This window comes from Maricaulis sp. (assembly GCF_017643475.1).
Taxonomy (GTDB): domain Bacteria; phylum Pseudomonadota; class Alphaproteobacteria; order Caulobacterales; family Maricaulaceae; genus Maricaulis.
This window is the reverse complement of sequence record NZ_JAEPNI010000001.1, coordinates 626980-857665: the sequence shown is the minus strand read 5'-3', so window position 1 is coordinate 857665 and position 230686 is coordinate 626980. Positions and strand designations below refer to the sequence as shown.

At 60.7% G+C, this 230686-nt stretch carries 206 protein-coding genes and 1 riboswitch (1 of these 207 cut by a window edge); of the genes, 86 read left to right on the top strand and 120 right to left on the bottom strand.

Annotation, left to right across the window (positions count from 1 at the left end; all coding sequences use genetic code 11):
- Window positions 1-335, top strand: partial view of a PhzF family phenazine biosynthesis protein gene (locus JJ889_RS04070; RefSeq protein ID WP_291891693.1) — the 3' end only. The gene continues 484 nt to the left of window position 1, outside the view; the window shows 335 of its 819 coding nt (coding positions 485-819); the start codon falls outside the window, past its left edge; it ends in the stop codon at window positions 333-335.
- 10 nt (window positions 336-345) lie between these two features.
- Here the strand turns inward: JJ889_RS04070 and JJ889_RS04065 are convergent, their stop codons facing one another.
- On the bottom strand, window positions 346-816 hold the full coding sequence (locus tag JJ889_RS04065) for a hypothetical protein (RefSeq protein WP_291891692.1): 471 nt from the start codon (window positions 814-816) through the stop codon (window positions 346-348).
- A 191-nt stretch (window positions 817-1007) separates the two neighbouring features.
- Here JJ889_RS04065 and JJ889_RS04060 point away from each other — a divergent pair, with 191 nt between their 5' ends.
- Window positions 1008-2291: a trypsin-like serine protease gene (locus JJ889_RS04060; protein WP_291891691.1), complete on the top strand. Its 1284-nt coding sequence runs from the start codon at window positions 1008-1010 to the stop codon at window positions 2289-2291.
- Here the strand turns inward: JJ889_RS04060 and JJ889_RS04055 are convergent.
- The gene (locus JJ889_RS04055) at window positions 2288-3523 is read right to left on the bottom strand and encodes an alpha/beta hydrolase-fold protein (protein WP_291891690.1); all 1236 of its coding nucleotides are present in this window, start codon (window positions 3521-3523) and stop codon (window positions 2288-2290) included. The two genes, JJ889_RS04060 and JJ889_RS04055, sit on opposite strands and share 4 nt — an antisense overlap.
- A gap of 52 nt (window positions 3524-3575) precedes the next feature.
- On the opposite strand from JJ889_RS04055, the gene JJ889_RS04050 reads away from it, so the two are divergent.
- Together JJ889_RS04050 and JJ889_RS04045 are read left to right on the top strand one after the other, a co-directional pair.
- Window positions 3576-4274 carry a lysoplasmalogenase gene (locus JJ889_RS04050; RefSeq protein ID WP_291891689.1) on the top strand — a complete coding sequence of 233 codons (699 nt, stop codon included), beginning with the start codon at window positions 3576-3578 and terminating at the stop codon, window positions 4272-4274.
- A gap of 23 nt (window positions 4275-4297) precedes the next feature.
- Window positions 4298-4843, top strand: a complete 546-nt coding sequence (locus JJ889_RS04045) for a hypothetical protein (protein WP_291891688.1) — start codon at window positions 4298-4300, stop codon at window positions 4841-4843.
- Between the two features lie 270 nt (window positions 4844-5113).
- Here the strand turns inward: JJ889_RS04045 and msrA are convergent, their stop codons facing one another.
- The 6 genes from msrA to JJ889_RS04015 all read right to left on the bottom strand — a co-directional run bounded on the left by msrA (window position 5114) and on the right by JJ889_RS04015 (window position 8696).
- A complete protein-coding gene (msrA, locus tag JJ889_RS04040; RefSeq protein WP_291891687.1) occupies window positions 5114-5629 on the bottom strand; it encodes a peptide-methionine (S)-S-oxide reductase MsrA in 516 nt (171 codons plus the stop codon).
- A gap of 65 nt (window positions 5630-5694) precedes the next feature.
- A complete protein-coding gene (gene rpoH / locus JJ889_RS04035) occupies window positions 5695-6582 on the bottom strand; it encodes an RNA polymerase sigma factor RpoH (protein WP_291891686.1) in 888 nt (295 codons plus the stop codon).
- 225 nt (window positions 6583-6807) lie between these two features.
- Window positions 6808-7197: a DUF6768 family protein gene (locus JJ889_RS04030; RefSeq protein ID WP_291891685.1), complete on the bottom strand. Its 390-nt coding sequence runs from the start codon at window positions 7195-7197 to the stop codon at window positions 6808-6810.
- Window position 7198: 1 nt separating this feature from the next.
- Window positions 7199-7762 (bottom strand): sigma-70 family RNA polymerase sigma factor, encoded by a 564-nt coding sequence (locus JJ889_RS04025; RefSeq protein WP_291891684.1) that lies wholly within the window; start codon window positions 7760-7762, stop codon window positions 7199-7201.
- 23 nt (window positions 7763-7785) lie between these two features.
- On the bottom strand, window positions 7786-8199 hold the full coding sequence (locus JJ889_RS04020) for a hypothetical protein (RefSeq protein ID WP_291891683.1): 414 nt from the start codon (window positions 8197-8199) through the stop codon (window positions 7786-7788).
- 95 nt (window positions 8200-8294) lie between these two features.
- Window positions 8295-8696, bottom strand: a complete 402-nt coding sequence (locus tag JJ889_RS04015; RefSeq protein WP_291891682.1) for a hypothetical protein — start codon at window positions 8694-8696, stop codon at window positions 8295-8297.
- A gap of 186 nt (window positions 8697-8882) precedes the next feature.
- Here JJ889_RS04015 and JJ889_RS04010 point away from each other — a divergent pair, with 186 nt between their 5' ends.
- From JJ889_RS04010 to JJ889_RS03985, 6 genes are all read left to right on the top strand, one after another.
- The gene (locus tag JJ889_RS04010; protein ID WP_291891681.1) at window positions 8883-9452 is read left to right on the top strand and encodes an NAD(P)H-dependent oxidoreductase; all 570 of its coding nucleotides are present in this window, start codon (window positions 8883-8885) and stop codon (window positions 9450-9452) included.
- A gap of 89 nt (window positions 9453-9541) precedes the next feature.
- The gene (locus JJ889_RS04005) at window positions 9542-9934 is read left to right on the top strand and encodes a DUF559 domain-containing protein (protein ID WP_291891680.1); all 393 of its coding nucleotides are present in this window, start codon (window positions 9542-9544) and stop codon (window positions 9932-9934) included.
- A gap of 169 nt (window positions 9935-10103) precedes the next feature.
- Entirely contained in the window at window positions 10104-10409 is a 306-nt protein-coding gene (locus JJ889_RS04000; RefSeq protein ID WP_291891679.1) for a hypothetical protein, read from the top strand.
- Window positions 10410-10573: 164 nt separating this feature from the next.
- Window positions 10574-11383 (top strand): 5'/3'-nucleotidase SurE, encoded by an 810-nt coding sequence (surE, locus tag JJ889_RS03995; RefSeq protein WP_291891678.1) that lies wholly within the window; start codon window positions 10574-10576, stop codon window positions 11381-11383.
- A 191-nt stretch (window positions 11384-11574) separates the two neighbouring features.
- The gene (locus JJ889_RS03990; protein ID WP_291891677.1) at window positions 11575-12351 is read left to right on the top strand and encodes an outer membrane beta-barrel protein; all 777 of its coding nucleotides are present in this window, start codon (window positions 11575-11577) and stop codon (window positions 12349-12351) included.
- Between the two features lie 211 nt (window positions 12352-12562).
- Window positions 12563-13039 carry a helix-turn-helix transcriptional regulator gene (locus JJ889_RS03985; protein WP_291891676.1) on the top strand — a complete coding sequence of 159 codons (477 nt, stop codon included), beginning with the start codon at window positions 12563-12565 and terminating at the stop codon, window positions 13037-13039.
- Between the two features lie 1174 nt (window positions 13040-14213).
- Here the strand turns inward: JJ889_RS03985 and JJ889_RS03980 are convergent.
- A complete protein-coding gene (locus JJ889_RS03980; protein WP_291891675.1) occupies window positions 14214-14450 on the bottom strand; it encodes a hypothetical protein in 237 nt (78 codons plus the stop codon).
- Window positions 14451-14570: 120 nt separating this feature from the next.
- Here JJ889_RS03980 and JJ889_RS03975 point away from each other — a divergent pair, with 120 nt between their 5' ends.
- Window positions 14571-15422: an HNH endonuclease signature motif containing protein gene (locus JJ889_RS03975; protein WP_291891674.1), complete on the top strand. Its 852-nt coding sequence runs from the start codon at window positions 14571-14573 to the stop codon at window positions 15420-15422.
- 108 nt (window positions 15423-15530) lie between these two features.
- Here the strand turns inward: JJ889_RS03975 and JJ889_RS03970 are convergent, their stop codons facing one another.
- From JJ889_RS03970 to JJ889_RS03915, 12 genes are all read right to left on the bottom strand, one after another.
- The gene (locus JJ889_RS03970; protein ID WP_291891672.1) at window positions 15531-15680 is read right to left on the bottom strand and encodes a hypothetical protein; all 150 of its coding nucleotides are present in this window, start codon (window positions 15678-15680) and stop codon (window positions 15531-15533) included.
- Between the two features lie 313 nt (window positions 15681-15993).
- Window positions 15994-17940 carry a hypothetical protein gene (locus tag JJ889_RS03965; protein ID WP_291891671.1) on the bottom strand — a complete coding sequence of 649 codons (1947 nt, stop codon included), beginning with the start codon at window positions 17938-17940 and terminating at the stop codon, window positions 15994-15996.
- A gap of 44 nt (window positions 17941-17984) precedes the next feature.
- A complete protein-coding gene (gene thiC / locus JJ889_RS03960) occupies window positions 17985-19847 on the bottom strand; it encodes a phosphomethylpyrimidine synthase ThiC (protein ID WP_291891670.1) in 1863 nt (620 codons plus the stop codon).
- 15 nt (window positions 19848-19862) lie between these two features.
- On the bottom strand, window positions 19863-20411 hold the full coding sequence (locus tag JJ889_RS03955; RefSeq protein WP_291891668.1) for a hypothetical protein: 549 nt from the start codon (window positions 20409-20411) through the stop codon (window positions 19863-19865).
- Window positions 20406-20501, bottom strand: a riboswitch (TPP riboswitch). Its footprint overlaps the gene before it by 6 nt.
- A 45-nt stretch (window positions 20502-20546) precedes the next feature.
- A complete protein-coding gene (locus tag JJ889_RS03950; RefSeq protein WP_291891666.1) occupies window positions 20547-21368 on the bottom strand; it encodes an MBL fold metallo-hydrolase in 822 nt (273 codons plus the stop codon).
- A gap of 84 nt (window positions 21369-21452) precedes the next feature.
- The gene (locus JJ889_RS03945; protein ID WP_291891664.1) at window positions 21453-22277 is read right to left on the bottom strand and encodes an MBL fold metallo-hydrolase; all 825 of its coding nucleotides are present in this window, start codon (window positions 22275-22277) and stop codon (window positions 21453-21455) included.
- Entirely contained in the window at window positions 22274-22900 is a 627-nt protein-coding gene (locus JJ889_RS03940; RefSeq protein ID WP_291891662.1) for a hypothetical protein, read from the bottom strand. The genes JJ889_RS03945 and JJ889_RS03940 overlap by 4 nt, the downstream gene beginning before the upstream one ends.
- An 8-nt stretch (window positions 22901-22908) precedes the next feature.
- Window positions 22909-24150: a membrane dipeptidase gene (locus tag JJ889_RS03935; RefSeq protein WP_291891660.1), complete on the bottom strand. Its 1242-nt coding sequence runs from the start codon at window positions 24148-24150 to the stop codon at window positions 22909-22911.
- Between the two features lie 150 nt (window positions 24151-24300).
- On the bottom strand, window positions 24301-25821 hold the full coding sequence (locus tag JJ889_RS03930) for a serine hydrolase (RefSeq protein WP_291891658.1): 1521 nt from the start codon (window positions 25819-25821) through the stop codon (window positions 24301-24303).
- A 258-nt stretch (window positions 25822-26079) separates the two neighbouring features.
- Window positions 26080-26844, bottom strand: coding sequence for an AraC family transcriptional regulator (locus JJ889_RS03925; protein WP_291891656.1), 765 nt, complete (start codon window positions 26842-26844; stop codon window positions 26080-26082).
- A 162-nt stretch (window positions 26845-27006) separates the two neighbouring features.
- Window positions 27007-27528, bottom strand: a complete 522-nt coding sequence (locus JJ889_RS03920; protein ID WP_291891654.1) for a hypothetical protein — start codon at window positions 27526-27528, stop codon at window positions 27007-27009.
- A gap of 107 nt (window positions 27529-27635) precedes the next feature.
- On the bottom strand, window positions 27636-28925 hold the full coding sequence (locus JJ889_RS03915) for an adenylosuccinate synthase (protein WP_291891652.1): 1290 nt from the start codon (window positions 28923-28925) through the stop codon (window positions 27636-27638).
- A 121-nt stretch (window positions 28926-29046) separates the two neighbouring features.
- On the opposite strand from JJ889_RS03915, the gene JJ889_RS03910 reads away from it, so the two are divergent.
- Window positions 29047-29601: a hypothetical protein gene (locus JJ889_RS03910; protein WP_291891650.1), complete on the top strand. Its 555-nt coding sequence runs from the start codon at window positions 29047-29049 to the stop codon at window positions 29599-29601.
- Window positions 29602-29650: 49 nt separating this feature from the next.
- On the opposite strand, the gene JJ889_RS03905 is transcribed toward JJ889_RS03910, so the two are convergent.
- Both JJ889_RS03905 and JJ889_RS03900 read right to left on the bottom strand, forming a co-directional pair.
- The gene (locus tag JJ889_RS03905; protein WP_291891648.1) at window positions 29651-30220 is read right to left on the bottom strand and encodes an acyloxyacyl hydrolase; all 570 of its coding nucleotides are present in this window, start codon (window positions 30218-30220) and stop codon (window positions 29651-29653) included.
- A gap of 59 nt (window positions 30221-30279) precedes the next feature.
- Complete coding sequence (locus JJ889_RS03900) at window positions 30280-31422, bottom strand: phosphoserine transaminase (RefSeq protein WP_291891646.1); 1143 nt, start codon at window positions 31420-31422, stop codon at window positions 30280-30282.
- A 216-nt stretch (window positions 31423-31638) separates the two neighbouring features.
- Here JJ889_RS03900 and JJ889_RS03895 point away from each other — a divergent pair, with 216 nt between their 5' ends.
- On the top strand, window positions 31639-32523 hold the full coding sequence (locus JJ889_RS03895) for a DMT family transporter (protein WP_291891644.1): 885 nt from the start codon (window positions 31639-31641) through the stop codon (window positions 32521-32523).
- 9 nt (window positions 32524-32532) lie between these two features.
- Window positions 32533-33228, top strand: a complete 696-nt coding sequence (locus JJ889_RS03890) for a hypothetical protein (RefSeq protein WP_291891642.1) — start codon at window positions 32533-32535, stop codon at window positions 33226-33228.
- On the opposite strand, the gene thiD is transcribed toward JJ889_RS03890, so the two are convergent.
- The 4 genes from thiD to JJ889_RS03870 all read right to left on the bottom strand — a co-directional run bounded on the left by thiD (window position 33225) and on the right by JJ889_RS03870 (window position 36747).
- Complete coding sequence (gene thiD / locus JJ889_RS03885) at window positions 33225-34034, bottom strand: bifunctional hydroxymethylpyrimidine kinase/phosphomethylpyrimidine kinase (RefSeq protein ID WP_291891641.1); 810 nt, start codon at window positions 34032-34034, stop codon at window positions 33225-33227. The two genes, JJ889_RS03890 and thiD, sit on opposite strands and share 4 nt — an antisense overlap.
- Window positions 34034-34921 carry a tetratricopeptide repeat protein gene (locus JJ889_RS03880; protein ID WP_291891639.1) on the bottom strand — a complete coding sequence of 296 codons (888 nt, stop codon included), beginning with the start codon at window positions 34919-34921 and terminating at the stop codon, window positions 34034-34036. Before JJ889_RS03880 ends, thiD begins: the two co-directional genes overlap by 1 nt.
- Before the next feature lie 34 nt (window positions 34922-34955).
- Window positions 34956-35783: a hypothetical protein gene (locus tag JJ889_RS03875; protein WP_291891637.1), complete on the bottom strand. Its 828-nt coding sequence runs from the start codon at window positions 35781-35783 to the stop codon at window positions 34956-34958.
- 73 nt (window positions 35784-35856) lie between these two features.
- A complete protein-coding gene (locus JJ889_RS03870) occupies window positions 35857-36747 on the bottom strand; it encodes a LysR family transcriptional regulator (RefSeq protein WP_291891635.1) in 891 nt (296 codons plus the stop codon).
- A gap of 102 nt (window positions 36748-36849) precedes the next feature.
- Between JJ889_RS03870 and JJ889_RS03865 the strand changes: the two genes are divergently transcribed.
- A complete protein-coding gene (locus tag JJ889_RS03865; RefSeq protein ID WP_291891633.1) occupies window positions 36850-37272 on the top strand; it encodes a DoxX family protein in 423 nt (140 codons plus the stop codon).
- Window positions 37272-38030 (top strand): class III extradiol ring-cleavage dioxygenase, encoded by a 759-nt coding sequence (locus tag JJ889_RS03860; protein WP_291891631.1) that lies wholly within the window; start codon window positions 37272-37274, stop codon window positions 38028-38030. The genes JJ889_RS03865 and JJ889_RS03860 overlap by 1 nt, the downstream gene beginning before the upstream one ends.
- On the opposite strand, the gene JJ889_RS03855 is transcribed toward JJ889_RS03860, so the two are convergent.
- From JJ889_RS03855 to JJ889_RS03800, 12 genes are all read right to left on the bottom strand, one after another.
- Window positions 38027-38857, bottom strand: coding sequence for a methyltransferase domain-containing protein (locus tag JJ889_RS03855; RefSeq protein WP_291891629.1), 831 nt, complete (start codon window positions 38855-38857; stop codon window positions 38027-38029). The genes JJ889_RS03860 and JJ889_RS03855 overlap by 4 nt on opposite strands.
- A 116-nt stretch (window positions 38858-38973) precedes the next feature.
- Complete coding sequence (locus JJ889_RS03850) at window positions 38974-39189, bottom strand: hypothetical protein (RefSeq protein ID WP_291891627.1); 216 nt, start codon at window positions 39187-39189, stop codon at window positions 38974-38976.
- A gap of 204 nt (window positions 39190-39393) precedes the next feature.
- Window positions 39394-40242: a hypothetical protein gene (locus JJ889_RS03845; RefSeq protein ID WP_291891625.1), complete on the bottom strand. Its 849-nt coding sequence runs from the start codon at window positions 40240-40242 to the stop codon at window positions 39394-39396.
- A 1098-nt stretch (window positions 40243-41340) separates the two neighbouring features.
- Entirely contained in the window at window positions 41341-41949 is a 609-nt protein-coding gene (locus JJ889_RS03840) for a DUF998 domain-containing protein (protein WP_291891623.1), read from the bottom strand.
- A 161-nt stretch (window positions 41950-42110) separates the two neighbouring features.
- Window positions 42111-44321 carry a 3-hydroxyacyl-CoA dehydrogenase NAD-binding domain-containing protein gene (locus tag JJ889_RS03835; protein WP_291891621.1) on the bottom strand — a complete coding sequence of 737 codons (2211 nt, stop codon included), beginning with the start codon at window positions 44319-44321 and terminating at the stop codon, window positions 42111-42113.
- Window positions 44321-44572: a hypothetical protein gene (locus tag JJ889_RS03830; RefSeq protein WP_291891619.1), complete on the bottom strand. Its 252-nt coding sequence runs from the start codon at window positions 44570-44572 to the stop codon at window positions 44321-44323. Before JJ889_RS03830 ends, JJ889_RS03835 begins: the two co-directional genes overlap by 1 nt.
- Window positions 44573-44574: 2 nt before the next feature.
- Window positions 44575-45780 carry an acetyl-CoA C-acetyltransferase gene (locus JJ889_RS03825; RefSeq protein WP_291891617.1) on the bottom strand — a complete coding sequence of 402 codons (1206 nt, stop codon included), beginning with the start codon at window positions 45778-45780 and terminating at the stop codon, window positions 44575-44577.
- Between the two features lie 74 nt (window positions 45781-45854).
- Window positions 45855-46448: an FMN-binding negative transcriptional regulator gene (locus tag JJ889_RS03820; protein ID WP_291891616.1), complete on the bottom strand. Its 594-nt coding sequence runs from the start codon at window positions 46446-46448 to the stop codon at window positions 45855-45857.
- On the bottom strand, window positions 46448-46798 hold the full coding sequence (locus tag JJ889_RS03815) for a hypothetical protein (RefSeq protein ID WP_291891614.1): 351 nt from the start codon (window positions 46796-46798) through the stop codon (window positions 46448-46450). Before JJ889_RS03815 ends, JJ889_RS03820 begins: the two co-directional genes overlap by 1 nt.
- 46 nt (window positions 46799-46844) lie before the next feature.
- Window positions 46845-47951: an acyl-CoA dehydrogenase family protein gene (locus JJ889_RS03810; protein ID WP_366940055.1), complete on the bottom strand. Its 1107-nt coding sequence runs from the start codon at window positions 47949-47951 to the stop codon at window positions 46845-46847.
- 158 nt (window positions 47952-48109) lie between these two features.
- Entirely contained in the window at window positions 48110-49897 is a 1788-nt protein-coding gene (locus JJ889_RS03805) for an acyl-CoA dehydrogenase C-terminal domain-containing protein (protein ID WP_291891611.1), read from the bottom strand.
- Between the two features lie 57 nt (window positions 49898-49954).
- Window positions 49955-50443, bottom strand: coding sequence for a MerR family DNA-binding transcriptional regulator (locus JJ889_RS03800; protein ID WP_291891610.1), 489 nt, complete (start codon window positions 50441-50443; stop codon window positions 49955-49957).
- 121 nt (window positions 50444-50564) lie between these two features.
- Here JJ889_RS03800 and JJ889_RS03795 point away from each other — a divergent pair, with 121 nt between their 5' ends.
- The 5 genes from JJ889_RS03795 to JJ889_RS03775 all read left to right on the top strand — a co-directional run bounded on the left by JJ889_RS03795 (window position 50565) and on the right by JJ889_RS03775 (window position 57639).
- A complete protein-coding gene (locus JJ889_RS03795) occupies window positions 50565-52079 on the top strand; it encodes a hypothetical protein (protein WP_291891609.1) in 1515 nt (504 codons plus the stop codon).
- A gap of 272 nt (window positions 52080-52351) precedes the next feature.
- A complete protein-coding gene (locus tag JJ889_RS03790; protein ID WP_291891608.1) occupies window positions 52352-55390 on the top strand; it encodes a peptidoglycan-binding protein in 3039 nt (1012 codons plus the stop codon).
- Window positions 55391-55398: 8 nt separating this feature from the next.
- A complete protein-coding gene (locus JJ889_RS03785; protein WP_291891607.1) occupies window positions 55399-56340 on the top strand; it encodes a sulfite exporter TauE/SafE family protein in 942 nt (313 codons plus the stop codon).
- Window positions 56340-57128, top strand: coding sequence for a TIGR02186 family protein (locus tag JJ889_RS03780; protein WP_291891605.1), 789 nt, complete (start codon window positions 56340-56342; stop codon window positions 57126-57128). The genes JJ889_RS03785 and JJ889_RS03780 overlap by 1 nt, the downstream gene beginning before the upstream one ends.
- A gap of 34 nt (window positions 57129-57162) precedes the next feature.
- Entirely contained in the window at window positions 57163-57639 is a 477-nt protein-coding gene (locus JJ889_RS03775; RefSeq protein WP_291891604.1) for a DUF3429 domain-containing protein, read from the top strand.
- Here the strand turns inward: JJ889_RS03775 and pdeM are convergent.
- On the bottom strand, window positions 57618-58346 hold the full coding sequence (gene pdeM / locus JJ889_RS03770; RefSeq protein ID WP_291891603.1) for a ligase-associated DNA damage response endonuclease PdeM: 729 nt from the start codon (window positions 58344-58346) through the stop codon (window positions 57618-57620). The two genes, JJ889_RS03775 and pdeM, sit on opposite strands and share 22 nt — an antisense overlap.
- Window positions 58346-60811 carry a ligase-associated DNA damage response DEXH box helicase gene (locus tag JJ889_RS03765; protein WP_291891601.1) on the bottom strand — a complete coding sequence of 822 codons (2466 nt, stop codon included), beginning with the start codon at window positions 60809-60811 and terminating at the stop codon, window positions 58346-58348. The genes pdeM and JJ889_RS03765 overlap by 1 nt, the downstream gene beginning before the upstream one ends.
- 157 nt (window positions 60812-60968) lie before the next feature.
- On the opposite strand from JJ889_RS03765, the gene JJ889_RS03760 reads away from it, so the two are divergent.
- The 8 genes from JJ889_RS03760 (at window position 60969) to JJ889_RS03725 (ending at window position 66770) form a co-directional block, all read left to right on the top strand.
- Window positions 60969-61925, top strand: a complete 957-nt coding sequence (locus JJ889_RS03760) for a hypothetical protein (protein WP_291891599.1) — start codon at window positions 60969-60971, stop codon at window positions 61923-61925.
- 52 nt (window positions 61926-61977) lie between these two features.
- Window positions 61978-62685, top strand: coding sequence for a hypothetical protein (locus JJ889_RS03755; RefSeq protein WP_291891597.1), 708 nt, complete (start codon window positions 61978-61980; stop codon window positions 62683-62685).
- Between the two features lie 85 nt (window positions 62686-62770).
- Window positions 62771-63601, top strand: coding sequence for a mechanosensitive ion channel domain-containing protein (locus JJ889_RS03750; RefSeq protein ID WP_291891596.1), 831 nt, complete (start codon window positions 62771-62773; stop codon window positions 63599-63601).
- Window positions 63602-63642: 41 nt separating this feature from the next.
- Window positions 63643-63969 carry a DUF6460 domain-containing protein gene (locus JJ889_RS03745; RefSeq protein ID WP_291891594.1) on the top strand — a complete coding sequence of 109 codons (327 nt, stop codon included), beginning with the start codon at window positions 63643-63645 and terminating at the stop codon, window positions 63967-63969.
- 63 nt (window positions 63970-64032) lie between these two features.
- A complete protein-coding gene (locus tag JJ889_RS03740) occupies window positions 64033-64521 on the top strand; it encodes a PaaI family thioesterase (RefSeq protein ID WP_291891591.1) in 489 nt (162 codons plus the stop codon).
- Window positions 64518-64934, top strand: coding sequence for a PaaI family thioesterase (locus JJ889_RS03735; RefSeq protein ID WP_291891590.1), 417 nt, complete (start codon window positions 64518-64520; stop codon window positions 64932-64934). Before JJ889_RS03740 ends, JJ889_RS03735 begins: the two co-directional genes overlap by 4 nt.
- Window positions 64935-64996: 62 nt before the next feature.
- The gene (locus JJ889_RS03730; RefSeq protein ID WP_291891589.1) at window positions 64997-65365 is read left to right on the top strand and encodes a thiol-disulfide oxidoreductase DCC family protein; all 369 of its coding nucleotides are present in this window, start codon (window positions 64997-64999) and stop codon (window positions 65363-65365) included.
- A 40-nt stretch (window positions 65366-65405) separates the two neighbouring features.
- Window positions 65406-66770 (top strand): MATE family efflux transporter, encoded by a 1365-nt coding sequence (locus JJ889_RS03725; RefSeq protein ID WP_291891586.1) that lies wholly within the window; start codon window positions 65406-65408, stop codon window positions 66768-66770.
- Here the strand turns inward: JJ889_RS03725 and JJ889_RS03720 are convergent.
- Both JJ889_RS03720 and JJ889_RS03715 read right to left on the bottom strand, forming a co-directional pair.
- Complete coding sequence (locus JJ889_RS03720; protein WP_291891584.1) at window positions 66722-67753, bottom strand: quinone-dependent dihydroorotate dehydrogenase; 1032 nt, start codon at window positions 67751-67753, stop codon at window positions 66722-66724. The genes JJ889_RS03725 and JJ889_RS03720 overlap by 49 nt on opposite strands.
- Complete coding sequence (locus JJ889_RS03715; RefSeq protein WP_291891582.1) at window positions 67750-68109, bottom strand: DUF952 domain-containing protein; 360 nt, start codon at window positions 68107-68109, stop codon at window positions 67750-67752. Before JJ889_RS03715 ends, JJ889_RS03720 begins: the two co-directional genes overlap by 4 nt.
- 93 nt (window positions 68110-68202) lie before the next feature.
- Between JJ889_RS03715 and JJ889_RS03710 the strand changes: the two genes are divergently transcribed.
- A complete protein-coding gene (locus JJ889_RS03710; protein ID WP_291891580.1) occupies window positions 68203-68829 on the top strand; it encodes a helix-turn-helix transcriptional regulator in 627 nt (208 codons plus the stop codon).
- Here the strand turns inward: JJ889_RS03710 and JJ889_RS03705 are convergent.
- On the bottom strand, window positions 68823-69584 hold the full coding sequence (locus JJ889_RS03705) for a hypothetical protein (protein WP_291891578.1): 762 nt from the start codon (window positions 69582-69584) through the stop codon (window positions 68823-68825). The genes JJ889_RS03710 and JJ889_RS03705 overlap by 7 nt on opposite strands.
- Before the next feature lie 174 nt (window positions 69585-69758).
- Between JJ889_RS03705 and JJ889_RS03700 the strand changes: the two genes are divergently transcribed.
- Together JJ889_RS03700 and JJ889_RS03695 are read left to right on the top strand one after the other, a co-directional pair.
- Window positions 69759-70124, top strand: a complete 366-nt coding sequence (locus tag JJ889_RS03700) for a hypothetical protein (protein ID WP_291891577.1) — start codon at window positions 69759-69761, stop codon at window positions 70122-70124.
- The gene (locus JJ889_RS03695) at window positions 70010-70783 is read left to right on the top strand and encodes a cytochrome P450 (protein WP_366940054.1); all 774 of its coding nucleotides are present in this window, start codon (window positions 70010-70012) and stop codon (window positions 70781-70783) included. Before JJ889_RS03700 ends, JJ889_RS03695 begins: the two co-directional genes overlap by 115 nt.
- Here the strand turns inward: JJ889_RS03695 and JJ889_RS03690 are convergent.
- The 4 genes from JJ889_RS03690 to JJ889_RS03675 all read right to left on the bottom strand — a co-directional run bounded on the left by JJ889_RS03690 (window position 70734) and on the right by JJ889_RS03675 (window position 75351).
- Complete coding sequence (locus JJ889_RS03690; protein ID WP_366940032.1) at window positions 70734-70958, bottom strand: helix-turn-helix transcriptional regulator; 225 nt, start codon at window positions 70956-70958, stop codon at window positions 70734-70736. The two genes, JJ889_RS03695 and JJ889_RS03690, sit on opposite strands and share 50 nt — an antisense overlap.
- Window positions 70958-71416 (bottom strand): hypothetical protein, encoded by a 459-nt coding sequence (locus JJ889_RS03685; protein ID WP_291891575.1) that lies wholly within the window; start codon window positions 71414-71416, stop codon window positions 70958-70960. The genes JJ889_RS03690 and JJ889_RS03685 overlap by 1 nt, the downstream gene beginning before the upstream one ends.
- 96 nt (window positions 71417-71512) lie before the next feature.
- Window positions 71513-73681, bottom strand: coding sequence for a TonB-dependent siderophore receptor (locus JJ889_RS03680; RefSeq protein ID WP_291891573.1), 2169 nt, complete (start codon window positions 73679-73681; stop codon window positions 71513-71515).
- 80 nt (window positions 73682-73761) lie between these two features.
- Window positions 73762-75351, bottom strand: a complete 1590-nt coding sequence (locus JJ889_RS03675) for a lysine--tRNA ligase (protein ID WP_291891572.1) — start codon at window positions 75349-75351, stop codon at window positions 73762-73764.
- A gap of 469 nt (window positions 75352-75820) precedes the next feature.
- On the opposite strand from JJ889_RS03675, the gene JJ889_RS03670 reads away from it, so the two are divergent.
- From JJ889_RS03670 to JJ889_RS03660, 3 genes are all read left to right on the top strand, one after another.
- Window positions 75821-76597 carry a DUF1629 domain-containing protein gene (locus tag JJ889_RS03670; RefSeq protein WP_291891571.1) on the top strand — a complete coding sequence of 259 codons (777 nt, stop codon included), beginning with the start codon at window positions 75821-75823 and terminating at the stop codon, window positions 76595-76597.
- A gap of 595 nt (window positions 76598-77192) precedes the next feature.
- On the top strand, window positions 77193-78404 hold the full coding sequence (locus JJ889_RS03665; RefSeq protein ID WP_291891570.1) for an RtcB family protein: 1212 nt from the start codon (window positions 77193-77195) through the stop codon (window positions 78402-78404).
- A gap of 35 nt (window positions 78405-78439) precedes the next feature.
- Window positions 78440-78913 (top strand): hypothetical protein, encoded by a 474-nt coding sequence (locus JJ889_RS03660; RefSeq protein WP_291891569.1) that lies wholly within the window; start codon window positions 78440-78442, stop codon window positions 78911-78913.
- Between the two features lie 272 nt (window positions 78914-79185).
- Here JJ889_RS03660 and JJ889_RS03655 read toward each other — a convergent pair whose 3' ends face one another.
- Entirely contained in the window at window positions 79186-79839 is a 654-nt protein-coding gene (locus JJ889_RS03655; protein WP_291891567.1) for a peroxiredoxin, read from the bottom strand.
- Window positions 79840-79953: 114 nt separating this feature from the next.
- Here JJ889_RS03655 and JJ889_RS03650 point away from each other — a divergent pair, with 114 nt between their 5' ends.
- The 3 genes from JJ889_RS03650 to JJ889_RS03640 all read left to right on the top strand — a co-directional run bounded on the left by JJ889_RS03650 (window position 79954) and on the right by JJ889_RS03640 (window position 82250).
- The gene (locus tag JJ889_RS03650; RefSeq protein ID WP_291891565.1) at window positions 79954-80442 is read left to right on the top strand and encodes a histidine phosphatase family protein; all 489 of its coding nucleotides are present in this window, start codon (window positions 79954-79956) and stop codon (window positions 80440-80442) included.
- A gap of 174 nt (window positions 80443-80616) precedes the next feature.
- Window positions 80617-82032, top strand: a complete 1416-nt coding sequence (locus JJ889_RS03645) for a glycosyltransferase family 2 protein (protein WP_291891564.1) — start codon at window positions 80617-80619, stop codon at window positions 82030-82032.
- The gene (locus JJ889_RS03640; protein ID WP_291891563.1) at window positions 82032-82250 is read left to right on the top strand and encodes a hypothetical protein; all 219 of its coding nucleotides are present in this window, start codon (window positions 82032-82034) and stop codon (window positions 82248-82250) included. The genes JJ889_RS03645 and JJ889_RS03640 overlap by 1 nt, the downstream gene beginning before the upstream one ends.
- A 16-nt stretch (window positions 82251-82266) precedes the next feature.
- On the opposite strand, the gene JJ889_RS03635 is transcribed toward JJ889_RS03640, so the two are convergent.
- A complete protein-coding gene (locus tag JJ889_RS03635; RefSeq protein WP_291891560.1) occupies window positions 82267-82662 on the bottom strand; it encodes a hypothetical protein in 396 nt (131 codons plus the stop codon).
- 109 nt (window positions 82663-82771) lie between these two features.
- Complete coding sequence (locus JJ889_RS03630; RefSeq protein WP_291891558.1) at window positions 82772-83815, bottom strand: 2'-deoxycytidine 5'-triphosphate deaminase; 1044 nt, start codon at window positions 83813-83815, stop codon at window positions 82772-82774.
- 105 nt (window positions 83816-83920) lie between these two features.
- Here JJ889_RS03630 and apaG point away from each other — a divergent pair, with 105 nt between their 5' ends.
- Both apaG and JJ889_RS03620 read left to right on the top strand, forming a co-directional pair.
- The gene (apaG, locus tag JJ889_RS03625; RefSeq protein ID WP_291891556.1) at window positions 83921-84349 is read left to right on the top strand and encodes a Co2+/Mg2+ efflux protein ApaG; all 429 of its coding nucleotides are present in this window, start codon (window positions 83921-83923) and stop codon (window positions 84347-84349) included.
- A gap of 12 nt (window positions 84350-84361) precedes the next feature.
- A complete protein-coding gene (locus JJ889_RS03620) occupies window positions 84362-85816 on the top strand; it encodes a TrkH family potassium uptake protein (RefSeq protein WP_291891554.1) in 1455 nt (484 codons plus the stop codon).
- Here the strand turns inward: JJ889_RS03620 and JJ889_RS03615 are convergent, their stop codons facing one another.
- From JJ889_RS03615 to JJ889_RS03605, 3 genes are all read right to left on the bottom strand, one after another.
- Complete coding sequence (locus JJ889_RS03615; protein WP_291891553.1) at window positions 85817-86740, bottom strand: Hsp33 family molecular chaperone; 924 nt, start codon at window positions 86738-86740, stop codon at window positions 85817-85819.
- A 15-nt stretch (window positions 86741-86755) separates the two neighbouring features.
- On the bottom strand, window positions 86756-87940 hold the full coding sequence (locus JJ889_RS03610; protein ID WP_291891552.1) for an aspartate aminotransferase family protein: 1185 nt from the start codon (window positions 87938-87940) through the stop codon (window positions 86756-86758).
- Window positions 87941-88015: 75 nt separating this feature from the next.
- Entirely contained in the window at window positions 88016-88828 is an 813-nt protein-coding gene (locus tag JJ889_RS03605; RefSeq protein WP_291891550.1) for an ABC transporter permease, read from the bottom strand.
- 203 nt (window positions 88829-89031) lie between these two features.
- Between JJ889_RS03605 and JJ889_RS03600 the strand changes: the two genes are divergently transcribed.
- The gene (locus JJ889_RS03600; protein ID WP_291891548.1) at window positions 89032-89565 is read left to right on the top strand and encodes a GcrA family cell cycle regulator; all 534 of its coding nucleotides are present in this window, start codon (window positions 89032-89034) and stop codon (window positions 89563-89565) included.
- Between the two features lie 340 nt (window positions 89566-89905).
- Here JJ889_RS03600 and JJ889_RS03595 read toward each other — a convergent pair whose 3' ends face one another.
- The 4 genes from JJ889_RS03595 to JJ889_RS03580 form a co-directional block, all read right to left on the bottom strand.
- Window positions 89906-90214, bottom strand: a complete 309-nt coding sequence (locus JJ889_RS03595; RefSeq protein WP_291891546.1) for a hypothetical protein — start codon at window positions 90212-90214, stop codon at window positions 89906-89908.
- Between the two features lie 286 nt (window positions 90215-90500).
- Window positions 90501-91193 (bottom strand): phosphate regulon transcriptional regulator PhoB, encoded by a 693-nt coding sequence (phoB, locus tag JJ889_RS03590; RefSeq protein WP_291891544.1) that lies wholly within the window; start codon window positions 91191-91193, stop codon window positions 90501-90503.
- A 15-nt stretch (window positions 91194-91208) separates the two neighbouring features.
- The gene (gene phoU, locus JJ889_RS03585; protein ID WP_291891542.1) at window positions 91209-91898 is read right to left on the bottom strand and encodes a phosphate signaling complex protein PhoU; all 690 of its coding nucleotides are present in this window, start codon (window positions 91896-91898) and stop codon (window positions 91209-91211) included.
- A 170-nt stretch (window positions 91899-92068) separates the two neighbouring features.
- Entirely contained in the window at window positions 92069-93484 is a 1416-nt protein-coding gene (locus JJ889_RS03580; RefSeq protein WP_291891540.1) for an ATP-binding protein, read from the bottom strand.
- A 274-nt stretch (window positions 93485-93758) separates the two neighbouring features.
- Here JJ889_RS03580 and JJ889_RS03575 point away from each other — a divergent pair, with 274 nt between their 5' ends.
- The 12 genes from JJ889_RS03575 (at window position 93759) to JJ889_RS03520 (ending at window position 112718) form a co-directional block, all read left to right on the top strand.
- Window positions 93759-95159 (top strand): efflux transporter outer membrane subunit, encoded by a 1401-nt coding sequence (locus JJ889_RS03575; RefSeq protein ID WP_291891537.1) that lies wholly within the window; start codon window positions 93759-93761, stop codon window positions 95157-95159.
- 2 nt (window positions 95160-95161) lie between these two features.
- Window positions 95162-96436: an efflux RND transporter periplasmic adaptor subunit gene (locus tag JJ889_RS03570; protein WP_291891536.1), complete on the top strand. Its 1275-nt coding sequence runs from the start codon at window positions 95162-95164 to the stop codon at window positions 96434-96436.
- Between the two features lie 29 nt (window positions 96437-96465).
- The gene (locus JJ889_RS03565; RefSeq protein ID WP_291891534.1) at window positions 96466-99684 is read left to right on the top strand and encodes an efflux RND transporter permease subunit; all 3219 of its coding nucleotides are present in this window, start codon (window positions 96466-96468) and stop codon (window positions 99682-99684) included.
- Between the two features lie 57 nt (window positions 99685-99741).
- The gene (locus JJ889_RS03560; protein WP_291891533.1) at window positions 99742-101817 is read left to right on the top strand and encodes a M13 family metallopeptidase; all 2076 of its coding nucleotides are present in this window, start codon (window positions 99742-99744) and stop codon (window positions 101815-101817) included.
- A 152-nt stretch (window positions 101818-101969) separates the two neighbouring features.
- Complete coding sequence (locus JJ889_RS03555; protein WP_291891532.1) at window positions 101970-104066, top strand: M13 family metallopeptidase; 2097 nt, start codon at window positions 101970-101972, stop codon at window positions 104064-104066.
- A gap of 153 nt (window positions 104067-104219) precedes the next feature.
- Window positions 104220-106325, top strand: a complete 2106-nt coding sequence (locus tag JJ889_RS03550) for a M13 family metallopeptidase (RefSeq protein WP_291891529.1) — start codon at window positions 104220-104222, stop codon at window positions 106323-106325.
- A 252-nt stretch (window positions 106326-106577) separates the two neighbouring features.
- A complete protein-coding gene (locus JJ889_RS03545) occupies window positions 106578-108164 on the top strand; it encodes an AbgT family transporter (RefSeq protein WP_291891527.1) in 1587 nt (528 codons plus the stop codon).
- 204 nt (window positions 108165-108368) lie between these two features.
- Window positions 108369-108881, top strand: coding sequence for a hypothetical protein (locus tag JJ889_RS03540; protein ID WP_291891526.1), 513 nt, complete (start codon window positions 108369-108371; stop codon window positions 108879-108881).
- Complete coding sequence (locus JJ889_RS03535; protein ID WP_291891524.1) at window positions 108882-109571, top strand: PspA/IM30 family protein; 690 nt, start codon at window positions 108882-108884, stop codon at window positions 109569-109571.
- On the top strand, window positions 109568-110266 hold the full coding sequence (locus tag JJ889_RS03530) for a YqiJ family protein (protein ID WP_291891522.1): 699 nt from the start codon (window positions 109568-109570) through the stop codon (window positions 110264-110266). The genes JJ889_RS03535 and JJ889_RS03530 overlap by 4 nt, the downstream gene beginning before the upstream one ends.
- 40 nt (window positions 110267-110306) lie before the next feature.
- On the top strand, window positions 110307-112070 hold the full coding sequence (locus JJ889_RS03525; RefSeq protein WP_291891520.1) for a flotillin domain-containing protein: 1764 nt from the start codon (window positions 110307-110309) through the stop codon (window positions 112068-112070).
- A 69-nt stretch (window positions 112071-112139) separates the two neighbouring features.
- Window positions 112140-112718, top strand: a complete 579-nt coding sequence (locus JJ889_RS03520; protein ID WP_291891518.1) for a hypothetical protein — start codon at window positions 112140-112142, stop codon at window positions 112716-112718.
- Window positions 112719-112811: 93 nt separating this feature from the next.
- Here the strand turns inward: JJ889_RS03520 and JJ889_RS03515 are convergent, their stop codons facing one another.
- The gene (locus JJ889_RS03515) at window positions 112812-113324 is read right to left on the bottom strand and encodes a curlin-associated protein (protein ID WP_291891517.1); all 513 of its coding nucleotides are present in this window, start codon (window positions 113322-113324) and stop codon (window positions 112812-112814) included.
- Between the two features lie 175 nt (window positions 113325-113499).
- On the bottom strand, window positions 113500-115092 hold the full coding sequence (locus tag JJ889_RS03510) for an aminotransferase class V-fold PLP-dependent enzyme (RefSeq protein ID WP_291891515.1): 1593 nt from the start codon (window positions 115090-115092) through the stop codon (window positions 113500-113502).
- 105 nt (window positions 115093-115197) lie between these two features.
- Here JJ889_RS03510 and JJ889_RS03505 point away from each other — a divergent pair, with 105 nt between their 5' ends.
- Complete coding sequence (locus JJ889_RS03505) at window positions 115198-115668, top strand: Lrp/AsnC family transcriptional regulator (RefSeq protein WP_291891514.1); 471 nt, start codon at window positions 115198-115200, stop codon at window positions 115666-115668.
- Window positions 115669-115782: 114 nt separating this feature from the next.
- Here the strand turns inward: JJ889_RS03505 and JJ889_RS03500 are convergent, their stop codons facing one another.
- Window positions 115783-119118, bottom strand: coding sequence for a TonB-dependent receptor (locus tag JJ889_RS03500; protein ID WP_291891513.1), 3336 nt, complete (start codon window positions 119116-119118; stop codon window positions 115783-115785).
- A 575-nt stretch (window positions 119119-119693) separates the two neighbouring features.
- Between JJ889_RS03500 and JJ889_RS03495 the strand changes: the two genes are divergently transcribed.
- Window positions 119694-120512 (top strand): LytTR family DNA-binding domain-containing protein, encoded by an 819-nt coding sequence (locus tag JJ889_RS03495; protein WP_291891512.1) that lies wholly within the window; start codon window positions 119694-119696, stop codon window positions 120510-120512.
- On the opposite strand, the gene JJ889_RS03490 is transcribed toward JJ889_RS03495, so the two are convergent.
- Window positions 120509-121363: a penicillin-binding transpeptidase domain-containing protein gene (locus tag JJ889_RS03490; RefSeq protein WP_291891511.1), complete on the bottom strand. Its 855-nt coding sequence runs from the start codon at window positions 121361-121363 to the stop codon at window positions 120509-120511. The genes JJ889_RS03495 and JJ889_RS03490 overlap by 4 nt on opposite strands.
- A gap of 103 nt (window positions 121364-121466) precedes the next feature.
- Window positions 121467-122216 carry a sulfite exporter TauE/SafE family protein gene (locus tag JJ889_RS03485; protein WP_291891510.1) on the bottom strand — a complete coding sequence of 250 codons (750 nt, stop codon included), beginning with the start codon at window positions 122214-122216 and terminating at the stop codon, window positions 121467-121469.
- 169 nt (window positions 122217-122385) lie between these two features.
- Here JJ889_RS03485 and moaA point away from each other — a divergent pair, with 169 nt between their 5' ends.
- The 3 genes from moaA (at window position 122386) to JJ889_RS03470 (ending at window position 126610) form a co-directional block, all read left to right on the top strand.
- Complete coding sequence (gene moaA, locus JJ889_RS03480) at window positions 122386-123399, top strand: GTP 3',8-cyclase MoaA (RefSeq protein ID WP_291891509.1); 1014 nt, start codon at window positions 122386-122388, stop codon at window positions 123397-123399.
- Between the two features lie 209 nt (window positions 123400-123608).
- The gene (locus JJ889_RS03475; protein WP_291891508.1) at window positions 123609-125660 is read left to right on the top strand and encodes a glycoside hydrolase family 97 protein; all 2052 of its coding nucleotides are present in this window, start codon (window positions 123609-123611) and stop codon (window positions 125658-125660) included.
- Between the two features lie 2 nt (window positions 125661-125662).
- Complete coding sequence (locus tag JJ889_RS03470; protein ID WP_291891507.1) at window positions 125663-126610, top strand: alpha/beta hydrolase-fold protein; 948 nt, start codon at window positions 125663-125665, stop codon at window positions 126608-126610.
- Between the two features lie 28 nt (window positions 126611-126638).
- Here JJ889_RS03470 and JJ889_RS03465 read toward each other — a convergent pair whose 3' ends face one another.
- Window positions 126639-128984 carry an alpha-amylase family glycosyl hydrolase gene (locus JJ889_RS03465; RefSeq protein ID WP_291891506.1) on the bottom strand — a complete coding sequence of 782 codons (2346 nt, stop codon included), beginning with the start codon at window positions 128982-128984 and terminating at the stop codon, window positions 126639-126641.
- A gap of 146 nt (window positions 128985-129130) precedes the next feature.
- A complete protein-coding gene (locus JJ889_RS03460) occupies window positions 129131-130726 on the bottom strand; it encodes an alpha-glucosidase family protein (protein ID WP_291891505.1) in 1596 nt (531 codons plus the stop codon).
- Between the two features lie 165 nt (window positions 130727-130891).
- Between JJ889_RS03460 and JJ889_RS03455 the strand changes: the two genes are divergently transcribed.
- Together JJ889_RS03455 and JJ889_RS03450 are read left to right on the top strand one after the other, a co-directional pair.
- Window positions 130892-132334 (top strand): MFS transporter, encoded by a 1443-nt coding sequence (locus JJ889_RS03455; RefSeq protein ID WP_291891504.1) that lies wholly within the window; start codon window positions 130892-130894, stop codon window positions 132332-132334.
- Window positions 132327-133847, top strand: coding sequence for a tryptophan halogenase family protein (locus JJ889_RS03450; RefSeq protein WP_291891503.1), 1521 nt, complete (start codon window positions 132327-132329; stop codon window positions 133845-133847). Before JJ889_RS03455 ends, JJ889_RS03450 begins: the two co-directional genes overlap by 8 nt.
- Here JJ889_RS03450 and JJ889_RS03445 read toward each other — a convergent pair.
- Together JJ889_RS03445 and JJ889_RS03440 are read right to left on the bottom strand one after the other, a co-directional pair.
- A complete protein-coding gene (locus tag JJ889_RS03445; RefSeq protein WP_291891502.1) occupies window positions 133844-135352 on the bottom strand; it encodes a tryptophan halogenase family protein in 1509 nt (502 codons plus the stop codon). The two genes, JJ889_RS03450 and JJ889_RS03445, sit on opposite strands and share 4 nt — an antisense overlap.
- 131 nt (window positions 135353-135483) lie before the next feature.
- Window positions 135484-138285 (bottom strand): TonB-dependent receptor, encoded by a 2802-nt coding sequence (locus JJ889_RS03440; RefSeq protein WP_291891501.1) that lies wholly within the window; start codon window positions 138283-138285, stop codon window positions 135484-135486.
- A gap of 315 nt (window positions 138286-138600) precedes the next feature.
- On the opposite strand from JJ889_RS03440, the gene JJ889_RS03435 reads away from it, so the two are divergent.
- A complete protein-coding gene (locus tag JJ889_RS03435; protein ID WP_291891500.1) occupies window positions 138601-140226 on the top strand; it encodes an alpha-glucosidase in 1626 nt (541 codons plus the stop codon).
- Here the strand turns inward: JJ889_RS03435 and JJ889_RS03430 are convergent.
- Window positions 140223-141236 carry a LacI family DNA-binding transcriptional regulator gene (locus JJ889_RS03430; RefSeq protein ID WP_291891499.1) on the bottom strand — a complete coding sequence of 338 codons (1014 nt, stop codon included), beginning with the start codon at window positions 141234-141236 and terminating at the stop codon, window positions 140223-140225. The genes JJ889_RS03435 and JJ889_RS03430 overlap by 4 nt on opposite strands.
- A 286-nt stretch (window positions 141237-141522) precedes the next feature.
- Between JJ889_RS03430 and JJ889_RS03425 the strand changes: the two genes are divergently transcribed.
- On the top strand, window positions 141523-143031 hold the full coding sequence (locus JJ889_RS03425; RefSeq protein ID WP_291891498.1) for an MFS transporter: 1509 nt from the start codon (window positions 141523-141525) through the stop codon (window positions 143029-143031).
- Window positions 143032-143656: 625 nt separating this feature from the next.
- Here JJ889_RS03425 and JJ889_RS03420 read toward each other — a convergent pair.
- The 10 genes from JJ889_RS03420 to JJ889_RS03375 all read right to left on the bottom strand — a co-directional run bounded on the left by JJ889_RS03420 (window position 143657) and on the right by JJ889_RS03375 (window position 153110).
- Window positions 143657-144142, bottom strand: a complete 486-nt coding sequence (locus tag JJ889_RS03420) for a hypothetical protein (RefSeq protein WP_291891497.1) — start codon at window positions 144140-144142, stop codon at window positions 143657-143659.
- Window positions 144143-144204: 62 nt separating this feature from the next.
- Complete coding sequence (locus tag JJ889_RS03415; protein WP_291891496.1) at window positions 144205-145206, bottom strand: type II secretion system F family protein; 1002 nt, start codon at window positions 145204-145206, stop codon at window positions 144205-144207.
- Between the two features lie 7 nt (window positions 145207-145213).
- The gene (locus tag JJ889_RS03410; RefSeq protein WP_291891495.1) at window positions 145214-146209 is read right to left on the bottom strand and encodes a type II secretion system F family protein; all 996 of its coding nucleotides are present in this window, start codon (window positions 146207-146209) and stop codon (window positions 145214-145216) included.
- Window positions 146210-146212: 3 nt separating this feature from the next.
- The gene (locus JJ889_RS03405; RefSeq protein ID WP_291891494.1) at window positions 146213-147688 is read right to left on the bottom strand and encodes a CpaF family protein; all 1476 of its coding nucleotides are present in this window, start codon (window positions 147686-147688) and stop codon (window positions 146213-146215) included.
- Between the two features lie 6 nt (window positions 147689-147694).
- A complete protein-coding gene (locus JJ889_RS03400; RefSeq protein WP_291891493.1) occupies window positions 147695-149209 on the bottom strand; it encodes an AAA family ATPase in 1515 nt (504 codons plus the stop codon).
- 20 nt (window positions 149210-149229) lie between these two features.
- Complete coding sequence (locus JJ889_RS03395; protein ID WP_291891492.1) at window positions 149230-149898, bottom strand: CpaD family pilus assembly protein; 669 nt, start codon at window positions 149896-149898, stop codon at window positions 149230-149232.
- Window positions 149899-149909: 11 nt separating this feature from the next.
- Entirely contained in the window at window positions 149910-151376 is a 1467-nt protein-coding gene (locus JJ889_RS03390) for a type II and III secretion system protein family protein (protein ID WP_291891491.1), read from the bottom strand.
- Window positions 151377-151387: 11 nt separating this feature from the next.
- The gene (gene cpaB / locus JJ889_RS03385) at window positions 151388-152215 is read right to left on the bottom strand and encodes a Flp pilus assembly protein CpaB (RefSeq protein WP_291891490.1); all 828 of its coding nucleotides are present in this window, start codon (window positions 152213-152215) and stop codon (window positions 151388-151390) included.
- A gap of 115 nt (window positions 152216-152330) precedes the next feature.
- Entirely contained in the window at window positions 152331-152828 is a 498-nt protein-coding gene (locus tag JJ889_RS03380; protein WP_291891489.1) for a prepilin peptidase, read from the bottom strand.
- Between the two features lie 123 nt (window positions 152829-152951).
- Entirely contained in the window at window positions 152952-153110 is a 159-nt protein-coding gene (locus JJ889_RS03375; protein ID WP_291891488.1) for a Flp family type IVb pilin, read from the bottom strand.
- Between the two features lie 274 nt (window positions 153111-153384).
- Here JJ889_RS03375 and JJ889_RS03370 point away from each other — a divergent pair, with 274 nt between their 5' ends.
- Genes JJ889_RS03370 through JJ889_RS03360 form a run of 3 tightly spaced genes read left to right on the top strand, consistent with a single transcriptional unit; the run spans window position 153385 to window position 154928 of the window.
- Complete coding sequence (locus JJ889_RS03370) at window positions 153385-153846, top strand: pilus assembly protein N-terminal domain-containing protein (protein ID WP_291891487.1); 462 nt, start codon at window positions 153385-153387, stop codon at window positions 153844-153846.
- Between the two features lie 4 nt (window positions 153847-153850).
- Complete coding sequence (locus tag JJ889_RS03365; RefSeq protein ID WP_291891486.1) at window positions 153851-154396, top strand: TadE/TadG family type IV pilus assembly protein; 546 nt, start codon at window positions 153851-153853, stop codon at window positions 154394-154396.
- Window positions 154389-154928: a TadE/TadG family type IV pilus assembly protein gene (locus JJ889_RS03360; protein WP_291891485.1), complete on the top strand. Its 540-nt coding sequence runs from the start codon at window positions 154389-154391 to the stop codon at window positions 154926-154928. The genes JJ889_RS03365 and JJ889_RS03360 overlap by 8 nt, the downstream gene beginning before the upstream one ends.
- Here JJ889_RS03360 and JJ889_RS03355 read toward each other — a convergent pair.
- Genes JJ889_RS03355 through JJ889_RS03335 form a run of 5 tightly spaced genes read right to left on the bottom strand, consistent with a single transcriptional unit; the run spans window position 154886 to window position 159944 of the window.
- A complete protein-coding gene (locus tag JJ889_RS03355; protein WP_291891484.1) occupies window positions 154886-155716 on the bottom strand; it encodes an aminotransferase class IV in 831 nt (276 codons plus the stop codon). The two genes, JJ889_RS03360 and JJ889_RS03355, sit on opposite strands and share 43 nt — an antisense overlap.
- A complete protein-coding gene (pabB, locus tag JJ889_RS03350) occupies window positions 155713-156999 on the bottom strand; it encodes an aminodeoxychorismate synthase component I (protein WP_291891483.1) in 1287 nt (428 codons plus the stop codon). The genes JJ889_RS03355 and pabB overlap by 4 nt, the downstream gene beginning before the upstream one ends.
- Window positions 157000-157007: 8 nt before the next feature.
- Window positions 157008-157778 carry a tyrosine-protein phosphatase gene (locus JJ889_RS03345; protein WP_291891482.1) on the bottom strand — a complete coding sequence of 257 codons (771 nt, stop codon included), beginning with the start codon at window positions 157776-157778 and terminating at the stop codon, window positions 157008-157010.
- Between the two features lie 49 nt (window positions 157779-157827).
- A complete protein-coding gene (locus JJ889_RS03340) occupies window positions 157828-158475 on the bottom strand; it encodes a hypothetical protein (protein WP_291891481.1) in 648 nt (215 codons plus the stop codon).
- 5 nt (window positions 158476-158480) lie between these two features.
- Entirely contained in the window at window positions 158481-159944 is a 1464-nt protein-coding gene (locus JJ889_RS03335; protein WP_291891480.1) for an AMP nucleosidase, read from the bottom strand.
- A gap of 113 nt (window positions 159945-160057) precedes the next feature.
- On the opposite strand from JJ889_RS03335, the gene JJ889_RS03330 reads away from it, so the two are divergent.
- The 4 genes from JJ889_RS03330 (at window position 160058) to JJ889_RS03315 (ending at window position 164822) form a co-directional block, all read left to right on the top strand.
- A complete protein-coding gene (locus tag JJ889_RS03330) occupies window positions 160058-160864 on the top strand; it encodes a crotonase/enoyl-CoA hydratase family protein (protein ID WP_291891479.1) in 807 nt (268 codons plus the stop codon).
- 124 nt (window positions 160865-160988) lie between these two features.
- Entirely contained in the window at window positions 160989-163553 is a 2565-nt protein-coding gene (locus tag JJ889_RS03325; RefSeq protein WP_291891478.1) for a bifunctional aspartate kinase/diaminopimelate decarboxylase, read from the top strand.
- An 88-nt stretch (window positions 163554-163641) separates the two neighbouring features.
- Entirely contained in the window at window positions 163642-164538 is an 897-nt protein-coding gene (locus tag JJ889_RS03320) for an ABC transporter six-transmembrane domain-containing protein (RefSeq protein WP_291891477.1), read from the top strand.
- A gap of 80 nt (window positions 164539-164618) precedes the next feature.
- Window positions 164619-164822 carry a hypothetical protein gene (locus tag JJ889_RS03315; RefSeq protein ID WP_291891476.1) on the top strand — a complete coding sequence of 68 codons (204 nt, stop codon included), beginning with the start codon at window positions 164619-164621 and terminating at the stop codon, window positions 164820-164822.
- An 81-nt stretch (window positions 164823-164903) separates the two neighbouring features.
- On the opposite strand, the gene JJ889_RS03310 is transcribed toward JJ889_RS03315, so the two are convergent.
- The 6 genes from JJ889_RS03310 to putA form a co-directional block, all read right to left on the bottom strand.
- Window positions 164904-165938 (bottom strand): ribonucleotide-diphosphate reductase subunit beta, encoded by a 1035-nt coding sequence (locus JJ889_RS03310; protein ID WP_291891475.1) that lies wholly within the window; start codon window positions 165936-165938, stop codon window positions 164904-164906.
- 133 nt (window positions 165939-166071) lie between these two features.
- On the bottom strand, window positions 166072-166908 hold the full coding sequence (locus JJ889_RS03305) for an amidohydrolase family protein (protein ID WP_291891474.1): 837 nt from the start codon (window positions 166906-166908) through the stop codon (window positions 166072-166074).
- Between the two features lie 24 nt (window positions 166909-166932).
- Window positions 166933-167514, bottom strand: a complete 582-nt coding sequence (locus JJ889_RS03300; protein WP_291891473.1) for a hypothetical protein — start codon at window positions 167512-167514, stop codon at window positions 166933-166935.
- Between the two features lie 59 nt (window positions 167515-167573).
- Window positions 167574-168398, bottom strand: a complete 825-nt coding sequence (locus JJ889_RS03295) for a lipid A-modifier LpxR family protein (protein WP_291891472.1) — start codon at window positions 168396-168398, stop codon at window positions 167574-167576.
- A 167-nt stretch (window positions 168399-168565) separates the two neighbouring features.
- The gene (locus JJ889_RS03290) at window positions 168566-170461 is read right to left on the bottom strand and encodes a ribonucleoside-diphosphate reductase subunit alpha (protein ID WP_291891471.1); all 1896 of its coding nucleotides are present in this window, start codon (window positions 170459-170461) and stop codon (window positions 168566-168568) included.
- A gap of 282 nt (window positions 170462-170743) precedes the next feature.
- On the bottom strand, window positions 170744-173866 hold the full coding sequence (putA, locus tag JJ889_RS03285) for a bifunctional proline dehydrogenase/L-glutamate gamma-semialdehyde dehydrogenase PutA (protein WP_291891470.1): 3123 nt from the start codon (window positions 173864-173866) through the stop codon (window positions 170744-170746).
- A 259-nt stretch (window positions 173867-174125) separates the two neighbouring features.
- Between putA and JJ889_RS03280 the strand changes: the two genes are divergently transcribed.
- Window positions 174126-175196: a glycosyltransferase family 1 protein gene (locus JJ889_RS03280; protein WP_366940053.1), complete on the top strand. Its 1071-nt coding sequence runs from the start codon at window positions 174126-174128 to the stop codon at window positions 175194-175196.
- Window positions 175197-175270: 74 nt separating this feature from the next.
- Here the strand turns inward: JJ889_RS03280 and phnE are convergent, their stop codons facing one another.
- Together phnE and phnC are read right to left on the bottom strand one after the other, a co-directional pair.
- Complete coding sequence (gene phnE / locus JJ889_RS03275) at window positions 175271-177271, bottom strand: phosphonate ABC transporter, permease protein PhnE (protein ID WP_291891468.1); 2001 nt, start codon at window positions 177269-177271, stop codon at window positions 175271-175273.
- Window positions 177271-178071, bottom strand: a complete 801-nt coding sequence (gene phnC / locus JJ889_RS03270; protein ID WP_291891467.1) for a phosphonate ABC transporter ATP-binding protein — start codon at window positions 178069-178071, stop codon at window positions 177271-177273. Before phnC ends, phnE begins: the two co-directional genes overlap by 1 nt.
- A 70-nt stretch (window positions 178072-178141) precedes the next feature.
- Here phnC and JJ889_RS03265 point away from each other — a divergent pair, with 70 nt between their 5' ends.
- Window positions 178142-178621 (top strand): A24 family peptidase, encoded by a 480-nt coding sequence (locus JJ889_RS03265; protein ID WP_291891466.1) that lies wholly within the window; start codon window positions 178142-178144, stop codon window positions 178619-178621.
- Between the two features lie 10 nt (window positions 178622-178631).
- Here JJ889_RS03265 and JJ889_RS03260 read toward each other — a convergent pair whose 3' ends face one another.
- From JJ889_RS03260 to JJ889_RS03190, 15 genes are all read right to left on the bottom strand, one after another.
- Entirely contained in the window at window positions 178632-179132 is a 501-nt protein-coding gene (locus tag JJ889_RS03260) for a hypothetical protein (protein WP_291891465.1), read from the bottom strand.
- Window positions 179119-179850 (bottom strand): type II secretion system protein N, encoded by a 732-nt coding sequence (gene gspN, locus JJ889_RS03255; RefSeq protein WP_291891464.1) that lies wholly within the window; start codon window positions 179848-179850, stop codon window positions 179119-179121. The genes JJ889_RS03260 and gspN overlap by 14 nt, the downstream gene beginning before the upstream one ends.
- Window positions 179850-180350 (bottom strand): type II secretion system protein M, encoded by a 501-nt coding sequence (locus JJ889_RS03250; RefSeq protein ID WP_291891463.1) that lies wholly within the window; start codon window positions 180348-180350, stop codon window positions 179850-179852. Before JJ889_RS03250 ends, gspN begins: the two co-directional genes overlap by 1 nt.
- On the bottom strand, window positions 180347-181567 hold the full coding sequence (gspL, locus tag JJ889_RS03245) for a type II secretion system protein GspL (RefSeq protein ID WP_291891462.1): 1221 nt from the start codon (window positions 181565-181567) through the stop codon (window positions 180347-180349). Before gspL ends, JJ889_RS03250 begins: the two co-directional genes overlap by 4 nt.
- Window positions 181564-182508: a type II secretion system minor pseudopilin GspK gene (gspK, locus tag JJ889_RS03240; protein ID WP_291891461.1), complete on the bottom strand. Its 945-nt coding sequence runs from the start codon at window positions 182506-182508 to the stop codon at window positions 181564-181566. The genes gspL and gspK overlap by 4 nt, the downstream gene beginning before the upstream one ends.
- Window positions 182509-182549: 41 nt before the next feature.
- Window positions 182550-183197 (bottom strand): type II secretion system minor pseudopilin GspJ, encoded by a 648-nt coding sequence (gene gspJ, locus JJ889_RS03235; protein WP_291891460.1) that lies wholly within the window; start codon window positions 183195-183197, stop codon window positions 182550-182552.
- Window positions 183194-183568 carry a type II secretion system minor pseudopilin GspI gene (gene gspI / locus JJ889_RS03230; RefSeq protein ID WP_291891459.1) on the bottom strand — a complete coding sequence of 125 codons (375 nt, stop codon included), beginning with the start codon at window positions 183566-183568 and terminating at the stop codon, window positions 183194-183196. The genes gspJ and gspI overlap by 4 nt, the downstream gene beginning before the upstream one ends.
- 3 nt (window positions 183569-183571) lie before the next feature.
- Window positions 183572-184081: a GspH/FimT family pseudopilin gene (locus JJ889_RS03225; RefSeq protein WP_291891458.1), complete on the bottom strand. Its 510-nt coding sequence runs from the start codon at window positions 184079-184081 to the stop codon at window positions 183572-183574.
- Window positions 184081-184536, bottom strand: coding sequence for a type II secretion system major pseudopilin GspG (gspG, locus tag JJ889_RS03220; RefSeq protein WP_291891457.1), 456 nt, complete (start codon window positions 184534-184536; stop codon window positions 184081-184083). Before gspG ends, JJ889_RS03225 begins: the two co-directional genes overlap by 1 nt.
- A 10-nt stretch (window positions 184537-184546) precedes the next feature.
- Entirely contained in the window at window positions 184547-185788 is a 1242-nt protein-coding gene (gene gspF / locus JJ889_RS03215) for a type II secretion system inner membrane protein GspF (RefSeq protein ID WP_291891456.1), read from the bottom strand.
- Window positions 185775-187298: a type II secretion system ATPase GspE gene (gene gspE / locus JJ889_RS03210; protein WP_291891455.1), complete on the bottom strand. Its 1524-nt coding sequence runs from the start codon at window positions 187296-187298 to the stop codon at window positions 185775-185777. The genes gspF and gspE overlap by 14 nt, the downstream gene beginning before the upstream one ends.
- Window positions 187288-189234 carry a secretin N-terminal domain-containing protein gene (locus JJ889_RS03205; protein ID WP_291891454.1) on the bottom strand — a complete coding sequence of 649 codons (1947 nt, stop codon included), beginning with the start codon at window positions 189232-189234 and terminating at the stop codon, window positions 187288-187290. The genes gspE and JJ889_RS03205 overlap by 11 nt, the downstream gene beginning before the upstream one ends.
- The gene (locus JJ889_RS03200; protein ID WP_291891453.1) at window positions 189234-190043 is read right to left on the bottom strand and encodes a type II secretion system protein N; all 810 of its coding nucleotides are present in this window, start codon (window positions 190041-190043) and stop codon (window positions 189234-189236) included. The genes JJ889_RS03205 and JJ889_RS03200 overlap by 1 nt, the downstream gene beginning before the upstream one ends.
- 250 nt (window positions 190044-190293) lie before the next feature.
- Window positions 190294-192957: a TonB-dependent receptor gene (locus JJ889_RS03195; protein WP_291891452.1), complete on the bottom strand. Its 2664-nt coding sequence runs from the start codon at window positions 192955-192957 to the stop codon at window positions 190294-190296.
- Window positions 192958-193031: 74 nt separating this feature from the next.
- Window positions 193032-195866, bottom strand: a complete 2835-nt coding sequence (locus JJ889_RS03190) for a hypothetical protein (RefSeq protein ID WP_291891451.1) — start codon at window positions 195864-195866, stop codon at window positions 193032-193034.
- A 603-nt stretch (window positions 195867-196469) separates the two neighbouring features.
- On the opposite strand from JJ889_RS03190, the gene JJ889_RS03185 reads away from it, so the two are divergent.
- The 4 genes from JJ889_RS03185 (at window position 196470) to JJ889_RS03170 (ending at window position 199765) form a co-directional block, all read left to right on the top strand.
- The gene (locus JJ889_RS03185) at window positions 196470-197672 is read left to right on the top strand and encodes a type III PLP-dependent enzyme (RefSeq protein ID WP_291891450.1); all 1203 of its coding nucleotides are present in this window, start codon (window positions 196470-196472) and stop codon (window positions 197670-197672) included.
- The gene (speD, locus tag JJ889_RS03180; RefSeq protein WP_291891449.1) at window positions 197669-198091 is read left to right on the top strand and encodes an adenosylmethionine decarboxylase; all 423 of its coding nucleotides are present in this window, start codon (window positions 197669-197671) and stop codon (window positions 198089-198091) included. Before JJ889_RS03185 ends, speD begins: the two co-directional genes overlap by 4 nt.
- On the top strand, window positions 198088-198972 hold the full coding sequence (gene speE / locus JJ889_RS03175; protein WP_291891448.1) for a polyamine aminopropyltransferase: 885 nt from the start codon (window positions 198088-198090) through the stop codon (window positions 198970-198972). The genes speD and speE overlap by 4 nt, the downstream gene beginning before the upstream one ends.
- Window positions 198973-199087: 115 nt before the next feature.
- Entirely contained in the window at window positions 199088-199765 is a 678-nt protein-coding gene (locus tag JJ889_RS03170) for a MarC family protein (protein WP_291891447.1), read from the top strand.
- On the opposite strand, the gene JJ889_RS03165 is transcribed toward JJ889_RS03170, so the two are convergent.
- The gene (locus JJ889_RS03165) at window positions 199762-200235 is read right to left on the bottom strand and encodes a hypothetical protein (protein ID WP_291891446.1); all 474 of its coding nucleotides are present in this window, start codon (window positions 200233-200235) and stop codon (window positions 199762-199764) included. The two genes, JJ889_RS03170 and JJ889_RS03165, sit on opposite strands and share 4 nt — an antisense overlap.
- A gap of 209 nt (window positions 200236-200444) precedes the next feature.
- Between JJ889_RS03165 and JJ889_RS03160 the strand changes: the two genes are divergently transcribed.
- Entirely contained in the window at window positions 200445-200651 is a 207-nt protein-coding gene (locus JJ889_RS03160; protein ID WP_291891445.1) for a hypothetical protein, read from the top strand.
- Here the strand turns inward: JJ889_RS03160 and aguB are convergent.
- From aguB to JJ889_RS03140, 4 genes are all read right to left on the bottom strand, one after another.
- Window positions 200633-201484 (bottom strand): N-carbamoylputrescine amidase, encoded by an 852-nt coding sequence (gene aguB, locus JJ889_RS03155; protein ID WP_291891444.1) that lies wholly within the window; start codon window positions 201482-201484, stop codon window positions 200633-200635. The genes JJ889_RS03160 and aguB overlap by 19 nt on opposite strands.
- Window positions 201485-201487: 3 nt before the next feature.
- On the bottom strand, window positions 201488-202645 hold the full coding sequence (locus JJ889_RS03150) for a serine hydrolase (protein ID WP_291891443.1): 1158 nt from the start codon (window positions 202643-202645) through the stop codon (window positions 201488-201490).
- Complete coding sequence (locus JJ889_RS03145; RefSeq protein WP_291891442.1) at window positions 202627-203664, bottom strand: agmatine/peptidylarginine deiminase; 1038 nt, start codon at window positions 203662-203664, stop codon at window positions 202627-202629. The genes JJ889_RS03150 and JJ889_RS03145 overlap by 19 nt, the downstream gene beginning before the upstream one ends.
- Window positions 203665-203766: 102 nt before the next feature.
- Window positions 203767-207096 (bottom strand): TonB-dependent receptor, encoded by a 3330-nt coding sequence (locus tag JJ889_RS03140; RefSeq protein WP_291891441.1) that lies wholly within the window; start codon window positions 207094-207096, stop codon window positions 203767-203769.
- Between the two features lie 321 nt (window positions 207097-207417).
- Between JJ889_RS03140 and JJ889_RS03135 the strand changes: the two genes are divergently transcribed.
- The gene (locus JJ889_RS03135) at window positions 207418-208968 is read left to right on the top strand and encodes a glycosyltransferase family 39 protein (RefSeq protein ID WP_291891440.1); all 1551 of its coding nucleotides are present in this window, start codon (window positions 207418-207420) and stop codon (window positions 208966-208968) included.
- Here JJ889_RS03135 and argC read toward each other — a convergent pair.
- The 3 genes from argC to JJ889_RS03120 are packed head-to-tail and all read right to left on the bottom strand — an operon-like array spanning window position 208965 to window position 212232.
- Window positions 208965-209903, bottom strand: a complete 939-nt coding sequence (argC, locus tag JJ889_RS03130; protein ID WP_291891439.1) for an N-acetyl-gamma-glutamyl-phosphate reductase — start codon at window positions 209901-209903, stop codon at window positions 208965-208967. The genes JJ889_RS03135 and argC overlap by 4 nt on opposite strands.
- Window positions 209900-211225: an acetylglutamate kinase gene (locus JJ889_RS03125; RefSeq protein WP_291891438.1), complete on the bottom strand. Its 1326-nt coding sequence runs from the start codon at window positions 211223-211225 to the stop codon at window positions 209900-209902. The genes argC and JJ889_RS03125 overlap by 4 nt, the downstream gene beginning before the upstream one ends.
- The gene (locus tag JJ889_RS03120) at window positions 211225-212232 is read right to left on the bottom strand and encodes an N-acetylornithine carbamoyltransferase (RefSeq protein WP_291891437.1); all 1008 of its coding nucleotides are present in this window, start codon (window positions 212230-212232) and stop codon (window positions 211225-211227) included. The genes JJ889_RS03125 and JJ889_RS03120 overlap by 1 nt, the downstream gene beginning before the upstream one ends.
- A gap of 164 nt (window positions 212233-212396) precedes the next feature.
- Between JJ889_RS03120 and kdsB the strand changes: the two genes are divergently transcribed.
- Both kdsB and JJ889_RS03110 read left to right on the top strand, forming a co-directional pair.
- A complete protein-coding gene (kdsB, locus tag JJ889_RS03115) occupies window positions 212397-213176 on the top strand; it encodes a 3-deoxy-manno-octulosonate cytidylyltransferase (protein ID WP_291891436.1) in 780 nt (259 codons plus the stop codon).
- Complete coding sequence (locus JJ889_RS03110; RefSeq protein WP_291891435.1) at window positions 213176-213808, top strand: histidine phosphatase family protein; 633 nt, start codon at window positions 213176-213178, stop codon at window positions 213806-213808. Before kdsB ends, JJ889_RS03110 begins: the two co-directional genes overlap by 1 nt.
- A 57-nt stretch (window positions 213809-213865) precedes the next feature.
- Here the strand turns inward: JJ889_RS03110 and JJ889_RS03105 are convergent, their stop codons facing one another.
- The 3 genes from JJ889_RS03105 to JJ889_RS03095 all read right to left on the bottom strand — a co-directional run bounded on the left by JJ889_RS03105 (window position 213866) and on the right by JJ889_RS03095 (window position 218891).
- Window positions 213866-216268 carry a DUF305 domain-containing protein gene (locus JJ889_RS03105; protein WP_366940031.1) on the bottom strand — a complete coding sequence of 801 codons (2403 nt, stop codon included), beginning with the start codon at window positions 216266-216268 and terminating at the stop codon, window positions 213866-213868.
- 67 nt (window positions 216269-216335) lie between these two features.
- Complete coding sequence (locus tag JJ889_RS03100) at window positions 216336-217196, bottom strand: alpha/beta hydrolase (protein WP_291891433.1); 861 nt, start codon at window positions 217194-217196, stop codon at window positions 216336-216338.
- Between the two features lie 12 nt (window positions 217197-217208).
- The gene (locus JJ889_RS03095; protein ID WP_291891432.1) at window positions 217209-218891 is read right to left on the bottom strand and encodes an MFS transporter; all 1683 of its coding nucleotides are present in this window, start codon (window positions 218889-218891) and stop codon (window positions 217209-217211) included.
- Between the two features lie 196 nt (window positions 218892-219087).
- On the opposite strand from JJ889_RS03095, the gene JJ889_RS03090 reads away from it, so the two are divergent.
- Window positions 219088-220779, top strand: coding sequence for a M28 family metallopeptidase (locus JJ889_RS03090; protein ID WP_291891431.1), 1692 nt, complete (start codon window positions 219088-219090; stop codon window positions 220777-220779).
- A gap of 79 nt (window positions 220780-220858) precedes the next feature.
- On the opposite strand, the gene JJ889_RS03085 is transcribed toward JJ889_RS03090, so the two are convergent.
- The 3 genes from JJ889_RS03085 to JJ889_RS03075 are packed head-to-tail and all read right to left on the bottom strand — an operon-like array spanning window position 220859 to window position 222819.
- Window positions 220859-221467 (bottom strand): helix-turn-helix transcriptional regulator, encoded by a 609-nt coding sequence (locus JJ889_RS03085; RefSeq protein WP_291893154.1) that lies wholly within the window; start codon window positions 221465-221467, stop codon window positions 220859-220861.
- Between the two features lie 56 nt (window positions 221468-221523).
- Window positions 221524-222171, bottom strand: a complete 648-nt coding sequence (locus JJ889_RS03080) for a helix-turn-helix transcriptional regulator (protein ID WP_291891430.1) — start codon at window positions 222169-222171, stop codon at window positions 221524-221526.
- Between the two features lie 3 nt (window positions 222172-222174).
- Window positions 222175-222819: a helix-turn-helix domain-containing protein gene (locus JJ889_RS03075; protein WP_291891429.1), complete on the bottom strand. Its 645-nt coding sequence runs from the start codon at window positions 222817-222819 to the stop codon at window positions 222175-222177.
- Between the two features lie 281 nt (window positions 222820-223100).
- Here JJ889_RS03075 and JJ889_RS03070 point away from each other — a divergent pair, with 281 nt between their 5' ends.
- Genes JJ889_RS03070 through JJ889_RS03045 form a run of 6 tightly spaced genes read left to right on the top strand, consistent with a single transcriptional unit; the run spans window position 223101 to window position 230580 of the window.
- Complete coding sequence (locus JJ889_RS03070; RefSeq protein ID WP_291891428.1) at window positions 223101-223517, top strand: NAD(P)H-dependent oxidoreductase subunit E; 417 nt, start codon at window positions 223101-223103, stop codon at window positions 223515-223517.
- Entirely contained in the window at window positions 223510-225048 is a 1539-nt protein-coding gene (locus tag JJ889_RS03065) for an NADH-quinone oxidoreductase subunit NuoF (protein WP_291891427.1), read from the top strand. The genes JJ889_RS03070 and JJ889_RS03065 overlap by 8 nt, the downstream gene beginning before the upstream one ends.
- A 4-nt stretch (window positions 225049-225052) precedes the next feature.
- Window positions 225053-227887 (top strand): formate dehydrogenase subunit alpha, encoded by a 2835-nt coding sequence (gene fdhF, locus JJ889_RS03060; protein ID WP_291891426.1) that lies wholly within the window; start codon window positions 225053-225055, stop codon window positions 227885-227887.
- Window positions 227888-227892: 5 nt separating this feature from the next.
- On the top strand, window positions 227893-228669 hold the full coding sequence (gene fdhD, locus JJ889_RS03055) for a formate dehydrogenase accessory sulfurtransferase FdhD (RefSeq protein WP_291891425.1): 777 nt from the start codon (window positions 227893-227895) through the stop codon (window positions 228667-228669).
- Between the two features lie 5 nt (window positions 228670-228674).
- Entirely contained in the window at window positions 228675-228881 is a 207-nt protein-coding gene (locus tag JJ889_RS03050; protein ID WP_291891424.1) for a formate dehydrogenase subunit delta, read from the top strand.
- 28 nt (window positions 228882-228909) lie between these two features.
- Window positions 228910-230580 (top strand): formate--tetrahydrofolate ligase, encoded by a 1671-nt coding sequence (locus JJ889_RS03045; RefSeq protein ID WP_291891423.1) that lies wholly within the window; start codon window positions 228910-228912, stop codon window positions 230578-230580.
- The last annotated feature ends 106 nt before the right edge of the window (window positions 230581-230686 follow it).

Below are 230686 nucleotides of genomic sequence, written 5' to 3'. Positions count from 1 at the left end.
TTGGCCATGAAAACCTGGTACGCAGCGCCGAACCCGATCACGGCCTTCTGCGCAAGCTGAACACGAATGTGATCCTGACGGCGCCCGGTGGCAGCGGGCTGGACTTTGTCTCCCGCTTCTTTGCCCCCGCCTCCGGTGTCGACGAGGACCCGGTCACTGGCTCCGCCCACTGCACACTTGCGCCCTACTGGGCCGAGCGTCTGGGCAAGACGCGGATGAAGGCGCGCCAGATCGGGCCACGCCCCGGCGCGCTCGAGGTCAAGACACACAAGGAGCGCGTGACCCTGTATGGCCACGCGCCCCATTATCTCTCCGGGGAAATCACCCTCCCCTGATACGCCACACTCAGTAGCGGTAACCGCGATGATTGTTGTAGCGGCTGTTGCGATAGCCGTGACGATCTCGGTAACCACGACCGCGTTCACGATATCCACGACGTCCGCGCTCGATCACGACATCGATCTGACGCAGGTCACCACGACGCGTTTCGCGATAGAAATTGCCATGGCGGCGATAGACAATGCCCGGCGAAGCCAAGCGTCCGCCCGAACCGCGTTCAATGCCATTGCGCCGCTCCCAGCGATCGGGGACATACGTCCAGGCACGAGGCGGGCACTCGATCACGCGACGGTCGCGTCGATCTTCGCGTCGATCCCAGCGCCCTTCATCAACCCGTCGGTCACGGCGATCTTCGCGCAGATCCGGGCATGCACGGGCATTCAGGTACCAGGTGCCGGCAGATGCGGTTCCCGAGATACCGACCGTGCCCAGACCAGCCAGAAACGCGGCTGCAAGTGCGCTCTTGAAAAATGACATGGCTTACTCCTTTGCCTGAGTGGCCGTCTCCGGCCGGTGTGGGAGCAGCTAACAACAGTGGATCTGAGCGGGCCTTGAATGTGCGGTTCAGCTTCAGGTCATCTAGCTGAACGGATAAAGACAGGCGCCCCCAGCCTTGGTTTTTCCTGACAATCCGGGTTTAGTGGTGCGGGATGTTACGGGAGGTGCGGATGAAAGAGTTCTGGATCGCAGGTCTGACACTGCTGCTGGCGGGCAGTGCCAACGCACAGACGACGAGCAGCGAGCCCGACCCGTCACAGCTTTCCAGTCGTGAGATCACCCGCTATCTGCACACCTATACCCAAAAGCCCCAACGCCCCCAGGGCGTGTCCACTGGTCGCTATCGCGGTGTCGACAGCTGCCGCTGGGCCAATGACGGTGAGTGCGATGATCCCGGCATCGGCACCGGTGCCTGCACGGTCGGCACGGACTACTCCGACTGCTGGCGCATCGCCGAAGGGGTGGAAGACAATTCCTGCCAGTGGGCCAATGACAATGAATGTGACGAGCCGGGATTTGGCACCGGCGCCTGTACCCAGGCGACCGACCTGGCCGATTGCGGCAGCGTCATCGAACTGCGCTTTCGCAATGACAGTTGCGAGACGGCCTTTGACGGGGTCTGCAATGAACCCGAAATCGGTGATGGCCGCTGCGAGGAGCGTACCGACCGCGCCGACTGCATGGGCCGGGATCGGCCGTTGGGCATCAATGACCATTTCTTCGGGCATGACGACCGCATCTTCATGGACACGGCACAATTCCCGTGGAGCGTGATCGGCCAGGTGGATTTTGATGCCGGGGGTGCCTGCACCGCGACCCTGATCGCCGAGGACGTACTCATCACCGCCGCCCACTGCATTTCCGAAGGCAATAGTGCCGACTCCCGCGGTGTCTTCAACACGGCATCAGCGCGACGCGGCGGCCCGGTCTCGGCCCGGGTCATCGGACACTTCATGGATCCGGACTGGAATGAGCAGCGTTTCAGCAATACCGACGACATTGACGGCACGGACTGGGCACTGCTGCGCCTTGACCGTCCGATCGGTCGCGAGCTGGGCTATGTCGGCGTCAGGGCGCTGGTGGACGAGGTCGGCAATCGCCAGGCCCGTCAGATGGACCTCTACCAGGCCGGATACAGCTGGGATACGGGCACACACCTGTCCGGCAATATCGGCTGCAACATGACCCGCATCTATCGCGATAACACGATGGCGCATGATTGCGACACCACGCGCGGCGATAGCGGATCACCCTTCATGATCCGCGAGGGCGACGAGTATTTCATCGTCGCAACCGACAGCAATTTCCGCCGCAATCCGGGTCAGCCGATGACCTATATCGCGGCGCGGGCTGATCGCTGGGTGGAATATCTGGAAGACTTCCGCAATGGCCGCCTGGGCCGGGCTGACTCGCGTCCGACCAACACCACCAAACCGGTCAAGGAAGGCGACTAGTCCTCGGCGAACAGGCGCTCCAGGCTGACCGCCAGCGCCTGCCTCCATCCGGCCATGTCATGACCGCCCTGGTAGAGCACGAACTCAGCCGGATGCCCCGCATCCGCCAGCGCCTGCATCATGGCAGCATTGGTGTCCAGCATGACGTGTCCGGCATTGGTTGAGGTCACGACATATTCCAGCGAACCGGCAGCCAGCACAAAACGCGGGCCATCAAGGCGGGCAGCGGGAACGCGCCGCGTCAACCAGCGTGGCGCCTGTCCGTCAGGTGACCAGTAGAAGGAGCCCGAAAGCGAAATCACCCCGAGAACGTCCTGCGGGCGTTCCAGCGCTGTCCGGCTGGCCACAAGCCCTCGGCGAGAGGCGCCGGCGAGGATTCGCCGACCATCAATGCCGGCATCGGCCAGGGCCGAAGGCAATTCCTCACTGAGAAAAATCAGTTGGTCATCATAGTCCTGGCGCGCGCTGGCGGTATCGAGCTGGTCTATGAGGACAACATGCATGGGCGGCACCGCGCCGGCATTGACGAGATGCTGGACGATCTCCCAGGCCGGCGCGCGAACACCCCAGTTGAAACTGTCATAAAGAACGAGCACCGGAGCATCCGCCTCCGCGCCGCCAACGGTGTGGTGCTGCAGAAATACTGTGCGCCCAAGAACCGCACTCTCCACCGTGAGCAGCTCCGGCTCAAACCGTAGCGTAAAGGGGATTGGCATGATGGCCGGGTGGCGTGTGGCGCTGTCGGCCAGCAGAACCGCCTCGGCAGACGCGCCGCGCAAATGCGCCGGATTGGCTGCATCGCTCAGACGCCGCCACCCCTGGGGCGTTTCGATCAGGAAACTGTAGACCGCCGTGGCATCACGCGGGACGTCCAGGGTCAGGTGATGGATACGCGTATCGCCAAGCGCCTGCATTGGCAGGGTGAAATCACGCAGATAATCTTCAACGGGCTGACGCGCCATGCCCGCATTGATGACACTGTCGAAGCGGACCCGGCTGGTGCCATGCGGCACCTGGATAACGAAGGTGACCCGGCGCAGGCCTTCATCCTCCGGGTGATCCTCGATGAGCGGCAACCCGCGCGATCGCAGGTTTCGCCAGATTTCCTCTTCCGCATGCGGGCGCAATTCAAGCTCGGCCAGCGCCGAGCTGATCGCTGCAGGCGCAGGCTGGGCAGGCAGCGAGCTTGGCAAGGCCAGCATGGCCAGCAGGCCAGAAACAATGACGAACACACTTTTCCTCATGAACGGCACAGTCTAGCGTTTTCCGCGCAAGGGGGAAGCCATGCTCGACAAACTCATCGGACCGAATTCGACACGGAACCAGCACTATGTGCTGATCGCTTCGATCCTGCTTGGCGCGCTGTATTTCCTGGACGGGTTCGAGATCGGCTTGCCCTATCCCGCCGATGTCGTGCTCAAGGCTTCCGGCATCGTTCTGCTGGGCGCGCTGGCCTGGATGCGTGGATATCGCTGGCTGGCGGCAGGCCTGTTGCTGGGCTCGGCGGGAGATGCGTTCCTGGCCCTGCAGCCGACTGGGGACAGTATCGAAGCCATCCTGCGCTCCGAAGCCCTGCAACAGGGATTGGGCATCGTTTCCTTCGGTCTCGGGCATATCGTCTATATCGGCCTGTTCGCAGCGATCCTGCGCCAGCGGTCCCTGGTCGGCGGCTACGGCTTCCTGGCTGCAGGCGGCCTGGCCGTGTTCGGCGCCATCATGCTGATTGCCCTGCAACCGCATTTCGGCGAGCTGCGTATCGCGGCCTCGATCTACAACGCCATCATCATGGCGATGGCCATCCTGGCTGTGATGAGCCGCGCCCACCCGCTGGCAATTGCGGGCGCGCTGCTGTTCGTGGTGTCAGACAGTGTGTTGGCCTGGCGCATGTTCGCCGGCGCCCTCGACTGGGCCGGACCGGTCGTGTGGGCCACCTATTATCTGGGCCAGGCCGGGATCTGCCTCGGACTGGCGCGGGAGCGCTAGAGGGCACCGGCTGCTGACCAGCGATGAACCGGGACGAAGGCATAAAACTCCTCCAGGGGCACGGGTTTCGCGGCCATGACAGAGAGTCCTTTGCCTGGACCTCGGGAGGCGATGTCGATGTTGTGGTGGGCTGGCAACAGACCCCGGAGCGACAAAGTGCGCCGATCATATTTCTCACGAATCTTGAGCTTGCAAGGCAGATCGCCGGCATTGTTCGGGCGCAGTTGGGCCACGACGTAACCGAGATGTGCTTCTTCAGCGCGGTACTGGAGGATCTGAACCGATCGGAAATCCGGATCGCCCCTTCGCGTACATCATTCTTTTCCACGCTTCTGGCCGCCGGACCGCAGGCCATGCTTGAAGACGCTGGGATTACCGGCATGCCCGAGGTCATTCGGCGGGTCATCGCCCGCGAACTGGGGGCACCGGCAGGTCATGGCTTGATGGCCTATAGCTGGAGCCTGACACATGACCCCGCGCTTCGAGCGCAAGTCCTCTCTGACTCCAATTATTGGAATATTCCGCTCAATTCTGCGGTCAAGGAACAGCTCGACAGGGTAAATTCGTGACCTCAGCTCGCCCGTCGACAGGATAGCCGGGATCCCCCGGATGTCCGCTGCGCGGTCACCGTGGGATGACGGTGTTGAAGGCCACATGGCTATGTTCCTCCTTTCCCTTGATGGGAAAGGTGCCCACGAAGTGGGCGGATAGGGTGCGGCCCGAAAGGGCCAAAAGAAGCGACTCTCACTCGCGCCTCCGGCGCGCACCCACTCCACCATTGCTTTGCAATGGTCCCCCTCGCCCATCAAGGGCGAGGATGAGCTGAGTAGGCACAAGCGCTAGATCACGCCTTCCGGGAGTTTCCAGTCGGGGCGGACGAAGTGGCAGGTATAGCCTTCCGGGAAACGTTCCAGATAATCCTGGTGCTCGCTTTCCGCTTCCCAGAATTCGCCCAAAGGCTGCAGCTGGGTGACGACCTTGCCGGGCCAGAGGCCCGAGGCGTCCACAGCGGCAATCACCTTCTCGGCCTGCGCCTTTTGCTCGGCATCGGCATAGAAGATCACGGAGCGATACTGGCTGCCAATATCATTGCCCTGGCGGTTCAGCGTCGTCGGGTCGTGGATCTGGAAGAAGACCTCGTAGATCTCCTTCAGGCTGATCGTTTCGGGATCGAAGCGGATCTCGATGGATTCCGCATGGCCCGTCTGGCCGGTCCTGACGGTATTATAGGTGGCATTTCGCGTGGTGCCACCGGTATAGCCGACACGGGTGGCAATAACGCCGGGACGTTTGCGCAGCAGATCCTGCATGCCCCAGAAACATCCACCGGCCAGGGTGATCGTTTGCTCAGCCATAATGCTCTCCTCGCTCCCGCCGGCCTATCCGACGGGGTCGAAGATAGAACCGGTAACCGAATTTTCTAGTTCATCAAGCCCTGTTCAGACGCCATGGAACGCATGGCCTTCTGCAGCTTTTCAAACGCACGGACCTCGATCTGGCGAATACGCTCACGACTGACGCCGTAATGCTCTGCCAGTTCTTCCAGCGTCTTGGGGTCTTCCGTCAGACGGCGTTCCTGCAGGATGTGCTGCTCGCGCTCGTTCAGCTCACCCATGGAGGCCTGCAGAAGCTGCATGCGGGTGTCGAACTCGTCGCTTTCGGCCAGCTCGTCTTCCTGGCTTTCCGCATCATCATCTGCCAGCCAGTCCTGCCACTGCCCCTCGCCTTCCGTGCCTTTCAGCGGCGCGTTGAGCGAGGCGTCCGGACCGGACAGGCGACCGTTCATGGACACGACATCGTCATTGGTCACGCCCAGCTTGGTGGCGATTTCCTCGACCTGGTCCGGGCGCAGATCGCCCTCGTCCAGGGCCTGCATCTGGCTTTTCATGCGGCGCAGGTTGAAGAACAGCTTCTTCTGCGCAGCCGTCGTACCCATTTTCACCAGCGACCAGGACCGCAGGATATATTCTTGGATCGAGGCGCGGATCCACCACATGGCGTAGGTCGCCAGGCGGAAACCTTTTTCCGGGTCGAATTTCTTGACCGCCTGCATCAGGCCGACATTGCCCTCTGAAATCACTTCAGCGACCGGCAGGCCATAGCCGCGATACCCCATCGCGATCTTGGCCACCAGGCGAAGGTGAGAGGTCACCAGCTTTTCGGCGGACTTCGCATCACCGTGTTCACGCCAGGCCTTGCCGAGCATGAATTCCTCGTCCTTTTCCAGCATGGGAAAACGGCGGATCTCGGCCAGATAGCTGGACAGACCCTGTTCCGGCGAGAGCGATACTGCGAGTGCGTTAGACATAATCTACATCCTATCCCTATGCAGACGAGGCTGGCCAGAGGCCTCACCATGCCTGCTCGCAGACGTATTTGGGGAAGCGAAAGCGCGAATGCTAGGGCCTCACGCCGACGTTACCGCCATTTGAGCGTACATAATGCCTATGCATCCATGCACGCCCCCGCCTGCCCTATGCATATGGGAATTCAAATTCCGCGTGCAAGGGCAGGCCCGATGTGGAGTTGACGGCTATGCGTCGTGGCGGTGCTGCGCCCGGACGACCTGCAATTCCAGCCGCTTGACCTCTCGCAGGACCTGATTGGTCAGGATCTGCTGGAACAGCACGCCGCGCAGGAACAGAACGATCTGGGTGACCACAACAAGGCCCAGACCCCAGCGCAGGGTCTTCAGCACGTCATCCGTGGCGATCAGCTGCAGCGTGATCCATACCGCCAGGACGACAAAGACCAGCACCATGAACATGACAACAGCCATGACCCAGCCCATCGAGCCGGAGAAAATGCCCAGCGCCTGACGGAAAAAGCCGGGCTGCGGGGCGTGGCGCCCCAGAAGCTCGCGATCCTCGGCGTCCAGCGCTTCGGTGATCAGATCATCGATATCCTTGTCAGTATTGCTCATATCAGGCTCCATCACTGGTAATCTCCAACGCGTCCCGGAGTTTCCGGCGCGCGTGCATCAAACGGGTTTTCACGGTCCCCACCGGAACATCCAGGGCGAAGGCGATCTCGGTCACGCTCATCTCCTGGCGGTGAAACAGCGCCAGCGCAGAGCGCTGGTCAGGCGGCAGGTCCGCCATCGCCCTCGCGACCACGCCGACATCGGCCTGGTTTTCCGCGAGGATCTCGTCATCCATGACGTCCGGGGGTTCGGCCGCAATCGCGGCCTGTGTGTCGCGGATGCGCTGTCGCTTGCGGATCATTCCTGCACATTTGCGCGTGACGATCCGATAGGCCCAGGCGGGAAAAGCCGCCGGGTCATTGAGGCGCCCCAGGCCGCGGACTATGTCCAGCCAGGCGTCCTGGAGGACATCCTGCGCCATGTCGGCATCCCCGGATAGGCGCCAGGCATGGCGGGCGAGTTCGGGCTGGTAGAGGCGCGCCAGCTGGTCGAAAGCCGCGCGATCTCCGGTCCTGGCCGCACTGACCAGGTATTCCCCGAGCACGCGTTTCTTGTCGCGTCGCATGGCCTTGCCTTCCCTGACCCTGCTCAGCTGGTCACAACCGGCAGGTCGATCATCACCGCATAGACGAGGACGAGCGCGGCAGCGAAGGCGATCGGCGCCAGCAGGCGCACGACCACCGGGTGCAGCTTGTCAGCCCACCAGACGGCATAACCATGATGCCACCGGCGCGGCACCAGGAGGATGAGTACCGATGTCGCGGCTATGAAAAGGCCGATCCACTGGAAGGCGTCCGGGAAGCGTGACAGCGGCGCGGCCCCGATCATGGCCAGCCCGAAGCTGAACCGCAGCGCCTGTTCCGCCACATTGATCAAGGCGGTGCTGCCGGCCATGCGCAGAATGGACAAGGCCCCATCCGGAGCGAGCAGCATGAGACTCCCCACCAGCCCCATCCAGGCGGCGAAGAGGAGCACTCCGTGAATGGCGATTTGCGAGATCATGTCATCCCTCATTCCAAAACATGTGTTCGGAATAAAGGTGCGCCCCGGTCGGCAACCGGTTCAATCGGACCCGGTTTTTTCTTCAGATACGGCGCCTAGCTGGCCTTGGAAACGCTCTGATGGAATTGCAGATAACCGCGTTCAACCATGCGGCGCATGGCATCATAGGCTTCGGACAACTCCTCATAGGCCGTCCGTAGCAGGCCCAGGCGCTCAACCTCGGTTTTTTCCAGGGGCGCGCGGCTCCGCGCAGCGGACATCGCCGCATCGACCCATGCACTGCGGGCCTTGGAAGCGGACAGAGCGAGGTTCTGGAAATCCTCAAGCGTGACAGAATGGATCGTCTTCTTGATCACCGCCTGATTGGCGGCGAACACGGTATAATCAATCTGCTCCAGCTGACCGCGCAGTTTGCGCTGTTCAGCGGGGTCCTGCACGAGATCCGGCTCGAACCGGTCCGATACCTTGCGATAGCTCGACGTCACGGTCTTGGACATTACCAACTCTCCTTCCGGGATAGTAGAATTTCACTCTGCCACTAAGGGTTTAAGCAATATTGAACAGGGGTTTCACGGCAGGAACGGCATTACCCTCCGTTTGGAAAGAATGCTCTTCCACAAACCCGGTCGATCCCACGCGAAATCAGCCCTATCTCCTTGCTCAACAGGTTCAGGGAGGACGTTATGTCTGCACCAAAAATTCTCGTTCTTGCCGGTTCTGCCCGCAAGGACAGCGTCAACAAGAAACTCGCCACCAATGCCGCTGACATCGCGCGCGACAGGGGCGCCACGGTCACCCATATCGACCTGGCTGATTATGAAGCCCCGCTCTATCACGGGGATGATGAGGCCGAGAACGGGCTGCCCGACAGCATGAAAGCGATGCGCAAACTGCTCGCCGAACATGACGCGATGATCGTCGCCACGCCGGAATACAACGGCAATATTCCACCACTGCTCGTCAATACTTTCGACTGGATGTCCAGGCCCGATGGCGAAGACAGGTCCAACCCCTTTGCCGGCAAGCTGGCCATCCTGATGGCCGCTTCCCCCGGCGGTCTGGGTGGCGTGCGGGTGATCCCCCGCCTGCGCGCCTTCCTCACCGATCTTGGCATGATGCCCCTGCCAGGACATGCCTCGGTACCGGGTGCCTTCCAGGCTTTCGACGAGGATGGACGCCTGACCAATGACCGGTCGCGGGGTCAGATCGAGAGCCTGGTGGACAATCTCACGAAATTCCTGGGCGGGGCGTGACGCCGGTCACGGTAAACCCTGTCCACTTCGGAGTAGACTGACCCGACAAGAATATTCCTGCCTTCCCCTCCCAGACGCAGGAGCATGTCATGGGTCAGACTATTTCCGGTCCGCTGGTTTCGGCGGCCCAAGCTGAATTCGAACAAATGCGCGACGAACTCTGGTCGCGCCTGAAATCCGGCCAGCTGGATGGTCACCGCTTCGTCAGGGGCGCCAGCATTGTCGGACACGACGTCGATTTTTGCTGCGAGAGCGCCAAGCTCCTCATCGACATCCATCCCACAAACGGCGCAGACCCGGCCCTGCTGGACGAACGACGCATCGCCGAGCTTGAGGAGGCGGGGTATCTGGTCCTACACCTGTGGGAGCAGGATTTACGTCGCGGGGTCGATCTCCTGCTCGATTTCATCCGCCAGGCCCTGGGCTGGCGCGACCCGATCACCGACATGCCCGCCGCGGTCAATGACAGCAGCCATTGCTAAGGCGTTCCGGCCAACCTTTCGACCTGGTCCCGGCCTCAAAGGCCGATGACCTAAGCCTGTAAGGACTGCCCGACAATCCCCTCTCAGGCGTAGTCGTGTGCAATTGGTCGCGGGCATCGCTAACATTACAACGTGTTCATATTGGCTGCGTCTGGGGGGACTTACTGCCATGCGTGTAATCGCTTTTATAATGCTCGCCGCGCTGGCGGGTGCCATCGCCTACAAAACTCAATTCGCCGTCGAAGAACCGGCCGCCGGGCCGAGTGAGGAGGCTGTCACCGAGGAAATGGCTTCGGAGCAAGCCGCGAGCGAAGACGCCGTGGCCGAAGACACCGCCGCGGAGGACATTCCTGAAGAAGACATGCCCGGGGAAGACATGCCCGGGGAAGACATGGCTGACGACGCCATGCAGGAACAGAGCGTCGCTGAAGAAGACGAAGGCGAAGCTGAAGAAGACGAAGGCGCAGAAGAATAGGGTCCGGACATTCTCGTCTGTCTTAATCCTCATGGGGCGACGGTATTGACCGTCGCCCTTTTCATTGGCGCCCCTTTCATATTGCGGAAGGTTAAATCAGCCACATATTGAGCCGGAGCGGACAAGCAGACTAGCATCACGCCAAATCCGAAACGGAGCCCGACATGATCCGGACCCTTGCATTCGCTACACTCACACTGCTCGCCGGCACGACCAGCATCGCCGCCCAACCGCTCATCCTGATCACCAATGATGATGGCTATCAAAGCCCCGATCTGCGCGCCCTCGCCTCGGCCCTCAATGCCCAGGCTGATGTCATCATCGTCGCACCCCAGAGCAATCAGAGCGGGACATCAACCTCGCTGGGCAATCTGCGCGCCGAGGCGGAATGGTCGGAGTTCGAATTTGACGGCGCCGACATTTCCTACTGGATCAACGCCACGCCCTCCGTGTCCACGCATTTCGGAATCGACCTGGCCGAACGTCATTATGGCCGTCAGCCCGACCTCGTCATCTCCGGCATCAATGCGGGGATGAATGACGGACAGTCGCACCATTATTCCGGCACGGTCGGCGCCGCGCGCACCGCCAGCCTGTACGGCATTTCTGCGCTGGCAGTTTCGCTTGATCGTGCTGACGGTCGCGACCTGGACGGGGCTGCGGAATGGGTGGCTGCCTTTGTGGCGCAAATGCCCGGCGATGCGAACCCGGTCTATTACAACATCAACATGCCCGCGACCGACCTTGATGCGGACAGCCCGGCTCTCATCACCCGCCCGGCTGATGTGCGGCTGGAAATCTTTGACCGCAACGCCCAGCCACTGACGGTGGAAACCGGCCTGCGTTCAGGCACGGCACGTTGGGGTTACCGGTTTGAAGGCGATCCCGGCGACGGCACCGACATGGCCGCGATCGCCCAGGGCGCCATCTCGATCACCCCGCTGGTCGTGGAGCATTTCGACCGCGCGCAGTAGGACCCGATGCCGCAACAGAGCTCGAATGGCTTTCTCGCGTGAAACGCTTCAACAAACTGCTGCTCGACCGGGTCCAAATAGCGCGTAAGAGCTACGATTCAAGCAAAAATAAAAAGTAATAACGGTGCAAATCCAATCGACTGCCCCGCCCGTAAAGAGAGCATCAAACCTCACCTTACGGAGTAGTTTTCATGGTATTCAATCGTCTCCTCGCCGCTTCCGCGCTCGCCCTGATCACGGCAGCCGGCGCCTCTGCCCAGTCCTACGTGTCCGGCTCTGCCGGTTTCAGCCTGCTCAAGGACAGCGACAATAGAGGCGCCCTGACTCGTGCATTCACGACCGGTGACGGCGTCGCCGTTCCGGCCGGCACGGTGCTCGCCAGTGGCACGGAAATCGGCTGGTCGACCGAGTTCGACAACGGCCTCTTCCTCGCAGGTGCCTACGGCTACCGGTTCAACGACAAGCTGCGGGGCGAGATCGAAATTTCCTACTCCAGCAATGATGTGGACGGCCATGCCGATGTGACCGCTGGTGGTGGCGCGCTGGGCGGCGCGGATGCCGCCGCGCTGATTACCGGGTCTGCACCGCTCGGCGTAACGATTGCCGACCTCGTCGCTGACGGCCAGGGCGACGTGACCACGACCGCCTATGCACTCAACCTGTACTATGATTTCGATTTTGATGATGCGCCGCTGGACTTCTATGCCGGTGCCGGTGTCGGGCTGGCGGACGTGTCCGTCGACTTCTCCCCGTCCGGTGTCGTCATCATCGATGACAGCGAAACCGTATCCCTGTTCCAGCTGATGTTCGGCGCGAGCTTCCCGCTGTCTGACAAGACCGAAGCCTTTGGTGGCTATCGCTATCGCATGACCGGTGATGTCGGCACCAATGCCAGCCTCTTCCCGACCTCGCTGGACATCGAGAACAATTCCCATGTGCTGGAAGCGGGCATCCGTTTCCACTTCTAGACATCTGCCCGATCGCCCCGGCGATCCTCCCCGCAAGGCCTGGCGTTCGCGCCAGGCCTTTTTGCGTGAACCCCGGCCAAAACCCCAGGCCCAGCCTCCGATTATTGATTTCTTGATCTGTCATTGTCAGTTTCCTGTCGGGTGCCTGTCGTGGTCGACAGGCGGGCCTGGCCGTAATTCTCGCCGGGCAATTGCATGAGAGAGCAGACGCATGGGACTGAAATCGCTGCGCCTTGAAAAAGGCTGGTCGCAGGAACAACTCGCAACCATCAGCGGGTTGAGTGAGCGCACGATCCAGCGCGCCGAACGCGGTGACATGCCCAGCCTGGAAAGCTTGCGCGCCCTGGCCGCCAGTTTCGAACTCTCCCATGCCGAATTGCGTCAACGCATCGAAACCGACATGGAGACCCCGGACATGCCTGCCAATGACACCCTCGCATCGAACACCCCGACCTCGACCCCGGCCGCCGAGCCGACCAGCCCGGTCCTCACCACAACCGCCAAGCGCCTTCTGCTGGGCGGCGCCATCTATGTGCTGGTGATCAGCTGGATGGCCCTCATGCAGGCCTTCGCCGGCTGGGATCCCGAGCTCCTGCCCGTTGTCGCCCTGACCGGCGGCGGCTTCCTGGCGACCTATGCCTTTGCCAATCTTGGCGGCTTCAGCGAGAGCGACAAGAAAGAGGACTAGCGCCCCTCTCTCGTCGGCAAGGCCCGTAGCGACGGCTGGTCGAATGCGGCCGAGCGGAGTGACCAGGGACAGGCTCGACCGGCAATCCTCGTCGGGAGACACGGATCACCCGGCACAAAAAGACCGCCAGACCCGAAAGCCTGGCGGTCCATATTCGCGGTTGCTCGGTCCGGCCTTGAACGGCCCGGATCAGGTCACCCCGATCCGCTCGCGTGAAACGCGGGACCCGTGAAATCACGTCAGAGGAAAAGGGCTGCCTTTACCGCCGCACCTGATTTCGATCCAAGACCGCAACCTTTAAAACCACTGATCATCGGATCACCTCCTCTCGTCTGTTAGCGTTGATAGAAAAGCTAGCACGACGGCGGCCGGGAGCAAGGGCAAAGCCCCCTCACCCTCGCTTCGCTCGTCCTCTCCCCGTGGGGAGAGGGATGCCTCGGAGTTATCCTTCTCCCTCGGGGGAGAAGTGCCCTTCGTAGCCTTGGCGAAGAAGGGCGATGAGGGGGAAGCACCAAAATCTCCACGATCTCGCGATCTGGAGTGAGAGGCATGCGGGAGACCGATTAAACCGGATATTTATGCAATAGCAGGGGTTAGGGACCTCCCGCACACGGGGCTGCTGTCTGCCATGTCCTGATGACCCCGCAGGGTCGGCAGACGCGTCCCGTACATCCATGCCCGAAAAGACTGAGCTCTCGCCTCCCACGACGTGGATCGAGGGAGAGTATGGGGCAGATTTGAGCAGCGTGGATATCTTCCCCGCTCGCGGGGAAGTGGGCTCGCCGTAGCCAAAGGCGAAGGCGAGGTCGAAGGGGCGCTTCCCGGCCTCCCCCGCTTGCGGGGGAGGTGTCCTTCGCAGCCTTTGCGAAGAAGGACGGAGGGGGACAGAATGTTCCGGATAAAACACCAACAGCGCTCCCCCTCAGCCCGGCCGCTCTACGAGCGCCCGGACAGCTCCCCCGCAAGCGGAGGAGCCCGTAGGGGCTGTGACTACAGCGGGAAAGGCGCCCCAAACACCGTCACCCCGATGAAGATCGGGGCCCAGTTCGAAGGACATGGTGTTTCAGGAGCAGGTGCTTTCTGGAGCAGTACACGGCCTACTTCACCGCGTGTAACCGTAGTCAGACAATCGCTTTCGCGCTTTGGTCAGTTCTTTTCGGGTGAACAGGTCGTTTCACCTTGGATCGTCAATAACAATCGCCTCGACAGTCAACTCAAGATGACCCCGCTCATAAAGGGCGGTGTAGCCATCAGAAGGCTTGGAGGAACTGATCAAAACCTTCGCCGTTTCCAATCCGCCCCTGTCCTGTAACATCTGAACGAAGACTGTCGCATTATACCCGATCGCTTTAGCGTCCTGGTAGGCTTTGAGCATTGCCTGATGGAATTGGCGTTCCAGCTGTGTTTGCACACCTGCCTCCCCTTAAACTTCGTGCCAGCACGGGCCGTATTGAATTCCCGCTCCCCTAGGGGTTTAAGGCGCGCGCAATACTCACTACAAGTTTAGGTCCACACAATTTTTGAGCAACGCATGACGACTCTTCAAGATTTGCGACCGTCGAACAAGCCAACAACGATGTCCCTTCTAATCGATTTGGGCTTCGATACATCTGACTGGGGAAACTACAGTCGCGGACCACGTTGGGCAGCAGCGAACCCCAAGTACTGTTACGAATGGGGATATGAGATTCCCGGAGAAATGGCCGTTCTGAACTTATGGGTGCAGAACACCGACATCCGCGGCGATATCGTGTCCCAGTCAAACAATTTTCGCGCCGACGCTGCGTTCTGGCAAGCCAATAGTCGTGCGGCTGACTGGGGCAAACGAGCCGAAAGATTAGACCGGATAGTCAGCCGCGCGGCGAGGCAACAACTTCCGGTTCGGGTGATTTTTCTGGATGGAGAGATGAGAGCCAGTCGGGATCCCAACGCCTCAGCCTCGAAGCCGAAACGTCGTGGATTGGACCCGGAGGTTTGGCGCATCGCCTCATATGACTTCGCGACAGGGCAACATACGGTTGTTAGAGGGGACGCTAAGGGCGAGTATCTGGATCAATTCGATCTGCCTCCAAACTCCGGCCCTCCAGAGAAGTACGAGAACACTGTCTATGCGTTCAAGAGAGATCGGGCTGTTCGCATGCGCGCTTTAGAGCTCGCCGATGGGGCATGCCGGAAGTGCGGTGCTCCAGGCTTCAAAATGCCGAATGGACGACGCTATCTCGAAACCCACCACATCATTCCACTCTCGGAGGGCGGCCCCGACGACATCACCAATGTTATCGCAATTTGCCCGAATGATCACAAAGAAGCCCACTTCGGCGCTAACAGCCTTCAGATGCGCGATGAGCTCCTGAATATCATCAACAATGACAGGATGGATTGAGCCCTGCGAAGCCGGCTCACGCCTACCCCAGATACCTCCGCGCAGGGGGCTTCAATACGGCGGGGTCTCGGCATCGAATTTATAAGAGAGGCTTGGGGAGACGAATAATTAGTAAGTGTCCCTGTTTTTCCACTGCTCCCGATCGATGCGGGCGGCGCGCCAACCCCGCCCCGACGCGACGCGCTCGACGTGATCGACAAGCGCAAGCAGATGGCGTTCGGATTTCAACCGGCCTTCAAAATGGATGGTGACGCCCACTTCAATTCTCCGCCCGGTCGTCAGTTTTCTCGCCTAGCGACGCTATCAGGGAGCCGACAAAGGATGGAAGCTTTCCGAATTGCTTCATGAAACCTGAGACGTCCCTTAAATCTCTTGCCAGCAGGTCGCCGTATTGAACTCTTGCGGTCAAGGGTGAAACCGCGAAGCGGCGCAACGCGCCCTTGACCGCAAGAGTTCAATACGGCCGCGTCTCGGCATGAGGTTTATGGGGTGGTGGGACGCGCCCCGGGGAAAATGGTGTGTGTCCCTGTTTTTTGGTCCTGTTTTTTGTCTGCAGATCCGTGCAGCAGGGTCAAACTTCGTCGTATTTCGCTCGTTGTCGCGCTACTTCATGAACAGGATTATTCAGGTATCCGATCAAATCCTCGAGTACTATCAAATCAAATTCTTTTTGGCCGTGTCCCGCAGAATGAACGGTATGCGTCACGCCGTGATACTGCCTGTCGCCCACATTTTCGTCATCGATCAACGAGATGATTTGGTAATTGGCCAGGTATTCGTCACCAACAGACCACACGACAACCAAATCAATGTCGTTCGTGTTTTTTACATCAGATTCGATGTCCTCAATCAGTCCATCGAGATCGAATTTGTACTCAAGAATTTTTGGCCCGCTTCGGAACTCCGGCTTCCAATTCTCATCGTCTACACCAAGTGGATTATCGTCGGCGTTGTAGAGCATTTGCTCTTCGTTCGATCCGAACACAATCCGGAACATGCCATCATAGGTGAAGCGCTCGTTCGTGGACATAATTTCAATGCCTCGAATAACTCCGCCCGCCACCAATTGATTGAACAACGCGATAACGTCTTGTTCACGCGTGGGTATCGAGGTGATTGATATATGCCGCTTTGGAAGGAAGAACGCTTCATGCACCAAATCTAGGGGATGCCCTCGCTCGTGCTCTTCAAATTCCTTTTTCCAATCATCTACTTGTTGTGATCTGTCTAGATCAACCTGTGTGCCAGTCGCCGCCTTCATCAAACGCTGATGTTTCTGGAAAGCCGACCGAAAAAAGCGAGCGGCGAACGTTTGAAGAAAATCGACTATGTCCTTCTGGAAGCCCTTTCGTCCCAGATCGGATCGAACGTTCTCGACGTGAAAAACGAAATGCAATTGACGCTGGCGACCAATGTTCTTCGTTAGTGGGACCTGAAACATTTCCCCTTGCGGCATGTTGTTCGCCGCAACTTGTATCCCGTGACTCAATACAGCTTGACCGGCACGAATAGACATCTTTTCGTTTATCTTGGCCCAAACTTTTGCAGAATAAACGAAACACGAATACATATAGAGATTGTGCCTCCTAATAAAGTCGCGCTCGTCATCTTGAAGTTCGATTTGCGCTTCGATTTCGTCAATTCCACCCGAAAAATACACGGCGTCCAGGTTTCGCATATTCGATGGCATCTGGAATACGGGGCCATGTTTTTTTAGGAGACTAGCTTGCTTGTCGAGCAACTCTCCAATGCTCTTCGACTTCCGTAGCGCTTGATGCGGCCAGAAGTACGACAAGCCGTTGATCTCTTCGTTGGTCTCGGCACCTTCAGCGGTTCTTGTGACAATAACGGCCTTCAAGTCATCGCGCTGCGGAATGCACCCCAAACCGGTTTTGACCGATAGTATCTTGGCCCATTGGGATGCGGTCTTCGCCTGTAACCAGGACAATTTCGACGGCTTTGTTGTTTTATCGAATGAAACTGTCACGCTCACCCCGTTTTGATACGAACCAAACGCATCGTCTATGGCCCCATCGTGGTCAGTGCGGAGCTTCGGGTTTCCGGATGGGCTTCGGTCCAGAAGCCAGTTCCTCGCACCTATCATTCGCCCGCATGCTTCAAATTCAGTATGCCGAGTAGCGACCTGAATATCGTTGAAGCCGTACGCTAAGTAGGTTGCGCCTACGCCTTTGTGTCCACGGGTAGCACCCGATTTGAACGAGAAGCTTGGAGCAAGGAACTTCTCAAATTTATCTTTGCTAAGTCCGGTCCCATTGTCGGTCACGGTCAAGGTATTTGCTCCGAGGTCGATAACGACACGAACCAAGCCATCGTTCGTTCCGTCTTGAGACATCCGCTCATCGATGGAATCCAATGCGTTTTGGATCAGCTCCGCAAATGGGTCAAACCAACCAACATAAGAGTCCAGAATGTTGGTGATTTCCCTCTTGATCGCATTCTGAGCAACCTCGTCAGTGAGAGATTGCTTCGCAAGCAGGGGGTCGATTTCAAAGGTCATGACGTGCAACCTTAAGCTGTTGAGGAAATACGTGCGCCCGGAAGTTAGCGGGTTTTTGTCTCTAGATAAATCTCAGACCCCTTCTCGCGGAACTCCGCCGCCTTCTCGGCCAGGCCGCGCTCGGCCTCGGTCATCTCGTTCGAGGCCCGGGCACTCCCAAACGTGTCGCGGATCTCCCGCGTAATCTCCATCGAGCAGAACTTAGGCCCGCACATGGAGCAGAAGTGCGCCACCTTGTGGGCGTCCTTGGGCAGGGTCTGGTCGTGGAAATCGCGGGCGGTTTCCGGGTCCAGGGCCAGGTTGAACTGGTCTTCCCAGCGGAATTCGAAGCGGGCGCGTGACAGGGCGTCGTCGCGGATCTTGGCGGCGGGGTGGCCCTTGGCCAGGTCTCCGGCGTGGGCGGCGATCTTGTAGGTGACGACGCCGACTTTCACGTCATCACGGTCGGGCAGGCCCAGATGTTCCTTGGGCGTCACGTAACACAGCATCGCACAGCCGAACCAGCCGATCATCGCGGCACCGATGCCCGAGGTGATGTGGTCATAACCCGGCGCGATATCCGTGGTCAGCGGCCCCAGCGTGTAGAAGGGCGCCTCGTGGCACTCCTTGAGCTGTTTATCCATGTTTTCCTTGATCTTGTGCATGGCCACATGGCCCGGCCCTTCGATCATGACCTGGCAGCCTTTTTCCCAGGCGATCTTGGTCAGCTCGCCCAGGGTTTCCAGCTCGGCGAACTGCGCGCGGTCATTGGCGTCGGCAATCGAGCCCGGACGCAGGCCATCGCCCAGCGAGAAGGAGACGTCATAGGCACGCATGATGTCGCAGATTTCCTCGAAATGCGTGTAGAGGAAGCTCTCCTTGTGGTGCGCCAGGCACCATTTCGCCATGATGGAGCCGCCGCGCGAGACGATGCCGGTGACACGGTCTGCGGTCAGCGGGACATAAGCCAGGCGCACGCCGGCATGGATGGTGAAATAGTCCACGCCCTGTTCGGCCTGTTCGATCAGCGTGTCGCGGAACACCTCCCAGGTCAGGTCTTCGGCAATGCCATTGACCTTTTCCAGCGCCTGGTAGATCGGCACGGTACCGATCGGCACCGGCGAATTGCGCAGGATCCATTCACGCGTGTTGTGGATGTTCTTGCCGGTGGACAGGTCCATCACCGTGTCGCCACCCCAGCGGATGGCCCAGACCATTTTCTCCACCTCTTCCTCGACCGAGGAGGCCACGGCGCTGTTGCCGATATTGGCGTTGATCTTGGTCAGGAAATTGCGACCGATAATCATCGGCTCGAGTTCCGGGTGGTTGATATTGGCCGGGATGATGGCGCGGCCGCGGGCGATCTCGTCGCGGACAAATTCCGGCGTCACGTGTTCGGGGATGGAGGCGCCAAAGCTCTCGCCATCGGCCATGCGCTCCCTCGCGCCCTCAACCGCCTGCTTGCGGCCCAGGTTCTCGCGCTCGGCGACATAGACCATCTCCGGCGTGATGATACCGGCGCGGGCAAATTCGTATTGCGTCAGCGGCTGGCCGTCCGTGCCCTTGAGGGGCTGGTGCTGGGTCGGGAATTCGCGGGCCAGGTATTTACCGGTCGCCCCGCCATTATCCAGCGGCGAAAGCGGGCGGCCTTCATACTGTTCCACCTGGCGGTCCTTGTACCAGTCCAGGCGATGCCGCGGCAGGCCGGTCTCGACATTGATGGTGGCGTTTGGATCGGAATAAGGGCCCGACGTGTCATAGACCCGCACCGGCGGCTCGTTGGCGGTCGGGTGCAGGTCGATCTCGCGATGCGGGACTTTCAGCCCCGGCGCCGTGCTCGGCGAGGTATAGACACGCCGCGAACCCGGCAGCGGCCCGGTGGTCACTTCCGGCGTCTCGAAGGAGGCTTGGTCAGTTGGCTTGTTCATGGGGTGTCTCCTGTTTCAGGCCGTGGCTGGGGCATGACCCGGCGCCTTGCGCGCACGGGCCCGCACCGAGGCGGCGGTGTCATTGAGGGCGTCATTGCGTGCGGTTTCAGCCGCCGCGCGGAATTCGGGATGGTGGATGGCCAGCACGCACAGCGCATTGACCGCCCAGGCGCGCACAAAGGGGCGCGCGTGGGTGATGTAGGATTGCGCAAACCGCGCCAGTTTCGGTCCTTCCGGCAGCGGACGGTCATAGGCGTCCAGCGCCTGCAAAATGTGCAAAACGGCGCCCCAATGGGTCAGCCGGCCCAGCCGGGGCGAGATCGCGGTGGCGATGTCGGCCAGGATCAGGTCACCGCATTTCAGGCTCTGCTGGACCAGCCAGGTCGAGCCGGCCTGGATCAGCGGTTCATCGTCATCGACAAGGTCGTAAAGCGCGTCCCAGAAACCGGGCGCATCACGCAGCTGGACTTTCGCCTCGCACAACAGGCTCATCGCCTTGCCGTCAAACTCGCTGATCGCTGCCCTCAAACGGGCTTTTGTGTGCGCGGTGGTCTGGTCGCTCATTTCCTGCTCCGTCCCGACGCCGGCATGACCCGGATCCGGTCCTAAGGGTCTTTCTCAGCACCCGCATGCGGGGCACCCCTCGGAACTCAATTGCTGGCGAAAATGGACGCGCGCCGGTGATTTGGCAAGGTCAGCTCACTCATGCGCGTGAAGATCCCGCGTCTCGCCCGGCTCGGTGAAGAAATCCTCGTCGCTGGCGCGAACCGCAACCGGTGGGAAAGGGCCGAGATGGATGCCGGTGAGCGACTCTGCATTGATCCGCTCGCGCAGCACGTCGCCACCCCATTCCGTGACCAGCCAGAAAGGCGGGAAAGCGTGATCGGTCCGCACGGCCTGGAAATGCTCTTGATGGGTCTCGTAGATCGCTTCATCCGGCGTCGCATCGCCGAGATGCATCACCGTGATCTCGCCGTTCAGCGTGACGCGATAGACCATGTTCTGGACGCTGGCCCAGTTGGATCCGCCGGCATGGGGCACATAGACCGCCTCGATGACCAGCGCCCGCGGGTCTTCCGGCGTGGCGACGACAAATCCCATGGGTTCTACAATGAAGGGCAACGCCACGATGCGATCAGCCAGGCCGTCGTCCCAGTCGCGCTCGGTCTCCATCATCGGCCGGGCCTGGGACGGGGCAACCAGCACGACAGCCGGATGACGGCGCATGTAGCGGAGCATTGCCTCGGCATCGAAATGATCGTCATGGATATGGCTGACAAAGACGACATCAACGCCTTCGAACTCGTCCTCGCCTGCCATCAGGCGGCGCTTGATACGGCGCGGGATCGGCTGGATGCCGTTGAAATGGATATACAGCGGATCAAACAGGATCCGGGTCTCGCCAGCTGTCACCAGCACGGCTTCATTGGCCAGGAAATGGGCCGTCGCATCATCACCTGCGACCGGGTGCGCCATCGCCGCGCTCAACAGCGCAGCCGCCAGGGTTGGGCAGTGTATCATCAATTGATCTCCCCCCGGCACTCAAGGCGAGCATGACCAACACGACCGGTCTTGGCAATCAGCCGGTGACAGTGATAGCTACAACTAGTCGTGACCGTGAACAGCGCGCGTCTCGCCCGCCTCGGTGAAGAAGTCCTCGCGGCTGGCACGCACGGAAATGGGCGCGTTTATCGGCACGTGAATGCCGGTGACGTGGTCGGCATTGAGGGTCGCGCGGACACGATCACCACCCCAGTCCGCAATCAGCCAGTAGGGCGGAAAGGCGTTGTGGGTCTCGTGCGCCTGGAAATGGGCCTGGTGCGGGGTGTAGTCACGCGGGTCCTGGGTCGCATCGCCGAGATGCATCACCGTGGCCTCGCCGTTCAGCGTCACGCGATAGACCATGTTCTGGATGTGAGAGCGACCGGGACCGCCGGCATGGGGAATGTGCACCGCCTCGATCCGGATCGCGTCGGCCACGTCATCCGCAGCAATCACCAGCTCCTGGGGCTGGGCCGTGAAGGGCAGAATGCGCAGTCGTTCAACAAAGCCCTCCTGCCAACCCGCTGCAGCGCGCATGTCCAACTGCGCCTGGTGCGGTGCAACCAGGATCACCTCGGCATGGGCGGCCAGATAGGCGTTCATCTCCGGCGCGTCGAAATGATCCCCATGCACATGGCTGACAAGTACCGCGTCAACGCCGTCAAACTCACCCTCGCTCGCCATCAGGCGCGCCTTGGTGTCCGGCTCGACCAGTGGATAGCCATAGGAATGGGTGAACAGCGGGTCGAACAGGATTTTCGTCTCCCCCGCCGACACCAGAATGGCCTCATTGGCGAGGAATTGGGCTGTGGTGGCCTCCCCTTCGACGGGGTGGGCGAGGGCCGCTCCAAAGAGCGTGACGACAAACATCGAACCGAGCAAGATCATTTGCTCCCTTCATGATGACGGAAGCCCCTGCTGGCCGGTCCGAGAAATTCTTTGCGGATCAGCGCCTCGACCCCGCTCGCGTTTTCAATCCCGTAGAGTCCATCAGCCTGATTGAGCAAGTCTCTCAATGCATTCACCCCCGGAATGACTCCCAGAAAAGCCCACTGGTTTGTACCGCCCGCATTAATCAGGACACTACCGCGTCTTTTGCCGGGACTAAGATCGAGGCGCTGGATTTTCTCGGGGGCAATACTGCGTGTCGGCCTGCCCCTTTCCATCATAAGAATGCGCTGATCCGTTACTGCATACTGGACATTTCTCGCAGTTCGGAACTCCAGGACTGCGAGGGTTAAGATCGCCATGGCAAAGACCACGACACCCACAGGCCCCAATATCACCATCTGCTCAGAAACGCCGTACATTGCCTGAAATTCAGGTGACTGCGCCGATCTTGCAAAGCCAAACGCCCCAATAACGGCCATGATCGCCAAGCTCGATAGCGCCATGAGCGATCCACCGCTTCGATACCACCCTAGTACAAGCCAGTCGGGCTTTCCGGCCCAAAGGACTTTCTCGGCCGGATTGAGTTCGGCTTGAAACTGGATTGCCACTTGCAGAGACATTTCGCTGCCTAGTGAACCGCAGCCGCCTCAACCGCCCGCATCACCCTAAGCACGTTAAGGCCCCAGATCTTGGCGATGTCTTCTTCGGAATAGCCGCGACGCAGGAGTTCCGCCGTGACCGCCGGTGTGGTCGTGGCATCGTCCCAGCCACCGACACCGCCGCCGCCATCAAAGTCCGAGGCGATCCCGACATGATCGATACCGGCCACGGCGACCGCATGATCGATATGGTCTACAAAGTCGGAAATCGTCACATCAGGATACTGGCTCTGCAGTTCTGCCATCCGGGCACGGGCCTCCGTGAAGGTCTCCGCGGACGCACTGGCGCGGCCCTCGGCGGTATCGAGGCCAAGCTCGACCATCAGCGCATTGCGAGCGGTCGCAAGACCTTCATCCATTGCCTGGACGTAACCGCGGAAGGCGACCATCTGGGCAACACCGCCATTGTCGCGGATCGCGCGCAGCTGTTCATCGTCGAAATTGCGTGGGTGCGCATAGACACCCTGAACCCCGGAGTGCGAACCCATCACCGGAGCACGGGACATGCGGATCGCCTCGAGACCGGTTTCCTTACCGACATGGGAGACGTCGATCATGATGCCATAATCATTGAGCTCGGCGACAAGTGCGCGGCCCAGATCGGTCAGACCGCGATCGACCGGGTCATCACCGGCCGTCAGATTTGGATTGGACGAGGTGCCGAACTGGTTGTTGCCGAAATGGGTGATGGACATGTAGCGCACACCGCGCTCTGCCCACATCGGCACATCCTCGATCGACGGGCCCAGCGGATAGGAATTCTCCATACCGATCAGGGCAACACGGCGGCCGGTCGCAGCGATCTCCTCGACCTCGTCCGCGGTGACGGCGAGACTGATCTGGTGGGGATGGTTTTCCAGCATGAGGCGAATGCCCTCATACTTGTTCTCGGCTTCGGCGTGGGCCTCCGCATATCCTTCCTCGGTCAGATCACCCTGACCGACATAGACGATAAAGAACGCAGCATCGAGGCCACCCTCGCGCATTTTCGGCAGATCAACCTGGGCGTCGGTTGGGCCACCCGGATCGAGTGCCGGCGTACCGAAACCCGGTCCGGTATCAACATGCGTGTCGAGGGTCAGCACGCGGTCATGGATCTCGGCAGCCCGCGCCAGGAACTCCGCCTCGGTCTCCTCGCCACCACCGGAATTCTGGGCTCCGCAGCCCGCCAGAAGTGCTGCAGCAGCAGCCGACACCATAAGAATACGCATTGTCCCCTCCACAAGACTTGAGGCGCCAGACTAGAAAGCCTGACGCCTCGCGCAAGTGAAATTGCTGCCCCGCCGAAGCTCGATAACCCGGGTGAACTCCGACGGAACACCTGACAGCCCCAGTGCGGCACAGGACGGGCTGAACAGGTGTTACTGTGTGCGGGCGTAGGTGTCGTCACCCCAGGTCATGGAGACCACGCGACCACTGTCATCACGCTCGAAGCTGAAAGCCTCACGGCCCTCGAAGGCGTAGGGCTGCGCACCGAACAGATCCTGCTGGGCCGGGGTTAGCGGGTAAGGTGCATCGCCCCACATCGCCGTCAGCGCCCCGTTCTCGTAAACCACCTGGACATCCAGATAGGGTTCACCGGTGGAATAGGTGCCCACGAACTGGCGCAGCTCGTCATGGCTCGGCGCCCAGCTCCATCCACCCCATTGCTCATTGGCACGATCCTCGGCGTCACGACCCTGACGGAATTCCAGCAGACGGCCCTCACGCTGGGAGTAGATCTCCGGGCGACGGGTCGACCAGGCCTCGGCATCCTCGTGTTCGACAAGGAATTGCAGATACATGTTGATCGTGCGGCTGGTGACCCAACCGGTATTGTTGTCGGAATTGGCAAAGGCGGCGATGCCGACACCCAGTTCCGGAACGAAAGCCATCTGCGTGCGGGCGCCGATATAACCACCGCCGTGGATGTGGACTTCATAGCCCTCGAAATCACAGACATTCCAGCCCAGTGTGTACTCGCTGCAGACCAGCTCATAGGCATTGCGGCGGTCTTCCATGCCCGTCTGGACATAACCCTGCTGGGCTGTGCTGACGGCATTGGCGGAGATGCCGGAACCGGCCGGGCCTTCGCCACGCAGCTGCATCTGCAGCCAGACAGCCATGTCATTGGTGGAGGTTACCAGGCCACCGGCAGACTGCATCATGTGATCGGTCTTGGGCCGCTGTTCGTACCAGCCAAGCTCCTCACCCTGCCAGATATGGCTCCAGGACAGCTCATCCAGGCTGTAGTCGGAGGTGCGCGCAGACGTGCTGTCCATGCCCAGCGGATCGAAGAGCACCTCGTCCATCCAGTCCTGCCAGCTCTTGCCGGTCGCCGTTTCCAGCAGCGCAGCGTAAATATTATAGCCGAGATTGTCGTACTCGAAGCCCTCATCTCGAGCCTCGCCGAAATTCTCGATCAGGCGCGGATAGTCAGCCGGATTGATCGTCATGGAATAGGCTTCAATCATGTTGATCACGCCAACATTGATCGGCACCTGGTGGCTCAGAAGATCGCTCATCGTATACCCACGAATGTCGACACCACCGGCCTCACCCAGATCCGGCCAGACATCGCCGATGGTCGCATCCAGGGAGAACACACCACGCCCGTCGAGGACAGCGGCGACAAGACCGAGATAGGCCTTGGTCTGGGACGCAATATAGATCGGCGTGTCCGCCGTCAGCGGTGCGCCGGTGGAGGCGCGACGCTCGCCGGAAACATGGTTCAGCAGAACATCGTCAGCCGTGACGACGACAGTCGCATAACCCGGTCCAAGATTTTCGAAACGATTGAGGAAGTCACGAAGCTGATCGGCCGCGCCTTGCGGGGTTTCCGCGAGGGCAGATGCGCTCAGCCCGATAGTCGCCGCAGCGGCCAAAAGCGCAGATTTAACCATGAGAGGTTCTCCTTGTTCGTTGCCGGTCTCCCGGGAGACAGAGAAGGGGTAGCTCATCTTCGCGTTGCTTTTAATTCGACCTCCCGAAGAAGAATTATCTTCATAACAAAGATAACACCCCGGAGAAGATAACCGCCTTCCAACTCTATGAGCTGAATGTACCGGGCAGCACGGTCGCGTTCTTGAACGCATGTAACGCCAGTCTGAAAATTGGTTCAGACAGGAAAAGACCCGCTTCGTTGCCAAAGCGGGTCTGGTTCACACTGCCATGAGACGTTGCAGCTTTCGGGGGGGCAGGCCGGTCATTTTCTTGACCCATCGAGTAAAGTGCGCCTGGTCGGCGAAGCCTGCCTCGATGGCGGCCATGGCCGGTTCCGCACCGTTGACCAGACGGCTCAATCCCATCGCGGCCCGGCTGCGGGCACGATAGACGCTGGGCGGTACGCCGAAATGCCGGGCAAAACTGCGCGACAGGTGCACCCGGTGAACGCCGGCGCCCTCGGCCAGGCTTTCCAGGTCGGGTGCAAATTCATCATCGCGCAATTGCTCTCGCACGCGCGTCAGCCAGGCCGGTATCTCGGCATCACGCCCCCGGGAGACCGAACCGGCACTGGCCAGCAAATCCGCGACGGCATCACGCGCCAGCGCACCACTCGTGGCGATGACATTCATCAATGCGTGGACATGGGCATTACCGTCCTCGCTTTCTCCCCAACCCCAGTCCAGCTCGCCACGAGGCAGAAATCCCCGCATGGCGTCACAGTCCAGATTGGCGGAAAGAATGAGCGAACCCTGACGACCATAGACATTGGCGTGCATGCAGCCGGCGGGCTTCACGCCTCGCGCGGGCTGCAGGATCTCGCAGTCACTGCGGGCGATACACTCGGCCATCTCTCCAGCCAGCAACCAGGAGACCTGGTGGTAGTCATGCCCATGTGCATCCATGGCCTCGTCAGCACCATAATGGCTGAGGCGCACACACAGGCCTTGGGTTTCAAACAGGGTCTTTTGACGGATTGGCATTTTCTACTCGCTTCACACTCGTCATATTCCACAGATGCTTCCCACCACCTGTTTGGATGATGAAACAACTGCAAGAGTCCCGAGTCCGTCTTCCCTAGCGTGCAAAAACGCCGACCTCAAAAGAGATCGGCGCCTGAGCAATCCCCCTACCTTGCAGGCAAGTCAGTTGAAGGCCATGGCCCTGCGATGACAGCGGTCGTACAGGGCCAGGAAGGCTTCCGCATCGCTGCTGCCGGCTCGGGAGGCATCGGCCAGATAGGCACGCGCCTGGTAGAAATCCGCCTGCCCCTGCTCATCCGACAGCATCAGCCCGACAAGCAGTCCGGCAAAGGCGTGCCCCCGCTCGTTGAAAATCCGCGCCATCGCCGTTTCGGCACGATCGGTATTGTTGCGCCAGCCATAACTGGCCAGGGTCAAAAGCGAGAGTGAGCGCAGGCTGGCCGGGTCATTGGCCCGCATCAGATCGCCTCCCCAGTAGAACGCAGCCGCCTCGACCGGAACTCCGCGCTGCTGGGCCATCTGTGCCAGCGCCTGCTCCATGCCGGCACTGGTCCGGTAGAGATAGCTGTCGCGATGTTCGGCAAAGCGGGTGCAGTCATTGGCAAAGGCCGCACTGGCAAAGACCAGGTGGGCAGACACACTGGCGACAATCGCCATCAGGGTACGCATTCGAACCAGGGCCATGGGGCTCTCCCTCAATTTCGTGAGGAGGAGCCTGCCAGTGACGTTTTAAGCGAGGCTCAAATTGCGAGGCCAAGTTTGAGGCGAATTTTAGTGGAAGCGCCCCGCACCTAACCCCGGAACGGGTCCTGCATCAAGATGACGTCTTCGCGTTCCGGCGAGGTTGAGACGAGCGCGATCGGGCATTCGATCAGTTCTTCCAGGCGGCGGACATATTTGACCGCTTCGGCCGGGAGCTGCGCCCAGGACCGCGCGCCGGCGGTGGAGCCGGACCAGCCCTGCAGTGTCTCATAGACCGGTTTGACATTGGCCTGGGCTTCCTTGCCAGCCGGCAGGTAGTCGAGACGCTCGCCATCGAGTTCATAAGCGACGCAGACCTTGATCTCGTCGAATCCGTCCAGCACGTCCAGCTTCGTCAGCGCGACGCCGGTGACACCGCCCTGGGCCAGGGTCTGGCGGGTGATGACGGCATCAAACCAGCCACAGCGGCGCTTGCGGCCGGTGACCACGCCGAACTCATGCCCCTGTTCGCCGATGCGCTGGCCGATTTCGTCGTGCAGCTCGGTCGGGAACGGGCCTTCGCCCACGCGGGTCATATAGGCCTTGGCGATACCGAGCACGTAACCGACATCCTTCGGTCCCAACCCCGTGCCCGCAGCGGCCTGGCCGGAATGCGTGTTCGAGGAGGTCACAAAGGGATAGGTGCCGTGGTCGACATCGAGCAGCGCGCCCTGGGCGCCTTCAAACAGGATTTTCTTGTCGTCCTTGATGGCCGCCTGCAGGTCGCGCCAGACCGGTGCGGAATAGGGCAGGATTTTCGGTGCGATCTCGAGGATTTCAGCGACCAGCTTGTCGGCATCATATTCCGGCTGGCCCATACCCCGGCGCAGGGAGTTGTGGTGGAAGAGAATGTCGGCGACACGGGCGCGCAACGCGTCCTCGTCTGCCAGATCGACAACCCGAACCGCGCGGCGTCCGACCTTGTCCTCATAAGCCGGACCGATGCCCCGGCGTGTCGTGCCGATGGCTTCGCCGTCATCGCGATTCTCGCGCATGGCATCGAGCTCGCGGTGGATCGGCAGGATGAGGGCAGCGGTCTCGGAGATCTTCACAACGTCCGGGGTGATGTCGACACCCTGTTCGCGGATGCGCTCGACCTCGGACACGAAGGCCCAGGGATCAACAACCACGCCATTGCCAATAACCGAGAGTTTTCCGCGCACAACGCCGGAAGGCAGCAGGGAGAGCTTGTAGACTTTCTCGCCCACGACCAGGGTATGACCGGCATTATGACCACCCTGGAATCGCGCGACGACATCGGCGCGATGGGACAACCAGTCCACCAGCTTGCCCTTGCCTTCATCGCCCCATTGGGCGCCCACAACAGTCACATTGGCCATGTCATTCTCCAGTGCTCTATGCGGGAGGCACTTCTGTCACGAAGGCGTGAGCGGGGCCAGATTTATTTGCACGCAAGGACACACATCGGCAGGATCATCTTCGTTCAGTGCGGAGGACGACATGCTTTTTCGAATTCTTTTAGCTTCAGCAGCTGTTTTTTCCATCACGACCATGGCCAGCGCACAAACACCGCCGCCGGCCTGTACGTCCGACATCCATGACGATTTCGACTTCTGGGTCGGCGAGTGGAATGTCTACGCTCCCGATGACGGCCCCTATCTCGGTCACAACACGATCGAACGCATCAATGGCGGCTGCCTGGTCACCGAACACTGGGTCGGCGCCAGCGGCAATGCCGGCAACAGCATCAACATCTATGACCCGTTGATCAGCGCCTGGCGACAGGTCTGGATGAGCAATGGCTGGTATATCGACTATTCAGGCGGACTGGATGAGAATGGCGCCATGGTCCTGACCGGCGAGTCCTACCTCGTCCAGACGGATGTACGCGCCGGATTGCGCGGCACCTGGACACCGCTGGAAGACGGCACGGTGCGCCAGTTCTTTGAACAACAGGACGCCGATGGCAACTGGCAGGGTGTCTTCACCGGCATCTATGTGCGCAAAGCGGACGATCCACGTGCCGAGGAAGCGGCAATGGCTCGCGGGGAATGATGATGGCGAGGGTCGCTAACGCGGCAGCTGGCAAACCGAACGGGATGCCTCAACGACCGAAACGGTAGCTCAGGCGAACCCCAGCATTGTCCAGGGCCTGGTTGCGACCGGACGCCAGGATCTGGCCGTGGGAAATGTGCTCGTAATAGGCGCCCACGGACCAGTTGTCCGAGAGGTCATAGTCCAGGCCCAGCCCGTTATAGAACAGAATGTGACTGCCCATCAGCGCGCGCGTCGTGGCCAGGCGGATACGTTCCGGATCACCCGGAGGCGAGTTCTGGTCGATGTCCTTCACGCCATCATTATAGGAGAGGCCAAAAGTATATTCGATGTCCCAGTTGCCGCCGAGGTCCCAATCCCACGCCAGACCGGCCGTACCGAAATTGGTCAGGCCATTGGTATTGAACGAGCCGTAGACAAACGGACGGGGCGACCACAAAGGCTCGAGGAAATCAGGGCTCTCGAAGAGCAATTCCAGGGTCACATTCGGGCCGTCCTCGACATGGTCGGCAAGATCATGAGCGGTCACGCCAAAACGGAACTCGATACCCTCGTCCTGGGCCGAAGCCATACCGGAGAGAAGTGCTGCAGCAGCAGCGGCGGTCATCCAACGTGTCATGATATCCCCCTGGAAACTCGCGTAAGCGGCGAAATCTGCCCTCACAACTAACCTGTTGCTCAGAGCGCGTCCAGCGCTTCGCCATAGGCCCAGTCAAGCCAGGGACCAAGTGCGGCCAAATCATCACGCTCGATCGTCGGGCCGCACCAGATGCGAATGCCCGGCACGCTGTCGCGGTGCATGATGATGTCCAGCCCGGCGTTTTCCCGCTCCAGCAGGGAGACGATCTTCCTGGAGAAGGCCCACTGCGTCTCGATATCGAGCGACAGCACCTGCGGGTCCTTGAATTTCAGCGTCACGGATACCTGGGAACGATGCTCCGGGTTCTCGCACAGATACTCGGCCCATGCACTGTCCTGCACCCAGGCATCCAGCGCCGCAAAATTCTCGCTCGATCTCTTCACCAGTGCCGGCAGGCCACCAATCTTTGACGCCCACTTACACGCGGCGACGTAATCCTCGACCGCCATCAGGGACGGTGTGTTCAGGGTCGAGCCTTCATAAACCTTCATGTTCGCCTGATCGCCCTTGTGCAACGCGAACAGCCCCGGGATCGGCCAGGAAGGTTTGTAGGTATTGAGGCGTTCGATCGCCCGCGGCCCCATGACCAGCATGCCGTGCTGAGCCTCGCCGCCCAGGCATTTCTGCCACGAGAACGTCAGCACATCGATCTTGGACCAGTCGATATCCACCGCAAAGGCACCGGACGTCGCGTCACAGATCGTAAGCCCCTCCCGATCCGCATCAATCCAGTCATACCCCGGGATCCAAACACCGGCAGCCGTGCCGTTCAACGTGAAGATCGCGTCGCGCTTGCCATCATATTGCGACAGGTCCGGCAATGTTCCGGCCTTTTCCTGGAAGATGCGCAGATCCTCGAGTTTCAGCTCGTCACGAGCATCAAGGATCCAGCGATTACCGAACACATCCCAGCCGAACACATCCACGCCACGAACACCCAGCAGCGACCACATCGCTGCTTCCATCGCGCCGGTATCCGATCCCGGAATGATGGCGACATGATAGTCCTCGGGCAGTTCCAGCAGCGCGTGCGTGCGATCAATGGCCTCCTTGATCCGTGCCACGGCAGACCCCGTTCGATGCGTCCGCGAGAGCGGCGCATCAATCAGGCTCTCCCAGCTCCAGCCGGGATGTTTCTTCACCGGGCCACAGGAAAACCGCGGATCCGCCGGCTTGAGCATGGGCTTTTGATATCTGCTTTTGGCGGGGGCGTGCGTGATCTCGGACACGGGCATAACTCCGTTGGGCAGGATAGAGACGATTCAGTCATCACGTTGACGCCCCGCCACGTTACGGGCAAGAGCAAACTCCATGATCCTGACACGTCATTTTTTCATAGCTTCGGCTCAACCCGGTTACGGCACCAGCAAAAGCGTGTCCAGCGGAGGCGCAGCGGCGTGACACAAACCCCGGCTCAGCCGACAGTCCAGAACTGGATCGCACTCGGCATCCTCACCGTCTTGTGGGGCTCCGCCTTTGCCTTCATTGGCTATACAGTCGACTTCCTGCCGCCGATGGCGCTCATCTTTGTGCGCCTGACCCTGGCCGCACTGATCCTGCTGGCCTGGGCGATATTCCGTGGCCGACGCATGCCACCGCTGACGGACAAGCGCTGGCTCTGGTTTACCGGGCTGGGCTTTTTCGGAAACACCCTGCCCTTCTTCCTGATCGCCTGGGGCCAGCTCAGCCTGGACAGTGCCCTGACCGGTATTCTGGTGGCGACCATGCCGCTGGCGACGCTGGGCCTGGCTCATGTCTTTGTTCCCGGCGAGCGCATGAATGCCCGCAAGCTGATCGGTTTCCTTGTGGGTTTCGGCGGCGTTGTCGTGTTGATGGGCCCCAGCGCCCTGCAGGGAATTTTCGACAGTTCCTTCGTCGCTCAGATCGCCGTCGTCGGCGCCGCGGTGTGTTACGGCATCAACGCCGTCATGGCGCGTATGCTGCCGGAAACCTCGCCCTCGGTGTCCGGCGCAGGAATGCTGATCACGGCTGCCCTGCTCTCCCTGCCCATGGGCTTGTGGGAGCTGACCCAGGTGGACGCCGTACCCATGACGGCATGGGCCTCGGTGGTCTGGCTGGCGCTGGCGCCAACAGCAATCGCCTCGGTCATGCTGATGCAGATTGCGCGCACGGCCGGTCCGGGCTTCCTGGCGATCGTCAATTATCTCACACCCGTCGCGGCAGTCGTCACAGGTTACATCATCGGTGAAAGCATCGGCTGGACAGCACTGCTGGCCCTCGCAATCATCCTGGCCGGCGTGTGGATCGCGCGGAAACGCTAGGAGCTGAAGGTGCAGCGGCCATCCATAATCGATAATCGCCCAGCCGAGCCGGTCACTGTCGACCGGAGCTTTGCCAAAAGCCGCCGCATTTTTTCCAAGAACCTTCTCAGAGAAGTGCGGACCCGATTGAAGGGAAGCGGATGGCGTCTCAATAGCAATACACTTTTCAAGCAGATTGACGGGCTATTCGTGTGCCTCCGGGTCAACTCGTTTCTCAACGCCGATCACACGAGTGTTCTGATCGAACTCAAACCAATGGAAGTTGATAGCATCCTTTGGCAGGCGCTCGGCCTGGAAGATAACGAAAGACAGCCATTGTCATTCAGAGCGTCAGCTGCCTTCCAGTGTTGGGCGAGCATTGCGGGCGCAGTTGAGATCAGCGACGCCAACCAAGCTTCAGATACTGCAGACCTGATTGTTAAGCACGCCTGCACCCGCGCTCAATCCGCCGCCAAGACCGTGGGTAGTACGCCGTTTTCAGTATGGCTCGAAGGGCTGATGGATGAAGGTCCAGACACAAGACCGCCGCATAGCGCCTTGTTGGTCTGCGCGATGATCGCCGATCGTCGTATCGACGATGCGCGCACGAAGATTGACCAGGTCTTAGAGCGACCAAGTCTGCACCATGGCATTGTCATGCAAACCGGTGTGCGCTCAACCCACTACCTTGAGAGTTTGAAGGCCTCGCTCTCGGCCATAGCCTAATCCCGCACCACCCACATATGATCCACCGGACCATGTCCGCGGCCAAATCCCGGCGCGCGCTTGATCGCCTCGTGCAGATAATCGCCGGCCTGTTCGGTCGCTTCCGGCAAGGCATGACCCTGTGCCAGCAGGGCTGTGATCGCCGCAGCCAGCGTACATCCGGTACCATGGGTATGGGGCGTGTCGAGGCGCGGTCGCTCCATGATCTCCAGGCCGCGCTGGGAGACCAGCACATCGCGGACGCTGGAACTGTCCACATGCCCGCCTTTAACCAGTGCCGCCGAAGCGCCCATTTCGCGAAGGGCCTTCGCCGCCTCGATCTGCGTATGCAGATCTGTGACATCGACCCCGGTCAGTCGCCGGGCCTCGTCGCTATTGGGCGTGACCAGATCCGCACGGGGCAGCAATCGTTCCCGGATCACGCTTTCCGCGCCATCATCCACCAGCGCATCACCCGAAGTGGCAATCATAACAGGATCGACCACCAGCGGTACATCCGGTGCGGCCTCTTCCAGCGTCTCCACCACCGTTTCAATCACCGACCGGCTGGCCAGCATGCCAGTCTTGATGACATCGGCACCGATATCATCGAGCACGGCCCGCATCTGGTCGGCGATGATCTGTTCGGGCACGGCGTGGATGCCGGTTACACCCAGCGTGTTCTGGACGGTAATGGCCGTGATCGCAGTCGCCGCATACCCGCCCAGGGCCGAAACAGCCTTGATGTCTGCCTGGATACCGGCCCCGCCGCCACTATCGGATCCGGCAATGATCAGGACACGGCCGCGATGCTGGCTGGAAGACATTACTGGCGGTTCTCCAGGGCGCGGGCGCGATCCAGGGCCGCCGCGGCCTGGGCATCGGACCGGGCATGGCCGGCGGCCTGGCGGTAAAGCTGCAGCGCCGCATCAGCGTTGCCGGCACGAACCTCCAACTCGGCCAGCTCCACGGCCGCTGCATAATTCTCCGGCTCGAAGGCCAGGACCTGACGATAGATGCCGTTCGCCTCCCGCGTCTGCCCCTGCTGGGCGAGGCAGGCCGCGTGCGGAACCAGAAGCCGTTCATTCCAGGGATCGTCCGCGACAGCCTGCGCCAGGCGTTCACATTCATCCATGGGTGTGGCTGGAGCCGGTTCGCTTGCGGTTTCATCAGCCACTGTTGCGATCGCCATCGGTTCCGGCGGAACTTCTGTCGTCGCTGGGGTTTCTGCCGGAGCTTGCACAGGCACCTCAACCGCCGGTGTCGGCGCCGTTTCCGAATGCGCTGCCGCGGCAGGCTCAACGCGATCGGTGTGAGCAGGTTGGGGGGCGTTCCGGACCAGGTCTGGACCGCTGCCCGTTCCAACATCAATTGAAACCAGCACGCCGCCCTCTCGAACTTCGGCCTGCAATCCAGTCCATTCACGCGCGGAGGATAGCTCGATGACGGCACCGCCGGTTTCTGCATGCAATGTTACAGCCTGAACCAGATCCGTGTGAGCAGGGGAAATTGAGCGGGAGCTGACATCAACGCCATGAACACGCAGGCGCATACCGCTCGCCGTCTGTTCGAACTCAACCTGGCCCGGTTGGTTGTCGAAACCGAACCAGACATAGCCGTTCATGCCAACAGATGTGGCACGTAGGTCAGTCAGCTCGCCGTGAGCTGCAGAGCTCAGGAGGAACAGGCAGGGCAGAAGCAGAAAATGTCTCATTATCCCTGCCTCCGCCTATCCGTTTAAAACCGGGTTAAGAGCCGCTGAGCGCGGCCACCGGGACACTGTCGCAGGTGTCATATCCCAGGGCACCGATCAGCGATCCGTCCGCACGGCGGACTGATTCATAGATATAACACCCCTCAGCCATGCCCGGCATGCGAGAGCGGACAAAATGCGGGTCCCCCTCGCCCAACATCGCATCGGCCGCATTGAGCTGGCGAACGGAGTTGATGGCCGCGTCCTGCTCTCGTGTCGTACACTCCCAGGTCGCGTCATCCTGATCGACCAGACGCACCCCCGTGGTTCCGCCCGGCTGGGCGTAGGCCAGCGAGACATGCTGGGCGCGGCGGCCAAACTCTGCCAGGCAGACATCAATCGCGGGCATGAATTCCATCAGGTAATTCGACCAGCGATCGGTCTCGGCACGTTCCAGGCCACAGCCCTCGAACTGACCGCCGCCGATCGCCACCAATGCGAAATGGGTAAGCGTGTCACCGCCCTGTTCACACGGACCGGCCTGCAGCTCTACGAAAACCTCGCGACCGTCTACCGTTGAACCATGGTAGCGGCGTACGCCGTCAGCGAGATAGGGCATGCCAACACGCAGCTCGGCCTCGGTGCCATCCGTCATGGAGAAAACCACCGCGAGGACGCCGGAGCTTTCCTCGAACTCCAAGGCGCCCTGCCACCCCCCGTCGCCGGCAAGCTGATACCCGAAGCGCGCGCCCGCCTGACGCGTGGCATCGGACGGGGCGTAGTCGAAAGCGGAAAGCGCCAAGCCACCAGCGCCGCGGTCAGTCGTCGATGAACACGCGGCCAGGGCCGTACACACCATGGCCAGAACCAGTAACTGTCTCATTTTCCCCTCCATCGAAAACGATGCCTAAAAACAGCCTAACACATGAACCGGACATGATCACAGCCTCGGCGGGTCAGATCCCGTCGGCAAAATGCGCCTTGAGATGGTCGACAAAAAGCCGGACCCGATGAGCCAGGTATCGCGAGGACGGGAAAACCGCCCAGAGGTCCCGGTGCTCAGGTTGCCAGTCGTCCAGCAGGCGAACGACACGCCCCTCCGACAGCGCCTGCTCGGCGGCCCAGGCTGGCGTGCCGACAATACCCAGCCCCGCTGCTGCTGCTTCGACCGCTGCGACAGCCCCGTTCAGGGAAAGACGGCCGTTGATACGCACCTCCACACGTTCCTCGCCCCGCTCCAGCACGATCTGCTGTGCGGCCGGCTTGTTGCGATCGATGATAACGGAGTGCTGGGCGAGGTCTTCCGGTCGCTCTGGCACTCCGGCAGCCTCGAGATAGGCAGGTGACGCGACCAGCACCATTTGCGCCGGCGCCAGCTGGCGCGCGATCAACGCGCTGTCCGGCAGATTTCCGATACGAATTGCGACGTCGAATCCTTCATTGACCAGATCGACCATGCGATCACCCATGGAAAGGCGCACCTCGACACCCGGCCACTTGTTCATGAAGTCGGAGACCGGAAGGATCAGCTTGCGAGGGGTGAAGTCCACGGGAGCAGAAACCCGCAGCAACCCGGCCGGTGCTGAAGTCGCCGCCGCCACGCCTTCTTCCAGCGCATCATATTCATCCAGCCAGGGCCGCACCCTCTCCAGCAGGGCGGCGCCCGCATCCGTCAGACGGACCGATCGGGTCGTCCGCTCGAACAGGCGCGCCTGCAGGCGCGTTTCAAGGGCGGTGATCTGTTTGGAAGCCGCGCCCGGGGTCACACCCTCTCGCTCCGCTGCCTGGGTAAAGGAGCCCAGCTCGGCGACCGATGAAAACAGTCGCAGGGCATCGATACGATCCATTTGTTCCCTCAGAGAAATTGTCTTGCTCCAAATTACCCAATTATCGCCAATGGGTCAAAACGCTATCTCTCCGTCATCGCAATCAACTCGCTGGAGAGACACATGTCTGACCAACAATCCCAATACGGAGTGGCACTGCTGCGCGTCAGCCTCGGTGTCCTGTTCCTGGCCCACGGCCTGCTCAAGGTTCTGGTCTTCACCCCGGCCGGCACGGTCGGCTTCTTCGAAAGCCTCGGCTTTCCCGGCTTCTTTGCCTATCTCGTGATAGTCGGCGAAATCGGCGGTGGCCTGCTTTTGATCGCCGGAGCCTATACCCGCATCATCGCACTCGCCCTGGTACCGATAGCCCTGGGCGCCACCCTTGTTCACCTGGGCAATGGCTGGGTATTCAGCGCCGAAGGCGGCGGCTGGGAATTCCCACTCTTCCTGACCATCACCACGCTGGTCCAGGCGATGCTCGGCGCTGGCGCCTTCGCCTTGCGCACACCGGAGCTCCCCTTCCTGCCACGGGCCATGCAGGCGTGATGCCCCGCCCGCTTTTCATCTCCCATGGTGCGCCGGATGTGTTGATCAAGGACACGCCGGCGCATCGCGCCATGCAAATGCTGGGAGAGCGCCCGACACCACGGGCCTATGTGGTGATTTCCGCACACTGGCAGTCCGGCGACCTGCAGATCACGGCGTCAGACACTCCCGATACTATCCATGATTTCCGCGGGTTCGGCGAGAAACTGGAACGATTTCAGTATCCCGTCGCCGGATCCGCCGAAATCGCCGGACACATTGCCACGCTTCTTAACCGGCAAGGTTTGCCCGTGCGCCTGAACCAGCGCCGTGGACTCGATCATGGCAGCTGGGTCCCGATGGCACTTGTCAGGCCGCAAGCCGATGCCCCGGTCCTGCAACTCTCCCTGCCCCGTCAGAACGATAGCGACAGTGTGGTGCTTGGCCGGGCGTTGACCGCGCTGATTGATCGGGACATCCAGATCATAGGGTCCGGCGCGCTCACGCATTCGCTGGCCGACAGCCTGCCGTTGGCCGAAACCGCCCCGGTGGCCAACTTCGCCGAAGAATTTCGCGAGGCTGTTCTCCCCGCGCTTGAAACAGGTGATATCGACGCCGCGCTGGCCTGGCGGTCAGTCCCGCACGCACAGCGAAACCACCCGACGCCAGAGCACTATCGACCGCTTCTTGTGGCGATGGCTGCAGGCGGCAGACCCGGGCAGTGCCTTCATACTTCGTGGAGCCGCTCTGCCCTGGCGATGGATATCTGGGAGTTCTAACCCGGCTTGCGGGCCCGGCTGGTCAGCACGCAAGGCGTCATCAACAATGTGTTCGGGTCAGCCGCGCGCCGAGCGAGAAAGTCCCGGAACGCCTCAGCGTCTTCGCGCGAAAGAAAGCCCAACTCGACCAGCCTGGCCGGTGCTTCCTCAAGCCAGGTGATTGGCCAGCGAAATATCGGATCTGACGGACGCGCGGCGTAAAGGACCGGCGTCATCTCATCGATTTCCAGCCCCAATTCGGCAAACCAGGCCGGGAAACGCCGGGCAATATTCGGATCGCCCTGGAAATGCGCCCAGCTGGCCTCAACCGCGCTCACGAAGCGGTCGAACACCGGCTCGCTCGGCTCCAGCCGGAAACTGCGATAATCGACATATTCCTGGGCCACAAACACGCCACCCGGCTTCAGCGTCCGCTTGATGCCCTTGAGCGCCGCATGCGGGTCCGGCAGGAAACACAAGACCCAGCGTGTCCAGACGGCGTCGAACTCGGCCTCTGGCCAGTCAAATGCATCGAGCGAGGAATGAACCGTGCGGATATTGTCCAGCCCGCGGCTTTTTGCGCTGTCACGCAGGGCCGCCAGGAAAAACTCCGACTGGTCGACTGCGACGACCTCGCCCTCCGGGCCGACAAGCTGGGCCAGATCGTAACTCGCATAGCCGGGGCCACAGCCCACATCCAGCACCCGCATACCTGGCCGGATGCCCGCCCTACGCCAGACGCCCAGACCGGATTCCCGCCACAGCGTGTGCTGCAGACCAAGCCGCTTCAGCTCCGCGTCATTGGTCCCGATGATATAATCTTCCTCGGCTAGCTCAGTCTCGCTCAAAGTCTGCCTCCCCGCTGAAATCGCTGCGCAGCTAAACACGAGTTGGCGACAAAACCAGCCCGAAAAAAGCGATTTCAGTTTCGGCCGGCAAACAGATCAGGCGCAAATGGCGAAAACTAGCGACTGCGGTCGAGGCGGGAATTGGTGACAAACATCGCCTTGCTTGCCTGACGCTGCAGAGCTTCGACATAAACTTCGTCAGACCGGACCTGTTGCACCGACTGGACGGCAAGCCAGCTGAGCAGGCAGGTCAGGGACACGGCACAAGCCCAGCACAAGCCCGTGAACACCCGGATGGGGTCGCGCAATATTTCAAGGCTGGACTGCAACATGCCCGGCGGATTTCCCTCGCTAAGATCTCGGGCATTTTCGACAAGAGCAGGCCGGTTGCATGTCATAATTCATTCGAATCCTGAATATGTGCAAGCAAATTCGATTCTCTATTGGAATCAAGCCTCTAGACATTTGGTTTCGTTCGTAAACCAAATGCAGAATTCACCCAGAGGGAGAATATCACCTCGAATCCGGTGCCGGAATCAGTCCTCTCGGGCGGGCAGGGAAACCCGATATTGCCCATAAACCCCTTGTCGGAAAGACGTAAACCAGAGGGTGTCCTGATCGGAATTTACCCACGCGCCGTACTCGTACTCGACTGTATTGACATCCTGGCCCAGTGGTGTCGGCTCGGCCCAGCCATCCGCTAGCGCATGGCTGATGTAAAGATCGTCCCCGCCCTGGCCGTCTGGAGCACCGGTCCGGGCGAACAGGACATAACTTTCGTCCGGAGCAACAAAGATGTCTGCCTCCGAGAACTCGGTTGAAAGCTGGCGCAAATGCTCCACCCGCCAGCCCGAGGCCAGGTCAGGTCGCGCGCGATAAAGATCAGACCCGCCCGCGCCGCCATCACGCCGCGAAGCGAAATAGATCGTGCCATTGGCCGCGAGCGATCCGTGGAAGTCATGGGCGGACGAATTGACGGGCTCCTCCAGTCGCCGCGCGGCGACAAACCGGCCTTCGTGGAAGCGCACAAACCAGAGGTCCCAGTCCTCCCGCGCTTCCCCCGGCATCGGAGCAGACGAAAAAACCGCACTACGCCCGTCCGGCGCAAACCGCAAGGCACGCATCTCTACAGGCCAGGCATTGCCATCGATCTCGACCGGCTGTGGGACGCCCCATCCTGCGGCGCCCAGATAGGTCAGCAGGACACGGTGATTGCCCCAGTCATCATCATGCCGGCCGAACGCCATGATCGTCTGCTCGGGATTGAAACTGATCCAACTGGCGTGTTCATCAGGGCTGACCATCTCGGGCACAGCCTCGATCAGGCCTTCACCATCCTGCGTCATCATCGACGCCGCCAGCCCCATAATCCACGCTACCAACATCACTCACTCCATCGCGCTCACCAACAGGCCGAACGAGAATAGCGCGCAAATCAAGGCTGGCCACTTAAGCTGGCGTAACTCTCCCGATTGTGATGGCGCCACAAACACCAACCGCCCGTCCTTGTTCCCCGGAGGGTTCAAGAGGCGGGCGGCCGCGTTGCTTGGTCGTCGCGCTATAGTCGCGCCTTCCTTGCACGTGCTCCAGGCGGGTCAGCCCGGGAGCGTCCTCCTGGGTAGGAGGTTTGGTCAGGACGGTCCTCCCCGAAGGGAGAGGCCGCCTCACCGGGTCCGGCTTTGACCCCGAACCCACGATATCGTCCCTGATGGTCCGACACCGCTGCCTCCAGCTTCCCCACTTGCGTGTTTCCGCCTTCGACTGATCCGGGTTTTACCCCGCACCTGACCCATCTCCCAGGGGATCTGGATCTTCGCCGGCTCTGTCCCCGCTTGCGCGGATCTTTCCCCGACCGGCCTGATCTTTCGACCTCACCGCTGGTTCCGCTCCCGAAGGGGTGGAACCGGTGCCTCCGGCTGTCCCACTCACGTGTTTCCGCCCTTGGCCAAGCCGGGTCTGACCCCGGATCTGATCCTTTCCCCGAAAGGTCCGGATCTTCGCCGGCTGCGTCCCCGCTTACGCGGTTTCCTCACCGACCGGCCTGATCTCTCGACCTTGCCGCTGGTCCGTTTCCCGAGGGTCCCGGCCCGGATCTTCAGGCCGCTTCACGTTCGTGCTCCGGCTTTCGATCCGCCGTCGGCTTGGTCCGATTTCCCCTTGCAGGGTTGGCTTTCCGCCCCGTCGACAATCAAACGTTAGGTCGGGAGAGCCCGGCCGGTCAACGCGACGGCTTGTGGGTTGCGTGGATAAGAAAGCGGGTTCTGTGGATAAATGAGCGCTTTTTGTGGATAACGCAATTTTTTCGCACCGAATTCCGGTTTGACGAAACAGGTGCAGCGCCACCTTTGAATATTTGCGCGCAATTAGGGAATTTATTGCTGATCCGTCAAGGGCGAGAGCTGTATTTTCCGGCCGGACCAATCACTGATCTTCACGATGATACAGACGGTCAAAATGACTCCTGCCCGTGTGGATAGCCGCCTTCAGGCCCCGCGCCGGCCAAGATGAAAGGCGAAGGCAATACACCAGAGATAAAGCCCCGTCTCGAGCGCTCGCTGATAGAGACCAACCAGCGGATTGTCCGGGGTCAGCTGGACGAAGCAGGCCAGTGCGAACAAGCCAACCACGAGCCCGCTCACGGCAAGACCGCGATCCTTGCTTTGAAACCGGCCAACTGCGAGCAGAAACAGGCCAAGAATGCCGAACAGATAAGCGCCCAGACCACTGGCGATGTGAACGAGATGAGTGGTCGTTGGGTCGTCCGGCCGACAACCGCTGTCGCAGGGAAAGAAGGCCGCGATGACCAATCCAAGGGCATACAGTGCGAGCGCCAGCAATCCAGCCCTGAGCCAGCCATTGCGCCCCACCCGGGTCAACGCGAGACCGACAAAGGCCAGGAAAAGAAGCTCTGTCGGCAGAAAACCGAGATAATTGACCGCCCACGCATTGGGCGCCTGCTGCGCCCCCAGCTCGCTCATGAACTGGCTCACATGGTCATATCCGGGATGCAGGGCTCCGGCGATTACCACAGAAGCGACAAGCCAGGCATAGCTGGCAATAGGCAGGGCAGGCAGCCACGAACTGGTACGCACGACATTCTCCACTGTTTCGGCAGGCGAAGCATTCACACAGTTTCCGAACGCATGCTAGCGGGGCATCGCGATCCCGACAGAAGGATTGTGCCGCGTGCTATCCCCATGAAAAAACCGGCCCGGAATGCTCCGGGCCGGTTCTTTTGAGAGATCAGGTCGGATTACTCCGCCGCGACAGCCTCGGCCGGAGCGAAACGTCCGTAGAAGGTCTCGCCCTTCTCGGCCATTTCACGCAGCAGGGCTGGCACTTCGAACTGGTCGCCATAAGCAGCTTTCAGCTCGTCGGCACGTTTCACGAAGGCCGCCGCGCCATAGGTGTCGATGTAGGACAGCGCGCCACCGGTATAAGGCGCAAAGCCCCAGCCCAGGATGGAGCCGACATCGGCCTCGCGCGGATCGATGACGATTTCCTCTTCCATGCAGCGGGCCGCTTCGATGGCCTGGGTGAAGAGGATGCGGTCCTTGATCTCGTCGGTGGACGGCTGGTCTTCCAGGTATTTGCCACCCGGAGCGAATTGTTCCAGCTCCGGCCAGAGGCGCTTGGGCTGGCCCTTTTCGGCCGGATAGTCATAGAAGCCCTTGGAATTCTTGCGTCCGAAACGCTCGTACTCCTCGACCATCTTGAACAGGATCGGCTCGGTCGGGGACGGTTTGTAGTTCTCGCCCAGATCCGACTTGGTCTGCTTGATCAGCTTCACACCCAGATCCAGCGCAACCTCGTCCTGCAGGGAGAGCGGACCAACCGGCATGCCGGCCATCTTGGTCGCATTCTCGATCAGGACCGGGCTGACACCCTCGGCCAGCATGTTCATGCCTTCACCGATGAAGCGCATGACACAACGGTTGGCATAGAAGCCGCGCGTGTCGGAGACGACGATCGGCGTCTTCTTGATCTTGGTGACATAGTCGATCGCGCGCGACAGGGCGTAATCACCCGTATTGTCGCCCATGATGATCTCGACCAGCATCATCTTCTCGACCGGCGAGAAGAAGTGGATGCCGATGAACTGGTCCTCGCGCTTGGACGCCTTGGCCAGATCCGTGATCGGAATGGAGGAGGTGTTCGACGCAAAGACCGCATTCTCCGGGATGACCTCTTCGGACATCTGGGTGATCTTGGCCTTCAGCTCGGAATTCTCGAACACGGCCTCGATGACGAGGTCGACATCGGACAGCAGGGAATAGTCCGTGGTCGCCGTGACCAGGGCACCCATCTTGTCGGCCTTTTCCTGGGAAAGCTTGCCGCGCTTCACACCCTTGGCGAAGTGATCGGTGACATGCTTCTTGCCCTTGTCGGCGCCTTCCTGGTTGGCGTCGATGAGCACGACCTCGATACCGGCCTGGGCGGTGACCGTGGCAATGCCGGCGCCCATGAAGCCGGCACCGATGATGGCGACTTTCTTGACGTCAGCCTTTTCCTGGCTGGCCGGACGACGTCCACCCTTCTCCAGCGCCTGCTTGGACAGGAAGATGGAGCGGATCATGTTGCGGCTTTCCGGACGCAGCAGCAGCTTGGTGAAATAGCGGCTCTCGATGCGCAGACCCTGGTCGATGGAGACCTGGGCACCTTCATAGACGCAGGACAGGATGTAACGCTGGGCCGGATAGTTGCCATAGGTGTTTTTGCGCAGCATCGGAGAGGCTGCACCGAAGACCTGGGCACCGGCGGGATGGTAGGGACCACCGCCCGGGAATTTGAACTTGTCGCCATCCCACGGCTGGGTCGCATTCATCGGGTCTTCCTTGACGAGTTCCTTCGCCTTGGAAACCAGCTCGGCCATCGGCACGGTGGCGTGGGCAATGCCCAGGGCCTGTGCGGACGGACCATCATGCTGCTTGCCCTGAAGCAGGATCGGCGCGGCATTCATGACACCAACCAGGCGCGGCAGGCGCTGGGTGCCGCCACCGCCCGGCAGCACGCCGACCATGGCTTCCGGCAGGCCGACCTTGGCCTTGGGATTGTCGTTCGGCATGACGCGGTAATGGCAAGCCATGGTGATCTCGAAACCACCGCCCAGGGCCAGGCCATTGATTGCGGCTGCGATCGGCTTGCCGCAGGTTTCCAGCTCGCGCAGCGTCTTGTTCAGGCGATAACACTGTTCGAACAGTTTCGCCTTCATCTCGTCTTCCGGCAGCTTGGCCATTTCAGACGATCCACCGCCCAGCTCGGACAGGTCTGCACCGGCACAGAAGGCCGACTTGCCGGAGGTCAGGACCACGCCCTTGATGGCGTCGTCGGTTTTGACCTTCTCGGTCAGTTCCACGAAATCGTCCATGACGTCCGCGGAGATAACGTTCATCGACTTGCCAGGGCTGTCGAATGTGACGAGGGCAATGCCGTCGCCGTCGATTTCAAGTGTGAAGTTTTTCATCAGGATTTCTCCTCATCGGACGGCGTCTCGCCATCCTGCTTTTTCTTTATTTCGTTAAGCCGTCCAGCGCCGAAAGCGACGGAGAGCGACATGGCTATGGCGACACCGATGGCGATGCCAATTGACAGGCTCTCCAGGGCCACCCCCAGCGCGACGCCGATCGCAATCCCGACAGGAAAACCAAGCGGCAACCCAAGCGTCAGAATCGACGCCGAGTCCTTTTTGTCCTGCTCGAGCTTGGGATCATGCATGATTACACCCGCTCGATAATGGTGGCCGTGCCCATGCCGCCGCCGACACAGAGCGTGGTGAGTGCGGTTTCCTTGTCGGAGCGCTCCAGCTCGTCCAGGACCGTGCCCAGGATCATCGCGCCGGTTGCGCCAAGCGGGTGACCCATGGCGATCGCGCCACCATTCACATTCATGATGTCGTGATCGATCTCATAGGCCTGCATCAGACGCAGAACGACAGCCGCGAACGCCTCGTTCAGCTCCCACAGATCCACATCGCTGGCATCCATGCCGGCTTTCTTGAGCACCTTGGCGGTGACCGGAACCGGGCCCGTCAGCATGATGGTCGGCTCGGATCCGACGGAGGCCATCGCCTTGATGCGCGCACGCGGCTTGAGGCCGGCTTTCTCGCCCGCTTCCTTGGAGCCGATCAGCACCATGGAAGATCCGTCGACGATACCGGAGGAGTTGCCGCCCGTGTGGACCCAGTTGAGATATTCGATTTCCGGGTAACGCTGCGTGGCAACATGTTCGAAACCGACGAAGTCGGACAGGTCCTTGAAGGCAGACTTGAGCGAACCCAGGCCCTGCATATCGGTGCCCGGACGCATGTGCTCGTCATGATCGAGAATGGTCAGGCCCAGCTGGTCCTTGACCGGAACAATCGTCTTCTTGAAACGACCTTCCTCCCAGGCGCGCGCTGCACGCTTCTGGCTTTCCACGGCATAGGCATCGACATCGTCACGGGAGAAACCGTGCTTGGTCGCGATCAGGTCGGCAGAAACACCCTGCGGAACGATATAGTGGTCAAAGCCGATCTCCGGATCGGACATCATCGCACCACCGTCGGAACCCATCGGGACGCGCGACATGGCCTCGACACCGCCACCAATGGCGAAGTCGGCCTCGCCGGACATGACCTTGGCGGCTGCAACATTGACCGCTTCCAGCCCGGAGGCACAGAAACGGTTGAGCTGGAAGCCCGCGGTCGTCTCGGCGTATTTCGCGTTCATGACGGCAGAGCGGGCGATATTGGCACCCTGTTCGCCGACCGGGGAGACGACACCCATGATGACGTCATCAACCAGCGCCGTGTCGAGATTATTGCGATCGCGGATCGCCTCGAGCTGCTGGGTCGCAAGCTGAAGCGCCGTGATCTCGTTCAGCGCTCCGCCCTTCTTCTTGCCACGCGGCGTGCGCGTGGCGTCGTAGATATAGGCTTCAGTCATTTTCAGTCCTTTCCGCTTCGCGGGTTTGTTCTTTATCGACACAAATCAGTTCCTGCCCGGACTGGGCAGAGCCATCACCCATCCCCCTCAACCATGTGGTAGGCGATGGCGCTTTCCCCGCGCTCGTTCAGCGCTTCGGCGAGACGAAGGCGCTCTGCCACGGGTTTGTTCTGTGAGAGTTTGGCCTTGCCATCGAGGCGTTCAATTTCCAGCTCGAAGGGCTGGATCGCGGCCTCGAGCATGGCGCGTTTTCTTTCTTCCAGATTGGTGATCCGCCACTGTTCCTCGAAATCGGCGATCTGGGAGGAGAGCGCCCGTTCCGCGTCCTCGCCTTCCAGAGCGACCAGTTTTCCGTGGGCATGCACGGCGATGTAGTTCCAGGTGGGAACATTGTCATTGGGATCGGAATACCAGGTCGGCGAGACATAGGCGTGCGGACCAGAGAAGATCGCGATGGCCTGCTTGCCGTCCTGGATGGCCTTCGTAACCGGGTTGGCGCGGGCGACATGCCCGACCAGGGCCTGGCGCTCATCGGCCAGTTTCAGCGGGATATGCGTGGCCGCCAGATCCGGCTCCCCCGGCACCAGGAGAATGGCAAAATCATACGAACGCATCAGCGCCCGCATCCCGGTCTCATTCTCCATCTTGAAGTGCGTGGGGGTGTACATCAGAGGAATCTCCTTCGAACGCTGCGGGCCATCCAGAATGCCCCGGAAAGACCGAGCGCCATAAACACCGACCAGACGAGCCCATCCAGACGCAGCCCGGAAAGAGCCGAAAAGATCAACGGGATGCCATATGAGGCGGCAATTCCACAAAAGACAGCGACCAACACACGATCACCCGCCAAGATCCATCCCAGTGCGAAGATCGCCGCAAAGGCCGGCAGATAACCCAGCACTTCTGTCGTCGAGGGTATGAAGAAGGTAAAACCGTGATGCGCCCACATGCTCGCCCAACCGTAATAGATGGTGGAACCGATATACGGAGCACCCCAGCCCGCGACGAACGCGAGCACCGAGAGACTGCGACTCGATTGTTGATCCACCAAGGTCGTCATCGCGCTAAAGCGTCCTTCCGATCAGGAGTTTCATGATCTCGTTGGTGCCGCCATAGATGCGCTGGACACGGCTGTCGGTCCACATCTTGGCGATGGGGTATTCCTTCATATAGCCATAGCCGCCGTGCAGCTGAACGCACTCGTCGATCACTTCGTTTTGAGCGTCCGACACCCAGTATTTCGCCATCGAGGCCGTAGCTGCATCGAGCTCGCCCTTCATCAGGCGCTCTGAACAATGGTGCACAAACACTTCGGCCAGCGTCGCCTTGGTCTTGCACTCGGCGAGTTTGAACTGGCTGTTCTGGAAATGCAGGATCGGGCGGCCAAAGGCCTGGCGTTCCTTGGTATAGGTGATGGTCTCGTGCAGGGCGCGTTTCATGGCGCCGACACCCTGGACGGCGATCTGCAGCCGTTCCTGGGGCAGTTTCTTCATCAGCTGGATGAAACCCTGGCCCTCTTCCGGACCGAGCAGCGCATCGGCCGGCACCCAGACATCCTCGAAGAACAGCTCAGCCGTGTCCTGGGCCTTCATGCCGACCTTGTCGAGCAAGCGACCACGTTTGAAGCCCTCGACCTTCTCGGTCTCGACCAGCATCAGCGAGACGCCGTCAAACCCCTTGGTCGGGTCGGTCTTGCAGACCACGATGATGAAATTGGCGGAGCCGCCATTGGTGATGAAGGTCTTCTGGCCGTTGATGCGATAGCCATTGCCATCCTTGACCGCCGTCGTCTTGACGCTCTGCAGGTCCGAACCGGTGCCCGGCTCCGACATGGCGATGGCGCCGATCAGCTCTCCGGAAATCATGCGCGGCAGGATCGACTTCTTCTGCTCGTCCGAACCGAATTCGGTGATGTAGGGCGCGATGATCGTATTGTGCAGGCCAACACCCCAGCCGCTCGCGCCGACCTCGGCACCGGCCGTATGGAAGACGTATTCATGGCCCCAGTCGCCGCCGGCGCCACCATATTCCTCCGGCACGGACGGGCAGAGCAGCCCGGCTTCACCGGCCTTGGTCCAGATCTCGCGATCGACCATGCCCTGCTCTTCCCAACGTTCAGCATTGGGAACACATTCCTTGGCCATGAAGGCGCGCACCGTATCCTCGAACATGCGCACATCCTCGCGCTCGAGAAAGGCTGGTTTTGGTACGTTGAGTGGGTCCTGAAACACCTGATTATCCTCCCCTTTGACCCTTGCGGGCCTGATCAACCGTCACGAGCCGGGACCATCCTCGTTTGGCGGGACGGTCTCCGGCAGAAGCGGCCGCGTTAGAACGCCTCCGCGTCGAGTTCCATCATGCTGTCTGCGCCGGCTTCTACCTTGGCGAGATGCATGGCGGCTTCCGGCACCCAGCGCTCGATGAAGTAGCGGCCGGTGACCAGCTTGTTGGCATAGATAGGATCGCTATCACCCGCGGCGACCTTGGCCGCGGAAACCTTGGCCATTTTCGCCCACATATAGGTCAGGCAGGTCAGGCCGAAGAGGTTGAGATAGTCGTGGCTGCCCGCGCCGGCATGGTCGAAATTCTCCAGCGCATTGTTCATCAGCCAGTCGGTACCCTGTTTCAGCTTGTCGCGGCACTCCGTCAGCGCATCGATGAAGGGCTGTGTCGTCTCGTCACCGCCCTCGGCGATGAAGGCTTCCAGTTCGCCCATGAAGGTCGTGATCGGGCGCATGCCGTTCATCGCCAGCTTGCGGCCCACCAGGTCGAGCGCCTGGACGCCATTGGTGCCTTCATAGATCAGGGTGATGCGGGCATCGCGAAGCAGCTGGGACGCACCCCATTCCTCGGTAAAGCCGGAACCACCGTGGATCTGCAGACCGTTGGAGACCATGTCATAGCCCTTGCCGGTCAGATAGGACTTCACGATCGGGGTCAGCAGCGCCATGTAGTCGCCACCCTTCTCGCGCATGGTCGGATCGTCAGACTTTTCCTCCAGATCGCCGTGCAGGGCCGTCCAGAAGGCGAAACAACGCGCCGCTTCGACAAATGATTTCTGATCCATCAGCATGCGACGCACATCCGGATGCACGATGATCGGGTCGGCGGGGCCGTTCGGGTTTTTCGGTCCGGTCAGGGAGCGGCCCTGGATACGGTCCTTGGCGAAGTCGAGGGATTGCTGATAGGCGGCCTCGGCCAGGGCATAACCCTGCAGGCCCACGCCCAGTCGTGCCTCATTCATCATGATAAACATGATCTTGAGCCCCTTGTTCTCCTCGCCCACGAGCCAGCCGGTCGCCTCGTCATAGTCCATGACGCAGGTGGCGTTGCCGTGGATACCCATCTTGTGTTCCAGGCCGCCACACTTGGCATTGTTGCGCTCGCCCGGATTGCCGTCGGCATCCGGAATGAATTTCGGCACGACGAAGAGGGAAATCCCCTTCACGCCTTCCGGGGCGCCTTCGATACGGGCCAGGACGAGATGGACGATGTTCTCGGCCATGTCGTGCTCGCCGGAGGAAATCCAGATCTTCTGGCCGGTGATCTTGTAGGAGCCGTCCGCCTGCGGAACAGCTTTGGTGCGCAGCATGCCCAGATCCGTTCCGCAATGCGGCTCGGTCAGGTTCATCGTCCCGCCCCACTGGCAGGAGATCATCTTGGGCAGGTAAAGCGCCTTCTGCTCGTCGGTACCACCGGTGTGCAGCGCCGCAGCCGCACCCAGGGTCAGACCCGGATACATGCCAAACGCCATATTCGAGGAGGAGACCATCTCGTTGACCGCAAGATTGAGAACGTGCGGCAGGCCCTGGCCACCATATTCCGGATCAGAGGACAGCGCCGTCCAGCCCGCTTCGGACATCTGCTGGAAGGCTTCCTTCCAGCCGGTCGGCGTAGTGACATTGCCGTCATCGTCACGCGTACAGCCTTCCACATCGCCGACCTTGGAGATCGGGGCCAGCACGCCCTCGCAGAACTTGCCGCCCTCTTCCAGGATCGCGGCCATGGTATCCACGTCCGCATCGGCAAAACCGGGCAGATGGCCATATTGGCCAACATCCAGGACGTCATTCAGGACAAACATCTGGTCACGAACAGGAGCGCGATAGGCTGCCATGATTTATCTCCAACAATCAGTCAGTGCGGGGTCTGAGCCCCGTAAAGGGATGAAACTCTAAGAGGAACTCGGGGGCATGCCCGTCCAGTCTTCCAGGCGGGCGGACGCCAGGGCTTCGAAGGCCCGGGCGCGACGTTTGATTTCTTCGGACGGCTCGTTCTCGTTGAGGCGGGCATTCAGCCAGTCCAGGCCGGCATTCATCTCTTCCAGCGCGCGCTCGACATCCTCGCGCTGCTGTTCAAGCACACCAATGCGGCTCTCGAAACGCTCGATCGTCGCGTCAAGCACCTGCGGGTCGCGGCTGTCGATGAAGCGCAGGTCCAGCATTTCCTTGATCTCGTCGAGCGCAAAGCCGACGCGCTTGCCGCGCAGGATCAGTTCGATGCGCGCACGATCCATGGCGGAATAAACACGGGAAGCGCCCCGGCGCATGGGCGTGATCATGCCCTTCTGCTCATAAAAGCGTAGCGTGCGCGGGGTAACGTCGAACTCCTTGGAAAGTTCGCGGATGGTGAATTCAGTATCGGGCGGAACAGGTTTGACCATGAATGAACAATGTTCACATGATTACGCGAACGTCAACGTCAAATTTATGACGCATGTTCGAATTTACCTTTCCACATGCTTCGCCCTTTTCTCGCCGCGCTTGACGCGGCAGTATCCGGCCATGTTCAGTTTCACGCGTCTTCTTGCCCTCTCCGGCCTCCTGATCGGCAGCAGCTCCACAGCTATCGCGCAACAGGATCCGGCCGACCCCTTCTCCATCCTTGCGCCGCAGCCGCTGCAACTGGAAACAAGCGAGGATACGCCGACACAAACGCCGGCTGTGGCGGGCGCTCACCTGGGTCGCAGCGCCTATCTCGCCCTGCGCGGAGAAACCGGCGAAACAGTCACCCAAACCCGCTGGCGGGTTGAACGCCAGACCCTGGCCGGCGAACCCACCGACACCCAGATGCGGAACCTGACGTTTGGCGATGGCTATGTGCAGGACGGCAGCACGATCTACGACTTCACGACCGGACGCGTCCTGACTGTCACCGATGAACACGTGACCAATACTGCGATGGCCGCAAGCGCCCATCGCCAGATGGACGTCTTCACCCGGTTTACGCGCGGCGGCGAGCTTGAGGAGATCGCCGGGCCGGGCGGGGTGAGCTTTGAACGTTTCTGGATCGAGGCCGCAACCGGCATTCGCGCCAATCCGGTTGACCTGGTCCGCAGCGAGACCGAGGCCGGCCTGATCGAGATCCGGCGCACACCGGATGGCAGTGCCGTTTACAGCGTCGTCCCGGGCGAACGCGGCGACAACGCACTTTACGACCAGCTCACCCGATGGATGCGACATACCCTGCCAATCCACCCGGACGCCATTGGCTCTGCTGGATCGCTCGGACAATTGCCAGACAGCTTCTCATTTCTCGTCTTCAGCCCCTCCAGCCCGGACGGCCGCCGCGAGACCTGGACGCTGCTGCGCAGCAACGTCGAGGAGCGCGCCTTCCCCTGGCCGGCCGGCCGGGTCGAATCCGATGCGACGGGCTATTTGCCGGCAAATGACGCCTTGAGCACGATCATCCACAAGGGCCTGGCTGCAACACGCCGCCCGGAGACCATGCCCACAACCGAGAACTTCTTGTTCGCCTCTCAATCCCTGATGCAGGCCGGAGACCTGCCCGGCGCCTACCTGACCTTGATGCAGGGAAGCCAGCATGAGGGTGAGTGCCAACCCAACACGTCCAGCGAGCTGTGCTCCGCCATGACCCGCATCATCATTGCAGGACTGGGCAACCAGGACTTCCAGACCGTGGCCAGCGCCGTGGCAAACCGCGCCACGGATCCGGCCGCCCTGATCGAGGCACTTTCCGGCCTTACGGATCGCACCGACTACGCCGGTGCCGCGGCGAACCTGATGTCCGCACAGGCGGCGGCGCGTGTTCCGGGCACCGACACCTTGCCGCTGGACTATTTCGCGACCTCGGCCCAGATCGACCCGGCGGCGCCCCTCCTCTACTGGCATGCCGGTCGTTATGCGGTCAGTCAGAATGATATCGAGACGGCCTGGCTCCTGTTCGATATCGCCCGCGCCCTGCCCTCCATCACATCCGATACGCCGCAACGCGAAGCGGCGGCCCTGGAGGAGCGTCTGCGCAATATCTCGCCGCGCTTCTTCGCCGCTGCTCAATAGCACGGACTTATCCACATATTTTACGGCGCATTAACCGAGTCATCTCCTTGTCTAGACTCAGGATTTCAGGGCCCGCTCGCGATTCCCTGATTTTCGTGTGGAAACACTAGATCTAGTGCCACCGCGCTCGGTTTACACAATATTAACCGGCAGATAGCGTTGGCCTGGGCGAGAAGAAAGCGATTCGGATGTCATCTGGGGGTCCCTGGAGCGTGAAAGGAATCGACCCGCGTGCAAGGGCGCGGGCGAAGACTGCTGCACGCAAGCAGGGCATGACTCTGGGTGAATGGCTGAACCGCGTCATTCTCGACGACAATGATCCCGCAACGACCCAGTGGGACGACGCCCTGGAAGCCTTTCCCGGCTTTGACGGCGATGTCGCCAACGATGATGACCGCCTGCTCAGGGCGATGATTAACCGCCTGTCCGATCGCATCGAAAAAGCCGAACAGGCCTCCAGCTCCACCCTGTCCGAACTCGACAGGGCCATTACCCAGCTTGCCACCAATGTCGCCAAGGTTGCCCAACGCCAGGGCGCCAAGCTGGACGAGACCGACAAGAGCATAGACAGCGTCAATCGCAGCCAGGGCGAGATCGCCGACCGGCTGCGCAAGCTGGAAACCAGCGTTTCCGCGACCAGTGGCGAGGACACCAAGGCTATCCACGCCACGGTGATGAAGCTCGCCCGCCGCCTCTATGAACACGAAAATGACGTCTCCGCCCGCCTGCATGAACAGGAACAGACCGGTGGCATCGCTGCCCGTGAGCTGATCGACGAGACCAACAAGCGTGTCGACAAGCTGGAATCGCGCGCGGACAATCTCAAGGAGTTCACGGAACGCGTCGAGGACTCCGAGCGTCGTACCAATGATACCGCGCGCACGCTGGAGACGTCCTTCGCACGTCTGGACGAACGCCTGCGCGCACTGGAAACGCGCAACACCAATGACAATGTCGAGCTGGAGCGTCGCTTCGAGCGTCTGCAGGATGATGTATCCCGCATTGTCACGGATCTCCGCGACCAGGTCGGATCGACCGGCATTCGCGTCGAGGACGCAGATCGTCGCCAGGCTGACAGCATGGCGCGCCTGGGCGACGAGATCAGCCGCCTGGCCCAGGCCATTGACCAGCGCCTGACCGAGAGCGAGCGACGTGCCGAGGAGGCCCGCCAGGACCGCCGCTCGGAAGAAACGCTCAACCACCGCATCGACGAGGTTCGCCAGGAAAACAAGGAATCCATGCGCCGCATGGCCGATGAGGTCACGCGCCTGGGCCGCTCCCTGGCCGATCGCATCCAGCGCTCCGAGGAACGCTCGACCAAGGCCGTCGAACAGGTCACTGACCGCATGGCCGACGCGATCGAGCGGATCGAGAACAATCGTCCTGACCGCGAGGCGGAGCTGGAAGACCGCCTGCGCCAGTCCGAGGAACGCACAGCGACACGCATCGAGGATGCGTTGCAGGGTGTCCAGGACAAGCTGGCTGCAGTGCGCAACGAAACCGAAGAGACTCTGACCCCCGTCCAGCGCGCGATGACTGCGCTCGCCGACCGGCTCGAGGCGATCGAGAGCCGCGACAAGGCACCCGATACCGAAACGGTTGACGAAAAACCCGCAAACGAAACGGCCCAGCGCGCCGAACCGGTCATCACCAGTTCCGACGATTATGATCCGTTCGATTTCGACGCCCCGCTGGGACCGCCGCCCCAGGCTGAGGTTCCGGTCAGCGCTTTTGAAAGCGGCAAGACCGATCCCTTCCTGGCGGACGAACCCTTTGTGCCAAACGCGCCGGTTCTGCGTGAACCGGAAGCGACACTACCGGCACCGCAGGCTCCGGCGGAGCAGGCACAGGCACAGGCACAGGCACAGGCAGAGATTCCGCGCGGCGAGACCCGCCGCCAGAAACGGCGCCGTATCGCCGAAGAACGAGCGCGCCAACAGGCCGAGACGAGTACTCCTGCGCCCCAAGCAAAGGCAGCGCCCAAGGCTCCTGCCCAGCCGCGCCCGGCAGCCCGGGTTGGCGCAACAGCCGATGCGGATTTCCTCGCTGCAGCTCGCGAAACCACACGCACGACTGCCTACACACCCTATGAACGCGAGAACCGGCCGATCAAGTTCAGCCGCGCAACGCTGGTCGCCATCCCGCTCATGGCCCTCATCTCTCTTGGCGGCGCTGGCGCGATCCTGATCTGGGGTGCGCTGCAGGGCGAGGATGGCTCCACAATCGCAGATGCCCGTTCCGACGATGCCTTCATCGCCCAAGTTGAGGCTGGCCTCGCGGCCCCGGCCCAGCCCTCCTCAACGACCAGCCCGGCTGCCAACCTTGACGCCGAACCGGAAACAACGCCGGCAGAGGCTGAGGCTTCACCGCCCCGTGACCAGGTTGCTGACGCCTCAGCGACGATCACGCCGACCCCGGAGCCGGTGACAAACGAACCTGCATCATCGTCCGTCGAACGTTCGACCCGCGAAATCGCCCCGACCGAAGCGGCAAACTCGACAAGTGGCACCACGCTGGAAAGCGCTGCTGCCGACGGCAATCCGATCGCCCGTTATCAGTTGGGCATGCGCCAACTGGAAGCCGGCGACCTAGCTTCGGCGTCAATCCTGTTGCGCCGCGCTGCGGAACAGGGTGTGCCGGCCGCACAGTATCGCTACGCCAAAATGCTGGAAACCGGCGAAGGCGTCGACATGGATCTGGAAGCCGCTCGCCGCTGGACCGAACGTGCGGCCAATTCCGGCCATCGCCGTGCCATGCACAATCTCGCCGTGATGTATTACTACGGCTCCGGCGCACCGCGTGATTTCGAAACGGCGGCCCGCTGGTTCCAGGAAGCTGCCCTGCTGGGCCTGGGCGATTCACAGTTCAACCTCGCGCTTCTGTTCGAGAGCGGCCAGGGAGTTCCCTTGAGCCTTGCAGACGCCTATGCTTGGTACATGATCTCCGCCAATGACAGCGATCCGACGGCAGGCGAACGCGCAATCGCGCTGGAGGAACTACTCGAGCCGGAAGCCCTGTCTCAGGCGCGCCAGGTCGCCCAAAGCTTCCAGCCGCGCCCGATCGACGCCCAGGCAAACGGCCTCTATCAGGGACAGGCATGGGATCGCACACCCTCTGCCAGCGCGGCCGACATTGAACGCGCCCAGGGTTTCCTCTCGGTGCTGGGTTACCGCCCGGGTCCGATTGACGGCGCAATAGGAGATCGTACTCGCCAGGCCATCATGGCCTTTGAGGCGGACCAGGGTCTGCCGCGGACCGGCCATGTGGACGACGTTCTGCTGGAACGCCTGTCCCGCGCTGTAGCGAACTAGAGGCCGCGGTGCAGATCTATCTGCCAATCGCTGAGATTTCCGTAAACATCTTCCTTCTGCTTGGACTGGGAGCCGGCGTTGGCTTCCTGTCCGGCATGTTCGGAGTGGGTGGCGGATTTCTGATGACGCCCATGCTGATGTTCATCGGCATCCCGCCCGCTGTCGCCGTCTCGACCGAGGCCAACCAGATCGTCGCCTCGTCGGCCTCCGGCGCCCTGGCCCACTGGCGACGACGAACACTCGATCCGAAAATGGGGGGGCTGCTGCTGATTGGCGGTTCCGCTGGGTCCATTTTTGGTGTCCAGCTTTTCTCGTTTTTGCGGGGGCTGGGCCAGATCGACCTTATTATCTCGCTCAGTTATGTCAGCTTCCTGGGTATTATCGGCGGGCTCATGCTGATCGAAAGCGTGCGCGCGATCATGCGTCGACGCCAGCCCGAAGAACGCCGAGAGGGCGGACGTGGCGGGCACCGCAAACGCACCTGGATTGACGCCCTGCCTTTCAAGATGCGGTTTCCGCGTTCCGGGCTCTACATCTCGGTCATCCCGCCCATAGCCATCGGCTTCTTTGTCGGCACGCTGGCCGCGATCATGGGTGTGGGCGGTGGTTTCGTCATGGTGCCGGCGATGATCTACATCCTGCGCATGCCGACCAATGTCGTGGTCGGCACCTCGCTGTTCCAGATCCTTTTCGTCACCGGTCTGACGACCTTCCTGCAAGCCTCACAGAACCAGACCGTCGATGTTGTTCTCGCCATGCTGCTGACAGTTGGCGGTGTTGTCGGCGCCCAGTTCGGTGCCCGTGCCGGACGGCATGTGAAGGGTGAGGAATTGCGCGCCCTGCTCGCCTTCATGGTGCTTGCCGTCTGCCTCAAGCTGGGCTGGGACCTCGTCGTGACACCCTCTGACATGTTTGTCGTGCTGCCGCGCGGCGGAGAGGTGGGTCACTAGTGTTGCTCGAACTCGCCCTCGCTGCCAGCCTGCAACAGGCCGTGCCCCAGGAAGCGCCGCAGATCATGGCAGCCCTGACGCATGAGACGGTCGAGATCCGCGAGGATTTTGCCGGCACAGAGCTCATCCTCTACGGCGCCACACGCGGCCTGACCATCCAGGACGAGATCGTGGTGGTCCTGCGCGGCCCGGACCAGGATCTCCGGGTCATGCAGAAGCGCCGTTCTTTTGGCATCTGGGTCAACGCCCAGGCCCAGGAGTTTGACGGCGTGCCCGCTTACTACTCCATCGCCAGCACCCGCCCGCTGGAAGAAATTGCCACGTCTGAAGCATTGATCCGTAATGATATCGGCCTGCCGCAATTACTGGTCCAGGCCTATGCGGATAGACTGAACGACCTCGAAGCCATCGAGGCCCCGGCCGAGGACAGCGAGCCGACCGGCGCGGACCTGTCGGAATACTTTGCCGCCGTGCAACGCGCCGGTGCGCGCGAAGACCTCTATTCCGCCGCTCCGCGTGGTGTGGACGTGCTTGATGGCGGCCTGTTCCGCGCGACCCTTGCCCTGCCGCCACGCACGCCGGTCGGAAACTATACGGCCGAGGTCTATCTCTTCCGGGAAGGCCGGCCGATCGCCAGCCGTTCAACCAGCATGCGTGTTGAGAAAGCCGGGATTGAGCGTGTCATCTACGAGTTCGCACACGGCGCACCGATGATTTACGGCCTGCTTTGCGTCGCCCTCGCCATGCTGGCTGGATACGCAGCTGCTGCAATGTTCGGCCGTCGCTGATTGCCTTGCGCACTGGCAGGACTAGTTCTGGGGCATGGCTCGTGACTTCACACCCATCCCCAAACCGGCGCTGTTTCTCGGCCTCGCCGGCCTGATCCCGTTCTGGACTGCGGTATTGCTGCTGGTTGCCACAGCAAACCAGGGCCGAAGCCCCGCAACAGAGATGTGGGTGTTCACGATCTACTCCGGCCTGATCGCGACTTTCCTTGGTGGTGTGCGTTGGGGTGAACTCATCACCGCTCGGGCAAGCCCGGATAGCCTGTCACTCGGAATTTCGATCGCGCCCAGCCTGTTCGCCCTCGCCTCGGTGCTAACCCACTGGGCCGGTCAGCCGATTGCCGCCTGGACCATGATGAGTGTGTGCTTCGCAGCCTTGTGGGTATGGGACAGGCAGGCAGTGCTGCGCCGTGATCTACCGGTCTGGTACGGGCGATTGCGGACAGTTCTGACCACTGGCGTGGTGCTCGCCCACCTGGCCATCAGCGTGGCCTACCTGGTCCTCGTCCGGTAACGATCCGGTACAAGCTGACGCGGCGAAATCGCATGAACCTGCTCCCGCCCTAGGACCATCACGCTGGGCACCTCACCGAAGACCGCCACGATCGCGTCGTCACAGACATTCAGCCCACCGGTATAAGCGCCAAATGCGGGCATGATCAGGCGGTCGCCATTTGTCGCAAAGGCGAAACGCCGGACGGCTCGCCCCTTGCCCCGCACTTTCGCACAGGGATGCAGGTGCCCGCAGATTTCCCCGCGCGCCGCCCCTGCCTCCGGCTCATGCCGCAGAACCAGATTTCCCAGCCTCAGCTCGTGATGGATCTCGCCGCCCAGATCCTCCGGCGGCTCCGGGTCGTGATTGCCCTCGATCCAGATCCATCGCTCCCGCGCGTTCACGAGAGCCTTCAAGCCCCCCCGATCCTCCACAGACATCCGCCCTGCAGCATCAAGGTCGTGAAAACTGTCGCCGAGCGCGATGACACAGGCCGGATCAATCTGCTCAACCACCTCCCCCAGGCGGCGCAGGGTTTCCCGGGTGTCGTAAGGCGGCAACATCTGACCTGAGCGCGCGTAGGCCGAGCCTTTTTCAAAGTGCAAGTCCGAGACGATCAGCGCATCAAATTCCGGCACAAAGAGCGCGCCGGAGCGGTGCGCGAACAGACGATGCCCAGCGAGCTCGAACGAGAGCTGATCGGCCGACTTTTCAAGCTGTCTGATCATCACGCCAACGCCTCGGCTATCAAATCCTGCGAAGCGTCCTCGAGAATGCTCTCCTGCGCCTCGCCATAGACCGGCTCCTTGCCGATCTCCAGCATCACCGGTACCGCGAGCGGCGAGATTCGGTCCAGTCCCACATGCCGGATCCGTCCCTGGACCCGTTCGAGCGCCTTGCCCAGGCGGCGGATGTCCAGAAGTCCCGAAGCGGCGTCGTTCCACGCCGCTTTCATCAGCACATGATCGGGCTCGTGCTCGCGCAGCACATTGTAGATCAAGTCCGTTGAGAAGGTGACCTGGCGGCCGGTTTTCTCCTGCCCCGGGAAACGGCGCTCGATCAGCCCGGCGATAACCGCGCAATTGCGGAAGGTTCGTTTCATCAGGTCGCTTTCGGCCAGCCACGCGTCCAGGTCATCGCCCATCATGTCCTCGGCGAACAAAGCGTTGAGATCCAGCCCGGACATGTCCCGCAGCCCCCAGACGGAAAGCGCATACTCGTTTGCAACAAACCCCATCGGCCGCATGCGCATCCGCTCCAGGCGACGTGTCAGCAACATGCCCAGGGTCTGGTGCGCGAGACGCCCTTCGAAGGGGTAACAGACGAGGTAGAATTTGGCATTGCGCGGAAAGGTTTCCACCAACAGTCCGTCTGCCCGCGGCAGTTCGGATTTCTCCTGCTGGATCCTCAGCCATTCCTGCACCTGTTCCGGCAAGTGTCCCCAGCGCACCGGATCCTGGACCATGTCACGCACACGCTCCGCGAGATAGGTGGAGAGCGGGAATTTTCCGCCCTGATAGGACGGGATCTTCGGCTCGGGATCAGAGCTTCGCGTGACCCGCGCTGCCATCTCCTCGATACCCTGGAACTTCAGGACCTGACCCGCGAACAGAAACGTGTCTCCCGGCACGAGCTGTTCGACGAACCATTCCTCGATCTGCCCCAGCCTGCGCCCGCCGCGCCCGCGCGACGAGACCACCACGTCCAGCATGGGCGCCTCTACGATCGTACCGACATTCATGCGATGTCGCTGGGCGATCTGCGGTGTACGCGCGCGCCACAACCCGTCCTTGCCCCTAACCATGCGACGAAAACGATCATAGGTCTGAAGCGCATAGCCGCCGGTTGCCGAAAACTCGAAGATCCTGTCGAACGTTTCCCGATCCATCTCGGCATAGGGCGCCGCCCGGCAGATCTCCTCAAAGAGCGCATCCTGGTCGACCGGCTCACCGCAGGCCCGCCCCATGACATGCTGGGCCAGAACATCCAGCGCCCCCGCAGCCAGCGGTTCGCCATCCAGCGCATTGGCCGCCACAGCGTCGCGTGCTGCCTCGCACTCCAGATGCTCGAAACGATTGGTCGGGGCCAGCAGGGCGCGGGACGGATCGTCCAGCCGGTGATTGGCGCGCCCCAGACGCTGCATCAAACGGGAAGACCCTTTCGGCGCTCCCATCTGGATCACCAGATCCACATCACCCCAGTCGATGCCCAGATCGAGCGTGGACGTACACACCACCGCCTTCAACGCGCCGCGCGCCATAGCCGCTTCGACCTTGCGGCGTTGTTCCGGAGCCAGCGATCCGTGGTGCAGGGCAATGGGCAGATTGTCGGCATTCATGTGCCAGAGGTCCTGGAAAGTCGCCTCGGCCTGGGAGCGTGTATTCACAAAGACCAGGGTCATGCGCGCCTGCCGGATACGCTGATAGACATCGCCCAGCGCATGGCGTCCTGAATGCCCCGCCCAGGGAATGCGCTCGTCCGGATCGAGGATTTCAACATCCGGCCGCGCGCCGGCATCACCGCGCACGATACTGGCGAAGCTGGAGGTCTCGGCCTCGTCCTGGGGCACCAGCCAGCGTGCCAGCCCCTGCTCGTCCGCCACCGTCGCGGATAGCCCTACCCGCTGGGCATTCGGCGCCCATCGCGACAAAGCCGCCATGCCAAGGCTCAGTAGATCACCCCGCTTTTGCGGCGCCAGCGCATGGATCTCGTCAATAATGATCCGCTTGAGGTCACCCAGAAAGCTCTGTGCATTCGCCGTCGCACAGAATAGTGCCAGCTGTTCCGGCGTGGTCAGCAGAATGTCTGGCGGATGAGCCCGCTGACGCTGGCGTTTCGAGGCGGAGGTATCGCCTGTTCGTGTCTCGATGCGAAGGCCCAGCCCCATTTCCTCGACTGGCTGGATCAGATTACGGGCGACATCAACCGACAGCGCCTTGAGGGGCGAAATATAGAGTGTGTGCAGCGCATGTTTACGGCGCGGATTGGTCGCGCCCTGGCCCAGGGTTTCGTGCAGCTCGACCAGGCTGGGCAGGAAACCACCCAGGGTCTTGCCGCCGCCTGTCGGTGCGATCAGCAACGCGTGCTCATCCGCTCGTGCCTTTTCCAGCATGTCCAGCTGGTGCGAGCGAGGCGCCCAGCCGCGCCGGGAAAACCAGTGCGCTATGGGGGAAGGAAGCTGAGCCGAGGCCATGCTTCATCCTGATCGCGAAAACGCGCCCGGGCAATGGTGAAACAGGCGCTGTCCACAGCCGACACACCAACAGGGGACACTGCGCCAGACTGTCCCTCTGCCGCAGAATATCGCCATGCAGCATGATGCCAGCTTCGGGACAGTGCGAGGGTGAATTATGGAACATGCGGTAATCGAGCGATTCAAATCGCTGGACGAGGCCTATCTGGCCCGGGCGCCCAAGAGTGAGCGCATGTATGCCCGTTTCGCCGCCCTCTCCTCGCTTAACGCCAAACAGGATGTCGAATGCCTGATCGAACGCGTCTTCGAGGCCCGCGACCAGCTCAATGACGGGCTGGGTGCCTGGAAAGCTCCGGCAAAGGCCATGCGCCTTGTCTTTGCTGCTGCCCTTGTTACCGCCGGCCGTAGTGCAAAGCATTTCTTTGATGTCCGCGAAGGGCTCAAGGAACGTCGCAAGGCCCGCGGCAGTCGGCATCTGTCGCAAGGTGGATCCTGCGCCGCACTTGCCCTGCTTGCTGCGGGCGGCCATGCGCACCAGGCGGATCATTTCTACGATAATCTCGACGCCATTGCCGCGCCCTGGTGGCGCCGCGAACCGATGCGGGAGGAAGTTCTCGCGGCTGCCTTCACCGCATTGGGCGAGACGCCGGAAGATTGCGCCGTCCGCCTGGATCGCACACGCGAGGCCCTGCGTTCGGCCGGTATTCCCAAATCCCACGCCGATGCGGCGGCTTATGAAGTTGCGCTGCTGGACACGGATTACGGCGATATCGCTGCATCCTGGACCAGTCTGAACCTGGCCGTTCGCGGTCGCTCTTCCCTGCGTCATGGTGTCGGCAAGACCGGCCTCGCCGTGCTCGCGGCCCAGGGCGACGGAGCCAGTATGGCCGACGCGCTGGTGCGCAGTTTCGAGACCATCAAGGAGATGCGCCCGCGTGTCTCCAGCACTGCCGCGCCGAAAATCGCCATGCGTCTGGCCCAGATGCAAATGGGAGATGCCAGCCCTGTCGGTGCGGCAGCTGACCTGGCCGCGATCCTCGCGGCCCAGGCGGCCATGGTCGCGGCGATCACCGCCGCCAGCTCCAGCGCTGCTGTCGCCACCACCGCGACTTAACGGGTGACATCGCGCAACGCGCGAGGCATTCTCTCCCCGACAGGGGGAAAAATTGCCATTCAAGTCACTGAATTCGGCTCATATTATCGAAACTCTCGATCGCCTCGCTGACCGCGTGCGCGAGCGTTTCCCTGATGCCAGCCTGAATAATGTCGTTGCCGAGGTTATAGAGCTGGGCAAGCGCGACCGACGCCGCTCCGAGCGCCTGGCCAGACCGTACATCGTCCTGCGCATGGGCACCGCTGCCGCCATTCTCGGCGCGGTCGTGGCCCTTACCTATATGGGATATTGGCTTTACTCGGCGATCGGCGTGAACGGCACCGGCGCCGACATCTTCACCGTTTTCGAGGGCGTCGAAGCAGGGCTGAACATCGTCATCCTGGCAGCGGTCGCCATCTTCACGCTCTCGCGCATCGAGGAGCGCCTCAAGCGAAGCCTCGCCCTGGACGATCTGCACGAACTGCGCTCGATCGCCCACATCATCGACATGCACCAGCTGACCAAGGACCCGACGGCGGTCCTCAAGCTGGGACCGCGCACGGAATCCTCGCCGACGCGGGAAATGTCGGATTTCGAGTTGTCGCGATATCTGGATTATTGCGCCGAACTGCTCAGCCTGGCGGGCAAGATCGCCGCGCTCTACGCCCAGAATTCACGCGACCCGGTCGTTATCGCCGCCGTCAATGACATTGAATCCCTGACTTCGAACATGTCCGCCAAGATCTGGCAGAAAATCATCATTGTACGCGAATCCGCCTGATCGCTTTCAGGCGAGTTATATAATTTAGTTTCCCCTCGAGATTGCAGAGTGCTAGTTGCGCTCTCCCCGTTAAAAGGAGCCCCCGATGGACCCCCAGGAACTGATGTCCGGTGATAATCTCTCCTCTCTCATAGAACGCGGCATTGATGCAGGCACAAGCCTGGCTCTGGCTGCGCTCATCCTCATTGTCGGCATGATGGTCGCTGGTGGCGTCCGCAAGGCCGTACGCAATGCCGCTGTCAAAAGCGACCGCATCGACGACACGCTGGGCGGATTTTTCGCCTCACTGGCCTATTACGGCATCATGGCGATTGTCGTCATCGCCGTTCTCAATCGCTTTGGCGTTGAAACGACCAGCCTCGTCGCGGCCCTGGGTGCAGCGACACTGGCTATTGGCCTGGCCCTGCAGGGCACGCTGTCCAACCTGGCAGCCGGCGTGATGATCATCCTCTTTCGCCCCTACAAGCTGGGTGACTTCGTCGAGGTGGCCGGCCAGGCCGGTTCCGTGAAGGACATAACCCTCTTCACCACAGAGCTGGCAACCGGTGACAACAAGAAGGTCATCGTCCCCAACGGCTCCGCTTGGGGCGATGTGATCACGAACTATTCCGCCAACGATACCCGCCGCGTCGATTTCACCTTCTCGATCGATTATTCCGACGATATCGACAAGGCCATGCAGATCATCCAGGACACGCTGGGCGCTGACGAAAGAGTGTTCAAGGACCCGGCGGTATTCACAGCTGTAATGGCCCATGGCGGCTCGTCAGTGGATATCGTGACACGTGTCTGGTGTAACTCCGGCGATTACTGGGGTGTGCACTTCGACGCCATGAAAAACGTCAAGGAAGCCTTCGACAAGGGCGGCATCTCGATCCCGTACCCGCACCAGGTCAACATGACCCGCGAAGGCTGAGATCGCCCTCTTTGTGCCCAATTTGCTGATAGAGTGAAGACATGAGTACTGATCGCGATACCAGCCCGACATCCTCGCAAGCGGATGACAGCGGCTTCCTGCAGCGCCTGTTCAAGCTGTCGCCGAACGACCTGCTGCGCCTTCTTTTCCTGTGTGTTCTGGTCGGCCTGCTGCTGGCCGCCTTCAATGTCGACCCGCGTCGGCTGTGGGTGGATTTCTTCGGCACACTTGTCGAAAGCTGGACCAGCATTGTCAGCGCTATCGTGAACAGTGCAGGACACGCGATCGAATATCTGCTGCTGGGTGCGGTCCTGGTCGTTCCGATCTGGCTGCTGATGCGGGTGCTCGGCGCCATGCGCCGCGACTAGCAACTTGATCCGCAAGCCGGATTACCTGAATTTGGGGCTCCACTCGGAGCCCCTTTTCATATCATGACCCCGGAACGCCAGAAATTTCTCAATGATCTCGCCACCCTGCTGGTGGACGGATCCCCGCACGCGGTCGCCCTCGGCTTCAAGGTTGATGACGTTGGCGAAGGCGATGCACACATGCGCCTGCCCTATCGCGAGGACCTCGTTGGCGACCCCGAAACCGGTGTGATCCATGGCGGGGCTGTCACGGCCCTTCTCGATCATGTCTGCGGCCTGGCTGCCTTTACCGGATTTGGTGGTGAGGACACGCCCGCCACCCTTGACCTGCGCATCGACTACATGCGCCCGGCAGAACCGGGACAGGATATCATCGCCGAAGCTGTCAGCCTGCGCTCACGGGGCCTGGTGTCTTTCGTGCGGGCCACAGCGCATGACGGCAATACCGACGAGCCTGTCGCCATTGCCCAGGCTGCCTTCATGATCACCAACGCCTCCAAGGCCGCGCAGGACCGCGCGCGGAAAGCCATCCGCGAGGGAGATGCATCATGAGCGAACCTCTGATCAGTACTCTCCTTGAGACGCCGTATATCGCGGGCCTCGGCGTGGAGTTCGATCATCGCGGTGACGAGCTGACCGGCTGCCTGCCCTTCCGGGATGACCTGGTCGGCAATCCGCTGATCCCGGCCCTGCACGGGGGCGCGGTCGGTGCGTTTCTGGAGATTGTCGCGACAGGTTCACTGATCGTCAGCCAGCCGCTCGATCGGTTGCCCAAACCTATCGACATTGCCATCGACTATCTGCGCCCGGCCCGGGCCGCTGATGTCTTCGCCCGCGCCCAGGTTGCCCGCAGCGGACGCCGGGTCGCCAATGTGCGGGTAGAGGCCTGGCAAGGCCGTCGCGGCGCGCCGGTAGCAACCCTGCACGGACATTTCCTGATCACGCCCAAACGCTCGGACGACTGAGCCTTCCAGGGTGCGGCGGCGTGTCACTTTCCGACCACCCAAGCGCGCCCTAAATTGGGAACATGATCAACGACGGCCCAGTCATCGCCTATTACGACGCCCTCTGCCCGCTTTGCCGGCGGGAGATGCGCCATTATAGCAAGTTCGGTCCAGAGAAGATTATTCTCTCCGACTGCAATGCCGAGGACCTCGCCGAAGACGTCGATCGCGAAGCGGCCCTTGCGGCCTTGCATGTTCGCCTGCCCGACAATCGTGTTGTCACCGGCGTCGATGCCTTCATCGCCATCTGGGAACGCCTGCCGCGCTGGCACATTCTCGCGACGCTGCTGCGCCCGTGGATCATCCGCAAACCGCTCGACGCCATCTACCGCTTCCTCGCACCCTACCGGCCGCGCCAGACCTGTCGCGACGGCGTTTGCCCCACAGATTAAACGCTTGAAATCAGGATGCTCTCGCGGCTAGCTGCGAGACATGGAACAGCCGCTGACCCGCAAGGCCGTGCTCGCACGCGCCTGGCCCCTCATCTTCGCCAACGCCACTGTCCCGCTTGCCGGGGTGATCGATACCTTTGTGCTCGGCCTGTCGGGCGACAGTTCGGATCTTGGCGGCGTGGCGCTGGGTGGAGCCCTCTTCTCGGTCTTCTACTGGAGTTTCTACTTCCTGCGCATGGGCACCACCGGCATGACCGCCCAGGCCGATGGCGCCGGGCGCCTGGCGGAAGTCCAACGCATCCTGTTGCGGGCGAGTGTGGTTGCCATCAATCTGGGTTTGCTGGTCTGGATCTTCCGCCACCCGATCTCCGACATCGGCTTCGCCATCCTGCAAGGCACCGAAACCGTTGAATACAAGGGCGCGGACTATCTGCTCGCCCGCGCCTGGGGCGCCCCGGCGGCGCTGGCCGGGTTCGCGATATCCGGCTGGCTTATCGGACTGGGACGCAACAGCGCGACGCTGGCGATCTATGCCGTGTTTTCCGGCGTGAACATCCTGCTCGATTTCTGGTTTGTGCTGGGACTGGGCATGGGCCCGGGTGGTGTCGGCGCCGCGACGGCGATCGCGGAATGGACCGCGGCGCTCGTGGCAATCGGATTTGCCCTGCATGCCATCCGGGCACAGAAGGGCTGGGCGGACCATGTGCTTGACCGGGCCAAGCTTCTCGACACGCGTGCCCTGGCCGAGATGTTCGACGTCAACCTGAACCTGATGATCCGCACCTGGTCTCTGGTTATCGGCTTCACCTGGTTTGCCAATGCAGGCGCGCGGCAGGGCACGTCAGCGCTCGCGGGCAATCATGTTCTGCTGCAAATCATCACGCTCTGGGCCTTCGTCCTGGACGCCTTCGCCTTCGTCGCGGAGACCGAGGCGGGCCGGGCCTTCGGACGCAAGTCGAAGGAGGCGCTGCGCCGCGCGATCCGCATGACCGGTGAGCCGATGTTCATGGCCGGTGCGGTATTTGCGGTGCTGACTTTCTTCTTCGGCGAGCTCGCCCTGACCCTGGTGATCGAGGATGAGGCCGCGCGCCAGGCCGCCATCACCTATCTGCCCTGGTGTGCTGTCATCCCGCTCTTGGGTGCCGGTGCCTGGTTGCTGGACGGGGTCTTCATTGGAACCACCAGCGGCAAGATCCTGCGCAATGCCGGAGTTGCCGCGGTGCTGGTCTATCTGGCTGCCGACTTCGTGCTCGCGCCTGCCTACGGCAATCACGGTGTCTGGGCCGCCTTCCTGGTCTTCTATGTCGCGCGAGGCGCAACGCTGGCGGCCGCCTATCCGGCGCTCGAACGCCGGCTTTACTCAGCGCCAACGGCCTCGGAGACAGATGCAAACCCGTCCGAATAAAGACGTTCAGCCAGACCGGTCTTGATACGGCCGATCAGGCTGGGGCCTTCATAGACAAGTGCCGTGTAGAGCTGGATGGCATTGGCGCCCGCACGGATCTTGGCGTAGGCCGTGTCCGCATCGCGCACGCCACCTACACCGATGATGTTCAGTTCCGGTCCGGCCGCATTGCGGAAAGCCCGCACCAGCTCAGTCGAGCGTTCAAACACCGGCGGTCCCGACAGGCCGCCCATTTCTTCCGCAAGCTCACTGCGCAGGCTGTCCGGGCGGGCAAGCGTCGTGTTGGAAACGATCAGCCCGTCCATCTTGAAAGTGGTCACAACATCGATGATGTCTGCCACTTCCTCGTCCGCGATATCCGGAGCGATCTTGAGGAAAAGCGGCGCCTTGCCCCGCACCTCGACCACACGCGAAATCAGCTCGACCAGGGTCTGTTTGGACTGCATGTCGCGCAGGCCCGGCGTATTCGGCGAGGAGATATTCACGGTGAAGAACTGCGCATCATCCTTCAGCTCTTCCAGACAGGCCACATAGTCCGCGACCCGGTCCTCGCTATCCAGATTGGCCCCCAGATTGACACCGACAATGCCGCCGCGATGCGACCGGCTGCGCAGGTTCCGGGCGAAATTCTCCAGTCCCAGATTGGGGAAGCCCATGCGATTGATCACCGCCTCGTCCTCCGACAGGCGGAAGATGCGTGGCTTGGGCTTGCCGTTTTGGCCACGTGGCGTGACTGCGCCGAGCTCGACAAAACCGAAGCCCATGGCCAGCAAGGCGTCCGGTACATCGCCGTTCTTGTCATATCCGGCCGCCAACCCCAGCGGGTTGGACAGCTTCAATCCGGCGAGCTCGGTCGCCAGCACCTGATCATCCTGGCGCAACTGACGCGGCCCGAAACCGTATTTCAGGCCCATGATGGACAGGCGGTGTGCTTCTTCCGGATCGAAAGCGTGCAGCAGGCGAGTTGCGATATCGTGGATCAACGGCTGCCCTCCAGATCGTTCGGCATGATCCAGCCGCCCTCTTCATTGCGGCCGATCAGGCGCACACCCCTCACCGCGCTTGCAGGGATGGTGCCGTAGATGTGCGGAAAGAGCTCGCCGCCACGGGAGACTTCCCACTTCACAGTGTCACCAAGGCCTTCCAGACCAATCTCGGCCAGGACGAGGCGGTCATGCTGGTTGTAGTGCTTCAGCAACGTGCCCTCGACCTGGGAGGCCGCCGAGAGATGGATGAATCCGTCCGCAATATCATGCGGGTCGCCTTCAAAAACACCGGCAGCCATGACCTCGGCCCAGCGCTCGGGTGTTGCGAGTCGGTATGCAATCTTGTCTGTCATGGCGGCAGGCCTAGCCGCGCACTCAGCGCGGCGCAAGCCCGACTCGCCCCTGCAAGTGTTTTCCGATAGCTTGGCGCAACCAAGGACTGCCAAATGTTCACTCACGCCCAGATCTGGCGGGGGATCGATCTGCTCGCCGCTCACGCACAAACCAGCCCCTCAGGACTCGCCCGCCGGGCGGGCCTGGATGCGACGACTTTCAACCCGTCCAAGCGGGTTTCAGCCGATGGATCCAAAGCGCGCTGGCCTTCGACCGAGAGCCTGACCAAGGCCCTGAGTGCGGCCAATCTGGATTTCGAGAGTTTTGCGGCACTTGTGCTGGACCGTGACAGTCGTTCCGCCCTTCCAAGACTGGAAATGGCAGACACGGCAGGTGGCCAGGCCTTCTCCCCCGGGGGCGTGCCGCGAGGCCCTGGATGGACGCTGAAACCCTTTCCCGGCGTGGTCCTGAGCGACGCTTATTCGCTGACCATAACCGACACGGCACTGGAGCCGGCCTACCGGGTGGGTGACACACTGGTCGTCAGCCCCTCGGCCGATATCGGCGATGGCAACCGCGTTGTGGTCGAACGTTCCGACGGCACGATCAGTGCCTGGGTGTTTCGCAATCGCTCGGCCCAGGAAATCGAACTGTCCCCCATAAACACGCGCAATGAAACTCGCCGTGTCTCGCTGGCCGATATTCGCTGGATGTCGCGGATCCTGTGGGTCAGTCAGTGACGCATGCGAGCGTCTGCCCACGCAGCGGCCGCACGCCGGTCATCAATCAGTTCTGCGAGCTGGCGGGCGTCTGACTGGACAGCAGCCTCGAACGCGTCGCGGGGTTGCATCTGCACACAGACGGCCAGTTGCTGTCGGGCCTGCTGGTAATAGGCGGCATCATCCAGCGCCAGCAGGGCCAGGGCGAAGAAATAGCGTGGCGCCGGATTATGCGGATCAAGCGCTATGGCGTTGGTGTAGAAACCGATCCCCGCATCCACTGACGCTCCCAGCGCCCGCATGCCGCGATTGCCGCCACGGCGGGCGACTTCCAGATGCCACGCCCCCAGCATGCCAACCGCCCACGGATCGTTCGGATTTTCCTCGACCAGCGTCTCGAGCAGGCGTTTGCCCCGCTGCGGGATGCGACCGACATAGGCACGCATGCCATTCATGAAACGCCCGCGATATCCCAGCGCTCCGGCCAGCCGCAGACGCGCCTCGGCGTGTTCGTCGTCCAACCGGTGTGCATGCTCCGCCAGCTGCACGGCGCGACGGGCCAGTTCCGGGCGTTCCGGATGCAGGGGTTCGACCATCAGCTGAGCCAGGATCGCCCCGGCTGCAAATGCGTAACCATCAGCGCCGCCGGCAAGCTGGGCATGGGCGGCGGCATCCTGCCAGCGTCCCTCGACATAGGCCTGGCGAGCCTGGTCCATATCGGCATGGGCCGGCAGGGAGATCAGGCAGGTGAGTATCAGAACGATCAAACGATGCATGGGCAAACGCTAGTCCAAACCGGGTTGCACGTTAAGGGCGGGGCGCGACTTTTCGCGTCATCGCCGCTTGCACGATGTCGCGATAAAACATCACTGAAAGGTTCCCTGCTCATGAACACGGTCTTCAAACCGCCCATGCCTCCCCTTGCCCGCTAGAGCGGAGGGGGACGTTTGATGCCGGGCGATTGCTGGACCAATTTCCGGGCGATGAGCCGAAATCCGCTGGAAGTCTGGGGTGAACAGCACTTCCACCTCAACATTGCGCCGTTCCGTTTTCTCGGACGCTCTTCGCTGATCATCAATGATCCGGGTGCCATCCATCACTGTTTTATCGCCAATGTCGGCAGTTACCGGATGAACCCGATGCGCCAGGCGGTCCTGCGTCCCTTCCTGCGCGACGGGTTACTGACGGCGGAGGGAGAGATCTGGAAGACGGCCCGCAAGGCCGTGTCTCCGGTCTTTACACCGCGCAAGGTCGGCGCGGTCGCCCCTCGCCTGAACAAGCAGACCGCCCGGCCGACTTTCTGGACCTGCTTCTGAGTGCTGGCCTCGATGATACCGCCGTCGTCGACAATCTGCTGACCTTCCTGGCGGCAGGCTATGAAACCACGGCTCGCACGCTGACCTGGACGCTCTATCTGCTGTCGCAATCACCGGTCGCTCTGGCGCGCCTGGAACAGGAACTCGACAGGGCGGATCTGGATCCGCAGACGCCGGAAAACTGGACGGATGACCTGCCCTGGACGGTCGCTGTCATCAAGGAAAGTCTGCGTCTATATCCGTCCGCCACGATCCTTGCCCGCTGCTTCATCGAAGCGGATGATGTGGGCGGCGTGCCCATTCCGGCCAATACGGATGTGCCGGTCTCGACATGGCTGCTCCACCGCCATCGCGAGCTCTGGCCAGAACCGGACGAGTTTCGACCGGAACGCTTCCTGGGCGAAGCCGGAGAGAGCATCAGCCGCTTTGCCTATCTGCCTTTCGGTATCGGACCACGCGTCTATATCGGCGCGCGCTTCGCGATGATGAAAATGGCCATTGTGCTAGCCGTTCTGTTGCGCGATCTGAAGTTCCAGTTCGCAGGCCATCGACACCCTCTGCCGGTGATGCGCATCACCCTGCAGCCGGATGTCGATGTGGCGATGAAGGTCACTCGTCGTTCAGCGGATACTGGAACACCTGTTCGAGCGGCACCTTGAACACGCTGGCGATCTTGAAGGCCACTTCCAGCGACGGCGAATAACGACCCTGTTCAATCGCCAACACCGTCTGACGGGTAACGCCGATGCGCTTGGCCAGCTCGGCCTGTGTCATCTCGTCTGCATCAAAGCGCAGGCGCCGGATGTCATTCGTGATCTTGGTCGGCTTGCTCATCACACCGCCCCGCGATAGGCGAACAGCTTGATGACTGTGCCAAGAGCAGCGCTCGACCAGGCCCCGATGAACAGGCAATTGGCGACCCAGAACGTGTCATACTCCATCCAGATCAGCACCAACGCACCGATAACCGCGACCGACAGCAAGTGCCCGCCCATGGCGTCACCCAGACGACCGATATGTTTGTCCCGCTCGTCCTCATTGCCGAACTCGGCATCGACGGCGTCCTTGCCCTCTTTCACCGTCAGCCAGATGGCAGAACCGACAGAGACCAGGATCGCGGTGATGATCGACAGTATAACGCCGACAACAACCGCATAGATCATCGGGCGCGTATAGGCGATTTCCGCGACAGGCATCTCGCCCATTTGCGGCACGACCTGCATGGCATACCAGGCTAGAACCAGGAGGCTGGTGACCAGGCCGGCAGTGTTGATGCGCTCGTAAAAACTCATGTTAAAAACCTTCCACACAGTGTCTGAAATTCTTTACATGCACTGATGTAAGAAATCCCGAACCCCATGTCAATTATTTTTTACCTGAGTTTTTGACTAGCGATTCCAGCGCAGGCGCAGGTTGAAGCTTGGCACGTTGTCCTGGTCGATGCTGGCATAGTCGAGCTCGGTGCCATTGATATCGAGGACCTGTGTTGACGCTTCCCGCGAACGGCCGGTGCGTACATTCAGGCGTAGATGCACTCCGTCACGCACTTCAAACTCGGTCCACAGGGACAAGAACGCACCAGTGTCCCGTTCAATCGTGTTGCGCAGGACCGGGCTCATATTACCCGTACGAACACCGTCGAAGATATAGATCTCGTCGCGCTGGGTCTCCGGCAAGCGAAGCCAGAAACCTGTCCGCCAGCTGTCGGAATGACGCCACTCACCATTCACGCGCGCTTCCAGTCCACGCACCTGGCGACGGATCTGGGTCAGCCAGTAATGCGTCGCCGGAGCATCGTCCTCGATCTCGAAGCCGAGCACATATTTGCCATCGGCAAATTCCTGGCGCAGGCCGATCTCGAACGTATGATCCTGGTGCCCCGAGGTCTCGCGAACAAAGCCCTGGAGCGGGTCGATACGCTCCGACTGGCGAAGAACAGCCAAACCGTCGATAAACAGACCAGGCATACCAAAGCGGCCGAGATCAAACTCGAATACACCTTCCAGCGTATCAATCGTCTCCGGTCCGATATTGGCCGGGATGACATCGCCTTCAGTCGTCAGAATGCGCGAAATGGGGTTCTCGATTTCCCGGCGCTGCGCCTGCAGGCGCACCAGACCACGCTCGCCGAAACGACGCTCCAGCTCGGCCCGGTAGGTCCAGGACCGTTCCGGTTCCAGTGTGGCGGCGCCGGACGTGTTGAGAGAATTGTCCAGATTGGTCTCGGCCAGGAACTGCCCCAGACCCAGCTGTCCGACCTCGCGCTCGGCAGAGACACGCAGGACCCAGTCATTCTCCATCGTCCAGCTGACATCGGCCCGCGGCACGACATCCGTCAGCGACAGCTCGCCCGGCGCGTTGGAGGAGTTGAGAGTGAATTGCTCGACACGGCCGCCGAAATTAGCTGACACATCCGGGCGCGGTGTCCAGCTGAGCACGGCCAGGCCCGCTGTTCTTGTTTCCTCGACCGAGGCGTTGGAGCCGTCGATATCCTGGAGCACACCATCAATCGTCGCCGAGAAGGCACCGTCCAGCGTGTTGAGCGCCCAAGTTCCGCCCGCTTCCAGCGCCCAGACATCACTGATCCGCCAGCGCACGGTTGCGCGTGTCGCGGTTTCGCTCGTCTCCTCACCGGAACTGAACCGACCGATCGACCCGGCATCAATCAGGCTGGCCGAGCTTTCCTGCTCACCGTCCTGGCGGGTCACGACGGCATGAAGGTCCAGCGCCTCGCCCAGGGGCGAGGTGTATTCCAAGCCAAAACTGGTCTCCGTCGAGTCGGATTCGCTGCGCTCCTGCAATGCGGCACCGGACGCGATTTCCTCCTCGGTCGGACGCTGCGAATTCGCGCGTCCCGCATAGGCCGCCGAGAGGACGAGGCTGCGCCCCTCGCCCATCGGGATAGTTGCAGACCCCTGGGCATCGCGGCGGGACGTGGTGGTGTGGCGATCCGTCGAGAACCGTGCTGTCGGCGTGTCGGCGTTGGACTGGCGCACATCGCTATAGGCCAGCAGGGCCTCGTCATAGAGTTCGAAATTGCCCTCAAGCTCGACCGATCCGCCGGTGGTGGAACCGCCAAAGGCCAGCTGGACCTCGTCCCCGCCATCCTCGCGCGGCTCGATTTCCATGCGACCGTTGAAACGGCGTGCCGTCTGGTCGCGCAGCACGATATTTAGCAACAGGGGATAACCCTGCATGTCGATATCGCGGGCGCCCGCCTCGATCAGCTCAAAGCGCTCGACATCCTCGACCCGCATCGTGCTGAGACGTGTATTGAGCGAACCGGAGCGTGGCGGGAGCCGGCGGCCGTTGATGAGGACATTGCCCTGGGCGCCGGACAGGCCGCGCACCTGGTCGCCCTCATCCACCTGGAAACCCGGCAGGCGGCGGACCATGTCGTTGGCGTTTTGCGGAAGGAATTCAGCGAAGGCGGCCGGGAGATAGATCTCCACCCCCGGCTCCGATGTCGCTCCGGTGTCCTGCGCCAGCGCGCCAAAACTCAAGGCTGCACTGCCCAACAGGGCCGTCAGAAGAGATCGATAACCAGACTTACGCACGAGCAGCCCCACACTCCGGAACACCTGCGAGGCCAAGTCCCCTGATGTCCCGGATACTACGTTACACGTTGTGCCGTGGATCAGCTCTTGGCGAGCAATTCCCCAGCGAGGGCCCCTTCAATAAGCGAAATAGTTTCCGAAATCCCGTAAATAGCTGCGAAAGATCCGAAACGCGGACCCTGGGATTGCCCCAGAAGCACTTCATACAAGGCCTTGAACCAGTCCCGCAGGTTTTCAAATTCCTGTGATTTACCGGCCGAGAAGACTTCCGTCTGGATCACTTCAGCATCGCGTTCATTGGCGTCGAGCGCCTTGAAGCGCGCCAGCAGGTCTTCCATCGCCGCCCGTTCCATGTCCGTCGGCGCCCGGAATTTCTTCTCCGGCTCGACGAAGTCCTGGAAATACTGCACGGCAAAACCGGCCAGCTGATCGAGCAGCGGGTGGGTCTGCGGCGTGGCGCCGTCAACATACCGACCGATAAAGCCCCACATCACATCGGTGTTGTGGGCACTGGCGGCAGAGGCCAGGTTCAGCATCAGGGCGAAATTGATCGGCGAGGCTTCTGCTGGCGGATTGCCGCCATGAATGTGCCAGGACGGGTTTTCCAGCTGTTTGGCTTCATCCTGGCCGGCATAAGCGGCCAGATGCTGCATGTATTCGTCCACGGCGCGCGGGATGACGTCGAAATAGAGTTTCTTGGCCTGGCGCGGCTTGACGAAATTATAGTAGCTCAGGCTCTCCTGCGGGGCGTATTTCAGCCACTCCTCGACCGACAGGCCATTGCCCTTGGACTTGGAGATCTTCTCGCCCTTCTCATCCAGGAACAGCTCGTAGACAAACTGCGTCGGCGGCTCGGCACCCAGGATGCGGGAGATGCGCGAATAGATCGGCGCATTGGCCTGGTGGTCCTTGCCGAACATCTCGAAATCAACGCCCAGCGCCGCCCAGCGCATGCCGAAATCCGGCTTCCACTGCAGCTTCACATTCCCGCCGGTGACCGGAACGGTGAATTCCTGGCCTGTCTCATCGTCAAAGGTGATCGTGCCCGCCTTGGCGTCGACAGACTTCATCGGCACATAGAGGACGTGACCGGTTTCCGGATGGATCGGCAGGAAGGGCGAATAGGTCGCCTGGCGCTCCTCACCCAGTGTCGGGAGCATCACTTTCATGATGTCCTCATACTTCTCCGCCGCCTTCAGAAGCATCGCGTCAAAGGCACCGGATTTGTAGAGCTCGGTTGCCGACTTGAACTCATAGGAGAAGCCGAAACTGTCGAGGAAGGCGCGCAGGCGCGCATTCATGTGATGGCCGAAACTCTCATGCGTACCGTACGGGTCTGGCACCACGGTCAGCGGCATCTGAAGGTATTCCGACAGCATCTCCTGCTGGGGCAGATTATCCGGCACCTTGCGCATGCCGTCCATATCGTCCGAGACACAGATCAGATGCGTCTCATAGGCCCCGCCCGTCAGCTCTTCAAACGCCCGGCGAACCATGGAGGTGCGCACCACCTCGCCAAACGTCCCCATGTGCGGAAGGCCCGACGGCCCATAGCCGGTCTCGAACACGACCGGCCCGGATTTTCGACCCAGCTTGTCCAGCCGCTTTTTCAGCAGGCGCGCTTGTTCAAACGGCCAGGCTTTAGCGTTTTGGGCAAGATCGGTGGACATGGGATCGGTCTTTCTATTGTTGCATTGCGGAAAACATCGCGAGGTAGAGGGGATGGGGCGAAGCGTCAAGCGTGGGGGTTGTGGGAGTGGGGTGGTGTTCAGGCGCCAAACTTCTCACTGCGACACTTCTCCAGCATTCATTGCCGGGCCTCGGCTGAGAGCTACCTTGTTGGTCCGCCAAACCATGGCACAAGAACCGAGATAACAAGAGCGAAGGAACATCGGCGTATTCGGTGGAGCATCAGTTCGCTGGACCGTTTGCCGCAAATGGCAACACTCGCGTCGATTTTGCGGCGGGTTTGCAAGCAATTCCGATACTGATGGAAGGTGTTATAGAGCAGACCACTTGATCTACATCCATCAAGGGTTTTGATTCCTCCTGACCCTTTTCCAAATCGTTCGTGACGGATGCGATATCGATCGGAATGAATGTCAGCCTCTAGCGCGTGAAAACCGAGAATTGTCGAAGATGACCTTTGATATCGAACGCAAGGAATATTTGCTCAGAGAATTGCCGGCCGCTGTAGCATCGCAGGTTAAAGATCTGCAGCCGGTTTTGACGGCTAGCGAATATGTTGAGTTTTCGCGAAAGCCGTCTCTGCTAAGAAAGAAGCAAGCAGCCGCTCAAGTCGATGTCGAGGGCTTGGGGGGAGATCCCGTCTATGTGCCCTTTGTTGACTATTTCGGCCCCACATTGTTGGCGGATTTAGAAATCGAGCCATTGTCAGATGAGCTCAAGCGAAAGCTCATCGCAGCCTTGGCTGCCCCATTTTCCTCGACAAAGGTTGAAGCTGTTCTGGAAAGGCTGCGGTTAGGTGCCCGTCGAGCCCCTCGCCCAAGCTCCGCAAAATACTGCGATTTTGCTATGAGCGGAATCTATTTGATGAACGCGGAAGCGGTCACCATCTTTCGTGAGTATGCTCCATCAGACTTCTGGATTTCCGAGGCACCTGCCCAGTTGGCCAACGGAACGACAGAACCGTGTGTCTATTGGGCTTTTCACACCCGAATAGTTGATGCTTTGGACATTGAGCGATCATCACTTCGATGGATGCGACACGATGTTGATGGTGAGGTAAGATATCGCTGCGCCGATATCGGCAAGCCCGTTTTCTTCGACCAGAACAAGCTCGGTGATGCGCATCTCTTTCAGGATGTTTCCAGCCCTGGTCTACGGTATGTTTCACGCGCGCTTCTGGACCGTCTCGATGACGCTCGGGTTTATCGCCCGGACCGGCTGCTCTAGGGACTGACAGCGAAACGGGAAGAAAACGGAGTCACGCTTTCTGCAGAGTTGGGCACACTAAAAACTGCCGAACTTGTATCTGTCGTTTACTAGAACACCGCTCCGCCACCCCAACGTTGCACCTGCAACACACTTTCAACCCCCAACTCGCCTGCGATAGCGCGACCATGTGTTAAATTCGCCACAGGCGCGACTTTCGATACCACAGGTCGCATTTTGTGCTTGCCGCCTTGAATATGCTCATTCATAAGCGGGCTTCCTGTTAACCGAACGCCCCGCGTGGGCGCTGAACTCGAGACCAATATGCGCGTAGTGCAGACGACATATCGCCTCTTTATTCAGCCGACCTGGCTGAATGAGTTCGCGCACGCGGAGGGTACCGCGCTCACACGGTAGACTGTTCCCCCACAGTCCCCTGTGACCCGCCCTCCCAAGCGCAGCTTGAGGAGGGTTTTTTCGTTCCGATCGCCACTCCCCCCACACCCAGGGCGACGGAACAAGGAAGGGAGGGGTCGTGCCCCCAACACGACCCCTCCCATATTCGCCTCGCTTTACCGCACCAACCAGAAAGGCCCCTCGTCGAGGGGAAAGTGTCATGTCGACGCAATACGAAGCGATTGAAACATCGTGTGGACATATCAAGGCCTGGATCAAGGGCGTGCCGGTGGATGACAGCGCGATTGAACAATTGCGCAATGTCGCCGGCCTGCCCTTCATCCACCGCCATGTCGCAGCCATGCCGGACGTTCATTTCGGTCGTGGTGCGACGGTCGGATCGGTGATCCCGACCAAGGGCGCGATCATTCCGGCTGCCGTCGGGGTGGATATCGGCTGTGGCATGATGGCCATTCGCACCAGCCTTGAGGCCCGGAACCTTCCGGACAATCTCAGGAAAACCCGCGACGCTATCGAGGCCGCCATCCCTGTCGGAAACGGCAAGGGCGGCGACCACCGCATTGCGCCCAGCTCGACCGGCACCCGCCTCAAGGCGTCCGGCCTGATGGAGCGTCTTGATCTGATCAAGGCGAAACATCGCAAGATCGGAACCCACAAGGTGGATGGCCAGCTGGGAACCCTGGGTGGCGGAAACCACTTCATCGAGCTGTGCCTGGATGAAGAGGACCGCGTCTGGGTAATGCTGCACTCCGGCTCTCGCGGAACCGGTAACATGATCGGGCAATACTTCATCTCCCGTGCGCGGGAAGAGCTGGCCCGGCGTGTTCTCGACTTCCACGTGCCCGACAAGGACCTCGCCTTCTTCGTAGAGGGCGAAGAGCTGTTCGACGACTATGTCGAAGCGGTGGGCTGGGCCCAGGACTATGCCCGCGAGAACCGCGAAGCGATGATGGAGCGGACGCTCATGGCGCTTCGCAAGACGCTCGGCCGGTTCAAGACGGACAAGACGGCGGTGAACTGTCACCACAATTATGTGGAGCAGGAACATCACTTTGGCGCAGATGTCTGGCTGACCCGGAAGGGGGCAGTATCGGCGCGCGAGGGCGAGCTCGGCATCATCCCGGGTTCGATGGGTGCCCGCTCCTACATCGTGCGCGGAAAGGGCGTGGCCGACAGCTTCTGCTCCTGCTCGCACGGTGCAGGCCGGGTGATGTCCCGCTCAGCGGCCAAACAGGCTTTCACCCTCTCTGATCACCGCAAGGCGACAGAGGGTGTGGAGTGCCGGAAAGATGCCGGCGTCATCGACGAAACGCCGATGGCCTACAAGGACATCGACGCGGTGATGGCGGCCCAGTCCGAGCTGGTGGACATCGTCCACACACTCAAACAGGTGGTTTGTGTGAAAGGGTAGGGCTGCGGCCCTGCCCGCCACCGCAGGAGGCGATTATGCGCAAGGACATGAACAAGGTCATCGTGGAACGTCCCCGCTGTGGATGGCGAACCCGCAAGCTGAACCGCATGAAGATCAAGCAGGATGGAGAGAACCAGCCGTCTCGCATCGGCATTCGCCGTCAGCGCGATACGAATGGCACCCGCACAAAAGGTCTCAACGAGAACCTGGCGCCGCTCAAGCGCTATCTCGGCAAACAGGTCGGGCGCCCCTGGGACAAGGTCTATTCCGAGCTGCGCGAGAACATCTCGCCGAAGAACACAGTCCAGATGCACATTCTCGAGCATGTCTATGATTTCGTGGCACGCCCGGCGATCGGCAAGGACGGCAACTGGCTGTGGCCACGCCACTTCATCTGGCGCTCCGGCCCGCGCAAGGGCCAGCTCTACATCCATCCTCGGGACGGGCTGTTGAAACGCCTCAAGCGCGATGTGCAGGCCAGCGAGTTCTATTCGCCGGAACAGTTCTGAAACGGGATGCAATTCCGGCGACGGATTTCCGTCACCCTCGCGTTGAACACATGTCGGACCGAACGAAGCACTGGCCCGGCAACGCATGTACCCCGAACCGGCCTCGATCCCCCCGAACCCACCTGGCCGGAACTCCGCGGGGAGGCAGCTATCTATACTGCCTCCCCGCGACCTCTCCGGATCAAACTTCGAAATCCCGCACCGAAAGCTCGACAGACAAACAAAAGGGGCCGCCGCAGCGACCCCTGTGTGCATCTCGCTATCCTGACGGACTATTCAGCCGGTTCGGAAACCTTGTTTGGCTGCTTCGTCACGCGCAGATACGGCTTGATCCGATTGTAACCCGCCGGGAAAAGCTTGTCGGCTTCTTCGTCGGAGATCGACGGCACAACGATAACATCATCACCATCCGTCCAGTTCACCGGCGTCGCGACCTTGAACTCGTCTGTCAGCTGCAGACTGTCGAGGAGGCGCAGAACCTCATCGAAATTGCGACCCGCGCTCGGCGGATAGGTGAAGGTCGCGCGGATCTTCTTGTTCGGATCGATGACATAGACCGACCGAACGGTGACTTTGGGGTCCGCATTCGGGTGGATCATCTGGTAGAGGCCGGCCACCGTGCGGTCGATATCGGCAATGATAGGGAAGTTCATGGAAACATTTTGCGTTTCCTCGATGTCCTTGATCCAGCCATTGTGGTCTTCAACACTGTCGACGGACAGGGCGATCGCCTTGGCATTGCGCTTGGCAAATTCGTCTTTCAGCTTGGCCGTATAGCCCAGCTCGGTCGTGCAGACCGGGGTGTAGTCAGCCGGGTGAGAGAAGAAAATCACCCAGTTGTCACCAATCCATTCGTGGAAATTGATATCGCCTTCATTGGTAGCGATGTCGAAATTCGGGGCGGTATCGCCTAACAAGAGACCCATCATGCTCTCCTTGCGTTTGCGAGGGGTAAAAATCAGCGTAGACCTAGGTGCGCCTCTTGCCCCTCGATTACAAGGGGCAATCGGTTCGGTAAGCAGAATGTGAGGACTGCCCGCATGCCCAAGCTTCTCATCCTTATGCGTCACGCCAAGGCTGTTGACCGCCTGGAAGCTGAAGACGATTTCCAGCGCGGGCTGACCCAGCGCGGTCGCGAGGACAGTGTGCGTGCTGGCGAAGAACTGGCTGCTGCCGGGCTGGAGGTGGACCTGGCACTGGTGTCTCCCGCATGGAGAACGCGCCAGACCTTCGACAAGCTTCTGCCCGCCCTGGGCAAGCCGGCGATCGATGATCCCATGGCGCTCTATCATGCCAGCACCGAAATGCTTGAGCGCGCAGTGCTCGACGGTTTCGCTCGCGAGGACCGGATTCTGGTTGTCGGACACAATCCCGGCATTGGCGGTTTTGCGCACAAGCTGGCCATGGCAGCAGGCAAGACGCGCGATCTGCCGGCCGGATACCCGACTGCCGCGGCGGCGGCTTACGGCTTCACCGGAGAACCGTTCGAAGCGCCTGAACTCCTGCACGTCTTCAACCCGCAAGCTTAGACATCTTCGTTCATTCGCGTACTGCGCGAGCTTCCCGAGCTGGAGCCAGTCATTGGGGGACACAGGTGCGCCATTTGATCGTCATTCCCGCCGTGGGCCCTGGCGCCTGAAGGATTGAGAGACTCGCCTTAAGGTTGCTGTTGCGCTAGCATCGTGCTTCAGAGGTGAAGCTCATTGGCGAAAGAAGACCCGGACAAACCCGCCCCGGACGAGGCACGCGCCCTGCGCCCGCGGATCTGGGCCAGCGAAGCGAGTCAGCAATTCAGCCGACTCCACCCGGACATGAGCGCACGCTCCGGCTTGAGTGGCCGGCAGGTGGTCGGACTGGCCGTGGCCCTCCTCTTGCTAATCGCCGGGTTGAGCGGGCTAATACCCGGCCTGAAACCGGCCCTGCTCCTGCTCGCCGGCCTGTTCTTCACGACGACCATCCTGCTGAGAGTGCTCGCGCTCATCATGCCAGCGGCGCACGGCAAAGCTGTTACCGGAGAACGCCTCGCCACCCTGCCGCGGGTCACCATAATCGTTGCGGCCTATGACGAGGCGCGGGTTATGGCGGAATTGCTCAAGCGGCTTATGGACCTGGACTATCCAGACGATCGCCTGCAGCTGATCCTGGCCCTGGAAGAGCACGACACAGCGACGATCAATGCCGCGAGGGCCTGCGAGGTCACACGCCAGGTCACCATCCTGGCGACACCACCTGGTGAACCCCGGACCAAGCCGCGCGCCCTGAACTTTGCCCTTCGCCACAGCCGTGGCGAGATCATCGCCGTCTATGACGCCGAGGATCGACCGTCACCGGACCAGGTCATGACCGCAGCGCTGACCTTTCAGCAGGCTGGTCCCGACCTGGCTTGTCTGCAAGCCCCGCTCAACTGGTACAACCGTGACAAGAACTGGCTCACGCGCCAGTTCGCACTGGAATACGCAGCCCACTTCCGGGTCATGCTGCCGCTTTTTGTTCGACTGGGTTGGCCACTACCGCTGGGCGGAACCAGCAACTACTTCCGCGCCGAGGCCTTGAGACGCGTTGGCGGCTGGGACGCCCACAATGTCACCGAGGATGCCGATTTGGGCTTCCGACTGCACCGCGCGGGTTATCGCTGCGACCTGATCGCCCCACCCACGCTGGAGGAAGCACCGTTTCGGGTCCGGCCCTGGTTTTTACAGCGCACACGCTGGATCAAGGGCTATATCCAGACCTTCGCCGTTCATTCACGCAAAACGATTGGCGCGACACGACCTCCGCACTGGATCGCGCTCTCCCTGACCCTGGGTGCCGCGATTGCCGCAGCGCTGCTGCACCTGCCCTTTGCCGCCCTCTCAACGCTGGCCTTGACCCAGGAACCCGGCGCGCTGCGCGACTTGTGGCCCTATTATCTGTTTGCTGTGACCGGTTACGCGGTGGCAGCAGCAACGGCCTGGCTCGGCATGCGCCGCATGGGGTGGACTGCCCGTCTGTTCGACTTGCTGACCATGCCCCTCTACTGGCCACTTCTCACCCCCTCTGCAGTTCGGGCCTTGTGGCAGCTCGCCTTCAACCCCTATTTCTGGGACAAGACGGAGCACGGATTAACGGACGAAAACTGATGTATCTGCCGATGACACCGACGATCATCATGCTCGTTCTGGGCGTGGGCCTCTTCCTACTCGCACGATGGCGCGGCAACCTTCCCGCACAGCCCGAGAAAGGGCCGCGCATGATCCCGTGGACCATCGTGGCGCTTGGCAGCGGCGTGCTGGTCCTGTTCATGCTGGCCAATGTGGCCGCTCATATGGGAATTGATCTCAGCCAGATGCGCCGCTGACTGCGCAGTCGCCGATCTAACCGGCCAGCATCGACCGTCTGGCGAGTTGAGCGCTTACCCAGTTTTCACCGGGCTCGACTGTTTCAAAGAGTTTCAGATTGCTCGCCCATTCGCGCGCCGTTTCAGCCACACCTTCAGCACGCTTTTCTTCAAATCCTGGCGGAGCGATATAGGCGACCGGAAAACCCGGTGGCAGTGCGGACAGTGCATCTTCCCACATCTCCAGTCCCAAAGCCTTGCGTTCATGCAGCTCGACCTCGCGGGCATCCACGACAAGCCCCCGGAGATCGCCACTATCGACACGTTTTTCCATGACAATCAAAGCTGCGCCCAGGTCAGTCCGAGCAATCTCGCCGACTACTTTGACAAGCGCGACACCACGCATCTCAAGAGCGTTTACTTCGATCGACATACACACGCCTTCTGGAAATTCCAGGCGAAATCGAAGCATAGATTTTTGGGGAAACCCTGAACGTCACCCCAAATTCATACATTATGATCCGAAATATGCCGGAATTCTCCTAAAGGAAGAATTTCGACAGTTTCAGCCCCTGAGCCTGGTAGTTTGATGCCACCTGACCGTATGCCTCAGCAGGCGTTTCCAGCATCGGCTCATGCACCAGACGGGCAATGGGCTGACCGTGTTCAAGAATGAAGGGCACATCCCGGCCGCGCACTTCCAGTACGGCACGGGACCCGCTGCCGCCAGCTTCGCTGACGCCAAAACCCGGATCAAAGAAACCGGCGTAATGGGCCCGAAACTCGCCAATCTCCGGAGCGATTGGCGCCATTTCCGCAGCATCGCTGAGCGGTATCGCCACGGCCTCGCGGGACGCCAGAATGTAAAACTCGTCGGGATCCAGAACCAGCTGGCCGTCCAGCGCCGTCACCGGCTCCCAGAAACGCTCACGCGGATGCGCGCCAATTCCGGCCAGATCGACCAGGCCGGAATGACGACGTGCGCGGTATCCGACGATGCCGTTGTCGAAACCTTCCAGGTCCACGCTGACGGTCTGTTCCCGGGTCGGATGATGTCCGCCCTGGCGGAAACGCACCTGGCCGAGCCGGTCACCTGTGCGCGCAAGAATGGAGAAGGTGCGCGGCGAGACTTCCGCAAAGAGCGGACCTTCATAGCCCTCAGGTGCCTGGTCAAATGCTTCCGCGCCATCCGCAATGACCCGTGTAAAGACATCGATGCGGCCGGTAGAACTTTTCGGGTTCATCGCCGCCGTCATGCCCGCGGGCAGTTTCAGCCCTTCCAGCAAGGGTACGAGGTAGACACAGCCGGTCTCCAGCACCGCGCCCTGTTCCAGGTCAATCGTGTGCATGACCAGGTCCGGCGTCAGCCGCGACTGGATCGAGCGTCCCGATCCGGGCAGGAAGCTGGCGCGCAGGCGGTAGGCGATGCGTCCAAGACGCAAGTCCAGGCTGGCGGGCTGGATCTGTCCGTCCGCGAGCGCATCCTGCGTGACAACACCACCCTCGGCGACAAGCGCGGCGAGCTGGCGATCCGATAAAATTCCGTGAGAAGACATCATCAAGCTTCGAGTCAGTTGGCGCTTCATGTTGACCATCCCGAGGCTGCTGTCCAGCTATGCTGACCGTAGGACTTGAGCCGCGCCGCCGACAGGAGGATGATGCGCGCAGTTTTGGTGGGGACGTTCGCCGCAATGAACGCTGCAGGAATGACCGAAGAAGAATACCAGGGATATGAATCCACGACGCGCGACATCCTGATCCGCGTCGAGCCGGATTACATGGAGGATGAGTCCGAGCCAGAGGCGGGGCGCTTCGTCTGGTCCTATACGGTCGAGATCGAGAACCATGGCCAGCGGCCGGTTCAGCTGATCTCGCGCAAATGGGTGATCACCGATGCCTTCGGTCGCCAGGAACATGTCCAGGGCCCCGGCGTGGTTGGCGAACAGCCGGTCATCGAGCCGGGCCAGCGCTTTCGCTATACCAGCGGCACGCCGCTGACGACATCGTCCGGCTTCATGCAGGGCAGTTACGAGATGGTGGAAACCGATGGCGAGAGCTTTGCCGCCATCATTCCCAGCTTCTCGCTGGACCGTCCCGACGACGTCGCCCGGATCCACTAGGCCAGCGCCCTCGTGACAGGCTCCCTCCGCCCCGTCTTCTACGCCATCGGCGCCATGGTCGGCGTGCTCGGACTGATGATGTTCATTCCGGGCATTCTCGATCTGGCAGACGGGAATAATGCGACCGCAGACGCGTTTTTGCTGTCCGGCGTGCTGACCACCTTCATGGGCGGCGCCGTCATGCTGGCCATGCGCTCGGAGGTGAAGGGACTGACGCCGCGCGCGGCCTTCGTGCTGACAGTCGGCGCCTGGGTCGCCCTGTGTCTTGCAGCCGCCCTGCCCCTGCACCTGTCCGATGAGGGGCTGAACTGGACGGACGCCATTTTCGAGGCGGTCTCCGGCCTCACCACAACCGGATCAACAATCCTGACCGGGCTGGACGAGCGGCCGGATGGCATTCTGATCTGGCGCGCCATCCTGCAATGGATCGGCGGCATCGGCATTATCGTGACCGCCATGGCCTTCTGGCCGATGCTGGGCATTGGCGGCATGCAGCTCTTTCGTATGGAAAGTTCCGACGCCTCGGACAAGGTCCTGCCACGCGCCCAGGAAATCGCCTCCGCGATTTCACTGATCTATCTGGCGCTGACTGTGACGTGTGCGATTGCCTACGGGCTCACCGGCATGAGCTGGCTGGAATCCATCGCCCATGCCATGACCACGGTGGCAACGGGGGGCTATTCGACCTCGGACGACAGTCTGGGCGCCTTCACCCAGGGCGGCTCCGATCTCGTTGCGCTGACTTTCATGCTGCTCGCAGCGCTGCCATTTGGCATTTTCCTGCTGGCCCTGCGCGGCAAGCCGGGCGCGTTGTGGAAGGACGCCCAGGTGCGCGGTTTCTTCGTGATCGTGCTGGTCGCGACGCTGGGCTTCACGTTTTTCCTGGCCTCCACCGACGCCCATGGCGATGGCTCGGCCCTGCGCGTGGCGAGCTTCAATGTGGTGTCCATCATCACGGGAACAGGGTTCGCGACCGCGGACTATGACGGCTGGGGGCCGCCGGCCCAGGCCGCCTTCTTTGTCTTCATGTTCATCGGGGGCTGTGCCGGTTCGACGACCTGCAGCGTCAAGATTTTCCGCTATCAGATCGCGGGGTCGGCCATGCGGCGCTACATGGAAAACCTGCTGCGCCCGAACGCCATCATCCCGATCCGCTACAATGGCCGCAGCGTTGCCGACAGTGCGCTCCACTCCGTCTTCGGCTTTTTCTTCGTGTTCTTCGCGGTCTATGCCGTCAGTGCAGCCTTGCTCTCACTGATCGGGCTGGACACCACCACAGCGCTCTCCGGCGCCGCCACCAGCCTCGCCAATGTCGGCCCGGGCCTGGGCGAGATGATCGGTCCGTCAGGCACGTTCGCCGACCTGCCGGACACCGCCAAATGGGTCCTCACCGGCAACATGCTCATCGGCCGGCTGGAAGTCCTGGCCGTCCTGGTCTTTCTGAGCCCGCGCTTCTGGCGGTACTGATCAACCGCCAAGCTCTTCCGGCGTGAAGGCCCAGTCCTTGTTGCAATACTCGCAGGTCATGACGATCTTGCCGTCGACCAGCATGTGGTCACGGTCGTCCTGGGAGAAGCGCTGCAGGATGGTCATCAGGTGCTGGCGGTCACAGCCGCAGCGGCGAGGCAGGGCCATGGGTTCGAACAGGCGGACGCCGTCCTCGTTGAACAGGCGATAGAGCAGCGTGCCGGCCGAGAGATCCGGGTCGAGCAATTCCGCGTCCTCGATGGTCTCGAACAGGGCGCGGCAATGATCCCAGTCATCGGCGACTTCGCCACGGGTCTCGTCGCTGGCAAAGGCCTGCAGCATCATGCCGCCGCCACGCCAGGTCTTCGTTCCGGCCTCGTCCCAATGCTCGCCCACCGCCACACGGATCCGGGTCGGCAATTGCTCGGACTGACGGAAATAGGTTTCCGCGGCGTCCACCAGGCTGTCGCCTTCCAGTGGGACCACACCCTGATACGGCTCCATGTTCGGGCCATGATCAATGGTCAGCGCCAGCCGGCCCTCGCCGAGCAGGCATTTGACCCAGCTCATATCCTCGGGCTTGGCCGCGACGGCCTCGTCATAGGCCTCGCGATCAAGCTTGGCATAGCCCCGTACACCTTGTGACGCGACATATTCCGCGACAATGAAGGCGAGCGGACCATTGCCCTGCGCCTGGACGATCAGGCGTCCGTCAAACTTCAGCGCATTGCCGACCAGGCCGGCCAACAACACCGCCTCACCGAGCATGCGTGCGACCGGTTCGGGATAGTCATGCGCCGAGAGAATGAGGTTGAGCGTCTCGCCGAGACGCGACACACGCCCCCTCACCGCACGGTTTTCAACCTGAAAACCGGCTACGATGTCATCGTGTTCGCCAAGCGGGTCATTGGGGGCGTCTGTCATGAATGCGTCTTCTGTCTAGCTGGCTTCCAGCTGGCCGAGTGCCTCGTCAATGATGGCAACGGCTTCACTGGCATCGTCCTGGGTGATCACAAGCGGCGGCGCCATGCGGGAGACATTGTCCCCGGCCGCACCAACCAGCAGATGGCGATCGCGGCACAGACCTGCAAGCTTCTTGGGATCATATCCGGCTTTCAGCTTGATACCGATCAACAGCCCCTTGCCGCGAACTTCCTCGACCTTGTCAGCGTGACGGTCGAGAAGACCGTGCAGCTGCTGGCGCAGGAAGTTGGAGACATCATTGACCTGTTCCATGAAACCGTCAGCGGTCAGCTCGTCAAAGACGACATTGCCGACAGCCATGGCCAGCGGGCCACCGCCATAGGTGGAACCGTGCGTGCCAACGACCATGCCTTCAGCGGCCGCTTCGGTGGCCAGGCAGGCGCCCATCGGAAAACCGCCGCCAATGCCCTTGGCAGACGCCATGATGTCTGGTTCAGCACCTTCAACCCACTGGTGGGCGAACAGCTTGCCGGTACGGCCGGCACCGGACTGGACTTCATCATAGATGACCAGGATGCCGTGCTCGTCGGCCAGTTCACGAATGCCGCGCAGGCACGCTTCTGGAACAGCACGGACACCACCTTCACCCTGGACCGGCTCGATGCAGATCGCGGCGGTTTCCTCGGTGATGGCAGCCTTGAGCGCTTCATGGTCACCGAACTCGACCTGGTCAAAACCTTCCATCGCCGGGCCGAAACCCTCGAGATATTTCGGGTTGCCGCCGGCATTGATGGCGCCATAGGTGCGGCCGTGGAAAGCGCCGGTGAAGGTGATGATGCGGTAGCGCTGCGGATTGCCGTTCACGAAATGATAGCGGCGCGCCGTCTTGAGCGCACATTCCATGGCTTCCGCGCCGGAATTGGTGAAGAAGACACGGTCAGCGAAGGTCGCATCGGTCAGCTTCTTTGCCAGCTCAACACCGGCCGGGACGCGGAACATGTTGGAGAGGTGCCACAGCTTGCCAGCCTGTTCGGTGAGCGCTGCAACCGCCTTGGGGTGCGCATGACCCAGGCAATTCACGGCAATACCGGAAATGAAGTCCAGGTATTTGTCACCCTTGTCGGTAATCAGGCGAACACCTTCGCCGCGTTCAAAATTCAGATCCGGCGGTGCGTAAGTGTCCATCATCGGCGCTGGCATGAGTATACTCCCCTCATAAGCTGATTATCGGCACCCGGGAATGAGCACCGTTTCTTCCGGTCTAGGCCGGGAAGATCAGCTCTTCAAGCGCCAGCCTGCACGCAGCACCGCATAGCAGCTCACCGCGAGCGCAATGTTGATCACTGCAACAACAATAACGCCGATCAGGAGTGAGCCATCCGCGTGTCCGGTAAAGCCGTAGCGAAAGCCGTCAATCATGTAGAAAAAGGGATTGAAATAGCTGATGGACCTGACCGCATCCGGCAACATCGTCACCGAGTAGAACGTGCCCGAAAGAAAGGTCGCCGGCATGATGAAGAAGTTGTTCACGACCGCGAGGTGATCAAACTTCTCCGCCCAGATCCCGCCGATCACACCCACCATGGCCAGCATGGCTGCGGCACCCATTCCGAAATACAGGACCGCCCAGAAATGTGAGGGCACCAGATCGACGAAGGGCAGCATGGTCAGTGCCGTGGCCACGCCAACAACAAGACCGCGCGTAATCGCACCACCGACAAAGGCCAGGAAGAGTTCCAGCGCCGAAAGGGGCGGCATCAGGAAGTCCACGGTATTCCCCTGCACCTTGGAGACGAGCAGCGAGGAGGAGGAATTGGCAAAGGCGTTGTTGAGAACCCCCATAAGTATGAGGCCCGGAGCCAGAAAGACCGGGAAATCCACACCATTTATTGCAGGTCGGCTTGACCCGATTGCCACCACGAAAACCGTCATGAAGAGCAGGGTTGTCGCAACTGGCGCCATCACTGTCTGGAACACGACTTTCATGAAGCGCCGGACCTCTTTTTTGTAAAGAGTCCAAAGGCCTAGCCAGTTTACGGCTCCAAATTCCCGCGGCGCGGTAACAGGTCTTAAGCTTGAGTTACTCATATCGAATTACCCTTAAGGTCTCGGTAACCATCACCGTTAACGATTGGCCTGACAAGAGATCTTTCCACAGGCTTGGACAGAGGCCCATCTTGTGGCTGACAGGCTGTAGGATACAATATCTAGTGTAATTAAACATGAATTGAGAGATGCGGGATTTACCTTCATCAAGGTAAGGAACGCACCCCACCGGGAGATCTAGTGCGATGGCTTGGACGGACGAACGCGTAGAAGAATTGAAAAAACTCTGGTCAGAAGGCCTGAGTGCCAGTCAGATTGCCAAACAGCTTGGCGGTGTGACCCGTAACGCCGTGATTGGCAAGGTCCATCGTCTGGGCCTGTCTGGTCGCGCAACACCATCTCGTCCGGCTCGTCGCACCGTGAAGCCTTCCCGGCCGCGTACAACAACGGCGTCCACCCCGCCAGTAGCGCGCACTCCGGTGCGCCCCACCCCCTCAGCGCCCCCTGCAACGCCGCCAGCGCCGGTGGAGCCTGCCGTACTGCCTTCCGGCGAGTTTGCCACTGTCCTGACCCTGCGTGACAGCATGTGCAAATGGCCAATCGGCGACCCGGCCTCGTCCAGCTTCCGCTTCTGCGGCCGCAAGACGACGGGTGATCAGACTTATTGTGACGCGCACGCCGACATGGCGTACCAGCCGAGCCAGAAGCGCCGCCGTCGCAATTCCGACGCCGCTGCTGCCCTCGACGCAATCGCGGCCACACGCCGTTATAATTTCTAGCCGGACACCCCCTCTCACCCCCCGTCCGGCAGAATAGCGGCCACCTCTCCCCCGGGGTGGCCGCTTTTTCTATGGAGGGATGCCTCACCACCTAGTCAGGGAGTGGACGTGCCTCGCCGCGGTCGATGACAAACCAGTCCGTGCCCGGATAGCGTCGTTCGAGGGTCCAGTCGAAACCACCACCATCCGACAGGAAACTTGTCTGGCTCCGGGCCTCGAACGGGCCGAACTGGTCCTATCCCTCGAACTGCGTGCCGAAACCGTTTTCGCGGAGCACCGGGTATTGTTCGGAAATCGCCCAGCTATCCTCGGCGGCGGAGTAATAGAGCTGGTCCAGCCCCTAGCCACCGACATGCAGGGTCTGCAACACCGTGCCGAAATACCTTCCGTCCTGCATGAACCAGTCGGTACGCAGGCCCTTGCCGCCGAGATCGGCCGCGACGTGAATGGAGAAATGGTGTTCTTCCATCTGCCCGGGCCCGGTCATCAGCCAGTTGGTGACTTGCCAGCGCCCAAGGGTCGGCTGGAAATCTTCCAGCGTGACAGATGCGGCTTGGATTTCGGAGCGAGATGCATCCTGGGCCTGAACTGACACGGAGGCAGAGAGGACGAGGCCCAATACGGCCAGACTTGTGATGAGGTGTTGCAAAGAACAGCTCCCTGAACGGTAAAGCTGTCATCCTAGAAAGCGGCCACCGGGGAGCAAGCGACCACCGGGCTAACGTCCCGGAAGAGTTACGAGTTCTAGATATACAGTGACGAACCGCTCGGCGCAGCGACGATCGAAACGGCGATCGCGGCGAGAATACCTGCGGAAATGATCAAACCAGCCCAGCGCATTATTGCCTCCTTGAGTGTTCACAAGAGACATAATCGCGACTGAACCCGACATTAATGGCCAAACGAGAACAGTATCTGTTCCGATTGGCGGGGAATTAGAGCCCCGACGTGTCGAAGGAATAGCCCGCTGACCGTACGGTGCGGATCGGATCGCGCTCTTCCTTGGTGTTCAGAGCCTTGCGCAAGCGACCGACATGAACATCCACCGTGCGCGCCTCGACATAGACGTCGGAGCCCCAGACAGCGTCCAGCAATTGCTCGCGGGAGAAAACCCGCCCCGGATGCTGCATGAGATAGTCGAGCAGACGAAATTCGGTCGGCCCGAGATGGATCTCGCGTTCGGATCGCTTCACACGGTGCGCGACGCGGTCCATGGCAATATCGCCCTGGCGGACAACATCCTCGGCGAGCCCCGGGCGGATCCGGCGCAGCACGGCGCGAATCCGGGCGAACAATTCCGTCATCGAGAACGGCTTGACGATATAATCGTCCGCGCCTGTATCAAGGCCGCGCACCCGATCGGTTTCCTCGCCACGGGCTGTCAGCATTATGATCGGCACATTGGCGGTTTCCTGGCGCCCACGCAGGCGTCGACACACTTCAATGCCCGATACTTTCGGCAACATCCAGTCGACCAATACGAGGTCCGGTGTTTCTTCCTCGGCGAGGATCAGGCCCTCCTCGCCATCGCCCGCCACGCGGACCTGATACCCCTCTTTCTCCAGATTGTACTGAAGCAGCGTTGCGAGAGCGTCTTCGTCTTCAACAACAATCACTTGGGGTTTCATGCCTGCACTCCTGCGTCAGGCCTCGAGCGTGTCGCTGTCTTCCAACTGCTCACCCGTGGCCATGAAATGTACGGCTTCGACGATGTTCGTGACGTGGTCGCCAAGCCGCTCCAAATTCTTTGAGACAAAAAGAACCGGGACACCCGGTTCCACGAATTGCGGGTTCTGGGTCATCGACATCAGAACCTCGCGGGTGACGGCGTTGTGGTGTTCATCCACCTCGTCATCGGCCTGCCAGACCCGGATCACTGAAGCGACGTCCTGGTTGGACAGCGTGTCCAGACCATCACGAAGCTGCTTTGCGACCACGGCACCGAGACGCTCGATCTGTCCGAGTACCGGCATGGGCGGGAACTCGTTCATGTCCTCGGCGCGGAAGGCGATGTTCTTGGCGAGATCACCCATACGCTCGAGATCGCTGGCGATCTTCATCGCCGAGATCGTCACGCGCAGATCGGCCGCCATCGGCTGGCGAAGAGCAAAGAGGCGCACAACCCGCCGTTCGACACCGGCTGCCAGTTCATTCACTTTCTTTTCCCGCTCGCGCACAGCAGGCACGACGGACAAATCTCGGCGAATAAAGGCCTGCAGTGATTCAGTCAGCTGGGTTTCCACCAGACCGCCCATGCGCAGCAGATCATCGGCCAGCTGGTCGAGTTCTGCCCCATAGGCGGACACAATGTGCGAATGCTGTGTCTGGTTCATTTGATCTCCGTGCCCTCGCGGCTGAACCACGAGGAGGTTTGTTTCGACACACTGATCCGCAGCCAACAGGCCTGACTAAACGAGAAGCGTGTACTAGTGCGTTTGATGCGCCGATTTATGACAGTCTTATAACTGTTTTGTGACACTGTGCGGTTTTTGTCGAAATTTGCCTAATTCGCAAGGTTTTCGGGCTCAACAACACTTGTCGGATCCACGGGCAGGAAGATTGAGAATACCGATCCCACCCCGGGCGCGCTTTCAACAGTGAAACCGCCACGATGGCGATTGACGATGTGTTTCACAATCGCAAGGCCAAGACCGGTCCCTTCCTTGGGGCCGCTTTTCTGACCATCGACACGATAGAAACGCTCCGACAGCCGGGGCAGATCGCGGCGCTGGATTCCCTTGCCGGTATCCTGGACACGGATGGCTACATATCGACTGTCCGCCTCGACCTTCGGGGCCGCAAGTGTCAAGCGGCTTGAACCCTGGCCCAGGCTCAGCGGCGGGCGCTCGGCAGCATCGCGAGAGACGGCGGCGGTTACGGTGACGCCAATTCGTGCATCCTGACCGCCATACTTGATGGCGTTCTCGATCAGGTTCTGGACCACTTCCGTCAGCTGGTCACGATCTGCGATCGCTCTCGCCGCCTCATTCAGTGACTGATCAACAGTGATGTTCTGCTTCTCGATCTGCGGACGCAGGAAACTGACCACATCCTCCACGACGGCACCCGGATCAACTGTTCCAACAGGAGCGACATGCTCATCCATTTCCACGCGTGACAGCGAGAGGAGATCATTGATCAGGCGCTGCATGCGCTCGGTCTGGTCAAACATGATCGACAGGAATCGATCACGTGCGTCGGGATCATCCTTGGCGTGCCCCATCAAGGTCTCGATGAAACCGGCCAGTGATGCGAGCGGGGTGCGCAGCTCATGGCTGGCATTGGCGAGGAAGTCCGCCCGCATGCGGTCAGCACGCTTGATCGAGGTTTCATCTGTCAGCACGAGCATCGCGCGGCGCTCGACATCCGGTGCATCGGCTTGACCGAGTGGCGCTATAAAGGCGCGGACATGGCTCTCGACCGGCGCCATGGTTGAGTATTCTACCGGCTGGACGCTCTCCCCGCGCAGGGCGGCGCTAACCGCTTCAAGGATTTCAGGCTGGCGCAGCACACCGGACAGGTGAACAACGCCGTCGCCCAGCCCGAGAAACTTCCGGGCCTCGGGATTTGCATCCTCAACCTTGCCGGAACCGGCAATGACGATCACGGGAATAGGCAGGCTGTAGAGAAGGTCTTGTGCCGTCAGACCGGGCGAACTTTCTCCGGCGCCGTCACCAGCATCTTCACCACCTTCCTCATAGGACAGATCCACCTGCGGGGGCAGAGACGTACTTACGGTCAGGAAGTAGATGACCGAGAGGGCAGTGATGGTCGCGATCGCCACAAAAGCCTGCACAAAGGCGAGCTCGCCAAACAGCCACAACAGCAATACTACACCGCCCCCAAGAGCAGCGACAGCAGCAGTATCGCGGCGGCGAATACGAGTGGATGGTTGGTTTCGGTGCAGACGAGAACTCACCAGGCGCTCCTCATTCAGTGAATAGATTATCGGAATACTGAGATTTGTCGCGTTTTGGAAATATTTCTGCCGCAAAACGCATCCAATCAACGGCGCAAATGCATCGAATCCATGAGCCAAGAGATGCTTACAGAAATTTCACATCTCGAAAAACGAGAGGCTTTTCATGTCATTCGATAGGCATTTAATGTTTTTCGATAAATTTATGTTGACTTTCGCTATGCCGATCATAGGATGCCGGCAGAGTCGAAGTAAGAATGTGCGGGGCACACGCATGCGTAAAAATCTACTCACACTGGCGACAGCGTTGACGGCAGCGTCTTGCGCCAGTGTGCCGGCCTTTGAATCTCAGGACGTCCTCCCCCAGGCGCCTCACAACTGGTCCAGCGCACCCGATGCAGGTGATGGTCCACACGTGAGCGACTGGGTGGCGTCATTCAATGCGCCACGTCTGGTTTCTCTTGTGGATGAAGCCTTTGAAGGCAATCCGAGCCTGGCCCAGTCGCTGGCTCGCTATGACTCGGCACGGGCCAGCGCCCGGATCGCCGGCGCCAGCCGTCTGCCGACGCTCGGCGTATCCTTCGGGCACACACGGAACGAGCCGAACAGCGGTCCGTCCTCGGACCAGTTCTCACTGGGACTATCCTCAAGCTGGGAAGTCGATCTGTGGGGGCGCGTTCGCAATAACGCCAACGCGGCTGATCTCGACGCCGAAGCGGCCGCCCAGGACCTGCGCGGATCGCAATTATCGATCGCCGGTCTGGTTTCCAAGGCATGGCTCGACCTGACCGAAGCCCGTCTGCAAACCGAACTCGCTGAGCGCGATTTCACCGCCAAGGAAAATGCCCTTGCCCTGACCGAGCGCCGCTTTGCCCGCGGCCTCGTTCGCAGTTCGGACGTGCGCACGGCGCGCAGCGCCCTGGCTTCATCCGAAGCCGCGCTCGCCTCCCGCCGCCGTGCGGAAGCCTCATCTGCCCGCAGCCTTGAAACCCTGCTGGGCCGTTATCCCTCGGCCCGCATCGAACGCGATGAGGACTTCCCAGCGCTCGGTGAACTCGCAGGTCTGGGTTCGCCGCAGGACCTGCTGACCCGTCGTCCGGACGTGATCGCGGCTGAACGCCGTCTGGTCGCAGCCGGTTTGCGTGTCGACGCCGCCCGCGCAGCGCTCTTCCCGAGCCTCTCGCTGTCCGCCTCCTCCGGCACAGGCGGCGCAAATATTGAAGATCTCACGGATATAGACGGCCTGCTGTCCTCGCTGACCACATCCCTGACGGCACCCATCTTCCGCGGCGGCCAGCTACGCGCCCAGCGCGACCAGGCTATCGCCAATGCCGAACTGCAGATCGCCAGTTATGTCCAGACGGTTCTGGGCGCCTGGCAGGAAGCAGAAAATGCGATTTACGCCGACACCATCTTGGCGTCCCGCGTTGACAGCCTAGGTAGGGCCTTCGAGGAGGCCGCCGAGGCCGAGGAACTTGTCACCCAGCAATATGCTCGTGGTGTCGCGACGATCTTCGACCTGCTCAACGCATACTCCCGCCGCATCAGCGCGGAGAGTCAGTACATCTCAGCACGCCGCGCCCGCGCGGCAAATCGTGTGGACCTTTATCTCGCCATCGCCGGCGATTTCTCCGCGGCCGCGTCCGCAGACCCGGCTGCGCATACTGGAGAATAATCATGGCTTTCATCGGACGTTTCATCATCATCGGTGTTGTTGTTGCCGCCATCATCGGCGTCGTCGTCATGCTCAACGCCACCGCCCCGCAACCGGAGCGCGCCAATGCGGCGCCGCGTCCCGTAGCGGTCTTTGTATCTGAAGCCCAGCTGGACACGGTTTCGCTGACCGTTGTCACCCAGGGCGAAGCGCGGCCACGCACCCAGATCAACCTGGTTCCGCAGGTGTCTGGACGCATCACCTATGTAAATCCGGACTTCATCGAGGGCGGTTTCTTCGAAGCCGGCGAGACCCTGGTTCGCATCGAGGACGCTGATTACCGCCTGGCGGTAACCCGTGCCGAGGCCCAGGTCGCGCAGGCCGAGCAGGGTCTGGCTCGCGAACAGGCTGAATCAGACCTCGCACGCTCGGAATGGGAGCAACTGGGTGAAGGTGAAGCTTCTTCCCTGACGCTGCGCGAACCGCAGCTGGCTGAAGCGCGCGCCCAGCTCGCAGCGGCCCGCGCCACACTTCAGGATGCGCGTCTGGACCTCCAGCGTACGCGGGTATCCGCACCGTTCGCTGGCCGCGTCCGTTCCAAGAACGCAGATCTCGGTCAGTTCGTCAGCGCCGGCACGCCCCTGGGCGAAGTCTTCTCGACCGACCGCGTGCAGGTTCGCCTGCCCCTGACCGATTATGATCTGGGGCTGCTGGGCATCCCGGTCGCCTTCAACGCTGCCGAGGAAGGCGCCGGTATTCCGGTCACCCTGTCTGCGGTCGTTGCCGGTCAGCAGCGCTCCTGGAACGCGGAAATCACGCGTACGGACAGTGCCATCGATTCACAGACGCGCGTTCTCTACGCCATCGCCGAAGTCGAAGACCCGTACGGCACGGCCGCCGAGAGCGGTTCGCCGCTGGCCGTTGGCCTGTTCCTGACCGCCGAAATCGAGGGACGTGAAGTCGAGAATGTCTACGTCCTGCCACGCGCAGCCCTGCGCGGCGAAAACACGATCTATGTCGCCGAGCCGGGTGGTCGCCTGTCCGTCCGGACGGTCGATGTTGTCACCTCCAACGCCGAGAGCCTGATCGTTTCCTCCGGTGTTCGCGGTGGCGAAATGGTCGTGATCTCTCCGGTTCGCGGTGCCAATGACGGCATGCGCATCCAGTCGCTCGACAACGATGGCGAAGTCATCGCGGCATTCTCCGCGACGATCGAAACCGAATCCGACAACGCGGAAGAAGGCCTGGCCGAATCCGATGCTGGCAATAGCGGCGAGCCCGTTTCCAGCGCAGGTTAATCCAGCAAACATATCTGAAGGACAAGGCCATGACCGACCCTAACGAAACACATCAGGAAGCTCCCAAGGGCATCATCGGATGGTTTGCTGCGAATTCCGTCGCTGCCAACCTGCTGATGATCGTGGCCCTGCTGGGCGGCCTGTTCGGATATTTCCAGCTCAACCGCGAGGTCTTCCCGAGCGTCGCCATCAACGGAGCCACTGTCTCCGTGGCCTGGCCAGGCGCCTCGCCGCAGGAAGTCGAGGAACAGATTATCGTCCGGATCGAGGAAGCGCTGATCGATATCGACGGCGTTGACACGATCACCTCGACGGCCGTTGAAGGCAGCGGCTTCATCAACATCGCCGGCAAGCCGTCCGTCGACATCCCGTCCTTCATCGACGAGATCAAGCTAAACGTCGACTCGGTGAACAACCTGCCGCAATCCTCCTTCCGCCCGTTCGTCAACCAGTGGCGCGCCTCGGACTGGCTGATCGGCTTTGCCGTGCATGGTGATATTGATCGCCGTGACCTGCAGCAGATTTCAGATGAGATCCGCGACGAGGTTGCCAACCAGGTGCCCGGTGTTTCCATCGTCGGCATCATGGGACGCCTCAATGAAGAGGTCTCCATCGAATTGTCCGAGCAGAGCCTGCAGCGCTACGGCCTGAGCTTTGACGAAGTGTCCCGCGCAGTTCGCTCCAGCTCCCTCAATGCCTCAGCCGGCAGCGTCCGCACAGAACTCGGCGATCTCAGCCTCACATCCCGCCAGCTGGCGGATTCACAAGCTGAATTCGAGGACATCATCATTCGCCAAACGCGTGATGGTGGCACCTTGCGCGTCCGCGACGTCGCGCGCGTCAATGACGGTTTTGTCGATGCCAACCTCGCCTCGACCTATAACGGCGAGAACATGGTCGTGGTCTATGTGCAGACCACCCCGAATGTTGACGTCGTCGATATCTCCAACGGCGTTCAGGAGTATCTGGAAAGCAAGCGCGCGGAACTGCCTGACGGCGTCTCCCTGTCTCTGTGGTGGGACAATTCCGAGATGTACAAGGCACGCATGGACACCATCATGAACTCCGCCCTCATCGGTGGCGGTCTGGTTCTGATCGTCCTCTTCCTGTTCCTGCGCCCTGATGTCGCCTTCTGGGTCACAGTGGGAATTTTCACCGCGTTTGGTGGTGCCTTCCTGCTGCTGCCCATGATGGACGTCTCGCTGAACATGCTGTCGCTGTTCGCCTTCCTGCTCGTCATCGGTATCGTGGTCGACGACGCGATTGTGGTCGGGGAAAACATCCACGACAGGGTAGAACGCGGGGAAAAAGGCCTGACCGCCGCCGTGGTCGGCACGCAGATGGTCGCCAAGCCGGTGATCTTCGCCGTCATCACGACCATCATGATGTTCTCGCCCTGGATGCTGATCACGGGACCGACCGTTCAGTTTACCAAGCAGATCTCCCTGGTGGTTATCGCGGCCCTGACCTTCTCCCTGATTGAATCGCTGCTGATCCTGCCGGCTCACCTGAGCCATCTGAAGCCGCAGTCCAACAAGGGTATTTTCGGGCCGTTGATCGCGCTCCAGCGCGGCATTGCCCACACCTTGGTCGCCTTCGCGCGCGGCATCTATCGTCCGCTCGCCAAGCTCTCGATCCGCAATCGTTATGCAACGGTCATCGCGTTCACCGGTATCTTCTTCGTTTCCATCACGCTGATGAGCACCAACCGGGTCGGGTCGGTCTTCATGCCACAGATCGAGAACGAGACGATCCAGGTCTCGATCCAGCTGGCCGAAGGCACGCCGTGGAGCCGCACCGAACAGGTCCGGAGTCAACTCGACGCTGCCCAGGATGAAGCGCTGCAGTATTACCGCACGCAATACCCGGACAATGTCGACATGATCGAGAGCCGTTCGACAGTGGCCACCGACGGCAGTATCCGCGCCTGGATCACGCTCGCGGAGCCGGAGGACCGTCCAGGTTCGCTGCCGACAGTTGAAGTTGCACAGACCATTCGTGAAATGATGGGACCGGTTCCGGACGCTGAAGAAGTCCGCTTCGACTCCACCATCAACGAAGGTGGGAACTCGGTGAGTTTCGCCCTGTCCGGACAGGACCTCGACGAATTGCGCGAGGCAGCCGATGCCCTCAAGGATCAGCTGCGCAGCTATGACACCCTGTATGACATCGTCGACTCCATGCAGACCTCGACCCAGGAACTGCAGTTCACGATGCGACCGGACGCCCAGGCGCTGGGTCTGACCCTGTCGGACGTGACACGCCAGGTCCGCCAGGCTTTCTACGGCGAGGAGGCGCAACGCCTGCCACGCGATGGTCAGGACGTGCGGGTGATGATCCGCCTCGACCAGGAAAGCCGCCGCTCGCTGGACACGCTCCGTGACCTGCGCATCCGCACCGCCGATGGGCGTGAGGTTCCGCTGTCAGCTGTCGCCGATGTGGAGTTCGCACCGGGCCTCAACCGTATCCGTCGCCGCAATGGCATGCGGACGGTCACCGTCACGGCCGAGCTGTCTGACCCGATCGCACGCGGCGCTGTCGAGGAAAGCCTGACCAACGAGTTCTGGCCGAACTTTGACACGCGTTTCCCGCATGTCTCTCGCGACGAGATCGGCCAGGCCGAGGGTGAGCGTGAATTCATGCAGGAAGTCATGAACCTCCTGCTGCTTGCGCTGGCATCCATGTATCTGCTGCTGGCGATTGCTTTCCGGTCCTATTTCCAGCCGATCCTGATCATGATCGCCATCCCGTTCGCATTGACGGGCGCCATCTTCGGGCATTACCTGTACGACATCCCGATCGCGCTCTTCTCCTATTTCGGTGTGGGTGCAGCAGCAGGCGTTGTGATCAATGACAACCTCGTATTGATCGACTTCGTAAACCGGCTGCGGGCCAATGGAGTAGGCGCTTTCCAGGCGCTGGTAGACGCTGGCGTACAGCGTTTCCGTCCTATCCTGCTGACCTCGGTCACCACCTTCCTCGGCATCTTCCCGATGATGGCGGAACAATCGACCCAGGCTCAGTTCCTGAAGCCCATGGTCGTGGCCCTTGGCTTCGCGGTTGTCTTCGCACTCTTCCTGACGCTTTTCTTCGTCCCTGCCCTGTACGGCATCGGCGTCGATATCGCCCGCTTCTTCCGCGGCATGTGGACAGGCAAGAAACAGCCGTCTCTGGGCAGCGATTACGAGGACACTGACTTTGCTCATGGCGAACTGCCCGGTCACCTCGACCATTCGCCGGCCGAGTAACATACTTTCCCCCTGCGCCGGGTCGGCGCAGGGGATTTTCTTTTCGAGGGGAACATCATGAAAAAGATTTTGCTGGGCTGTTCGGCACTCGTATTGCTGGCAGCTTGCGACCCGGCGACGGTGACTTCCACCGACAGTGGCGCCTCCACCACTACCGAAACAACCGCCATGGCCGATATCGGCACGTGGGGTTTCGATGTAGACGGCATGGATGCCAGCTATCATCCGGGTGACGATTTCTTCCGTTATGCCAATGGCACATGGCTGGACAATACGACCATCCCGGAAGACCGCTCCAACTACGGCATGTTCACGGCACTCGCCATCGAGGCCGAGCAACAGGTCCAGGAAATCATCCTGGAACTGGCCAGCGCCAATGCCGAAGCGGGCTCTCCGCAGCAGCAGGTCGGCGACCTCTACGCCAGCTGGATAGACACGGACACACTGAACGCACGCGGTATCGAGCCGCTGGAGCCGTTCCTCGCGGAAATTCGTGGCGCCAGCACGCATGACGAGATCTCTGCGCTGTTTGCCAGCCTGCACCACCCGGCGCCCTACGGCTTCGGCATTATCCCTGATCTCGCCGACCCGACACGCTACACGGTCTTTGTTGGACAGGGCGGGCTGGGCCTACCGGATCGCGACTATTACCTGGATGAGGAAAACGACGCCTTCGCCCGTTATCGCGAGGCCTATGTCGCCTACATCGAAACCATTTTCGATCTTGCGGGCATTGAGGGCGGCGCCGGAAAGGCAGCTGCCATCATGGAGCTGGAATCCCGTCTCGCCGGCGTTCACTGGACGCAGGCCGAAAGCCGCGACATCCAGCGAATCTACAACCCGATGACGCTGCAGCAGATGGACGAGCTGGCTCCGGCCCTCAACATGGCTGACGGCATGGCGAGCATGGGCCTGGCCGAAGTCCCGACCTTCCTCGTCGCTCAGCCGAGCGCGATCGAGGGTGCTGCGACCATTCTCACCGAGACCCCGGTCGAGCTGTGGCACGACTACATGATCTTCCACACGATCAATAACAACACGGCCCGCCTGCCGGTCGCATTTGACCAGGCCAGCTTCGACTTCTTTGGCCGCACCCTGAACGGTACACCGGATCAGCGTCCGCGCGATCTGCGCGGTGTCGGTCTGGTTGGTGGCCAGCTGGGTGAAGTTGTCGGGCAGGTTTATGTCGAGCGCTACTTCCCGCCGTCCTCCAAGACGGACATGGAAGAGCTGGTCGCCAACCTGACAACAGCGTTTGAAGGCCGCCTGAACAATCTGGAATGGATGGATGACGAGACGCGTGCCAACGCCCTGCAGAAACTGTCCACTTTCGAACCGCGCATCGGTTATCCGGACAACTGGCGTGACTACAGCGCGCTGGAAGTACGTGCGGACGACCTGTTCGGTAATATGATCCGCCTGGCTGAGTTCAACTGGAATGACCAGGTTGAGGACCTGATGGGTCCGGTTGATCGCACCCAGTGGCCTTACCCGCCGCAGACGGTCAACGCGTCTTACAACCCGCTGATGAACCAGATCACTTTCCCGGCAGGCATCCTCCAGGCTCCGTTCTTTGATCCGAACGCTGATGCCGCGATCAATTACGGCGCCATCGGTGCCGTGATCGGCCACGAAATCGGCCACGGTTTCGACGATCAGGGCCGTCGTTTCGACTATGACGGCTCGGTCAATGACTGGTGGACGGAAGGCACCAATGCCCGCTTCGAGGAGCGTGCCGGTCGCCTCGGCGCCCAGTATGACGGCTATTCCCCGGTTGAGGGCATGTTCGTGAATGGCACTTTCACCATGGGTGAAAACATCGGCGACCTGGGTGGTCTGCAAATGGCTTACACGGCCTACCGCAACTATGTCGATGAACATCATGGTGGCGAAGCACCGGTGATCGACGGTTTCACCGGCGATCAGCGTTTCTTCCTCGCTTGGGCTCAGGTCTGGCGTCGCCTGTATCGCGAAGACAATCTGATTTCGCGTCTGTCGACCGACCCGCACAGCCCGTCGCAATACCGCACCAATGGTGTCGTCCGGAATCTGGACGCCTGGTACGAGGCCTTCAACATCACTGAAGATCACGCCCTCTACCTGCCACCGGAAGAGCGCGTCAAAATCTGGTAAGCAGCTCGCAAGAGTACAAAAACCCGGCAGCGCTCGCTGCCGGGTTTTTCGTTTTTCAAACCTCACGGATGCGTAAGTTGCACACACCAACGAAACGGCTAGTTTGGCTGTGAAGGGGACGCAACTTTCTTATTTTTGGGGGAGACGCGACCGTGCGTACACTTCTACTTTCAGGCGCGAGCCTTCTTTTGCTCGCAGCATGCACACCAGCAGCTGAAACGCCTGCCAACGACACAACAGCAAGCCAGGACGCCGCACACCAGGCAGCCTCCAGCGAAACCAGCGCCAATGAACCTCGTCTTGGTGATTGGGGCATCGAAACGCAATACATCGATGACAGCGTTCACCCGGGCGATGACTTTAATCGCTACGTCAACGGCGGTTGGCTGGACAGCACAGAAATGCCGCCGGGTTTCTCGCGTTTCGGCTCATTCACCGAACTCTTCCTGCTGTCTGAAGAGCGGATCAATGGCATCATCCAGGAAGCGTCGGAACAGAATGGCGCCCATGGAACACCGCAACAGCAAATCGGTGATCTCTACTCGTCCTTCATGGATCAGGAACGTCGCGAAGAGCTGGGTTTCGATCCGGTTCGCCCGATGCTCAGCCAGATCGCCTCAGCGAGCTCGCATGACGATATCGCAACTCTCATGGGTCAACCCGGCACATCGACGATTTTCGGGACCAGTTCCTTCCAGGACCAAGGCAATCCGCAACGCTACATCGTCTACATCAGCCAGGGTGGGCTGGGACTTCCGTCACGCGATTATTATCTTGAAGACAGTGAACGTTATCAAGGTATCCGGGATGGATATCTGGAATACATCGGAGATGTATTCGGCCTGATCGGCATGGACCAGGGCCAAGAGCGGGCACAAGCCGTGCTGGACTTGGAAACGGCCATCGCCCAGGTGCACTGGACCAATGAAGAAAGCCGTGATCGCACGCGCACATATAATCTGACCGCGACCGCTGATCTTGCAACAACAGCGCCCGGTTTCAATTGGACACGCTATCTCGAAGCGCTGGAGTATGCTGACCAGACCGAGATCGTCCTTCGTCAGAATACAGCAATCGAATCGCTGGCGGTTCTCTTTTCGGAGATCCCGGTATCCACATGGCAGGACTGGCTTAGCTTTCGGTATGTGGCCAGCAATCGCAATGTGCTCTCGCCATCATTCTACGAGCGCTCGTTTGACTTCTACAGCCGCACGCTTTCAGGAACGGATCAGCCGCGACCGCTTGAATCGCGTGGGGTCCAGTACGTGAACGGATCCATGGGCATGACCCTTGGCCAAATTTACGTCGAGCGATATTTCCCGCCTGAATACAAGCAGCAAATGGATACGCTCGTCGAGTATGTCAGTCGTGCCATTGGCGAGAGCCTGGAAACGCTGGAATGGATGGATGATGAGACCCGGGCGGAAGCCATCGTCAAATACGAGAGCTTCATCACAAAGATCGGGTATCCGGACGTATGGCCGGATTATTCCTCGATCGAAATCGCGTCCGACGATCTGTTCGGCAATGCCCAGCGCATCTCAGCCTGGGCACGTGCAGACACCCGCGCCCGCTTGCGCGGTCCTGTCCGTGATTGGGAATGGTTCATGTCACCGCAGACGGTGAACGCCTATTATGCACCAACGTCCAATGAAATCGTCTTCCCTGCAGCGATCTTGCAAGGGCCGTTCTTCGACCCGTTTGCAGACCCCGCGGTAAACTTCGGTGGAATCGGCGCAGTGATCGGACACGAGATGGGGCATGGCTTTGACGATCAGGGCAGCCGCTCGGACGGCACGGGAATGTTGCGCGACTGGTGGACGGAACAGAGCCGCGCGGCTTTTGACGCACGCACTGAAGGTCTTGTCGAGCAATATGGCGAATTTTCCCCAGTTGAAGGTGAATTCGTGAACGGGCGCCTGTCACTCGGAGAAAACCTCGCCGATGTCGGAGGCGTCGACCTCGCATATCGGGCTTATCAGCTCTATTTGCAGGACCAGGGGGAAGAAGCACCGGTTCTCGATGGTTTCACCGGAGACCAGCGTTTCTTCATGGCTTGGGCGCAGGTTTGGCGCAATCTTTACACTGAACAAGCGCTCGTCCAGCAACTGCGTGTCGGGCCGCACTCTCCGGCCCAGTATCGCGTGAACGGTACGGTCCGCAACCAGGACGCTTGGTATGAGGCATTCGGTATCACCGAAGATCACGAGCTGTACCTGCCGCCGGAAGAACGCGTCACGGTCTGGTAGAGACGACAACACTTGAAACAGGAGCCCGGCGGTTTTCACCGCCGGGCTTTTTCGTCTCTGCAATCCTCACGAATGCGTAAGTTGCACGCCGGTCGCAAAGCACTAAGTTACCGCACACTGACATATTCATAGTTCCAATTGGGGGAGGCCAATTTGCGACAACTACTTATGGCAAGTGCAAGCCTGACATTGCTCGCCGCATGCACACCGGCAACTGAAACCACCGACACCGCCGACAATTCCGCTGCTTCCGGCAGCGAAGTCGCACAGACCACCAGCGTTGGTGATCCGTCTGCCGGCGATCCGCGCCTGGGCACCTGGGGTATTGAATACGAGCACGTTGATGACAGCGTGCACCCGGGTGATGACTTCAACCGCTATGTAAACGGCGGCTGGCTGGACCAGAGCGAATTGCCCCAGGGCTTCTCGCGTTTCGGGTCTTTCACCGAACTCTTCCTGCTCTCGGAAGAGCGTATTGACGGCATCATCTCCGAAGCGCGCGCAGCCAACGCTGAAGCGGGCACGCCGCAGCAGCAGATCGGTGATCTGTACACCTCTTTCATGGACCAGGACACGCTGACCGCCCGCGGTTTCGATCCGGTCCGCCCGATGATCGACACGATTGCAGCTGCCAGCACGCATGACGACATTGCCAACCTGATGGGGCAGCCGGGAACGGCCTCTATCTTTGGCGCCGGCGTTGGCCGCGACCAGGGCAACCCGAACCGTTACATCGTCTCCGTCGGCCAGTCCGGTCTGGGCCTGCCGACCCGTGACTACTATCTGGAAGACACCGAGCGCTATCAGGGTTTCCGTGACGCTTACGTCGCCTACATCACTGATGTGTTCGGCTTTATCGGCATGGACAATGGTGCCGAGCGCGCCCAGCGCATCCTGGATCTGGAAACCCAGTTCGCCCAGGTTCACTGGACCCGCCAGGACAGCCGTGACCGCACGCGCACCTATAACCTGATGACGACCGACGAGCTGGCTGCCAGCGCGCCGGGCTTCAACTGGGCAACCTTCATGGATGCGCTCGACTTTGCGGACCAGACCGAAGTTGTCATCCGCCAGGACACGGCAATCCAGTCCCTTGCCACCCTGTTTGGCGAAGTTCCTGTCGAGACCTGGCAGGACTGGCTGACCTATCGCTATGTCAATTCCAACAGCGGCCGCCTGACGCCGGAATTCTACGAGCGCTCATTCGACTTCTTCAGCCGTACGCTGTCCGGTGTCGAACAACCGCGTGACCTGGAAGCCCGTGCCATTCAGTATGTGAATGGTTCTGCAGGCATGGCGCTTGGCCAGATCTATGTCGAGCGCTTCTTCCCGCCGGAGTACAAGGAACAGATGGAAGTCCTCGTGGACTATCTGGGCCGTGCCCTGCGTGAGCGTCTGGAAACGCTGGACTGGATGGACGAAGAGACCCGCGAAGGCGCGATCTACAAGTTCGAGAACTTCACACCGAAAATCGGTTATCCGGACCAGTGGCCGGATTACTCGAGCATCGAGATCCGCTCTGACGACCTGTTCGGCAATGCCGAACGCATCTCGGCCTGGTTCCGCGCAGACAGCCGCGAACGCCTGCGTGGCCCGATCCGCGACTGGGAATGGGGCATGTCTCCGCAGACCGTGAACGCGTACTACTCGTCCACGGCCAACGAGATCGTCTTCCCGGCAGCCATTCTGCAGGGTCCGTTCTTCGACCCGTATGCTGACCCGGCTGTGAATTTCGGCGGCATCGGTGCCGTAATCGGCCACGAGATGGGCCACGGTTTTGACGACCAGGGTTCCCGTTCTGATGGTGATGGCGTGCTGCGTGACTGGTGGACGGCGGAAAGCCGCGACAATTTCGACGGCATGACCGATCGCCTGGCCGCTCAGTACAGCGAATTCTCCCCGATCGAGGGCGAGTTTGTGAACGGTCGCCTGTCCCTGGGTGAGAATATCGGTGACGTTGGCGGCCTCTCCATGGCCTTCCGCGCTTACCAGCTCTACCTGGAAGATCATGGCGGTGAAGCTCCGGTCCTCGATGGATACACCGGCAATCAGCGCTTCTACATGGCCTGGGCCCAGGTCTGGCGGAACCTCTACACCGAGCAGGCGCTGGTTCAGCAGCTGCGTCGCGGTCCGCACTCTCCTGCCCAGTACCGCATCAACGGTGCCCTGCGTAACCAGGACGGCTGGTACGAGGCCTTCGGCATCACCGAGGAGCACGACCTCTACCTGGCACCGGAAGAGCGCGTCTCGATCTGGTAACGAGACCCGTATCTCAGAATTGGGGCCTGGCAGTTTGCTGCCGGGCCCTTTTTCATTGCGGAAGTGTTACCCGTGCTCGGCAGCACAAGACTTGCCCCGGCAGCGCAAAACCGCTCAAATCCGCGGCGAGGAAAATGAGGGGAAGATCCAGGACGTCTGCACCTGACCGGGCGAGACCGCACCAGCGGCCCGCCCCGGCATGGCGGCGCGCGCCCGGCTTGCCTTCAGTGTTGTGCAAACAGGAGCCTGAACATGGCTGACAGCCAGAGCCCTGCCCCCAAGAAGAACGCGTTCACGCGTTTTCTTGATGGTGTTGAATTCCTGGGCAATCTCTTGCCCCACCCGGTGACGCTCTTTGCCATCCTGGCAATCGGCATCATCCTTCTCTCCGGCCTGTTCGGCTGGCTCGGCCTGGCGGTGGAAGATCCACGTCCAGCAGGGGCCCGCGGGGTCGCCGATGACGGCATGATCCGCGCGGTCAGCCTGTTCAATGCGGATGGTTTCCGACGGATCTGGACCAGTCTGACCACCAATTTCACCGGCTTCGCACCGCTGGGCGTCGTACTGGTCGCCATGCTGGGCGTCGGTGTTGCCGAGAAGTCCGGCATGCTCTCTGCCGCCGTACGCGGCATGGTGCTGGGCGCCCCGCGTCACGTCGTGACCGTCGCCATTGTCTTTGCCGGCATCGTCTCCAACACCGCGTCAGAAGTTGGTTATGTCGTTCTGATCCCGCTCGCAGGCGCCATTTTCTACGCCCTGGGACGTCACCCGCTGGCGGGCATGGCAGCCGCTTTTGCGGGTGTCTCCGGCGGCTATAGCGCCAATATCCTGATCGGCACGATCGACCCGCTTCTCGCCGGGATCACCCAGGAAGCGGCGCGCCTGATCGACCCGGACTATATCGTTCTGCCGACGGCGAACTGGTATTTCATGGTGGCCTCGACCTTCCTGATCACGACCGTAGGCTCGCTGGTTTCCATCTTCATCGTCGAACCCAAGCTGGGGCCCTACAACCCCGAACAGGCCGACGACTCCGTGCTGGACAAGCGCATGATGGAAACGCTCTCCGGCGAGGAGAAGAAGGGTCTGTTCTACGCCTTTCTCGCACTGCTGGGCGTGCTTGGTCTGATGGCGCTGACGCTGATCCCGGAATGGGGCATCCTGCGCAATCCTGATACGGGTGACCGCTTCAACTCGCCCTTCTTCCGCGGTTTTGTCGTCTGGATCCTGATCTTCTTCGTTGCCACCGGTTTCGCCTATGGTCGCGGCGCGGGCACGATGAAAAACGACCGCGATATCATCGACGGCATGGCCACCGGCCTGTCCTCGCTGGGCCTCTACATCGTGCTGGTCTTCTTCGCCGCGCAATTCGTCTCCTTCTTCGGCTGGACGAATATCGGAGCGATCAGTGCCGTCTCGGGCGCCAACTTCCTGCAGAGCACCGGCATGACCGGCCCGCTGCTCTTCTTCCTGTTCATCCTGATGTGCGCGATCATCAACCTGTCACTGGGCTCGGCTTCGGCGCAGTGGGCGGTCACCGCCCCGATCTTCGTGCCCATGCTGATGCTGATCGGCTATTCGCCGGAAGTCATCCAGGCCGCCTACCGGATCGGTGATTCCACCACGAATATCATCACGCCGATGATGAGCTATTTCGGCCTGATCCTGGCCTGGGCGACACGCTACAAGAAGGATCTGGGCGTGGGCACCATGATCGCGATGATGCTGCCCTACTCCATCTTCTTCATCCTGACGTGGAGTGTCTTCTTCTTTGTCTGGGCGTTTGGTTTCGACATGCCGGTCGGCCCGGGTTCCCCGACCTATTATCCGGCCCAGTAAACCAGCCGAACAATCCCTAGATCAGGCGGCAGCTCCCCGGAGCTGCCGCCTATTTTTATGTCGGGAACAATTTCTGATTGAAGGTTCAGACGCATCAGCCTACCCGTTAACCCACGACCAGGGCGTGGGACGGGGGCATTTACAATCCCACTATGAACACATATGCATACATTTGCATACTACGTGCGAATAGAGGATTTGGTCATGCCGAGACGCATTCCACTGAGTGTACGGATAACCGACGCTGATGCCGCCTTTCTTGCGCAATACAAGGCGGAGGGCGCGACGACGCCGAGCGAGAAACTACGCGCCCTGCTCGCAAATGCGCGACGCGACGCGGAAGGGGCGACTGACTATGCCAGCCGGGTTGAACAAGTCTCCAGACGGTTTCAACCGGCCCACAGAGAGGTGATCAACCGGCAACGTGACTGCCGCATGCGATCAGACTTCCTTGGCAAGCTCTATGAGCGACTGCCCGAACTGGTTGCAAACCTGCAGCAGGGACCGGCGCAGACAGATGACCCGGCAAACGACCTTGAAGCGCTCGAGGCCGATGTTGCCGAACAGACCTTCGCCCTGATCGAGGAGATCCTCGATCTGGGCCTGACAAAACAGGGGCGAACCTATGACGGACAACTCGTCCAGGACCGCCTGCAACCCATCCTCGAGTTGTCGGAACTGATCCGGCTCTCGAAGTCGCAAGAGGGAGAGACTTAGATGGCAGAACAGCTTGTATCCCGGGTGAAACGCCTGGTGTCCGGCGGGGTGAATTCGATCGTCGATGCGGTCGAGAACGCCAGCCCGGAACTGGTTATGAAAGAGGCCATTCGCGAAGTCGAGGGCGCCATTGACGAGGTCCGTGACGAGCTCGGCAAGGTGCTGGCAAACAAACACCTCGCCTCACGTCGGCTGATGGACGCCAACGCCAAACACGAGAGCCTGGGTGACCAGATCGAGATGGCGGTCAAGGAAGGTCGTGACGATCTCGCCGAGGCAGCCATTTCCCGCCAGATGGACCTGGAAAGCCAGATCCCGGTGCTGGAAGCGGCCGTCAGCGATGCAGACGCCGAAGAGGCAGAGCTGGAAAGCTATGTCGAGGCCCTGCAGGCCCGTCGCCGCGAAATGGACGAGGAACTCGCCGCTTTCAAGGAAAGCCGTGCCGAACAGTCCAGCCTCAACGAGGCGGGCGAACCGGTCGCCTCCTCCGGCGCAGAGCGCAAGGTCTCCAAGGCCGAACGCGCCTTTGACCGGGTGATGCGCGAAAGCTCCGGTCTGCCGGGCTCCGGTGGCAGTTCACGTGGTGACGCCGCCAAGCTGGCAGAACTGGAAAAGATGAGCCGCGAGAACCGGATCAAGGAACGACTGGCAGCTTTGAAAGCCGGTCAAACGGATGAGAACGTAAAATGATGGACATTCTGGGGAGCGCCCAGGCGAGCCCCTTTATCATCGCCCTGGTCATCCTGACCATCATCGCAGCGCTTGAAGGCCTGAGCATGGTGTTCGGCGCTGCCCTTTCCGGCCTGTTGGACGGGATTCTCCCCGATTTCGACCTGCCGGATCTGGATGCGGATATCGATGCTGATGTCGACCTGGACATCAGCGGTCTCGAGAGCGTTGGCCCGCTCACCTATCTGATGAGCTGGCTGAGCTTCGGCAAGGCGCCTGCCCTGATCCTGATCATTGTCTTCCTGGCGGTGTTTGGTCTGGCCGGTGTGACGATCCAGAGCGCTGTCTATGGCGCAACCGGTCTTATCCCGCCGGGCTGGATGGCCAGCATACCTGCGACCCTGATCGCCATTCCGTCCATGCGATATGGCGGCAAGGCCTTCGGCGCAGTGATGCCCAAGGAAGAGACGGAAGCGGTTTCAACCGAACGCTTTATCGGCAAGGTCGCCACCGTCATCCGCGGCAAGGCAGAACGCGGCATGCCCGCTGAAGCCAAGCTGAAAGACCTGCATGGCCTGACCCATTGGGTGCTCGTGGAGCCTGATGAGGATGGCGAGAGTTTCAGCGCCGGCGAGGAAGTCATCGTCGTGGCACAAAACGGCAGCGTCTATCGCGTGATCCGCAATACCCACGAAATCCTGTCACGCAAGTCGTGACGCCTAACGATAACCCTGTTGGTAGTATGGAGGGACGTACATGCCAGATATGATGACACTCGTCTTGTACACGGCCGTAGGCTTTGTAGCCTTCTTCGCAATCTTCGGCTTCGTAGCCGGATTGTATAAGCGAGCCTCAAAAGAGATTTCCTTCGTCCGGACCGGTTTTGGCGGTCAGAAGGTAATAATGAATGGCGGCGCACTGATCATGCCGGTGCTGCACGAAACCATTCCGGTCAATATGAACACGCTGCGCCTGGAAGTCCTGCGCGCCAATGAACAGGCCCTGATTACCAAGGACCGCATGCGTGTCGACGTTCAGGCCGAATTCTTTGTCCGCGTTCAGCCGACGACCGAGTCCATCGCGAATGCCGCCCAAACCTTGGGCAAGCGGACCATGGACCCGGAAGCGCTGAAAGCCCTGGTCGAAGGTAAGTTCGTAGATGCCCTGCGTGCCGTGGCTGCGGAAATGGCCATGGAGGAATTGCACGAGCAACGTGTGAACTTCGTCCAGAAAGTGCAGGCGGCCGTGTCCGAGGACATCCTGAAAAACGGTCTCGAGCTGGAATCCGTCTCGCTGACGGGTCTCGACCAGACCAATAAGGACTATTTCAACCCGGACAACGCCTTTGACGCCGAAGGTCTGACCAAGCTGACCCAGGAAATCGAGGAGCGCCGCAAGAAGCGCAACGATATCGAACAGGAAACCGAAGTCCTGATCCGCCGCAAGAACCTGGAAGCCGAACAGGAAAGCCTGCAGATCTCGCGTGACCAGGAATATGCCCGCCTTGAGCAACAGCGCGAGGTCCAGACCCGTTCTGCCGAACAAGCCGCTCAGATTGCAGCGGAACAGGCGATGCGTGAACGTGAAGCGGAGATCGCCAAGATTACCGCCAGCCAGCGCACCCGCGAGGCGGACATCGAGTCCAACAAGATCGTCGCCGAGCGTCAGATCGCCATGGACAAGGAAGTTCGCGAGCAGGAAATCCTGAAAGAGCAAACGCTGGAGTCCGCAGCGGTCGAAAAGGCCAAGCAGGTACAGTTGGCTGAACAGGAACGCGATATTGTCGTGGCCGAGAAATCCCGCGACAAGTCCGAGGCTGAAGCCGAGGCCGACAAGGCTCGCGCCCTGGCTGCAAAGGCCGCTGAGGAAGTCATCACAGCCCGCCAGGCTGAGGTCGCCGAGCGTGACAAGCGCATCGAACTGATCGACGCCGCCAAGGCTGCCGAGATGGAAGCCATCGCCGTCACTGTTGCCGCTGAGGCCGAAAAGCAGGCTGCAACCGACCGCGCTGAAGCGGTCCGCGTCGCGGCCAATGCCGACGCCGAGAAGATCCGCATCGCTGCGGAAGGCGAGGCCGAGGCCGAGAAGATGCGTGCAGACGCCCAAGAGCGGGTCTATGCGGTCGAAGCTGAAGGTAAGCGCGCGGTCAATGAAGCGGCCAACATCCTGTCGCCGGAGCAAATCGCCATGCAGGTCAAGCTGCAGCTGATGGAAAGCCTGCCGGAGATCATCGCCCAGAGCGTGAAGCCGATCGAGAATATCGATGGCATCAAGATCCTGCACGTCGATGGTCTGGGCGGTGGCGCCAATGGCGGCCCGGTCAATGGTGCTGCTGGTGGCGAAGGTGGCCTGGCCGACCAGGTCGTCAGCTCGGCCCTGCGCTATCGCGCCCAGGCCCCGCTGCTGGACGCCATGCTGTCGGAGATCGGCCTGAAGGCCGGCGACCCGGCCTCGCTGGAGAACGCGCTGAACGGTGCGGTCAATGGCGAAGTCGCCGAGGTCACCGACGCGGAAGGCTAGACTTCACCAGCCTGACAACCCACTCTCGGGGCGCGGAGCAATCCGCGCCCCGTTGCGTTTGGAGCCTGTATGACCGCCAGGGACTACATGATTGGCTATGGCAGTATTCTCAGCCGGCATAGCCGCGAGACCTACTCCGACATGACCGGACCCGCACTGAAGGTTGCACTTCCGGGCTGGCGGCGGGCCTGGTCGGTGCGTTACCGGGACGAGGCCGCGACCTATCTGGGGCTGGTTGAGGATGTGACCTCGACGCTGGACGCAGTGCTGGTACCTGTGGAGATCAATCCGGACATGCGTCATCGCGAGCGCGGATATGTGTGGACGCCGGTCGAGCGCTCAAGCCTGGACGCGGCTGACCTGCCCGCTGGCAAGTTCTGGATCGTCGTTAACACGGAACACGAAACCGCCGATGCTGATCATCCCGTTCCGCAATCCTATGTCGACACCTGTCTGATCGGGGCATTCGAGACCGGCGGCGAGGCCATGCTGCGCGCCTTTATCGCTGGCACGGATCACTGGGACCAGGCCTGGAGCAATGACCGGGCCCAGCCGGTCTATCCTCGCCTGACACCACTCAGCGTGGACCAGCGCGAGATGATCGACGACCATCTCCGGGATGCGGGTCTTTTGAAATACCGCCGCTGAGCAGGCAACCAAAAGCCGGTGTACGAACACCGACTCATGATGTGTTGATCGCGGAGGCCGACGCCATGGCATCGGCCTGACTGCGAACCGGGCCTAGTGATCACCCTGGATAACCAGCGTTACATTGCCATTGCCGGACTGACGAATAGTGGCGTTGTGGCCATCGCCGACCTGGATGATGCCGGCACCGTTGTTGTTGCCGAACTGGTCCGTCACGGCAGTGTTGTTGCGACCCATCTGGGACACACCGACGATATTGCGGCGACCGGTCTGGCGGCTGTAGCTGTAATTGTCGACACCATCCTGTCCGATGACGGTATCATTGTCCCGGCCATACTGGTCGACATGCGACTGATTGTAATAGCCACTCTGTCCCACCGTCGTGCCATTGCGCGCGCCGTCCTGGATGATGGTGACGTGCTGGCGGCCACCGCGCTGGCGGATCACCATGCGTTGGCCATAACCACCCTGGCGACCAGCGATCTCGTTTTGATAGCCGTCCTGCTGGACCGTGACCCGGTTGCGGGACTGGGCCTCGGCTGCATCGGCCGCGCCGAAAACAGAGACTGCAGCGAGGGCACTGGCGAGGACAAAACGCATATTCATGAACTTACTCCGTAACTGGTGTGCCTGACGCCCGATGCATCGAAGGCATGTACAGAAATACGGAAGGCTCGATGAGCGTATGCTGAGCCCGTCATTCAGGGACCGTCCAGCTAGCTGAACGCGATATGGACAGGCTTGGACAATCGACGGAAAACTCTGCGCACCGGATGCCGGGCTAAAGCACAGCGCTGTTGGCGACAGACAGGGCCTCTCGCATCAGCTCCCGCACCGGCCGCGACCGCGACCGCGTCATCTCGCGCGGGGTCGATGTCAGAATCGAGCTCGGAAAAACCGGCGTGCGAGCGGCCCGACAGGTCTTGTGCTCCCACTGCCCGCTGGCCGGGTCGAAGCGGTACTGCTCGACAAATTTCCAGCCATGCTGACCCAGGAAACCAATTGCCTCGATGAGATAGCCAATCTCCTCCTCGCTCATGGCCCAATGCAGGCTGACCCGGCACCAGCCCGGACGAGCGCCGGCTTCACCGTCCAGCACCTTGGCACGGATCCGTTGCGTATCCTCGTCGCTAATGCCCAGCAGGTCATGTCCATAGGGCCCAGCGCAGGAACACCCTGCTCGTGACTGGATTCCGAACAGATCATTGAGCAGAACCGTAACCAGGCGCGGATGAACCAGCTCGCCCTTCCGGTCACGGATATTGAAGGAGACGATGCCCAGCCGACGCGTCGGACATTCCGGCCCCAGGATCTCGATACCGGGATTGTCCCTCCAGACTTCAAAGGCCCTCATCAGGGCAGCCTGCTCCCGATCTTCGATCAACTCAAAACCGATCTCGGCCTGGATCTGCATCGCCAGCGCAGCGCGTACAACCTGGGGCACGCCCGGCGTCCCAGCGCGCTCACGCGCTTCCACATCCTCGATAAAGTCATGTCCATCCTTCCAGACATAACGCACCGTGCCGCCTGCGCTCTGGGTGGGAGGAAGGTCTTTGCGATAAAGGGATTTGCTGAAGGCCAGCACGCCGCATGCCCCGGGCCCGCCTAGGAATTTGTGCGGCGAGAAATACACTGCGTCGACCTGTGCGTTCTGATGCTCGGCCGGATGCATGTCGATTCGCGCATAGGGCGCGCTTGCTGCGGCATCGACACACAAAATGGCATCATGTTCGTGCAGGAGCTGCGCAAGATTGACCAGATCGGTCTTGAGCCCGGTCACATTGGAGGCTGCCGAGAAGGCGCCAATTTTCAAGCGCCCCTCATAGGCCGGATCATGCAGCGCTTCTTCCAACGCCATCAAATCGACATCGCCGCATTCATTGAGCGGCACCGTCACGACCTCCGCCAGGCTTTCACGCCAGCTCAACTCGTTGGAATGGTGTTCATAAGGACCGATGAAAACGACCGGGCGATCCTTAACCTCGAGGCTCGCCAGTCGGTCGGCACTGGCCGGCGGCAAGGTGATGCCCAGGATTTCCTGCAGTTTGTGGATGGCACCGGTTGCGCCTGAAGCGCAGGTGATCAGCGCATCACCCTCGTCTGCATTTATACAGCGCCGGATCACAGCTTCTGCCTCGCGCAGCCAGGCACCCGAGGCGCGACCGGTCTCGCTGTCCTCGGTGTGCGGGTTGGCGTAGAGCGTGTGCAGATCCGCGACTGCGTCCTCGACCTGGCGCAAGGCACGGCCCGAAGCGGTGAAATCAGCATAAATTAGAGGACGCTCGCCATAGGGCGTGCGCAGCGTGGCGGTCACGCCCACCAGACCAGAACGGACCGAAGCCCATCCAGCGATTTCCGAGATCTGACCGTCCATGATTTTGCCCGAGTAGCTGCCCGGGAAATAATCTAGCGCCAATCAGGGAGCGTTTTTCGCTATCTTCAGCCAGACAACACGCCTAAAATAGCGATGAACACTATCATGGCCGAAAATATGTCACTCGATCACCACGACCGATCCATTCTTGAGTTATTGCAAACCGATTCTGACCGTACCGTGCAGGAAATCGCTGATACGATTGGCCTGAGCGCCACGCCGACGACCCGCCGCATCAAGCGGCTGACCGATGCCGGCTATATCCGCAAACGTGTCGCCCTGCTTGATCCCGACCTTCTGGGCCTGAATGCGACGCTCTTCATTTCGGTACGGACCAGCAATCACGACGGCGAATGGCTACGCCGTTTCGCGGACGGGGTCTCGCGCATGCCGGAGGTCGTCGAATTCTACCGCATGGGCGGGGATATCGACTATCTGCTCAAGATCGTGGTGCCGGATGTGAAGGATTATGACGAGGTCTACAAACGCCTGATCACCATCGCCCCCTTGTCAGATGTCAGCGCCAGTTTCGCCATGGAGGCGATCAAGAACACCACAGAACTCCCGGTCAAATGACAAGAACCCCGCCAGCAACTGGCGAGGTTCTCGCTTCAAGCGGGGTAAGGTCGTGAAATACCAAGCTCGAACAACACCCCGGGCAGAGGGCAAATCCGCCCGGGGTGCTGGTTCTTAGAAGCGCTTGTTCAAGCTTACGAACGCGCGACGACCACCAGTGTCATAGCGGCCACCGACAACGTAGCCATTACGGTTACGAATGCCGGAGCTGCTGTCGATGCGGACCAGCTCGTTGAAGACGTTGGCAACGCCGACCGTCATACGCCACGTTTCGCGCTCGAAGGTGAGAGACGTGTTGTGCTGCCAGTAATTGTCGATGCCCTCGAGGACCGAAACCGTACAGTTGTTGACCGGATTCGAGCGGTCATTCGGGTTCGACCACTCACACCATACAGAACCACCGACAAAGCCATCCGGGAAGAACTGGTCTTGGCGATCACGCGTTCCGACACCAGAGGTGTAGCGCATCTGCCAGTTCCAGGACCAATCACCTTGCATGACCGTGAAGTTGTGGTCAGACGTCCAGCGCGGACGGAAGTCCTCGCCAACATCCTGATCAAACGGATCTCCAGCCTGCGCCTGCTCCTTGTAGGAGAAGACATAGGAGTTGTTGGATGTGAGTGACACGTAGAAATCACGGTCCATCACATTGAACTCGCGACCAAAGCGCAAGTTCACGTCCAGGCCATCAGTCTCGATGATGCCGCGGTTGACAAAGTCAATGGTGACAGACGCAAGGCCGTTCAGAGCCGGGTTACCCGTGTTCAGTCGCTCGATGCGCTCACACAGGGCGCTGGACAGCGTCGGGGTCTGACCGTTGAAACATCCGCCAATCACAGAACCGGCGGAGAGTTCTTCGACTGTGTCCTCAATCTGAACACCCCAGTAGGTGACAGACGCGGAGAAGTCGTCGAACAGGAAGTCAAACGCGGGGTTCCAGTCGGTGTCCGGCTGGATAACAAAACCGGCGGTGACCGTTTCGGCCGTCTCCGGCATCAGTTCGACATTACCCGAGGTGAGAACCGGCACGGAGACCGAGCTCGTGCTCGCCAGGGCCAGAGCGGTCGGGTCGGCACCGGAAGCCACACACTGTGCCAACAGGTTGGCAGAACGCGTGTCCTGGGTCGCATCGTATTCGAAGACGCCATCATTATTGGTGTCTACACGAGCCAAAGCCGGAACCCGACACGGGTCGCCACCAGAGGCCGTCGTGCCGGAGGCATTATCGGCCAGGAACTGTTCGCGCAGGTTCGGAGCACGGAAGGCCGTGTTGTAGGAACCGCGCAACGCAAGCCAGTCATTGACCTGCCAGAAAGACCGAACACCGTACGTGGTTTCACCACCGAAGTTCTTCTCTTCGGTATGACGGGCCGACAGATCCACGCTCAGATCCTGAATGAACGGAACATTGGAAATCAGCGGCAGGCTGATCTCGCCGAAAATGTCACGCTGCCAGGTCTCGCCCGCCGCGTTTGCTTCGGACTGAAGTGTCTCAGTCGCCTGCAGACCGCGGGTAACCGTCACATCATTGGAGCTGTCGATCTTATCGATGCGGTATTCCATACCGAAGGCGGAACCGACAACACCACCCGGCATCTCCCAGAGATCGCCGGAGACGAAGCCACCAAAGATAACCTGCTCAACCGTCGTGCGGTTTGTCCGCAGGGCGGTGACAAAATCGCGCTCGGAGTCAGTTGCGAAGGCACCGTTTTCAAGAACGCTCGGCGCGAACCAGTCAATCGGCTGACAGCGGTCGACTGTGCTGTCCGGCCACATGTTGAAGTTAACAGTCGGGGAACCCTGATTGGAGAAACCACCCGGCAAGCCCTGCGGGATACCACAAGACAGCGTGCCGTCATTATCAAGAAAGACGTACTGGGAACCCAGAACGATATTCGGCGAGAACAGAACTTCCTGAGCCTGATAGCCCAAAGAACGATCATAGGAACCAAAAGCTTCATATTCCCAGTTCGAACCAATGCCGAAGAGCTGGCCGATATCGCCGCGGAAACCGCCGACGAAGCGGATCTGTTCAACTTCAGCTTCACGAATCTGAGTGAAGTCTTCATCCATGATGAAGATACCTTCACCGTCCTCAGGGAACGGGTTCAGCGGGTTGTCGACGAGAACAACATCACCGTTTCCATCACGAACCCAGTCATCTCCGGCCGCGTTCAGCTCCGGAATGAAGCCTGGCAGTTCCGGCAGAGCCTGCTCGCCCATAGCGCGGGAACGCGTCTGACGATTTGAGTAGAACTGTTCAAAGAAGAAGGTCGGAGCAAAGCTATCCGTGATGTCCAGGTCCATCTCACCTGTCGTGACGAAGGAGAAGGTTTGGACAGCCTGGCGGAAGTCAGCATTGAGACGTTCGTCATTGTCGTTGAATTCACCGAATTGCTGCGGCGCATTGTAACCAGGCGCTGAATCAACAGCCCAGAGGAAACGGTCAAAGACGGCTCCAACCTGGTCCCCGGCCCAGATACCATCGGTGCGGAATACCCAATCATCGATGGAGACAGTGGCTCCGTTCAGATCCGTAAACGTTCCCGTCTGACCAGGCTGATAGAACCACAGCTCGCCATTGTTGGAAGTCGAATACGCATTGTCCGGGAAGAAACTCACGCAGAGAGTCTGGCGATTGTTAAACTCGCCATCGACAAAGATGTCACGAATATCGACATCACAATGAGGGCCCGGCATATCGGTAAAGCGGGTCGCGGTGCGCTGGAAGTACTCCGCCGCGAAGTTGATGTAACCGTTGTCCGAGGATTGTCCGATGACGAAGGAGGCGCGAGATTCAACACCACCGCCGACTTCCGGGAATGAACGGAAGAAGTCGATTTCCATTCCTTCCGTTTCGGTCTTCGTAATGATGTTTACGACACCAGCAACAGCATCCGCACCATAAATCGACGACGCACCACCGGTCAGAATCTCAACACGATCGATGAGGGACGACGGGATCAAACCCAGGTCAGGGCGCGTCGGAGCCCCCCCTACACCTGCAGGCGCGAGACGACGACCATTCATCAGAACAAGAGTACGCTCGGCATCGAGGCCACGCAAACCAACGTTCTGGGAACCGACACCACCATCCGGCGGAATTTCGGTGGCATTCGACTGACCGGAAGCAGTGTTAATGGCGGCACCAATCTGCTCGCCACTCAACGTAGTTGACTGAGCGATGATGGCAGCAGCGTCGACAGCACCCAGCTGAACAGCGCTTTCAGCATCAACAACCTGAAGCGGCTGCGCGGACGAGAATGCATCGCGACGGATACGTGAACCGGTTACCGTAATACGGTCCTGCGGCGCAGTTTCCCCTTGCTGAGCGTCTGGATCGATTTGCTCAACATCTTGCGCATATGCCGGAGCGACGCCCAGGCTCAGCGCTGAAAGGCCAGCCAGCATGGTCGACGCCAGCATACCGTTTTTATCTTTGAATTGCATAAGTACCCCTCGGTAGCAGTCCTGCCCTTACTGAAAGGGCTTAGATTGATCACGACAGAGGTGGTCGACCCGCTTGTACCGATACGATCCGCCCCCGCGCAAAGGGGACAAGGCCGCATGGATCGAGCACAACGAAACCGTAATGTGACGAACCTCGGGCTTGCGTCACAAGCCGGGTTTGCAATCACGAACAGATAATGACGCGCGCCAAATCCAGGGCGGCAAGCATAAAGCGGCCTTAAATTGTAACAAAAGAATCAGGGCATCGTCGAACGGCTGACCCCGCCCCCCGAACGACAGGACTTGCGGCTTTTCCGGTCCCTTTGCTGAACAATATTTCATGAATATCGCGACAGCGTCAGGCGATCTGCCGTTGACAACCCCAGCCTGAACGAGCGACCATTTTCGTGCCCTCAATGCTTGGGAGGATCGACCAACGGCTGTGAGTTTTCTGTGTCGATGGAGCGTTCCGGAGGGCGAGTTGACCCAAGTTCTGTAGGGTGGGGATCTCTCGGAATGGATGTCGAAAGGCAGGGCGCCAGGAAATTGGCGCCACCATTGTTGAGGACTAAAAAATGCGAATGGTCGCTTACGAATCGAGCATCTCTCAGGCCGAACACCTGCGTGATGCGCTGATCGGTTTCCCGCGGGTTCGATCTGTCGAATGTTATCGCTCAGGTCGGGCCTTAGTAACAGCCTGCAAGGAATTAAACCCGGATGTCCTTTTCCTGGACGCCGATGGTTTCGAGTTTGAACGCATCACGCGCGAATTGAACGAAGTCGGCATGTACCCGTTGGTCGTTTTGTGCAGCAATCTTCCTGAGATGGCAGCACCTGCGTTTGATATGGGCGCTTCCGATTTTATCCTGCGGCCGGTTAATCCAGTGCGATTGGAAGAAACAGTTCGACGATTGGACACGCAACTTCGCGAACGCGAAGCGGCCGCTCGAATTGAAGTTATGACAGAGACGATTGAAGCGCTCCGGCAATCTCGTACACCCGGCGCGACCTCACCAAACTTCAAGGATTTCTGGATCAAGCAGCGCAACGAGATCATCCGGGTACCGCAATCCGAGATCATCTGGATCGAAGCGGCACGGGGCTATGTGTACTTCCATCTTCAGCATCGCCAGTTGCTGCACCGCATTTCCATGCGTGAACTTGAGGAGACGCTCGATCCATCGGCCTTCCTGCGAATTCACCGCTCCGGCATCATCAATACACGTGCCCTCGTGAAGACGCTCAGCGACAAGCACGGTGTTTATGCGGTGGAGCTCAACAATGGATCGAAGGTTCGGATCGGTCGTAAATACCGCCCGGCATTGACCGAGTTCATGGTGGGGTTTTCACCCGCAGCTAACGAGTCACGGGCGCAGCCAACAGTGGCTGCCTAGTTCGGCAGATAGCCGGCATCCGTCAACAACTCCACGGCAAAGGCCCGTCGGAAATCGCGGATGTCGGCGTAGTCGTCCGAACTCGCATAGAGGGCGAAAACCACACCCGCCCCCTCGCCTGCATCAACATAGCCGACATACCAGCCCTCCCAGGCGCCATCCTGCGTGGAGCCGGCCCCTGTCTTGCCGCGCAGGCCGGACGTTGCAAACGCCTCATCCAGGCTGATCGTAGCGAGACGCTGCAGAGCTGAATCGGCTACCTCGATCATGCCGGTATGCAAATCCTGCAGAAAGCGCACCTGCTCCCAGGGCGAGATCTGTAATCCGCCGCCAAGCCAGAATGCATCATCACCCGCATTCAACTGGGCATTGCCGTAATTCCAGTCTGCCAGGACGGACTGATAACGGCCGCCACCCACACACTGCGCGAGCTGCCGGTAATACCAGACGACCGAATTGCGAAAGGCTGATTCCAGGTCATGTTCGCCGTGCCACGCCGTTGGCCAGAAATCGGCAGCTGGCCAGCGCTCCGCATCCCAGACCAGCACCTGTTCCGGATCGAGGCATTCAGCCGTCTCCAGGCCGATCAATGTGTTGGGAATTTTGAAGGTCGACCAGGGTGCATGGCGTTCATAGATACGCGACCCTTCCAGAACCAGTTTGCGGCCGGTCTGGAGGTCCAGTGCAATGAAATCGACCCGCTCGGCTGTGATAAGCCCGTCATAGGCGGCACGCGGCACCGTGATCATGTCAGACATGACGGTTGGCTGGTCCTGACTGCAACCACCAACGAAACCGGCAAACCAGAACGCCGCCCCCAACAGGGCGGGCCGCTGCACCCACTCACGCATGAACCGTCCCTCGCAATACACGCCGCGTGCGATCTTGCGCCGGACTGTGGTCAAAGAATGGCGAGGCGGGCGCTGACGCGCCGGTCAGCGATGGGTCGCTACTCTACCCGGCGGCACGAAACAGCAGACGAACCGCGACCACCAGAATCAGAAGGCCGGTGGCCTGTCTCACCCGATTGGCCGGCAGGATGTGGATACCCAAGTGATTGCCGATCCAGCCGCCCAGGACCACGGACGGGACGAGCCAGACGAGATGGTCGACCACCGGCTGCATCGCAATTCCCGGTTTGCTGAACTGCCCCGCCAGTCCGGCCAGCGAGTTGAGCAGGATGAACAGGCTGGATGCGGCCGCGATCTGCTTTTCCTCGCCCCAGCGCATCATGTAGAGCAATGGTGCCAGGAATATCCCGCCACCTATTCCGACCAGCCCGGCCAGAAGCCCGGTAGCGCCGCCGGCCAGATACAGCGCCCAGCCCGCAGCGCCCGTGCTCGAGACACCCGCAAGCCTTGGTGGTCGAACGAGCAATACTAGGGCGGACAATACGAGCGCTCCCGACAACAAGTAGAGGAAAGCATCTTCGGACAGCTGCATACGTCCACCCAGCCAGGCCAGCGGTATCGAGACCGCAAGCGCGGGGGCCAGCCGCTGCACCGAAAGCAGGCCGGCTCGCCCATAACGCCAGCAGCTGCCGGCGACGACGGCGATATTGCAAATCAGCGAAATGATCGGGATCAGGGCATAATCGACGCCCGTGGCTGCCAGGATCGCGGTGTAAGTCGAGCCACCACCAAATCCGACCGAGGCGTAAAGCGTGGCTGTCGCCAGAAAGAAAACCGCGAGAAGCAAGGGCATCAGCTCCTTGTTGCCGCACAGAAAACGCCTTGACCAGCCCGCTGCGACAACAAGGCGCGATTGCTTGCACCACACGGGTCTTCACGTCTGGCTGATCAACGGCGCTGCATATTCGCATTTGCCGTAAAGCTGACCTAAATACGAAACAGATGCCAAAGCAGGACCAAGCGTGGATACCCAGTCGAAATCCCTGACCCGGTCGCCCCTGATCGACGCCTTCGGGCGCCAGATCACCTATCTGCGCCTGTCGGTCACGGATCGCTGCGACCTGCGTTGCCATTACTGCATGGATGAGCAACCGGAGTTTTTGCCCAAGAAGGATCTGCTCAGCTATGAGGAGCTGGCGGCGATCTGTGACAGTTTCATCGCCCGCGGCGTCAGCAAGATCCGCATTACCGGTGGCGAACCGCTGGTGCGACGCGATGTCATCACCCTGATCGAGGCACTCGGCCAGCGGCTGGGCAAATCAGCCCTTAGCGAAATCGCGCTGACCACCAATGGCACCCTGCTGGAACGATATGCCGACCAGCTCGCCGCCGCTGGCGTAAAACGCATCAATGTTTCGCTGGACACGCTGGATGAGGTGATGTTCCGCCGGCTGACACGCAATGGCCGGCTCGCGGACGTGTTGCGTGGAATTGATGCGGCCCGTAAGGCCGGTCTGCACGTCAAGATCAATGCTGTCGCCCTGAAGGGAGAGAATGAGCACCAGATCGCCGATCTCATGAGCTGGGCGCACGGGCGCAAGATGGATATGAGCCTGATCGAGGTCATGCCAGTCGGCGAGATCGAGACTCGCAGGTCCGACCAGTTCCTCTCCCTCGCCATCGTCCGAAGCCGGTTGGAAGAGCAATTCAGCCTGCAGGACATCCCGCTCAATACGGGTGGTCCCTCGCGCTATGTAAAGGTCGCTGAAACCGGTGGGCGCCTCGGCTTCATTTCCCCGCTCAGTCATAATTTCTGCGCCAGCTGCAACCGGGTCCGGGTGACGTGTACGGGTACGCTGTTCATGTGTCTGGGCAAGGAAAACTCCGTTGATCTTAGGGCGGCGTTACGCAATGGCGGCGCTGCGGCGCTGAACGCGCAGCTGGATGCGGCAATGCAGGACAAACCGGAGCGTCACGACTTTGATGTGAATGCCGGACCGGCGGTAAGCCGCTCCATGGCCCGGACCGGTGGCTAGCGGCCTCACCTTGCGCGAAACCAAGCACCGGGGCGGCGCGGAAAATCTCGTTCGGAGATTCGAATAGCCGCAAGGCTAAACCAGCCATAACGGACCGGCTAAGATCAGCTGACCCGTTCGTTTATCAGAGCTGTTTGCATTAATATCCCTTGCTACAGTATCAAATGTGCGTTTTTGTTTGCATGTTTTTGCACAGAGGTAAGCACAACATGCCACGCCGCCCGCTAATCCTGTCGATCGCCTTCATGCTGCTTGCGGCCGCGGTGGGGACCACGTCAAATGCCCACGCACAGGACGCGCCTGCCCGCATCACCTCTCCCGATGGCCGCATCGCCTTCACGGTCTGGAGCGAACAGGGCGCACCGCGATATGCCGTGGCCCTGGACAATGAGACGGTTGTGCGCGCCTCCCGGCTCGGCTTTCGATTTGCTGAAGGCGCCCCGCTTGAAACCGGTCTCGCCCTGACCGGCACACAAACCGGCAGCCATGACGATACCTGGGAACAGCCCTGGGGCGAGCGGCGCCTGGTCCGCGACCACCACAACGAGCTCGTTGCCAGTTTCCGCTACGCCGGCAATCCGGAGCGCGGCTTCGATCTGCGTATCCGCGTCTTCGATAGCGGCGTCGGCTTTCGATATGAGGTGATGGGCGACGCTCCGCATGCGATCATCGACGAGATGACCCGTTTCAATCTACCCGAGCAATCCACCGCCTGGTGGGTGCCGGCTGCGGGCTGGAACCGGTATGAATACATCTACGAGGAAACATCCCTGAGCGAGGTGGATCGCGCCCATTCACCCTTTACAGCCCGCCTGCCGGATGACGGCCCGTGGGTCGCCATTCATGAAGCGGCCCTGCACGATTATTCCGGATTCTATCTGGACCAGCAGCGCGGCGGCATTCTGGACGTCAAGCTGGCCCCGGGACCCGATGGCATCGCCGTTCACGCCGACGCGAATTTCACGACTCCCTGGCGCACCATCCAGATCGCTGATGCGGCCGTGGGACTGATCAACTCCGACATCATCCTCAATCTGAACGAACCCAATGTGCTTGGCGATGTCAGCTGGGTGGAGCCGGGAAAATATGTCGGCATCTGGTGGGGCATGCATATCAATACGCAGACCTGGGGCTCTGGCCCGAACCACGGCGCGACCAATGAAAACACGCGCGAGATGATCGAGTTTGCCGCCGAAAACGGCTTTGACGGCATCCTGGTGGAAGGCTGGAACCTCGGCTGGGATGGCGACTGGTTCAATCGCCAGGAGACCTTTTCCTTTACCGAGGCCTATCCGGATTTTGATATCGAAGCCCTGTCTGCCTATGCGCGCGAGCGCGGCGTCCGTCTGGTTGGTCACCACGAGACCTCCGGCGATCTGACCAATTACGAGAACCAGATGGAGGCCGGCTTTGCCCTCTATGAACGCCTTGGCATCTCACAGGTCAAAACAGGTTACGTCGCTGATGCCGGCGACCTGGTGCGCTATGAAGCAGACGGCACACCGCGCTATGAATGGCATTACGGGCAATATGCGGTGAACCACCATCTGCGGGTGCTCCAGGCCGCCGCTGAACACCGGATCTCGATCAATGCACACGAACCGGTCAAGGACACCGGCATTCGCCGCACCTATCCGAACTGGATTTCGCGCGAGGGCGCGCGCGGCCAGGAATACAACGCCTGGGGTGTTCCGCCGAACCCGCCGGAACATGTCCCCACTCTCGCATTCACCCGGCTGCTGTCGGGCCCGATGGATTTCACGCCCGGTATCTTTGATCTGATGCCGCGCGGTGAAGATGCACCAAGCCGGGTGCAGACCACGCTCGCCCAGCAATTGGCGCACTATGTCACCATCTACAGCCCCATCCAGATGGCGGCGGACCTGCCGGATAACTACCTGGCCCGCCCGGACGCTTTCCAGTTCATCCGCGATGTGCCGACGGACTGGGAAACCTCCATCGCGCTGGAAGGAGAACCGGGCCAGCATATCGTCTTTGCGCGCCAGGAACGGGGCGGCGCGGACTGGTATGTCGGCGCAGCAAATGGCGGCGCGGCACGCCATGTCGGGCTTGGCCTGGACTTCCTGGAAGACGGACGCACCTATACCGCGCAGCTCTACCTCGATCACCCCGACGCACACTGGGAACACAACCCCTATGCCATGATGATCCGGGAGATGCAGGTCACCTCGACCGACGAGATCGAGTTCACCCTGGTCCCGGGCGGAGGAGCAGCCATCCGCTTCGTGGCGGAGAACTGATCATGCGCCGAACGACCGCGTTCCTCGCTGCGGGCACGCTGGCCGCCTGCTCACCATCGCAAAGCAGCACATCAGATCCTGCCCCCGTGTCGCCGAGCCATATCATCAGCGTGGAGAACTTCCCGGCCAAACATGTGCTCGACCGGAACCTCTCCATTTATCTGCCGCCGGGATATGCTGAGAGTGACCGGCACTACCCGGTGATCTATGCCCAGGACGGCCAGAACCTGTTCGAGCCCGGTTTCAGTTATGCCGGAGATGCCTGGGAAGTGGATGCGGCGATGGACAGGCTGATCGGTGAAGGCCGGATCGAACCAGCAATCGTGGTCGGCATCTGGAACTCGCCCCAGCGTCGCTGGGACTATGCCCCGCAGTCCATCGTCGAGGCTCTTCCTGCTCCGGAACGCGCGCTCGTTTTCGAGACCACCGATGCGACCCCGCTCGCCGACGCCTATACCGACTTCATCGTCCTCGAACTCAAGCCGTATATCGACGCAACCTTTCGCACCCGCCCCGATGCGACCTCGACCAGCCTGATGGGATCAAGCATGGGCGGGCTGATCTCGCTCTACACGCTCAGCCGCCACCCGGATGATTTCGGCCAGGTTGCCGCGCTGTCTACGCATTGGCCAATCCGCGTCTCCGGGACGCTGGTCGGGGACGAGGCGGCACGCTGGCAGGACATGCTAATTCCGTACTGGCGAACCTTCATCCGGCAGGCACCGTTTGATCCCTCTCGCCATCGCATCTGGATGGATCACGGCAGCATCAATCTGGATGCGCTGTATGCGCCCTACCAGGAGGCAATCGATCCCGTGATGCAGGTACACGGCTTTGTCGAGAACGAGCAGTTTGTCTCACGCGTCTATCCGGGAGCCGACCATAATGAGGCCGCCTGGCAGGCGCGGATTGACGAAGTTCTGATCTTCCTGCTCGGCGAGGAGGGGTGAAACTCCTCCCCATACACAATAGCGCCCGCTAGCGCCGCACCCAGATCTGCAAGGTGCCTGCCGGCGCTGCAACCGCCTCACGGCCACCGGACAGCGCCCCGCCAACACCATTTTCCTGGTCAATCACCTCACCATCGGCGATGCGGACCCAGTTTCCCTCCGGCAATTCAACAGGGATTTGCGCGTCGCTCGCTCCGACATTGGCGGCCACCAGCACACTGTCGCCCATCGTATAGGCGAGCAGGTGACCGTCATCCGGCGTGAACCAGCGAACGTGGCCATCACGGTGCTCTGCGATCCGGAAGACCTCGCCCTCGTCAGAGAGGCGGAAATGGATCAGACCGCGCCACCAGTCCAGCATGCCGGCGTAATCCGCTGGCGCCTCATCGGCAGTCGCGCCGATATTCTCCCAGACAAACTGGTTGGGTGTGCGGACATTGAACGTGTCCTCGCGTCCCTTCAGATGGATGTTGCGATAATCCGTCTCGACATGCTGTTCGTGCAGGGGGGCGATACCCTTGGAGCGCATGAATTCGGATCCGCCATGGATGACCACCGGACCGAGCGAGGTAAACAGCAGGCCTGCCGCGATGCGGTAGTGCGGCTCGTTCACGCCATTGCGACCATCCCAGTCACTGAGCGCAAACCGGTCCGCCAGCGTCCAGTTGTCATGGATGTCCATGTAGTTGAGGCCCTGATTGGGCGAGACCGGCTCGTCGTCAAAGGAATTGGCGATCGCGGTCATGACGCGTTCGCGCAGCTCTGCATTGCCGCCTGACCAACCCAGATCGGTCGCCGGATTCTCCAGCACGAAGGGCGAACCAACAAAGGCGTCACGCGCATTGTCCTGGAAGAAGGTGATCGGCGCATCTTCCTTGTACCAGTCCCAGTCCGGCATTTCGCGGATCCAGGGGTCGTTCACATCAATCCACGGCTCGCCATAGATGATGACATCCTCACCGAGCTCGCGGCGCAGGGCGTAAAGCGTCTGCTCGTCGATCTGGCCCGCGAGGTCGATGCGGAAACCGTCAATGCCGAACTCCTCGATCAGCTGGCGGCACTGGTCGATCAGCCAGCGCTGGACCATCGGGCGGTCCTCGGTCTTCACCTCGTTGCCGAACGTGCCGATATGCACGCCATCCTCGTTCAGCCGGTAATAGTAGAACCGGTCGAGACCCGAGAAGTTCAGCGGTGTGTCGCGATCCTCCATGCTCTCGCCGGTATGGTTGGGCACGATATCGATGATCACGGCGATGCCACGGTCGTGGAAGGCCTGGACCAGATCGCGGAACTGGTCACGCTGGGCGCCCCAGTCCGTTTCCGTCTGGCGATAACGGCTCTCGATGGCAAAGGCATGCGTGGTACGATAGCCCCACTGATAATCCTCGTGCGCAATGCCCAGCTCCTGCAGGATCGGCACATCGCCATGCCCCGCCGCCCACTCCTCGGTCGGGTAGTGGATGAATTCCTGCACCGGCAGCAGGTGCACCGTGTTGATGCCCAGATTGACCAGGTGATCAAAGCCGATCGGCTCTCCACGCGAATTGGTCAGGCCCGGGGTGGCAAAGGCCGGGATGGAACTGCCCAGCTCGTCGGCCACCGGTAGGAGATCGGTGAAATCCTGCACGTGCACCTCATAGGAGACCACGTCCTGCATGGGCGGACGGCCATTGACCAGCGGCGTCGCCGGGATGGTGGCGCGCCACACACGGCTCTTGCCGAACCCGTCGACATTCACCCGGGCATAAGGGTCTGAAATGTGCACCGGCTCGGTCCCGTAGAACTGGTTGCCCGGATCGTTCGGCCCATGCACCGTGAAGTCATAGTAGACACCGTGCAGATCACCCTCGAACTGTGCCTCGAAGACGCCGTTCGCGTCGCGCTGCATCCAGACGGCCTCGGTGGCCTGCTCCGGCCCATCTTCCGGACCTTCGTAGAGATAGATCCGGATCCGGTCCGCGCGCGGCGCAAAAATGCGGAAGTCGGTGGCCGAACCGTCGGCAGCGATATTCGCGCCCAGCGGCTTGTCGGAATAGAGCGTGCGGAACCAGCCATCAAAACGCGCCCGGGCGCGAAGCCCCATCTCCAGCTGTTCGACGAAATAGACCCGCGCCGGGCCCAGCGCTTCACTGGAGAAGATCAGGGCGCCGGACGCGTCCGTGGGGAGCACGGTTGAAATCGGCAAGACATTGCCCTCGCCATCGCTTAACCGGTAATCGGCCGGATCTGTCGAGCGGGCGGCATCACCCCGGAACATGACCCGGATGGAGCCATCGGAATTGATCTCGGCCCGCATGCGTGCCGGGTCAGGCGCGACAGTTTCCGCGACTCCGTTTTCGGTATTTTGCGACACAGGCTCGACAGTCTGACTCACCGGTTCTTGCGAGCAAGAAGCCAATGTGAGTGCAAGAAATGCTGTCGATCCGAACAGGGCTGCGCGCATAAACATCTCCCTTTACTTTGCGAGTTTTTGCAATCATGCCTCGCAAGCCGGGAAGCGGCAAATGAAATCTTCCGACCTCAGGCCGGGAGACCCAGCCAGAAGCCGTGCCCCCGCAATCGCAACCGGCTCCCATCGCAAACCGCGGGAAGAGTAATATCGCTCATTCCGCACCAGCGTCCCGGCAGTTCAATTTCGCTCTCCGCGTCGCCGAAATTGAACACACACATCACGCGCTCATCACCGGACACGCGCTCGAAACACAGCACATTTTCACCGGCATCAACAAAGCGGATTTCACCGGTTTGCAATGCGGCGGACGCCTTTCGGTTCTTCAGCAGCGCCCGGGTGACTTCCAGCGTCGAGCCGTCAATACCCGCCTGGGCCTCGACAGACAGGTCGACATGACGCGCATCCACCGGCAGCCAGGGCTCTAGCCCGGCGAAGCCAGCCCAGGGCGCCTCACGCGTCCACGGCATGGGCGTGCGCGCACCATCACGGCCCAGCGTGTGCGGCCAGTTCTTGATCGCCTCGGGATCGACCAGGCGCTCATAGGGCACATCCGCCTGGCACAAACCCAGCTCCTCGCCCTGATAAAGACAGACCGAGCCATAAAGACTGAGCAGCAGCGCATTGAGCATTTGCGCATAGGCCGGCGACGCATCCGCCCCGCCCCAGCGTGTCGGCGCCCGCACGGCGTCATGATTGGAGAACACCTGGGTCGGCCAACCGCTTGGATGCCGTACCAGCTGATCCTCGATCGCCTCGCGGATCAGCGCCGGCGTCAGCGGCCCCTTGAACAGGAAGGAGAAATTATAGGCCGTCTGCAGGGAACGCTCGGGGTCAGCATAGGTCACGGCCTGGGCCAGCGGATCCTCGCCCCCGATCTCCCCCACCGCAAACCGTCCCGGATATTCGTCCAGCACGGCGCGCAACTCGCGCATGAACTCTGCCGTATCGGGCAGGCCGACCGTGTGCACCATGCTCTGCATGTCGCCGGGCTTTTTGGCATCGGGATTTTCCCGCGCCGGATTATCGCGCATCTGCGGATCGTGCAGGCAATGCGAAATCGCATCCAGACGCACACCATCAACACCGCGATCCAGCCAGAAGCGCAGCGTGTCACAGATCTCGGCGCGCACCTCGGGATTCCACAGATTCAGGTCCGGCTGCTGGGGCAGGAAGTTGTGCATGTAGTACTGGCCGCGACGCGCATCCCAGGTCCAGGCCGGACCAAAGAAGAAACTCTGCCAGTTATTGGGCGGAGAGCCGTCCGGCCGGGCATCGGCCCAGACATACCAGTCCGCCTTGTCACTCCCTCCATCGCGGCGGCTTTCCCCAAACCAGGCATGCTGGTCGGAGGTATGCGAATATATCTGGTCGATCAGGACCTTGACGCCCAGACGATGCGCCTTCTCGATGATCGCATCAAAATCCGCGAGCGATCCGAAAAGAGGATCGACATCGCGATAGTCGGACACGTCATACCCGAAATCCGCCATCGGCGAGGTGAAGAAGGGTGAAATCCAGATCCCGTCCACCCCAAGATCCGCGATGTATTCGAGCTTGTCGTGAATACCCTTCAGATCACCCACACCATTGCCCGTCGTATCCAGATAGGACCGCGGATAGATCTGGTAAATGACGGCACCCCGCCACCAATCCTGCTCGGACATGGCCCTCTCCTTCACCACAACCGCAGTCCATTTTGCGGAATCTTCCAAAACGGACTCTGTCGAATTTAGCAAACAATACAGTGAAAACCCGTGACGCGCAGCAATCATTCTGCCATTGTTTTTGCATAAATGTGTCAAAAGACACGCCGGGAGGGGAGAACCACCATGCTCGAGATGCAGAAACGGCTGTCGAAGCCCTTTTTTGCGCTGATGACATTGCCTGCGACGGCGATGGGGTTTGCCCTGTCGATCCAGATCGCGGCCCTGAGCGCCATTCTCCGCTCCAAATACGACCTCAACCTCGAGGAAATCGGACTTGTCTGGGCCGCCGGCCCGATTGCCGGCATTCTCGGCCAGCCGATTATCGGCATGATTTCCGACAAGGTCTGGTTCTGGGGCGGCAGACGCCGCCCGTTTATTCTCATCGGCGGGGTGATGACAGCCCTCGCCCTGATTGCCCTGCCCAATATCGGCCTGATCTCCAGCGCGCTCGGCCTGACCGAGATCGTCGGCGTGGCCCTGGCGGTTGCCCTGGTCATGGATCTGTCGATCAATGTCAGCTTCAACCCGACCCGTGCGGTGATTTCCGACCTCACCCCGGAAGGCGAGCTGCGGACGCGCGGCTATACCTGGATGCAGACGGTGTCGGGCACGTTCGGCATGCTGGCCTATGCCATAGGCGCGACCCTGGGCAATGAAACCCTGATCTATACCGGCGCCGGACTCGTCCTGCTCTTCACCCTTATCCCAGCCATGCTGATGGAAGAACCGCGCGAACTGGGAAGCGAAGAGGAAAACGAGCAGAAAGGCGGTTTCGATCTCCGCTTGATCGCCATCGGCACGCTGCCGCTGTGGGGCATTTTCGCCTACGACCTCTACGCGCTCGTTGAACGCGCCTTTTCCATCGAACGCTCCGGCCATGTCATCGAATGGGCCTGCGCAGCGGCCACTGCCATTTTGATGATCTGGGTGCTGTTCCTGAAAAAGCCGAGCGCCGGGGCCGGTAAGAACGACCTCACCGAATTCCAGAAGATCATGGCCGCCCACTCCTTCTCCTGGGTTGGCGTACAGACCATGTTCGTCTTCTATTACCCGTATCTGGAACACGTCATGCCCGATGCGGGCAGCGCGAGCTGGGGCAGCATCACCAATTTCTCATTCCTGATCCTCAACGGGGTCGCAGCCGCCCTTCCGGCCTTCGTGCTGAACCCGCTAGCGAGGAAGATGCCGCGCGTGCGCCTGCAGGCCGCCTGCCTGGCAGTCATGTCGATGGGATATGGGATCGCCTATTTTGCCGGGACCTCACCGCTCGCGCTCTACTTGATCATGGCCATTCTCGGCGTCGGCTGGGCCGCAATCGTCTCCCTGCCCTTTGCCATCATGTCCCAGCGCATCAATGCCACGCGGATGGGGCTGTTCATGGGCATTTTCAACCTGTCCGTCGTCCTGCCCCAGCTACTGGTCTCGATGAGCATCGGCCTGCTGCTGCAGCGGGTCGAGGACAAAGCCCTGCTCTTCGCCATCGCGGCGGCATCCCTTGCCCTGTCCGCGCTTCTCTGGCTTCGTGTGAAACCCCTCCCGAAGAGTGAAAAGGGCGAAAATGTCTGAGGCCTTGCGCAAGATCGTCATTGTCGGCGGCGGCTCTGCCGGATGGATGGCCGCTGCCGCACTATCGAATGCCACGCGCGGTGGCTGCGAGATCGTGCTGGTGGAGTCCGAGGACATCCCCACCGTGGGTGTCGGCGAGGCGACCATCCCGCACATCAAGCGCTTCAATGCCTCACTGGGCATCGACGAGGCAACCTTTGTGCGCGAGACCCAGGGCTCGTTCAAACTGGGCATCGAGTTTGTCGACTGGCGGAAGGAACAACACAGCTACTTCCACCCGTTCGGACATTTCGGCGCCGACTTCGACACGCTGCCGCTCTACCAGTACTGGTTCAAGGCGTTTGCCGAGGGCAAGGCGGAGGAATTGCAGGAATATTCCATGTGCTGGGGCATGGCGAAACAGGGCCGGTTTGCCCAGCCCTCGAACAATCCGCGCCAGATCCAGTCGACCTTTGACTATGCCTATCATTTTGACGCCGGGCTCTATGCGCACTTTCTGCGGCGCCTGTCCGAAAGCAAGGGCGTCAAGCGTATCGAAGGCAGCGTCACCAATGTCAGCTTGCGCAATGAGGGCGGCTTTATCGAGTCCATCACCCTGGCAGATGGCCAGGTCATTGATGGCGATTTTTTTGTCGATTGCACCGGCTTCCGCGGCCTGCTGATCGAAGGCGCTCTGGAAACCGGATATGAGGACTGGACACACTGGCTGCCCTGCGACCGGGCCGTCGCCGTGCCCTGCGAACGCAGCGGCCCCGAAGGCTTCACCCCCTACACCCGCTCGACCGCGCGCGAAGCCGGCTGGCAATGGCGCATTCCCCTGCAGCACCGCACCGGCAATGGCTATGTGCATTGCAGCCAGTTTGTTGATGACCAGGCGGCGACGGACACGCTGATGAACAACCTGGACGGCAAGGCGCTTGCGGATCCGCGCATGCTGCGCTTCACCACCGGACGTCGGAAGAAATTCTGGAACAAGAACTGCGTGGCGATCGGCCTGTCTGCCGGCTTTATGGAACCACTGGAATCCACCTCGCTGCATCTCATCCAGATTGGCATCATGCGCTTCCTGGCGCTGTTCCCGGGCCGCGATGGGAGCCCGCTTTCCGCCGAGGAATACAACCGGCTGACCATCGAGGAATATGAAAGCATCCGGGATTTCCTGATCCTGCACTATTGCCTGAACGACCGGCAGGACGGGGAATTGTGGCGCTATTGCCGGGAGATGCAGATCCCCGACACGCTGGCGTACAAGATCGAGCAATTCCAGCGCAATGGTCGCCTGGTTGCGCGCCAGATCGAGCTCTTCACCAACCCCAGCTGGCTGGCTGTTTTCCTGGGACAGGGCCCGACACCGGATCGATATGACAGCCTGGTCGATATCCGCGGCGTCGACGGCCCGCGCTATTTGTCTGGCATCAAGCGCGCCATCGACGAAGCGTCCGGCGCAATGCTGTCGCACCAGGAATTCGTAGACCGGCACTGCAAGGCCCACGACCTGCTGGCCAGCACCTAGCCTGCAGGCGCAGGACAGTTTGAGCGAACAAAGTCCTCATGCGACGGCAACTGCCCGGCCGCAGACGTGACGATCCGCCGTATATCCCCCAGGAACCCCTCGAGCCGCTCAGAAGACATGTCGTCTGCCACCGGGTGATAGGCTTGCGGCGTGATACCCTGGCCCAGCATGACCTGGAGCCAGCTTGAATCCGTGAATAGGTCTTCCTGCTCGTGATAGAGCCGTCCGCTCTCGCGGAAGAGCGCCATTTTGCGCACCAGCGTGTCCGGCACGTCCATTTCACGGCAATCGATCCAGAAGGGTGAATCCGTGCGCTCGTTGAGGTGATAGTGCAGGATGATGAAGTCACGGATCTTCTCGTATTCCAGCCCCATCTGGCGATTATACTCATCCGCCAGCGCCTCACCTCCCGCGCCGGCCGGGAAGAGCGGAACCAGGCGACTGATCCCGGACTGGATAAGATGGATGGAGGTGGATTCCAGCGGCTCCAGGAAGCCGCTTGCCAGGCCCAGCGCGACGACATTGCGATTCCACAACTTCTTCCGGCGACCTGTTGTGAAACGGATCAGTCGCGGATCAGACAGGGGCTCGCCTTCCAGATTGGCCAGCAGGGTCTCGCGAGCCGCATCCTCGTCGGTATAGGCGCTGGAAAAGACATGACCATTGCCGGTGCGATGCTGCAGGGGAATGCGCCACTGCCAGCCAGCATCATGGGCGATCGACTGGGTATAGGGGCGGATCGGCCCAGCATTCTCACTCGGCACGGCAAACGCGCGGTCGCATTTCAGCCAGTGCGTCCAGTCCTCATATCCGGTTTCCAGGGCGCCTTCGATCAACAGGCCACGAAAGCCGGAGCAATCAATGAAGAAATCCGCCTCAACTTTCTGCCCACTCTCAAGCTCGACACTGCGCACCTCACCGCTCTCGCTGTCCTGGTGAACATCAACAATCCGGCCCTCGATCCGCGTCACGCCACGCTGTTCGGCATAGTTGCGCAGGAACTGGCCATAGAGCGCCGCGTCAAAGTGATAGGCGTAGGCGATTCCGTTGAGCGGCGACGAGCCCAGCTTTTCCAATGGCGCAAACCGCCCCTGGCGGGCGGCCTCGGTGTTCACGCAGTAGTCCCACAGGTCCAGCTCATTGCCCTCTGCACGACTGCGCAGCCAATAATGGTGGAAATGCGTGGAGTTCACATTCAGCCCGATGGAACCAAAATTATGCAGATAGGCGTGGCCTTTCTGGCGCCAGTTCTGGAACTCGATGCCCAGCTTGAACGAACCCTGGGTCCGGGCCACGAATTTCCGCTCGTCCAGTTCCAGCGCCCGGTTGAGATGCTTGATCTGGGGGATCGTTGCCTCGCCCACACCGACTATGCCGATTTGATCAGACTCGACGAGCGAGATCTCCAGCCCCTCGCCCAGGAATTTGGACAGTGCAGCAGCGGCCATCCAGCCAGCCGTACCGCCGCCGACCACCAGAAGACGCTTGATCCGTGAGTTTTCCATGCGCGGCCCCTCAAATCCCGGTTCAGAGTTTTTCACGCGTCCGGCCCGGGGATCAAGCCGCTGCGACGCCCATAAAAAAAGCCCCCGCCGAACAGGCCGGCGGGGGCTCAGTCTAGTCACTCACGAGAGACTTAACGACGCCAGCTCAGGCGGAAAGTGTAGGTCGCACCATACTCTTCCCAGTTACGGACCTGACGCTCATCACCGTTCACGAACGTACCGAAACGTTCGTCAAAGACGTTGTTCGCCTGCAGCTGTACGGTCAGGCCATCCAGCGGACCTTCGGCAAACTCGTAACCGATCTGGGCATCCACAACCGACTCTTCCAGAGCGGAGCGGAAGTCCGGCTGACCGGTGAAGTCCGGCAGCTCGGCCAGGAAATCGGAACGCCAGCGATTGGAAACGCGGAACTCCCAGCCCTCACGCTCATAGTAGACCGTGATGTTGCCGAGAGTTTCCGACAGGCCCGGAATGGTGATCGGGCTGTTCGCCGTCGGAGGCTGGATCTCGCTGTCCGTGATCGAGTAGGTCGCGAACATTCCGAGGCCTTCGAACATTTCCGGCAGGAAGACTTCAGCCGGCAGGCTGAGCGAGAATTCCATACCGCGGAGCCAACCCCCATTGACGTTCTCGGCCGCAGAGAAACGCGCATCGCCGACGCCCGGGTTGGCCGCAGCCGTACCAGCACCGAAGATGTCATCGACAGCAGTCGAAGCATCAACCGTGAACGGAACCGAGCCGAAGACCCAGCTGTCGATTTCCTTGTGGAATGCCGCAATGGACCAGTATCCTGCACCATCCCCGAAGTAACGCTCGAGCGAAATATCGAAGCTGTCAGCGATGTACGGACGCAGGAACGGATTGCCCGAGCTTCCGCTGAGACAGGACCGCGTCGAGTCCGACGGCGGCGTATAAGTAAACGTTCCAGATACCGGATCGACGCTACAAACCGTAGCGTCCGGTGCGTTCACGGAAACAGAGGCGCGCATATCATCCATACGTGCCCGGGCCAGCGTCCGTGCCGCACCCAAGCGGAGATATGTGTCTTCGTTCAACTCGAAACTGACGTTCAAGCTAGGAAGCACCTCGGTATAGTCATCACCTGCCGAAACGGGCGTATCCAGCACGATGCTCGTGTTCAGATTCGGGTCAAAGTAAGAGGCCGGGCCCGAAGAGCTCTGGTCGGTTTGGACCACCTGGACACCAACGTTACCAAAGTAGGGAACGTCGCCGAGCTGAGATTCGAAATTGGCCTGCCCGTACGCAACCATCACGTCTTCTTCGACGCGCCACTGCTTGCCGACAATAAAGGCCGGGTTCAGCGGACGCAGCGTGTAGATGCCGTCACTCAACAGGGCTGTCGGATCGTAGGCAGGCACCTCGATGTTGGACACCCAGCTCAGGCTGGTCGGTGCCATCAGGTACTGGCTCGGAATAGCCTCAGCGCCATTTCCGCTGGCAAGGTCGACAAAGTTCTCGATCGTTTCGCGCTCTTTTTCACGCGACGTCATATACAGGCCGCCTTCGATTGACGTGAAGAAGCCCTGTGCGAACTCACGCGTCGCGCTGAGGCGCAGAGCGTTCAGCTCGTCATCGGTGTTGAGCGTCTTGTTAAAGCCGTCCTGGCCCCAGCCGCCCGGGTCGGTCAGCACCATCAAGGACGGGTCGGCATACCCGGCACCAACCGAAGAATTGAAGCGATAACGATTGCCGTTGAAGTTGTAGTTCACATCATCGATGGCCGATGGGTAATTCGGCCAACCGCCTTCTGCGAAACCCATATAGCTTTCGAAATCGAGTGCCGTACGCTCGACACGGGAGTGGCTGACATCAGCTTCAAACTCCCAGTTGTCGAATGGGCGCCACTGAGCGTTGAAACCGAGCGAGAACAGCTCGGCGTCTCGCTCCTGCACGTCGTTGCGAACGACACCAAAGACGTTAGAGAACGTGCCGGCTGTTACCAGGCCATTTGAGGCCTCAATGGTCTGATGGGAGATACCGGAATTACTGCCACCCAGCCAGTTGCCGGTTGCCAGTTCGATACCGCGACGGACACCGCCATCGGTAAACTCGGTGTACATCACGTCAACAGACGCATTGAACGTGTCATTCGGCTCGAATTCCAGCGTGCCCAGCATCGCTGTACGGTCAAGATCGCGGGATTCGGAGAACATCTTGAAACATTCCGGACCATTGTTTCCGCTCAGGTCCTGGAAGTTACAGATTTCGTATTTCTCACCCTGCGTCGGTGTATTCTGGTGAGCAATGGAGAAAACCAGGCCGACCGTGTCATCAGCGAACTGGTTCACATAGGTACCCGTCAGACGGTAACCCGTATCGTCATAATCAGCATTGAGCTGATCATTCATGTTCATCTCATAGCTTGCGCTCAGGCTGACCGAGCGGTTGCCAAACTCGAGCGGGCGGATGGTGCGAAGATCGACCGTACCGGCCAGACCTTGCGAGACCAGCTGGGCGTCCGGTGTCTTGTAGACGAGCGCCTGGTTGATCAGCTCGGACGGATACTGATCAAACTCGACGCCGCGGTTATCGCCAGCGGTGACCTGTTCACGCCCGTTCAGAAGTGCAGTCGTGAAGTCCGGACCGAGACCGCGCACGGAAACCACCTGAGCGCGACCGCGAACACGTTGCGCGGCAAGACCCGGCAGACGCGCCAGCGATTCCGCGATGGAAACGTCCGGCAGCTTGCCGATGTCCTCTGCCGAGATTGCCTCGACGATTGAAGTTGACTCGCGCTTCGCCTCGATCGAGCTCTCTATGGCGGCGCGGATACCGGTGACGGTAATGACCTCAGTTGGGCCAGCTTCCTCGTCCTGGGCAATCGCTGCACTCGCAGGGCTCAGCCCCAGGGCGACTGAAGATGCCGCCGTCGCCATAAGCATACCGCGGCGAGATTTCGTGATCTTGCGCATAAATTTCCTCCCTCACACCCGTCACTTTTCCACACGTGACTGGGTAGCCAGTTTGCAAATTAATGAAAATCGCACCTCTCGGCAAGCATCAAGTGGATGAAATTTTCGGAGATAAATAAACTGTAGCGAAATTGTTACATCCGATCTATCTCAATTATATATAGCATATCGCGAATTCTTGGGCGTTGACATGTTTTGCAATTTTCTGCAATTTTTGCAGACTTTGTGAAAGCAAGACTTGCGCTTGCATCTCACACAACTGCGAATTCGCCCAACGAAACTAGGGCGTTAAGAAGGACAAAGGGGAACACCACGATGGAGATGCTTGTCAGATCATCCGCCGAACCGTCACCGCAGGCGGAATGGTGGAAAGGCGCGACGATCTACCAGATATATCCCCGCAGCTATGCCGACTCGAACGGCGATGGAATCGGCGACCTGCCCGGCATCACCCAACACCTCGAGCATATTGCCGAGCTGGGCGTGGATGCCGTCTGGATCTCCCCCTTCTACAAATCCCCGATGGCCGATTTCGGTTATGACGTGGCCGACTTCTGTGACGTAGATCCGATTTTTGGCACTCTCGAAGACTTCGACGCCCTGCTGGCGCGTGCACATGAGCTCGGCCTGAAAGTCATTATCGACCAGGTCTATTCACATGCCTCGGACCAGCACGACTGGTTCCGCGAAAGCCGCACCAGCCGGGACAATGACAAGGCCGACTGGTTTGTCTGGGCTGACGCCAACCCGGACGGCTCCCCGCCGACAAACTGGCAATCCGTTTTTGGTGGTCCGGCCTGGACCTGGGATGCTCGGCGCGGACAGTATTATCTGCACAACTTCCTGCCACAGCAGCCCGATCTCAACGTGCACAATCCAGCCGTCCAGGACGCCATCCTGGCCACGCAGAAATTCTGGCTGGATCGCGGTGTAGACGGCATTCGCCTGGATGCCGTGAACTTCATGATGCACGACCTGAACATGCGCGATAATCCGCCGGTCCGGGATGCCAGCACGAAGAAGACCCGCCCCTTCGACTTCCAGCACCATTTCTATAACCAGTCCCACCCGGCCATCATTGATTTCCTGGAAGAACTGCGCGCCCAGGCTGACACATATTCCGGGCGCTTCCTCGTTGCAGAAGTCGGCGGCGAGCGCGGACAGGAAGAGATGAAGCTCTACACCGCCCCGCCGGGCCGGCTGCACAGTGCCTACGGCTTCCTCTATCTCTACGCCAACGCGCTTAATGCGGACCTGATCCGGGAAGCTACCGAGCTTTGGCCGGAAAATGACGAGACCGGCTGGCCGAGCTGGACTTTCTCCAATCACGACGCACCGCGTGCGATTTCGCGATGGGCGAGCGAGGAGAACCAGGCCGCATTCGCCCGCATGTCCTTCCTGCTGCTGAACAGCCTGCGCGGGAACATCTTCATCTATCAGGGCGAGGAGCTGGGCCTGCCCCAGGCGCATGTGCCATTTGAGAGACTGCAGGACCCCGAAGCCATCACCAACTGGCCGGAGACCCTCGGTCGCGATGGCGCCCGCACCCCCATGCCCTGGCAGCACGACGCTGAAAACGCCGGCTTTTCATCAGCCGAACCCTGGCTGCCGGTGGATCCACGCCACGCCGAGCTTGCCGTCGACCTGCAGGCTGCAGACGAGAATTCAACGCTCACCATTGCAAGACGCATTCTGGCCCTGCGCCGCGAAAACCGCACCCTGCGCGAAGGCTCCATGCGCTTTTTCGGAGACACACCGGACAAGCTGGCAATCTTTCAGCGTGGCTCGGGCAATGACGCCCTGCTCTGCGCCTTCAATCTGAGCGCACAAAAGATTGACTGGCAGTTGCCGGCCGGATGGACGGTGATCGAGAGCGTCAATCACGACAGCGATGGCGATAGTCTCGCCGGCTATGCAGGCCTGATTGCGGCGCGCACCTAGGCGCCACAGCTGGCGCGCACAATAAGGTCGGTCGACAGGCGCTCGGAACGACGCGCCTGTGGCCCACGGAAGTCGAGCAGTTTGGACAGGATCAATCGACCCGCCGCGGTCATGTCCTGGTCAATCGTGGTCAGCGCGGGATTGGAATAGCGCGCAAAGGAGATGTTGTCGTAACCGACAACAGAGACATCCTTCGGCACGGTCAGACCGGCCAGCTGCAGACCGCGAATGGCACCAAAGGCAATCACGTCACTGGCCGCGACTATACCGTCGATCTCGACACCATTCTTGACCACAGCCTCGATCGAGGCCTCCGCCGACTCCACGTCGAAATGGGACGGGATGACCAGCTCGTCACTCACATCAAGCCCCGCCGCATCCAGCGCATCGCGATAACCGCGGAAACGCTGCATGACTTCCGGCGCCTCGGACTGCCCCAGAAAGGCGATACGCTTGCGCCCCAGTCGCGCCAGGTGCGCCGCAGCCCGGCGACCACCGGCGAAATTGTCCGAACCGACACAGCAATAGCGCTGCTCGGGAAGCTCGGCGCCCCAGACCACGAAACGCCCCTCGGTCTCGGCAAGCCGGTTGAAGGCGTTGTGCAGCGTGCTCTGCCCGACAAAGATCACACCATCGGCGCGGTGTGTCGTCATCGACATTACCAGGTCATCATAACTGCCCGGTGTGACATGCGAGATATGGATGTCGCAATCGCGCTCACGCGCGGCATCACCAACACCGGCCAGCAGTTCGAAGAAAAACGGATCGGACAGGCGGGTATCGCGGTCCTGCGGCTTGGGCACCACGATCGAGATTGTTGCCTTGGCCCCGATGGGGCCCGCGGGCATGTGACGACGGAAGGGGTAGTCCAGCTCCCGCGCCAGCTTCCAGATCGCCTGCTTGGTGCGCATATTGACGGAGGGGCTGTCATTCAATGCCCGTGACGCGGTGGACACAGAGACACCGGCCCGCTTGGCGAGATCTTCCAGACGAGTGGTCTTTTTCGTCACGATTTCATAGCCCTCTTGTCTTTTTTGCAGCATTTGCAGTGGTAAACGGCGAAAACGGAATTGCAAGCTCCACCGCTCACTTTCTCCGAGAGAACACCAATTTCACCGATCTTGCAATTTTTTGCATACTTCGACCACCACGAGAGAACGCAAACCCGCCGACACAGGACGCTGATAGAGCGCTCAAGGTTGCCAAACATAGGCTATTGAGCCGCCCACCTTTCTACTCGACAAGCTCAACCCGATATCGCAATATTCGCAAAATTATGAAAACGGGGAGAGAGGCATGTTAAAGCCTCGGCTGGGTTTCTGGCAGATTTTCAACATGTCGTTTGGCTTCTTCGGGATCCAGATGGCTTTTGCCCTGCAGGGCGCCAATATCAGCCGGATCTTCCAGACCCTGGGCGCGGATGTGTCCAACCTGGCGATCTACTGGCTCGCCGGACCGGTAACGGGCCTCTTGGTACAGCCGCTGATCGGCTATTTCTCCGACCGCACCTGGGGCCCGCTGGGCCGCCGTCGCCCCTATTTCCTGGCCGGTGCCGTGCTGTCCACACTCTCCCTCTTCATCATGCCGCACTCGCCCTATCTGTGGGCCGGCGTGGTGATGTTGTGGGTGCTCGACGCCTCGATCAATGTGTCCATGGAACCCTTCCGCGCCTTTGTCGGGGACATGCTGCCCTCGCGCCAGCGCACCCAGGGATTTGCCATGCAGACCATCCTGATCGGTGCTGGTGCCGCCCTCGCCTCGGCCATGCCGGGCATTCTGACGGAGTGGTTTGGCGTCGCCACAACCGCCCCGGAAGGCGTCATCCCGGACTCGGTCAAATACTCCTTCTATATCGGCGGCATCGCCATGTTCATCGCGGTGGGATGGACGATCCTGTCCACACGCGAATATTCACCGGAACAACTCGCCAGCTTCGACAAGGAAGAAAGCAAGGATGCCGGCCGGAGCAATTCTTCCGAGCCGCAGGAGAAATCCGCCAGCTATTTCATCGCCAATGCCGTCAGCCTGTTGATGGTTTTCGCGCTGGGCAGTTTTGCCATTTATCGCTTCGAGATGGCGCCTGAACTATATGTGCTGACAGTGACAGCGGGCGGTATCGGCCTCGCCTTCCTGACCCACGCCCTGTTCAAAATGCGCCAGCAGACGAACAATCTCGTCAGTCACATCATGACCGACCTGGTCTCCATGCCGAAGGTCATGCAGCGCCTGGCAGTCGTCCAGTTCTTCTCCTGGTTCGCGCTGTTCATCATGTGGGTCTACACGACGCCCGCCATTGCCGCGCATCATTACGGAAGCTCGGACCCGACCTCGGAAGCCTATAACCAGGGCGCCAACTGGGTCGGTACGCTGTTCAGCACCTATAATGGTGTATCCGCTGTCTGGGCGATCGCCCTGGTGCTGATCTCGGCGCGCATCAATCGCCGTTTCGCTCACGGTTTCAGCCTGTGTGCCGGCGCCCTGTCCTATGCCTCGCTCTACTTCATCTCGGACCCGAACATGCTACTGATCCCGATGATCGGCATCGGCATGGCCTGGGGCTCCATCCTGACCATGCCCTACGCCATCCTCTCCGACGCCCTGCCGGCCAGGAAGATGGGTATCTATATGGGCATCTTCAATTTCTTCATCGTCCTGCCCCAAATGGTCGTCGCCGGCGTCATGGGGCCCATCCTGACCGGTTTCCTGGGTGGCCAGGCAATACTGACCTTCTTCATCGCGGCGGGATCGTGGACCATTGCTGCACTGGCGCTGCTTGCCGTGCCGGGAAAGAAACAGACGGTTTGAGTTATCCTCCCCCCGGGGAGGTGTCCCGAAGGGACGGAGGGGGCGTAGCGCGAAGGAGTTGTTCTCACTAGCGTTCGCGCCCCTTCCACCCCGCCTTCGCCGTTGGCTACGGCGAGCCCACTTCCCCGCGAGCGGGGAAGATATCCACACAGCTCGATCCTCCCCCATAATCACCCGTGATCCATGTCGTGGGAGGCGAGAGCTCAGTCTTTTCGGGCGTGGATGTGCGGGACGCGTCTGTCGACCCTTCGGGGTCACAAGGGCATGACAGACAGCAGACCCGTGTGCGGGAGGTCCCTAACCCCTGCTTTTGAATATACATCCGGTTTCGCCGGCCTTCCGCATGCCTCTCACTCCAGCGTCCTGGCGCGTGGAGGTTTTGGTGTTCCCCCTCTCCCGCTTCGCGGGACCTCCCCCTGGAGGGGGAGGAAAACACCAACCTCCGACGCCAAAGGCGTCGCAAGCGCGACTGCGCGCCGGGCGGTCAGCCCGCCCCATCGGAGGCGTGAGCAAAGCGAACTGCCGTGAGATCGAAAACCACTTCGCAAGCGCGACCGCGCGCCAGGCGGTCAGCCCGCCCCATCGGAGCCGCGAGCGCAGCGAGTTGGCGTGAGATCAGACAATCTCAAACCGCAGGAGGTGGTGGAGGCGGGGCTGCGACCTCGGCTTCCGGGTCGACTTTTTTCAACGGGAAGTCCTTGCGCAGGACCGGGTCGACCAGGGTGTGGTCGAAACGGAAATCCTCGACCAGTTCACGCAGGGCCGGCGGCGCCTTGCGGTCCTTGCTGGCCTCGCTGGTGCGATAGAGCGCATACAGACGAAGATAATTCTTGTCGTCCTTGGACAGGGACGTGTCATCCAGACGGCTGCACACGGCGACGAACTTGTTCACAGAACTGCGCATGCGACCAGCCATCAAATCAACCATCGCTCCCGCCAGGCCAACCTTCCAGCCAACATCGGCAAAATGGGTCTTGGGCGCTTCGGACAGCGCCTTGCGAGCCGCTTCGACGTCTTCGTTATTGATAGCGGTCATCGCTTCAGCGACGGCCAGATCGGCCGCCTCAATCGCTTCACGACGCTTTTCCGCTGAATTGCGGCCCGAAAACATGGGCGGTGTCCACTTCTGTAACATGACGCAGACTATTCAATTACCGCGCCAAATCAATTTCGTCACAGACTATTGAAGCGGATGATGGCCGGTCCGAGAATAACCACGAACAGTACGGGCAGGAAAAACACGATCATTGGAACTGTCAGCTTGGCCGGCAGCGAGGCCGCCTTTTTTTCGGCGGCGGCCAGACGCATGTCCCGGTTTTCCTTGGCCATGACCCGCAGGGCCTGTCCCAGCGGGGTACCATATCGCTCCGCCTGGATCAGCGAGGTGCAGACCGCTTTTACCCCCGGGTGATTGGTGCGTTTGGCCAGGTTCTCATAGGCGATCCGGCGATCCTGCAAATAAGCGAGCTCCGCCGTGGTCAGGGACAACTCTTCAGCCAGTTCAACGGACTGGGCACCGATCTCCGTAGAGACCTTGTGGAAAGCCGCTTCAACTGACATTCCCGATTCCACACAGATCAACAGGAGGTCCAGGGCATCCGGGAATGCGCCCATGACTGACTGCTGGCGCTTGGCAGCCAGGTTGGAGAGATAAAGGTTCGGCGCATAATAGCCCAGCATACCGATACCCAGGGCGAAACAGTATCGCGTGATGGTCGGCAGGCCGAAATCATTGACCATGAACAGATAGAAGAGCGCTCCGCCCAGCATCACGAAAGGCGCGGTCAGGCGGAAGAAGTAGAAGGTCACCGTCGGGCGATTTCCGCGCAGGCCGGCCTGCGCCAGCTTGGCCTGCAGCTCGGGATCCTCGAAGGCCTTTTGCAGGTTGAGCGAATCCACGACCTTGCGCATGAGGCCCTTGGCCTCCTCGCCCCGGATAGAGCGACTTTCGTGTTTCGCCCGCGCATCGGCCTCAAGCTGTTCACGGTTCTTGCGGCGCAGCTCCTCACGACGGTGCTGCACACCCTTGATACGCTTGTCGAGCTTGTCGCCGCTGAACATGGGCGAAGTCAGGGTGACAATGGTGGCAAAAACGAGCAGGCCGGAGACCACCGTCAGCAGCATCTGCGGATCAGTGAGAAAATCCCGGATTTCTACGAAGCCGATACCGAACATGTCCCACCTAGATCTTGAAGTTGATCATGCCGCGCATCACCATGATGCCCATGAACATCCAGGTCGCCCCGCCCAGCAACATCAGCTGTCCGGTGGGGTCAACGAACATGAGATTCATGTAGGACGGGGTGGTCGCATAGACGATGCCCAGAACGCCGGGCGGCAGGGAACCGATGATGGCGGCAGAGGATTTGGCCTCGGACGACAGCGCACTGATCTTCTCGCGCATCAGCTTGCGTGAACGCAGCACGACGGAGAGATTGCCCAGCGTCTCGGCGAGGTTACCACCGGTCTTTTGCTGGATGATCAGGACGGTACGGAAGAAGTTGAGCTCAGCCAGGGGCATGCGGTCACACATGCGGTTGAGATTCTCCTCCAGCGAAACGCCCATGGCGATGCCATCACAAAGTTCTTTGAACTCGGAACCGACCGGGTCCGGGGATTCCGCGGCGATAATCTTGAGACATTCATTGAGTGGAAGGCCGGATTTCACACCCCGCACGATGACATCGAGAGAGTTGGCAAACTCCTGGGTAAATTTCTTCTGACGGCTGCCACGCAGGAAACCCAGCCACCAGCGCGGCAAGCCAAGACCGCCCACAATCGTCGCGCCGCCGACAACCAGCAGGCTCTGGCCGGTGAAAAAGGCAATGGCTGCCACGACCAGTGCCGAAACAAGCGATCCGATCCAGAAGGCGGTCGGCGAAAATTCCATCCCGGCTTGCTGAATACGTGATTTCAGCGAGATACTCTTGGCGCGCTGATCCTTCTGTTTCTGCTCGATATCCTTGAGCGAGTCAGAGATCTGCTTGCGGCGCTGTGCCGCCTGGTCCTGCGGGCCGCTTCCGCGTTTGCTACGTGCAGCCGAGGCACCGCCGACCGCGCGGGTCACGCGCTGCTTGCTCTGGGCATCGCCCATGGCTCCGACGGCGACCCAGCCGACACCGCCAACCGCCACAAAGGCGGCCGCAGCGGCGAGAATGAAGAGGATGTCGCCGTTCATGCCTTACGCCTCCGATGCATCGAGGGCCTGGGCGAGCTCGCGCTCCAGACCGAAATAGCGTGCACGATCCCAGAATTTCGGACGGGCAATACCCGTCGACTGGTGCTGGCCGAGGATCTTTCCATCGCCATCCTCGCCCTTCATCTCGTAGACAAAGAGGTCTTGGGTGATGATGACATCGCCTTCCAGACCAACCACTTCCGTGACATGGGTGATCTTGCGTGAACCATCGCGAAGGCGGGCAGCCTGGATAATGACGTCGATCGAGCCGACGATCATCTCGCGGATGGTCTTGGCCGGCAGATTGTAACCGCCCATCGTGATCATGGATTCAATACGGCTGAGAGCTTCGCGCGGGGAGTTGGCGTGCAGCGTACCCATTGATCCGTCGTGACCCGTGTTCATGGCCTGCAGGAGGTCGAACGCCTCCGGGCCACGCACCTCACCCACGATGATCCGTTCCGGACGCATACGCAGGCAGTTCTTGACCAGGTCACGCATGGTGACCATGCCTGTGCCCTCAAGGTTTGGCGGGCGGGTCTCGAGACGGACCACGTGTGGCTGTTGCAGCTGGAGTTCCGCGGCGTCCTCACAGGTGATGACGCGCTCATCCTCCTCGATATAGCCGGTCATGCAGTTCAGCAGCGTCGTCTTGCCCGAACCGGTACCGCCGGAGATCAGCACGTTACAGCGGCTGGCGCCGATCACGCCCAGCACTTTTGCGCCGTCGGGCGTGATGGAGTTGAAGTCGACCAGATTGCTCATGGTCAGCTTGTCTTTTTTAAACTTACGAATGGTCAGCGTGGGACCATCCAGCGCCAGCGGCGGGGCGATCACGTTGACACGCGAACCGTCTGCAAGACGGGCGTCACAGATCGGCGAGCTCTCATCGACCCGGCGGCCGACCTGGCTCACGATCCGCTGACAGATATTCATCAGCTGGCCGTTGTCGCGGAAACGGATGTTGGTCTTCTCGACCTTGCCGTTGACCTCGATGAAAACGCTGTCAGCACCATTGACCATGATGTCGGCGATATCATCGCGAGCCAGCAGCGGCTCGAGCGGGCCATAGCCGAGAACGTCGTTACAGATGTCCTGGAGCAGTTGTTCCTGCTCGGCGATCGACATGGCGACGTTCTTGATCGAGATGATCTCGGTGACAATGTCGCGGATTTCTTCTGCCGCCGTGTCCTGGTCGAGACGGGCAAGCTGACCCAGATCGATCGTATCGATTAGCGCGTTGAAGATCGTCGTCTTGACGGCGTAATACTCTTCCGAGCGCCCGCCATTATCGGCCGGCTTCTTGGCAACACGCTTTGGCTTGGGTGCCGGTTTCGGAGCCGCCTTCTTCTCTACCTTCTCCGCAGAACGACCAGGACCCGCCTCCGTCTGGGGGCGGGCTTCAGGCTCGGCGGCCTGGGTGGTCGGTGCCTTGCGGGCTGGGGCGGCAGGAGGTCCTCCGGCACGTTTGCCGAACATTGCGTGTTAGCCTCCGAAAAGCTTGGAAAAGAGAGAGCGCTTGCGCGGTGGCGGCGGCGTGCGCCCCGTCACCAGCGAGGCGAGATGCCCAAAACCGTCAGCAGCCTTGGACTTGGGATCCAGCTCGTGGATCATTTGTCCGTTATTTGCGGCCTTGCCAAACAGCTGTGGTTCGAACGGCAGGACGAGAACCGGCGGGGACCCCAGCGCATCGGCAAAATCCTTGAGCGGGATTTCCGGACGCTTGGCCATGCCAGCCATGTTCACGACAACCTTCGGCGGCTCGTCATTGGGACGCGCACCGGTCACCAGGTCGAACAGGTTTTTCGCATTGCGCAGGGAGGCCAGGTCCGGCGTTACCGTCAGCACCACCTCGTCGGACGACAGCAGCGTCTGCTTGACCCAGGGCAGCCAGACATGCGGCAGGTCGAGCGCTACAAACGGCGCCTGGCGACGCACTTTCTCCAGCACGTTTTCATAATCCTGCGGCGCGAACTCCCAGTCGCGATCGAGTGTGGCCGGAGCCGAGAACAGGCTGAGCCTGTCGGTGCAGCGCACCAAGAGGCGATCCAGCAGGGCATCGTCCAGACGATCCGGCTCGCTGAGCGCATCGCCCAGTGTCTGGGTCGGATCCTGGTTGAAATCCAGACCGGCAGTACCCCAGGAAAGATCCATGTCCATCAACACGGCGTCCTGGGCCAGGTTCTCGGTCAACGCCCACGCACAATTATGCGCAATGGTCGAGGAGCCGACACCACCCTTGGAACCGATAAAGGCCACGGTCTTGCCCGCGAAGGGCTGGTCCGGATCGAGGAACAGCTCGGAGATCGTGCGGATCAGGTGCAGCGGCGTCATCGGCGGCACGAGATATTCGCTTACGCCGCGCTTGATCAGCTCGCGGTAGAGCACGATGTCATTGGTCGCACCGACGATGACCACCTTGGTGTCCGGGTCACAGACACCGGCCAGTTCTTCGAGCTGGTCGAACAAACCACGACCGCGCATCCCGGTCTCGATAATCAGAAGATTGGGTGTCGTCTCGTCATGATAACGCTCGATCGCTGCCGGCAGGCCGCCCATCTGAACGTCGACATGGGCCTTGGACAGGCGGCGATCCTCGGACGCCACGGACACTAGGGCACCTGTCTCGGAACGCTCGCAGAACGCACCGATGGTGATACGCGGCACCGGCTGATCCGGTACATCATTGTCGATTTCACCATAGAGGGACTCGCCCATGGGCGCAGATTCCAGCTCGCTCTGGAGCTCTGCAAACAGCGGATTGTCGCCCTCGCCCTCGAGCGGTGTCTCGAAGGCCTCGGCCTCCTCATCAACCATGAAGGGGTCATCGTCCAGCTCTACAGCGCTGGCGCCGAAACGATGACCGGTGTCGGAGGTCTCTTCCGGAGGCAAGTCATCAAACGCTGCCTCACCAAGCATCATGCGCTCGACGTCTGCAGCATCCATGAAGGGATCATCGTCCTCGTAAAACTCGTCTTTCAGGGCACGATTGTCAGCCATATCTCGCTCCTTTCGCCCCCTTAGTTTCCGACCTGCGAGACAGCACCACTTTCATAGTCGCTGCGTTCGCTTGCGGTTGACTGGCCTGCCCGATAGCGATCGAGAACCGTCTGGCGACGCTCTCCATCTGGGGCATCCATGGTGCGTGGCGCCACCAGGTCGCGGGGATCCGCGATGGTTGCCGCCAGGTTTGCCGCCATGAAACAGCCGAACCGGCGCGAATGCCGGTTGTCCAGATCCATGGCGAGATTGTTCCAGCCATCACAATTCGGAGCGACGGCCTCGTAACGCGTAAAGGAAAAGACCAGGGCGCCATTGCCGGCACCGTTTGCCAGATAGGCGCCACCTTCGATCTGTCGCCAGTCCAGGCCAGCCGCATAGAAGTAGTTGCGGGCCTCGGCGATGGCGTGCATGGCGGCCTGCTCATTGGCGGCACCCTGCGGATAGCTGATCACCAGCGGACCATGGCCACGGGCCTTGTATTCGTCAGCGATCATCGCCAGCTGGCTCTGCTGCGCCCAGGTCAGGCCGTTGTCCCGCGGATCAACAACAAACTCACTGCGATAGGTCTCGGCACGCGCAGTTGCCTGCGGCAGGTCCAGATCGGTCGCGGTCGTGGCGCAGCCGGCAAGACCGGTGCTGATCACGAGGGCCATCAGCGAGGCTTTGAACATCTTCTTCGACACCATCACCAACTCCACTAGTCGAACAGGAACCCGATCGGGCCACTCCAGCCACGGTCACCCGTGTCGGAACCCGGAACCGAATAGGCGCGGTTAAGGCGACCAAACAGCAGCGTCTCGGCTTCTGATGCTGTCTGGAAACCATCCGCGGGGGTTTGCAGATCGTTCGGATTGGCCGGGTCCACCAGGTAAGGCGTGACCAGGACTACCAGTTCGGTTTCTTCGTTCTCGAAATCGCGCGAGCGGAACAGCGCTCCCAGAACCGGCAGGTTCTGGACACCCGGAACACCGTCCAGGTTCTGACGCGTTTCTTCCTGGATCAGACCGGCCAGGACCAGGCTGCCACCGGAAGGCAACTCGACCGTCGTCTCGGCCCGATTCACGCTGAGCGCCGGAATGGTCAGACCTTCCAGAACACCAACGACTTCGCCGTTGTCGTCAGTGACCTGACCTTCATTGAAGCTCAGTGCACCCTGGGTCGTCAGCTCCGACACCTCGGTGGAGATGCGCATGGAGATACGGCCTTCCGACAAGACGACCGGCGTAAAGCCCAGGCCGACACCAAAGGACTTGTACTCGATGATGATATTGCCATCGCGGTCACGACCGACCGGCACCGGGAATTCTCCACCTGCCAGGAAGTTCGCGCTCTCGCCGGTGATCGCCACCAGGTTCGGCTCGGCCAGGGTACGCACCAGTCCGACACGCTCCATCGCCTGCAACAGGCCGGAGACGTTGTTCACACCATTGCCGGGATCGCCATTGACCCAGTCAAATGCCGTCTGGGCGCCCCGCAGGAAACGGCCCGCGAGAGAAAACTCGTGATCAGTCGCAACACGGACATCGAACTCGCCACTGGTCGCGCCGGCGGACAGGTTGATGCCCAGCTGGCGCACGATGGTACGTTCCATCTCGACGATGCGGACTTTCAGCATCACCTGTTCACGCGCCTCGATCTCCAGCATGGAGAGAATGTGCTCCGGATCCTCGACCCAGCGCTGGGCGATCTGCATCGCCGTATCAGCGGCCATGGCGTTGGGTACAGAGCCGGACAGGACAATGTGGTCATTCATCGCCTCGACCTGGACACGCGCGTCCGGCAGGAAACGGTTCATGGAGTCCTGCAGCGGTGCGAGATCGCGCTCGACGCGCAGGTCCAGATCCAGGATCAGCTGGCCATTGGCATCAAAGAAGAATGCGTTCGTCTGGCCGATACCCATGCCCATCAGATAGGCGCGGCGCGGCGTACGAACGACGGCATCAACGACTTCCGGATTGGTGACCAGGACATCAGCGACATCAACCGGCAGATGAACCACGGCAGCCTTGTTGAGCGGCAGATCGAGATCTTCCGAGACCGGACCTTCACCCGGCTCGCGGATATAGACCTGCATCGTATTGCCACGCTCGGTACCGGCGGGCTGGGCCCAGGCCGGAGCCACCAGGGCAGTCGCGAACAGGGAGAGGACTAACGCGCGAAACATGACCAGCAACCTCACTCGCCACCTGCCAGGGCCAGCGTCTGTGCCCGTCCGTAACGGATCAGGGTGACGCGGCGGCTTTCATCATCATCGGAATTGCCGACCGAGGCGGCGACATTCTCGCCACCGGAAACCAGCGACGGTCCGGTGGTCGTGTCTTCAAGCGCGCGCAGGACCAGGGTGACCTCGCCCTGGGCCACGGCCAGGGAAACAGCGCGGGCCTGGGCTGAGGTCAGCTCCAGCGTCGCGGTCTCACCAACCACAGTGCCCTCACCCTCTTCATCTGCATAGGTCTGGTCGATCGCCAGAACGCGAGCATTCTCGACAACAGTCTGGGCGACGAATTCGCGGCGACGGGTTTCCTCGTTTTCCTGCTGGAAGGAGACAATCACATCGACACGGTCATTGGGCAGGATGAACCCGCCCGCGCCCGTCTCGGCCGATGTCGGTACAGCAACAGCGCGCATGCCCGGAGACAGGACCGCAGACATGAAGCCTGCATCGCCCTGCTGGACCAGGCGACGACCGGTGACCGGCTCACCCTGGCGAATGGCGGAGCGGACCACTGCACCCGCAAACTCGGACGCATCCTGACCGCTGTTTTCGACGATGTAACCGGCGGAGACGGCCTCTTCGGGCCAGGACTGCCAGTAGAAGTCGCTGGCGCTGACGCGCTCACCGACATTGATATCCCGGCGTGCGGCGAGGATACGAGTGGCCGGTCGCTGCTCAACCTGGGCAAGCTGCGGCTCTTCAACGGTCATTGCCTGACGCACGAAAAATGCCACGGCAATCGCTGCCACGGCTGCTGCTGCCAGAATGCCAATACGAAGCGCGTTCATGGAACTCCAAACCTCTCGACGCACGAATACGATTGCGATGAGACGCTGAATTCCTCAAAGTGACGTTAATACTAAAGCGCGAATGCGCTCTAAAATGCGATTTTCGAATAACTCGTCAAAAAGTTGAAAGCAGACCGGTTTGCGGCATCAGCAACAGGCCGGCGATCGCAATTGCAATCCCGTACGGCACCGGAGCCCCCTGCACCAGGGCTGTTCCAGGTGTGTGTTTGGCCAGGGCCGGAAACGCGGGAAGCGTGTGACGCAAGGCGATCAGCACCAGGACCAGTCCGCCACCAGCCAGAGCCGTGTAGAACAGGAAGCTCATGCCCAGCGGCCAGCCGTACATGAAGGCGGCAGCGGCGAACATCTTGGCATCCCCGCCGCCCCACCAGCCGGCCGCAAAAATCAGCATGCCCAGCACCAGCGCCCCAACTCCGGTCGCCAGGTGCAGACCGAGCGCGCCCCAGCCGGGAAAATTGAGGATGACAGCGATGATGAACGGCACCAGCAGGGCACCGCTCAGCCAGTTCGGGATCTTGTAGCGCCAGGCATCGCTGAGCGCGCCCGCGATCAAAAGACCGGCAAATACAAGTGAAGTAATCTGAATAATCATTTTGTCCCCGACTGGCGTGTCTGCCGGGAGAGTGCAACGGCAAGGCTTAATCTTCCGTTGGCACAAAAGAAAAGAGCCGCCCGATTGGGCGGCTCATTCCGTAGTTCGCTAAGTGCGTCTCACTTAGAGCGCGTCAGCAACCGTCTGCATGTTGCCGGATACGCCAGCGCCAAGTGCGGTTACAGCGCCGATAATGACGACTGCAATCAGGGCTGCGATCAGGCCGTACTCGATGGCCGTTGCACCAGATTCATCTTTAAAAAAGCGAGAAACGAATTTCATTTTTATTACTCCCGTTAAGGTACCTCACCATCAGGAGCCGATCCGTCCCGACCCCTCCTGAACGATGCCAACTAAACACGGGAAGAATTTCGATTTAGTAAAAACACGTACTTAACAAAATCTATACACGCAGCAACGTGGCTTATAGTTAACAAACACAAAATGAGTTCTTTAAAGACTGTAAATAAACGAAACAGCCCTGTTTATGAAAGATTTACGCGCGCGAGGGACACTGGCTGCCAACATTCGATCACCACGAGATTGGAAGCCGATCATGATCCGCCAGTTCGCAATCGCCTTAACTCTGGCCTGCACAAGCCTCAGCGCAAGCTGGGCTGATGAAGTGATCCTCGCCGCCGAGCATGCCGAAGTCATTCGCCTGCCCGGTACGGCCAGCGCTGTTGTCGTCGGCAATCCCTCCATCGCGGATGCGCTGGTTCATGATGGTCGCACGCTGATCCTGACCGGCCGCCTGCAGGGCCGGACCAATGTCATCGCCATCGATCGTATCGGCCGGGTGATCTACGAGTCCGAGATCGTGGTCAGCAATCATAATGACAACCAGGTCGCCATGTTCCGCGGCCCGAACCGCTTCACCCTGTCGTGTGGCGATGTCTGTGACGAGATCCCGCGTGTGGGTGATGACACGGCCCGCACGGATGCGCTGGGAGACCAGCAGCTGGATCGCCTGGCGACGGCCAATGCCGCGCTCGGGGAAGACGACGCCGGGAACTAGACCCATGTTCAAGCGTGTTTCCAACAGCGTGAAAGCAAGGCTGAGACGTGCCCTGCGCAATGAGGACGGCGCCACCGCTGTCGAGTTTGCGCTGATCGCGGCACCTTTCTTCTTCCTGCTGTTCGCCATGCTGGAAGTCGCGGCGGTCTTTTTCACGGGCACGGTTCTGGAAAACGCCGTGCTGGAAACCGCGCGCCAAATCCGCACGGGCCAGGCCCAGAGCGGCGGCACGACACGCGAAACCTTCCTGGACGAGATCTGTGCGCGGATCGATGTCATCGGCAATTGCGATCGCCTGTCGATCGACGTGCAGGTCTTTCAGGATTTCGGTGATGTCGATCAGTCCAGCCCGGTGCAGGAAGACGGCTCGCTGGATTCCGCCGGCTTCGGCTGGGACCCGGGTGATGCCGGCGACATTGTTCTGGTGCGTGTCTTTTATCGCTGGTCGCTGATGACCCCCTCTTTCGGGATCGGCATGTCCAACATGGAAAACAATCAGCGCCTGATCACGTCTGCGACCGTCTTCAGAAACGAGCCGTTCGATGATTGATCACCTTTCCAGCCTCCTCAAACGCTTCCAGCGAGATGAACGTGGCATCTCTGCGGTCGAGTTTGCCATTATCGCGCCGCTGATGCTGATCATCTATCTCGGTTCGGTCGAGGTCTCGCTTGCCCTGTCGATTGATCGCAAGATCACCAGCACGGCCAGCGCGATTGCCGACCTCATCGCCCAGGACGACGTGATCACCGATGACGAGATTGTCGATATTCTCAATGCCGGAAACGCCATCATCGTGCCCTTTGATTCCGGCCCGCTGCAATTGCGCGTCAGCTCGCTGTTGATGGATGGCGATGGCGATGTCGAGGTCCAGTGGAGTGATGCCTCCGGCATGGCTCCCCTGGCCGAAGGCAGTTCGGTGAGCACGCCCAACGGCGTTTTGCAGACCAATCGCTCGGTCATCATGGTCGAGGTCGAATACCGCTATCACACCCTGTTTTCGCAACTGGGCATGAGCCATTTCGATATCAGCGAGATTTTCTACCTGCGCCCGCGCCGCTCGATCGTAGTATCGCGGTCCTGAGCCAGGGCCTCGCGCAGCGTCTCCAGCAGGGCGTGATCCACAGTGAGCTTTTTGCCGTCGAGACCGGATACCGGAACCACGCCCATCACCGCATTACTGACAAAAATCGAGTCTGCTGAAGCCAGGTCAGACAGCGACGCCGATACTTCATTCAGATCCAGCTGTGCAAGCAGAGACGCGCGGACCGTTCCCGGCAGCACCGCACAGGCAAGTGCCGGCGTATGGAGTTGCCCATCCACGGCCCAGTAGAGATTGGCACAATCGCCACCGGAGACCCGGCCATCATCGTCCAGCAACACCGCCATGTCAGCACCTGCAGCGCAGGCCTGGCGGCGAGCGAAGATGTTGTCGGCGTAGCTCAATGTCTTGAAACGCGCTGACGGCGAGGTCGGCGAGCGCCTGATATCCGCAAGGGCGAGGTTGATGCTTTTGGCTGACTGGGGCCGCCCGGAAAACTGCAGCACCCGGGTCAGCTCAGGCTGGTCCGCGCGCTCCAGCCCTCGCGCGGACAATCCGGCGGAAACCGAGAAACGCGCCACTGCGCTGGCCAGGCCGGATGCCTGTGCGCCTTGCCCGATCAACCCCGCGAGATCGATCCCCGCGAGCGGATCGGCCAGGCCCAGCGCGTCAGCGCTGGAGCGCAGGCGTTCGATATGTCGCTCCAACCCCAGCGCCACACCCCGTTCAACCGCGATGGTCTCGAACAGGCCATCACCCAGGGTGAAGCCTCGATCACGATATGAAACCGCGGCGTCATCGCGCCAATCGCCGTTTATCCAGACTGTCATGACGCCCCCATCGCGGCCTTCAGGGCCGAGGCCTTGGCCAGCGTCTCTTCATACTCGGCGTCCGGATCACTGTCAGCGACGACACCACCGCCAGAGCGGATCTCCGCGCTCCAACGATCATCTTGCCGTCGCAGGGAGGCCGTGCGGATCATCACATTGAGATCCATTTCACCATCCGGTGTCATCCAGCCCAGCGCACCGCAATAGGGACCGCGCGCCTCACCTTCCAGCTCGCTGATGATTTCCATCGCGCGGACCTTGGGCGCTCCGGTGATGGATCCAGGCGGGAAACTCGCCTGCATCAGATCCACCAGGTCACAGTCGCTGCGCAGCCGGCCGGTAACGTCCGACACAAGATGGTGCACATTGGCAAAACTCTCGACCTCACACAGGCGCGGCACTGCGACCGATCCCGGTTCACAGACACGCGACAGGTCATTACGCATCAGATCCACGATCATCAGATTTTCCGCCTGGTCCTTGCGAGACACAGCGAGTTCTCGGTGCATCTTTGCGTCAGCTTCCGGATCATCGAGGCGCGGCCGGGTTCCCTTGATCGGACGGCTCTCCACCTGCCCTTCCCGCACCGAGATGAAACGTTCGGGAGAGTTGGTCAGCACGACCTCGTCATCCGACAGGCGCAGATAGGCCGCGTGCGGGGCCGGGCTGGCGGCGCACAGGCGCTCGAAAACCGCATAGGGATGATCGCCGCTGGCGAGTTCTGAAGTGAAACGCTGGGACAGGTTCACCTGGAAGACGTCACCCGCGTGCACATAATCTCGGGCCCGTCGCGCTGCATCCAGATAGACATCCCGTGCCCAGTTTGCGGACCAGCTGGCCTTTTCCCCCGGGAGGGGCAGGGCGCGATAGGATCGGCAGAGCGTTTCGATGAACGCTTCGACCGCTTCGCCCGGCTCACCATGCACCCGGATCTCGCTTGCATCACGGTCCAGCTCGGCCCAGACTGGATAATGCGCCATGGCCAGAACCGGCCACGCCGGGTCCAGCCGCGGCAAACGCTCAAAAGCCCCCGCAAGATCATAACCGAACAGACCCGCCCACAATCCCTTGTCCATCTGGCGAAATCGCTCGGCAAAGCTTGCGAATGCGGAACCGGTCTCTCCGCTTACCACCACGTCGGGACGTGCAAAGATCCGGGCCCGTCCGCTCTGGCCGTCATGCAAGAGAAGCGACAGGCGTTCAGTTTCAAAGCCTGAAAAAGCCGCCAGCGGGTCACGCCAGGGCAGTACCCTGGCAAGCGGCGGCGATACGGTTTCCGACATGGACAGCGTCACCGCTCCAGCCAGCGCGCGCGCAGCGCATCGCGCTCGTCATCGCTGATTTCCAGTGTCTCACGCAGATAGCGGTCCACATCGCCGATCGTGGCAAAGGCCTCGTCCAGCAGGGCGCCATCAACACCCAGGAAAGTGCGCAGCGACGCTTCGTCGACCTGTTTGCCCAGCATGTCCTGCATGCGCGCCTGCACCTTGGGCACCAGGCTGTCATAATCAACAGCGGAATTGGTCAGCTCATAATCGTCCCGGACGACGTCATAACCCACGCCCAGCTCACCCAGGACAAGCGCACAGAAAATGCCCGTCCGGTCCTTGCCCGCTGCGCAATGCACCAGGAAACCATTATCGGCCTCACCCGAGGCAAGCGCCTTGAACGCCTCGCGGAACACGACCTGATTGCCCTCTTCCATCGGGATGCGACGATAGGCGGACATCATATAGCCCTTCACCGCCTCGGCAGAGAGATCGCCCTTGCGCATGAACTGAAGATGCGGCGGTTCATCGTGATCATCATGATCTGAATCAATCACCCGCAGTCCCAGCGCCGCGTCCCAGTTGGACGGTTCCAGCGCGCGCTCACGCGGGCGGCGCAGATCGGCAACAACGGCGATGCCCAGGGATTTGAAGAAGTCCCGGTCAGCCTCGGAGGAGCGCGAGAAATGCCCGGACCGGTACAGTCCGTCACGCACGCGAGCACCTTCAAGGCCCTCATAGCCATGGAAACTACGGAAGTTATGGACACCTTCAAGCGGCTTTACACGAGTCATGATGTGGAGGTACGCGAGTGCGCGATCCGGAGCAAGAAAAAGCGTCGCGTTACTCGCCAACATCCTCTGCAGCTGGCTCGATCCCGACGAGCGCCTCGACCTGGGCAATGACGGATCGATAGGTGAAGATCAGCGACCGTTCCTGCGACACCAGCTCCGTGAAGGACAGACGCATGAAGGAGAGCTTGGCCGAGATTTCGCGGATCTCGAAGCTTTCCTCGTTGAAGAAAAAGGCATCGATGATCATTTTCCAGGTCGTCTCGGTTCCCAATTCCTGAACCGAATATAGCCGGGCGACTTCGGACATGATCTCGAAATCCAGCTGATCGAGCGCCCCGGTCTGGCCTGCGTACTCCCAGGCCACATCGGACAGGATGGGCGGGCTGATGCCCATCGGCATGGCCGGCATCACCGTCTCGAAGAGGTTGGCACTGGACGGCAATTCCCCGGACTGGACCTCAGCCTCGATCGCAGTGAGATTTTCCACGATCTGCGCGTGATACTCCGCCGCTGTTTCCAGCGCTTCCAGATTGTCGCGCATCTCGCCCACGATGCGGGTCAGTGCCAGGTTGGCCCGCGTTTCCGCAGCGCGATCAGCCCGCCACTCATTGACGAGAAAACCCAGCACGACCGCAAACACAATCAGCAAGGCCTCTATCGCGGCGCGCGGCAACCAGACCGGAAGGAGATCACGCATGACAGTTACCTGAAGGGCGGTTCGTCGAAACTGCGCAGCTTGCGCGAATGCAGAGCCGAGGCATCATCACGTTTGAGGATTTCGATGGTCTCGATCCCGGCGGCGAGGTGTTCACTCACCGAACGCTGATAGAACAGGTTCGCAGCGCCCGGCAGTTTCAGCTCGCCATGCAGCGGCTTGTCGGAAACACAGAGCAACGTTCCATAGGGCACACGCATGCGCAGGCCATTGGCAGCGATGGTCGCGCTTTCCATGTCCACGGCAATTGCTCGGGACTGGTTGATGCGACGGGCCTGGGCGGCGTATCGCAATTCCCAGTTCCGGTCGGCATAGGTCGCCACTGTACCCGTGCGCAGGCGGGATTTGAGATCTTCCTTGCTGTCTCCGCTGACGCTGGCCACAGCGTTCTCCAGGGCGATCTGGATTTCCGCGATCGGCGGGATCGGCACCTCGACCGGGATATCCTCGTCCAGCACTGCATCATAACGCAGATAAGCGTGGGCCAGCACATAATCGCCGAGGCGCTGGGAGTGGCGCAGGCCACCGCAGTGACCGATCATCAGCCAGCATTGCGGCCGCAGGACTGCCAGGTGGTCAGTGATATTCTTGGCGTTGGATGGACCGACGCCGATATTTACCAGGGTAATCCCCCGTCCGCCCGGTGCCTTCAGGTGATAGGCCGGCATCTGGAAGCGCCGCCAGGGCGCCCCCTCCACAACCGCATGGGCGTTGGGCGTATCCGCATCCACCGTCACATTGCCGGCGGCGGAGAAGCTCTCATAATGATTGTCTTCCTTCAGCTGGCGAATGGCCCAGCTGGTGAAGGCATCAACATAACGATGGTAGTTCGTAAACAGGATGAATTGCTGAACATCCTCGTACGGCGTGCCGGTATAGTGACGCAGACGCTGCAGCGAATAATCGACACGCGGAGCGTCGAACAGGCTGAGCGGCCGCGTCTCGCCCGGTGCGCTGGGCTTGAGACCATTGGGTCGGTCATCATCAATCTTGGACAGGTCCGCATACGGGAAGTGGCGCACCAGGTCGGCCGGGGTGGCGGCATTCATGTCCAGATCGTCGGCACCATCCAGGACATAGGAGAACGGGATCTCCGTCGTCGACGGGCCGACCTCGATGGTGATTTCATAGCCATCATTGAGCAGTTCGAGCTGTTCGATCAGATAGTCACGGAACAGCGCCGGATTGGTGATTGTGCTCTCGTAAACGCCCGGATCGGTGAACTTGCCAAAAGCGCGGCTAACCGGAGGCGGCGGGCCGTCCGGCAGATAGCTGACGCGAAGGGCCGGATAAACAAAAGCCCCGGCAGCGCGATCATCGGCGCTTGGCGGGGCTCCTCCGTCCAGGAATATCTTCAGTGCCGTTCGAAGACGGTCGACAGACGCCTGATAGAGCGCATTGAGCTGATCTACGGCGTCCTGGGGTGTGGTCGCAGTTTTAAACTCTGTCATCGCGCACCTCATGCACGAAATCGCGGCGGCGGTAAATGGGTGAAATGCGAGCATGTGGGCTTGGCAGCGCCCCACAACCCGATCAATCTGCCTGCAAACAGGAGCCAACACGTATGAGCCAGATTTTCAGGGATCGGGTCGAGATCTCGATCGAAAACCATATCGCCCATGTCGAGATGATCCGCGAGGACAAGCTCAACGCGCTGGACGGAGATATGTTTGACGCACTGATCGAGGCTGCGGAGTGGCTGGGTGATCAGCAGAGCGTCCGGGTTGCCGTACTCTCCGGTCGCGGACGCATGTTCTGCGCCGGGCTGGACTTCATGAGTTTTGCGGCGATGGCCGGTGATGATCCGGACAAGGCGCTGTCCCTGGAAGAGCGGACTCACGGGCTATGCAACCGACCGCAATTCGCTGCTTACGCGTGGCATGAATTGCCGGTGCCCGTGATTGCTGCCATTCGTGGCGGTGCGCTTGGCGGCGGACTCCAGGTCGCGCTCGGCGCCGATATGCGTATCGCCGCTGAAGATTCCAGGATCGCAATCGCCGAGACCCAGTGGGGTTTGGTGCCTGACATGTCCGGTTTCGCGCTCGCCCGCCGGTTGTTGCGCGATGATATCCTACGCCAGCTGACCTATACGGCCCAGCGCATCGACGGTGCCCGGGCCTGCACCGTTGGATTGGTGACCGAAACCGCCGAGGATCCGTTGGAACGCGCCTTTGAAATCGCCCGTCAGATCGCCGCGCGCAGCCCCTCCGCCATTCGCGGATCGAAACGTCTGATCAACGGGCTGGATGACCAGTCTTCCGGCGAAATCCTGCTGGCGGAATCGCGCGAGCAACAGGCCGTTATCGGCCAGCCGCACCAGGTCGAGGCCGTGATGGCCAATCTTGAAAAGAGAGAGCCCGTTTTCGACTGATCGCGCACTCTGATTGCGCCGTCTCTGAAAATACATGCCGCCATGCGCAAATGTGTGTTGGCGTGATCTCCTGCGGCCTGTATCCACGCCGCTGCCCGATTTTGGCGGGAGAAAGGAGATTACCATGCCCAATTCAAGCAACTGGATCGTTCTCAAATTCGGTGGAACGAGCGTCAAATCCCTCTCTGACTGGCAGGTCATCTCCAAACGGATCAAGAAACTCCGCAAGGCGAAGAAACGGGTGCTTGTAGTACACTCCGCCATTCGCGGTGTGTCCGACGCGCTGGAAGACCTGGTCCGCACCGCCCGTGACGGCGATGGCAGTGAAGCGTTGGCGTTTATCAAGGCCCGGCATATCAAGCTGGCCGACGAGCTGGATCTTAATGGCGAAGCGCTGCTGGCAACCAATTTTGACGAGCTGGACCGGCTTAGCGCCGGCCTGGCGCTGACAGGCGATGCCAGCCCGCGCCTGCATGCACGCATCCTGTGCCAAGGTGAGTTGATGGCGACGACGCTGGGCGCCGCCTGGCTCAACCAGATCGGCCGCGATTGCGAATGGCTGGACGCCCGGACTGCGCTGACTGCCCGGCCAGCTGGCGGGATCGCAGGCTATGTCAATGCGGATTGTGAACACGACCCGGACAAAAAACTCCAAAAACGCTTCGATGGCGATGTTGTCCTGACCCAGGGATTTATCGCGGGGCGTGCGGACGGCGACACCGCCCTGCTCGGCCGTGGAGGTTCCGACACGTCTGCAGCCTATTTTGCCGCCAAGCTGCAGGCAGAACGACTGGAAATCTGGACCGACGTGCCCGGCTTTTTCTCTGCGGATCCGCGGCTGACGGGCTCCGCCCGCCAGATCAAGGCGCTGAGTTATGACGAGGCCCAGGAAATCGCCTCCATGGGCGCTTCGGTCCTGCACCCGCGCGCCATCGCCCCGGTCCGCAATGCCGGTATCGAGATGGAGATCCGCTGCACGCACAAACGCAAGATGCCGGGCACGGTGATCAGCGCCACCCCGTCGGAGGATGCGCCGCGTCTGAAAGCCGTTTCGGTCAAGAACGGCGTTCGCCTGATCACGCTGGATACCAGCGGCATGTGGCGGGCGTCCGGCTTCCTGGCCAAGGCGTTCGAGCCCTTTGCGCGGCATGGCGTATCGATCGACCTGGTCTCGACATCGGAAACCAGTGTCACCGTCTCGCTGGATGACGACCCGTCCCTGACGCCAGCCGTTCTGACGGCGCTGGAGGCCGACCTCGCCGAGATCGCCCGCGTCTCGGTGCTGGAAGACTGTGCCGCCGTCAGCCTGGTTGGACGCGGCGTCCGCGCCCTGCTGGCCCAGCTGGCCCCGGCGATGGAGGCGTTCGCACATTATCCGGTGCGCCTGATTTCCCAGGCCGCCAATGATCTCAACTTCACCGTTGTGGTCGATGGCGACCAGGGCAAGCCGCTGTGCCGCAAGCTGCACGACCAGCTGATCCAGCCCAAGCCGCTTGACGAGACCTTCGGCCCCAGCTGGGCAGAGCTGGACGCGGACAAGGCTGCGAAAGCCGATGCGCCAGCCGTCTGGTGGCGCAATAAACGCAATGCCCTGCTCGAGGCCTGCCCCGAGAATGATGCGGTCTATGTCTATGACCGCGATACGGTTCGCGAGCGCTGCGAGGCGATTGCCGGATTGAAGAATCTCGATCGCGGCTTCTACGCGATGAAGGCCAATGGCCATGCCGACATCATCCGCACTGCGGTTGAAGCGGGTCTGGGCATTGAGTGTGTCTCCATCAACGAGGTCGAGGCGGCGCGCGCGGCGGCGCCCGCGCTGACACCGGAGCGCATCCTCTTCACGCCCAACTTCGCCCCGCGCGAGGAATATGCCGTCGCGCTGGAGATGGGCATTCACCTGACCCTGGACGGCTTGCACCCGCTGCGGCACTGGCCGGAACTGTTCAAGGGCGCCGGGATCACCCTGCGCATCAATCCCCAGCGCCCGGAAGGCCACCACAAACACGTCCGCACCGCCGGTCCGGAAGCCAAGTTCGGCCTGCACCGCGACGAATTGCCGGAAGCCATCGAGCTGGCCAGGACAGCAGGCGCGAAGATCACCGGCCTGCACGTGCATTCCGGCTCGGGCATTTCCGATCCGGAACACTGGCGACGTGTCGGTATTTTCCTGACCGAAACGGCACAGGACCTGCCCGATGTGAAAGTGCTGGATCTGGGTGGCGGACTGGGTGTCGACGAAGCCTCAGGCCCGCGTCGCATCAACACAGACCAGCTGGACATCATGCTGGGCGAGCTGAAAACAGCCTACCCCGGCTACGAATTCTGGCTGGAACCGGGTCGTTATATCAGCGCCGAGGCCGGTGTGTTGCTGGCCCGGGTGACCCAGGTCAAACAGACGCCCGATGCGCGTTTTGTCGGCATCAATACCGGCATGAACTCGCTGATCCGCCCGGCGCTCTATGGTGCCCGCCACGAGATCGTCAATCTCACGCGCCTCGATGAGGATGCGGACATGATCGCCGATATTGTCGGGCCGATCTGCGAAAGCGCCGACCGGCTGGGCGCCCAGCGCCTGCTGCCGGAAACGCGTGAGGGCGATGTCATCCTGATCGGCAATGGCGGTGCCTATGGCCGCGTCATGGCCTCGCGCTACAACATGCGTGAACCCGCCGGTGAGGTGGTGATCTAGCCCAGACAGCGGATATCGGGGCGGACCGGGATGGTTCGCCCCGATTTCCCCCTCGCCTGCCCTATCAGAGCGGTGTAAGCCGCGCGACATGAGCTCTGAAACTCCTTCTGAAGTAGCGGCCGAAACACCGGCTGACACGCCCCCCGAAGCGGTCAGTCACGGCTCGATTTTCAAGCGGTTCTGGCCGCAGATTTCCGGCACGTTTGCGCTGTTGACGGTCGAGAATGTGCTCGGGGTCGCTGAACCACTCGTGCTGGGCATCGCCATCAACCGACTGGTGGAACAGGACTGGACAGGCCTCGCCTGGCTGGCCGCGCTGGAACTCACCTTCATCATCGTGGGCATTGTCCGGCGCATGTATGACACCCGTGTCTATACCCGCATCTACGCCAGGGTCGGCTCTGACCTGGTTGCGCGGGAACAGGCCAAGGGCTCACCGATCACCCAGGTCAATGCGCGCGCGGACCTGATCAAGGAAGTCGTCGATTTCTTCGAACAGATCCTGCCGCTGTCCCTGACCGCCGGTTTCACCCTGATCGGCTCGCTGGTGATGATCGCCTTTCTGGATTTCCGCGTCTTCGTGGTCGCCACCGTGGCGACCGTGCTGACCGGTCTTGTTTTCTGGATCGCCAGCAGGCGCATCCACACCCTCAACAAGGCGCTCAACAACCAGTATGAACGCCAGATCGAGGTGTTCGAACGCATGCGCGCGTCCAGCCGCAACCGCCACTTCCGGCGGCTGGCCATGTGGCAGGTGCGCCTGTCCGATCTGGAAAGCCTCAATTTCGGCCTGACCTATCTCTTCCTGATCGCCGCCATGCTGTTTGGTATTTATGACGCGGTCACCCGCCTGGATGCGCCGATCGGGACAGTGTTCGCACTAATGACCTATCTCTTCCAGTTCGTGCAGAGCGTTGTGGCCCTGCCGATCACCTACCAGCAAGGTATCCGCACATCGGAGATCACCCAGCGGGTCTCGGACTAGGGACACGGCGCGGAAAACGGTCCCGATAGCGCGCGGTTCTTACCCCCGGCACGGTGATGTCAGCCAATTTGGGGGTGACCATGCTTTCCGTTTCCATCACCAGCGCACTGCTCGCGATCGGCGGGGCCGGTACGATTTATCTGGATTTTCTGGATGCCAGGAACTTCGAGCAGATCCGCGAAGCCTGTGAACCCGGGTCTTTGATTTCGTTTGAGCGCTGGGCGAATTTGCGGGCGCGCAACATGACCGTGAATTGCCATGTCGCGGCGGATACCACGCAATAAAATGGGCGACCCAGCTCGCTTCTTTCCTCCCCGAAAGTAGATCGCTGGATCGCCCGCAACTCGACGCCGAAGCGGAGTTGATCAGTCGGCCAGAGCGTCTTCGCTCTGCTTGGTTTTCATTTGGTCAAACATGGACCAGACGCCGTCATTACCATGCCAGTCACCCTGTGTCGCGCCTTTTGAATATTCGGTCGCGCGGGCTTCGAAGAAATTGGCATGCTCGACACCGTTGAGGATCTCCGTAAGCCACGGAAGCGGATGCTCCTTCACGCCATAGATAGGCGGCAGTTTGAGCTGGCCGAGGCGCCAGTCGGCGATATAGCGGATGTATTGCTTGATATCGTCCGGCGTCATGCCCTCGACATCACCCATCTCGAAGGCGAGATCGATGAACTTGTCTTCCATGCGGACAACCGTCTTGCAGCACTCGACAATGTCGTCCTTGACCTCTTGCGTCAGCGCGCCGGTCTCTTCGGCAAAGGCGTGGAAGAGCTTGATCATGCCCTCGCAGTGCAGGCTCTCATCGCGGATCGACCAGGTGACGATCTGGCCCATGCCCTTCATCTTGTTGAGGCGCGGGAAATTCATCAGCATGGCGAAGGAAGCAAACAGCTGCAGACCTTCGGTGAAGGCGCCGAACATGGCCACGGTACGCAGGATGTCGGCTTCGCTCTCAACACCGAATTCCTGCATGTAATTGTGTTTGTCCGCCATGGCCTCGTATTCCATGAAAGCGGAGAATTCGCTGTCCGGCATGCCGATCGTCTCGAGCAGCAGCGCATAGGCAGCGATGTGGATCGTCTCCATGTTGGAGAAGGAGGACAGCATCATCTTCACTTCCGTCGGACGGAAGACGCGGCTGTAGCGCTCCATATAGTTGTCGTTCACCTCGACATCGGACTGGGTGAAGAAACGGAAGATCTGCGTCAGCAGATTGCGTTCCTGGTCATTGAGCTTGGTTGCCCAGTCCTTGCAGTCCTCACCGAGCGGAACCTCTTCCGGCATCCAGTGAACCTGTTGCTGCTTTTTCCAGAAATCATACGCCCACGGATAGCGGAACGGCTTGTAGGAATGGCTGGACGTCAAAAGGCCCGGCAGGTCGGAAGCAGCGGTCATGGAAACACCTCGGTCGGAATCAAAACGGCTGAGCCGCTCAATATCTATATATTGTGGTAAACGCGGGGTTTACGTCTAGCCCTAGTGTGCAAAGGGTAGGGTTTTCCACAGACTGCTCCACAGGATTCAGCGCCTAATCAACCTCAGTGACACGTAGTTCGGACTGTGCACGCAGCACACCTGCCCGCATCACATGGGTCAGGGAGCGGAAATTGCGAACATCCTCGCGCGGGTCCTGCGACAGGATGATCAAATCGGCGGCCATGCCTTCCTCGATCTGGCCGAATTCATCTTGTCGTCCCATGGCAATGGCCCCGCCGCGGGTCGACATCTCGATCACTGCCTCCGGATTGAGTCCGGCTGCCTGCATCATCTCCATCTCGCGATAGATCGACGGACCATGCAACGTCATCGGATTGCCGGCATCCGTCGCGGTGGCAATACGTCCGCCCGCTTCATACACCGCCACGAGATTTCGTTGCATGAGGGCGATTTCCGCACCATTGGCCTCGAGGCTGCGATAGGCCCAGGCCAGTGTCAGCGCCGGGTTGAGATTTGCTTGCAATTCTTCCGGTGAATTGATGCGCGTGCGGATCGCATCGTCAACACAACCATTGGGATCATCAACAGGTGCGGCAGCAGCGAAAGTGACACTGGCAAGCGCTCGGCTCCAGTTAGACCCAGCCTGCAAGGTTGGCACGTAGACCGCTTCATTACGGGTCAACAGCTCCAGGAATTCTTCATCGACCGGCTGATCAGAAACCGAATGAACCAGCATCTGGGCCCCGGCACGCAGGGCCAGCTTTGCTTCACGCAAGGAGGTCGCGTGGACAATCATCGGCAGACCCGCCTCGTCCGCCGCAGCACCAATTTCCATCAACAGCGCATCCAGGCGTTCGCGCTGCGCCGGGCGCGGCACGAGATACCAGACCTTCACCGCCTCTGCGCCAATCTGCTGCAGGTACCGCACCTGTTCGCGAACACCATCGATGCATTACATCGGCAGGAATAACGGCTGATCGGCCGCGCCCTCTCCCAGAAAGAACCGGTTGCGGGCACTGGCATGCGTGATCAGCGGACCTGCTGCCCGGACATGGGCACGGTCCGGGCGATCGGTGTCCGTTGCATGCTCGCCTGTTACGGTCCAGGCCTGACCACCAACATCATAGACAGCGGTGATCCCTGAGCACAGGTATGCCGCGTGCCAGCGGTCGGGATTCCGGCGCAACTCGCCAACTGTTTCGGCATACGGATACACGTCGGGGGCCAGCAGGCCATCGGGGCGCCCGTCCAGCCACCCGGTCTGGGCAAAATGCACATGCGCGTCCACCAGGCCTGGCGTGATGAACCGCCCATCCAGGTCGATAATGTCCGCATCTTCCGGGTATTCACACGCTTCGGGCTCGCCCACGCATTGGATCCGACTATCCCGGACCACAATACTGGCGCGCTCGATCCAGTAATCACCATTGATGACTGTGGCGCCCGATAAGACTACCGGATCAGCATCCTGCGACTGCGCCAAAGCGGGTTGCGAAAAAGCCAAGACGAGACAGGACAGAAGCGAATGTTTCATGACATTCCTCCCAGAGCTGCCTGCTTGAAACCAAGAGTGACCCAAGGTCACCGACAGCGCTACCAGCGCCAGTTCAGAGTGACCGCGCCAAATTCCTCGGATTCCTCGAAGGCAGTGACACCGGCCACATGCTGGTATTCGCGGCGAACATAGGCAACAGAAAGATCCGCATCGCCAAACCGCACCGCCACTCCGGCCTGGGCATCGCCGATAACCTCGCGGCGGGTCAGAGCCATAGCACTGTCGAAATTGGCACCCTCGCTCGGATTGTACAGCAGGGCCCGGCGATCAGCGCCTGCGAACATGTACCAGCGCGGTTCGCCCTGCAGCGAATTGCCCAGGTGCTGGCCGACACGCAGTTCAGCGCCTGCACCGGCTGCCGTGCCGTCATTGCCCAGACTGACTCCGGCCCGCGGGATGATGCTGACATCCAGCTCATCGGAACCGCCGTAGGAATCAAAGGAGCGCTGATAGGCCAACGCGACCGTTGTCTCGTCCCGCTCGGGCTCGAAGACCAATGGAGAGCGGTTATCCGCCGTGATAGCGAGCAGGTCAAAGGCCACATCGCCTGTGTCATCATCGAGCACAGCCACGCTCAGCTCACCGGCAGGGCCCAGATCGATCGTTGTCGCATGAGGCAGTGTCGACGCCGCAAAGGCATTCTGGCCAGCGATATCGGCATCCAGCGAGAGCGCTGTGCGGGCAATATTCGCCGCCGACGCGGATAAGGGCCGAATTTCACCTTCTGCCGCCAGGTTGGCCTGGATAAGGGCAGAAGGATTCGCCCACTCAACGGCCTGCCCGGGTGTCATCAATACATAAGACACTCCGGAAAGCGCGATAAGCGTCGCCAAAGTCAGTTCTGACTTTCTTCCCATACGCATCAAACTCTCTCCCTGAGCGAATTCTCGCAAAGCGTGAATGTATTTGCATCAGGATTCGCCCAAGAAGCGAAATGGTTAATATCCATTCCCGGTGGTGTCGAAAAAAAGAAAAAGCCCGGGTTGCGCAACCCGGGCTTCTTGCTTGGCGTCATTTCAGTTGATCGCGCTTACTGACAGGCGAGGCACTCCTCGTAATCGGTCGGCGCGGCATCCGCCATGGACTGCTCGGCTTCGGACTTGCTTTCCGAACCGGCATAGGCAGCACGCTGGACCGACTTGGAGCGGCAGTAATAAAGCGACTTGATGCCCTTTTCCCAGGCCGACCAGTGCAGCATGTGCAGGTCCCATTTATCGATATCGCCCGGCAGGAAGATGTTGAGCGACTGGGACTGGCAGACAAACGGCGTGCGATCAGCAGCATGTTCAATGACCCAGCGCTGGTCGATCTCAAAGGCGGTCCGGAACAGCGCCTTTTCGTGCTCGTCCAGCTCCTCGATGTGCTGTACGGACCCTTCATGTTCCAGGATCGTGGCCCAGACACCCGGCGTATTGAGACCCTTGGCCTCGAGCGCGGCTTCCAGCTGCGGGTTCTTGACCGTGGTGGAGCCGGACAGGGTCTTGTGTGTGTAAACATTGGCCGGGATCGGCTCGATGCCGGCAGAGACACCGCCACAGATGATGGAGATGGACGCTGTCGGCGCGATGGCCAGCTTGTGGGAGAAACGCGCCTTGACACCGCTTGCCGCCGCATCCGGGCACGCACCACGCTCATCGGCCAGCTTGACCGAAGCCGCATCAGCCTGCTGGCGGATATGCTTGAACAGCTTCATGTTCCAGGACTTGGCCATGGCACTTTCAAACGGCGCATTCATCTGCTGCAGGAAAGTGTGCATGCCCATCAGGCCGAGACCGACAGAACGCTCCTGGATAGCGGAATAGACCGCGCGGTCCATTTCTTCCGGTGCCCGCTGGATGAAGTCTTCAAGGACGTTGTCGAGGAAACGGAAAATGTCCTCGATGAAGGTCTCGTCGTCCTTCCACTCCAGATATTTGGCAGCGTTGAGCGACGACAGGCAGCAAACCGCCGTGCGCTCTTCACCATTCTGGTCATAACCGGTCGGCAACATGATTTCGGCGCACAGGTTGGACTGACGCACTTTCAGGCCCAGCTTGCGCTGGTGAGCCGGAAGCGCGTTGTTCACCGTGTCGGAATAGATGATGTAGGGCTCGCCGGTCTGCAGGCGCAGCTCGAGGATCTTCTGCCACAGCTTGCGGGCATTGATCGTTTTGACCACATCACCCGTTTTCGGAGATTTCAGTTCGAACTCGCCATCATCACGCACAGCTTCCATGAAAGCGTCGGAAATGTTGAGACCATGGTGCAGGTTCAGGGACTTGCGGTTGAAATCGCCGGACGGTTTGCGGATCTCCAGGAATTCCTCGATTTCCGGGTGGTGCACGTCCAGGTAAACGGCAGCGGAACCGCGGCGCAGTGAGCCCTGGGAAATCGCCAGCGTCAGGCTGTCCATGACGCGGATGAAGGGAATGATGCCGGAAGTCTGGCCAACATCACCGATTTTCTCGCCGATGGAGCGAACATCGCCCCAATAGGTGCCGATTCCGCCGCCATTGGACGCGAGCCAGACATTCTCGGTCCAGGTGCCAACAATATCGTCCAGGCTGTCACCGACAGAGTTCAGGAAACAGGAGATTGGCAGACCACGGTCGGCGCCACCATTGGACAGGACCGGCGTGGCCGGCATGAACCAGAGATTGGAAATATAGTCATAAAGACGCTGGGCATGCTCGGCGTCATCGGCATAGGCCGTGGCGACACGCGCAAACATGTCCTGGTAGGACTCGCCGGGCAGCAGGTAACGATCTTCCAGCGTCTTCTTGCCGAAATCCGTCAACAGCGCGTCACGCGAACGATCAACCTTGACGCCCTCGACCACACGCAGGTGGGAGGCCTCATTGGCCCTCGGTTTGCCACGACGAGACGAAGCACGCTCAAGCTGATCTTCGTCAACAATACGAGTGGTGGCTGTATCCAGAGGTGTCATGCGGTTTTGCTCCCCAAACCCAGAGTCAAAAATGTCCTGTTCGCGCAAAATATGCTTGCGCGGCGTACAAACCCGAATAGGTCGAAAAATCTGTATAGTGTGCCGCTGTGTCCAGCTGACCCAACATATAGTGGCTCACCCCGAAAAGCCGGTCAACGGCCAGAACAGTCTTTGGGCTGATTTTTTGGTAAACAAGTTCTTAACCGCAGACAGGCCGTGTCACACCGCGTTAAGGGGCGTGACAGGCCTGTGAGACAAGGGTTAAGCGGCGTTAACCGAGCCTCATGAAAGGTTAAGAAGCTCCGGATCCCCGCCTTGCGCAGAGATGTTGATCGTGACCGTTTTCTCGCCCGCAAAACGGTGCAAATAATGCGGGCCTCCGGCCTTGGGACCCGTGCCAGACAAGCCCTCTCCGCCGAACGGCTGAACGCCGACAACAGCGCCGATCATGTTGCGATTCACGTACACATTGCCGGCCGGAACGATCGACTGAATTTGCCTGTGGAAAGACTCCAGACGGGAGTGAATGCCCAGCGTCAGACCATAACCCTTGGCTGCAAGAGCCGCGGCAATCGCGGGGAGGTCCTTGCGCTTGTAACGATACACATGCAGCACCGGACCAAAGACCTCGCGCTCGAGAAGATCCAGCGAGGGCAGCTCCACAAGGGCCGGACCAAAGAAACTGCCATGCTCTCCTGCCATACCGGTGTCGAGCTGTTTGATGACCGTGGCCTCACGCGTCATGCGCTCCATGTGTGATTCGAGAATCGCCAGGGCTTCCTCATCGATGACCGGACCGACATCCGTCATCACTTCAGACGGGTTACCCAAGCCCAGCTCATCCATGGCGCCGCACAGGCCTTCCACAAAATCATCCGCCGTATCTTCGGGCAGGAAAATGATTCGCAGGGCCGAACAGCGCTGTCCGGCCGAACCGAAAGCAGACATGACGGCGTCATCGACAACCTGTTCCTTCAGGGCGGTCGTATCGACAAACATGCCATTGAGCCCGCCGGTCTCCGCGATCAGCGGCGCAATGGCCGTGTCACGCGCCGCCAGCGAACGGTTGATCAGCCGGGCGACTTCCGTGGATCCGGTAAACGCCACACCGGCCGTGCGGTCATCACGCGTCAAGGCAGCCCCCACCGTCTCGCCGGTGCCCGGCAGCAGCTGCAGTACCTCGGCCGGCAGGCCAGCCTCCTGGAACAGCTTCACGGCTTCACATGCGATGACGGGTGTCTGCTCTGCCGGCTTTGCCAGCACCGTATTGCCCGCGGCCAGCGCCGCAGCGACCTGGCCGGCAAAGATCGCCAGCGGGAAGTTCCAAGGGCTGATACAGACAAAGACACCGCGCCCCTGCAGGCCGAGATGATTGGTCTCGCCCGCCGGACCGGGCAGACGCTCTGCCCCGGTGAACTCGCGTTCGGCCTGGGCGCCGTAGAAACGACAGAAATCGACGGCTTCGCGAACTTCCGCGATCCCGTCCGGGATATTCTTGCCCGCCTCGCGCGACATCAGCGCAATCAGGCGGTCCATATTCTTCTCCATGGCATCACCCATGGCCCGCAGGATGGCACCACGCGTGGCGCCGCCGGCCGCGTTCCAGGACGGGTAGGCTGCGGCAGCGGACTTGAAGGCCGCATCCACATCCGCCTCGCTGGCCTGGACCACATTGCCAACATGCTGGCTGCGATCGACCGGGCTCATCAATGCCTCGACCTCGCCGGTAAGCATGCGACCGTCAATCATGGGACCTGCGCTGATCGGCAGCTCGGCCTGAAGATCGGTCATGGCCTTCGCCAGGCGCTGCTGGACTGCCAGCTGGCTGATGTCCACGCCCACCGAATTCGCGCGCTCCTCGCCATAAAGGTCGTCGGGCAGCGGAATCTGCGGATGACGGTCAATACCTGCGGCCTTGTCGAACGGGCCGCGGGCCACGTCCTCAACCGGCACCGCGTCATCCAGGAAAGAATGGACAAAAGAGGTGTTCGCACCATTCTCCAGCAGGCGGCGCACCAGATAGGGCAGCAGGTCTTCGTGACTGCCCACGGGCGCATAGACCCGAACCGTGCGTTCGCCGTGCGCCTCGTGCGAGGCCGCATAGAGCGGTTCCCCCATGCCGTGCAGGCGTTGGAATTCATATGCCTCGACACCCGCCTGGCTGGCCAGCTCACGGACCGAGGCCAGCGTGTGCGCATTATGTGTCGCGAACTGGGAATAGATCTGCTTGGGCGCAGCCAGCATGCGTTTGGCGCAGACCAGATAGTGCAGATCCGTCGCCGTCTTGGTCGTCCAGACCGGGAAGTCCGGCCAGCCCATCTGGTGGCCGAACTTGATCTCGGTATCCCAGTAGGCGCCTTTCACAAGGCGCACGAGAAAACGCCGTCCGCTCTGTTTCGCCAGTTCGACCAGACCATCAATCACGGCACCGGCACGTTTCTGATAGGCCTGCACCGCCAGACCTAGCCCATTCCAGCCGCGCAGGGACGGGTCCCGCGCGAGGCGATCCAGGATTTTCAGCGAAATGACCAGGCGATCGGATTCCTCAGCATCAATGCAAAAGCCGATATCATGCGCCTTGGCTGCCCGTGCCTGTTCCAGCACCATCGGGTAAAGCTCGTCCATGACGCGCTCTTCCTTGATGGCGAGATAGCTGGCGTTCAGCGCGGAGAGTTTCACGGATACGCCGTGCACCTGTTCGATTGGACCTTCACCACGCGAGGCACCGACGACCTCGATCGCATCAAGATAACGCTGGTGATATCGCTGGGCGTCAGCGGCGGTACGCGCGCCCTCACCCAGCATGTCAAAGGAACCGATTTCCTTGTGTTTGCCCGCCCGCTTGAGCGCGGCAGAGATCGTGCGCCCAAGCACGAATTGCTCGCCCATGATTCGCATGGCCTGCATGGTGGCCGCTCGGATGACCGGTTCACCGGCGCGGGCCGTCAGCTTTTTCAGATAAACGCCCGGATTCTGACGTGCCTCAGGATCCACATCGATAATCTTGCCGGTCAGCATCAGGCCGAGCGTGGAAGCATTGACCAGCCAGTTCTCCGACTTGCCGGCATGTTCACCCCACTCACCTGTCGAGATCTTCTCGGCAATCAGCTTGTCCGCCGTCGCGCCATCGGGCACGCGCAGCAGCGCCTCGGCCAGACACATCAGAGCCAGGCCTTCCTTGTTGGACAGGCCGAATTCCTGGAGGAAGGATTCCATCAGGCCACGCGTGCGTGTCGACGCACGGGCGCGCTTCACCAGATCAATCGCATCATCACGAACCTTGTCACGCGTCTGATCGGAAAAGCCGATCTGCTCGACAAGGCTCTGTACCAGCTCGCTCTCATTGGCGAACTTCAAATGGTCAATTTCATCCCATTCAATGGAATTCCGGGCCTGAACATTCATGGCACAAACCTTCTATTGGATCCAAAATTTCGGAGCGGACATTGCTCCCGCAAACGCCGCTTCGCAAGCCCAGTGTGCTGTTGCACTTCGCGATTGTGCACGAATGCGCTAAGACGCATGCAGACAGTAAGGATTTTCACCGCCTCGGGCGGCTGAAAAGCAGAGGAAATTGATGAGCAAAACCGCTGACCTCGCGAGTAATATCGTCACCACCAACGGCCCGGACGCCGAAGACAGCAATGAACGCCCGCAGCGTATCATGCTGGTGACCGATGCCTGGGAACCGCAGATGAATGGTGTGGTTCGCACCCTTTCCCGCACCGTCGCCGAGCTGCGCGAGATGGGTCGCGAAGTCGAGGTGATCCATCCTGGGCTGGGTTACAAGACCATGCCACTGCCGACTTATCCGGAGATCCAGCTGGCCATGGGCGCCCGCAAGGACATCGCCCGCCGCTTCACCGAGTTCGAGCCGGAAGCCATCCACATCGCGACCGAGGGCCCACTCGGCCTGGCGGCGCGCCGCATCTGCGTGAAGTGGAAACTGCCCTTCACCACCAGCTATCACACCAAATTCCCCGAATATGTGAACGCGCGCTTCGGCTTCATCCCGCTGTCTGCCGGTTATGCCTTCATGCGCTGGTTCCACAATGCCGGTGGCCGCATGATGGTGACGACGCCGTCCATGCGCGATGATCTGACCAAGCGCGGTTTCAACAATCTGACGCCGTGGGCGCGGGGCGTGGACATCGAGCTCTTCAACCCGGCCAAGCGCATGATGAATGGCGAGGATGTCTTTGCCGGCCTCGAGCGCCCGGTCTGGGTCAATGTCGGCCGGGTTGCGGTTGAGAAGAATATCGAGACCTTCCTGGAAACCGACCTGCCGGGCACCAAGGTCATCGTCGGTGACGGCCCCCAGATGGAAGAGCTGAAGGCGAAATATCCCGACGCTGTCTTCACCGGCCCGAAATTCGGTGACGAGCTGGCCCGCCACTTTGCCGATGCGGATGTCTTTGTCTTCCCGAGCTGGACTGACACTTTCGGCCTGGTGAATCTGGAAGCGATGGCCTGTGGCACCCCGGTCGCGGCCTTCCCGGCTCACGGCCCCAAAGACATCATCCCCGGCTCCGGTGGCGGCTTCATCAATGAAGACCTGCGGCAGGCCTGCATGGACTGTCTGGAAATCGACCGCGCTGCGCCGCGGGCGCACGCGGAAAAACACTCCTGGACCCAGTGCGCACTGGACTTCCTGGACAATCTGAAACCGCATCCCAAGCCGGAACGCCGGCGGTTCTGGAAACGCCTGCGCGGCCAGAAGTCGATCGATAGCTAGGCACGATCAATACGTCCAAATGAAAACAGGCCGGACAATGTCCGGCCTGTTTTTTGTCTAGCTGTGAGCCCCGGTCAGACCAGGCGCTTGCGCAACATCTGGGACATGACATCGATCAGGCTGACGGCGATGACAATGACCAGGACGATCGCTGCCGTACGCTGATAGTCAAAGGCACGCACCGCCTCGAACAGGATCTGGCCGATACCACCGGCACCGATGAGACCGAGAACCGTCGCCGAGCGGGCGTTGGACTCGAAACGGTAAAGACCAAAAGACGTCCACAGGGGTGCCACCTGGGGAATGATCGCCCAGATCACCTCGTGCAGAGGCCGCGCGCCCGTGGCCCGGATCCCTTCAACAGGCCCGTTATCGATCGCTTCCACCGCTTCAGAGAAGAGCTTGGCCAGGACACCGGTGGTGTGCACCGCCAGCGCCATCACACCGGCCAGAGGCCCCAGTCCTACAGCGGCGATGAAGACCAGCGCGATGATCAGCTCATTGATTGAACGGAAGACGTCCATCAGGCGGCGCACCGGCTGCACGACCCACAGAGGCGCCACATTACGCGCACTCAGAAGACCGAACGGAATGGCGGCGATCACAGAGATAAACGTACCCCAGATCGCGATCTGGACGGTGACGATCATCTGCGGCATGGCCTCGGCAATGCCCGCGCTCAACTCGTCCCAATAGTGCGACCGCGACGCGGCGTCGGTGATATCCGTCGGGAAGAAACCGGCGATGAACTCGCCCATGTCATTGGCGTTTTCCACCAGCAGGTAGGAACGGTCCATGTCCGAGGAGTCAAAGCTCCACACCAGAACCACGACAATGCCCACAACAATGCCGACATTTGCCAGGCGTTCGCTCAGCGGCGTGCGCGGTCCGGGTCCGCGCGGCGCAGTCGCGAACAACAGCACGGTCAGCAGCACCAGGGTCCCACCGAAGGCCAGTACGGACTGGGCGTTCACCAGCGAGGTTTGCGTTTCAGCATCGCCCGGCTCGCCCGTATCCGCACCTTCAACGCTGGAAGCAAGACTGACGAGACCGGAATTGCCGGCCTCGACCTGGGCCAAGCGTTCTTCCAGCTCGGCGACACGTTCCGCGCGCTCAGCCGGGGTCAGGTCGGGATCATTACGCGCGGCAGTCAGGTCCCGCACGATTTCCAGCTGTACGATGGGATCGAGGTGCGCATTGGACGACGGCAGGAATGTACCAAAGAGCAGTGGCGTCAGTACATCGCGCGCGGCCTGGACCTCTTCCGGTGTGCCCATGCGACCGTAATTCATGAAGAAGTATTGCAGGCGCTGCTTGACTTCATCATCCAGGTCAGACCGCCAGATGATCGGATCGGTCTGGATCATCGGCGAACGCCAGATCTCGCGCAGCTGGGCTGCCACGTCCGGACGGGAGCGGCGCAGGACCAGCATGTTGGTGGAGTTATTGGCAGCAACGTCGACCAGCTCATTGGCAACAGCAAGAGCATTGGCCTCGTGGCTGGCATTGCGCACGGAACCGAAACACTCGGCCGGGTCGATACCACGCGGCGCAAAGATGAAGGCCGACGGCACCAGATAGCCCGACGTGGAGTTGGGATCGCCCAGGCCGAAATCAATCGACCCGTCACAGGTCAGGATGTCCTCAACCGACTGGATCGGACTGTCTACCGGCACCAGCAAGATGGAGTAATACCCCTCACCGCCATCCGGATAGGTCGATTTAGCGAACACTTCGCCATCAGCGAGGCGCACGGCCTGCAGGCCGGAGAAGTTGGAAAACCAGCCGACCTGGATGCTGTCATATCGCATCGCCTGGATCATGCCGGCATAGTCGGACGCATAGTAGGGCTGCACGTCATAACCGGTCCATTCCGACATCGCCTCGATGAAGGGACGCCAGTTGGTCTCACGCGTGCTGGTGGATTCGGTGGCAATGATGCCGAAATTGATTGTGCGCCGTTCGCCCGGCAGCTCCGCGCGCGTTTCCGGTGTGTCGGTTACGACTTCGGAACAAGCCGCCAGCAGGAGTGTGACCAGAGCAAGCAGGCTGAAAAGGATAGAATTGACACGCATCACGCGTCCTCCTCGGCGCCGTAGAAGGCAGCCTCGTATTCGGTACCGTAGATCTCGATGAGCTTTTCCTGGGTGAGCGCGTCACGCGGGCCGTCATAGACGATCTGGCCGGCATTGAGGGCGACGATGCGATCACAGAACTCACGTGCATAACCGATCTGGTGCAGCGTCACGACAACCGTCAGGCCATCCCGCTCATTCAGTTCGGCCAGCAGCTCCATCACCTTGCGGGCGGAAACCGGGTCCAGCGAGGCAATCGGTTCGTCGGCAAACAGCATTTCCGCGCCCTGGACCAGGCCCCGGGCGATGGCGCCGCGCTGTTGCTGGCCACCGGACAGGTTGGACGCGCGGCGACCGGCAAAATCAGCGATACCGACACGCTCTAGCGCATCCATCGCCTTCTGCTTGGTCTCGTTGGGGAAAATCCCCAGCGCGCCGCGCCACAGGGAAATCTGCCCCAGCGCGCCCAGCAGGACGTTGCGGAACAGGGTCAGGCGACCAACCAGATTGAATTGCTGGAAAATAAAGCCGAGCCGCGCGCGATACTGACGCACGGAAGAGGACAGCTTGCCCTTTTCCTGCATGCGCTGGCCGAGCACGTGGACCGGGCCGGAATTGCGGTCCGCGACCTGCAGACCCGCGGCCACACGCAGCAAGGTCGACTTGCCGGATCCTGACGGACCGATCAGTGCGACCATCTCGCCCGGATCAATTGTGAGCGATACATCATCCAGAGCCTTCGTCTCGCCGAAGGTCATCCGCAGATTTTCTGCCTTGAGAGCTGTCTCCCGATCGGGCATCCAATCCTCCCCCTACATCACGTTTCGAAACTGGCGTATGCGTATGATGTAGCAATGACAAGGGCTTTGTATGCTCATCCTTCTCCTGAGCGCTGTTTTATTGATCTGTCTGGCAGTTCTGGCACACATTGATGCCCTGACCTATCGCCTGCCGGACGCCATCACCCTGCCACTGATTCCCGCCGGCCTGATCGCCAACATCCTTGTTTTTGATCGTCTTCTACCCGCACTTATAGGCGCAGCGCTGGGATATCTGGGCCTTGTAGGACTGGAGATCGCCTACAAACACCTGCGCGGTCGCGACGGGCTGGGGCGCGGAGACGCCAAACTGCTTGCGGCCGGCGGTGCATGGTGCGGAGCGATGGCACTGCCCTTCATCCTGCTGGTCGCCAGTTTCGCAGCCCTGCTCTTTGTCCTGTTGATGTCCGTGATCCGCGGCCAGAAGCCCAGCGGCACAACCATGCTGGCCTTTGGTCCCTGGCTGGCCTTCGGCATCGTCCTTATCTGGCTGGTTAAGGCCTATTGGCCGCAAGCCGGCCTCTATTTCTAGGGCCGCCCGTCTAGCGACAGGCGTAATGCCCGATCAGCGGTACAACAAGGAGCGCTCCATCAGTCCTCTGGATGCGCATGACCACGCGTTCGATCCGCTGACCGGTGGGCAACGGATCGCCTATCCGACCCTCAATCTCGACATCCAGATCGCGTGCCGGATCAGCAAAGTCACGTTGATAGTGATCGCCGGCCACATGCAGCCCGTCAAGACGCTGACCTGAAAAGCTCTCTGCCTGGCCATTGACGAAAAGCTGCGCATAACCGCGCGTTTCATTCTCAAAGGCGACAAAGCGATGCTCGGAATCCGCGGTCCAGAAAAAGGTACCGCATTCACCGGGCTGCAGGATCTGGGGCGCCAGTTCATTGGCCGGTGTCGCCGGCTCCGTCACTTCAGCCGAGCGCATTCCGCCCGATCCGGACACGGGCAGAGCGCCTTCGGTCGATGCACAGGCTGACACCGCCAGGGCCAGGACAAGAACGCTGACAGGCTGGACCTTATTCAATGGCAAGACGCTCACTCCCCTGATAAATCCAGATATCCCCGTTCCGGGTCATGCCGGCAAGGGCCAGCACTTCGGCAAGTTCAGGACGCCCGGTGCGCAGCTCCATGTCCCAGGCATAGTCCTGACCGGTCATGCGCACCGTGCCTGTCACTTCCAGATCCGCCGCAGCACCATCCAGCGACAACACCAGGGCGCCGTTTTCACACGACAGGATGCCCAGCATGGACGGACCCTCAAAACCGTAACTCGCGGCGAATCGCTCCAGTGCGGCAGTGCGCACACGTCCCTGCGCCGCTTCGCATTGCCCTGCACGCATGGACAGGCTGTCCACATCGACATCGATCATCTGCGAGCGGTCGAGCCCGGGCAGGGTCTGCAGGTCCAGACGATCGATGGAAACCAGCAGCGACATGTCACGGATCTCGATCGTCTCGCGACCCAGGACGACATGGCCACTGCCTCGCGCACTGTCATCGGACACCCGCCAGCGCGCGGCCAGCCGACCTACAAACAGGGGCAGCGGATCCGCTGACATCTCGATCTCGCGCACCGGCATTCCCGCCATACGAAGGCCGTAGATACGGCCATCCCAGACGCTGCCATAGACATCCGGATAGCCGAACGCCCCGGCTCCGCCAGCCAGCATCATCACCGCCTTGAGCGGCAAGAGCACGATCAGCCAGACCAGCACCAGCCCCGCCAGCACACCCAGACGCCGCGCCATCACAGACCTCCCCCGCGCCGCAACACCACAGAGGCCTGGGTCATGCCGGTCTCGTGCCGATCCAGGGTCGAGGAAACCACACGGATGCCGTACCGCTGTTCCAGATTGACCAGCCAGCGCATCACCGCGCCGGTATCCGCGCGCTCGATAGTCACGGCCAGCGAACCATCGTCACCCGGGATCATGCGCGCAATGGCGATGCCTTCGCCCAGGGCCAGCGACCCAACGATGGAACGGATGGATTGCTGGCTACCGGCCTGCGTTTGCGCGCCGGCCTGAAGCTCCCGCAGGGTCTGAGCATCCTGCTGGATCGAGCGGTACAGCCGCATCGATGCGGCGTAATCGGTCTGGGAGCGCGCATGGAAGGATTGCAGTGGCTGGATGACGGCGACCGTCAGTAACAGCACAGCCATCAACACCGCCATCACACCATAGAGGACCTGTTCGCGGGGCGTTCGACCATCCCAATAGGTGCGGATCATCTGGACAACCGGATTCATCGCACCCTCACCGTAAACTCGCCCTGGAGACCGGTTTCAGCTTCACGCACACCGCCGTCCTCCAGTTCCAGCCCCATCTGTCCGGCCCGCGCTGTCAGGGCATCGAAATCGGCAAATTCCGTGAACAGGGCCGAGACCCGCAATTCTTCCCGCGACTGGTCAAAACGAAGACTGTCGATGCGCACTCGCTCATTATCCGCCACCAGTTCGGTCAGGGCAGCGCTGAGCTGCAGGAAGGCCGAACTGTCACCGCCGCCCAGCTCTCGCAGGTCCCGGCGGACCATCCGGTCTACCTCGGCGGGTATGGTGGCACGGGTGAAGTCGGGGTTCACAAAGCGGTATTCGGCAATTGCAGCGCCGTCGAACCGGTCGGCCTGATACCGAAAATAGAAAGCCTCACCCAGCAGCAGAGCACAATATCCGACCAGCGCGGCGGCGGCCAGGATGGCGCTTGTGCGCAGCGGCCGCAGAACATCGAGCCAGTCGAAGGCCGACCGCCAGCGCTCTCCGAACAAGGCCGGCAGTCGCTTGAGCATCTCGTCTGACAGACCCGACGCCGCCATGTCCGCTTCGCCGGCAGCGCGATTGGAAAAGCGTGCACCCATCAGGCCAAGAGAAGGCGAGACCGAGACCTGTCCCTCACCAATTGCACCGACAATCTCGGCTGCGAGATGCGGGAAAAGGCCCGGCGAGACCGCGCCGCCGGCACGGCTGCCATCGCCAGCGATGTCGTCGGCATACCAGAACAGAACATCGCCCCGGCGATCGACCAGGCTGAGTGCAGCTTCCGGATCAGCCAACGCCTGGGCATCCGGCAGGATGTGAACGGGACGCACAACAGCGCCGTCCAGACGATCCAGCAGGCTGTCAGCATAGTCCCGGTCTACGGCATAAACCCAGCGCTCACCCGTCTCGTCTCGCGGGCCAATGCTGACGCTGGTCTCATCCAGTTCCACGGCCAGTTCATCCTCGATCATGAAAGGTGCTGCCTGGCGCGCTTCAGCTTCGCTGCGCGCCGGCAAGGTGATCCGGCTGGCAAAGATCCGCTCGGCCGGCAGGAGGCAGATTGTGCGGTCGATGTCCGCTTCGGGCACTCCTGTCGGCGTACTGTCAGCGCCGAAATCCCCCGACGCGCCGCGCTGACCGCTGGCGCGGTCGATGATCGACCAGCGTCCGCTGCCATCGGGATGGATCAGGAGAATGAGATCCTGGCTCATGAAAAACTTCCGTATCGCTGGGTAAGGCGGCGAATGCCCCCTCGCCACTCGACCATTTCGCTCAGCCTGAAGCGCGCACCGGCATAAAGCACGTCGACCTCAATCTGAAAATACTCGCTCGTCCGACCGACGGCCTGGCGGTGGTGGGACTCGATTTCCATCGTCTCGAACGCATCCAGCTCCCAAAAGACCTGCATGGCGTCAAACCCGGTCTGGGGGCGTTCGATCAAGAGGGCGTCCGCTGTCGTGCGGGAAAGCTCACCCTCGAACATCGCCACCAGCAAGGGCGCCTGGTCAAACTGCATCGTATTGATGTTCAGCGGCACGTTATCGACCACCGGGTGGGCGCAGACAAATGGTGCGATCTCGCTGTAGAGACGTGGCGTCATGCTGGCCAGTGCCAACAATTCCTCACGCTCGGCCAATAATGTATTGCCCGTGCGGTAGTGCCGACCGGCGCGAGCATAACTGTCATCCTCCGCCCCGCTGATGACCGGACGCTGATCGCTGTCCAGCCAATCCACAAGCTCGGCAGTGATCGTGGCGGATTGCTGAACCGGCAGGCCGATGGCCTGCAGGAGCGCATCGAAACGACGCTGCTGCAGCGGATCTCCAACCAGGAGACCGTTAGCCTCGATGCTCACCAGGCTGTTGAGATTGAAGCAATTGCTGGCATCGCGCACCCGGCCGACAAGCTGGCCATCATTGATCGGGAAGACCCGCTGGCCGCTCAGCCAGTCTGCATCGGGACGCAGCATGTCATCCGGGGCCTGCATGGCACGCTCGATCGAGATCTCGGCAAATTCGCGCGCGCCCATGGCGTACCAATAGGCCTGGTCCCGCACTTCCAGATTGGCGGAGCGGCGCATGGAGAAACGCAGGTCCGTGACCAGTGCCATCGCAAGCGAACTCATTACGGCAACCAGCAACAGCGCGCTCACCAGGGACGCGCCGCATTCTGACTTATCCCGGCGAGATAGCCTCACAGCCGCACCTCCGACGTCAGCGCGAGGAACTCAAGCGCCCCCCATTGTGTCGTCGTGAGCCGCAGGCGCACGGCGCGTGGCAGGCTGGCGCCTTCCTGGCCGGGGCGTGTGGCCAGTCGTGACTGCCAGACCGATCCGACCATGAAGCCCAGTTCGACCTCGTCCGCGCCCTGCAAGATCACCTGTTCCGCCCAGCGGGTCAGCGGCGTGATGTCGGGGTGTTCAGATACCCGGCGGATCAACTGCCCGTCGCGCAATACATACTGGACATGGATGAGCGAGCTGCGCGCCCGCACCAGCCCCGGATTGGAACGGCCGCGACGTGTGAGCGAGAGAATGACCTCATCGCCGTCCTCCGCAAAACGGTCTGCTAGGCCATTGGCATCCCCTGCGAACAGGGCCGGACGCACTGCTCCGTCCTCGGCCCGGGCGCTGCGCTGGACGACCTGACCGATATCTTCCCGGAGCAATACACGCGCACGATCAAGCGCGTTGATGCGCGCCAGGGCGTTATCATTGACCTCCTGGGCCGTGATCGTCGTCGACAACAGCGCCACCGAGATCACACCAACAACAGCGAACACCGCCGTCGCGACAAGGATCTCGACCAGGGAGAAACCGGCTTCGGACTGGGCAGACGTCATGTGCCACTCCTGCGCCGGAAGGTCTCGATCCGCGCCAGTGTCCGGTCCTGGCGGTCCGGATGAATGGTCACGACATATTGCATCAGCGCCGTGTCAGTCGTCCGATTGATGGCGAGGCGCCAGTCATACTCCACCCCGGCCAGGCTGTAGGATCCCGAACGGCTGCCGCGACCCTCGGCAATAAGGAGTTGTTCGTTGAGGATATTCTCCGCTGCCAGCATGGCGAGAGAACGCTCTTCCAGCGCCGCGGTGTTCTGCGTCGTCGTCTGCAACATCTGCACAACGGCAATCCCTGCCAGCGCCACAACAGCGAGCGCCGCCATCATTTCGATCAGGGAGAAACCGGATTGATCTGTAGTCGAGGTGCGCATGAGCTAGTCGATGACCTCCCAGCGCGTATCGGCATCACCGGTCCAGACGAGCTCCAGCACGGTACGGGCGTCTTCAAGACGCAGGCGGAAGGGTTCGGTCATGCCCGCCGGGTCAAACCAGAACGCCGGAATCACCGGGCGCTCCTCACCCTCGCCAACGATGGCTGCGGCGAGGATGGCTTCATCGACACGCAGACGGAAACCGGTCTCCAGGATGTGTGCACCCAGCGCATCCACATCGCGCACCGGCCACCAGCGCTGATCGACATAGCGATGAAAACTGTAGCCCGCACCGAAACCCTCGATGACCACGCCCACCGGCTGGCCGGTACTGATGGCGTCCTGTTCGGCAAACACCAGGCGTGCGAGCAAGCGATCGGCCTCCTCATCCAGCGGGTCGCTTCCAGGTTGGATGGACAGGACAACAGCCGTCGCCACGATGCCGATAATCGCCACCGCCACGAGCGTCTCGATCAGCGAGACACCGGCTTCGTTATGGGCGCGCCCGGACATCAACCCTGCCAGTTACCGATGTCCGCGTCATTGTCCTCGCCACCCTCACGGCCGTCGGCACCAAGGGAGTAGACGTCGAAGACACCGTTTTCGCCCGGATAGACATATTGGTAGGGGTTGCCCCACGGATCGTCCGGCAGGCGGCGGATATATCCACCCTCGCGGTAATTGTCCGCATCACGCGGCGCGTTGATCAGCGCGTCGAGACCTTCCTCGACAGTGGGATAACGACGCATGTCCAGCCGATAGGCATCCAGCGCCTGTTCAAGTGTCGCGATATCCGCGCGGGCCTTCTGGACCGAAGCCTGTTCGCCCAGCGGCATGACATTGATCACGACGATCGTGCCCAAAAGGCCAATGATGAAAACCGAGATCATGATCTCGGTCAGGGAGAAACCGGCGTCCTTGTCCGGCATTTCCACGACCGGCTTTTCGGTCTCGTTCTGGTTCTGCATCTGCGCCTCCTTAGCCCAGTGCCATGGTATTGAGTTGAAGAATGGGGAGCAGGATCGACAGGACGATGGTCACAACGACCACGCCGAGTACCAGGATAATCCCCGGCTCCAGCAGGTTGAGACCGACCGAGATGGTGCGGTCGACATCCTGGTCGAGCTGATCGGCACTGCGCCGAAACATCTCCCCCAGCGCGCCGGACCGTTCACCGGCGGCGATCATGAAAAGCGCAAGCGGCGGGAACCATCCCCTGTTACGCATGGCGTCCGACAGGCCCCGCCCGCTCTCAACGTCCTGGATGACCTTGCCCAGCTCATCGCGGAAAGCGAGATTGCCAGCGGCACGGCGTGCTGCCCGCAGCGCGTCAGGAAGCACGCTGCCGGAGTCGATGAGTATGCTCATCGTCCGGCAAAAGCGGGCGCTCTCGGCATGTTTGAGAAAACCGCCCAGCCCCGGAATACGGGCCAGAAAACCATCCAGCGACCGGCGTACCGGCTCCTGTCGCAGAGCAAGGACGCTGATCACGACGAGCACCAGAATGCCCGCCAGCAGAAACGGCCAGCCAACCTGGAGGAATGCGGAAATCGCGATCATCGCCCGGGTCAGGCCGGGCAGGTCCATGCCCATGCCGACAAACTGTTCGGCAATGCGCGGCACGATGAAGGTCATCAACAAGGCGACGACACCCAGCGCGACTATGGACAGGATCGCCGGATAGATCATCGCGCCCGTGACGCGGCTGCGCACGGCTTCATCCTTCTCCAGGTAGTCAGCCAGGCGCTCGAGAACCGCATCCAGCCCGCCGGAATTTTCGCCCGCCGCGACCATGGCGCGATAGACTGGCGGAAAGGAGTTCGGAAAACCGTCCATGGCCGTGGAGAGTTTTTCGCCCTCCGTGACCCGCGCGCGGACCGCCGTCAGGATACGCTTGGCGTGGTGTTTGCTGCCCTGGTGCGCGATCAGCCCGAGCGTTTCAGCAATTGGCATGCCTGCGCCGATCAGGCTGGCCATCTGGCGTGTGATCAGCATCAACTCGCGATTGGACAGGTTTGACGGCGCCAGGGAGAAACCGCTCGAACGCTCGCCCGTGGACTTCGCCCGGCGTTCGGCACGCTGGTCGGCATAACGAATACTCAGTGGCGCCATCGCGCGGCCACGCAGCTCTCGACGCGCAGCGACCTCGCTGTCAGCCGTGATCAGGCCGCGGGATTTCTTGCCCGTCGCATCCAGCGCTTCATATTCAAACGCCGGCATGACGATCTCCGTCCTCGCGACAGACACGCAGGACTTCCGACAGGCTGGTGGCTCCCTCCAGGACCAGGTCGACACCGTTTTCAAACAGCGTCTTGCGCACATCAAATGCGTGTCCGGCCATGTCGGCCTCTCGCGCATCATCATGGATCAGACGGCGCAGGGCATCATCGACAACGACCAGCTCGTAGATACCCGTCCGGCCGTCATAACCGGTCTGCTTGCACTTGTGACAACCCGCCGGACGATAGAGTTGCGCATCGGTATTGGCCGGCAAGCCGAGCAGTTCCAGTTCGGACGGATCCGGCTCGTATTCCTCGCGGCAGTGCGTGCACAGACGGCGCACGAGGCGCTGGGCGACTATGCCGGTGAGCGTGCTGGCGAGCAGATAGGACTCAACCCCCATATCCTTGAGGCGCGCGATCGCGGCGACGGCGGAATTGGTGTGCACTGTGGACAGGACGAGGTGACCGGTCAGGCTAGCCTGGACAGCGATCTGGGCGGTTTCGACATCGCGAATCTCGCCGACCATGACCACGTCCGGGTCCTGGCGCAGGATGGCGCGCAGCCCGGCGGCGAAAGTCATGCCGACCTTGGCGTTGACCTGGGTCTGGCCAATGCCGTCAATGGCGTACTCGACCGGGTCTTCCACGGTGAGAATATTGCGGCTGGCATCGTTGAGCAGGTTGAGCCCGGCATACAGCGTCGTCGTCTTGCCCGCGCCGGTCGGGCCGGTGACCAGGATAATGCCATTGGGCTGAGTCAGGGATTTGCGGAAATCCGCCAGCATCTCGGCCGGCATCCCCAGATCGTCCAGGCCGTAACGCGCCTGGGAATTGTCCAGAAGACGCAAGACAACCCGCTCGCCATAACGAGCCGGCAGGGTGGAGACACGGACATCCACCGCCTTGCCGCCCAGCGTGATGGTCAGGCGACCATCCTGGGGGATGCGTTTTTCGGCAATGTCGAGACGCGCCATGACCTTGATGCGCGAGACAAGCGGGCTCACCAGTTTTGGTGATACCGCGACGGCCTCCTGCAACACGCCGTCGATGCGATAGCGAATGGAAACACGGTCCTCGAACGGCTCGACATGCACGTCGGACGCATTGGTGCGAACGGCTTCGGCAATCATGCCATTGATCAGCCGGATGATCGGCGCATCCGAGGCGCTGTCGAGCAGGTCCTCGGTCTTCGGGATCTCGTCAATGAGGCGGGACAGACTCTCATCGCCCTCCTCGTCCTCGAGCTCGTCCGCATCGATACTGTCAAAGGCGTAGATATCCGACAGCGCCTTGTCATAGGCCTGGGCCTCATACTCGCTGACAGGATATTCGCGCCCGAGGACACGGCACAGCTCCAGCAGGGCCCGCTTGTCCGCGCCGGCACGCACAAGGAAGGCGCCACCGTTTTCCGGTTGGAAGGCGACACCTTTCTGACGTGCAAAACTGTAGGTGATCGGGGTTCGGGCCCGGCCTTCCTCAGTCGTGTCCTCGGTCGTCTCAGTTCTCATTCGCCGCCTCGGACGCCGGCAGGTCGACCATGAGCATGTTCATGATCTCTTCCAGGCTGCTGGTGCCATTGTCATTGGTCACACGCTGCTGGCCGGCGATGTAGTCATAACGATTCTCCGTCAGCGCCTGCATGTCCGCCTCGCTGCGGATAATTGTCGGGCGAATGAAGACCATCAGATTGGTCCGGCGTGTGGTGTCGCTCTCCGAGCGAAACAGACGGCCAACGCCGGGTACACGGGAAAGCCCGGGGACGCCGTTGACTGTACTCTGGTCATCCTGCTCGATCAGACCGCCCAGAACAATAATCTCGCCATTGTCGGCCAGCACCGTGGTCTGGATGGTGCGCTTGTTGGTGATCAGATCACTGGATCCGGTCGTGACTGCGCCGGCAACACTGGAAACTTCCTGCTCGATATACAGGCGCACCGTGTCACCTTCGGTGATTTGCGGACGCACCGTCAGTTTGACACCGACTTCCTCACGCTCAACGGTGCGGAACGGATTGGAATTGTCGGCACTCAGCACTTCGCCAGTGGTGATCGGGATTTCCTGTCCGGAGTGGAAAGAGGCTTCCTCATTGTCCATCGCCAGGATGGACGGGGTCGAGAGCAGATTACTGTCGACGTCGTTTTCGACGGCGTTCAGGACGAGGCCGAACAAGGTCCCGTCGGAGTTCTGACCTCCGAACCCCAGTGCGGTTCCCCGCACACCCAGCAAGGACGCCAGGGCTGCGTCACGCAATGTATCGGTGCTGGTATCGGAACTATCGCCGGTCCCTGCCAGTGCACCCGTCAGGGCCAGCAGATCCGGCGTGTTGGAATTGAACCGCGTCATCGCCAGCGGCGAGTCGCTGTTATTGCCACCCGCCAGCAACATCTGAACGCCCAGCTCTTCAGCGATTGAGTCGGAGATCTCGACGACAATACCTTCCACCAGGACCTGGGGGCGACGGATATCGAGCTGGGAGACGACCAGTTCCAGCTCGCGCTGAACATCCGGCGCTGCGTTGATGACCATGGCATTGGTCGGAGCATGGTAGGAGACAGACGGCCGACGGGCTGTGCCTTCTGCATCGGTCAGCGTCTCGACCACCTGTTCCAGGATCGGCAGCAGGTCCTCGCCGTCTGCATGGTTGAGATAGATGACGCGGAAGCTCTGGTTCGACTGGCTGACGCTGTCGACCTGGCGCACGAGGCGGGCCATCTCTGCCACGGAATTGGCATTTCCGCGCAGGAGCACGGTGTTGGACGCCGGGATGGAGGCGACGGTCACATTGAAGACCATGTCATCCTCGGAGGCACGATTGCGATCGCGCACCGTCTCGATGATACGGACCATTTCCGCAGCGGACACATTCTCCAGCTCGACCATTTCAAAGACCGAGGTATCACGATCCAGATCGGCAATGACCTGGCGGATGCGATTCATGTTTTCCGCATAGTCAACGATAACCAGCGCATTGCCCGTTTCCGTCGCGTTGATCGAGCCTTGCGGATTGATGATCGGACGCAGCACGTTGAGCGCATCGCGTGTGCCGACATGATTGAGGCGTACGACGCGGGTCACATACTGGTCACCGCGCAGATTCTGGTTCACCGGACTGGTGCTGCGCGCGCCGGTCTGGTCCGGCACGATCTGATAGGCACCAGACGCAGTCGGCACGACGGTGTAACCATGCACGCGCATGGTCGACAGGAAGACCTGGAAGTACTGCTCGGAGGACAGCGGTGCCTGCGAGGTGATCGTCACCCTGCCGCGCACATTCGGGTCGACAATGAAGGTGTGACCAGTCACCGAGGACACGTCATCAATCACCGCCTGGATCTCGGCCTGGTTGAAATTGACCACATGCTGCCGGGCGTGGGCGACAAAGGCAGGCTGGACCGCGATGAGGACCAGGGCGCTGAGCAGTGCGCGTGTAACAAGTTTAAACATCAGGGCATGTCCACCGTGAGAGTTAGGGCGATCCCGGACCGGACGACCCCGATTTCAACACCGCCACTGCCGCGAAGGCGGTTGAAAAGGTCCTCGATCTGGTCGGCGTCGGCGACAGGCTGCCCTGCGACCTCCACCAGAATGTCATTCATACGCAGGCCAACCGATTCCAGCAGCGCGCGATTGCCCGCGATAAAGGCATAACCGACAACTGCGTCGTCTATGTAACGGGGCTCGACCTGGAACAGACCGTTGATATCGGTGCGCTGTCCGGGACGGCCGCGTGCATTGGCGATCTGTCGCGGCGAATAAGTGGTACGCGCCTGCGGCGCGCGCTCCGTCGCTTCTGCAACGGGCTCTGCGGTGCTTGCCTCACGTTGGGCCGTTTCGCGAAGATAGAGGGACTCGACAATGCCGCGGCGCGAGATCAGCACATGGTCCCGGTGCACCTCGGCCAGCTCGACCCCGTCACTGACCTCCTCGCCCACACGGACGAAAGACTGACCGGCGGAGGCGATCTGGATCAGGGCTGCACCGGATTGCGGATCAGCGCCCATGCGAATACCGCGCAGGACCAGGTTGAGACTGGTTTCCGGCACGACCGTCGCCTGCACAACGGCCTCTTCGGTCCGGCGACGATCAGCGAAGAGTTGCGAAAAGTCCGTATTGTCCAGATCCCGCTCCAGATCCACGGATCGCGCTGAGGCATTGCGGGTGTCGGATTGATCAAGCGCAAAATCCCCGGCGCTGGCGCCAAAGGCGATGAGCAGGATGAAACGTGCCAGAATGAAAGCGAGAACAGCGAGCATCGCGATCTCAAGGATCGCGGCAGCACGCCGGGACAGTTGTCCCCTTTGACGCCCGGCACTCGAATTCGACAGGATCCAGTTCAAATCACTACCTGTATCTGGCCGCACCGACACGCAGCCCGGCCCAAACAAATGATGGGACACGTTGCGGCAGTATCCGAAATATCGGACTGCCGTCAAACGTCTCCCGAGTGCAGGTTACCCTGCCCTTAATGCCGGGGCGGGCCGAAACCCGCCCCGATCTATGTTCTTACCACTGACGGGAAATCGAGATGCTGAAGGAGGTACCTACATCGTAGGTATCAACCGGCAGCTCGACCGTGTCGTCAGATTGGGTCGCCTCATACCCGTCGCCCAGGATGTTGCGGACCGAGAAACCGATATCCCAGTCAGCCTCAGCCACGTTGACGGTACGGCTGTAGACGAAGTCCAGCGAAGACGGAACCTGCTCAACGATCTCCGGCAGATTGTCGGAGAGGTTGGCCACGGCACGTGTACGCTCGCCCGTATAGTTGTAGAGAACCGCCGCGCGGGAACGACCGTCATTGGCTTCAAAACCGACCTGTGCGTTGAACAGGTGCTCGGACTGACCCTGCAGGGTACGACCGTCCTCGATGAAGCCGGCTGCGTTGAGGGACAGGGCCTGCGGCTGACCGAAGGCACCCTGGGCAACAATCACATTACCTTCAGCAGACACTTCCGACTGAATGTAGGTGTAGTTGGTCTTGAAGAACCATTCCCGGTCCGCGAACAACGCGTTCTGGAAACGGTTGGAGAGGTCGAACGTTTTCTCGAATTCGAACTCCGCACCGGTCAGCGTCGCTTCCGGGGCGTTGATGAAGGACGTGTTCAGACCATCACCGATCGGAATGATGAATTCCTCGATCGGGTTTTCCATGATCTTGTGGAAAGCACCGACGGTGAAGAACTGATCTCGACCGAAATAGTATTCCAAGCGAGCATCAAAACTCTCGATTTCGGTGTTCACGAGAAACGGATTGCCCTGGAAACGCTGGTCGGTATCGGTGTTGAAGAACTCTGAGAAAGCCAGCTCACGGAATTGCGGGCGGGCGATCGACTGGGAGTAACCCGTACGCAGCTGGATATTGTCGGCAAACGTCCACGTCAGCGTTACAGCCGGCAGAGCGTATTCTTCGGCGATCGGAGCCGTATCGACACCATTGGGCACACCCGGCGGGTAGGCAAAGGTGTCGACGGACTGCGTACCGTCCTCGAAGCGGAAACCGACCGCGGCGCGGACAAAATCGTTCAGAGCAACGTCGGTACCGACATAGTATGCTTCAACATCAAGCTCGCCACGATAGGCTTCCGGGAAGGTCAGACCACCGGTCTCGACCAGTCGCAGACGCTCATCGACGATGTTCTGCGCAGCAAAGATGTAGTCGATGCGGGAGAACAGCAGGTCAGCCGGGATACCGACAGAACCCTGCTCGAAGGAGAAACGACGGGTAAAGGCTTCACGCTCGCGGGAGGTGTTGGAGTAACCGGCCTTGAACTCGGCATCGAGACCAAACACGGTCGCCGGGAAAGAGAGGTCAACGCCGTAGTCGGAGGTGACGTCTTCGATCTCGGAGAAACGCGTGAAATTGTCGTTGATGTCGCCTTCATAACGGTAGGCACCGCGGGCATCGTCAAACTGGTAGTTCACGAAGCGCTGATACGGAGCGTCCCGTGTCGCAGTCGCTTCGGAGATGCGCCAGTCGACAGCCAGGTCGTTCAGGTTCGCAAAGACATGCTCACCACGCAGCTGGTTGAAGATGACCTGGCGCTCGAACCACTCGGTGGAATCACCGCGCACAACAGCAGAGGAACCGGCGTTGAATTGCTCTTCCGTGCGACCTTCCTTGGACGTCGAACGCAGAACCATGCTCAGCAGGTTGATCTCGTGGTCGTTGTACCAATCCACACCGACGGAAACCATCGCCGACACGTCGATCTGGTTTTCCGTGGACATGAAGTTGTTGATGCCCTCACCGAGCGGGGCCAGACCAGAACGGTCAGCCGTAACCGGGCCGTTTTCATAGATCAGGCCATTGGCACCGATGGAGCCCTTGCCGCGCTGGCCTTCACGCGTTTCCCACTCATTGGAGTAGGAAACGGCGCCGAGCAGGCCGAGAGAGAAGTTGTCGAAGTCGAAACGGTCACCGGCCGACAGGTCGACGGAACCGTTTGCATCCGTATCAACGGCCTGGAGAACCCACAGCTCGGAATTGACCAGGGAACGGCCGATCGCCTGCTGCTGGTCGGCGGGCAGGTTGTTGCCAACACGCGTGGTGTCGAAGATTGCGGCCAGCTCGGCCGGAACGTCGCGCAGGCCATCATCATAACCCAGCCAATCCGTATCGGAGCCGGCATAGGTCAGACCACGATTGCCCGTCGTGACCGTGTCAAAACTGCCGCCGATGGAAGCTGTGAAGAAGCCCTCATTCGGCAGGGTTGCTGTTTCGATCCCGATGACACCACCGCCAAACTCGCCAGGGAACTCCGGCGAGAAAGTCTTCTGGACAAGAACATTTGAGAGAATGTTGGTTGGGAAAATGTCCAGCGGGGCAGCGCGGCGGAACGGTTCCGGAGACGGCATCGGAGAGCCGTTCAGAAGCGTATTCGAGTAGCGCTCGTTGAGACCACGAACAACCGCGAAACGGCCGCCCGTGGTGGAGATACCGGTAATGCGGACCAGAGCGCCAGCGAGATCGCTGTCACCCGTGGTTTCCAGATCTTCCAGGGACAGGACTGCGGAGACTTCAGACGTCACGCGACGGTCATCAGGAATGTACTGATAACGGACCGTGATCTGGTCATCGATCGGCGCATCCTGCGCGGAGGCTGCAAACGGGGCCAGGGTCGTGGTCGCCAGTAACGCAGCCGAAAGTGCAATTCGATTGGTTTTCATCTTAATCACCATGTGACTGCATGAGACAGATACGGTTCCCGGCGGTGCTTTCCGGCGGGAACCGCGTGAGTGCGTTACTGGGTGCGGACGTAGGTCCAGCCCTGGTACCAGGTGTCATTGGCATCCTCGACGGCGCCCGCGTACTGGGCGTCATCGAACCAGGCGTCGATGGCATTGATGTCGGTGGCGACAACAGCCTGCTCGGACGCCCCCGGAACCACACCGGTATTGCCCGGAATGAAGGTGAAACCGGTCATGGTGTTAGCCGCTGCATCAACATTGTTGATCATGGTGTTGGTGACGAAGTTCGCCACGTCCGCCAGATCGGATGCACCATCGTCACGGAAGTTGGTCGGGCAGTTGAAGAAGACAGACTGGATGATGATGTCTTCCGCAGCCGGACGGCCATTCGTGCCGTTGATGCCGTCGAACGTCGCGGCGTCATCGATATCCAGGCACTCCTCGCCCATGTCGACAACGATACCGTTGTAGAGCTCACCGGCCGTACCGGCACGCAGCAGGATACCGTCGTCGGATTCCGCCGCGCCACGCTCACCAATGATGGTGAAGTTGGAGATGCGTGGGTTGGAACGCGGCGTCAGGTCGTTGTTCGAAGAACGGTTGTCGAACTCGAAACCCTGGTCGGCATCGTCGCCGGACTGGGCAACGATCACGTACTGGGCACGGCCAACCCAGCCATCGGTGTAGTCAAAGCTGTCATCAGCATTGCCCGTCAGGACAACGTGGCGAACGTCAACAGCGCCACCGAACATCTCGATGCCATCGTCAGCGTTGTTGTGGACCTGGATGTAATCAACATTGGTGTCGGAACCGATGCCCTGGAAGGCGATGCCGTTGAGCTCGTCCTCATTGTTGATCAGGAAGCCGGCATAACGGACCTGGGTGTAGAAGAGGTCGCCGCTGTCATCGGTCGGCGTTGCGCCACCGAAGAGACCGGATGAGCCCTCGCCGGACTTTTCACAATCCGTCGTGCCACCGGTCGCCGTACCGTCGATACAAGCATTGATCGGCGCGCGACCGTTGAGGACAAGTCCGCCCCACTGACCGCGGTCATTGGCGCCCACAGTGCCTTCGACGTCGGAGCGGGCGGTCATGACAACCGGAGCTGCAGACGTACCGTTGGAGAAGATCTGGGATCCACGCGCAACAACGATGTAGTCCGAACCGGCGGTACCAAAGATGGTGACACCCGGGTCAATCGTCAGGCTGGCTTCGAGGCCGGACGGCAGCGGGGAAGCCGGGTCGGCACCGCGGTCAACACCGACGAAGACCGGACCCACCAGCTCGTAAATGGAACCACGCGTCAGGCGAACGTCCGAGGTGATATTGCCGGTGATCTGGCAGACACGCTGGCCGTTGAGAACCTCGGCAGACTCCGTCGTACCCGTCGGGCAGCCCGGGTCTTCGAACAGATCGAAAGTCCAGCCTGCGGCCCAGTTGGACGCGTTGGTGTCCGTGCCGGAGAAGGCACCGGCATAGGTCGTGGCGTCGAACCAGGGGTCGATTGCGTTCACGTCGGTCGCGACAACAGCCAGCTCCTGCGGGCCCGGGAGGATACCGGACATGGAGTTGGAAGAGGCGTCGACATTGTTGATCATCGTATTGGTGACGAAATTCGCCACGTCGGCGAGGTCGTCCGCACCGTCATCCTTGAAGTTCGTCGGGCAGTTGAAGAAGACGGACTGGATGATGATGTCTTCGTTCGCCGGACGACCATTCGTGCCGTTGATACCGTCAAAGGTCGCAGCGTCATCGATATCCAGGCATTCCTCGCCCATGTCGACCACGATGCCGTTGTAGAGCTCGGCAGCCGTGCCGGCGCGCAGCAGGATGCCGTCGTCGGATTCTGCGGCATTGCGTTCACCGATGATGGTGAAGTTGGCGATGCGCGGGTTGGAACGCGGGGTCAGGTCGTTGTTGGACGAGCGGTTGTCGAACTCGAAACCCTGGTCGGCATCATCGCCGGACTGGCGAACCAGAACGTATTGCGCACGGCCGACCCAGCCATCGGTGTAATCGAAACTGTCATCCGCATTACCCGTCAGGACAACATTGCGGACGTCAACAGCGCCACCGAACATCTCGATACCGTCATCGGCATTATTGTGGACCTGGATGTGATGGACGTCCGTGCCGGAACCCACACCCTGGAAGGCGATGCCGTTCAGCTCGTCTTCGTTGTTGATCAGGAAACCGGCGTAACGCACCTGGACGTAACGCAGCCAGCCGCTGTCGTCCGCCGGGTTGTCGCCACCGAAGAGACCGGAAGAACCTTCACCAGACTTTTCACAATCGGCGGAACCGCCGGCAGCCGTGCCATCGATACAGGCATTGATCGGCGCGAAACCGTTGATGATCAGACCGCCCCACTGGCCGCGATCATTCTCACCGACCGTGCCTTCGACATCCTGGCGTGAGGTCATGATGATCGGGGCAGCAGCCGTTCCATTCGCTTCGATGCGAGAGCCGCGAGCAACAACCATGTAGTCGGAACCGGCGGAACCGAAGAGCGTGGCGCCAGCGCCGATCTCGAGCGTGATCTGGGCGCCACCGTCGGAACCGATGAAGGTCGGCCCGGTCACCAGAACACCAGCATTCTGGGCGATAGCGGTGTCCTGCGTGATATTGCCGGTGATCTCACAGGCATTGATGGTGACGTCACCGTTGACGACAGTCGCCTGGCGGACAGACCCCGTACCACAACCACCGGCCGGAACCAGATCGATCGTGGTCTGGTTGCCACCACCGCCATTGCCGCCACCGCCGCCCGGCGGTGTACCGATATTCGTATCGCCCGGAGACGAAATGGACGTATCTGCACACGCTGCGAAGAATGCGCACGACGTAGAAACAAGCAGAAGCTTGCGGAAGTTTTGCTTCACCGACATTGAAGACCCCCAAAAAGGACAAAATCACCCGAGGTGACGTCCCGTCGTGAGGGGGCGCCACCACTTGGGGCGGCGATAAAACCCAGCTTTGTTACGCCTGAATGACACTGATTTGATGGATTGATGACGGCCCGAATTGGGACGCCCGGAGACGCGGTGCCGGAATGTCCGATAACCATGAATGTTGTTGCTATAACAGGGTGATCATTTCCGGTCGCAAATGCGCCCCAACCCGCGGCGATGTGCTTTGAAATTTTTGTGACAACCCGGAATATCCGCTACACTGCGGTCAGGGCCTCGCGATGACGCCAGGTCCGCCAGGGAAGTGAGTCGCAAGATTTTAATCCGTATAGACATTTTGCGAAAATGTGACGCCGGCCGCAGCTGGTCAGCGCCGTCCCCTGCGGGCTATCTTGCCCTGCGCTGGCGCCAGAAACTCTGACGCCGCCGTGCCCCTTCCGAGCGCCAAATCGGAAATTCAACCAGTTATCAGAAATTTCGATTTTCGGACTTTACATCCCGAAAATTTGCCAGTAGTAGCGCGCAACCCGGCGGAGGCGACGATGCCGGATTGGGTTAACTGCCAACAGGGGGTCACGTGAATTGTCCACGTACCATACGCCCCTGGACCTGGTCCGCTCACGGCACCTAGAAGACCCGGTCGTTGTAAGACGTCCGGAATGTCTGGCCCGAGCTAGCCGCTGGTTCCAGGAGAATTTTCCAGGCGACGTCCTGTACGCCGTCAAAGCCAACCCGAGCGATTGGGTGATTGATGGTTTGTACGCGTCAGGCACTGACTTCTTCGAAGTCGCCTCGTTGCCAGAGATCGAACTTGTCGCGCGACGGTGTCCCGATGCGCGCATGGCCTACATGCACCCGATCAAGAGCCGGCTTTCCATTCGCAAGGCCTATTTTGATCATGGGGTAAAGATCTTCGCGCTCGACACGCATGACGAGTTGATGAAGATCCTCGAGGAAACAGACCATGCAAAGGACCTGACACTGGTTGTCCGCATGGCTGTCGCCAGCGATTTCGCGCTGTTCTCGCTCGCCGGAAAGTTCGGCGTATCGCATACGGATGGGCCGGACCTGATCCGCGCCTCCCGCGAACACGCGCTGGAACTCGGTGTCAGCTTCCATATCGGCAGCCAGTGTATGGAACCGATTGCGTATCGCGCCGCCATGCTTGAAGCCTCCCGGCTGATCGTCCAGGCGGGTGTGACCGTGGATATCGTCGACGTCGGCGGGGGTTTCCCGTGTGTCTATCCGGGCATGGAACCGCCGGAGATGCAGCGTTTTGTCGATGCCATCACCGATGCATTCGAGGACATGCTCGTGCTGGAGAATGCCAAGCTGTGGTGTGAACCCGGCCGGGCCCTCGTAGCCGAGGCCGAATCCGTGGTCGTCCGTGTCGATCTGCGCAAGGACAAGGCGCTCTACATCAATGACGGCTCCTATGGCTGTCTGTTTGATGCAGCGCATGCGGACTGGAAATTCCCGATGCGCATCCTGCGCGCCAGCGGCATCTTCAGCGCCACGCTGGAGGACTACACGCTGTTCGGTCCGACCTGCGATTCCATCGACACCCTGCCCGGCCCGAACCTCCTGCCCGACGACATTCGCGAGGGCGATTACATCGAGGTCGGCATGATCGGAGCCTATGGCGCCGCTCTGGCCACCAAGTTCAACGGCTTTGGCACTTATGAAACCGCCGAAGTCTCCGACAGTCCGTTCGCCACAATGTTTGGCGATCTTGTTACCCGTTCTGCGCAAGGCGCATTCATCGAAAAGGATCTGGCTCGATGAACATGATTTCCACGATCGATATCCCGCGTGAGACGGCCGAAGAGGCTGCCGATCACTTCATCATGGTCGACGGCAAGGAAGTTGCCGGCCGTCACCTGATCATTGACCTGATTGACGCCTATGACCTGAACAATGACGGTGTCATTCGCCAGGCCATGCATGACTGTGTGAAAGAATGTGGCGCTACCCTGCTGCACATTCACACCCATGTGTTTGAACCCAATGGCGGTATTTCCGGCGTTGCGGTCCTGGCCGAGAGCCACATCTCTGTCCACACCTGGCCGGAACGCAACTATGCGGCGTTTGACGTCTTCATGTGCGGGGATGCCCAGCCGCAAAAGGCTGTTGCCATCCTCAAGGCCGCCTTCCAGGCCGGCGAGGCCCGTGTCACGGAAGTCCTGCGGGGTGAAGGCGCATGATCCCGAGGTATTGCTTCAAGGATGATGAGGGCCAGCTCTGGTTCAAGGAAAGCCTGACCCCGTCTGTCGGCAACAGCCTGCGGGTCGACGAGCTGATCTATGCCGAGGACTCCGACCTCCAGCACCTGATCCTGTTCGACAATGAGACCCATGGCCGCGTGCTGGCCATCGATGGCCTAGTCCAGGTCTCCATGTCCGACGAGTTCATCTATCACGAAATGGTCACGCATGTGCCGCTGCTGGCGCACGGCTCAGCGAGATCCGTGCTGATCGTGGGCGGTGGTGATGGTGGCGCCATGCGCGAAATCCAGCGCCATCCCGGCGTTGAACGCATCGTGCTCGCCGAGATCGATGAAGACGTCATCACGTTCTCGCGCAAATGGCTGCCGGAAGTTTCCAACGGCTCCTTTGATGACAGTCGTGTGGAGATCAAGATTGTCGACGGCGTCGATTACATGAAGACAGGCGACGAGCTGTTCGACCTGATCATCATCGACAGTTCCGACCCGGTCGGTCCGAGTGCCGTGTTGTTCACCGAGGAATTCTACGCGTCCTGTCACGGGCGCTTGGCCAAGGGCGGCATCCTGGTCACCCAGTCGGGCCTGGCTTCGGTGCATTCCGACGTCGTCGAGAACACGTCGGAGTACTTCTCGCGCATCTTCAAGCACCACGGCTTCTACGCCATCACCGTGCCGACGTTCTCCGGCGGTGTGATGACGCTTGGTTTCGCAACCGATGATGAAAGCCGCATCGCTCCTGCTGCCGGCGTTGTCGAGGAGCGCTTTGCAGCGCTCGACATCGACACGCGCTATTACAGCCCGGCCGTACACCGCGGAGCATTCGCCCTGCCTCGGTCACTCGAAGCACTGCTAAAACGCTAGCCCTTTTGCAATCATCCATGCGTTAATGCATGGATGATTTGCACCCCGATCATAAAATTGTGCGTGACCTTGCATGGTTCCAGCGATATGCGGGCCTTGGAACAGGACACTTGCCATGATCGAACTTTTCACCACCGCTTTCGTGACATTCTTCGTCGCCATCGACCCGCCCGGCGTCGCGCCAATATTTGGCGCGCTGACCAATGGTTCATCGAACGAACACCGCCGCGCCATGGCGATCAAGTCCGTGGTGATCGCGACCGGCGTCCTTCTGGGCTTTGCACTGATCGGGGGATGGTTGCTGGGTGCGCTGCATATCAGTCTCGACGCCTTCCGCGCAGCGGGTGGCGTGTTGCTGTTCATGATGGCGCTGGAAATGATCTTCGAGAAGCGAACGGAGCGTCGTGAAGAACGCGCGGAGAAGCTCTCCGAGGAAGACGACACCATTCCGGGCACCCACGAAGATATCTCCGTCTTTCCGATGGCGATCCCGATGCTGGCCGGCCCGGGCTCCATCGCCACCATGATGCTGCTGATGTCGGACCCGGCCAATTCCGGCCTGCTGAGCAAGGCCGTCATTCTCGGCAGCGCGGGCATCAACCTGCTGCTCTGTCTGGTCATCTTCCTGGCGATCGGCCCGATCATGCGCTTCATCGGCGACAGCATTGCAGCGATGATCACCCGAATTCTCGGTGTGATCCTCGCCGCTCTGGCCGCCCAATTTATCTTTGATGGCATTCGCGGCGGCCTGCTGGAAGGCGGCGCACACATCGCCGTCTCCGTACTGTCCTAGTCGACGGCGCCCGTGCGTGTGAGCTGCATGCGGAAATTCTGCATGCACTCGCCGCCGGTCGGGCACCATGATCCCGTCTCGATCCAGTGTTCGCCATCATATTCGGCGACATACTCGACGCGGCCGTAATCACCCATTGGCAACTGCCATGCGAAGCCGTTGTCGGTGACCTGCATCGGGGCGGTAAGCGCCTGGCCGTACATGTTCACAGCCTGCATCTCGAATCCGTCAGCACCGGCGGTGACAAAACCCGCTGCATCATGAATGACGCGGCCGTCAGACCGGCCCACGCCATGGATCTGCAGGACATGCCCCTGCGCTGCCGCACGCACGCTTTCATCGACAGTAAAGGTCCGGCGCTCGCCACCGCGATCGATGATCCAGCCCTCGCCCTGCCATTGCCCCTGCATCCAGCCTAGCGCCTCTGCGGGACGGGTGCTTTCAGCTTCCTGCGCGTTAACAGCTGACACCGCAACAACACTCGCCAAACCAGCTGCGGATACCGCGACCAACAAACATCTGATTCCATTCCTGTTCATGACTTTCTCCCGTTTAGAACGAGGAAACTTCATTAAACAAAGCACTTTCATCAATTGGGAATAAGGAGTCGTTCATCCCCGTGTGCGATGCTTAACGAGCTGAGGGACGGCAATAACAGAGCGGGGATTGGGAGGACTGGATGGTCATTCGATTCACAATAATGCTCGCCGCTGCAGCCTTGGCTGCAACCGGTTTCACGGCATCAGCACTTGCACTCACCCAGGGACAGACCGATCAGGCCATCGCCTTTGCCTGGCCGTCCATTGCCGTCGCCATCCTGCTGGCATTTTCACTTCCGGGAAATACGATACTCTCGCGCGAGGCCGATCAGGCCGGCTTGAAGTAATCGCTGTAGAGATCGGTACGACGATCGCGGAAAAAGCCCCACGCAGCCCGGTCACGTTCGACTTCGACGCGATCAAACGACCACAGTCTGAAATCCGTCTCTTCACGATCCAATTCCACCATCACCTCGCCTGTATGGTCACAGATGAACGAGGTTCCGTAGAACAGCTGACCATCCTCATCACCAACCCGGTTGGCCGCGGCCACCGGAATGACGTTGGACACGGCATGCCCCTGCATCGCACGCCGCCAGCGCGCGGAAGTCTCCAGACTCTCGTCCTGGGGCTCCGAACCGATCGCGGTAGGATAGAGCAGCAATTCCGCGCCCTGAAGGGTCATCACACGTGCTGCTTCCGGGAACCACTGGTCCCAGCAAATGCCCACACCAATTCGCCCGAACGCCGTGTTCCAGACCTTGAAACCGGTGTCACCGGGGCGGAAGTAGAACTTTTCCTGGTAGCCCGGCCCGTCGGGGATATGGCTCTTGCGATAGGTGCCAAGCACACCACCGTCCGCATCCAGCATCACCACCGAGTTGTAGTAGTTCGGCCCGTCCTTCTCGAAGATGGACACCGGAATGACGACACCGAGCTCCCTAGCCAGCGGTGCCAGCGTCAGGACGCACGGATGTTCGTCAGCAGGCGAGGCCAGCGCGAAGTGCTCCTCTTCCTGAATCTTGCAGAAATACGGTCCCTGGAACAATTCCGGCGGCAGGATGACCTGCGCGCCCGCGGCTGCAGCGTCACGCGCCAGACGATCTATTGTGGCAATATTGGCCTGAATGTCCTCGCCAAATGCCGCCTGCAATACGGCGACAGAAATGGTTGCGCCCACTATCTAGCCCTCGTCAAAACGGTCGAGCCAGCGAGATCCGTCACTCTGCCCGGTGCGCAAATCCATCACCACCGGCCACAGCCACCAGGCCGGGCGATTGTCGGAATTCCACAGCGCGACAAAGGCAAAGCCAGTCTCCGGCTCCATCACGATCTGTGCCCCATACCCTGAAAGATATCCGGAATGAAGCACCAGGGTGCGGTCCCCCCAATCATAGATGCGCCAGCCCAGCCCGTACCAGGTATTGGAGACTCGATCCGACAGGGCGCCAAGCCGGCGCGTTTCCCGACGTGTTTCGGTCAGCCGCGAATGCGCGCGTTCCCGCACATCCTCGGACAAGCCCGGTCGTGACCCCAGATGCGCCTGGGCCCAGGCGATCATGTCCATGAGAGAGAGGTTCACACCGGCTGCCGAGGGCACATTGTCGTAATGCGTGTCCGGGTCGCCGGCGCGATTACTTCCCCGGCGCCAGCCGCGATGCGGTGCAGCCCAGCTGTCCTCCGTCTGAAGGGCTGACGTACCGACACTGGCACTGGGCAGGCCGATACGGTCAAACAAGGCCTGGTCGAGCAATGTGGAATAGGGCTGGCCAATTGTCGCCTCGACAATACCCTCAACCGAGGAAAAGGCGACGTTCTGATAGGTGTAACAACTGCCAACGGGACAGATGAGATCAACGCCTGCAAGCCGTTCGCGTACATCATCAACATCGCGCCCCGCTTCCAGGATATTGTCATAGGCATTCGGTGGCAGGCCGGTGCGATGGCTCAGCACTTCCTCGATGGTCGGCGCGCGATTGCCCTGCAGGTTCATCACGCTTTCCGGCACCGGAGCGCTGAGATCGAGCTGACCTTCGGCTTCCAACATCGCCATCAGCGTGCCGGTGAAGGTCTTGGATACCGAAGCTGCGCGAAACATGGTTTCCGGCGTCACCGCCTCGCCACTGCCCGCGGCAGACTCGCCGTGGGTATAGATCAGGACCGGTTCGCCATTCTCGATCACGGCAGCCGCCAGGCCGACGATGCGCTGGTCTGCGATGGCGCGCGCGAACTGGGCCTCGACCGCGTCGAGATAGTCGAAACTGCGCACAGCAGCGTCATCCGCCAGTGCGGACACGCCAAAACTCATGAATGCGACAAGGGCTATGCCTGTTCGAAACACTCCGGACCTCCCGGGACGTGACACGTCACGCAATGAAACGCCCCCCCGCCAGTTAGAATAGCGTCAGATCGCGAGCCGACAATCCTGTGATTGCGGAAGAGCCCGCGAAGGATGCGCAGCGCGGCTCCCTCGCTTTGGGATCCATAGGTCGGAACAACGATATTCCGTGGACCGATGACCCAGTTCATATAGCTGGCCGGCATCAGCTCACCGTCTTCGTCCTCAAACCGTCCCGGACCGGGAATGATGTGAACCTGCAGCCTGCGGCCGCGGGCATCGGTCATGGTCTGGAGCTGGCGAAGAATGGCGGGGAATACCCGCGCCTGTTCATCATCCGCTCCGAACGGCATCTGGCAGACGACCACCCCAGGACGCACAAACCGCACGATATTGTCGATATGTCCGTCGGTATGATCTGCAATCATGCCTTCATCGATCCACAGGACTTTCTCGATGCCCAGGGCCTTTTTCAGCCGGTCCTCGACCTGGCTCTCGCTCGGCCCGGGATTGCGATTGGAGTTGAGCAGGCACTGACGGGTCGTCAGGACGGTGCCGTCACCGTCAAACTCCAGCGCACCGCCCTCACCGACCAGATCCACCGGCACGATGCGCGCGCCGGCCAGTTCGGCGATCTTCTCGCCTAGCTCGGCATCGCCCGGATAAAGGTATTTTCCGCCCCAGCCATTATGGCGGAAGCGCACTGCGAGCAGCTCCCCAGCCCGGCGCAGGAAGACCGGGCCGGTATCGCGGGTCCAGACATCCCCATAGGGATGCCGGATAACCTCGGCACGATTGCCCATTGCCGCCCGGGCACAAGCCTCCGCCTCCCCCGTGGAGGCCAGGATGGTCAGCGGCAGCCGCCTTCCGTTCGGCGCAGGCTCCACGGCCAGGTTCAGAAAGGCGCGGTATTCCGGCCAGACGTCCTCCAGCGCCGCAGGCCAGTAATCGCGCGCAGCGGGCCAGCAGGTGAACAGACGGTCCTGGACGGCCGTTTCATGGGGCAGGTGGGTCTCGGTCATGGCGGCGGCATCTAGCACAGCTCGCCCCGGGAAACGAGTTCCGGACATGAAGAAGGGCGACCCGAGGGCCGCCCTTCCGCAAATTCGCTTGGCGTTGAGTTCTTAGAACTCGTAACGCAGACCAACGCGGACCTGGTAGACAGATGCAGCCTGGTTCTCGAAGAACAGCTCGCTGCCGTCTGCGTCCGTTTCCATGAAGCGGTACAGGTAGGTACAGGTCGTGGTGACGCCACAGACGTCTTCGCCACGGCCACCGCGCAGTTCGTTGCCGTTCGCATCAACAAGACGGGCACGAACCGTGGTCTCGCCCTGGAAGCTCGGACCGTTCACGCGCTGACCCCAGTCATCATTGAGCAGGTTCATGACGTTGAAGATGTCGAAGGTGAGCTTGAAGTTGTTGTCACCGACGAAGCGATCGGCAGCACCGATGCCCGGCAGTTCCTGTTCGAGGCTCAGATCCCAACGCTGGGTCCACGGACCGTTGTCGCTGAGAACCGGCATGATGGAACCTGCATAGCCTTCCAGGCTACGCGCCTGGACGAACTCGAAAAGCTCATCGTGCACGGTCTGGGAAGCAAAGGTCACGAGCGGATCGTCGAAGCCCGTACCGGCAGCGTTGAGCTCCGGAATGTAGAGCGGGTCGTTGTTGCCGTACGGGAATTCACCGTCAGAGGCGACACCGAACAGGTGACGGAAGCTGCGCATGCCGTAACCGAACGGGCGACCGGACTGGATCGTACCGAAGAGAGAGACGTTCGTCGTCAGATCGCCGATGAAGTCGCGCTCATAGCTCAGGAAGATGTTGAATGCGTGCTCGATCTCGTTGGTAGAGGTGTGAGCAACATCTGCCTGACGATCCGGGCCGAGATTGCCGCGGAAGTTGGAGATGGCGCGCGAGGAGGTGTACGGGGACACGTCTTCTGCGCTCGTGTTGGTGTAGGACATGTCGAACGAGAAGCCATTCTCATAGCGCTTGGCCAGAGCGATGGAGAAGATGTCCGCAGAACCTTCGTCGGTGTTCGTCAGAAGGATCGGAGCGGATTCTTCCAGCTCGTTCATGTTCGGGTAGATCACACGGCCGTCCGGTGCGACGCCAACGAACTCCTGCAGATCAGCACGCTGCCAACCGAGGTTGACGAAGTGCAGCTGATTGTGGGCTTCGGAGTGAACGTACTGAGCCGTGACACGGTAGTCGTCACCCAGACCCCAGCGATCGAGGTTCAGGTTGTACTCACCAACGAGTGCGAAACGCCACTGACCCGGGATCTCGAAGTCCGGACCGAAGACGCCGAATGCCGGGACGAAACGACCGTTGGCATTGGCAGCAGCATCAGCGATCTGCGTCAGAGCGGCAGCCGGGATGGTGTTGCCCTGGATACCCGCGAGCGGATCGATGGATCCACGGAAGGTCAGCGGAACAAAGCTGTTGGCCAGGAAGACTGCCGGGGAACCGCCAGAGAACAGGCCAGCACCACCACGAACCGTCAGGCGGTCGTTTACAGACCAGTTGAAGCCAACGCGCGGCAGCAGGATGTCAACGCCGTCGAGATTGTCACGACCGGAGATGCCATAGAGTTCCTGGAACGTGCGGCGGTCACCGTTTTCAAGGATCGTGTCCAGACGCTCCGGAGCGAGGTCGTCCTGGGAGATGCGCTCGTAACGAAGGCCGTAGTTGACCTCGAACGTCGGCGTAACAGCCCAGGTGTCTTCCGCGAAGAAGGACCACAGCTCGTAGGAGTAGTTGGTGATGCCGTCAGCAACATTACCGGACGCCGGCAGGTCAACGAAGAAGTCCGAGGCCAGCTGGTTGGCGTAGTCGGAGATGCTGTCGAAGACTGCAACACCGGAAGAGCCCGGTACGAATACGTTGAGGACCGAGTAGTCTTCGTAACGCATGCCGAAGGTGATGTTGTGGTCACCCCAGGCGTAGTTACCCTGCGCGTAAACCGTGAACAGCTCGTCGTCGATGGCGTTTGCCTGATCGAAACGATCCGGGCCGAGGAAAACGCTGACCGGCGAGCTGCCGACCAGGGCGGCACCGTCGAGGCCGTTCGCAGCGAACCACGGGTCTGCACCGTCGATGTCACGGATGTTGAAGCTCATGAAATCAGAGCCGGACGGACCGCCAGCCTGACCAAGCGGCGTACGACGCTGCTGGGTTTCACGGGAGCCGATGCGAACGAGCGTGGAGAAACGGTCGGTCCAGTCAGACAGCAGCTCGAAGGAGTACTGGTCGGTGGTAACGGTTTCGCGGCGCGTCGCGCTCGGGAAGTCGAAGGAGCCGGTGCTGGCCAGCTGACCTTCGTCGAGCGTCATGTAGGTGAAGGTCGCACGGTGGTCATCATTGATGTTCCAGTCGAACTTCGTCAGCAGGCGCTCGGTCGTCTCAGCATCGCTGGAGAGCGTCTTTTCACCCGGGTCGTAGTTATAGGTGTTCTGCGTCAGGGTACGAATGGCGTCGAACAGACCGACCTGCGTATCACCGAGGTTCGGGTTTTGCGGAGCCGTACGCTCGAAGTCCGAGTAGTTGACGAAGAAGAACAGACGGTCTTCGACGATCGGACCACCAATGTTGATGGAGATTTCTTCTTCTTCGAAATTGCCCACGTCGTAGTCACGACCGAAGGCGCGATCACCAACGAAGTCGCTTTCGGAACGGTAGTAGCCGAGCACGCCGTCAAACTCGTTGGAACCGGAGCGGGTCACAACGTTGATGGAACCACCCTGGAAGCCGTTGTTCAGGACGGAGAAGTCAGCAACCGTAACGGAGACGGACTCGATCGCGTCGAGGTCAACCGGCGGACGCTGGGACGGGAATACACCGTCAGAGTTGATGCCGAACTGCTCGCCGATTTCGATACCGTCGAGGTTCAGGGCGTTGAAGTTCGTGCCAACACCAGCGATGTTCAGTTCGCCATTGCCGTTGGAGTTTACCAGCGGGTCACGAGCCAGGATGTCGGTGAAGTCGCGGTTGACGGTCGGCTGAACAGCCAGGTCAGCGGCGGAGAAGACAGAGCCGATACCCGTGTCCAGGGTCAGCGTGTCGAGACGCTCGCCACGAACCGTGATGATGTCGGTGGTGCCACCGGAGGACAGGGAAACACGCAGCGGTGCCTGGGAACCGATCGCCAGGTTGATGTTTTCCAGAACAGCCGGCTCGTAGCCTTCAGCCTGGATGATGACGCGGTAAGGACCACCAACACGCAGGTTGGTTGCGCTGAATGTACCGTTCGCGCTGGACTGAACCGTCGACGTGGAAGCCGTCGGCAGGTGTACGATGGTAACAGATGCGTTGGAGAGCGCCGCACCGGTTTCAGAGGTGACGGAACCACGCAGCGTAGACGTAGTCTGCTGTGCGTAAACGGCAGCGGGAGCTGCTGCCAGCAGAGCGACCGTCGCCGCGCTGAAGGCGAATTTTTTTGTAAAAGACATTTGGATGTCCCCCAATAGAACGACCAACGAGGGCAGGCGCCCTCTTTAACGAAGCACGGGCCTCCTACGCCGCCTGTTAGAAGAATCCAAGACGTCAGAATGAAGCTTTTATGACCCCTCAAACGGCGTCACAAACACGTCACATTACGAACATCCCCGAACATTACCAGATCTTGTTCATCAGCCAGGCGCGTCACAACATTTTGTGGGTAGCCATGCGACGGTGATAATTATGTGACAGTTTCTTGAATCTGGACATCGCACCGAAACCGCCTAGGCTGCGGCGAAAATGATACACTATTCAGCTGGACTATCCTGAACATGTCGCCCATCGAGTCGCCAACCGAAGAATCACGCTGGACACAGTTCACTCTGATCCTGATCCTCGTCTCCGCCGCGCTGCGAATTCTCGCCCTGGCATTCAATCCACTGGAACTCTACGCAGACGAAACGCAATACTGGGTTTGGTCACGCGAGTTTGACTGGGGCTATTTCTCGAAACCGCCGATGATTGCCTGGTTGATTGCCGTCAGCACCAGCCTGTTCGGCGACACAGACTTTGCAGTCCGGCTGCCTGCGCCCCTCCTCAATATCGCCACGCTGAGTTTCCTCTTCCTGGCAGCACGCCGTCTTTGGAATGCGCGCACGGGGTTCTGGGTCGCTCTGACCTTCACAACCATTCCAGCGGTCTGGATGTCCAACGCCGTCATGTCTACTGACACCCCCATGATGGCGGCCTGGGCAGCGGCGTTTTATTGTCTAGTCGCACTGCGCACGAAGGCCAGCTGGGGTCATGCGGTCGGACTGGGCGTCGCGATCGGGCTGGGTATGCTCGCCAAATACGCCATGATCTATTTTGTCGTGGGAACAGGCCTGTCGCTTGTCCTGGACGCGCCTGCGCGGCGAGCGCTTCTGTCCCTGAAGGGTGTCGTAGCCGCGGTGCTTGGCACCCTGATACTGCTGCCCAACCTGCTCTGGAACGCTGCCCACGACTTCGCCACGGTCTCTCACACCGCGGCCAACGCAAATTGGGGCGGCAACCTCTTCCACCCGGCAGAGCTTTTTGACTTCCTGTCTGGTCAACTTGGCGTCTTCGGCCCAGCCCTCTTCGTGATCCTGATCGGCGTGCTGTATCGCACCCTGCGCCAGCGCAAATCGGTTCACCCCGACGCCCTGCTCCTCAGTCTCTTCATCCTGCCACCTCTGTTGACCGTATCCGTTCAGGCCTTCATCTCCCGGGCACATGCCAACTGGGCGGTGTCCGCCTACCTTGCCGGCAGCCTGCTGGTGGTCTTCTTCCTGTTGCAAGGCCCTCGATGGCGGCGCTCTGTGCTCTGGGGGTCGATAGCCGCCCATTCCGTCAGCATGATCGCACTGATGGTCATTGCGAGTGTTCCGTCCTGGACTGTTGCCGCAGGACTCAGCAACTCCACCAAGGGTGTCCGCGCCTGGCAGGAGACCGCAGACCGAATTTCCCAAGCAGCACAAGCCGATGACTACACGTACATTGTCTTCGATAACCGGAATGTGTTCCACCAGGTGCAGAGATACGGAAACCAACCGGAAGACACCGTGAAGATGTGGCTGCGCTTTCCAGGCGCGACCAATCACGCTGAACAGGGCTGGCCGCTGCCAGAGCAGTTTACCGGTGATATCCTCATTGTCTCGCAACGCAGCTGGCAAGAGCCGATGTTCCAGGGCGATTTCGCCCGGATCGAGCAAATCGGCGATATCTCGATCGCGCTCGACGGCAACAAAACGCGCGATTTCACGTTATGGCAGGCCTCGGGGCATCAGCGTGTGGAACGCACAAGCGAGCTTCTCGAGCTGTGGGCGAGCTACGATGTGGCCTACATGAATCGCCCGCGCTAGCCCCGCTCCTCCGGCAAGCCAACGGCAAGGGTGAGGTTCTGCATTGCCTGGACCGCGGCGCCCTTGAGCAGATTGTCCAGCGTGGACACGATGACGGCACGTCGCCCATCATCGGCCAGCTGGAAACCACCGATCGTGATGCCGGGTTTGCCCGCACCATCGATAACTTCCGGGATACCATCAGCCAGCTCGACCAGTGCCTCACCTGCATAGAAATCCGCGAAGGCACGGCGTAATTCCTCGCCGGTAATCGCCTCGGCAAATCCCAGATGCACGGTCACCACGATACCGCGAAAGAAGGCCGCGACATGAGGCGTGAACTGGACCTCGACACCGAGATGCCGACTCATTTCTCGCTCATGGATATGCCCGGCAAGGGCATAGGGCATGAGATTATCTCTCAGCGCCGCCAGGTCATTCTTGCGTGACGGCGTCGTGCCTGCACCGGAATAGCCCGATACGCCAAAAACGTGAGCCGGCGCACCAAGACGCTCGCGCACCGGTGCGATCGCCATCTGGCCTGCCGTCGCATAACAGCCCGGGTTGGAAATACGACGCGCCGAGGCCAGGGTCTCCCGCCCATAAACTTCCGGCATGCCGTAGACCCAGCTGTCGTCGAACCGATAGTCCGCTGAGAGATCGACAATGACCGGGTCTCGCCCTGCGTCATCGATGGCCTTCACAAATCCGGCAGCGGCCCCGTTGGGCAAGGCCAGGATCACGGCATCCACCTCACGCGAGGCGACATCCGCTGGGCTCAGAGCCTCGAAACCAAGACCATTGCTTACTTCCGGAGCCATATCCGCGACCGGCTTGCCGGCGAACTCGCGGGAGCTTGCGAAGACGAGCTCCATATCGTCACGACCTGCGATCAGGCGCAGGAGCTCACGGCCGGTATGACCACGGGCACCAACCAGTCCGACACGTACCGTCATGACGCACTCTCCAGCGTTGCCGGCAGTGAAAAGGCCTGTTCCAATACCGGTTGCAGATCGGCCATTGATTTCTCACCACGCCAGAACACCGTCCACTCATCCTGGCGAACAGCGCCCGAACACTGGTCGAAATAGAACCCATTGACCGGATTATCCGTGCGCGAACGCCAGACCAGCTCTGGCGCATACTCGATCAGACGCTGCCAGACCGCACGGCCCAACCCCTCGCCACGCGCCTCGTCCAGCACGGCGAACTTGTCCAGATAGATGGACCCGGCCAGCCGGGTCGTCAGGGCGGCAGCGCGATAATTCTCCGTGACCAGGGCATGATCCAGCGCCAGCCCGTCCCAATAGCCGGGCACGGTCGGACGGCCAAAGGCGCGGGCAACCAGCCCCTCCAGCCGGGCCATGTCCAGCGCGGTCTTGTCATCCAGGGCAAAGATCCGCTCACCACGACGCACCAGTGTACCGGCCCCGGCGTGAGTGAAGAGCTCACTCGCCAGCGCCCTGGGCTTGGTGATCGACACCGAGCTGGACAGCGGCAGGGTTTCCAGCAAGCGCTTGATCTCGTCGATCTTGAGCTGCATACCCCCCGACACCCAGTCGGCCGCGACAATCTCCTGGTAGTCGGTCGCCAGGTTGATGGAGGAAATGATCTCGCCCTCCGCATCCAGCAAACCACCGGTCCCGGTCAGGAAAACTACCTTGTAAGGCTGCAGCGCCTCCACCAGTGCCCGCACGGCGCTGTCCGCGTTGATATTGACCAGCTTGCCATCCGGCGTCTCACCCAGACAGGCCAGTATCGGCGCCTGGCCGGCACGGGCGGCCGCCGCGACCAGGTCGAGACGTATGTCCGTCGGTTCACCGACCCGACCCAGCCGGGCCTCGTCAATCATGCGCGCCTCGAACACACCACCGGGAATAGCCGCCGCCTGGCCACCCGCCGCGCGTACGCCGTCAACAATGGCCAAGTTGGCGCGGGTCAGTGTCTCGCGGATGACGGGAACCGCCTGCTCACGGGTCACGCGCAGACCATCCACACGCTCGGTTTCGATGCCTGCCGTCTCCAGCGCCTCGTCCAGCTGCGGGCCACCGCCGTGCACGACAATGGGCGAGAGGCCGACCGATTGCAGGAAGGCCAGGGAGGCTGAAAGCGCTTCCAGATCATCCCGGATCACTGCACCGCCGACCTTGATGACGGCGAAACGTTCCTGTTCCAGGCCGGAGAAACGGCTCAGATATTCACGGATTTCCTTGCCGTCCCGCATGTGGGAAAGCAGTTGGACGATCGTCTGGCGAACCTCGGAAAAATTCTCGCTCATCACGACCCTCCCTGTTTGGCCAGGGTTTCCATGATGGCCTTTTGCACGTGCAGGCGATTTCCCGCTTCCTCGATACCCAGGAAAGCCGGGCTGTCGACCACGGCATCGGCGATCTTCACATTGCGGCGCATGGGCAGGCAGTGGCTGACAACACCGTTATTGGTCATCGCCATCTTTTCCGGCGTGATCATGAAGTCCGCACCCTTGGCCCGCAGCGGCGCCTCGTCATCCCAGTTGCCGTAGAACGGCAAGGCGCCCCAGCTCTTGGCATAAACGACATCCGCGCCGGTGTAGGCAGCCTCAACATCGGTTGTGAGGGTCAGATTAGCACCTGCATCTCCGCAGAATCTCTCGGCGGCGGACATGTAGCGCTCGTCCAGGCGATAGGCCTCGTCCGGCACCAGCATGCGGACATTCATTCCGAATTTGGATGCAATCAACAGGGCGGAATTGGCCACCGCCGTGTTCAGCGGCTTGGGGTGCGGCACCCAGGTCAGCAGGAACTCCTTGCCCTCGACTGATCCGAGACGGTCCTGCAGAGCCAGCATCAGGGCCAGTTCCTGGCAGGGGTGCACAATCGTTTCCATGTTGATCACCGGCACCGTGGCGTGCTGGGCAAAGGCCGAGATCATCGGGTCCTCACGCTCCGCGCCCCAGTCCTTGAACTCCGGGAAACAGCGAATGGCGATCAGGTCGACATAACTCGACAGGACCCGCGCAGCCTCACGGACATGCTCCTCCTCGGAACCATCCATGACGGTGCCGTCAGAAAACTCCAGCGGCCAGGTCGCCCCCTTGGCGTCCAGAACAATGGCGTGACCGCCCAGCTGATGAGCCCCGATATCGAAGCTTGATCGGGTTCGCAGTGACGGGTTGAAAAACAAGAGCGCGATGGACTTCCCTTCGAGCGATCGGCTGACCGCACCGGACTTGAAGGCGGCTGCTCGGTCGAGCAGGCCCTGAAGTTCGGAACGGGACCAATCGGCTGTCGTCAGGAAGTGGCGCATTTGCTTACCTTTTCGCGCTTGCAATAAAACCAGCTCAAGGCCTTAGGGGGCGCCACTGGACATGTCCAGACCCTGAACCTGCGCGCGCGAGCATGGCAGCATTGCCGCGGGGAGTGGAAATCGGCCCGCGGATGTGGAACAAGCCGAAGGCGAAGGAGATCTCCATGTCCGTTCTTGCTGTTATTCCTGCCCGTTACGGCTCCACCCGTTTCCCCGGCAAACCGCTCGCGAAAATTGCCGGTCAGATGATGGTCGAGCGTGTCTGGCGCATCGCGGCGGCGGCTGACGGCGTGGACCGTGTCGTGGTTGCGACGGATGACCAGCGCATCGTTGACGCGGTCGAAGCGGCGGGCGGCGAAGCTGTGATGACGGACGAGAATTGCCGCAACGGAACCGAGCGCGCACTCGATGCGCTGAAACGCCTGAATAGCGATGCGGAGATCATCATCAATGTCCAGGGCGATGCCCCGCTGATCCCACCCTGGGTGATCGGCGATGTGGCCACCACTCTGCGCGACAATCCGGACATGCCGATGGCCACGCCCGCGGTCGCCTTGCCTGCCGACACCGAAGCGCGCATGCGCGTCGACAAGGCCAATGGCTCGGCCAGTGGCACAACGGTGGTTTTCGACAAGACCCTGCGCGCGATGTATTTCTCCAAGAATGTCATCCCCTTTCGCCGCAAGCCGGAAACGGGCGCGCCGGTCTATCAGCATATCGGCCTTTACGGCTATCGCCGCGACACGCTGCAACAACTGGTCGATCTCGAACCCACACCGCTGGAACTGACCGAAAGCCTCGAACAGCTTCGTGCGATGGAAAATGGCATTCCGATCCAGGTCGTGCTGACCGATTATCGCGGCCGCTCGGCCTGGTCTGTCGACAGCCCCGAGGACGCGACACGCGTCGAGGACATTATCAAGCGCGAAGGGGAGGTCGTGTGATGAGCAAGATCCTGCTGGCCCGCCACGGCAATACATTCGGTCCCGGCGACAAGGTCGTCTGGGTCGGCGCGAAGGAAGACCTGCCGCTGGTGGAAAAGGGCGAGCAACAGGCCGCCGCTCTGGGCGAGGCCCTGCGCGATGCCGGCCTGACGCCCGCGCACATCATTTGCGGTCCGCTCAAGCGCACCCGCCGCGCCGCCGAAATCGTCTCCGAACTGACCGGGTTTGACGGCGAGGTCCGGATCGACGAACGCCTGCGCGAGATCGATTACGGCTCCTGGGGCGGCAAGTCCTGTGACGAAATCATTGCCGAATTCGGTGCTAAGGCTCGCGAGGAATGGGATCTCCACCACCGACGCCCGCCCGGCGCGGACTGGTCCCCCAGCGAGGATACGCTGCGCAGCAATGCGCTCGCCTCCATGGCGGCTGCGGCCGAGCTGGATGGCCTGACGGTCGTCATCACCTCCAACGGCATCCTGCGCTATATGTACAACGCGCTCACCGGGCCGGACGCGGACGTGAAGGTCAAGACGGGTAATACCTGCGCCGTGGACATCAGCGGTGACGGCGGCAGCCGTCTGTTCTGGAACGAAAAACCAAATGCCGACCTCATCAGGTCCGCCCTGGGCTAGAATACAGAAAAGCCGCCACCCTCCGGGCAGCGGCTTTCCTTCTTGGTGACAGACCGTCTAGCGCAGCGCGCGATAGACACCATCAATCACATCTTCCAGCGCACTCAGACGGCTGGCCGACTGGCTGCCGCGCTCGGCCCGTGGCAGGTCGCGAGACATGCGACGCAGATCGGATGCCAACGACCGGTTCTCCTCACCAGCTTCCAGTGTGGAGGCGGCCTGTTGCAGGGCCTCAGACAGGCTTGCCGCCGCGTCAGCTGCCAGGACCTCGTCGCGAACCAGCTGATCGACATAGGCCAGTCCGATAACCGGATGTTCAGGCCAGCTGACCGGATATTGCTGCTGCGGATTGAAGACCTCGCCCTGATTGGCGAGGCCGGCAGCAGCGATTTCGTTATCCGTGAGGAATTCGCTGGCCGAAAGCGCGAAAACGTCGAGGCCGCGCGCAATCTCGGTGCCGTAGATACGTCCGTCATACCAGTAGGACGACCAGTATCCGCCGCTGATCATCACGTCGGGATCAATCGGACCGCGGTCGAAATAGGCGATCTCGAACGGGTTTTCGGAGTCGGTGAAGTCGATGACGGAAATGCCACCCTGGTACCAGGACTGGACGAAGATATCGCGCCCCGGCACGGGAATGACGGAGCCGTTGTGCGCCACACAGTTTTCCTGCTCGGTCTGGGCCGAGGGAATCTTGAAATAGCTCGCGAACTCCAGGCGACCATTCTCGATATCGAAGATGGCGTTTGCACCCCAGTCGCTTGGATCCTGGGCACGGCAACGCGGGCGGCCACCGCCACCCCACTCATCGGTGAATAGGACCTTGGTGCCATCATTGTTAAACGTCGCGGAGTGCCAGTAGGCAAACCCCTGGTCCACAACAGCGTCGATACGCTGAGGAGCACGCGGGTCGGTGATGTCGAGAATGATGCCATTGCCCGAACAGGCACCAGCCGCCAGGTTCAGCGACGGGAAAACCGTGATGTCATGGCACTGATCGGTGCGGCGCGTGGACTGGGTACCGTCACCATGGTCACCGCCTGCCCACAAACCGGCAATGCGCCCGCTCTCGTCATCCGCGAACACACGCGGGCTGTCGACAATGCGCGACGCCGCCGGATTGGCGACAGGGATCTCGATGACATCGATGCTGAACAGCGCCGTCTCATCATCCCCCGGCAAACCGGCCACACAGCCGGCAAGCTCTTCTTCCGGACGGATCGAGCTGGTGCCGGAATTGTAGACAATGATGGTTTCGTCATCGGCAGACACCACCGAATGGGTGTGCGAGCCCCGGCAAGTCTGCACAAGACCGACCTGGCGAGGTGCGACAGGATCAGAGATATCGAAAATGCGGATACCGCGGAACCGTTCCGAGCTGACCTCTTCGACAATGCCCTGGCGCCCACAATCAATACGACCACGCGTGTCTTGAACCGACATGATCATCAGATCGCCGACGATGGAGACATCGCCCTGACCACCCGGACACACCAGCGAGCTGAGCAGACGCGGCTCGTCCCCGGAAATGTCGTAGAGATTGATGCCATGATAATTACCAGCCGCCATCAGATTACCGGCAAACGCCATATCCGTGTTGGAGAAGCTGAGGAACGGCGCACGATCACCGAAGCGGCGCTCGATATCCTCGTCAGTGGCATCGGTCGGAATCTCCGGTGGCAGGCCCGCCGGGTTCTCAACATCAAAGAATCCGGTCGGTTTGGGCAGGCTCGCCAGGTGGGTCAGGTTGGAAATCGCTTCCTCTGCATCCCGGAAACCAGCTGCCAGTCCATTGCGCGGGTCCTCCGACAGGCCGGAGAGGATCGTATTCATGCGGCGGATCTCGGCACGCTGCTCACCGCGCACATCATTGACGAAATCAAACAATACCGGGTCATACGCCGAGCCGCGCTGCGACAGCAGGTGGTCAACCATGTCCACGGCACCGTCATGATGCGCGATCATCAGCTCAAGGAACATGCGGTCGAATGCGGTGCCGCTGGCAGCTTCAAGCGCCACCATCTGGGCCGGGCTGGCCATGCCGGACATGTTGTGATGCCCGCCATGATGCATGGCGTGTGGGTCATTGGCCGGGTCCGGCGCATCTTCGCTGCGTTCACGAAGCCAAGACTGCATGAAGGCAATCTCGTCTTCCTGGGAGATATCGATGCGACTGGCGATATCGACCAGTGACTGGGTGCTGGTCCGCTCGCCCACGAGCGCCGCCATCTGCACAGCCTGGAAATGATGCAGGATCATGCCCTGCATGAAGCGCACATCATCATCGGAGTACCGATTGGCTGCGATCTCAACCGCTTCCTCGGCACTCAGCTGGCGATTGGCCTCCCCCGGAGCCCCCGGTTGAACAATTGGTGCATCCTGCGCAAATCCAGCGCCAGCGACCAGACCGATCAGCGCCGAGCCCACGAGTAATCTTGCCTTCCAGGCCATCGACATCCTCCCTCGAAAATTATGGCGAGAGAATTAGGCTGGAAGCTCTTCGGGGCAAGCCAATTCTTGCGCGCTAGTCCACCTGTTCCAGAAAGTCTGTGATTGCGGACCAGGCCTCTGGCTCTGTCATGAAGGGCGCATGGCCAACATCAGGCACTTCCGCATAGGCCATGTCCGGCTTTTTCGAGCGCATCCTGTCAACGGTCTCGATGGTCAGAAGATCGGTGTTTCCACCCCGTACAACGAGCACCGGAAGCGCCTTGAAAGGCTCCCAGAACGGCCAGAGATCCGGCAGTTCCCCGCCCTCGTCGAACTGCTCGACGATGGCCTGGTCATAAGAGAGATCAAACCCGCCCTCGACCTCGATCCAGAGCTTGCGGGCAAACCAGTCCCAGAACTCCCTGTCGCCTTTGCGTTTGGGAAAGGCGTCCAGGTTGGACGCAATCGTCCGGTCAATCGCCTCGTCCCAGGTTTTCACCGCACCGCGTGCGGAAACGTTGGACTTGATGCGCTCGATACCACCGGGATTGATCTCGACACCGATATCATTGATCACCGCCGCGGCCAGCTTGCCCGGCGCCAGGGTCGGCGTGATCAGCGACATCAGCCCGCCCATCGACGTGCCGACGTAAACAGCACGCGCAATGCCGAGATTTTCGAGCAAGGCCGCCATATCCATCGTATAAATCGGCGGCTGATACCGCTCTGGCCGGGGATCCCAGTCCGATTTTCCGCGCCCCCGCTGGGACGCCACGATCACCCGCCGCCCCAGCGCCGCGATCTGTGGCGCCAGCTCGGCAAAGTCATTCACATTGCGCGTCAGCCCATGCAGGCAGAGCACGGGCAATCCCCGTTCCTCGCCGACAGCCGGATAATCGCGATAGTGAATTTTCGGACCGTCCTCGGTCTGGAAATAATGCTCGGTGAAACTCATCCGGCTCTGCCCCTATTCAGCTTCCCAATCGCGCTCCAGATAACGCGACGCCCAGAACATGAAACCCGCCGCGACCAGGTAAAGCGTTGCGCCGATAGCAATCGATACCCGCAGCGAACCATCGCCGAAAGTCGGTTGCAGAACCGTTGAGACACGGCCCAGAACGTAAACGCCACCGCCAATCCCGAGCAGGTTGTTGATCAGCAGGAAGACAGAGGATGCACTGGTACGCATGTGCGGGGGCACGAGGTGCTGGAACGCTGAGATGACCGGCCCCAGCCAGGCGAGGCCCAGAGCGGTCGGGATGAACAGGATCATCACGGACAACATCGGTGACGGCGACATGATGCCTGCCCAGTACAAAGGAGCGCTGACCAGGAAGGCGAGCGCCGGAACGGTCGCGTAGGCGGAGCGTTTGCTCTTGCCCAGGAAGTCACCCATTACACCGCCCAGGAAGATGCCGAGACTGCCAGCTACAAAGAGAATACCGCCGAAGACCCAGCCGGTTTCTATCAGGCTCAGTTCGAAACTGCGCGCAAAGAAGGACGGGATCCAGAAGAAGACGCCATACCCCATCATGGACGAGGAAGACGCGCCGAAGACCATCAGCCAAAAGCTCCACTTCTTGATCACAAGTTCCATGAAATCACGGAAGGCAAAGAAGAACGCACCGATCAGCAGGCCGGCGATAAAACGCCCTGCCAACCATGCGAGCGCAGCCGGGCCAAACCCGGCTCCGCCGAAGGCTGGAATACTCCAGGTCACCAGGCCCGGCAGCAACATCAGAACACCAACTCCAAGGCACAGCGGGACCACTTGTGTGGTCTTGCCAACCCAGCTTCCGGCCAGCCAGCCGGTCACCGCCCCAACAAGGGCGCCAGCCACCAGAACCAGCGGTGACTGGATCGGCTCGGCGCCAAAGACGAGCGCGTTGAACAGCGAAAGCAGGCTCGGCAAGGCAAACAAGACTGCACCCGCCATGGACAGGATGCGCACCTTGTCGGCGCTGTAGGCCCCTACCGTCTGGACAGGCGAAGCGTCCACTGTCTTGCCGCCGTCGAACTGGCCACGCTTGGGCTCCTTGACCAGGAATTTGAAGACCGGCGCGAGAAAGACGCCTGCCAGGCCAACAATGATGAAAGCGGAGCGCCAGTCCAGTGCATCCGAAATGGCACCACCGGCAATCTGAGAACCCGCAATCACGCCAAACGCACTGCCCACGGGGATGCCAAGAGAATAGATAGCCAAAGCGCGCGATCGTTTTTCCGGAGGATGATAATCGGCGATGATCGTATAGGCAGGAGCCACACCTCCGGCCTCACCAACGCCGACACCGACACGCGCCAGGAAGAGATGCATGAAGTTTTGCGCGAAACCGCTGAGAGCCGTGAAACCACTCCAGACGGTCAGGGAAATCGTCATGATCCAGGTTCGGTCGAGGCGATCAGCAAACCAGGCAATTGGCACACCCAGCGTCGAGTACAGCAGCGCGAAGGCGATACCGCCCAACAAGCCAAGCTGTTCATCCGTAAGAGAAAGCTCTTCCTGGATCGGAATAGCCAGGATCGAGATGATCTGCCGGTCCAGAAAATTGAACGCGTAAACAAGGAACAGCATCAGCATGACAACACCGCGATAACCGCTGCTGATCTTGGGCTCCGTATCGACCGATTCGGACTTGGTTTCTTCGGACATTAATTCTCCCCTCGAGTGCATCACCGGATGTTTCCGTTGCGATACGATGCGGACGCAAACATGAATGACCATTCAGGTATGGTCAAATGCCAATTCCGTCAAAGCGGTGCCAACAGGTGCTTGCGTCCCCGGCCTGCGAATGCAGGATGTGCGGCAGATTGGCTGCTACAGCCTCAATCGCCAAGGGGAACATTTGATGAAACACGCGATTTTTGCCTTTGCCGCGAGCAGCTTGCTGCTTGCTGGCTGCACTCAGGCCGGCGAGGAGGACGCCGCCCACGAGGATAACGCCGCGGAAAACACCAACTCCGCATCCATCACATCCACCGAGATCACGGAAGCTGACCTGCGCCATCGCATCGCCACCCTGGCCAGCGACGAGTTCGAAGGACGCGCTCCGGCGACCTCCGGCGGCATCGCAGCCAGCCAGTGGATCGCCGACGAGATGCAACGCATTGGCCTGGAACCAGGCAATGGCGACAGCTATTTCCAGCCGGTTTCCCTGCTGGAGGTCACGCTGGATACCGCCAATTCCAGCTTCGACATCGCCCATAATGGCGAGAGCCTCGGTTTTTCAATGCCGGACGACCTGGTTTACTGGACCAAGCGCGCCGATGACGAAGTCGCCATCGAGAACACCGAACTGGTCTTTGTCGGTTATGGCGTTGTCGCTCCGGAATATGGCTGGAACGACTATGAAGGCGTCGACGCGCGCGGCAAGACAGTCGTCATGCTGGTCAATGATCCGGGTTATGGCGATCCGGAAAGCGGACTCTTCAACGGCAATGCGATGACTTATTACGGCCGCTGGACGTACAAATTCGAGGAAGCGGCCCGCCAGGGCGCCGACGGCGTCATCGTCATCCACCAGACCGCCCCGGCCTCCTATGGCTGGAATGTCGTCTCCGGATCCTGGACCGGTGGCCAGCTGGATCTGGCCCGTGAACCGGGTGAAGGCACATTTGCTGGCGTCGAGAGCTGGATCACCGAGGAAGGCGCTCGCCAGCTGTTCGAACTGTCCGGACTGGATTTTGACGCACTCACCGCAGCTGCGGCACAGCCGGGTTTTGAAGCCGTTGAAATGACAGGCCTGACTGCGTCCGGCACCCTGCGCAACACCACCCGCACCATGGACAGCCGCAATGTCGCCGGTGTTGTCCGCGGCACCGAGCGTCCGGATGAGTTTGTCATCTACACCGCGCACTGGGACCATCTGGGTATTCGTTTTGGTGTCGGTGAAGACGGTATCTTCAACGGTGCTGTCGACAATGCGACCGGCACGTCCGCAATCCTGGAAATCGGCGAGGCGTTTGCGGCCAATCCGCCGGAACGCTCGGTCATGATCCTGGCTGTCACCGCCGAGGAATCCGGTCTGCTGGGCTCAGCCTATTACGGCGTCAACCCGATCGAGCCACTCTCCCAGACCGTCGGCGGAATCAACATCGATGCCATCCTGCCAACCGGTCGGTCACGTGACGTGGTCGTTGTTGGTCACGGCGCGTCCGAGCTGGAAGATATCCTGACCGAGGAAGCCGCCGACCAGGACCGCTATATTGTCCCGGACCCGAACCCGGAGGCGGGCTATTTCTACCGCTCCGACCACATCTCCCTGGCCAAGCAGGGTGTGCCGATGCTGTATGCAGACGGTGGCTTCGACCTGCGCGAGGGTGGCCGCGAGGCCGGCGAGGCCTTTGGCGCCGACTACCGCGCCAATCGCTATCACGCACCGGGCGATGAGTATTCTGAAGACTGGAACATGGAAGGCATGCTCGAAGACGCCCAGCTCTTCTACAATGTCGGCAACCGTCTCGCGAATTCGCAGGACTGGCCGAACTGGTATGAAGGTAATGAGTTCCGGGCACTCCGCGACGCCCAGCGCGCCGATTAGGCAGCGAGACATCTGCACGAAAAAGGCGGCCCCCTCAGGCCGCCTTTATTGTATCTCATACCGGGTGGAAGCTGTCTGTCTAGAACGTCTTGCGCGTTGCAAAACGTTCGCCATTTCGGCTTTCTAGGCGCTGGGAATAGGCTGCCTCGTCGATCACGGCACCTGAGTGCACGCAATAGACGGTGCGCGCCTCGGAGATGCGCGGCCAGTGGATAAAGTCACACAGAACCGTCTTCATGCCCGAAGCAACATTGATCTCGACACTGCCCATGCTCTGGGCAAAGGCGAGATTGTTCTGGAACATGCCGCTATCACGCAAATTATCCATGGCGCCGACAAACTCGCCGCCCAGAAATTGTGAGACCTGACGCCCCTCGATCTCCTCGCGAGTGACACCGAACATATCGACTGCACCTTGCGAGATCGCCTTGAACATACCCAGGGAGTCGGTGACGAATTCGATGGCCGGATTAAGCGTAACCAGGTCCATCCAGGTCGGGGCCGGAGCCACGACAAAAGCGTCTTGAACAAGTTCTGCCATGCGGCGCTTCACGCGCTCGGGTGGATCGGATTCTCCGTTCTCCCAGCGCGAAACCATCGCCTGTGTAACGCCGAGATCGGCAGCCAGAGCGGCCTGCTTCAGACGTTTGGACATCCGGAAATTCCGGATGATGGACGGCCAATTCACTTTTCCGGATGCAACAGGCAGATTTAAATCTTGTGCCACGGCTCCCCCCGCAGGCCCTAAGCTATGGGCGTTGTACGAATCTGGCTTCCAAACTCCTTCTGGAGGTCCTCGAACTCGTCCTCGCCGACCTGCGCTCCGCTGAACACCCAACGCGGCTGGAGGTCTTCACCCCGTCGCCACCAGTTCATCGAATGCACAAACAGCGTTTCACCCTTTCGAGGCCCGTCGCAGAGTACATACTTGTCCACACTTTCAACGGTTTCGACGCGTTCGTCAAAGAATCCGATTGATTTTAGACGCAAAAAAAGTTGCGGCAGTCCTTCCGAGAAGCTCCGGGAAAGCTCCTGGCCTTCGCAGTCGGTGCGCTTCAGACCGGTTTCGCGTTCCATGCCGACACTGATCGTTTCCAGAATGCCGGAGCTGGACACCACGCCGGCAATGGCCGGGGTTTCCGCCATGTAGGACCGCCAGCCGATCATCGGCGCCGATAATTCCTCGGGTGACACTAGGGTGAGGATGCGTTCCTGCATTTCCCGACCCGGCTCGACCAGGTCTGCCTCCCAGCGTGAGACCATCGCCTGTGTGACCCCGAGATCATCGGCCAGAGCCATCTGCTTCATATTGTTGGTAAAACGGTATTGTTTGAGAATTTCACCCCAGCTCAGATGCGCCGGTTTACTGGACCGGTTTGTCTCTGTGCTCATTCCTCAAAGTGCCTTTCGCACAACCACCGGCCCACCCAGCCGCTCTCTCACATCGCGATAGACGCTTTCATTCACGACAGCGCCGGACATCATGCACAGGACACGCGGCCCCGGCATCAGGACCGGACGGTGCAGCCCGTGCAGATAGACCTGTTTCCATTCCCCGGAACCGTGCCGGTATTCGAACAGGTCCACGCTCTCCGCGCTGGCCACCCGACCTTCGAAAAAGCCTGCACGCCCAAAGGTTGCAAAAAGGTCAAAAATCTCGCCACGGAAGTAGTGCCTCATCATGCGGCCCGACAATTCTTCGGATGTCGACCCCATCAACCGGGCCAGCCCGCGCGAAGCGACAGCCATGCGTCCGGTCCCGTCAGCGACACAGATAATGGCCGGGTTCTGGGCGACACGCTGCTCCCAGACATCACGCGAAATCGTCGCGCTTTCGGCCCAGTAAAGATCGAACAATAATTCCTGGATGCGAGGACTGGGGCGGGCATCGGCAGCTTCCCATCGCGAAACCATGGTCTGGGTCACGGCGAGACGATCCGCCAGCTGACCCTGGTTAAGCCCCGTCGAATGCCGGTAGTGCCGGATCACTGACGGCCAGTGCAGCTCGGGAAGTTCCTGCGAAATCTCAATTGCTGACATGCAACTCTTCCGCCCTTCGAAGAATGCAGTAACGCTATGAGTTATATTTTATAACGTAAATCGCGATTTTTGGGAAGCTAGTTTCTGTTTGGCACTGTTTGCGCGAGATGAACAGGGCGATTTTGAAACTTGTGTGACACTTGCCGCGAGGGCGACAGTCCATGCGGGAACAGTCCGTCGCGGCGGACTATAGGCTGACGCATGCGTCAACAAAACAGTTTCAAATGGCGCGACGAGCGCTAAACTCCCTGCAACGAATAATAATTCCCGGGGAGAGCTGCGTGCCGCACGATATCGATGTGGTTGCGAAGATCTGCGCACATCACAATCATGATCCCGCTGCATTGCTGGAAATCCTGCACGACACACAGGAACATTTCGGCTGCGTCAGTGACGAGGCCGCGCGCCGGATTGCGCAGGACCTGAACATATCCCGCGCCGACATCCACGGCGTTCGCAGTTTTTATGGCGATTTCACCCGCGACACCGATAAGCCGAAACTCAAACTCTGTCGTGCCGAAGCCTGCCAGGCTGTGGGCAGCGAGGAGCTGGCCCGGCGCCTGTCGGCCAGGGGCATCGCAAGCGAGACCATCTATTGCCTGGGCAATTGTGCCCTGGGCCCGGCCGCGATGATCGGCAAGCGCCTGATCGGCCGCGCCAGCGCCGAGCTGCTGGAAGCGGAGCTGGCCGATGACTGATACGCCCCGCCTCTTTCTCCCCAGGGATGCCGCCGCCCTCTCCGTCGGCGCGGACGGCGTTGCCGCGGCCCTGCCCCAGGACCAGCTGGTGCGGACCGGGTCGCGTGGCATGTTGTGGCTGGAACCGCTGCTGGAGGTCGACACTCCGGATGGCCGGATCGGTTTTGGACCGCTCTGCGTGACGGATGCGAAACGCCTCGCCGAGACAGGCTTCCCGAAGGATCACGCGACCTGTTTAGGCAAGGTCGAGAACCTGCCATGGATGAAGATCCAGCGCCGCATTATCTTTGAACGTTGCGGCGTCATCGACCCGCTGGACCTGGACGCCTTCAAGGCCAGTGGCGGGCTGGATGGCCTCCGCGCAGCACTCGCTAGCAACGCAGCGGACATCGTCGAGACTGTGACCCGCTCCGGACTGCGCGGGCGCGGTGGCGCCGGTTTTCCAGCCGGCATCAAGTGGAAAACCGCATCGGAAGCCCAGGCTGACCAGAAATACATCTGCTGTAACGCTGATGAGGGCGATAGCGGCACCTTTGCCGATCGCATGTTGATGGAAGGCGATCCCGGCCAGCTGATCGCCGGCATGATCATCGCCGGCCTCGCTGTGGGTGCCACAAAGGGCTTCATCTATTGCCGCTCGGAATATCCGCACGCCATTGCAACGCTGAAGGCTGCGATCGCGTCCTGGGAAGGGCGCGGCTGGCTGGGGGCGGATATTCTCGGCTCCGGGAAGGCATTTGAACTCGAGGTTCGTCGCGGCGCCGGCTCCTATGTCTGCGGCGAGGAAAGCGCCATGCTGGAGAGCCTGGAAGGCAAGCGCGGTCAGGTCCGGGTCAAACCGCCCATCCCGGCTCTTTCAGGCCTGTTCGGAAAGCCGACCATCGTCAACAATGTCCTGACGCTGGCCAGCGTACCGTGGATCCTGGAGCATGGCGGCGAAGCCTATGCCGAGATCGGCCATGAACGCTCGCGCGGCACCCAGGCTTATCAACTTGCGGGCAATATTCGCCGGGGCGGCATGCTGGAAGCCGATTTCGGCATTTCCCTGCGTGAACTGATCGAGGATTTTGGCGGTGGCACGCTGAGCGGCCGCCCGCTGAAGGCCGTCCAGGTCGGAGGCCCCCTGGGCGCCTACATCCCTGCGGACGGTCTCGATTTGCCAATGGATTACGAAGCCTTCGCCGCGGCTGGCGCGATGCTGGGGCATGGCGGCATCGTCGTCTTTGACGACACGGTCGACATGGCCAGACAGGCCGAATTCGCGATGGAATTCTGTGCCGAGGAAAGCTGTGGCAAGTGTACGCCATGCCGTATCGGCTCAATGCGAGGCGCCGAGACGATCAGCAAGATCCGCGACGGCGAGAATGTCGAGGCCAATCTGGAACTGGTGGAAGACCTGTGCACCATCATGACGGACGGATCACTGTGCGCCATGGGCGGCCTGACCCCGATGCCGGTGATGAGCGCGCTTCGCCATTTCCGAGAGGATTTCACATCCTCGGACGCGAAACTCAAAGACACGGTAGACTAAAGCGATGGGAAGCCGCCGCGAGAATGATTTCGGCACGCCGGCCCGCACAAGCGAGACCCGCGTCAGCCTGGAAATTGACGGCCAGACGGTCACCGTACCGGAAGGCACATCCATCATGCGCGCCGCCTCCGAGGTGGAAGCACGCATCCCAAAACTCTGTGCCACAGACCGGTTGGAAGCATTTGGCTCCTGCCGTATGTGCCTGGTCGAGATCGAGGGACGCAAGGGAACCCCCGCCTCCTGCACCACACCGGTGTCCGAGGGCATGAAGGTCCAGACCCAGACACCTCGCCTGGAAGCCCTGCGCCGTGGCGTGATGGAACTCTACATCTCCGACCACCCGCTCGACTGCCTGACCTGTTCCGCCAATGGTGATTGCGAACTCCAGGACACCGCCGGCGAAGTGGGCCTGCGCGAAGTGCGTTACGGTTTCGAGGGCGAAAACCACCTGGCCGAAGGCGTCGACGCCTCCAATCCCTATTTCCAGTTCGATGGCTCCAAATGCATCGTTTGCTCGCGCTGCGTTCGCGCCTGTGACGAGATCCAGGGCACGCTGGCCCTGACCATTGACGGGCGGGGTTTCGAATCCAAGGTTTCCGCCGGGCTCGATGAGGGTTTCTTCGACAGTGAGTGCGTGTCCTGCGGCGCCTGTGTCCAGGCCTGTCCGACCGCCACGCTGATGGAGAAAAGCGTCGTCGAACATGGACAGCCACGCCGCGAGGTTGCCACGACCTGCGCCTATTGCGGGGTTGGTTGTTCCTTCATCGCCGAACTGCAGGGCGATGAAGTTGTGCGCATGACACCGGACACGTCCGGCGGTGCCAATGAGGGCCATTCCTGCGTGAAGGGAAGATTTGCGTGGGGTTATGCCAGCCATCCCGACCGGGTGATGTCGCCGATGATCCGCGAGGATATCAGCCAGCCCTGGCGCGAAGTCAGCTGGGACGAGGCCATCGGCTTCGCCGCGGACCGCTTCAAGGCCATCCAGACAGAGAACGGCCGCAGCTCGATCGGCGCAGTCACCTCATCGCGCTGTACGAATGAAGAAGTCTATGTCGTCCAGAAAATGGTCCGCGCGGCCTTTGGCAACAATAATGTCGACACCTGCGCCCGGGTCTGCCACTCGCCGACCGGCTACGGCCTGAAGACGACGTTCGGCACCTCTGCAGGAACACAGAACTTCAAATCCGTGGAACAGGCAGATGTCATCCTGGTCATCGGCGCCAATCCGACCGATGCCCACCCGGTCTTTGCCTCGCGCATGAAACAGCGGCTGCGTGCTGGCGCCCGCCTGATCGTCGCTGACCCGCGGGCGACGGACCTTGTCCGCTCTCCGCACATCCAGGCTGACCATCACCTGCAACTACGACCGGGCACGAATGTCGCCATCATCAACGCCCTGGCCCACGTCATTGTCACCGAGGGCCTGGTCGACAGGGCGTTTGTTGCCGAGCGTTGCGAGGCCGAGAGCTTTGACCGCTGGGCAGCCTTCATCGCGCAGGAACAGAACAGCCCGGAAGCTGTTGAGGCGGTCAGCGGTGTGCCCGCGGAAACAATCCGCCAGGCTGCGCGTCTCTATGCCACGGGTGGCAATGCCGCGATCTATTACGGGCTGGGCGTAACCGAACACTCGCAAGGATCGTCCATGGTGATGGGCATGGCGAACCTGGCCATGGCGACGGGCAATATCGGTCGTGAGGGCGTCGGCGTGAACCCGCTTCGGGGCCAGAACAATGTCCAGGGCTCCTGCGACATGGGGTCTTTCCCGCACGAGTTCCCCGGCTATCGCCACGTCTCCGATATCGATACCCGCGCCCTGTTCGAGACCAGCTGGGGCAAGTCGCTCAGCGACGAGCCGGGTCTGCGCATACCCAACATGTTTTCCGCAGCGCTGGATGGCAGTTTCAAGGGCATGTTCATCCAGGGCGAAGACCTCGCCCAGTCGGATCCGGACACCCAGAATGTCATCGCGGCCCTGCGCTCCATGGACTGTGTGGTCGTCCAGGACCTTTTCCTGAACGAAACTGCCGCCTTTGCGCATGTCTTCCTACCGGGCACGTCTTTCCTGGAGAAGGACGGCACCTTCATCAATGCCGAACGCCGCATCAACCGCGTGCGCCCGGCCTTCCCGGAAAAACAGGGCCTATCGGAATGGGAGACGGTCTGCCGCCTCGCCGAGGCGCTGGGTTATCCCATGCGCTATCAGAAATCGGCGGACATCATGAATGAGATTACGGCGCTGACACCGACTTTTGCGGGCGTCAGTTTCGACCGCCTCGATCGCGAGGGCTCGGTGCAATGGCCATGTAACGATGCAGCGCCCAACGGCACGCCGACCATGCATGTCGACGGGTTTGTGCGGGGCAAGGGCCAGTTCATGCTGACCCAGTTCATCCCGACCGAGGAACGCACCACACGTGCCTTCCCGCTGCTTTTGACGACCGGCCGCATTCTCAGCCAGTACAATGTCGGCGCCCAGACCCGCCGCACCGAGAACTCGCGCTGGCATGACGAGGATGTGCTGGAGATCCACCCGTCCGATGCAGACGCTCGCGGCCTCACCGAAGGTGACATGGTTTCCCTGTCCAGCCGCAAGGGCGCGATCACCGTCCGTGCCGTCCTCTCGGATCGCATGCCGCCAGGCGTGGTGTATACGACGTTCCACCACCCGGAATCCGGAGCGAACGTGGTGACAACCGAGTTATCCGACTGGGCGACGAACTGCCCTGAATACAAGGTCACGGCTGTACAGGTCGCCCCATCCAACATGCCATCGGACTGGCAGGCCGAACGCGATCGCCGCCGCGCCCGCATCGATATCGTGCCCGCTGCGGAGTGACCGGATTGAACCTGCCGCAAGCCTCGCTCGATGTCGCCATCGCGTCCACGGATGCGGAGGGAAGCCACTGGGCTATTGCCACGGAACACCCGGTCGAGATCGGCTTTAACGGGCGCGCCTGGACCGTGATGATGGCCAGTCCCGGTGACCTGGAAGATCTGGCTTTCGGTCTGGCGGTCTCGGAAGGCGTCCTGAACGCAGACGCCCGACCGGACGCGATCGAGATCATGACCTATGCCGAAGGTACCACGGTCGACATCCGGATCGCGGCGAAGGCCATCAATGGTGACCGCCTAACCCGGCGCACCCTCGACGGTCATACAGGCTGTGGCCTGTGTGGCATCGAAAGCCTGGCGGAGTTGCATGCACCGGGCCCCGGCCAGAGGCGCGCGCTCAACATCAGCGACGCCGCGATCGAACGCGCCTTCAACAACATTTCTGACCGGCAGACGCTTAACCAGCAGACTCACAGCGTCCATGCCGCGGCCTGGTGTTCGCCGGTCGGAGTGATCGAGTTTGTGCGCGAGGATGTCGGTCGTCACAATGCACTGGACAAGCTGATCGGACTGCTCGCAGCGGCGGGCCGGATCGAGGCGCCCGGCTTCGTGCTGATGTCCAGCCGGTGCAGTTACGAGCTGGTCTACAAGACCGCCGCGACGGGCGCTTCAGCACTGGTCACCCTGTCCGCCCCCACATCGCTGGCGCTGCAGCTGGCCGATGCCATCAATCTGCAAATCCTCACACGTGGCCCAGGCGGCCGCGTCGTGCGATTGGGAGTCTAGGCCCGATGGACCAGAACCGCCTCATCACCATGGCCAACCAGATCGCCGGCTTCTTCGAACCCTATTCCGAGGAGGAGGCGATCGAGGGCGTGGAACAGCACATCAAGAGTTTCTGGGAACCGCGCATGCGCGAGCAATTGCAGGCGGTCCTCACCGATCATCCAGACAGTTTGCTGCCGGTCGTCCGCAAGGCTGCGGCTCGGCTCGCCTGACCATATCCTTCGAGGGGGAGAGAAGACGTTGAACAGTGATATCGATATCGCCCGTGCGGCCAACATGCTGCCGATCACGGACGTCGCGGAGAAGCTCGGCATCCCGTCCACGGCGCTGGCCCAGTACGGCAATGACAAGGCCAAGCTGACGGCGGACTACATCAAATCGCTGAATGGCGGCGAAGATGGCAATCTTATCCTGGTGACGGCGGTCAATCCGACGCCCGCCGGTGAGGGCAAGACGACCACCACAGTGGGGCTGGGCGATGCGCTGAACCGGATTGGAAAACGCGCGACCATCTGTATCCGCGAACCCTCCCTGGGACCATGTTTCGGCATGAAGGGCGGCGCTGCGGGCGGGGGACATGCCCAGGTCGTGCCGATGGAAGATATCAATCTCCACTTCACCGGCGATTTTCACGCGATCACTTCGGCGCACAATCTGCTCTCCGCGATGATCGACAATCATATCTACTGGGGCAATGCGCTGGAGATCGACCAGCGCCGCGTGGTCTGGCGCCGCGTGCTGGACATGAATGACCGTGCCCTGCGCGAGATTATCGCTTCACTGGGCGGCGTGGCCAACGGTTTCCCGGGCCAGTCCGGTTTCGACATCACGGTGGCTTCGGAGATCATGGCTATCCTCTGCCTGGCGGAGGACCTGGAAGACCTGCAACGACGCCTCGGCAATATCATCATCGGCTACCGCCGCGACAAGACGGTAGTGACCTGCCGCGACGTCCAGGCAGATGGTGCGATGACAGTCCTGCTGAAAACCGCTCTGCAGCCGAACCTGGTACAAACACTCGAGAACAATCCGGCCTTCATCCATGGTGGTCCGTTCGCGAACATCGCCCACGGCTGCAACTCGGTCATCGCCACCAAGACGGCGTTGAAACTGGCCGATTATGTCGTCACTGAAGCGGGCTTTGGCGCGGACCTGGGCGCGGAGAAATTTTTCGACATCAAGTGTCGCAAGGCCGGGTTGTCACCCAAGGCCGTCGTCATCGTCGCGACCATCCGCGCACTCAAGTCCAATGGCGGTGTCGCCAAGGCTGACCTTAATGAAGAGAACCTCGAAGCCCTGAAGAAGGGATGCGCCAATCTCGGCCGTCACATCGAGAATGTCCGCAAATACGGTGTACCGGCCGTGGTCGCGATCAACCATTTCTCCTCCGATACCGACGCCGAAGTCGCACTTGTCGAGGAATACGCCGCGTCCATGGGTAGCGAAGCCATTCTTTGCCGCCACTGGGCCGATGGCTCGGCAGGCACTGAGAACCTGGCCAATCGTATGGTCGAGATCATCGAAGGCGGTGTCGCCCAGTTCGCTCCGATCTATGGTGATGATCTGAGCCTGTTCGAAAAGATCGAGACAGTCGCCAAGACCATCTATCGTGCTGACGAAGTGCTGGCTGACAAGAAGATCCGGGACCAGTTGCGCGAATGGGAAGAGGCCGGTTTCGGGCACTTGCCTGTCTGCATGGCCAAGACACAGTACAGTTTCTCGACAGACCCGAACCTTCGCGGCGCGCCCTCCAATCACTCGGTCCCCGTCCGGGAGGTCCGACTGTCAGCGGGCGCCGGCTTCATCGTCGTTATCTGCGGAGCGATCATGACCATGCCGGGCCTGCCTCGCCATCCCGCGGCGGAACAGATCGGGCTCGATGACAACGGCCAGGTCGTCGGACTCTTCTGAGGCGAATTCGCATAAACTAATTCAAGTCAATGAAATAGTCTGGGTATTCATATTCTATGAGTGCCCGGACTTTTCCCAGGGCCGTAAGACTTCTGACCTCCGCAAA

Excerpts from the sequence above, each read along its gene's own strand:
- JJ889_RS03065 (WP_291891427.1), top strand. The coding sequence starts at position 223,510 with ATGACTGATACGCCCCGCCTCTTTCTCCCCAGGGATGCCGCCGCCCTC.
- JJ889_RS03930 (WP_291891658.1), bottom strand. The coding sequence starts at position 25,821 with ATGGTTAAATCTGCGCTTTTGGCCGCTGCGGCGACTATCGGGCTGAGC.
- JJ889_RS03575 (WP_291891537.1), top strand. The coding sequence starts at position 93,759 with ATGCGTAAAAATCTACTCACACTGGCGACAGCGTTGACGGCAGCGTCT.
- JJ889_RS03545 (WP_291891527.1), top strand. The coding sequence starts at position 106,578 with ATGGCTGACAGCCAGAGCCCTGCCCCCAAGAAGAACGCGTTCACGCGT.
- JJ889_RS03320 (WP_291891477.1), top strand. The coding sequence starts at position 163,642 with ATGAGCTCTGAAACTCCTTCTGAAGTAGCGGCCGAAACACCGGCTGAC.
- JJ889_RS03900 (WP_291891646.1), bottom strand. The coding sequence starts at position 31,422 with ATGCTCAAGCCGGCGGATCCGCGGTTTTCCTGTGGCCCGGTGAAGAAA.
- JJ889_RS04020 (WP_291891683.1), bottom strand. The coding sequence starts at position 8,199 with ATGATCTCGCAAATCGCCATTCACGGAGTGCTCCTCTTCGCCGCCTGG.
- JJ889_RS03460 (WP_291891505.1), bottom strand. The coding sequence starts at position 130,726 with ATGTCCGAGCAGGATTGGTGGCGGGGTGCCGTCATTTACCAGATCTAT.
- JJ889_RS03845 (WP_291891625.1), bottom strand. The coding sequence starts at position 40,242 with ATGTTGGTAGCGTGGATTATGGGGCTGGCGGCGTCGATGATGACGCAG.
- JJ889_RS03865 (WP_291891633.1), top strand. The coding sequence starts at position 36,850 with ATGTCTGACCAACAATCCCAATACGGAGTGGCACTGCTGCGCGTCAGC.
- JJ889_RS03505 (WP_291891514.1), top strand. The coding sequence starts at position 115,198 with ATGGCCGAAAATATGTCACTCGATCACCACGACCGATCCATTCTTGAG.
- phoB (WP_291891544.1), bottom strand. The coding sequence starts at position 91,193 with ATGAAACCCCAAGTGATTGTTGTTGAAGACGAAGACGCTCTCGCAACG.
- JJ889_RS03195 (WP_291891452.1), bottom strand. The coding sequence starts at position 192,957 with ATGAAAACCAATCGAATTGCACTTTCGGCTGCGTTACTGGCGACCACG.
- JJ889_RS03395 (WP_291891492.1), bottom strand. The coding sequence starts at position 149,898 with ATGGTGTCGAAGAAGATGTTCAAAGCCTCGCTGATGGCCCTCGTGATC.
- JJ889_RS03925 (WP_291891656.1), bottom strand. The coding sequence starts at position 26,844 with ATGCCAATCCGTCAAAAGACCCTGTTTGAAACCCAAGGCCTGTGTGTG.
- speE (WP_291891448.1), top strand. The coding sequence starts at position 198,088 with ATGATCCCGAGGTATTGCTTCAAGGATGATGAGGGCCAGCTCTGGTTC.
- JJ889_RS03120 (WP_291891437.1), bottom strand. The coding sequence starts at position 212,232 with ATGCGCCACTTCCTGACGACAGCCGATTGGTCCCGTTCCGAACTTCAG.
- JJ889_RS03525 (WP_291891520.1), top strand. The coding sequence starts at position 110,307 with ATGCCAGATATGATGACACTCGTCTTGTACACGGCCGTAGGCTTTGTA.
- JJ889_RS03500 (WP_291891513.1), bottom strand. The coding sequence starts at position 119,118 with ATGCAATTCAAAGATAAAAACGGTATGCTGGCGTCGACCATGCTGGCT.
- JJ889_RS03445 (WP_291891502.1), bottom strand. The coding sequence starts at position 135,352 with ATGGAAAACTCACGGATCAAGCGTCTTCTGGTGGTCGGCGGCGGTACG.
- JJ889_RS03820 (WP_291891616.1), bottom strand. The coding sequence starts at position 46,448 with ATGTACACCCCCACGCACTTCAAGATGGAGAATGAGACCGGGATGCGG.
- JJ889_RS03880 (WP_291891639.1), bottom strand. The coding sequence starts at position 34,921 with ATGAGACATTTTCTGCTTCTGCCCTGCCTGTTCCTCCTGAGCTCTGCA.
- JJ889_RS03725 (WP_291891586.1), top strand. The coding sequence starts at position 65,406 with ATGGAACAGCCGCTGACCCGCAAGGCCGTGCTCGCACGCGCCTGGCCC.
- JJ889_RS03795 (WP_291891609.1), top strand. The coding sequence starts at position 50,565 with ATGTTCAGTTTCACGCGTCTTCTTGCCCTCTCCGGCCTCCTGATCGGC.
- JJ889_RS03690 (WP_366940032.1), bottom strand. The coding sequence starts at position 70,958 with ATGAGCAAGCCGACCAAGATCACGAATGACATCCGGCGCCTGCGCTTT.
- surE (WP_291891678.1), top strand. The coding sequence starts at position 10,574 with ATGATCCGGACCCTTGCATTCGCTACACTCACACTGCTCGCCGGCACG.
- JJ889_RS03310 (WP_291891475.1), bottom strand. The coding sequence starts at position 165,938 with ATGACCGCTGCTTCCGACCTGCCGGGCCTTTTGACGTCCAGCCATTCC.
- JJ889_RS03170 (WP_291891447.1), top strand. The coding sequence starts at position 199,088 with ATGATCGAACTTTTCACCACCGCTTTCGTGACATTCTTCGTCGCCATC.
- JJ889_RS04000 (WP_291891679.1), top strand. The coding sequence starts at position 10,104 with ATGCGTGTAATCGCTTTTATAATGCTCGCCGCGCTGGCGGGTGCCATC.
- JJ889_RS03355 (WP_291891484.1), bottom strand. The coding sequence starts at position 155,716 with ATGACAGTCTGGATAAACGGCGATTGGCGCGATGACGCCGCGGTTTCA.
- JJ889_RS03975 (WP_291891674.1), top strand. The coding sequence starts at position 14,571 with ATGACGACTCTTCAAGATTTGCGACCGTCGAACAAGCCAACAACGATG.
- putA (WP_291891470.1), bottom strand. The coding sequence starts at position 173,866 with ATGAATGTTCAGGCCCGGAATTCCATTGAATGGGATGAAATTGACCAT.
- JJ889_RS03050 (WP_291891424.1), top strand. The coding sequence starts at position 228,675 with ATGGACCAGAACCGCCTCATCACCATGGCCAACCAGATCGCCGGCTTC.
- JJ889_RS03570 (WP_291891536.1), top strand. The coding sequence starts at position 95,162 with ATGGCTTTCATCGGACGTTTCATCATCATCGGTGTTGTTGTTGCCGCC.
- JJ889_RS03075 (WP_291891429.1), bottom strand. The coding sequence starts at position 222,819 with ATGTCAGCAATTGAGATTTCGCAGGAACTTCCCGAGCTGCACTGGCCG.
- JJ889_RS03965 (WP_291891671.1), bottom strand. The coding sequence starts at position 17,940 with ATGACCTTTGAAATCGACCCCCTGCTTGCGAAGCAATCTCTCACTGAC.
- JJ889_RS03600 (WP_291891548.1), top strand. The coding sequence starts at position 89,032 with ATGGCTTGGACGGACGAACGCGTAGAAGAATTGAAAAAACTCTGGTCA.
- gspG (WP_291891457.1), bottom strand. The coding sequence starts at position 184,536 with ATGCAGAACCAGAACGAGACCGAAAAGCCGGTCGTGGAAATGCCGGAC.
- JJ889_RS03920 (WP_291891654.1), bottom strand. The coding sequence starts at position 27,528 with ATGGCCCTGGTTCGAATGCGTACCCTGATGGCGATTGTCGCCAGTGTG.
- JJ889_RS03630 (WP_291891558.1), bottom strand. The coding sequence starts at position 83,815 with ATGAAGCGCCAACTGACTCGAAGCTTGATGATGTCTTCTCACGGAATT.
- JJ889_RS03540 (WP_291891526.1), top strand. The coding sequence starts at position 108,369 with ATGCCGAGACGCATTCCACTGAGTGTACGGATAACCGACGCTGATGCC.
- JJ889_RS03935 (WP_291891660.1), bottom strand. The coding sequence starts at position 24,150 with ATGCGTATTCTTATGGTGTCGGCTGCTGCTGCAGCACTTCTGGCGGGC.
- JJ889_RS03420 (WP_291891497.1), bottom strand. The coding sequence starts at position 144,142 with ATGTTTTCGGGCCGCAATTCAGCGGAAAAGCGTCGTGAAGCGATTGAG.
- pdeM (WP_291891603.1), bottom strand. The coding sequence starts at position 58,346 with ATGATCAGACAGCTTGAAAAGTCGGCCGATCAGCTCTCGTTCGAGCTC.
- JJ889_RS03805 (WP_291891611.1), bottom strand. The coding sequence starts at position 49,897 with ATGGCAGCCTATCGCGCTCCTGTTCGTGACCAGATGTTTGTCCTGAAT.
- JJ889_RS03265 (WP_291891466.1), top strand. The coding sequence starts at position 178,142 with ATGCTCATCCTTCTCCTGAGCGCTGTTTTATTGATCTGTCTGGCAGTT.
- JJ889_RS03565 (WP_291891534.1), top strand. The coding sequence starts at position 96,466 with ATGACCGACCCTAACGAAACACATCAGGAAGCTCCCAAGGGCATCATC.
- JJ889_RS03225 (WP_291891458.1), bottom strand. The coding sequence starts at position 184,081 with ATGTCCGGGCGCGCCCATAACGAAGCCGGTGTCTCGCTGATCGAGACG.
- JJ889_RS03740 (WP_291891591.1), top strand. The coding sequence starts at position 64,033 with ATGACCCCGGAACGCCAGAAATTTCTCAATGATCTCGCCACCCTGCTG.
- kdsB (WP_291891436.1), top strand. The coding sequence starts at position 212,397 with ATGTCCGTTCTTGCTGTTATTCCTGCCCGTTACGGCTCCACCCGTTTC.
- JJ889_RS03675 (WP_291891572.1), bottom strand. The coding sequence starts at position 75,351 with ATGTCCACCGATCTTGCCCAAAACGCTAAAGCCTGGCCGTTTGAACAA.
- JJ889_RS03650 (WP_291891565.1), top strand. The coding sequence starts at position 79,954 with ATGCCCAAGCTTCTCATCCTTATGCGTCACGCCAAGGCTGTTGACCGC.
- JJ889_RS03450 (WP_291891503.1), top strand. The coding sequence starts at position 132,327 with ATGTCTGAGGCCTTGCGCAAGATCGTCATTGTCGGCGGCGGCTCTGCC.
- JJ889_RS03875 (WP_291891637.1), bottom strand. The coding sequence starts at position 35,783 with ATGAGACAGTTACTGGTTCTGGCCATGGTGTGTACGGCCCTGGCCGCG.
- JJ889_RS03340 (WP_291891481.1), bottom strand. The coding sequence starts at position 158,475 with ATGCGTGATCTCCTTCCGGTCTGGTTGCCGCGCGCCGCGATAGAGGCC.
- JJ889_RS03605 (WP_291891550.1), bottom strand. The coding sequence starts at position 88,828 with ATGAGTAACTCAAGCTTAAGACCTGTTACCGCGCCGCGGGAATTTGGA.
- JJ889_RS03315 (WP_291891476.1), top strand. The coding sequence starts at position 164,619 with ATGCTTTCCGTTTCCATCACCAGCGCACTGCTCGCGATCGGCGGGGCC.
- gspI (WP_291891459.1), bottom strand. The coding sequence starts at position 183,568 with ATGCGCACCTCGACTACAGATCAATCCGGTTTCTCCCTGATCGAAATG.
- JJ889_RS03910 (WP_291891650.1), top strand. The coding sequence starts at position 29,047 with ATGCTTTTTCGAATTCTTTTAGCTTCAGCAGCTGTTTTTTCCATCACG.
- JJ889_RS03800 (WP_291891610.1), bottom strand. The coding sequence starts at position 50,443 with ATGGTCAAACCTGTTCCGCCCGATACTGAATTCACCATCCGCGAACTT.
- JJ889_RS03660 (WP_291891569.1), top strand. The coding sequence starts at position 78,440 with ATGCGCAAGGACATGAACAAGGTCATCGTGGAACGTCCCCGCTGTGGA.
- JJ889_RS03705 (WP_291891578.1), bottom strand. The coding sequence starts at position 69,584 with ATGCATCGTTTGATCGTTCTGATACTCACCTGCCTGATCTCCCTGCCG.
- JJ889_RS03365 (WP_291891486.1), top strand. The coding sequence starts at position 153,851 with ATGTTCAAGCGTGTTTCCAACAGCGTGAAAGCAAGGCTGAGACGTGCC.
- apaG (WP_291891556.1), top strand. The coding sequence starts at position 83,921 with ATGAACGCTGCAGGAATGACCGAAGAAGAATACCAGGGATATGAATCC.
- JJ889_RS03360 (WP_291891485.1), top strand. The coding sequence starts at position 154,389 with ATGATTGATCACCTTTCCAGCCTCCTCAAACGCTTCCAGCGAGATGAA.
- JJ889_RS03535 (WP_291891524.1), top strand. The coding sequence starts at position 108,882 with ATGGCAGAACAGCTTGTATCCCGGGTGAAACGCCTGGTGTCCGGCGGG.
- JJ889_RS03440 (WP_291891501.1), bottom strand. The coding sequence starts at position 138,285 with ATGCGCAAGATCACGAAATCTCGCCGCGGTATGCTTATGGCGACGGCG.
- JJ889_RS03950 (WP_291891666.1), bottom strand. The coding sequence starts at position 21,368 with ATGATACACTGCCCAACCCTGGCGGCTGCGCTGTTGAGCGCGGCGATG.
- pabB (WP_291891483.1), bottom strand. The coding sequence starts at position 156,999 with ATGTCGGAAACCGTATCGCCGCCGCTTGCCAGGGTACTGCCCTGGCGT.
- JJ889_RS03495 (WP_291891512.1), top strand. The coding sequence starts at position 119,694 with ATGCGAATGGTCGCTTACGAATCGAGCATCTCTCAGGCCGAACACCTG.
- JJ889_RS03870 (WP_291891635.1), bottom strand. The coding sequence starts at position 36,747 with ATGGATCGTATCGATGCCCTGCGACTGTTTTCATCGGTCGCCGAGCTG.
- JJ889_RS03985 (WP_291891676.1), top strand. The coding sequence starts at position 12,563 with ATGGGACTGAAATCGCTGCGCCTTGAAAAAGGCTGGTCGCAGGAACAA.
- JJ889_RS03670 (WP_291891571.1), top strand. The coding sequence starts at position 75,821 with ATGACCTTTGATATCGAACGCAAGGAATATTTGCTCAGAGAATTGCCG.
- JJ889_RS03375 (WP_291891488.1), bottom strand. The coding sequence starts at position 153,110 with ATGAAATTCGTTTCTCGCTTTTTTAAAGATGAATCTGGTGCAACGGCC.
- JJ889_RS03080 (WP_291891430.1), bottom strand. The coding sequence starts at position 222,171 with ATGAGCACAGAGACAAACCGGTCCAGTAAACCGGCGCATCTGAGCTGG.
- JJ889_RS03530 (WP_291891522.1), top strand. The coding sequence starts at position 109,568 with ATGATGGACATTCTGGGGAGCGCCCAGGCGAGCCCCTTTATCATCGCC.
- JJ889_RS03730 (WP_291891589.1), top strand. The coding sequence starts at position 64,997 with ATGATCAACGACGGCCCAGTCATCGCCTATTACGACGCCCTCTGCCCG.
- JJ889_RS03860 (WP_291891631.1), top strand. The coding sequence starts at position 37,272 with ATGCCCCGCCCGCTTTTCATCTCCCATGGTGCGCCGGATGTGTTGATC.
- phnE (WP_291891468.1), bottom strand. The coding sequence starts at position 177,271 with ATGCGTGTCAATTCTATCCTTTTCAGCCTGCTTGCTCTGGTCACACTC.
- JJ889_RS03295 (WP_291891472.1), bottom strand. The coding sequence starts at position 168,398 with ATGCGTATGGGAAGAAAGTCAGAACTGACTTTGGCGACGCTTATCGCG.
- JJ889_RS04010 (WP_291891681.1), top strand. The coding sequence starts at position 8,883 with ATGTCTGCACCAAAAATTCTCGTTCTTGCCGGTTCTGCCCGCAAGGAC.
- JJ889_RS04050 (WP_291891689.1), top strand. The coding sequence starts at position 3,576 with ATGCTCGACAAACTCATCGGACCGAATTCGACACGGAACCAGCACTAT.
- JJ889_RS03520 (WP_291891518.1), top strand. The coding sequence starts at position 112,140 with ATGACCGCCAGGGACTACATGATTGGCTATGGCAGTATTCTCAGCCGG.
- JJ889_RS03125 (WP_291891438.1), bottom strand. The coding sequence starts at position 211,225 with ATGAGCGAGAATTTTTCCGAGGTTCGCCAGACGATCGTCCAACTGCTT.
- JJ889_RS03700 (WP_291891577.1), top strand. The coding sequence starts at position 69,759 with ATGCCGGGCGATTGCTGGACCAATTTCCGGGCGATGAGCCGAAATCCG.
- JJ889_RS03405 (WP_291891494.1), bottom strand. The coding sequence starts at position 147,688 with ATGTTCGGCAAACGTGCCGGAGGACCTCCTGCCGCCCCAGCCCGCAAG.
- JJ889_RS04005 (WP_291891680.1), top strand. The coding sequence starts at position 9,542 with ATGGGTCAGACTATTTCCGGTCCGCTGGTTTCGGCGGCCCAAGCTGAA.
- JJ889_RS03145 (WP_291891442.1), bottom strand. The coding sequence starts at position 203,664 with ATGACCGAGACCCACCTGCCCCATGAAACGGCCGTCCAGGACCGTCTG.
- fdhF (WP_291891426.1), top strand. The coding sequence starts at position 225,053 with ATGGGAAGCCGCCGCGAGAATGATTTCGGCACGCCGGCCCGCACAAGC.
- argC (WP_291891439.1), bottom strand. The coding sequence starts at position 209,903 with ATGACGGTACGTGTCGGACTGGTTGGTGCCCGTGGTCATACCGGCCGT.
- JJ889_RS03100 (WP_291891433.1), bottom strand. The coding sequence starts at position 217,196 with ATGAGTTTCACCGAGCATTATTTCCAGACCGAGGACGGTCCGAAAATT.
- JJ889_RS03835 (WP_291891621.1), bottom strand. The coding sequence starts at position 44,321 with ATGAAAAACTTCACACTTGAAATCGACGGCGACGGCATTGCCCTCGTC.
- JJ889_RS03615 (WP_291891553.1), bottom strand. The coding sequence starts at position 86,740 with ATGACAGACGCCCCCAATGACCCGCTTGGCGAACACGATGACATCGTA.
- JJ889_RS03435 (WP_291891500.1), top strand. The coding sequence starts at position 138,601 with ATGGAGATGCTTGTCAGATCATCCGCCGAACCGTCACCGCAGGCGGAA.
- gspL (WP_291891462.1), bottom strand. The coding sequence starts at position 181,567 with ATGAGCCAGGATCTCATTCTCCTGATCCATCCCGATGGCAGCGGACGC.
- JJ889_RS03640 (WP_291891563.1), top strand. The coding sequence starts at position 82,032 with ATGTATCTGCCGATGACACCGACGATCATCATGCTCGTTCTGGGCGTG.
- JJ889_RS03635 (WP_291891560.1), bottom strand. The coding sequence starts at position 82,662 with ATGTCGATCGAAGTAAACGCTCTTGAGATGCGTGGTGTCGCGCTTGTC.
- gspJ (WP_291891460.1), bottom strand. The coding sequence starts at position 183,197 with ATGACGTCTGCCCAGTCCGAAGCCGGTTTCTCCCTGGTCGAGATCCTT.
- JJ889_RS03825 (WP_291891617.1), bottom strand. The coding sequence starts at position 45,780 with ATGACTGAAGCCTATATCTACGACGCCACGCGCACGCCGCGTGGCAAG.
- JJ889_RS03765 (WP_291891601.1), bottom strand. The coding sequence starts at position 60,811 with ATGGCCTCGGCTCAGCTTCCTTCCCCCATAGCGCACTGGTTTTCCCGG.
- JJ889_RS03160 (WP_291891445.1), top strand. The coding sequence starts at position 200,445 with ATGGTCATTCGATTCACAATAATGCTCGCCGCTGCAGCCTTGGCTGCA.
- JJ889_RS03370 (WP_291891487.1), top strand. The coding sequence starts at position 153,385 with ATGATCCGCCAGTTCGCAATCGCCTTAACTCTGGCCTGCACAAGCCTC.
- JJ889_RS03300 (WP_291891473.1), bottom strand. The coding sequence starts at position 167,514 with ATGAAACATTCGCTTCTGTCCTGTCTCGTCTTGGCTTTTTCGCAACCC.
- JJ889_RS03735 (WP_291891590.1), top strand. The coding sequence starts at position 64,518 with ATGAGCGAACCTCTGATCAGTACTCTCCTTGAGACGCCGTATATCGCG.
- JJ889_RS03110 (WP_291891435.1), top strand. The coding sequence starts at position 213,176 with ATGAGCAAGATCCTGCTGGCCCGCCACGGCAATACATTCGGTCCCGGC.
- phnC (WP_291891467.1), bottom strand. The coding sequence starts at position 178,071 with ATGCCCGATCGGGAGACAGCTCTCAAGGCAGAAAATCTGCGGATGACC.
- JJ889_RS03290 (WP_291891471.1), bottom strand. The coding sequence starts at position 170,461 with ATGACACCTCTGGATACAGCCACCACTCGTATTGTTGACGAAGATCAG.
- gspF (WP_291891456.1), bottom strand. The coding sequence starts at position 185,788 with ATGCCGGCGTTTGAATATGAAGCGCTGGATGCGACGGGCAAGAAATCC.
- JJ889_RS03750 (WP_291891596.1), top strand. The coding sequence starts at position 62,771 with ATGGACCCCCAGGAACTGATGTCCGGTGATAATCTCTCCTCTCTCATA.
- JJ889_RS03090 (WP_291891431.1), top strand. The coding sequence starts at position 219,088 with ATGAAACACGCGATTTTTGCCTTTGCCGCGAGCAGCTTGCTGCTTGCT.
- cpaB (WP_291891490.1), bottom strand. The coding sequence starts at position 152,215 with ATGAACGCGCTTCGTATTGGCATTCTGGCAGCAGCAGCCGTGGCAGCG.
- JJ889_RS03955 (WP_291891668.1), bottom strand. The coding sequence starts at position 20,411 with ATGAGCGACCAGACCACCGCGCACACAAAAGCCCGTTTGAGGGCAGCG.
- JJ889_RS03455 (WP_291891504.1), top strand. The coding sequence starts at position 130,892 with ATGCTCGAGATGCAGAAACGGCTGTCGAAGCCCTTTTTTGCGCTGATG.
- JJ889_RS03905 (WP_291891648.1), bottom strand. The coding sequence starts at position 30,220 with ATGACACGTTGGATGACCGCCGCTGCTGCTGCAGCACTTCTCTCCGGT.
- JJ889_RS03515 (WP_291891517.1), bottom strand. The coding sequence starts at position 113,324 with ATGAATATGCGTTTTGTCCTCGCCAGTGCCCTCGCTGCAGTCTCTGTT.
- JJ889_RS04065 (WP_291891692.1), bottom strand. The coding sequence starts at position 816 with ATGTCATTTTTCAAGAGCGCACTTGCAGCCGCGTTTCTGGCTGGTCTG.
- JJ889_RS03415 (WP_291891496.1), bottom strand. The coding sequence starts at position 145,206 with ATGTTCGGTATCGGCTTCGTAGAAATCCGGGATTTTCTCACTGATCCG.
- JJ889_RS03425 (WP_291891498.1), top strand. The coding sequence starts at position 141,523 with ATGTTAAAGCCTCGGCTGGGTTTCTGGCAGATTTTCAACATGTCGTTT.
- JJ889_RS03390 (WP_291891491.1), bottom strand. The coding sequence starts at position 151,376 with ATGTTTCGCGCGTTAGTCCTCTCCCTGTTCGCGACTGCCCTGGTGGCT.
- JJ889_RS03335 (WP_291891480.1), bottom strand. The coding sequence starts at position 159,944 with ATGACAGAGTTTAAAACTGCGACCACACCCCAGGACGCCGTAGATCAG.
- JJ889_RS03205 (WP_291891454.1), bottom strand. The coding sequence starts at position 189,234 with ATGTTTAAACTTGTTACACGCGCACTGCTCAGCGCCCTGGTCCTCATC.
- JJ889_RS03945 (WP_291891664.1), bottom strand. The coding sequence starts at position 22,277 with ATGATCTTGCTCGGTTCGATGTTTGTCGTCACGCTCTTTGGAGCGGCC.
- JJ889_RS03475 (WP_291891508.1), top strand. The coding sequence starts at position 123,609 with ATGCCACGCCGCCCGCTAATCCTGTCGATCGCCTTCATGCTGCTTGCG.
- JJ889_RS03665 (WP_291891570.1), top strand. The coding sequence starts at position 77,193 with ATGTCGACGCAATACGAAGCGATTGAAACATCGTGTGGACATATCAAG.
- JJ889_RS03510 (WP_291891515.1), bottom strand. The coding sequence starts at position 115,092 with ATGGACGGTCAGATCTCGGAAATCGCTGGATGGGCTTCGGTCCGTTCT.
- JJ889_RS04045 (WP_291891688.1), top strand. The coding sequence starts at position 4,298 with ATGAACCGGGACGAAGGCATAAAACTCCTCCAGGGGCACGGGTTTCGC.
- phoU (WP_291891542.1), bottom strand. The coding sequence starts at position 91,898 with ATGAACCAGACACAGCATTCGCACATTGTGTCCGCCTATGGGGCAGAA.
- rpoH (WP_291891686.1), bottom strand. The coding sequence starts at position 6,582 with ATGTCTAACGCACTCGCAGTATCGCTCTCGCCGGAACAGGGTCTGTCC.
- JJ889_RS03745 (WP_291891594.1), top strand. The coding sequence starts at position 63,643 with ATGAGTACTGATCGCGATACCAGCCCGACATCCTCGCAAGCGGATGAC.
- JJ889_RS03715 (WP_291891582.1), bottom strand. The coding sequence starts at position 68,109 with ATGACAGACAAGATTGCATACCGACTCGCAACACCCGAGCGCTGGGCC.
- JJ889_RS03325 (WP_291891478.1), top strand. The coding sequence starts at position 160,989 with ATGCCCAATTCAAGCAACTGGATCGTTCTCAAATTCGGTGGAACGAGC.
- JJ889_RS03710 (WP_291891580.1), top strand. The coding sequence starts at position 68,203 with ATGTTCACTCACGCCCAGATCTGGCGGGGGATCGATCTGCTCGCCGCT.
- JJ889_RS03775 (WP_291891604.1), top strand. The coding sequence starts at position 57,163 with ATGGCTCGTGACTTCACACCCATCCCCAAACCGGCGCTGTTTCTCGGC.
- JJ889_RS03830 (WP_291891619.1), bottom strand. The coding sequence starts at position 44,572 with ATGCATGATCCCAAGCTCGAGCAGGACAAAAAGGACTCGGCGTCGATT.
- JJ889_RS04060 (WP_291891691.1), top strand. The coding sequence starts at position 1,008 with ATGAAAGAGTTCTGGATCGCAGGTCTGACACTGCTGCTGGCGGGCAGT.
- JJ889_RS03940 (WP_291891662.1), bottom strand. The coding sequence starts at position 22,900 with ATGTCTCTGCAAGTGGCAATCCAGTTTCAAGCCGAACTCAATCCGGCC.
- JJ889_RS03345 (WP_291891482.1), bottom strand. The coding sequence starts at position 157,778 with ATGACTCGTGTAAAGCCGCTTGAAGGTGTCCATAACTTCCGTAGTTTC.
- JJ889_RS03610 (WP_291891552.1), bottom strand. The coding sequence starts at position 87,940 with ATGCCAGCGCCGATGATGGACACTTACGCACCGCCGGATCTGAATTTT.
- JJ889_RS03485 (WP_291891510.1), bottom strand. The coding sequence starts at position 122,216 with ATGCCCTTGCTTCTCGCGGTTTTCTTTCTGGCGACAGCCACGCTTTAC.
- JJ889_RS03140 (WP_291891441.1), bottom strand. The coding sequence starts at position 207,096 with ATGTCTTTTACAAAAAAATTCGCCTTCAGCGCGGCGACGGTCGCTCTG.
- JJ889_RS03655 (WP_291891567.1), bottom strand. The coding sequence starts at position 79,839 with ATGGGTCTCTTGTTAGGCGATACCGCCCCGAATTTCGACATCGCTACC.
- thiD (WP_291891641.1), bottom strand. The coding sequence starts at position 34,034 with ATGTCTTCCAGCCAGCATCGCGGCCGTGTCCTGATCATTGCCGGATCC.
- JJ889_RS04015 (WP_291891682.1), bottom strand. The coding sequence starts at position 8,696 with ATGTCCAAGACCGTGACGTCGAGCTATCGCAAGGTATCGGACCGGTTC.
- JJ889_RS03470 (WP_291891507.1), top strand. The coding sequence starts at position 125,663 with ATGCGCCGAACGACCGCGTTCCTCGCTGCGGGCACGCTGGCCGCCTGC.
- JJ889_RS04030 (WP_291891685.1), bottom strand. The coding sequence starts at position 7,197 with ATGAGCAATACTGACAAGGATATCGATGATCTGATCACCGAAGCGCTG.
- JJ889_RS03760 (WP_291891599.1), top strand. The coding sequence starts at position 60,969 with ATGGAACATGCGGTAATCGAGCGATTCAAATCGCTGGACGAGGCCTAT.
- JJ889_RS03190 (WP_291891451.1), bottom strand. The coding sequence starts at position 195,866 with ATGTCGGTGAAGCAAAACTTCCGCAAGCTTCTGCTTGTTTCTACGTCG.
- JJ889_RS03990 (WP_291891677.1), top strand. The coding sequence starts at position 11,575 with ATGGTATTCAATCGTCTCCTCGCCGCTTCCGCGCTCGCCCTGATCACG.
- JJ889_RS03135 (WP_291891440.1), top strand. The coding sequence starts at position 207,418 with ATGTCGCCCATCGAGTCGCCAACCGAAGAATCACGCTGGACACAGTTC.
- JJ889_RS03200 (WP_291891453.1), bottom strand. The coding sequence starts at position 190,043 with ATGCTCGCTGTTCTCGCTTTCATTCTGGCACGTTTCATCCTGCTCATC.
- gspN (WP_291891464.1), bottom strand. The coding sequence starts at position 179,850 with ATGGCGCGGCGTCTGGGTGTGCTGGCGGGGCTGGTGCTGGTCTGGCTG.
- JJ889_RS03410 (WP_291891495.1), bottom strand. The coding sequence starts at position 146,209 with ATGAACGGCGACATCCTCTTCATTCTCGCCGCTGCGGCCGCCTTTGTG.
- JJ889_RS03280 (WP_366940053.1), top strand. The coding sequence starts at position 174,126 with ATGCTGGTGACCGATGCCTGGGAACCGCAGATGAATGGTGTGGTTCGC.
- msrA (WP_291891687.1), bottom strand. The coding sequence starts at position 5,629 with ATGGCTGAGCAAACGATCACCCTGGCCGGTGGATGTTTCTGGGGCATG.
- JJ889_RS04025 (WP_291891684.1), bottom strand. The coding sequence starts at position 7,762 with ATGCGACGCGACAAGAAACGCGTGCTCGGGGAATACCTGGTCAGTGCG.
- JJ889_RS03250 (WP_291891463.1), bottom strand. The coding sequence starts at position 180,350 with ATGAATCCGGTTGTCCAGATGATCCGCACCTATTGGGATGGTCGAACG.
- JJ889_RS03685 (WP_291891575.1), bottom strand. The coding sequence starts at position 71,416 with ATGAGTTTTTACGAGCGCATCAACACTGCCGGCCTGGTCACCAGCCTC.
- JJ889_RS03915 (WP_291891652.1), bottom strand. The coding sequence starts at position 28,925 with ATGGCCAATGTGACTGTTGTGGGCGCCCAATGGGGCGATGAAGGCAAG.
- JJ889_RS03850 (WP_291891627.1), bottom strand. The coding sequence starts at position 39,189 with ATGTTGCAGTCCAGCCTTGAAATATTGCGCGACCCCATCCGGGTGTTC.
- JJ889_RS03095 (WP_291891432.1), bottom strand. The coding sequence starts at position 218,891 with ATGTCCGAAGAAACCAAGTCCGAATCGGTCGATACGGAGCCCAAGATC.
- gspE (WP_291891455.1), bottom strand. The coding sequence starts at position 187,298 with ATGAGAACTGAGACGACCGAGGACACGACTGAGGAAGGCCGGGCCCGA.
- JJ889_RS03400 (WP_291891493.1), bottom strand. The coding sequence starts at position 149,209 with ATGGCTGACAATCGTGCCCTGAAAGACGAGTTTTACGAGGACGATGAT.
- JJ889_RS03490 (WP_291891511.1), bottom strand. The coding sequence starts at position 121,363 with ATGCGTGAGTGGGTGCAGCGGCCCGCCCTGTTGGGGGCGGCGTTCTGG.
- JJ889_RS03380 (WP_291891489.1), bottom strand. The coding sequence starts at position 152,828 with ATGATTATTCAGATTACTTCACTTGTATTTGCCGGTCTTTTGATCGCG.
- JJ889_RS03105 (WP_366940031.1), bottom strand. The coding sequence starts at position 216,268 with ATGTCGATGGCCTGGAAGGCAAGATTACTCGTGGGCTCGGCGCTGATC.
- JJ889_RS03560 (WP_291891533.1), top strand. The coding sequence starts at position 99,742 with ATGAAAAAGATTTTGCTGGGCTGTTCGGCACTCGTATTGCTGGCAGCT.
- JJ889_RS03330 (WP_291891479.1), top strand. The coding sequence starts at position 160,058 with ATGAGCCAGATTTTCAGGGATCGGGTCGAGATCTCGATCGAAAACCAT.
- speD (WP_291891449.1), top strand. The coding sequence starts at position 197,669 with ATGAACATGATTTCCACGATCGATATCCCGCGTGAGACGGCCGAAGAG.
- JJ889_RS03790 (WP_291891608.1), top strand. The coding sequence starts at position 52,352 with ATGACTCTGGGTGAATGGCTGAACCGCGTCATTCTCGACGACAATGAT.
- JJ889_RS03810 (WP_366940055.1), bottom strand. The coding sequence starts at position 47,951 with ATGTTCGAGGATACGGTGCGCGCCTTCATGGCCAAGGAATGTGTTCCC.
- thiC (WP_291891670.1), bottom strand. The coding sequence starts at position 19,847 with ATGAACAAGCCAACTGACCAAGCCTCCTTCGAGACGCCGGAAGTGACC.